The organism is Pseudomonas sivasensis, from assembly GCF_013778505.1.
Classification (GTDB): Bacteria; Pseudomonadota; Gammaproteobacteria; order Pseudomonadales; family Pseudomonadaceae; genus Aquipseudomonas; species Aquipseudomonas sivasensis.
Genome location: NZ_JAAOWU010000005.1, coordinates 156924 through 356634, shown reverse-complemented (window position 1 = coordinate 356634; position 199711 = coordinate 156924). Strand labels below are relative to the sequence as shown.

The 199711-nt window shown below is 59.3% G+C and carries 190 protein-coding genes, 1 tRNA gene and 6 pseudogenes; 117 read left to right on the top strand and 80 right to left on the bottom strand.

Annotation, left to right across the window (positions count from 1 at the left end):
* Window positions 1–1101 precede the first annotated feature (1101 nt).
* From G9Q84_RS12525 to G9Q84_RS12510, 4 genes are read right to left on the bottom strand one after another with little or no spacing between them, the layout of a single operon-like run.
* Window positions 1102–2346 carry an efflux RND transporter periplasmic adaptor subunit gene (locus G9Q84_RS12525; RefSeq protein WP_095184426.1) on the bottom strand — a complete coding sequence of 415 codons (1245 nt, stop codon included), beginning with the start codon at window positions 2344–2346 and terminating at the stop codon, window positions 1102–1104.
* Window positions 2336–3799, bottom strand: coding sequence for a TolC family protein (locus G9Q84_RS12520; RefSeq protein WP_032889747.1), 1464 nt, complete (start codon window positions 3797–3799; stop codon window positions 2336–2338). The genes G9Q84_RS12525 and G9Q84_RS12520 overlap by 11 nt, the downstream gene beginning before the upstream one ends.
* On the bottom strand, window positions 3792–4991 hold the full coding sequence (locus tag G9Q84_RS12515; protein ID WP_032889744.1) for an ABC transporter permease: 1200 nt from the start codon (window positions 4989–4991) through the stop codon (window positions 3792–3794). Before G9Q84_RS12515 ends, G9Q84_RS12520 begins: the two co-directional genes overlap by 8 nt.
* Window positions 4988–5695 carry an ABC transporter ATP-binding protein gene (locus tag G9Q84_RS12510; protein WP_032889741.1) on the bottom strand — a complete coding sequence of 236 codons (708 nt, stop codon included), beginning with the start codon at window positions 5693–5695 and terminating at the stop codon, window positions 4988–4990. The genes G9Q84_RS12515 and G9Q84_RS12510 overlap by 4 nt, the downstream gene beginning before the upstream one ends.
* A gap of 359 nt (window positions 5696–6054) precedes the next feature.
* On the opposite strand from G9Q84_RS12510, the gene G9Q84_RS12505 reads away from it, so the two are divergent.
* Window positions 6055–6813 carry a TetR/AcrR family transcriptional regulator gene (locus G9Q84_RS12505; protein ID WP_032889739.1) on the top strand — a complete coding sequence of 253 codons (759 nt, stop codon included), beginning with the start codon at window positions 6055–6057 and terminating at the stop codon, window positions 6811–6813.
* Between the two features lie 167 nt (window positions 6814–6980).
* On the opposite strand, the gene G9Q84_RS12500 is transcribed toward G9Q84_RS12505, so the two are convergent.
* Together G9Q84_RS12500 and G9Q84_RS12495 are read right to left on the bottom strand one after the other, a co-directional pair.
* On the bottom strand, window positions 6981–8042 hold the full coding sequence (locus G9Q84_RS12500) for an FUSC family protein (RefSeq protein ID WP_032890043.1): 1062 nt from the start codon (window positions 8040–8042) through the stop codon (window positions 6981–6983).
* Window positions 8043–8065: 23 nt separating this feature from the next.
* The gene (locus G9Q84_RS12495) at window positions 8066–9682 is read right to left on the bottom strand and encodes an NADP-dependent glyceraldehyde-3-phosphate dehydrogenase (RefSeq protein ID WP_032889737.1); all 1617 of its coding nucleotides are present in this window, start codon (window positions 9680–9682) and stop codon (window positions 8066–8068) included.
* A 138-nt stretch (window positions 9683–9820) separates the two neighbouring features.
* On the opposite strand from G9Q84_RS12495, the gene G9Q84_RS12490 reads away from it, so the two are divergent.
* The 3 genes from G9Q84_RS12490 to G9Q84_RS12480 all read left to right on the top strand — a co-directional run bounded on the left by G9Q84_RS12490 (window position 9821) and on the right by G9Q84_RS12480 (window position 13327).
* Entirely contained in the window at window positions 9821–10705 is an 885-nt protein-coding gene (locus G9Q84_RS12490) for a Dyp-type peroxidase (RefSeq protein WP_181643422.1), read from the top strand.
* Window positions 10706–10770: 65 nt separating this feature from the next.
* Entirely contained in the window at window positions 10771–12135 is a 1365-nt protein-coding gene (locus tag G9Q84_RS12485; protein WP_181643421.1) for an MFS transporter, read from the top strand.
* Between the two features lie 70 nt (window positions 12136–12205).
* Window positions 12206–13327 carry an MFS transporter gene (locus G9Q84_RS12480; RefSeq protein WP_032889729.1) on the top strand — a complete coding sequence of 374 codons (1122 nt, stop codon included), beginning with the start codon at window positions 12206–12208 and terminating at the stop codon, window positions 13325–13327.
* A gap of 1 nt (window position 13328) precedes the next feature.
* On the opposite strand, the gene G9Q84_RS12475 is transcribed toward G9Q84_RS12480, so the two are convergent.
* On the bottom strand, window positions 13329–13850 hold the full coding sequence (locus G9Q84_RS12475; protein ID WP_181643420.1) for a DUF3087 family protein: 522 nt from the start codon (window positions 13848–13850) through the stop codon (window positions 13329–13331).
* A gap of 133 nt (window positions 13851–13983) precedes the next feature.
* Between G9Q84_RS12475 and G9Q84_RS12470 the strand changes: the two genes are divergently transcribed.
* Both G9Q84_RS12470 and G9Q84_RS12465 read left to right on the top strand, forming a co-directional pair.
* On the top strand, window positions 13984–14163 hold the full coding sequence (locus G9Q84_RS12470) for a hypothetical protein (protein ID WP_032889724.1): 180 nt from the start codon (window positions 13984–13986) through the stop codon (window positions 14161–14163).
* A gap of 12 nt (window positions 14164–14175) precedes the next feature.
* A complete protein-coding gene (locus G9Q84_RS12465; protein WP_032889722.1) occupies window positions 14176–14376 on the top strand; it encodes a DUF6021 family protein in 201 nt (66 codons plus the stop codon).
* Between the two features lie 45 nt (window positions 14377–14421).
* Here the strand turns inward: G9Q84_RS12465 and G9Q84_RS12460 are convergent, their stop codons facing one another.
* Window positions 14422–14658 (bottom strand): DUF6555 family protein, encoded by a 237-nt coding sequence (locus tag G9Q84_RS12460; protein WP_032889720.1) that lies wholly within the window; start codon window positions 14656–14658, stop codon window positions 14422–14424.
* 120 nt (window positions 14659–14778) lie between these two features.
* On the opposite strand from G9Q84_RS12460, the gene G9Q84_RS12455 reads away from it, so the two are divergent.
* From G9Q84_RS12455 to tssK, 11 genes are all read left to right on the top strand, one after another.
* The gene (locus tag G9Q84_RS12455; RefSeq protein WP_181643419.1) at window positions 14779–15603 is read left to right on the top strand and encodes an arylamine N-acetyltransferase family protein; all 825 of its coding nucleotides are present in this window, start codon (window positions 14779–14781) and stop codon (window positions 15601–15603) included.
* A gap of 249 nt (window positions 15604–15852) precedes the next feature.
* Complete coding sequence (gene tssA / locus G9Q84_RS12450) at window positions 15853–16890, top strand: type VI secretion system protein TssA (RefSeq protein WP_242461430.1); 1038 nt, start codon at window positions 15853–15855, stop codon at window positions 16888–16890.
* A 38-nt stretch (window positions 16891–16928) separates the two neighbouring features.
* Entirely contained in the window at window positions 16929–17429 is a 501-nt protein-coding gene (gene tssB / locus G9Q84_RS12445) for a type VI secretion system contractile sheath small subunit (protein ID WP_032889715.1), read from the top strand.
* A gap of 79 nt (window positions 17430–17508) precedes the next feature.
* On the top strand, window positions 17509–19008 hold the full coding sequence (tssC, locus tag G9Q84_RS12440; protein WP_032889713.1) for a type VI secretion system contractile sheath large subunit: 1500 nt from the start codon (window positions 17509–17511) through the stop codon (window positions 19006–19008).
* Between the two features lie 30 nt (window positions 19009–19038).
* Window positions 19039–19521: an Hcp family type VI secretion system effector gene (locus G9Q84_RS12435; RefSeq protein WP_032889711.1), complete on the top strand. Its 483-nt coding sequence runs from the start codon at window positions 19039–19041 to the stop codon at window positions 19519–19521.
* A 63-nt stretch (window positions 19522–19584) separates the two neighbouring features.
* Window positions 19585–20103: a type VI secretion system baseplate subunit TssE gene (tssE, locus tag G9Q84_RS12430; RefSeq protein WP_095184434.1), complete on the top strand. Its 519-nt coding sequence runs from the start codon at window positions 19585–19587 to the stop codon at window positions 20101–20103.
* The gene (tssF, locus tag G9Q84_RS12425) at window positions 20100–21977 is read left to right on the top strand and encodes a type VI secretion system baseplate subunit TssF (RefSeq protein ID WP_181643418.1); all 1878 of its coding nucleotides are present in this window, start codon (window positions 20100–20102) and stop codon (window positions 21975–21977) included. Before tssE ends, tssF begins: the two co-directional genes overlap by 4 nt.
* A complete protein-coding gene (gene tssG, locus G9Q84_RS12420; RefSeq protein WP_032889704.1) occupies window positions 21962–22981 on the top strand; it encodes a type VI secretion system baseplate subunit TssG in 1020 nt (339 codons plus the stop codon). Before tssF ends, tssG begins: the two co-directional genes overlap by 16 nt.
* Entirely contained in the window at window positions 22974–25613 is a 2640-nt protein-coding gene (gene tssH, locus G9Q84_RS12415; RefSeq protein WP_181643417.1) for a type VI secretion system ATPase TssH, read from the top strand. The genes tssG and tssH overlap by 8 nt, the downstream gene beginning before the upstream one ends.
* A 5-nt stretch (window positions 25614–25618) precedes the next feature.
* Window positions 25619–27580 carry a type VI secretion system Vgr family protein gene (locus tag G9Q84_RS12410; protein ID WP_181643416.1) on the top strand — a complete coding sequence of 654 codons (1962 nt, stop codon included), beginning with the start codon at window positions 25619–25621 and terminating at the stop codon, window positions 27578–27580.
* Between the two features lie 51 nt (window positions 27581–27631).
* Window positions 27632–28978, top strand: coding sequence for a type VI secretion system baseplate subunit TssK (tssK, locus tag G9Q84_RS12405; RefSeq protein ID WP_181643415.1), 1347 nt, complete (start codon window positions 27632–27634; stop codon window positions 28976–28978).
* 83 nt (window positions 28979–29061) lie between these two features.
* Here the strand turns inward: tssK and nuoN are convergent, their stop codons facing one another.
* From nuoN to G9Q84_RS12290, 23 genes are all read right to left on the bottom strand, one after another.
* Complete coding sequence (gene nuoN / locus G9Q84_RS12400; RefSeq protein ID WP_003174731.1) at window positions 29062–30525, bottom strand: NADH-quinone oxidoreductase subunit NuoN; 1464 nt, start codon at window positions 30523–30525, stop codon at window positions 29062–29064.
* Between the two features lie 7 nt (window positions 30526–30532).
* A complete protein-coding gene (nuoM, locus tag G9Q84_RS12395) occupies window positions 30533–32065 on the bottom strand; it encodes an NADH-quinone oxidoreductase subunit M (protein ID WP_017527174.1) in 1533 nt (510 codons plus the stop codon).
* A 55-nt stretch (window positions 32066–32120) separates the two neighbouring features.
* Window positions 32121–33974, bottom strand: a complete 1854-nt coding sequence (nuoL, locus tag G9Q84_RS12390) for an NADH-quinone oxidoreductase subunit L (protein ID WP_099601015.1) — start codon at window positions 33972–33974, stop codon at window positions 32121–32123.
* On the bottom strand, window positions 33971–34279 hold the full coding sequence (nuoK, locus tag G9Q84_RS12385; protein WP_003174727.1) for an NADH-quinone oxidoreductase subunit NuoK: 309 nt from the start codon (window positions 34277–34279) through the stop codon (window positions 33971–33973). The genes nuoL and nuoK overlap by 4 nt, the downstream gene beginning before the upstream one ends.
* Before the next feature lie 2 nt (window positions 34280–34281).
* Complete coding sequence (gene nuoJ / locus G9Q84_RS12380) at window positions 34282–34785, bottom strand: NADH-quinone oxidoreductase subunit J (RefSeq protein WP_003174726.1); 504 nt, start codon at window positions 34783–34785, stop codon at window positions 34282–34284.
* A gap of 9 nt (window positions 34786–34794) precedes the next feature.
* Complete coding sequence (nuoI, locus tag G9Q84_RS12375; RefSeq protein ID WP_003174725.1) at window positions 34795–35343, bottom strand: NADH-quinone oxidoreductase subunit NuoI; 549 nt, start codon at window positions 35341–35343, stop codon at window positions 34795–34797.
* 11 nt (window positions 35344–35354) lie between these two features.
* The gene (gene nuoH, locus G9Q84_RS12370; RefSeq protein WP_003174724.1) at window positions 35355–36362 is read right to left on the bottom strand and encodes an NADH-quinone oxidoreductase subunit NuoH; all 1008 of its coding nucleotides are present in this window, start codon (window positions 36360–36362) and stop codon (window positions 35355–35357) included.
* Window positions 36359–39073: an NADH-quinone oxidoreductase subunit NuoG gene (nuoG, locus tag G9Q84_RS12365; protein ID WP_032889693.1), complete on the bottom strand. Its 2715-nt coding sequence runs from the start codon at window positions 39071–39073 to the stop codon at window positions 36359–36361. The genes nuoH and nuoG overlap by 4 nt, the downstream gene beginning before the upstream one ends.
* Before the next feature lie 135 nt (window positions 39074–39208).
* On the bottom strand, window positions 39209–40564 hold the full coding sequence (gene nuoF / locus G9Q84_RS12360) for an NADH-quinone oxidoreductase subunit NuoF (RefSeq protein WP_003174722.1): 1356 nt from the start codon (window positions 40562–40564) through the stop codon (window positions 39209–39211).
* Window positions 40561–41058 carry an NADH-quinone oxidoreductase subunit NuoE gene (gene nuoE / locus G9Q84_RS12355; RefSeq protein WP_181643414.1) on the bottom strand — a complete coding sequence of 166 codons (498 nt, stop codon included), beginning with the start codon at window positions 41056–41058 and terminating at the stop codon, window positions 40561–40563. The genes nuoF and nuoE overlap by 4 nt, the downstream gene beginning before the upstream one ends.
* Before the next feature lie 2 nt (window positions 41059–41060).
* A complete protein-coding gene (nuoC, locus tag G9Q84_RS12350) occupies window positions 41061–42845 on the bottom strand; it encodes an NADH-quinone oxidoreductase subunit C/D (RefSeq protein WP_095184439.1) in 1785 nt (594 codons plus the stop codon).
* Window positions 42846–42916: 71 nt separating this feature from the next.
* On the bottom strand, window positions 42917–43591 hold the full coding sequence (locus tag G9Q84_RS12345; protein ID WP_003174719.1) for a NuoB/complex I 20 kDa subunit family protein: 675 nt from the start codon (window positions 43589–43591) through the stop codon (window positions 42917–42919).
* 10 nt (window positions 43592–43601) lie between these two features.
* Entirely contained in the window at window positions 43602–44015 is a 414-nt protein-coding gene (locus G9Q84_RS12340) for an NADH-quinone oxidoreductase subunit A (protein WP_003219575.1), read from the bottom strand.
* Between the two features lie 656 nt (window positions 44016–44671).
* A complete protein-coding gene (gene aceA, locus G9Q84_RS12335; protein WP_010458877.1) occupies window positions 44672–45997 on the bottom strand; it encodes an isocitrate lyase in 1326 nt (441 codons plus the stop codon).
* A 483-nt stretch (window positions 45998–46480) separates the two neighbouring features.
* Entirely contained in the window at window positions 46481–47218 is a 738-nt protein-coding gene (locus G9Q84_RS12330; RefSeq protein ID WP_181643413.1) for a secretin N-terminal domain-containing protein, read from the bottom strand.
* 211 nt (window positions 47219–47429) lie between these two features.
* Window positions 47430–47852: a GNAT family N-acetyltransferase gene (locus G9Q84_RS12325; protein WP_032889687.1), complete on the bottom strand. Its 423-nt coding sequence runs from the start codon at window positions 47850–47852 to the stop codon at window positions 47430–47432.
* On the bottom strand, window positions 47845–49011 hold the full coding sequence (locus tag G9Q84_RS12320; RefSeq protein WP_032889686.1) for a ribosomal protein uL16 3-hydroxylase: 1167 nt from the start codon (window positions 49009–49011) through the stop codon (window positions 47845–47847). Before G9Q84_RS12320 ends, G9Q84_RS12325 begins: the two co-directional genes overlap by 8 nt.
* Window positions 49012–49094: 83 nt before the next feature.
* Entirely contained in the window at window positions 49095–50465 is a 1371-nt protein-coding gene (gene purB, locus G9Q84_RS12315; RefSeq protein ID WP_032889684.1) for an adenylosuccinate lyase, read from the bottom strand.
* Between the two features lie 125 nt (window positions 50466–50590).
* Entirely contained in the window at window positions 50591–51214 is a 624-nt protein-coding gene (hflD, locus tag G9Q84_RS12310; RefSeq protein WP_027606331.1) for a high frequency lysogenization protein HflD, read from the bottom strand.
* Window positions 51211–52335, bottom strand: coding sequence for a tRNA 2-thiouridine(34) synthase MnmA (mnmA, locus tag G9Q84_RS12305; RefSeq protein WP_032889682.1), 1125 nt, complete (start codon window positions 52333–52335; stop codon window positions 51211–51213). The genes hflD and mnmA overlap by 4 nt, the downstream gene beginning before the upstream one ends.
* Before the next feature lie 59 nt (window positions 52336–52394).
* Complete coding sequence (locus G9Q84_RS12300; RefSeq protein ID WP_181643412.1) at window positions 52395–52841, bottom strand: NUDIX hydrolase; 447 nt, start codon at window positions 52839–52841, stop codon at window positions 52395–52397.
* Between the two features lie 60 nt (window positions 52842–52901).
* Entirely contained in the window at window positions 52902–53303 is a 402-nt protein-coding gene (locus G9Q84_RS12295; protein ID WP_122756437.1) for a carbohydrate-binding module family 20 domain-containing protein, read from the bottom strand.
* A 178-nt stretch (window positions 53304–53481) separates the two neighbouring features.
* Window positions 53482–55707 (bottom strand): NADP-dependent isocitrate dehydrogenase, encoded by a 2226-nt coding sequence (locus G9Q84_RS12290; RefSeq protein WP_181643411.1) that lies wholly within the window; start codon window positions 55705–55707, stop codon window positions 53482–53484.
* A 494-nt stretch (window positions 55708–56201) separates the two neighbouring features.
* Between G9Q84_RS12290 and icd the strand changes: the two genes are divergently transcribed.
* A complete protein-coding gene (icd, locus tag G9Q84_RS12285) occupies window positions 56202–57458 on the top strand; it encodes an NADP-dependent isocitrate dehydrogenase (RefSeq protein WP_032890041.1) in 1257 nt (418 codons plus the stop codon).
* Between the two features lie 83 nt (window positions 57459–57541).
* Here icd and cspD read toward each other — a convergent pair whose 3' ends face one another.
* On the bottom strand, window positions 57542–57820 hold the full coding sequence (gene cspD, locus G9Q84_RS12280; RefSeq protein ID WP_181643410.1) for a cold shock domain-containing protein CspD: 279 nt from the start codon (window positions 57818–57820) through the stop codon (window positions 57542–57544).
* A 226-nt stretch (window positions 57821–58046) separates the two neighbouring features.
* On the opposite strand from cspD, the gene clpS reads away from it, so the two are divergent.
* A complete protein-coding gene (gene clpS, locus G9Q84_RS12275; protein WP_010567912.1) occupies window positions 58047–58415 on the top strand; it encodes an ATP-dependent Clp protease adapter ClpS in 369 nt (122 codons plus the stop codon).
* A 29-nt stretch (window positions 58416–58444) separates the two neighbouring features.
* Entirely contained in the window at window positions 58445–60715 is a 2271-nt protein-coding gene (gene clpA / locus G9Q84_RS12270; RefSeq protein ID WP_032889678.1) for an ATP-dependent Clp protease ATP-binding subunit ClpA, read from the top strand.
* Window positions 60716–60898: 183 nt separating this feature from the next.
* Here the strand turns inward: clpA and infA are convergent, their stop codons facing one another.
* The 3 genes from infA to aat form a co-directional block, all read right to left on the bottom strand.
* On the bottom strand, window positions 60899–61117 hold the full coding sequence (gene infA / locus G9Q84_RS12265) for a translation initiation factor IF-1 (RefSeq protein ID WP_002553999.1): 219 nt from the start codon (window positions 61115–61117) through the stop codon (window positions 60899–60901).
* Between the two features lie 100 nt (window positions 61118–61217).
* The gene (locus tag G9Q84_RS12260) at window positions 61218–61925 is read right to left on the bottom strand and encodes an arginyltransferase (RefSeq protein WP_032889677.1); all 708 of its coding nucleotides are present in this window, start codon (window positions 61923–61925) and stop codon (window positions 61218–61220) included.
* A 56-nt stretch (window positions 61926–61981) separates the two neighbouring features.
* Window positions 61982–62662 (bottom strand): leucyl/phenylalanyl-tRNA--protein transferase, encoded by a 681-nt coding sequence (aat, locus tag G9Q84_RS12255; protein ID WP_032889676.1) that lies wholly within the window; start codon window positions 62660–62662, stop codon window positions 61982–61984.
* A 476-nt stretch (window positions 62663–63138) separates the two neighbouring features.
* Between aat and G9Q84_RS12250 the strand changes: the two genes are divergently transcribed.
* From G9Q84_RS12250 to cysG, 6 genes are read left to right on the top strand one after another with little or no spacing between them, the layout of a single operon-like run.
* A complete protein-coding gene (locus G9Q84_RS12250) occupies window positions 63139–65568 on the top strand; it encodes a DNA translocase FtsK (protein WP_181643409.1) in 2430 nt (809 codons plus the stop codon).
* A gap of 54 nt (window positions 65569–65622) precedes the next feature.
* On the top strand, window positions 65623–66246 hold the full coding sequence (gene lolA, locus G9Q84_RS12245; protein WP_032889674.1) for an outer membrane lipoprotein periplasmic chaperone LolA: 624 nt from the start codon (window positions 65623–65625) through the stop codon (window positions 66244–66246).
* A 23-nt stretch (window positions 66247–66269) separates the two neighbouring features.
* On the top strand, window positions 66270–67592 hold the full coding sequence (locus G9Q84_RS12240; protein ID WP_032889673.1) for a replication-associated recombination protein A: 1323 nt from the start codon (window positions 66270–66272) through the stop codon (window positions 67590–67592).
* Window positions 67592–67966, top strand: a complete 375-nt coding sequence (gene crcB, locus G9Q84_RS12235) for a fluoride efflux transporter CrcB (RefSeq protein WP_032889672.1) — start codon at window positions 67592–67594, stop codon at window positions 67964–67966. Before G9Q84_RS12240 ends, crcB begins: the two co-directional genes overlap by 1 nt.
* Before the next feature lie 16 nt (window positions 67967–67982).
* Entirely contained in the window at window positions 67983–69263 is a 1281-nt protein-coding gene (serS, locus tag G9Q84_RS12230; RefSeq protein ID WP_032889671.1) for a serine--tRNA ligase, read from the top strand.
* Window positions 69264–70658 carry a siroheme synthase CysG gene (gene cysG / locus G9Q84_RS12225; RefSeq protein WP_181643408.1) on the top strand — a complete coding sequence of 465 codons (1395 nt, stop codon included), beginning with the start codon at window positions 69264–69266 and terminating at the stop codon, window positions 70656–70658.
* A 116-nt stretch (window positions 70659–70774) separates the two neighbouring features.
* Here the strand turns inward: cysG and G9Q84_RS12220 are convergent, their stop codons facing one another.
* The 6 genes from G9Q84_RS12220 to tusD all read right to left on the bottom strand — a co-directional run bounded on the left by G9Q84_RS12220 (window position 70775) and on the right by tusD (window position 74211).
* Window positions 70775–71770 (bottom strand): glutathione S-transferase family protein, encoded by a 996-nt coding sequence (locus G9Q84_RS12220; protein ID WP_181643407.1) that lies wholly within the window; start codon window positions 71768–71770, stop codon window positions 70775–70777.
* Window positions 71771–71858: 88 nt separating this feature from the next.
* Window positions 71859–72860 carry a glycosyl transferase family protein gene (locus G9Q84_RS12215; protein WP_181643406.1) on the bottom strand — a complete coding sequence of 334 codons (1002 nt, stop codon included), beginning with the start codon at window positions 72858–72860 and terminating at the stop codon, window positions 71859–71861.
* Entirely contained in the window at window positions 72857–73192 is a 336-nt protein-coding gene (locus G9Q84_RS12210; RefSeq protein WP_032889667.1) for a TusE/DsrC/DsvC family sulfur relay protein, read from the bottom strand. The genes G9Q84_RS12215 and G9Q84_RS12210 overlap by 4 nt, the downstream gene beginning before the upstream one ends.
* Entirely contained in the window at window positions 73189–73467 is a 279-nt protein-coding gene (gene tusB, locus G9Q84_RS12205; RefSeq protein WP_032889666.1) for a sulfurtransferase complex subunit TusB, read from the bottom strand. The genes G9Q84_RS12210 and tusB overlap by 4 nt, the downstream gene beginning before the upstream one ends.
* A complete protein-coding gene (gene tusC / locus G9Q84_RS12200; protein ID WP_181643405.1) occupies window positions 73467–73817 on the bottom strand; it encodes a sulfurtransferase complex subunit TusC in 351 nt (116 codons plus the stop codon). Before tusC ends, tusB begins: the two co-directional genes overlap by 1 nt.
* A gap of 1 nt (window position 73818) precedes the next feature.
* Complete coding sequence (tusD, locus tag G9Q84_RS12195; protein WP_032890039.1) at window positions 73819–74211, bottom strand: sulfurtransferase complex subunit TusD; 393 nt, start codon at window positions 74209–74211, stop codon at window positions 73819–73821.
* A gap of 157 nt (window positions 74212–74368) precedes the next feature.
* Here tusD and G9Q84_RS12190 point away from each other — a divergent pair, with 157 nt between their 5' ends.
* Window positions 74369–75544 carry a CaiB/BaiF CoA transferase family protein gene (locus G9Q84_RS12190; protein WP_181643404.1) on the top strand — a complete coding sequence of 392 codons (1176 nt, stop codon included), beginning with the start codon at window positions 74369–74371 and terminating at the stop codon, window positions 75542–75544.
* 96 nt (window positions 75545–75640) lie between these two features.
* On the opposite strand, the gene G9Q84_RS12185 is transcribed toward G9Q84_RS12190, so the two are convergent.
* Together G9Q84_RS12185 and G9Q84_RS12180 are read right to left on the bottom strand one after the other, a co-directional pair.
* A complete protein-coding gene (locus G9Q84_RS12185; RefSeq protein ID WP_032890037.1) occupies window positions 75641–76135 on the bottom strand; it encodes a SprT family zinc-dependent metalloprotease in 495 nt (164 codons plus the stop codon).
* A 128-nt stretch (window positions 76136–76263) separates the two neighbouring features.
* Entirely contained in the window at window positions 76264–76866 is a 603-nt protein-coding gene (locus G9Q84_RS12180; RefSeq protein WP_032889661.1) for a Yip1 family protein, read from the bottom strand.
* Window positions 76867–77132: 266 nt separating this feature from the next.
* Between G9Q84_RS12180 and ttcA the strand changes: the two genes are divergently transcribed.
* Window positions 77133–77957, top strand: a complete 825-nt coding sequence (gene ttcA, locus G9Q84_RS12175; protein WP_122753670.1) for a tRNA 2-thiocytidine(32) synthetase TtcA — start codon at window positions 77133–77135, stop codon at window positions 77955–77957.
* Window positions 77958–78024: 67 nt separating this feature from the next.
* Window positions 78025–78696, top strand: coding sequence for a DNA-3-methyladenine glycosylase I (locus tag G9Q84_RS12170; RefSeq protein WP_099601035.1), 672 nt, complete (start codon window positions 78025–78027; stop codon window positions 78694–78696).
* Between the two features lie 70 nt (window positions 78697–78766).
* On the opposite strand, the gene G9Q84_RS12165 is transcribed toward G9Q84_RS12170, so the two are convergent.
* The 3 genes from G9Q84_RS12165 to arsC are packed head-to-tail and all read right to left on the bottom strand — an operon-like array spanning window position 78767 to window position 80122.
* Window positions 78767–79174 carry a DUF2069 domain-containing protein gene (locus G9Q84_RS12165; protein WP_032890035.1) on the bottom strand — a complete coding sequence of 136 codons (408 nt, stop codon included), beginning with the start codon at window positions 79172–79174 and terminating at the stop codon, window positions 78767–78769.
* Window positions 79158–79772, bottom strand: a complete 615-nt coding sequence (wrbA, locus tag G9Q84_RS12160; protein ID WP_032889655.1) for an NAD(P)H:quinone oxidoreductase — start codon at window positions 79770–79772, stop codon at window positions 79158–79160. The genes G9Q84_RS12165 and wrbA overlap by 17 nt, the downstream gene beginning before the upstream one ends.
* Window positions 79769–80122, bottom strand: coding sequence for an arsenate reductase (glutaredoxin) (arsC, locus tag G9Q84_RS12155; protein ID WP_181643403.1), 354 nt, complete (start codon window positions 80120–80122; stop codon window positions 79769–79771). Before arsC ends, wrbA begins: the two co-directional genes overlap by 4 nt.
* A gap of 115 nt (window positions 80123–80237) precedes the next feature.
* Here arsC and G9Q84_RS12150 point away from each other — a divergent pair, with 115 nt between their 5' ends.
* Window positions 80238–80699 (top strand): TlpA disulfide reductase family protein, encoded by a 462-nt coding sequence (locus G9Q84_RS12150; RefSeq protein WP_181643402.1) that lies wholly within the window; start codon window positions 80238–80240, stop codon window positions 80697–80699.
* 130 nt (window positions 80700–80829) lie between these two features.
* On the opposite strand, the gene G9Q84_RS12145 is transcribed toward G9Q84_RS12150, so the two are convergent.
* The 4 genes from G9Q84_RS12145 to G9Q84_RS12130 form a co-directional block, all read right to left on the bottom strand.
* On the bottom strand, window positions 80830–81234 hold the full coding sequence (locus G9Q84_RS12145; protein ID WP_181643401.1) for an META domain-containing protein: 405 nt from the start codon (window positions 81232–81234) through the stop codon (window positions 80830–80832).
* Complete coding sequence (locus G9Q84_RS12140) at window positions 81231–81671, bottom strand: hypothetical protein (protein WP_032889650.1); 441 nt, start codon at window positions 81669–81671, stop codon at window positions 81231–81233. Before G9Q84_RS12140 ends, G9Q84_RS12145 begins: the two co-directional genes overlap by 4 nt.
* Window positions 81672–81742: 71 nt before the next feature.
* A complete protein-coding gene (locus tag G9Q84_RS12135) occupies window positions 81743–82732 on the bottom strand; it encodes a 2-hydroxyacid dehydrogenase (protein WP_181643400.1) in 990 nt (329 codons plus the stop codon).
* Between the two features lie 48 nt (window positions 82733–82780).
* Window positions 82781–85534 carry a response regulator gene (locus G9Q84_RS12130; protein ID WP_032889648.1) on the bottom strand — a complete coding sequence of 918 codons (2754 nt, stop codon included), beginning with the start codon at window positions 85532–85534 and terminating at the stop codon, window positions 82781–82783.
* Between the two features lie 203 nt (window positions 85535–85737).
* On the opposite strand from G9Q84_RS12130, the gene G9Q84_RS12125 reads away from it, so the two are divergent.
* Entirely contained in the window at window positions 85738–86466 is a 729-nt protein-coding gene (locus G9Q84_RS12125) for a response regulator transcription factor (RefSeq protein ID WP_032889647.1), read from the top strand.
* Complete coding sequence (locus G9Q84_RS12120; RefSeq protein WP_032889646.1) at window positions 86456–87823, top strand: sensor histidine kinase; 1368 nt, start codon at window positions 86456–86458, stop codon at window positions 87821–87823. Before G9Q84_RS12125 ends, G9Q84_RS12120 begins: the two co-directional genes overlap by 11 nt.
* A 3-nt stretch (window positions 87824–87826) precedes the next feature.
* On the opposite strand, the gene G9Q84_RS12115 is transcribed toward G9Q84_RS12120, so the two are convergent.
* Complete coding sequence (locus tag G9Q84_RS12115; protein WP_032889645.1) at window positions 87827–88342, bottom strand: DUF2062 domain-containing protein; 516 nt, start codon at window positions 88340–88342, stop codon at window positions 87827–87829.
* Window positions 88343–88477: 135 nt separating this feature from the next.
* On the opposite strand from G9Q84_RS12115, the gene G9Q84_RS12110 reads away from it, so the two are divergent.
* From G9Q84_RS12110 to murB, 8 genes are all read left to right on the top strand, one after another.
* Window positions 88478–90703, top strand: coding sequence for a DNA internalization-related competence protein ComEC/Rec2 (locus tag G9Q84_RS12110; RefSeq protein ID WP_242461429.1), 2226 nt, complete (start codon window positions 88478–88480; stop codon window positions 90701–90703).
* 110 nt (window positions 90704–90813) lie between these two features.
* On the top strand, window positions 90814–91449 hold the full coding sequence (locus G9Q84_RS12105; protein ID WP_032890033.1) for a MotA/TolQ/ExbB proton channel family protein: 636 nt from the start codon (window positions 90814–90816) through the stop codon (window positions 91447–91449).
* The gene (locus G9Q84_RS12100; RefSeq protein WP_181643399.1) at window positions 91446–91874 is read left to right on the top strand and encodes an ExbD/TolR family protein; all 429 of its coding nucleotides are present in this window, start codon (window positions 91446–91448) and stop codon (window positions 91872–91874) included. Before G9Q84_RS12105 ends, G9Q84_RS12100 begins: the two co-directional genes overlap by 4 nt.
* The gene (gene lpxK / locus G9Q84_RS12095) at window positions 91874–92884 is read left to right on the top strand and encodes a tetraacyldisaccharide 4'-kinase (RefSeq protein WP_181643398.1); all 1011 of its coding nucleotides are present in this window, start codon (window positions 91874–91876) and stop codon (window positions 92882–92884) included. The genes G9Q84_RS12100 and lpxK overlap by 1 nt, the downstream gene beginning before the upstream one ends.
* Before the next feature lie 24 nt (window positions 92885–92908).
* Window positions 92909–93094: a Trm112 family protein gene (locus tag G9Q84_RS12090; RefSeq protein WP_003174668.1), complete on the top strand. Its 186-nt coding sequence runs from the start codon at window positions 92909–92911 to the stop codon at window positions 93092–93094.
* Complete coding sequence (gene kdsB / locus G9Q84_RS12085; RefSeq protein WP_181643397.1) at window positions 93091–93855, top strand: 3-deoxy-manno-octulosonate cytidylyltransferase; 765 nt, start codon at window positions 93091–93093, stop codon at window positions 93853–93855. The genes G9Q84_RS12090 and kdsB overlap by 4 nt, the downstream gene beginning before the upstream one ends.
* Window positions 93855–94319 (top strand): low molecular weight protein-tyrosine-phosphatase, encoded by a 465-nt coding sequence (locus G9Q84_RS12080; protein ID WP_095184458.1) that lies wholly within the window; start codon window positions 93855–93857, stop codon window positions 94317–94319. The genes kdsB and G9Q84_RS12080 overlap by 1 nt, the downstream gene beginning before the upstream one ends.
* Window positions 94316–95335 (top strand): UDP-N-acetylmuramate dehydrogenase, encoded by a 1020-nt coding sequence (gene murB, locus G9Q84_RS12075; RefSeq protein WP_181643396.1) that lies wholly within the window; start codon window positions 94316–94318, stop codon window positions 95333–95335. Before G9Q84_RS12080 ends, murB begins: the two co-directional genes overlap by 4 nt.
* A gap of 76 nt (window positions 95336–95411) precedes the next feature.
* On the opposite strand, the gene G9Q84_RS12070 is transcribed toward murB, so the two are convergent.
* Window positions 95412–96083, bottom strand: coding sequence for a Bax inhibitor-1/YccA family protein (locus G9Q84_RS12070; protein WP_003174664.1), 672 nt, complete (start codon window positions 96081–96083; stop codon window positions 95412–95414).
* A 152-nt stretch (window positions 96084–96235) separates the two neighbouring features.
* Between G9Q84_RS12070 and G9Q84_RS12065 the strand changes: the two genes are divergently transcribed.
* A tRNA-Ser gene (locus G9Q84_RS12065) sits at window positions 96236–96326 on the top strand.
* 116 nt (window positions 96327–96442) lie between these two features.
* Here G9Q84_RS12065 and G9Q84_RS12060 read toward each other — a convergent pair.
* The 10 genes and pseudogenes from G9Q84_RS12060 to G9Q84_RS12010 form a co-directional block, all read right to left on the bottom strand.
* Window positions 96443–97492: a tyrosine-type recombinase/integrase gene (locus G9Q84_RS12060; protein ID WP_181643395.1), complete on the bottom strand. Its 1050-nt coding sequence runs from the start codon at window positions 97490–97492 to the stop codon at window positions 96443–96445.
* A gap of 1 nt (window position 97493) precedes the next feature.
* Window positions 97494–97736 (bottom strand): DUF4224 domain-containing protein, encoded by a 243-nt coding sequence (locus G9Q84_RS12055; protein WP_181643426.1) that lies wholly within the window; start codon window positions 97734–97736, stop codon window positions 97494–97496.
* 251 nt (window positions 97737–97987) lie between these two features.
* Window positions 97988–98530 (bottom strand): phosphohydrolase, encoded by a 543-nt coding sequence (locus G9Q84_RS12045; RefSeq protein ID WP_181643394.1) that lies wholly within the window; start codon window positions 98528–98530, stop codon window positions 97988–97990.
* Entirely contained in the window at window positions 98527–98748 is a 222-nt protein-coding gene (locus G9Q84_RS12040) for a hypothetical protein (RefSeq protein ID WP_181643393.1), read from the bottom strand. Before G9Q84_RS12040 ends, G9Q84_RS12045 begins: the two co-directional genes overlap by 4 nt.
* Window positions 98749–98933: 185 nt before the next feature.
* A pseudogene (locus G9Q84_RS12035) lies at window positions 98934–99326 on the bottom strand (hypothetical protein); the annotation flags it as partial.
* A 51-nt stretch (window positions 99327–99377) separates the two neighbouring features.
* Window positions 99378–99575, bottom strand: coding sequence for a hypothetical protein (locus G9Q84_RS12030; protein ID WP_181643392.1), 198 nt, complete (start codon window positions 99573–99575; stop codon window positions 99378–99380).
* A gap of 1 nt (window position 99576) precedes the next feature.
* Complete coding sequence (locus G9Q84_RS12025) at window positions 99577–99900, bottom strand: pyocin activator PrtN family protein (RefSeq protein ID WP_181643391.1); 324 nt, start codon at window positions 99898–99900, stop codon at window positions 99577–99579.
* A 140-nt stretch (window positions 99901–100040) separates the two neighbouring features.
* Window positions 100041–100325 (bottom strand): phage antirepressor KilAC domain-containing protein, encoded by a 285-nt coding sequence (locus G9Q84_RS12020; protein WP_181643390.1) that lies wholly within the window; start codon window positions 100323–100325, stop codon window positions 100041–100043.
* A 9-nt stretch (window positions 100326–100334) separates the two neighbouring features.
* A complete protein-coding gene (locus tag G9Q84_RS12015; protein WP_181643389.1) occupies window positions 100335–100925 on the bottom strand; it encodes a hypothetical protein in 591 nt (196 codons plus the stop codon).
* Window positions 100922–101098: a hypothetical protein gene (locus G9Q84_RS12010; protein WP_181643388.1), complete on the bottom strand. Its 177-nt coding sequence runs from the start codon at window positions 101096–101098 to the stop codon at window positions 100922–100924. Before G9Q84_RS12010 ends, G9Q84_RS12015 begins: the two co-directional genes overlap by 4 nt.
* A 200-nt stretch (window positions 101099–101298) precedes the next feature.
* On the opposite strand from G9Q84_RS12010, the gene G9Q84_RS12005 reads away from it, so the two are divergent.
* The gene (locus G9Q84_RS12005; protein WP_181643387.1) at window positions 101299–101748 is read left to right on the top strand and encodes a hypothetical protein; all 450 of its coding nucleotides are present in this window, start codon (window positions 101299–101301) and stop codon (window positions 101746–101748) included.
* On the top strand, window positions 101745–102113 hold the full coding sequence (locus G9Q84_RS12000) for a hypothetical protein (protein ID WP_181643386.1): 369 nt from the start codon (window positions 101745–101747) through the stop codon (window positions 102111–102113). Before G9Q84_RS12005 ends, G9Q84_RS12000 begins: the two co-directional genes overlap by 4 nt.
* 12 nt (window positions 102114–102125) lie before the next feature.
* Here the strand turns inward: G9Q84_RS12000 and G9Q84_RS11995 are convergent, their stop codons facing one another.
* Complete coding sequence (locus tag G9Q84_RS11995) at window positions 102126–102851, bottom strand: LexA family protein (RefSeq protein WP_181643385.1); 726 nt, start codon at window positions 102849–102851, stop codon at window positions 102126–102128.
* Between the two features lie 78 nt (window positions 102852–102929).
* On the opposite strand from G9Q84_RS11995, the gene G9Q84_RS11990 reads away from it, so the two are divergent.
* The 34 genes and pseudogenes from G9Q84_RS11990 (at window position 102930) to G9Q84_RS11825 (ending at window position 130751) form a co-directional block, all read left to right on the top strand.
* Window positions 102930–103190 carry a hypothetical protein gene (locus tag G9Q84_RS11990; protein ID WP_181643384.1) on the top strand — a complete coding sequence of 87 codons (261 nt, stop codon included), beginning with the start codon at window positions 102930–102932 and terminating at the stop codon, window positions 103188–103190.
* Window positions 103191–103519: 329 nt separating this feature from the next.
* Window positions 103520–104038 carry a phage regulatory CII family protein gene (locus tag G9Q84_RS11985; RefSeq protein WP_181643383.1) on the top strand — a complete coding sequence of 173 codons (519 nt, stop codon included), beginning with the start codon at window positions 103520–103522 and terminating at the stop codon, window positions 104036–104038.
* Window positions 104031–104258 (top strand): TraR/DksA C4-type zinc finger protein, encoded by a 228-nt coding sequence (locus G9Q84_RS11980; RefSeq protein WP_181643382.1) that lies wholly within the window; start codon window positions 104031–104033, stop codon window positions 104256–104258. The genes G9Q84_RS11985 and G9Q84_RS11980 overlap by 8 nt, the downstream gene beginning before the upstream one ends.
* Window positions 104248–106464 (top strand): VapE domain-containing protein, encoded by a 2217-nt coding sequence (locus tag G9Q84_RS11975; protein ID WP_181643381.1) that lies wholly within the window; start codon window positions 104248–104250, stop codon window positions 106462–106464. Before G9Q84_RS11980 ends, G9Q84_RS11975 begins: the two co-directional genes overlap by 11 nt.
* On the top strand, window positions 106457–106816 hold the full coding sequence (locus G9Q84_RS11970) for a PA0613 family protein (protein ID WP_090407652.1): 360 nt from the start codon (window positions 106457–106459) through the stop codon (window positions 106814–106816). Before G9Q84_RS11975 ends, G9Q84_RS11970 begins: the two co-directional genes overlap by 8 nt.
* 517 nt (window positions 106817–107333) lie before the next feature.
* Window positions 107334–107678 (top strand): phage holin family protein, encoded by a 345-nt coding sequence (locus G9Q84_RS11965; RefSeq protein ID WP_099489023.1) that lies wholly within the window; start codon window positions 107334–107336, stop codon window positions 107676–107678.
* Window positions 107679–107881: 203 nt separating this feature from the next.
* A complete protein-coding gene (locus G9Q84_RS11960) occupies window positions 107882–108439 on the top strand; it encodes a terminase small subunit (RefSeq protein ID WP_099602585.1) in 558 nt (185 codons plus the stop codon).
* A gap of 4 nt (window positions 108440–108443) precedes the next feature.
* Window positions 108444–110450: a phage terminase large subunit family protein gene (locus tag G9Q84_RS11955; protein ID WP_181643380.1), complete on the top strand. Its 2007-nt coding sequence runs from the start codon at window positions 108444–108446 to the stop codon at window positions 110448–110450.
* A gap of 1 nt (window position 110451) precedes the next feature.
* Window positions 110452–110658: a phage head-tail joining protein gene (locus G9Q84_RS11950; RefSeq protein WP_034106735.1), complete on the top strand. Its 207-nt coding sequence runs from the start codon at window positions 110452–110454 to the stop codon at window positions 110656–110658.
* Window positions 110658–112139 carry a phage portal protein gene (locus G9Q84_RS11945; protein ID WP_181643379.1) on the top strand — a complete coding sequence of 494 codons (1482 nt, stop codon included), beginning with the start codon at window positions 110658–110660 and terminating at the stop codon, window positions 112137–112139. The genes G9Q84_RS11950 and G9Q84_RS11945 overlap by 1 nt, the downstream gene beginning before the upstream one ends.
* Window positions 112136–113266 (top strand): head maturation protease, ClpP-related, encoded by a 1131-nt coding sequence (locus G9Q84_RS11940; RefSeq protein WP_181643378.1) that lies wholly within the window; start codon window positions 112136–112138, stop codon window positions 113264–113266. Before G9Q84_RS11945 ends, G9Q84_RS11940 begins: the two co-directional genes overlap by 4 nt.
* The gene (locus tag G9Q84_RS11935; protein WP_181643377.1) at window positions 113263–113601 is read left to right on the top strand and encodes a head decoration protein; all 339 of its coding nucleotides are present in this window, start codon (window positions 113263–113265) and stop codon (window positions 113599–113601) included. The genes G9Q84_RS11940 and G9Q84_RS11935 overlap by 4 nt, the downstream gene beginning before the upstream one ends.
* Before the next feature lie 64 nt (window positions 113602–113665).
* Window positions 113666–114661: a major capsid protein gene (locus G9Q84_RS11930; protein ID WP_099602579.1), complete on the top strand. Its 996-nt coding sequence runs from the start codon at window positions 113666–113668 to the stop codon at window positions 114659–114661.
* A 2-nt stretch (window positions 114662–114663) separates the two neighbouring features.
* The gene (locus G9Q84_RS11925; protein ID WP_181643376.1) at window positions 114664–114984 is read left to right on the top strand and encodes a head-tail joining protein; all 321 of its coding nucleotides are present in this window, start codon (window positions 114664–114666) and stop codon (window positions 114982–114984) included.
* Window positions 114981–115637, top strand: a complete 657-nt coding sequence (locus tag G9Q84_RS11920) for a hypothetical protein (protein WP_181643375.1) — start codon at window positions 114981–114983, stop codon at window positions 115635–115637. The genes G9Q84_RS11925 and G9Q84_RS11920 overlap by 4 nt, the downstream gene beginning before the upstream one ends.
* Window positions 115630–116148 carry a hypothetical protein gene (locus G9Q84_RS11915; RefSeq protein ID WP_181643374.1) on the top strand — a complete coding sequence of 173 codons (519 nt, stop codon included), beginning with the start codon at window positions 115630–115632 and terminating at the stop codon, window positions 116146–116148. Before G9Q84_RS11920 ends, G9Q84_RS11915 begins: the two co-directional genes overlap by 8 nt.
* Entirely contained in the window at window positions 116145–116720 is a 576-nt protein-coding gene (locus G9Q84_RS11910; RefSeq protein WP_181643373.1) for a phage baseplate assembly protein V, read from the top strand. The genes G9Q84_RS11915 and G9Q84_RS11910 overlap by 4 nt, the downstream gene beginning before the upstream one ends.
* Before the next feature lie 46 nt (window positions 116721–116766).
* Window positions 116767–116958, top strand: a complete 192-nt coding sequence (locus G9Q84_RS11905) for a hypothetical protein (RefSeq protein ID WP_181643372.1) — start codon at window positions 116767–116769, stop codon at window positions 116956–116958.
* Between the two features lie 5 nt (window positions 116959–116963).
* The gene (locus tag G9Q84_RS11900) at window positions 116964–117290 is read left to right on the top strand and encodes a GPW/gp25 family protein (RefSeq protein WP_177097292.1); all 327 of its coding nucleotides are present in this window, start codon (window positions 116964–116966) and stop codon (window positions 117288–117290) included.
* The gene (locus G9Q84_RS11895) at window positions 117287–118174 is read left to right on the top strand and encodes a baseplate assembly protein (RefSeq protein WP_181643371.1); all 888 of its coding nucleotides are present in this window, start codon (window positions 117287–117289) and stop codon (window positions 118172–118174) included. Before G9Q84_RS11900 ends, G9Q84_RS11895 begins: the two co-directional genes overlap by 4 nt.
* Complete coding sequence (locus G9Q84_RS11890) at window positions 118171–118776, top strand: phage tail protein I (RefSeq protein WP_090407607.1); 606 nt, start codon at window positions 118171–118173, stop codon at window positions 118774–118776. Before G9Q84_RS11895 ends, G9Q84_RS11890 begins: the two co-directional genes overlap by 4 nt.
* Window positions 118773–119594 (top strand): annotated as a pseudogene (locus tag G9Q84_RS29820) (phage tail protein); the annotation flags it as partial. The gene G9Q84_RS11890 and the pseudogene G9Q84_RS29820, both read left to right, overlap by 4 nt.
* 1260 nt (window positions 119595–120854) lie before the next feature.
* Window positions 120855–121553, top strand: coding sequence for a hypothetical protein (locus G9Q84_RS29300; protein WP_242461428.1), 699 nt, complete (start codon window positions 120855–120857; stop codon window positions 121551–121553).
* Window positions 121554–121651: 98 nt separating this feature from the next.
* Entirely contained in the window at window positions 121652–122827 is a 1176-nt protein-coding gene (locus G9Q84_RS11875; protein ID WP_181643369.1) for a phage tail sheath subtilisin-like domain-containing protein, read from the top strand.
* Window positions 122828–122839: 12 nt separating this feature from the next.
* Window positions 122840–123343 (top strand): phage major tail tube protein, encoded by a 504-nt coding sequence (locus G9Q84_RS11870; RefSeq protein ID WP_099602569.1) that lies wholly within the window; start codon window positions 122840–122842, stop codon window positions 123341–123343.
* A gap of 13 nt (window positions 123344–123356) precedes the next feature.
* Window positions 123357–123959, top strand: coding sequence for a phage tail assembly protein (locus G9Q84_RS29610; protein ID WP_181643368.1), 603 nt, complete (start codon window positions 123357–123359; stop codon window positions 123957–123959).
* A 140-nt stretch (window positions 123960–124099) separates the two neighbouring features.
* Window positions 124100–126625 (top strand): phage tail tape measure protein, encoded by a 2526-nt coding sequence (locus G9Q84_RS11860; protein WP_181643367.1) that lies wholly within the window; start codon window positions 124100–124102, stop codon window positions 126623–126625.
* A gap of 9 nt (window positions 126626–126634) precedes the next feature.
* On the top strand, window positions 126635–127480 hold the full coding sequence (locus G9Q84_RS11855; protein WP_181643366.1) for a phage tail protein: 846 nt from the start codon (window positions 126635–126637) through the stop codon (window positions 127478–127480).
* Window positions 127455–127661, top strand: a complete 207-nt coding sequence (locus tag G9Q84_RS11850) for a tail protein X (protein WP_081797803.1) — start codon at window positions 127455–127457, stop codon at window positions 127659–127661. Before G9Q84_RS11855 ends, G9Q84_RS11850 begins: the two co-directional genes overlap by 26 nt.
* Before the next feature lie 16 nt (window positions 127662–127677).
* The gene (locus tag G9Q84_RS11845; RefSeq protein ID WP_181643365.1) at window positions 127678–128721 is read left to right on the top strand and encodes a phage late control D family protein; all 1044 of its coding nucleotides are present in this window, start codon (window positions 127678–127680) and stop codon (window positions 128719–128721) included.
* A gap of 63 nt (window positions 128722–128784) precedes the next feature.
* Window positions 128785–129348 carry a glycoside hydrolase family 19 protein gene (locus G9Q84_RS11840; protein WP_181643364.1) on the top strand — a complete coding sequence of 188 codons (564 nt, stop codon included), beginning with the start codon at window positions 128785–128787 and terminating at the stop codon, window positions 129346–129348.
* Window positions 129330–129872, top strand: coding sequence for a lysis system spanin subunit (locus tag G9Q84_RS11835; protein WP_181643363.1), 543 nt, complete (start codon window positions 129330–129332; stop codon window positions 129870–129872). Before G9Q84_RS11840 ends, G9Q84_RS11835 begins: the two co-directional genes overlap by 19 nt.
* Window positions 129873–130021: 149 nt before the next feature.
* Window positions 130022–130231 (top strand): annotated as a pseudogene (locus G9Q84_RS11830) (DNA adenine methylase); the annotation flags it as partial.
* Between the two features lie 286 nt (window positions 130232–130517).
* The gene (locus tag G9Q84_RS11825) at window positions 130518–130751 is read left to right on the top strand and encodes a hypothetical protein (protein WP_181643362.1); all 234 of its coding nucleotides are present in this window, start codon (window positions 130518–130520) and stop codon (window positions 130749–130751) included.
* 140 nt (window positions 130752–130891) lie between these two features.
* Here G9Q84_RS11825 and G9Q84_RS11820 read toward each other — a convergent pair whose 3' ends face one another.
* Window positions 130892–131470 carry a DUF1349 domain-containing protein gene (locus G9Q84_RS11820; RefSeq protein ID WP_338104098.1) on the bottom strand — a complete coding sequence of 193 codons (579 nt, stop codon included), beginning with the start codon at window positions 131468–131470 and terminating at the stop codon, window positions 130892–130894.
* A gap of 640 nt (window positions 131471–132110) precedes the next feature.
* On the opposite strand from G9Q84_RS11820, the gene G9Q84_RS11815 reads away from it, so the two are divergent.
* Window positions 132111–132887: a hypothetical protein gene (locus G9Q84_RS11815; RefSeq protein WP_181643360.1), complete on the top strand. Its 777-nt coding sequence runs from the start codon at window positions 132111–132113 to the stop codon at window positions 132885–132887.
* A 343-nt stretch (window positions 132888–133230) separates the two neighbouring features.
* On the opposite strand, the gene G9Q84_RS11810 is transcribed toward G9Q84_RS11815, so the two are convergent.
* The gene (locus tag G9Q84_RS11810; protein ID WP_034115146.1) at window positions 133231–133872 is read right to left on the bottom strand and encodes a hypothetical protein; all 642 of its coding nucleotides are present in this window, start codon (window positions 133870–133872) and stop codon (window positions 133231–133233) included.
* Window positions 133869–134675: a DUF4276 family protein gene (locus G9Q84_RS11805; protein WP_181643359.1), complete on the bottom strand. Its 807-nt coding sequence runs from the start codon at window positions 134673–134675 to the stop codon at window positions 133869–133871. Before G9Q84_RS11805 ends, G9Q84_RS11810 begins: the two co-directional genes overlap by 4 nt.
* Before the next feature lie 679 nt (window positions 134676–135354).
* Here G9Q84_RS11805 and G9Q84_RS11800 point away from each other — a divergent pair.
* The 10 genes and pseudogenes from G9Q84_RS11800 to G9Q84_RS11760 all read left to right on the top strand — a co-directional run bounded on the left by G9Q84_RS11800 (window position 135355) and on the right by G9Q84_RS11760 (window position 146999).
* Window positions 135355–136863 carry an ABC transporter substrate-binding protein gene (locus G9Q84_RS11800; RefSeq protein ID WP_338104095.1) on the top strand — a complete coding sequence of 503 codons (1509 nt, stop codon included), beginning with the start codon at window positions 135355–135357 and terminating at the stop codon, window positions 136861–136863.
* Between the two features lie 571 nt (window positions 136864–137434).
* Entirely contained in the window at window positions 137435–138031 is a 597-nt protein-coding gene (locus tag G9Q84_RS11795) for a hypothetical protein (protein ID WP_181643357.1), read from the top strand.
* A 1325-nt stretch (window positions 138032–139356) separates the two neighbouring features.
* Window positions 139357–140127 (top strand): annotated as a pseudogene (locus G9Q84_RS30005) (MCP four helix bundle domain-containing protein); the annotation flags it as partial.
* Window positions 140104–140985: a methyl-accepting chemotaxis protein gene (locus tag G9Q84_RS30000; protein ID WP_455885242.1), complete on the top strand. Its 882-nt coding sequence runs from the start codon at window positions 140104–140106 to the stop codon at window positions 140983–140985. The pseudogene G9Q84_RS30005 and the gene G9Q84_RS30000, both read left to right, overlap by 24 nt.
* An 814-nt stretch (window positions 140986–141799) precedes the next feature.
* Window positions 141800–142366, top strand: coding sequence for a hypothetical protein (locus G9Q84_RS29285; RefSeq protein WP_233896834.1), 567 nt, complete (start codon window positions 141800–141802; stop codon window positions 142364–142366).
* A gap of 708 nt (window positions 142367–143074) precedes the next feature.
* Window positions 143075–143824 carry a hypothetical protein gene (locus G9Q84_RS11780; RefSeq protein WP_032889588.1) on the top strand — a complete coding sequence of 250 codons (750 nt, stop codon included), beginning with the start codon at window positions 143075–143077 and terminating at the stop codon, window positions 143822–143824.
* Window positions 143825–143996: 172 nt separating this feature from the next.
* On the top strand, window positions 143997–144266 hold the full coding sequence (locus G9Q84_RS11775; protein ID WP_095184460.1) for a hypothetical protein: 270 nt from the start codon (window positions 143997–143999) through the stop codon (window positions 144264–144266).
* A 110-nt stretch (window positions 144267–144376) separates the two neighbouring features.
* The gene (locus G9Q84_RS11770) at window positions 144377–145690 is read left to right on the top strand and encodes a methyl-accepting chemotaxis protein (RefSeq protein WP_032889586.1); all 1314 of its coding nucleotides are present in this window, start codon (window positions 144377–144379) and stop codon (window positions 145688–145690) included.
* 47 nt (window positions 145691–145737) lie between these two features.
* Window positions 145738–146213 (top strand): annotated as a pseudogene (locus G9Q84_RS11765) (GAF domain-containing protein).
* 282 nt (window positions 146214–146495) lie between these two features.
* Window positions 146496–146999, top strand: coding sequence for a hypothetical protein (locus G9Q84_RS11760; protein WP_164440486.1), 504 nt, complete (start codon window positions 146496–146498; stop codon window positions 146997–146999).
* A gap of 49 nt (window positions 147000–147048) precedes the next feature.
* Here the strand turns inward: G9Q84_RS11760 and G9Q84_RS11755 are convergent, their stop codons facing one another.
* Both G9Q84_RS11755 and G9Q84_RS11750 read right to left on the bottom strand, forming a co-directional pair.
* Window positions 147049–147675: a helix-turn-helix domain-containing protein gene (locus G9Q84_RS11755; RefSeq protein WP_099601318.1), complete on the bottom strand. Its 627-nt coding sequence runs from the start codon at window positions 147673–147675 to the stop codon at window positions 147049–147051.
* 4 nt (window positions 147676–147679) lie between these two features.
* Entirely contained in the window at window positions 147680–147838 is a 159-nt protein-coding gene (locus tag G9Q84_RS11750; RefSeq protein WP_163033225.1) for a hypothetical protein, read from the bottom strand.
* Window positions 147839–148075: 237 nt separating this feature from the next.
* On the opposite strand from G9Q84_RS11750, the gene G9Q84_RS11745 reads away from it, so the two are divergent.
* The 3 genes from G9Q84_RS11745 (at window position 148076) to G9Q84_RS11735 (ending at window position 151772) form a co-directional block, all read left to right on the top strand.
* Window positions 148076–150184, top strand: a complete 2109-nt coding sequence (locus tag G9Q84_RS11745; RefSeq protein ID WP_181643355.1) for a TonB-dependent receptor family protein — start codon at window positions 148076–148078, stop codon at window positions 150182–150184.
* A gap of 116 nt (window positions 150185–150300) precedes the next feature.
* Window positions 150301–150843, top strand: a complete 543-nt coding sequence (locus G9Q84_RS11740) for a sigma-70 family RNA polymerase sigma factor (RefSeq protein WP_032889583.1) — start codon at window positions 150301–150303, stop codon at window positions 150841–150843.
* Window positions 150840–151772 carry a FecR family protein gene (locus G9Q84_RS11735; protein ID WP_122756492.1) on the top strand — a complete coding sequence of 311 codons (933 nt, stop codon included), beginning with the start codon at window positions 150840–150842 and terminating at the stop codon, window positions 151770–151772. The genes G9Q84_RS11740 and G9Q84_RS11735 overlap by 4 nt, the downstream gene beginning before the upstream one ends.
* Here G9Q84_RS11735 and G9Q84_RS11730 read toward each other — a convergent pair.
* Window positions 151769–153580, bottom strand: coding sequence for a sigma-54-dependent Fis family transcriptional regulator (locus tag G9Q84_RS11730; RefSeq protein ID WP_122681263.1), 1812 nt, complete (start codon window positions 153578–153580; stop codon window positions 151769–151771). The genes G9Q84_RS11735 and G9Q84_RS11730 overlap by 4 nt on opposite strands.
* Before the next feature lie 236 nt (window positions 153581–153816).
* Between G9Q84_RS11730 and G9Q84_RS11725 the strand changes: the two genes are divergently transcribed.
* From G9Q84_RS11725 to G9Q84_RS11690, 8 genes are all read left to right on the top strand, one after another.
* Window positions 153817–154911 carry an ABC transporter ATP-binding protein gene (locus G9Q84_RS11725; RefSeq protein ID WP_032889580.1) on the top strand — a complete coding sequence of 365 codons (1095 nt, stop codon included), beginning with the start codon at window positions 153817–153819 and terminating at the stop codon, window positions 154909–154911.
* Window positions 154911–156008 (top strand): ABC transporter ATP-binding protein, encoded by a 1098-nt coding sequence (locus tag G9Q84_RS11720; protein ID WP_122822437.1) that lies wholly within the window; start codon window positions 154911–154913, stop codon window positions 156006–156008. The genes G9Q84_RS11725 and G9Q84_RS11720 overlap by 1 nt, the downstream gene beginning before the upstream one ends.
* Complete coding sequence (locus tag G9Q84_RS11715) at window positions 156005–156871, top strand: carbohydrate ABC transporter permease (protein ID WP_032889576.1); 867 nt, start codon at window positions 156005–156007, stop codon at window positions 156869–156871. Before G9Q84_RS11720 ends, G9Q84_RS11715 begins: the two co-directional genes overlap by 4 nt.
* Before the next feature lie 10 nt (window positions 156872–156881).
* Complete coding sequence (locus tag G9Q84_RS11710) at window positions 156882–157682, top strand: carbohydrate ABC transporter permease (RefSeq protein WP_003232361.1); 801 nt, start codon at window positions 156882–156884, stop codon at window positions 157680–157682.
* Window positions 157683–157692: 10 nt separating this feature from the next.
* Entirely contained in the window at window positions 157693–157965 is a 273-nt protein-coding gene (locus G9Q84_RS11705) for a DUF2160 domain-containing protein (protein WP_014718862.1), read from the top strand.
* 32 nt (window positions 157966–157997) lie between these two features.
* The gene (locus G9Q84_RS11700; protein ID WP_032889572.1) at window positions 157998–159740 is read left to right on the top strand and encodes an ABC transporter substrate-binding protein; all 1743 of its coding nucleotides are present in this window, start codon (window positions 157998–158000) and stop codon (window positions 159738–159740) included.
* Window positions 159741–160057: 317 nt separating this feature from the next.
* On the top strand, window positions 160058–161437 hold the full coding sequence (locus G9Q84_RS11695; RefSeq protein ID WP_032889570.1) for an iron-containing redox enzyme family protein: 1380 nt from the start codon (window positions 160058–160060) through the stop codon (window positions 161435–161437).
* Between the two features lie 11 nt (window positions 161438–161448).
* On the top strand, window positions 161449–162393 hold the full coding sequence (locus G9Q84_RS11690; protein ID WP_181643354.1) for a methyltransferase: 945 nt from the start codon (window positions 161449–161451) through the stop codon (window positions 162391–162393).
* A gap of 113 nt (window positions 162394–162506) precedes the next feature.
* Here G9Q84_RS11690 and G9Q84_RS11685 read toward each other — a convergent pair whose 3' ends face one another.
* Window positions 162507–162938 carry a hypothetical protein gene (locus G9Q84_RS11685; protein ID WP_032889566.1) on the bottom strand — a complete coding sequence of 144 codons (432 nt, stop codon included), beginning with the start codon at window positions 162936–162938 and terminating at the stop codon, window positions 162507–162509.
* A gap of 1334 nt (window positions 162939–164272) precedes the next feature.
* Between G9Q84_RS11685 and lexA the strand changes: the two genes are divergently transcribed.
* From lexA to uvrA, 6 genes are all read left to right on the top strand, one after another.
* Entirely contained in the window at window positions 164273–164890 is a 618-nt protein-coding gene (gene lexA / locus G9Q84_RS11680) for a transcriptional repressor LexA (protein ID WP_122756565.1), read from the top strand.
* On the top strand, window positions 164890–165504 hold the full coding sequence (gene imuA / locus G9Q84_RS11675) for a translesion DNA synthesis-associated protein ImuA (protein WP_095184532.1): 615 nt from the start codon (window positions 164890–164892) through the stop codon (window positions 165502–165504). The genes lexA and imuA overlap by 1 nt, the downstream gene beginning before the upstream one ends.
* A 7-nt stretch (window positions 165505–165511) precedes the next feature.
* Entirely contained in the window at window positions 165512–166924 is a 1413-nt protein-coding gene (locus G9Q84_RS11670; RefSeq protein WP_095184533.1) for a Y-family DNA polymerase, read from the top strand.
* Entirely contained in the window at window positions 166900–169992 is a 3093-nt protein-coding gene (locus tag G9Q84_RS11665; protein ID WP_206199178.1) for an error-prone DNA polymerase, read from the top strand. Before G9Q84_RS11670 ends, G9Q84_RS11665 begins: the two co-directional genes overlap by 25 nt.
* A 90-nt stretch (window positions 169993–170082) precedes the next feature.
* Window positions 170083–171783, top strand: a complete 1701-nt coding sequence (locus tag G9Q84_RS11660) for an ATP-binding protein (RefSeq protein ID WP_122756562.1) — start codon at window positions 170083–170085, stop codon at window positions 171781–171783.
* A gap of 8 nt (window positions 171784–171791) precedes the next feature.
* On the top strand, window positions 171792–174311 hold the full coding sequence (uvrA, locus tag G9Q84_RS11655) for an excinuclease ABC subunit UvrA (protein ID WP_181643353.1): 2520 nt from the start codon (window positions 171792–171794) through the stop codon (window positions 174309–174311).
* Between the two features lie 114 nt (window positions 174312–174425).
* Here uvrA and tkt read toward each other — a convergent pair whose 3' ends face one another.
* On the bottom strand, window positions 174426–176480 hold the full coding sequence (tkt, locus tag G9Q84_RS11650; RefSeq protein ID WP_181643352.1) for a transketolase: 2055 nt from the start codon (window positions 176478–176480) through the stop codon (window positions 174426–174428).
* Between the two features lie 175 nt (window positions 176481–176655).
* Here tkt and G9Q84_RS11645 point away from each other — a divergent pair, with 175 nt between their 5' ends.
* Window positions 176656–176883, top strand: coding sequence for an HP1242/YdcH family protein (locus tag G9Q84_RS11645; RefSeq protein WP_032886572.1), 228 nt, complete (start codon window positions 176656–176658; stop codon window positions 176881–176883).
* A gap of 46 nt (window positions 176884–176929) precedes the next feature.
* Here G9Q84_RS11645 and G9Q84_RS11640 read toward each other — a convergent pair whose 3' ends face one another.
* Window positions 176930–177898, bottom strand: a complete 969-nt coding sequence (locus tag G9Q84_RS11640; protein WP_181643351.1) for an EamA family transporter — start codon at window positions 177896–177898, stop codon at window positions 176930–176932.
* Between the two features lie 347 nt (window positions 177899–178245).
* Window positions 178246–179622 carry a 2-oxoadipate dioxygenase/decarboxylase HglS gene (gene hglS / locus G9Q84_RS11635; protein ID WP_181643350.1) on the bottom strand — a complete coding sequence of 459 codons (1377 nt, stop codon included), beginning with the start codon at window positions 179620–179622 and terminating at the stop codon, window positions 178246–178248.
* 199 nt (window positions 179623–179821) lie between these two features.
* On the opposite strand from hglS, the gene G9Q84_RS11630 reads away from it, so the two are divergent.
* Complete coding sequence (locus G9Q84_RS11630) at window positions 179822–182449, top strand: MGH1-like glycoside hydrolase domain-containing protein (RefSeq protein WP_181643349.1); 2628 nt, start codon at window positions 179822–179824, stop codon at window positions 182447–182449.
* Between the two features lie 92 nt (window positions 182450–182541).
* Here G9Q84_RS11630 and G9Q84_RS11625 read toward each other — a convergent pair whose 3' ends face one another.
* On the bottom strand, window positions 182542–182856 hold the full coding sequence (locus tag G9Q84_RS11625; protein WP_032886566.1) for an SCP2 sterol-binding domain-containing protein: 315 nt from the start codon (window positions 182854–182856) through the stop codon (window positions 182542–182544).
* 56 nt (window positions 182857–182912) lie between these two features.
* Window positions 182913–183623 (bottom strand): histidine phosphatase family protein, encoded by a 711-nt coding sequence (locus G9Q84_RS11620; protein WP_181643348.1) that lies wholly within the window; start codon window positions 183621–183623, stop codon window positions 182913–182915.
* A gap of 207 nt (window positions 183624–183830) precedes the next feature.
* Here G9Q84_RS11620 and sohB point away from each other — a divergent pair, with 207 nt between their 5' ends.
* Together sohB and G9Q84_RS11610 are read left to right on the top strand one after the other, a co-directional pair.
* Window positions 183831–184856, top strand: coding sequence for a protease SohB (gene sohB / locus G9Q84_RS11615; RefSeq protein ID WP_181643347.1), 1026 nt, complete (start codon window positions 183831–183833; stop codon window positions 184854–184856).
* A 318-nt stretch (window positions 184857–185174) separates the two neighbouring features.
* Window positions 185175–186743 carry a TerC family protein gene (locus tag G9Q84_RS11610; protein ID WP_032886560.1) on the top strand — a complete coding sequence of 523 codons (1569 nt, stop codon included), beginning with the start codon at window positions 185175–185177 and terminating at the stop codon, window positions 186741–186743.
* A 19-nt stretch (window positions 186744–186762) separates the two neighbouring features.
* On the opposite strand, the pseudogene G9Q84_RS11605 reads toward G9Q84_RS11610, so the two are convergent.
* Window positions 186763–187053: pseudogene (locus G9Q84_RS11605) on the bottom strand (thioredoxin family protein); the annotation flags it as partial.
* Window positions 187054–187127: 74 nt separating this feature from the next.
* A complete protein-coding gene (locus G9Q84_RS11600; protein WP_181643346.1) occupies window positions 187128–187376 on the bottom strand; it encodes a hypothetical protein in 249 nt (82 codons plus the stop codon).
* A gap of 332 nt (window positions 187377–187708) precedes the next feature.
* On the opposite strand from G9Q84_RS11600, the gene G9Q84_RS11595 reads away from it, so the two are divergent.
* The 8 genes from G9Q84_RS11595 to G9Q84_RS11560 all read left to right on the top strand — a co-directional run bounded on the left by G9Q84_RS11595 (window position 187709) and on the right by G9Q84_RS11560 (window position 194306).
* Window positions 187709–188557: a transporter substrate-binding domain-containing protein gene (locus G9Q84_RS11595; RefSeq protein ID WP_032886556.1), complete on the top strand. Its 849-nt coding sequence runs from the start codon at window positions 187709–187711 to the stop codon at window positions 188555–188557.
* 52 nt (window positions 188558–188609) lie between these two features.
* A complete protein-coding gene (locus tag G9Q84_RS11590) occupies window positions 188610–189272 on the top strand; it encodes an amino acid ABC transporter permease (protein ID WP_065878346.1) in 663 nt (220 codons plus the stop codon).
* An 11-nt stretch (window positions 189273–189283) separates the two neighbouring features.
* Window positions 189284–189946 carry an amino acid ABC transporter permease gene (locus G9Q84_RS11585; RefSeq protein ID WP_095184540.1) on the top strand — a complete coding sequence of 221 codons (663 nt, stop codon included), beginning with the start codon at window positions 189284–189286 and terminating at the stop codon, window positions 189944–189946.
* Window positions 189943–190725: an amino acid ABC transporter ATP-binding protein gene (locus G9Q84_RS11580; RefSeq protein ID WP_032886550.1), complete on the top strand. Its 783-nt coding sequence runs from the start codon at window positions 189943–189945 to the stop codon at window positions 190723–190725. The genes G9Q84_RS11585 and G9Q84_RS11580 overlap by 4 nt, the downstream gene beginning before the upstream one ends.
* A gap of 16 nt (window positions 190726–190741) precedes the next feature.
* Window positions 190742–191131 (top strand): RidA family protein, encoded by a 390-nt coding sequence (locus G9Q84_RS11575; RefSeq protein WP_010210958.1) that lies wholly within the window; start codon window positions 190742–190744, stop codon window positions 191129–191131.
* A 165-nt stretch (window positions 191132–191296) separates the two neighbouring features.
* Window positions 191297–192061 carry an IclR family transcriptional regulator gene (locus G9Q84_RS11570; protein WP_032886547.1) on the top strand — a complete coding sequence of 255 codons (765 nt, stop codon included), beginning with the start codon at window positions 191297–191299 and terminating at the stop codon, window positions 192059–192061.
* 9 nt (window positions 192062–192070) lie between these two features.
* Window positions 192071–193279: an amino acid deaminase gene (locus G9Q84_RS11565; RefSeq protein WP_122753073.1), complete on the top strand. Its 1209-nt coding sequence runs from the start codon at window positions 192071–192073 to the stop codon at window positions 193277–193279.
* A 118-nt stretch (window positions 193280–193397) separates the two neighbouring features.
* Window positions 193398–194306 carry a sugar kinase gene (locus G9Q84_RS11560; RefSeq protein WP_181643345.1) on the top strand — a complete coding sequence of 303 codons (909 nt, stop codon included), beginning with the start codon at window positions 193398–193400 and terminating at the stop codon, window positions 194304–194306.
* Between the two features lie 111 nt (window positions 194307–194417).
* Here the strand turns inward: G9Q84_RS11560 and G9Q84_RS11555 are convergent, their stop codons facing one another.
* The 3 genes from G9Q84_RS11555 to G9Q84_RS11545 all read right to left on the bottom strand — a co-directional run bounded on the left by G9Q84_RS11555 (window position 194418) and on the right by G9Q84_RS11545 (window position 199325).
* A complete protein-coding gene (locus G9Q84_RS11555; protein WP_003174397.1) occupies window positions 194418–194693 on the bottom strand; it encodes a peptidylprolyl isomerase in 276 nt (91 codons plus the stop codon).
* 43 nt (window positions 194694–194736) lie between these two features.
* A complete protein-coding gene (locus G9Q84_RS11550) occupies window positions 194737–197232 on the bottom strand; it encodes a PAS domain-containing protein (protein ID WP_032886541.1) in 2496 nt (831 codons plus the stop codon).
* Window positions 197233–197372: 140 nt separating this feature from the next.
* Complete coding sequence (locus G9Q84_RS11545; RefSeq protein ID WP_181643344.1) at window positions 197373–199325, bottom strand: acetoacetate--CoA ligase; 1953 nt, start codon at window positions 199323–199325, stop codon at window positions 197373–197375.
* Window positions 199326–199711: the final 386 nt, after the last annotated feature.

Sequence of the window (199711 nt, the reverse complement as noted above, 5' to 3'; positions counted from 1 at the left end):
CCCGATGGCGGTGTGTCAGTCACAGCTGCATAACTGACACACCGCCATCGGGAGCAAGCCCCCTCCCACAGTTTGATCTCCATAGATCAGATAGGCCTCACCTTGTCTTGGATCTGCTTTTGATTTGGCTCTTACATCCTTTGCGCAGACGAATTCAACGGTCTTTCGATCTGCGCTTTTGATTGTGATCTTAGGCGTCCCGTCAAACACGCTGGCCGAACGCAGGCTTTAATCCGTGGCTAACCCGGCAGGACGCCGGGTTAGCCGCGCTGGGCCATGGATGGCCCAGCGCGGTGGCCCACGGATTCAAGCCTGAGTGCGGGCACACCGAGCCTAGGCGGCTAGTGGTTCCGCTCTTACAGTGGGTCACTTTTGTAAAGGCCGGAATGCCGGGCATCGTGGTTGACGGGGCGATTTCAGATCAAAAGCAAAAGCGTGGCGGCCTGAGAGCCGACCGGTTCTTAAGTTGAACTCATTTCAAATGTGGGAGGGGGCTTGCTCCCGATGGCAGTGTGTCAGTTTATGCAGCTGTGACTGACCCACCGCCATCGGGAGCAAGCCCCCTCCCACAGTTTGATCTCCATAGATCAGATAGGCCTCACCTTGTCTTGGATCTGCTTTTGATTTGGCTCTTACATCCTTTGCGCAGACGAATTCAGCGGTCTTTTGATCTGCGCTTTTTGATTGTGATCTTAGGCGCCCCGTCAAACACGCTGGCCGAACGCAGGCTTTAATCCGTGGCTAACCCGGCAGGACGCCGGGTTAGACGCACTGGGCCATGGATGTCCCAGCGCGGTGGCCCACGGATTCAAGCCTGAGTGCGGGCACACCGAGCCTAGGCGGCTAGTGGTTCCGCTCTTACAACGGGTCACTTTTGTAAAGGCCGGAATGCCGGGCATCGTGGGTGACGGGGCGATTTCAGATCAAAAGCAAGAGCGTGGCGGCCTGAGAGCCGACCGGGTTCTCAGGCCCAACTCCGTCCAAATGTGGGAGGGGGCTTGCTCCCGATGGCGGTGTGTCAGTTTATGCAGCTTTGACTGACCCTCTGCCATCGGGAGCAAGTCGAACCGTCGTACCGCCCATCCCACAGGGGATCTCCATTTATCTTGAGGTCTTCACAAAGCCAGGCTTGAGGCCAAACACCTCAACCCCCTGCGCCGTCGATTGCCCGGTGGTCACTTTCACCCGCTCCACCGGCTTATCCATCGCTTCTCGATACTCCACCGTCATATCCGCCTGGATCGCCTCGCTCGGAATCACAATCGCCTGCGCATTGTTGTAGGTGATGATGGTCAACCGCGCACTCATCCCCAACCGCACCCGCTGCAACTGCTGGGGCGTCAGCTTGGGGATCGATAGCGTCACCGGAAACTGCGCACTGCCCTGGCTGTCACTGGCCATCGCCAACCCGCTGACCACACTGACTGAGCCAGTCAGCCGCTCGCCATCAAACCCATCGCCCATGACCTCCACCGCTTGGCCCTGATGCAATTGGTTGATGTCCAACTCCGAGACCTTGGCGACGATTTTCAGCCGTTCTATGTTCGCCAACCCGAACAACACCTGGCCTTGGCTGATCTTGCTCCCAACTTGGATGGGGGCGTTGGTAATGCCGCCGCCTTGAGGTGTGTTATTGCCAGGCGCGGGTACCACGATGCCGGAAAACGGCGCCTTGACCTCCTGGCCTTCGAGCAACGTGCGCAGGGCCTCGTATTTCACCGTAGCGTTGGTCAGTTCCATGTCGGCAATCTGGCGGTATTCGCCTTTGCCCTGATCGAGCGCCTGTTGCAGTTCGCTGCGGGCGGAGGCGAGGTCCAGCTGTTGCTGCTGGGCTTGCTGCTTTAGTTCGTCCAGTTCGTTGCGCGGGATGATGCCGCGCTTGAACAGGTTGTCGCTTTCGGTGAGTTTGCGCTGGGTGTTGCCGGCATTCATCTCGGTGGTGCGCAGACTGCGGCGGGCACGGCTGACTGCCGGGCTGCTCTCCCAGTCTTGCATCTCCTGCACGGTACGCCGGGCCTTGAGCTGGGCGGAAAGTGCGTCGCGCAGTTGCACTTGGAGGGTGGCCGGGTCCATGCGCAGCAGCACCTGACCGGCCTCGACCCGTTGGCCTTGTTCCACCAGGTTGGCCTGCACGTTGCCGTCGAACGGGGCGGTGAGGATGAGGGTGGTGTCGGGCTCGATCTTGCCCACCAGACCTATCTGGTGCACCAGCGGGTCGGGTTTTATGGCCAGCCATTGCTCGGCGGTACTGGCGGGACTGGAAGCAGGACTGCGCAACGCCAGCCCCGCTCCGACCAGCAGCAGGATCACTACAGCGCCCAGCAGGCGTTTTCGATTAGTAGTCATTGAGGGTGATTTCCCAACTTTCCAGCGTCATGCCCAGGGTCAAGTCGAGCTGGGTCTGGGCGTTCAAATAAGCGATCAGTGCATTGAGCTGCGCGTTTTCGGCGTTGCGCAGGTCGGTCTCGAAACTCAGCACCTGGAAGTTGGTGGAACGTCCGGCACTGAGCTTTTCCCGCTCGATCTCGATCTTGCGCCGTGACAGCTCCACCGCACGCTGGGAGATTTCATATTGGCGCCAACGGGTGCCGAGGTCGCGCACCACATCGTTGACGCTGCGCTCCAGTTCCTGACGGGCGTCGGTGATGCGGATTTCCTGATCCTCCACATTCACCCGCGCACGCACTTCGGCCTGGCGTGTGCTGATGTCGCCGATGGGGATCTGCACCTGCACCCCGGCGTAGCTGTCCCAGGTGCGGTTATTGCTGCTGCCGGCGTCGTTATTGTAGTTGTCGCGAATCTGGTTCGCGCCGGCCACCAAATCCACCTGCCAGCGCCCGGAGTCTTTGGCGATCACCAGGTCGAGGTCGGCCTGCTGGCTGCCGAGCAGGGCGGCGAGGTACTCCGGTTGCTGGGTTTGCGCCAGGGTGAAGGCCTGGCGCTTGTCGATCTGCATGGGCTTGGCCTCCAGGGCTTCGGTGGCGCGAATCGGCGTGGACAGGTCCAGGGCCAGCAGACGCAGGAGCGCCATGCGATTGGTATCGAGTTGGTTTTGCGCTTCTTCCACGCCCAACTGCTGGGTGGCGATATCGGCTTCGGTCTGCACGATTTCGAACTCGGCCATGCGCCCGGCGCTGATCAGCGCCTTGTTCACGTTCAGCAAGGTGTCGGAGCGTTTGAGGGCTTCCTGCACGATCAGCAGTTGTTCCTGGGCGCGCAGCAGTTCGCGGTAGGTGGCGATGATCTGGCTGATGGTCTGCGCCACGGTGGCCTTGAGGTTCAGGCGATTGGCCTGTTCCGACAGGCGTGACAGGCGCAGCGGCGCGGTGGTGGCGTCCCAGCCGGCACCGCGCAGCAGCGGTTGGATGATCGCCAGGTCCAGGCCGTCGCTGCGGTAACGGCCGGCGCGGTCGGCGTTGTTCAGTTGCTGGGTCCAGCCCATGCTCAGTCGGGTGCCGTACTCACTGAGCAAACTGGTGGCCGGCGCCACGTTGGTGTTGCGTGCGCTGTCCTGGGAACCGCGGGTGGCGCGGTAATAGCTGTTGAGGGTGAGCTTGGGGTTGAACACGTCTTCAGCGACCCGCAGGTCGAACTTCTGCGCCACCCGTTGCAGGTAGGCGCTGCGGATTGCCGGGTTGTTGCGCAGGCCCAGGTACACCGCGTCGCCAAGGGTCAGCGCGGTGACCTGGGCGTTCAACGACACGCTGCGGGGGCTGCTGGGGGCCGAGGGACGGATGACCACATCGGCCGCCACGCCGGGCAGGCTGATCAGCGCGAGCAACCAGAGCCATTTACTCATCACGCAGGGCCTCCACCGGTTGCAATCGCGAGGCCGAAACTGCCGGGTAGAGGCCGAAGAACAAACCCACCAGCAATGTACTGCCCACGCCGAGGGGCAGGGCGGCAGCCGCCAGCGCGAACTCCCAGCCCGACAGCCAGGCGTAGAGCCAGGCAGCGCTCATGCCCAGCACCGCGCCGCATAGCGCGCCGACGGCGGTGAGGGTCACGGCTTCGAGCAGGAACAGGTTGCGGATATCCCGCTGGCGAGCGCCCAAGGCCATGCGAATGCCGATCTCGCGGCGGCGCTCCGAGACGTTCATCAGCATCACGTTCATCACCCCCACGCCACCGCCCACCAGGGAAATCGCGCCGAGGGCCAGTAGCAGGTAGGCGAAGGTGCGGCTTTGCCGGGTCATGCCGTCGATCATTTGCTGGGGCACCTGAATGTCGACAGTGTGTTCGGTGAGCTGGGTCTGCAAGGCGTCGGCGGCTGCCCGGGCGATGTGCTCCATGTCCTGGCCGGGCGCGGCGCGGATGATCACATTGCTGATCTGCGGCGTGGCGTAGATACGGCGCATGCCTTCGGCGGGGATGAACAATGACTCGTTGGCCTGCACCGGCATCAGCATCGCCCGCGGTTGGTTGTGCAGAATGCCGACGATCAGGAACAGGTAGTCGTTGATGCGCACCCGGTCGCCCAGTTGCACGGGATCGCCCGGCGCCCCGAGTGCCTGGGCGACCTGGTCGCCAATCACGCCATAGGTTTCGTTGGCGTCGTAGCTCGACAGAAAACGCCCTTGTCGCAGTTCCAGGCGCATCGTTTGGGGAATCTCCGCTGTGCCGCCGACGAAGTTGGCGTTGGCTGTGCGGCCATGGAACACGATGGGACCGCTGAACAGGCTGAGTGCGCCGATATGCGCGATGCCTGGCACGGCCTCGCGCACCGCTTGCAGGTTGAGTGGGGTACGCATCGGCACATTGTTGTTGCCTTTGGGCGGGAACTGCACCACCAGGGTGTCGGTGCCCATGTCCTTGAAAATCATCGCGGCATCCACTGCCGCGTTATGGCCGATATTGATCAGTGCTACCACCGACGAACTGCCAATCACGATGCCCAGCAGGGCCAGAACCGAGCGCTTGCCAAGGGTGCGCAGGCTGATGAAGGCTTCATGCAGCAATTGGCTGAGGCTCTGTTCGACCCGCAGGCTCATAGGCGACCGACCTCGTGCACCACGCCGTTGCGCACCAGAATCTTGCGTTCCAGTCGCTCGGCGATAGTCGCGTCGTGGGTGACGATGATCAGCGTGACCTGTTGCTCGCGGTTCAGCGCCAGCAGCAGGTCCATGATGTCCTGAGCGGTGCTGCTGTCGAGGTTGCCGGTGGGTTCGTCGGCCAGGATCACCGAAGGTTTGCCCACCAGCGCGCGGGCGATAGCAACGCGTTGGCGCTGACCGCCGGAAAGGTCGGCGGGGCGATGGTGAGCGCGGTCGGCCAAACCCACTTGTTCGAGCATGCGCAGGGCCTGCTCCACCGATTCGTGGCGCGACACACCGCGATAGCTCAGCGGCAAGGCGACGTTGTCCAAGGCGCTGAGGCGCGGCAGCAGGTTGAAGCTCTGGAACACAAAACCGATCTGCTGGTTGCGGATCGCCGCCAGTTCATCCGGAGTGGCGCTGAAAATATCGTGGCCCGCAAAGTGGTACTGGCCGCAGTTGGGCAAGTCCAACAGGCCAAGAATATTGAGTAGGGTGCTTTTACCGGAGCCGGACGCGCCGAGAATGCCGCAGCTGTCACCGCGGGTGATGGACAGGCACACGTCATTGAGAATGGACAGCTCTTGCCCGGCCAACTGATAGCGTTTGCCGATGCCTTGCAGGGAGATCAAGCCTGGGTGCGCGGGGGTATCTGTCATCATGACTACGCCTGCAGTCTCGACGCTGCCGTCATGTCCCCCGGTAAATCCTTGTAACAAGTTCGGGAGTTGTCAGGTACGCGTCACGGACTGGTTTTATTTCTTGTTTTTAAAATATTGTTTGAATACTAACCGTGTTCCCAGCGCTTCGCCAGCCATGGATGTAGAGCGGTTTTACCCTTTGAAACGATTACATAAGACGGTGTGAGGGGCCGCCAAAATTGCCCGGATCACCCTCAAAATGCCCGCTGGCCAAGGCTTTGAATCGTATGGCGGTGTATCCCCACTTGCTTTCGACCGGCCGCCCCGGTATAAAAAATCAAATTATTTTTTAAAACAATATTTCCGCCGTGGAACCCTTTATGGTCGCGAAGAAACTCAGCGCTCCAAACATTACCAAGACTCGATTGCTGGATGCGACAGAGGCGCTCTTTATTAAGTACGGTTATGACGCAGTGTTGTTACGGCAGATTACCGAGCGAGCCCAAGTAAACCTGGCCGCTGTGAACTACCACTTCGGGGACAAGGATTCCCTGATGAAAACCCTGCTGATGCAGCGCCTGGAACCGCTCAACGAGCAGCGCCTGGAACTGCTGGCGCGCTGCGAAGCCGAGTCTGATGGCCCACTCGATTGCGATACCCTTCTAGGCGTGCTGTTCGCCCCGGCCATGGGCCTGGAGCGCAGCGATCCGGCCAGTGCGAGTGGGGAAGGGCGTTCGTTCATCCGTTTCCTGGGTCGTGTGTACAGCGACACCTCACCGTTCATCCAGGAATACCTCAAGGTGCATTACCAGCCGGTGTTCCAGCGCTTCTTCGAAGCGTTCGCCCTGGCCTTGCCAGATCTGCCGCGCAATGAGCTGGGCGTGCGCCTGCAATTTGCCCTCAAGGCGATTTCCGGGGTGATGGCCGGCACCGAACTGCGCCTGCTGATGAATTCCATGAGCCTGGGCCGCCCGGCGACGGATGCCGAAGTGATGGCCAAATTGATCACCTTGGTCTCGGCGGCGATTCGTGTGCCGCAGCAAAGCCCGGAAGCGGAAACCGCGTTGGCGAAGGTGCTGGATACCCAGCGTGCCATTCGTGAGCAAGCGGCCGCGCCCGCTGCCAAGGCCTCGCGTTAAGTCAAATCCCAGGCAAAAAAAAGCCCGCTGGGGCGGCGGGCTTGATGTACAACGTTTGTAACGGATGAGGCTTCACCCTACGTCCCGGGATGTGAATAAAACGTGAAAAATATGTAGGAGAAAGTGTGAAGGTGTAGATGCTGGGTACACGTCAACGGACCAGCTTTCTAGATCTTCCAGCGCCCGGCGCTCTTAGCCAGCCGCTGGCGCATCCCATCCACATTCGCCGCCAATTGCACCGTCAGCAACCGATAACCGTCCAACGCGCTGTAGACCGGCGTATCCAGCGCCGGCTCGCTCACGCCGGCATGGCTTGGCCGCTCCAACCGCTCTGTCACCCCCGACTTCAGCGCCCGCGCCATCCCCACCAACTGCACACGAATCTGCCGGTGCTCGGCCTTCAACATCATCTGCATGCGCGCAGTGGCCTGTTCATCTCGCGGGTCCGGCCGCGTGTTGCCGAGAATTTCCAGGGTGCTGATGCACATGCGCAGATGCCGCTGGATCGCGTCCAGTTCGGTCATGGAGATGCGCACTTCCTTGGACACCGACGGCATCAGCGAGCGCAGTTGCACCATCGCGGCATTCAAGCGGTTCAACAATTTGAGGTGTTCATCATCGGTGACCGATTGGCCGTTGATGATCCTGCTGTAAATCGCCGCACAGTCGCGCAAAGCACTGGCCAGGTTGTAGCGCCACGAGTACACGGCATACAGCGGTAGGGCGAAGGAAAACGCCAGGGCCAGCACGATGCCAATCAGGATATCGACCGTGCGCCACAAACCATCCGAGATCGGATTGTCGCCGTGGCCGGCGACGATAAACACCGTGATCGCCGACAGCAGGGCGATGTATCCGCCCTTGCCGATGGCGTGATAGGAAAAGAACCCGCACACCACCGACATCAGCAAATAGGTCAACAGCGGCAGACCGAAGTAGGCCTGTTGCACCACCAGCAACAAGCCGACGCTGGCGCCGATCAAAGTACCGTAGGCGCGCTCCACGGCTTTCTTGCCGATATTGCCGTGGTGCTGCAAACCGCCGATCACGATCAGCATGGTCACCGACGCCCACTCACCGTGGGGCAGGTTGATGCCGGTGGTCAGCAGGATCGTCGCCAGCAAGCCAATGGACACGCGCACGGCGTGGATCAGCTTGGCATGGCGATAGCGACGGTACGGGTCGAGCAACGGGCGCAGCAGGCGCCGGGCAAACATAGGCAAATGCAGGTTAATCAACTGCTCGCGTTCCTCTAGAAAATGTAATCGGTGGTCAGGAAGCTCGAATCGCGGTTGCGCAGGATGTCGCTGACCAGCGCCTTGTTGCTCTCCTGGAACTTGGTGGCCACCAGGGTGCGGATCGAGAACACCCGCAAGGCGTCATGTACCGACAACGTGCCTTCGGCCGAGTTCTTGCGCCCGTTGAATGGGAACGTGTCCGGCCCGCGTTGGCATTGGGCGTTGATATTGATCCGGCCAACCTGATTGGCAAAGGTGTCCACCAGACGCCCGACTGCCACGGCGTTGGTGCCGAAGATGCTCAATTGCTGCCCGAAGTCCGAGTCGAGTACGTACTCGATCACCGTCTCCAGATCGCGGTAAGGCACGATCGGCACCACCGGGCCGAACTGTTCTTCGTGGTACACGCGCATCTGCGGGTTCACCGGATACAGCACGGCCGGGTAGAAAAACGAACCACGGCTGGTGCCACCGTTGGCATTCACCACCTGGGCACCGTGTTGTTGAGCATCGGCCACCAGATCGTTGAGGTAATCCACCTTGCCCACTTCCGGCAGCGGCGTCAGCGACACGCCGTCTTCCCATGGCATGCCGGGCTTGAGTGTCGCCAGCTTGGCGTTGAATTTCTCGATAAAGCTGTCGACCACATCCTCATGCACAAACAGGATTTTCAACGCGGTGCAGCGCTGGCCGTTGAACGACAACGAACCGGTGACGGCCTCGCTGACGGCATTGTCCAGGTCCACCTCGGGCAACACGATGCCGGGGTTTTTCGCGTCCAGGCCCAGTGCAGCACGCAAACGGTGCGGCTTGGGGTGCAGTTTTTTAAGGTCGCTGGCGGCCTTGTTGGTGCCGATAAACGCAAAGATATCGATCTTGCCGCTGGCCATCAGCGCGCTGACGGTTTCACGGCCACTGCCGTAGATCACGTTGATCACTCCGGCCGGGAAGCTGTCGCGGAACGCCTCCAGCAGCGGGCGGATCAGCAGCACGCCGAGCTTGGCCGGTTTGAACACCACGGTGTTGCCCATGATCAACGCCGGGATCAGCGTGGTGAAGGTCTCATTGAGCGGGTAGTTGTAGGGGCCCATGCACAGCGCTACACCCAGCGGTACGCGGCGGATTTGCCCGAGGGTGTCCTGTTCCAGTTCGAAGCGGCTGCTGCGACGGTCCAGTTCCTTGAGGGCATTGATGGTGTCGGTGATGTAGTCGCAGGTGCGGTCGAACTCTTTTTGCGAGTCCTTGAGGTTCTTGCCGATTTCCCACATCAGCAGCGTCACCACGGCATCGCGCTGTTCGCGCATACGGCGCAAAAACGCTTCGACATGCTGGATACGGTCCGCCACACGCATGGTTGGCCATTCGCCCTGGCCCCGGTCGTAGGCGCGCACGGCGGCATCGAGGGCGGTGAGGGCGGTGTCGGCGTCCAGCAGCGGCGTGCTGCCGATCACCACACGGCTGTCGCCCAACTGCACCGGGCTCTGCACCTGGGCCAGCGGGCCGTTCCACACCTGCAACTGGCCATCGACCAGGTAATCACGCTGTTCAATGGGCGCTTCAAGCCGGAATTGCTCGGGAATATCGGCCACGGACGTTGGAAACAGCTGGGCGAGCAGGTTGCTGGTGGTCATGTCGCTACCCCTGGAATAGTTTCAAAACATGACTAGAGAGTCACCCAACAGAGGGCTCTATGGCAAGGCTTGCGCGCTTTCTCCTACGCACGATGACGTACCGCGGGTAAACTGCGCGCCTTTCTTGAAGGAGTTCACATGAGTCACTACCAGCCGGGCATTCTTGCCGCACCGGTGCCTTTGCAGGCACGCCATCTGTTTTTTGCCGTGCAAACCCTTGAAGCCGTACCGGCCGCGTTGGACGCGCTGGTGCAACTGGTGGATTCGGCGGCAGTGGTCGGTTTAGGTGAACCGCTGGTAAATGCACTGGGCACGCACATCGATGGTCTGCGCCCATTCCCGGCGGTCAGCGGCCCGGGTGCGAATAATCCGTCCACCCAGCAGGCACTGTGGGTGTGGCTGCACGGTGTGGATCGCGGTGAACTGCTGTTGCGCAGCCGTGCCTATGAAAAGGCCCTGGCCCCGGCGTTTGGCCTGGTGCAGTCAACCGAAGGCTTTCGCTACAAGACCGGTTTTGACCTCACCGACTATGAAGACGGCACCGAAAACCCCCACGACGACGCCGCCGTTGACGCCGCGCTGACCGACAGCGGCGCCAGCTTCGCTGCGATCCAGCAATGGCAGCACGATCTCGACGGCTTCGCCGCCTTGCCCGCCCAGGAGCGCGACCACATCATCGGCCGCCGCCATGGCGATAACGAAGAGCTGGACGACGCCCCCGAATCCGCCCACACCAAACGCACCGCCCAGGAAAGCTTTACCCCGGAAGCCTTCGTGGTACGCCGCTCGATGCCGTGGGCCGAGAACGGTCAGGCGGGGTTGATGTTCCTCGCGTTCGGCCACTCGTTCGATGCTTTCGAAGCACAACTGCGCCGGATGAGCGGGTTGGAAGACGGGATTGTCGACGGGCTGTACCGCATCAGCACGCCGTTGACCGGTGGTTACTACTGGTGCCCGCCGGTTATAGGCGGGCATTTGGACCTGAGCGCGCTGGCGAACATGAAATTGTCGACAGGCAACTGATCCGCGGCTGAAAAAAATCAGCGCTGCCCTTAATCTGGCAGCCTTATCACCCGCGTGGATCGTTCATGTCTTCTGCCGCCGATGGCCTGCCTCTCAACAAACGCCTGCCTGCCGTGATCGCGATCTCCCTGGGGATCGGCATGGCGACGTTGGACACGGCCATCGTCAACACCGCACTGCCGACACTGGCCGAAGGGATTGGCACCGATTCCGCCTCGGTGATCTGGGTGGTCAACGCCTACCAGTTGGCGATTATTGCCACGGTGCTGCCGTTTGCGTCGCTGAGTGACGTGCTGGGGCATCGCCGTGTGTACCTTGGCGGGTTGCTGCTGTTTATCGTCTCGTCGCTGTTTTGCGGGTTGGCAGGTTCGCTGGAGACCCTGACGGCTGCGCGGGTGGTGCAGGGGCTGGGGGCGGCGGCGATCATGAGTGTGAACACGGCGTTGCTGCGGCATATCTACCCGTCGAAAATGCTTGGGCGCGGCCTTGGTTATAACTCGTTGGTGGTGGGGTTGGCCTTTACCTTGGGGCCGACCGCCGCCTCGGCGATCCTGTCAGTGGCGACCTGGCACTGGCTGTACCTGATCAATGTGCCGCTGGGGCTGTTGGCCCTGGCACTCGGCGTGCGTTCACTGCCCGTTCTCCCCATCACCGGGCATGCGTTTGACCGGCTGGCGGCATTGTTATGTGCCGGTTTGTTCGCCTTGTTGGTCTTGGGCCTTGGCACAGCGGTGCACGGCGCTCAAGGCGCACTGACCCTGGGCTTGATTGCCGTGGCGCTGCTGTGCGGCACCTTGTTGCTGCGTCGCCAGGCCGGTCATCCGGCGCCGATGCTCGCCTTGGACCTGTTCAAGCGGCCGGTGTTTGCCTTGTCTTCTCTCACTGCGATCTGCGCCTTCAGTGCCCAGGGCCTGGCCTTCGTGTCGCTGCCATTTCTGCTGCAAGCAGTGCTCGGCCATAGCCAGGTGGAAACCGGCTTCCTGATGACGCCGTGGCCTGCCGTGGTGGCGGTGATGGCACTGGTCGCCGGGCGCCTGGCCGACCGTGTGTCCCTGGGCCTGCTGTGCGGCATCGGCCTGCTGATGTTGAGCCTGGGCATGGCCGCATTGGCGACCTTGGACACCGGCGCGTCGGCCTTCGATATCGGTTGGCGCATGGCCTTGTGCGGCGCCGGTTTTGGTTTTTTCCAGTCGCCCAATCTCAAGGCGTTGATGACCAGTGCACCGCTGGCGCGCAGCGGCGGGGCCAGTGGCATCGTGGCGATTTCGCGCTTGTTGGGGCAGACGCTGGGCGCCTCGCTGGTGGCGTTGTGTTTCCACCTGTTCATGGCCAGCGGCCCGCACTCTGCGTTGTGGCTGGGCTGCGCATTTGCGCTGGTGGGCAGCGTGGCCAGCGGTTTGCGTTTGCTGCCCTATGGGAAAAAGACGTGACGGGGCGTTGTAAAGCGCGGTTCGCTAAGGCTACCGTGGCGACCTGAATATTTCGGGATGTTTCAGATTTATGTCCAGTCAGGCCCAACGCACTGCCGACACCACCTCCCGCCGCGCCGCGCTGACCCTGGCGTTGTGCCTGCCCAGCGACGTGTTGCTCTACCTGCTGTTGCCCATGGAATCCCAGGCCTTTGGCATTACCCTGGCCCAGGCCGGGGTGTTGCTGGCGGCCAACCGCCTGGTGCGGATTTTCGGTTACCGGCATGTGTTGAATTTCTATGCGCGCAACGGCGATCGCCTGACCTGCATGATCGCCGCCGGTGCCGCTGCGCTGTGTGCCCTGGGCAATTCGGTGCTGTCCGGCTTCGCCGCGTTGCTCGGGTTGCGGCTGGTGTGGGGCCTGTGTTTTGCCGCGTTGAACCTGTCGACCCAGGTATTGGCCACCGCTGAGCCAGAGGGCGCCGCGCGCCGGGCCGGGCGTTCGCGGGCCTTGATCGCCTGGGGACCGATGCTGGCGTTGCCGTTCGGTGGTTGGCTGACGCTGTGGGCCGGGCCGCGTCCGATCTTTGTGATTCTCGCCGGTTGCTGCCTGATAGGCCTTTGGATGGCGCGCGGCTTGCCCAGCGCCGGACATGATTTGCACAGCACACCAGGGCGTCGCTTCAAGTGGCCGGACAGCGTGGCACTGTGGTCGTTTATCGAAGGCGTGGCGCTGGACGGGCTGTTTATCTTTGGGCTGTCGATCCAGGCCCAGAAAATTCTCGGCGGCGATGCGGTGCTGATTGCTGGTGGCTTAATGGCCCTGCGCTACGTCTCGGAAATGCTTCTGAGCCCCCTGGGCGGTCGCGCGGCGCAGCGATTTGGCGCCACCGCCATGTTGCTGCTGTTTTCGTTCTTGAGTGCCCTGGCCTTGAGCGCATTCGGCAGCTATTGGGTGATCGTCGGCGCGGCTGCGGTGCTGGTGCTGCGCGCATTGCAACTGCCGCTGGTGACTACCTTGGTCGCCGAGCGCAACCCCGGTTCGATGCGAGTGTCGGCGCTGGCGTCCAATGCGGTCTGGCGCGACATCGGCGCTGGCCTGGGGCCGCTGCTGGCGGGTCTGCTGCTGCCGGTGGCGTCGGCGCCGCTGGTGTTTGGCGTGGCGGGGGCGGCGATTGCGGTGAGTGCGTTGTTCTGCTGGCGAGGCAGATGATTTAAACGCTTTTCAAACCGTCCAGCCACGCGGGGTCGAAACGGGTCTGTTCGGTGTCGATTCCCAGCGTCTGCATCCTGGCTTTATGCGCGTCCATTTCGCCTACCAGTTGCGCCTGGGCGCTGGAGTTGGCGTCCAGTGCATGCATCTGCGTCAGCCCCAGGTGATAGAAACGCAGCACTTTCATGGCCGTCGGATCATTGGCCTGCGCACGTTCGGTGACGGTGTGCATCACATTGGTCACGCGCATCAGCGTGCGCTTGAGCTGCCAGCCGTACACCGCAGCGGCCAGCCACGACTTGGACCAGAACGGGCCGCGCACCAGGGCGACGGTAATCAGCACCCCCGCGAACACACCGCCGACATTGAAGCGAAAGTTATCACCGCCGGGTTCGCCGAACAGCATCACCGCCAGGGTCGACAGCAGCATGGCCAAGGCCATGAACAGCACGGCCACGATCAACGTGCTGCGGCGGGTCTGTTGGCGGTAGGTGACGGGGTCGCAGGGTTTGAGCTCGAACATCCGGTCCAGGTCTCCAGGGCGGGTAGGGGGTGGCATCTTCTCATGGTCAGCGGTCAGCGGTGGGGCAATCAAGTTGAACCATGATCTGTGGCAGTTTCTCTAAACGAATGTAGTCCCTTTGAGGTGAACCACCATGCCCGAATACAAGCAACCACCGCCCGGTACACCCGACCCTGATCGCACACCCGGTGAAGAAGAGCGCGACAACGATGCCTTGCGCCCCAATGACCCGAAAGAGCGTGACGACCATGATGATGTGGAGCGCGTCGAAGAAGACTTGGAAAACCTCCACGACAAAGCTCGCCCGCTCTAACAGGAGACCATGATGAACAAGCGCTCGGATGGGCCCCCCTCTAACGAACACGCCAGCGGCAAGGATGAGCTGGGATTTGACCCCGACTCGCCGGATGTGGCTGATCCGCAGGTTGATCCGGTAGGTCCGGCGATTGCCCCGCTGGATAAAAAGGACAAGGACGAGGCGAAAAAAAAGCCGCCCTACGATCCGTTGGGCGACTTAAAGAAATAACAGCGTAATAGGTAATCAGGCCCCGCCATTGAGCGGGGCCTTCGTTTATTTAGGTGGCGTCCAGGAAACGTCGGTAATCCCGAACTTCTCCGCCCAGGGCCGGGTGGTTTTTTTCACTTGCTCGTGGCCAACGCGGCCGATACGGCTGACATGAGCAATGTCGGCATCGACCGCTGCCCAGTGCCAGGCCTCGGCGTTATTCATCACTTCGGCACGCACCACAAAGGACTTCGGTTGACCGTGCAGTTGGTAGTGGATGGTGTAGATTTTTGCGGTACTCATGTTGCCTCCCTGTCTTGTTATAGATGGAGGCTGAAGCGTTCAAAAAGGTTCATTCAAAATGACAGTTTGCATGTGAACGCGGCATAGTGACGCACTCTTACTGCGCCCAAGGACCGTGCCATGACCCGCCTCAACCATAGCCATCTGTACCTGCAGCGCCTGGGATACGATTCGCCGCCACCGCCCACCCTGGCAACTCTGCGGGATCTGCAACTGCGCCATGTGTGCACCTTCGCCTTTGAAAGCCTGTCGACCCTGCTGCGCCTGCCGGTGCCGATCGACTTGCCCAGCGTCGAGCAAAAGGTGTTGTTCGATGGCCGCGGCGGCTATTGCTATGAGTTGAACCAGATGTTCCTCGCGCTGCTGCAGGAACTGGGTTTCGAGGCCCGTGGCATTACCGGTCGGGTGGTGATGGGCGGACCGCCGGACGCGCGCACGGCACGCACCCATCGTTTGAGCCTGGTGACCCTGGACGGGGTTCGTTACATCACCGATGTAGGCTTTGGCGGCATGGTGCCCAGCAGTCCGTTGCAGTTGGACACTGAGGCCGTGCAGGCCACCGCCCATGAGCCCTATCGCCTGACGTTCAATGCAGGGGAGAACAGTTACACCTTATGGGCCGAAGTGGCCGGGGAGTGGCGTGGTTTGTATGTGTTCGACTTGCAGGTGCAGGGAGCCATCGATTACGAAATCGGTAATTGGTATGTCTCGACCCACCCGAACTCGCCGTTCTTGGGCCAATTGAAAGTCGCACTGCTGGCGCCCGGCAAACGCCATACCTTGAACAACGCGCATTACGCGATCCATTTCCTGGATCAGCCCAGCGAAAAACGGCTGCTGAACAACGCGCAAGAGCTAACGGCCTTGCTGAGGGACACCTTCGGTATTCGCGTGCCGGTGCAGCCGTCACTGGCTCAAGCAATGGCCGGCGGGTGGCCGACCTAAAGCCAGGCGACGCCATTTATGAGTGCGCGTTCTCTGTTCACAAGCGCTGCATTCGCAGCTTAATCCTACGCCCCGCAATGACACTGCCTGCATTCTCGTGTGGTCCCATCGCTATATAAATCCGCCCACGCTGAATATTTTCGGCAGTAGGCGTAGCGCGGGGGCTCCAACAGGCTCAGTTTTCTGAACCGTTGGATTCGACGTCCCGACTCGCGGCTCTACTGCCAGAGCCATTTGCCCGAGGGACACATGATGGGGTCGCCCACCGAAGCTCAACCACTGGATTTCACCCTGTTGTGCTTGCCCCTGAGCGAGGCCGATGGCGGTGGCCAGAACTTTGAATATTCGGCGCAATTCTTAGAACTTGAAGAAGAGGCACTGGGTAAACCCGAGGTTCAGTACGGCGACACCGTTACCGACGCCATCGAGCCGAACTGGAAGCGCGTCATGGCCCTCGCACTGCCGATGTTGGAGCGTAGCCGCGATTTGCGCCTGGCCATCTGGGCCACCCGCGCCGAACTCAACGTGCACGGCATCGCCGGCCTGTCGGCTGGCCTGGGGCTGGTGCAGGGGTTGTTGGAAAATTGCTGGGACGGGCTGTACCCCAGGCTCGACCCGGAGGATGGCCATGACCCGCTGTTGCGCATCAATGTCCTGGCGTTCCTATGTGCCCCCAACGGCCTGGTACGCGACATGTTGGATGCGCCGTTGATCAACGCACGAGGCATCGGCGCGGTCAGCTTGAGAATGATCGATCTGGCGATTGTCGAGCACGGCGGCGAGGGCAATCACCCGAGCCTGGCGATGATCGAAGGGGCGCTTGTCGATGCCAATGCGCAACAGCTACAGGCCATTCACCTTGCGCTGACCCAGGCGTTGGCGCACAGCCTGCAGATTGAGCAGTGGCTGACGGAAAAAGTCGGCGTAGGTCGCGCCATCGACCTCAATGGACTGGTCGCTCCACTGCGTCGCGCCGCTGAAATAGTCCGCCGGTTCTTGCTTGAACCTGCGCCAGTCGAAGCGGCTGCCGCCACTGTTGCTACCTCAGAGGTGGCCGCACCGCAGGCACTGTTCGGCGAGATCCGCAGCCGCGAAGAGGCGCGCCAGGTCATCGATCGGCTGTGCAGCTATTTTCATACCCATGAGCCCGCGAGCCCGGTGCCGTTCCTGCTGCAACGGGCAAAAACACTGATCGACAAGAATTTCATGGAGTTGCTGCAAGACCTGGCGCCCGATGGACTTGCGCAACTGGCGCAGGTCAGCGGCATCCGCACCAACGACAACTGAACGTTCATCTATCCACTCCACTCACCGGAGCCAGTTCCGTGGCCAAAGAAAGTAGCCAGAAGTTTATCGCCCGCAATCGTGCGCCGCGCGTCCAGATCGAATACGACGTGGAGATCTACGGCGCGGAAAAAACCGTGCAGTTACCCTTCGTGATGGGCGTGTTTTCAGACCTTTCCGGCAAACCGGCCGAGCCTTTGCCGCCGGTAGCCGAGCGCAAGTTTCTGGAAGTCGATGTGGACAACTTTGACGAACGCCTCAAGTCCATGAAGCCCCGTGTGGCATTCCAGGTGCCCAATACCCTGACGGGCGAGGGCAACCTGCCGGTGGAGATCACCTTTGAGAGCATGGACGACTTCTCCCCAGGTGCAATCGCCAACAAGGTGCCCAGCCTTAATCAGTTGTTGGCCGCGCGCCGCCAGCTGTCGAATCTGCTGACCTATATGGACGGCAAGGTAGGGGCCGAAGAATTGCTGGCCAAAGTGCTCAGCGATCCGAGTGTGATGCAGGCCCTGTGCGCGGCCCCCCAACAACCCGACTAACTGAATGACCGTGGTCTCTGCCGGCGCCTCGTTTGCCCCGGTATGGGGACGCTGTTGCCCATAATTCAAGGATACCGTCATGTCCACTACGCAATCGGAACAACCCGAACAGGGAGCTCCGGCCACGGCATTCGACGCCGGTGACTTCGCCAGCCTGCTGCAAAAAGAATTCAAGCCCAAGACCGACAAAGCCAGGGACGCCGTGGAATCCGCCGTGCGCACCCTGGCGGAACAGGCGCTGCAAGGCACGCAGGTGATGTCCCATGACGTGCTCGGCACGATTGAAGGCCTGATCGCCAGCCTCGACCAAAAGCTCACCGAACAGGTCAACCATATCCTCCACCATGAGGAGTTCCAGGCCGTGGAAAGCGCCTGGCGCGGCTTGCATTACCTGGTCAGTAACACCGAGACCGACGAGTCCCTGAAGATTCGGGTGATGAACATTTCCAAGCACGAAGTGCATAAGACTCTGCGCAAGTTCAAAGGAGTGGCCTGGGACCAGAGCCCGATTTTCAAGAAACTGTATGAAGAGGAATACGGCCAGTTCGGTGGCGAGCCCTATGGCGCCTTTGTCGCTGACTACTACTTCAACAACAGTGCGCCGGACGTCGAGCTGTTGACCCAGATCGCCCGTGTCAGTGCCGCCGCGCACTGCCCGCTGATCACCGCCGCTGACCCCAGCGTGATGCTCATGGAGTCCTGGCAGGAACTGGCCAACCCACGTGACCTGACCAAAATCTTCCAGACCCCGGAGCACGCGGCGTGGCGCAGCTTGCGCGCCAGTGAAGACTCACGCTACGTGGGCCTGGCCATGCCGCGTTTCCTGGCTCGTGCCCCTTACGGTGCCAAGTCCAATCCGGTGGAAGACTTCGATTTTGAAGAAACCACCGACGCCGCCGACGCCAAGGATTTCACTTGGGCCAACGCGGCTTACGCCATGGCCGTGAATATCAACCGTTCGTTCAAACACTATGGCTGGTGTTCGCAAATTCGCGGCATCGAATCCGGCGGCGTCGTGGAGGGCTTGCCGGTGCATACCTTCCCAACTGACGACGGCGGTGTGGACATGACCTGCCCGACCGAGATCGCCATCAGCGACCGGCGCGAAGCCGAGCTGGCCAAGAACGGCTTCATGCCTCTGGTGCACAAAAAAAACAGCGATCTGGCGGCCTTCATCGGCGCCCAGTCCCTGCACAAACCGGCGGAGTACGACGACCCGGATGCCAGCGCCAACGCCAACTTGGCAGCGCGTCTGCCGTACCTGTTTGCCACGTGCCGTTTTGCTCACTACTTGAAGTGCATCGTGCGCGACAAGATCGGTTCATTCAAAGAGCGCGACGATATGCAGACCTGGCTCAACAACTGGGTTGGCCGCTACGTGGAGCACAACCCGGCGACCGCGACCGATGCCGATAAAGCGCGTAAGCCGCTGGCGGGGGCCGAGGTCGTGGTGGAAGAAATCGAAGGCAACCCCGGTTACTACAGCGCCAAGTTTTTCCTGCGTCCGCACTACCAGCTTGAAGGCTTGACCGTGTCCTTGCGGTTGGTCTCCAGGCTGCCTTCAACCCAAGCGTCATAACCCCGTTGTTCAACCTGAAAGGTACTCACCATGATCCTGCTGAACTTTAAAGGCACCCCAATCAAAGGCACTTCCACCGTCGACGGTCACAAAGACTGGATCACCCTCGATGCTATCCAAATGGGGGTTTTCCGAGCGATTTCCTCCAGTGGCGGCGGTGCTGACCGTGACACCAGCAACCCTTCGTTCTCGGAAATTTCCGTGACCAAACTGGCCGACGTGGCCTCGGCTGATCTGTTTATGCAGGCTGTGTGCGGCAAGAGCCTGGGCGATGCCGAGATCCACTTTGTCCATACGGGCGGCGCGGACAAAAAACAGCAAGTGTTTCTTAAGATCATCCTGGGCGGCGCGATTATCAGTGCTTACTCCGCCAGCAGCACTGGCGATCGGCCTGCCGAAACCCTTTCGATCAACTTCACCACCATCAGCTACGCCTATGACGCCTTCAACGGTGACACGGTAATCACCGGTACGCCGAAGAAGTGGGACTTGGAAAAGAATCAGAAGATCTGATTCGGATGCCCGACGGTGGGTGGGTTCGCCCGCCCGCCGTCCTGTCGATGGAGGCCTCAGCGCATGGCTGAACTAACCAGTCTCGAACGTTTGCAACCGTCCTTGCTCGATCGCTTGAGTGATGACGACACCGCGCAGGTTTTCGAGCCTCGCGACAAGCGCGTGTTGTCCATGCGCCGCTTGCGCAAGGCGGTATTACGCGATTTGGGGTGGCTGCTCAACAGCACCAGTCTGGGCAGCTTTCGCGACCTGAGGAAGTGCCCGTTGGCGGGACAATCAGTGCTCAATTTCGGGCTGCCCGATCTCGCGGGAAAGACGGCTGCCGGCCTGGACCGCGAAGCGTTGGGACGCCGCATTCGCCAGGCGATCTGGGATTTCGAACCGCGGATTTTGCGCGAAAGCCTGCGTGTCGTGCCGGTTGCCTCCTCGGGTGCAACCATCAGTCCCAACCAGATGACCTTTGAAATTCATGGCGAACTCTGGGGCCAACCGTTGCCCGAGCGCCTGTACCTGAAGACCGAACTCGACCTGGAAGCAGGCGAGGCGCGGATCTTCGATATTGAGACAAGGGACGTGCGTTGAACGCAAAACTGCTGCGCTATTACGAGCGTGAGCTGGCGCATCTGCGGGAAGTTGGCGGTGAATTTGCCCGCGACTACCCCAAGGTTGCCGGCCGCCTGGGGCTGGAAACCTACGCCTGTGCCGACCCCTATGTTGAACGGCTGTTGGAAGGTTTCAGCTTTCTCGCCGCACGGGTGCAACTGAAGATTGATGCCCAATTCCCACAATTTACCCATCACCTGCTGGAACTGATCTACCCACACTACTTGGCGCCAACGCCATCGATGGCGGTGGTGCAACTGCACCCGGACATGGGCGAGGGCAGCCTGGCCGCCGGCTTCAAGGTGCCACGCCACACGGCATTGCACAGCCAGTTGGGCAAGGGGGACCAGACCGCCTGCGAGTTTCGCACTGCCCATGAGGTAACCCTGTGGCCGGTGGAGTTGGTCGAGGCGCGCTATTTCGCCTGCAGCACGCAGGTGGCCGGGGTTGACCTGTCACGTCTCGGCGCAGTCAAGGCCGCGTTGCGCCTGCGCTTGAGTGTCGGGGCTGGCCTGGCTTTCAGCGACCTGGCCCTCGACACCCTGCGGCTGCACATCCGTGGCGGGGACGGCACGCCCGCGCGGGTTCTTGAACAGCTGTTGGCCCAAGTGGCGGGTGTTCTGGTCATGCCCATGCAAGCGTCTGGGGACTGGCATCAGCTGCTGCCCAACAGTGCGATTCGCAGCGTGGGCTATAGCGACAGCGAAGCCTTGCTGCCCATCGGGCCGCGTTCGTTCCAGGGTTATCGCTTGTTGCAGGAATACTTCGCCTTGCCGCAACGCTTCATGTTCGTCGACGTGGTGGGGTTGGCGAGCAGTGTCAGCCGCTGCACCGCCGAGCAACTGGAGCTGATCGTGTTGTTCAAGACGGCAGACCCGTTACTTGAGCAAAACCTCAGTGCCGCCAATTTCGCGCTGTATTGCACGCCGGCGATCAACCTGTTCCCGATGCGCACCGAGCGTGTGCACTTGGATGAACAGCGCTCTGAATACCATGTGAGCCCCGACCGCACACGGTCAATGGATTACGAGATCTACGAAATTGAAGGGGTGACCGGTTACGGCAGTGGCGCCGAGGCCAGTCAGACATTCGAACCCTTCTACCGCGCCAACGACCTGCAGGGACGCACGCCGCCGCGTGCGTACTACCAGGTACGGCGCGACACGCGGGTTTTGTCCGAACAGCAGCGCAGCCGAGGCCCGCGCTCCAGTTATGGGGGCAGCGAGGTATTCGTGTCGCTGGTGGACGGCGAGCAGGCTCCTCACCGCAGCGACCTGCGCCAATTGGGCATCGACGCCCTGTGCAGCAACCGCGACCTGGTGCTGAGCATGCCGGTGGGCAGTGGCAGCACCGACTTCAGCGTCCAATCCGCTGCGCCGGTGCAGTCGGTACGTTGCGTGGCAGGGCCCACGGTGCCCGCGCCGTCGTATGCCGAAGGCGATACCGCATGGCGTCTGGTCAGCCATTTGTCCCTTAACTACCTGTCACTGCTGGACCAGGACACGGAGCAGGGCGCTGTAGCCTTGCGTGACATGTTGCGCCTGTATTGCCGCGTCGACGATGCCGTTGCACATAAACAGATCGAAGGCGTGCGTTCGGTGACTGCGCAGAGCATCGTGCGGCGCCTGCCATTGTCTGGACCCGTCACCTATGGGCGAGGTTTGCAGATCAGTGTGAGCGTGGATGAGTCTGCGTTCGAGGGTGCAGGCGTCTGTGTATTGGGCTCGGTGCTGGAACAGTTTTTCGCCAAGTACGTGTCGCTCAACTCATTCACCGAGACGCGGATCGTGAGCGCGTCACGCGGCGTAATCATGCAGTGGCCTGCGCGGGTGGGCAGATGCGAGATCCTCTGAGCCTGCTCAGCGAGCTTGAAGCGCATCCGGGTCGGTTTGATTTCTACGCGGCATTGCGCCAGTTGGAGTGCGCCTTTGCGCACCTGCCGCGTATCGGCGAGGCCACGCGCCCGGCGGACGAGGCGGTGCGTTTCGGCCAGCATTCTTCGCTGGCGTTTGAGCCGGCAATGATTGCGGGCCTCATACCCGGCGACACGCCTAAACTGCTGCTCAATTTCTTCGGCCTGATGGGCGCCAATGGCCCGTTGCCGATTCACCTCACCGAATACATTCGCGACCGTCAACGCAACCTCAACGACCCTACGCTGGCGGCATTTTGCGACGTGTTTCATCACCGCATGATCAGCCTGTTCTATCGCGCCTGGGCCAGTGCCCAGCCAACGGTGAGTCTGGACCGTCCGGGGGCGGACCGGTTTGCCAACTACCTGGGATCGTTGCTCGGTATTGGCCTACCGTCGCTGCAGGCGCGCGACGGCGTGGTGGACCTCGCCAAGCTGCATTTCGCCGGTCGCCTGGGACCGCAAACACGCAATGCCGAAGGCCTGGCCGCCTTGCTTGGCGACTACCTTGGCGTTCCCGTAGAGGTCGAGCAATTTGTCGGCCACTGGATGACCCTGCCCCGTGACGGGCTGTGCACCTTGCGCAGCGGTCCGGATGCGGTGGTGCTCGGCCAGGCCACGGTCATGGGCCGGAAAGTCTGGAATGCCCAACACAAGTTTCGCCTGCTGATTGGCCCTCTGGACCTGACACAAACCCGCCGTTTGCTGCCCGGTGGCGACAGCCTGCAACGGGTGCAGGATTGGGTGCGTCAGTACGTCGGCATGGCGATGGACTGGGACGTCAACCTGATCGTCAAGAAAGAACACCGGCCTCGCTTGCGCCTGGGGTCCACGTCATTGGGCTGGACCAGTTGGCTGAGCAGCAGAGCGCCCCAGCGGGATGATCGGCAATTGCTGATCAAGCCTCGACCCTCATTTTCTTCTCAAGGAACTGCCCATGGCTGATATCAGTCGCGTCGCGCTTTTCGGCAAGCTCAACAGCCTGTGCTACCGGGCGATTGAAAGCAGCACTGTGTTCTGCAAACTGCGCGGCAATCCCTATGTCGAGCTGGTGCACTGGTTGCAGCAGTTGTTGCAATTGACCGATTCGGACCTGTTGCGCCTGGTCCGCCATTACGGCATTGATCCGGTGGTGTTGGACCGGGACCTCACTGCCGCCCTAGATCGTTTGCCTAGGGGCTCGACCTCGGTGACGGACCTGTCCTCGCAGGTCGAGGAAACCGTGGAGCGTGCTTGGGTCTACGCGACCCTGATGCTGGGTGAGTCCCAGGTGCGTTCTGGCCATTTGCTGCTGGCGATGCTGAAAACTCCGGCATTGCGTAATGGTTTGTATGGTGTGTCCCGGGAGTTCAACAACGTCAGGACCGACGATCTCAGCGAGCAGTTTGGCGCGTTGCTCAAGGATTCGCCCGAGGCCCGCATGACGGCCAGCGACGGGTACCAGGTGCCGGGTGAGGCTGTCGGTGCACTGGCGCCCGACCGTCAGGAAGGCCTGAAGCGCTTCACTGTCGACCTGACCGAGCAGGCGCGGCGAAACACGATGGACCCTATCGTCGGACGCGATGAAGAGATCCGGCAGGTCATCGATATCCTGATGCGCCGTCGCCAGAACAACCCGCTGCTGGTGGGCGAGGCGGGCGTGGGCAAAACTGCTGTGGCGGAAGGATTCGCCCAGCGCATCGCCCGTGGCGACGTGCCGCCTAGCCTGCGGGACGTACAATTGCTGGCCCTTGATGTCGGCCTGTTGCAGGCCGGTGCGAGCATGAAAGGTGAGTTTGAACAGCGCCTGCGCTCGGTCATCGATGAGGTTCAAGCCAGCGTCAAACCGGTGGTGCTGTTTATCGATGAAACCCACACCCTGGTAGGCGCAGGTGGCGCCGCGGGTACCGGCGATGCGGCTAATCTGCTCAAGCCGGCCCTGGCCCGTGGCACCTTGCGTACCTTGGGCGCAACCACGTTTGCCGAGTACAAAAAACACATCGAAAAAGATCCGGCCCTGAGCCGGCGCTTTCAGACGGTGCAGGTCGATGAGCCGGATGAAAGCCGCGCGCTGCTGATGCTGCGCGGTCTTGCCTTCAGCCTGCAGGAGCACCATCAGGTGCAGATCCTCGATTCGGCGCTGGAAGCGGCCGTGCGTTTGTCCAATCGCTATATCCCAGCGCGCCAGTTACCGGACAAAGCGGTGAGTCTGATCGACACCGCGTGCGCCCGCGTCGCCATCAGCCTGCACGCCACCCCGGCGGAAGTCGATGACAGCCGCCGGCGTATCGAATGCCTGGAAACCGAGCAGGCGATCATCCAGCGTGAACGCGCCATGGGGGCGCAAACCTCAAGTCGTTGTGCATCGGTCGATGCGTTGCTGGCGACCGAGCGCGAGCGCCTGAAGGTCCTTGGCAGCCGCTGGCACAGTGAGCTGGCGCTGGTCATGCAGATCTTGCGTCTGCGTAGCCGGTTGGTCGATGTGGATGCCGATGAACCTGAAGCGGGCCGGTTGGAACTGCGTCAATTGCAGGACCAACTGGCGTTGTTGCAAGGCGAGACTCCGTTGGTCCTGGTCAACGTCGACGAACAGGCCGTCGCGGCGGTAGTACAGGACTGGACCGGCATCCCCGTGGGTCGCATGGTCAAGAATGAAATCGAGAACGTGTTGCACCTGGCAGACCGTTTGGGCCAGCGCATTATCGGTCAGGATCATGGGCTGGAGATGATCTCGCGACGTATCCAGACCTCCCGCGCGGGCCTCGACAATCCAGGCAAACCGGTGGGGGTGTTCATGCTCGCCGGCACCTCCGGGGTGGGTAAGACCGAGACAGCCCTGGCCCTGGCCGAGGCGTTGTACGGCGGCGAGCAGAACGTCATTACCCTCAATATGAGCGAATACCAGGAAGCCCACAGCGTCTCTACCCTCAAGGGCGCGCCGCCTGGTTACGTGGGCTACGGCGAAGGCGGCGTGCTCACCGAAGCAGTACGGCGAAAGCCTTACAGCGTGGTGCTGCTGGACGAAGTGGAGAAGGCGCACTCGGATGTGCACGAACTGTTTTTCCAGGTGTTCGACAAGGGCTGGATGGAAGACGGTGAGGGGCGAGTCATCGACTTCAAGCACACCCTGATCCTGCTGACCACCAACGTCGGCACTGACCTGATCGCCCGCCAGTGCTGTGACCCGCTGGCAAAGCCAGAACCGCAAGCCCTCGCAAAAGCCTTGCGTGAGCCGTTGCTGGAGGTCTTCCCGCCGGCTTTGCTCGGACGCCTAGTGGTAATCCCGTATTACCCCCTCAGCGACGCCATGCTCGACCGCATCATCCGCCTGCAACTGGAGCGGATCAGGCAGCGCATCGCTGACAGCCACAAGATTCCCTTCACGTACAGCGATGACGTGGTGCAGTTGATTGCCAGCCGCTGCACCGAGCTGGAAAGTGGTGGGCGGATGATTGACTCAATCCTGACCAACTGCTTGCTGCCAGCAATCAGCCGCGAGTTCCTCGATCGTCTGTTACAGGGCATCCCGGCCAGCCAGGTTGGGGTCAGCGTGGAAAACGGCGAGTTTGCCTATGTCTTTTCCGAGTCCGCGAGGTAGTCCCTATGGCAACCAGTCAAATGCATCGTGACATTCAGGTCAGCAGTGTGCTCGGCGACGATGTGCTGCTGTTTCGCAGCATGCAGGCATTCGAGGGGCTGTCTCGTCTCAGTGAATACGAGGTGGAGCTGTACAGCGAACGCGCCGACCTGGACATCAACGACTTGCTCGCTACGCCGATGAGCATTGCGGTGGACTTGCCCAAGGGCGGTAGTCGTTACTTCAGCGGGCATGTGAGCCACTTCTCCATAACCGGTCGTCAAGGGCGCTATACCACGTGCAAAGCGGTGTTGAGGCCGTGGTTGTGGTTCCTGACACTGGCCAGCGACTGCCGTATTTTCCAGGGCCTGAGCGTGCCGCAGATCCTCAACCAGGTGTTCGCGCCTTACAGCATTGCCGATGTCGACACCTCGGGCTTGAGTGCGGACTACGCGGCACTTAACTATTGCGTGCAATACCGCGAGAGCGATTTCAACTTTGTCAGCCGGCTGATGGAGCAGGAAGGTATCTACTACTTCTTCAAAAGCGCTGCTGGCCGTCATACCTTGGTACTTGCCGATTCCTGCGGCGCGCATTCGCCGGCGCCGGGCTATGCCCAACTGCGCTACATGCCGTCCCAGGATCACGCCCTGCGCGAAAGCGAGGTGATCTACGCCTGGCACATGAGCGGCGAGGTGGCGCCGGGCGGCTATACCCTGAAGGACTTCGACTTCGAAAAGCCCAGCGTCAATCTGATGGTCAAGTCAGCCATGCCTGGTGACTACCCGCAGTCTCGTCACGAACGTTACGACTATCCGGGTCGATACACCGAGCGCAAACAGGGCGAAACCTATGCCCGCACCTTGATTGAATCGCTGCAGACCGGCGCCGGTCGGATCAGCGGTGCCACTCGTGCCCGGGGGCTGTTCCCGGGAGCGTTGATGACCTTGGCCGAGCACCCGCGCAGTGAACAGAACGCGCAGTGTTTGCTGCTGGAAGCGCGTTACACGTTGTCGTTAGACACCTATGAGCCGACGCCACCGACCGAGCCCGCGCCCGTGTTGACTTGCGAGTTCGTGGCCATGCCGCACCAGCAGCCATTTCGAGCACCTTGCGTATCGCCCAAGCCACGGATGCACGGTCCGCAGACCGCCAAGGTGGTGGGCAAACAGGGCGAAGACATCTGGACCGACAAATACGGACGGATCAAGGTGCAGTTCCACTGGGACCGCGAGGGCAAGGGCGACGAAAACAGCTCATGTTGGGTCCGAGTAGCCCAGGGCTGGGCCGGCAAGCGTTGGGGCAGCCTGCATATCCCGCGTATCGGCCAGGAAGTGGTGGTCAGCTTTCTCGACGGCGACCCCGACCAGCCGTTGGTCACCGGCAGCGTCTATAACGCGGAATCGCTGCCGCCCTATGCACTGCCAGAAAATGCCACCCGCTCGACCCTCAAGACCCATTCTTCAAAGGGCGGTGGTGGCTACAACGAACTGCGCTTCGAGGACAAGAAGGGTTCGGAGCAGGTGTTCCTGCACGCCCAGAAAAACTTCGACCAGCGAGTGCTCAAGGATGCCCTGGACTGGGTAGGCGGCGACCGTCACTCCAGAATCGACCAGGACCTGCGCGAGAAGGTCGGCGGTGATCGTCATTCCTCTGTGGACGGCAACCGCAATGAAAAAACCAGCGGTGCGGTGTCGATGAGCGCCGGCAGCGAGATGATTATCGAGGGCGCCATGAAGACGGGTATTACCGCCGGTACCGATGTGCATATCAAGGGCGGGGCGAACGTGGTGATCGAAGCCGGCGCGAGCATCACCTTGAAGGTCGGTGGGGCCTTTATGACCTTTTCTCCAGGTTCGATTCTCGCTTCGGCCATGCCTGTGCCCTTGCCTCAGGCCGCAACCGCTGCCACCGCCGCGGCATTGGCGGCGGCCACCGGGCCTGCGGGTGTGCCGCTGCCGCCCAAGGAGGCCGACGATGGCAAGTAAGCCGTTGTCGGCTCTGTCTGCTTCTACCGTTGCCAATATTGGAAGAACTTAATGTCCTGGAAACACAAAGTGGTTTGGTCCGAAGGCATGTTGTTGCAGCCTCAGCATCTGCAACAACATGACCGTTTCCTGCAAACCCAACTGGAGGCACGGGTCACGGCGTTGCGTGCGTATGGCTGGGGCTTTTCGGCGTTGGACATTGACCCGCAGCAACTGGCTCTGGGCAAGGTATCGTTGCTTTCATACAGCGGTATATTCCCGGATGGAACGCCTGTCGGCCTGCCATTCGATGATGAAATGCCGCCGCCCCTGACCATCCCCGATGATGCGCGCGACCTGACAGTGGTGTTGGCGTTACCAAGCTTACGTCCCGGGATCCCGGAGGTTGACGACAACCCCAGTATCGAAAATTTCGCCCGACTTCGCAGCGCTGAATACGAAGTCTGGGACAGTAATGGACTGGACAGCAGTGCGCTGATGAGTGTCGGCAAGTTGCGCGTGCGTCTGGCCTTTGAGGGCGACGTGGCCGATGCCTTCACCTCACTGGGTATCGCCCACGTGGTGGAAAAGCGCGCCGACAACTGTGTGGTGCTTGATCGCGGCTACTGCCCGCCCTGTCTGGATATCCGGGCGGCCGAATGCCTCAAGGCGATGGTCGATGAGGTCGCAGGGCTGGTGCAGCAGCGGGGCGAAGCCACGGCCTCGCGCGTGGCCCGGCTCGATGGCAGTGGTGCAGCGGACATTGCCGATGTCCTGCAACTGCAGGTGCTCAATCGTAGCCTGCCGCTGATGCGCCATTTATCGACCATGAGCGGCCTGCATCCCGAGCAACTGTATCGCGACCTCTCGGCCCTGGCCGGTGAGCTGGCAACGTTTAGCCGCGACGATAAGCGCACGCCTGCCTACCCGGTGTATCGCCATACGGCCCTGGCAGAAACGTTTGCTCCGGTGATGCTTGAACTGCGTCGGATGCTCTCGACCGTGATGGATACGCGGGCCATCGCTATTCCCTTGGAAGAGCGCCAATACGGCATCCGTGTGGCCGTGCTGCCGGACCGGGCGTTACTGGCCTCGGCCACCTTCATCCTGGTGGTTCAGGCTCAAATGGCGGCGGACAGCGTGCGCAGCAGTTTCCCCTCCCAGGTCAAGATCGGCTCGATGGAGAAAATCCGCGACCTGGTCAACCTGCAACTGCCGGGTGTTGGCCTGCGGCCTTTGCCGGCAGCCCCACGGCAATTGCCGTTCTATGCGGGCTGCACGTATTTCGAACTTGATCGCAGCAGCGAGTATTGGCAACTGTTGAGCCAGTCGAGCGGTTTTGCGATCCATGTACCCGCCGGGTTTCCTGGGTTGGATATGCAATTTTGGGCTATCCGCGATTTGGCCCAAAACGAGTGAGGTGAACGCCCTGTTGCAGGGCATCCAGAAACGCAAAACGGCGCCCGAAGGCGCCGTTTTGTTTACTGCATCCCGCTAAGCGATCAAACGCCCAGTACCGCGTGCTGCACCAGGGTGAGCAACGGTTGTGGGTACACGCCCAGGAAGAACGCGAGCAGGGCGATGGCCAGCAGCATCACGCCGCCTGCCTTCTGTTCCCAATGCAGCTCGGCATCCACACGGCGCAGGTTTGGCTCGATCAGGTACAGGGTGACCATCACGCGCAGGTAGTAGAACACGCCGATAGCGCTGCCCAGTACCAGGGACGCAACCAGCCACCACTCGTGGGCTTCGACACCGGTAGCGACGATGTAGAACTTGCCGATGAAACCCGCGGTCAGCGGGATACCGGCCAGGGACAGCATCATCACGGTCAGTACGGCGGTCAGGTACGGGCGGCGCCAGAACAGGCCGCGATACTCGTACAGGGCGTCAGCGTCACGGCCTTTGTACGGCGAGGACATCAGCGTAATTACACCGAAGGCGCCGAGGCTGGTGATCACGTAGGTGACCAGGTAAACGCCGATGGCTTCCACGGCCAGGCCTTTGCTCGCCACCAGGGCGATCAGCAGGTAGCCGAAGTGAGCGATGGACGAGTAACCCAGCAGACGCTTGAGGTTGTTCTGGGTCAGGGCCAGCAGGTTACCGAACAGGATCGACGCGATGGCGATCACGGTCAGCACGTTGCTCAGCACGCCGGTATTGGCAGCAGGCGAGATCTGGAACAGACGCACCATCACGGCAAACACAGCAACCTTGGACGCGGTAGCCAGGAACGCAGCCACCGGCGCCGGGGCGCCTTCGTACACGTCTGGGGTCCACAGGTGGAACGGCACCAGCGACAGCTTGAATGCCAGGCCGATCAGCATCATCGCCAGGCCCAGTTGGGCAATCGGCGCCGGGCTGTTGGTGGCAGCCAGTGCGTGGCCGATACCGGTGAAGCTCAGGCTGCCGGCTTCGGCGTAGAGCAGGGCCATACCGAACAACAGGAACGCGGAACCGGCCGCCGACAGCACCATGTACTTGATGCCGGCTTCCAGGGAGCGCTTGTTGAAGAAGGCGTATGCCACCAGGCCGTAGGTCGGGATCGACAGCAGTTCCAGGCCGATGAACAAGCCGGCCAGGTGCTGTGCGCTGACCAGCACGATACCGCCGGCCGCAGCCAGCAGGATCAGCAGGTACAGCTCTTCGCGGTTGCCTGGGTAGCCGGTGCCGCCTTCGCCGAGGTAGGCGTGGGCGAGGGTGACGCAGGCGAGGGTGGCGACAAGGATCAGCGCGATATACAGCAGCGCGAAGTCATCGACCATCATCAGCGGGGTCACCGCCAGTGGCGCGACCTTGAGTGCCGGGATAATCGACAGCAAAGCCAGGTTCAAACCGGCACAGGACAGCAGGAACGTTTGTGAGTGATTGCGGCGCCAGGCGATTGCCAGCATCACCACCACGATGGTGAGGCTGGTAATCAGCAGCGGCGCAAGCGCGATAAAGTGTTGGATCGTGAATTCCATAGCGCTCTTACCGGGCCGAAGCGAGTTGAGAGAAGGCGGTGCCGAACCACTGCTGCACGCCATGCATCGTTGCGGCAGAAGTGTCCAGGAACGGTTGCGGGTACACGCCGATGTAGATCAGCAGCACCGCAAGGCCGAGCACCATGATCAGTTCGCGAGCATCCATCCCTTTCAGGACGGTGTCGGACTTGGCCGGGCCGAAGTAGGCGCGGTGGATCATGATCAGCGAGTAGACCGAACCGAATACCAGGCCGGAAGTAGCAATGGCGCTGATCCAAGGCGTTTGCACGAAGGCACCCATCAGGATCAGGAACTCGCCGATGAAGTTGCCGGTACCCGGCAAGCCCAACGAGGCAGCGGCAAAGAACAGGCTGATCGCCGGCAGGTACGCGATGCGCGACCACACGCCGCCCATCTCACGCATGTCACGGGTGTGCAGGCGCTCGTACAACTGGCCACTCAGGATAAAGAGTGCAGCGGCGGAAACACCGTGCGCCAACATCTGGATCACTGCGCCTTGCAACGCCAGCTGGCTGCCGGAGTAGATGCCGATCAGTACGAAGCCCATGTGGGAAACGGACGAGAAGGCAATCAGACGCTTGATGTCGGTTTGCGCGAACGCCAGGAACGCACCGTAGAAGATCCCGATCAGACCCAGGGTCATGGCAATCGGCGCGAACTCCGCCGAGGCGTTCGGGAACAGCGGCAGCGCGAAACGCAGCAGGCCATAGGCAGCGGTTTTCAGCAGGATGCCGGCGAGGTCAACGGAACCGGCGGTCGGTGCCTGGGCGTGAGCGTCAGGCAGCCAGGAGTGGAACGGCACCACCGGCAGCTTCACCGCGAACGCGATGAAGAAGCCCAGCATCAGGATGTACTCGGTGGTCAGGGACATCTTGGTTTTCAACAGGTCGGCGTAGTTGAACGTAATCACGCCTGTGCTGTTGAAGTTGACCAGTACCAGACCCAGGATCGCCACCAACATGATCAGGCCGGAAGCCTGGGTGAAGATGAAGAACTTGGTCGCCGCGTAGATCCGGGTTTTCTTGCCGTCCGAAGAACTGTGACCCCAGAGCGCGATGAGGAAGTACATCGGCACCAGCATCATTTCCCAGAAGAAGAAGAACATGAACAGGTCGAGGGCGAGGAACACGCCGACAACGCCGCCCAGGATCCACATCAGGTTCAGGTGGAAGAAGCCCACGTGACGCTGGATCTCTTTCCAGGAGCAGAGTACCGAGAGGATACCCAGCAGGCCGGTCAGCAGGATCATCAACAGCGACAGGCCATCGAGGGCCAGGTGCACGTTGATGCCGAAGCGCTGGATCCACACGTGCTTGAATTCAAGCGCGAAAGTCGGATCGACACCCGGTGCCGGAGCGAATGAATAGTCACCGTGGGCCCACAGCCAGAGGCCGAGTGCGAGTTCCAGGGACATGGTCAGCAACGCAATCCAGCGGGGGAGGGTGGCGCCGAAGCGTTCACCCATCCAGCAGAGCAGGCCGCCGATGAAGGGGATCAGGATTAGCCAGGGCAGAATCATGACAGGCTCGTTTCCTTTCGCAAGTTTGCAAAGTTCGCAATGTACATAGACATGGTCAGACCGCCACGACAACGATGGCGCCGATCACCAGCACGGCACCGACCGCCATGGACGCTGCATACCAACGCAGTTGGCCGGTCTCGCTGCGGCTCAGGGCGGTGTGACCGGCCTTGGCGGCGCGCGGGATCAAACCGATGGTCTGGTCGAGCGGGTCTTTGCGCAGTACATGGCTGATAGCCAGGTAAGGCTTGACGAACAGTTTGTCGTAGATCCAGTCGAAGCCCCAGGCGGCGAACCACCAGGCCGACAGGAAGCGGCCAATGCCACTGTTGGCCACGGCCGTCACGAAGCGACGCTTGCCGAGGAACAACAGCGCGGCCAGCAGGATACCCGCGATGGCAATGGCGCCCGAGGCGATTTCCAGGCTGTGCTTGGCGGCGCCACCGGCATGGCCGGCGCTTTCCGGCAGTACACCGGCCAGGGGCGGGGTGATCAGGGCGCCGACGAAGGTCGACAGTACGATCAGCACCGACAGTGGCAACCAGTGGGAGATGCCGTGACCTGCGTGCGCTTCGGTCTTGGCTTCACCGTGGAACGTGATGAAGATCAGGCGGAAGGTGTACAGCGAGGTCATGAACGCACCCACCAGGCCTGCGTAGAGCAGGTTCTGGTTACCGCTGGCAAAGGCTTCCCAGAGGATTTCGTCTTTCGAGTAGAAACCTGCGGTCACCAGTGGCAGTGCGGCCAGGGCTGCACCACCGACGATGAAGCTGGCGTAGGCCAGCGGCAGTTTCTTCCACAGGCCGCCCATCTTGAAGATGTTCTGCTCGTGGTGGCAGGCAACGATCACCGCGCCAGAGGCAAGGAACAGCAGGGCCTTGAAGAAAGCGTGAGTCATCAGGTGGAAGATCGCCGCGTCCCAGGCGCCAACGCCCAGGGCCAGGAACATGTAGCCGATCTGGCTCATGGTCGAGTAGGCGAGGATACGCTTGATGTCGGTCTGCACCAGCGCGGCAAAGCCGGCCAGCACCAGGGTCACGCCGCCGACGATGCCCACCAGGTGCAGGATGTCCGGCGCCAGGGTGAACAGGCCGTGGGTACGGGCGATCAGGTAGACACCCGCAGTTACCATCGTAGCGGCGTGGATCAGTGCCGACACTGGGGTAGGACCGGCCATCGCATCCGCCAGCCAGGTTTGCAGCGGCAGTTGCGCGGATTTACCCACGGCGCCGCCCAGCAGCATCAGGGTCGCCAGGGTGATCCAGAAGTCGCCGACCTGGAATTTCTGTGGTGCCAGCACCAGCAGTTCCTGGATGTTCAGCGTGCCCACCTGTTGGAACAGGATGAACAGGCCGATGGCCATGAACACGTCGCCGATGCGGGTAACGATAAATGCCTTGAGTGCCGCGTTACCGTTGTTGCGGTTGCTGTAGTAGAAACCGATCAACAGATACGAGCACAGGCCCACGCCTTCCCAGCCGAAGTACAGGAACAACAGGTTATCGCCGAGCACCAGGAACAGCATGCTGGCGATAAACAGGTTGGTGTACGAGAAGAAGCGCGAGTAGCCCGCTTCACCGCGCATGTACCAGGACGCGAACAGGTGGATCAGGAAGCCCACGCCGACGACCACGCCGAGCATGGTGATCGACAGGCCGTCGACGTAGAGGGCGAAGTTAGGCTTGAAGCCTTCCACCGACATCCACTGCCACAGCACCAGGGTGTAGTGACCACCTTCCGGCGGCGCTACGTTGAATTGCCAGATGACGTAGGCGGCCACGATGGCCGACAGGCCAATGGAACCCACGCCGATCAGGGCCGAGAGGTTTTCCGACCAGCGTCCACGGGAGAACGACAGCAGTAGGAAACCAATCAGGGGAAATACGAAAGTCAGAAAGATCATGTTCATCCGCGCATCTCACTGGCAGCGTCGATATCAAGCGTGTGGAAGCGACGATACAGTTGCAGCAGGATCGCCAGGCCGATACTGGCCTCGGCGGCTGCCAGGCTGATCACCAGGATGAACATGACTTGTCCATCAGGCTGGCCCCAACGTGCACCTGCAACGATGAACGCCAGTGCCGCAGCGTTCATCATGATTTCCAGGCTCATCAACACGAACAGAATGTTACGGCGAACCATCAGGCCGACCAGGCCAAGGCAGAACAGGATGCCGGCAACCGCCAGACCATGCTCCAAAGGGATAGCAGGCATCGTCATTGCTCCTTGGCTTCGTTGCGGCCCAAGTGGAAGGCGGTGATGGCTGCCGCGAGCAGCAGCATCGAAGCCAGTTCGACCACCAGCAGGTACGGGCCGAACAGGCTGATGCCCACGGCTTTCGCGTCTACGGTGGTGTGGCCGATGGCCTGGCCGCTCTGGTGAGCGAACAGCACATACAGCAGTTCACCCAACAGCAGCGCTGCGAGGACAACCGGGCCGAGCCAGATGCCGGGCTTGAGCCAGACGCGTTCCTGGGCGACCGAAGCCGGCCCCAGGTTGAGCATCATCACCACAAACACGAACAGCACCATGATGGCGCCGGCGTAGGCGATCACTTCGAGCACACCGGCGAACGGTGCGCCAAGGCTGAAGAACGTCATGGCCACGGCGATCAGCGAAATGATCAGGTAGAGCAGGGCGTGCACGGGGTTAGTGTTGGTGATCACGCGAAGCGTGGACACCACTGCAATACCCGATGCGAAATAGAAAGCGAATTCCATCTTTCTTCCTTAAGGCAGCAAGCTCTTCACGTTGATCGGCTCGGCTTCGTTTTGTGCGGCGCCTTTCGGCTTACCGGCAACGGCCATACCTGCAACACGATAGAAGTTGTAATCAGGGTTTTTACCGGGACCAGAGATCAGCAGATCTTCTTTCTCGTACACCAGGTCCTGACGTTTGAACTCGGCCATCTCGAAATCCGGTGTCAGCTGGATTGCGGTGGTCGGGCAAGCTTCCTCGCAGAGGCCGCAGAAAATGCAGCGCGAGAAGTTGATGCGGAAGAAGTCCGGGTACCAGCGACCGTCTTCGGTTTCAGCTTTCTGCAGGGAGATGCAACCCACCGGGCACGCTACGGCGCACAGGTTGCAGGCTACGCAACGCTCTTCGCCATCGGGGTCGCGGGTCAGCACGATACGGCCGCGATAGCGCGGCGGCAGGTACACCGCTTCTTCCGGGTATTGCAGGGTGTCGCGTTTGCGGAAACCGTGACCGAATACCATCACCAGGCTTCGCAATTGGGTACCGGTACCCTTAACGATGTCGCCAATATATTTGAACATGGGTCAAATCCTCACTGAACCGCGGCCGCTGGCGTGTTCAACAACACAACGGCAGCAGTCACCAGCAAATTGATCAGGGTCAGTGGCAGGCAGAAGCGCCAGCTGAAATCCATCACCTGGTCGTATCGTGGACGCGGAATGGAAGCGCGCAGCAGGATAAACAACATGATGAAGAACGCGGTCTTCAGGAAGAACCAGAAGAACGCCAACTGCGGCAGGATACCGAACGGACCGTGCCAGCCGCCGAAGAACAGCGTCACCAGCAGGGCAGAGATCAAGATGATGCCGATGTACTCACCGACGAAGAACATGCCCCATTTCATGCCGGCATATTCAATGTGGTAACCGTCGGCCAGTTCCTGTTCTGCTTCAGGCTGGTCGAACGGGTGACGGTGAGTCACGGCGACGCCAGCGATGAAGAACGTACAGAAGCCGAAGAACTGCGGAATGATGAACCACAGGTTCTGCGCCTGGTACTCGACGATGTCGCGCATGTTGAACGAGCCGACCTGCACCACGATGCCCATCAGCGCCAGGCCCATGAACACTTCGTAGGACACGGTCTGCGCCGAGGCGCGCAAGCTGCCCAGCAGGGCGAACTTGTTGTTACTCGACCAACCGGCGAACAACACCGCGTATACCGACAGACCGGCCATGGCGAAGAAGAACAGCAAGCCGATGTTCAGGTCCGCCACGCCCCAGGTCGGGGTGATCGGGATGATCGCGAAGGCAATCAGCAAGGCGCTCATGGCCACGACCGGCGCGAGGGTGAAGATCACCTTGTCGGCAAACGGTGGGGTCCAGTCTTCCTTGAAGAACATTTTCAGCATGTCGGCAGCGATCTGGAACATGCCGAATGGGCCAACGCGGTTCGGACCGTAACGGTCCTGCCACCAGCCCAGCAGGCGACGTTCGACGAAGCTGAGCAGGGCGCCCGCAACGACCACGGCCAACAGGATCACGATGGCCTTGACGACCGAGATGATCACGTCGATCACTTCAGGGGTGAACCAGGTCATTGCGCTGCCTCCTGCAGACCGTCAACGGTTTTGCCAAAGATCGCAGGCGGAATGCCGGCGAGGCCTTTAGGCAGTGCAACCAGGCCAGCGCCCAACGCTTCGTTGATACGCAGCGGCAGACGCAGAGTCTGGCCGGCCACGTTCAGGCTGAGCACGGCACCGTCGTTGACGCCGAGACGGTCGGCTTCGGACTTGGCCACGGACACGTACGCTTCTGGGATGCGGCTTTGCACCGGCGCGGCCTTGGAAGAGTTCTCTTCGCTGCCGAACAGGTGGAAGAACGGCACAACCTGCCAAGTGCCCTGGGCCGGGTTGAACGGGCGCGGTACTGCTGCGAACCAGTTCAGCGAGTCACCGGTGCTTTCGATCAGGCGGGTGCCTGGGTCGCCAGCGCGGATGTGACCACCGACTTCGTCCTGGAACTTGTTCCAGGCTTGTGGCGAGTTCCAGCCCGGCGACCAGGCAAACGGCACCTGCTGACGCGGCTCGACTGACCCCGAGTAACCTTCCATGGAGAAGGCGAACGCGGTGTCGTTGTCTTGTGGGGTACGCGGTTCGTGCACGCTGATGTCGGCGCGCATGGCGGTACGACCGGAGTAACGCAGCGGTTCACGGGCCAGTTTCATGCCCTTGATGCGGAACGCGGCGGACGGTGCGGCATCGACGATACGCGCAAGCTGCGGTGTGCTGCCGGCGACGGCTGCGGTCACGTGGTCCAGTTGGGTCCAATCGATCGGTTGGTTCAACAGGGTCGCGCGCAGGGCATGCAGCCAGCGCCAGCCTTCGTGAACCAGGATGCTGGCGTCCATGTACTTCGGATCGAATACCTGGAAGAAGCGCTGGGCGCGGCCTTCCTGGCTGACCAGGGTGCCGTCGCCTTCGGCAAAGCTCGCCGCTGGCAATACCAACTGAGCGCGGTCGCTGGTGGCGGTCTTCTGGTGGTCGGCCACGATCAGAACTTTGGCGGCGTTCAGTGCAGCGTCAACCTTGGCGGCGTCGGTGCGTGTGTACAGGTCGTTTTCCAGCACCACCATGGCGTCGGCGTTGCCGTCGATCACGGCTTGCAGGCCAGCGTCCAGGGACTCACCACCCAGCATGGCCAAGCCTAGGCTGTTGGCTTCCGGCACGACCAGGCTGATGGAGCCGTTCTTGTCGCGCAGCTTCAAGGCCTTGGCGATGTTGGCGGCGGCTTCGATCAATGCTTTGGAACCCAGCGAGGTACCGGCAATGATCAATGGACGCTTGGCTGCCAGCAGGGCGTCGGCAATGCGTTGGGCCAGTTCGACGGCTTCAGTGTCCAGGCCTTCGACGGCAGGCGCGCTGGCGTCCAGGGCGTGGGCCACGGCGAAACCGATGCGGGCGAGGTCGTCCGGTGCAGCGTGGACGCATTCTTCGGCGATGTCGTCGAGCTTGGTTTCAGCGATGCTGGCGATAAACAGCGGGTTCAGCGCGTGCTGGCCAATGTTTTTCACCGCAGCGTCCAGCCACGGCTGTACGCGCATGGCGTCGGCCATCTCTTCAGCCTTGCCTTTGACCGACTGACGCAGGGACAGCGCGATACGCGCGGCGGTCTGGGTCAGGTCTTCACCGAGCACGAAGATGGCATCGTGGTCTTCGATGTCGCGCATGTTCGGCACTGGCAGCGGGCTGTCGTTCAGCACTTGCAGGACCAGACGGATGCGTTCCAGCTCACCAGCTTCGATGCCGGAGTAGAAGTGCTCGGCACCGACCAGTTCGCGCAACGCGTAGTTGCTTTCGAGGCTGGCGCGAGGCGAACCGATACCGACGATATTACGGCCGCGCAGCAGGTCGGCGGCTTTATCCAGCGCGTCGTCCAGGCTCAGCTTAGTGCCGTCGGCCAGCAGTGGTTGGCGCGGGCGATCCTTGCGGTTGACGTAGCCATAGCCGAAACGGCCACGGTCGCACAGGAAGTACTGGTTGACCGAACCGTTGAAGCGGTTTTCGATACGACGCAGTTCGCCGTAGCGTTCGCCCGGGGAAATGTTGCAACCGCTGGAGCAGCCGTGGCAGATGCTCGGGGCGAATTGCATGTCCCACTTACGGTTGTAGCGCTCGGAGTGGGTCTTGTCGGTGAACACACCGGTCGGGCAGACCTCAGTGAGGTTGCCGGAGAACTCGCTTTCGAGCACGCCGTCTTCAACGCGACCGAAGTACACGTTGTCGTGGGCGCCGAAGACACCAAGGTCGGTGCCGCCAGCGTAGTCTTTATAGAAACGTACGCACCGGTAGCAGGCGATGCAGCGGTTCATCTCGTGGGAAATGAACGGGCCGAGGTCCTGGTTCTGGTGGGTACGCTTGGTGAAGCGATAACGGCGCTCGTTGTGGCCGGTCATCACCGTCATGTCTTGCAAGTGGCAGTGACCGCCTTCCTCACAGACTGGGCAGTCGTGGGGGTGGTTGGTCATCAGCCATTCGACAACGCTGGCGCGGAACGCCTTGGATTCTTCATCTTCGATGGAGATCCAGGTGTTGTCGGTGGCTGGGGTCATGCAGGACATGACGATACGACCACGGGTGTCGTTCTCGTCGGTGTATTGCTTGACCGCACACTGGCGACAGGCACCGACGCTACCGAGTGCGGGGTGCCAGCAGAAATACGGGATGTCGAGGCCTAGTGACAGACATGCCTGTAACAGGTTGTCCGCCCCATCGACTTCGAGCGCTTTGCCGTCTACGTGGATAGTGGCCATGGTTCAAAGTTCTTCGTTGGCCCGTTGTCAGCGGGCGTGGCTAATGGAATCTTGTTATTCATGGGCATCAACACAGCCTTTACGGCGTCAGCCCATGAGAAGACGAAGGGCACGGACCCTTCGCCTTTTAAAGCGTTACGCGCCGACTACGATCGGCCTTGCCAGAGGCGGGACGGCGGCGCTGGTAGGCGCAATACCGGCTTCGAACTCCGAGCGGAAGTATTTGATTGCGCTGCCCAATGGCTCCACGGCGCCCGGTGCGTGAGCACAGAAGGTCTTGCCTGGGCCGAGGAAACCGACCAGACCCAACAGGGTCTCGATGTCACCCTCACGGCCTTCGCCATTTTCCAGGGCCATCAGCAGCTTGACGCTCCACGGCAGACCGTCGCGGCATGGGGTGCAGAAGCCACAGGATTCACGGGCAAAGAACTGCTCCATGTTGCGCAGCAGCGAGACCATGTTCACGGTGTTGTCCACCGCCATCGCCAGGCCAGTACCCATCCGGGTGCCCACCTTGCCGATGCCGCCGGCATACATTTGTGCGTCGAGGTGCTCGGGCAACAGGAAACCGGTACCAGCGCCGCCTGGCTGCCAGGCCTTCAAGGTGTAGCCGTCGCGCATGCCGCCGGCGTAGTCCTCGAAAAGCTCGCGTGCGGTAACGCCGAATGGCAGCTCCCACAAGCCAGGATTCTTGACCTTGCCGGAGAAGCCCATGAGCTTGGTGCCCATGTCTTCGCTGCCTTCACGGGCCAACGATTTGTACCAGTCCACGCCGTCGGCGATGATCGCCGGCACGTTGCACAGGGTCTCAACGTTGTTGACGCAGGTCGGCTTGCCCCATACGCCCACGGCGGCGGGGAAGGGGGGCTTGGAGCGCGGGTTGGCGCGGCGCCCTTCGAGGGAGTTGATCAGTGCGGTTTCTTCACCGCAGATGTAACGCCCGGCGCCGGTGTGCACGAACAGTTCGAAATCAAAGCCGGAACCCAGGATGTTCTTGCCCAACAGGCCAGCAGCCTTGGCTTCTTCCACGGCACGGTTGAGGTGCTTGGCGGCGGTGGTGTATTCGCCACGCAGGAAGATATAGCCGCGATAGGTTTTCAGCGCGCGGGCACTGATCAGCATGCCTTCGATCAGCAAATGGGGCAGTTGCTCCATCAGCATGCGGTCTTTCCAGGTGTTCGGCTCCATTTCATCCGCGTTGCACAGCAGGTAGCGGATGTTGATGGACTCGTCCTTGGGCATCAGGCCCCACTTCACGCCCGTGGGGAAGCCTGCACCGCCGCGGCCTTTGAGGCCGGCGTCTTTCACGGTCTGGACGATGTCGTCCTGGGCCATGTCGGCAAAGGCTTTGCGCGCAGCGGCGTAGCCGTTCTTGGCCTGGTACTCGTCGAGCCATACCGGCTCGGCATCGTCACGCAGGCGCCAGGTGAGAGGATGGGTCTCAGGCGAACGCTTGATCAGGTTGGCGGGGCCGAAAGATGTAAGGGTCATGGGTAGCCCTCAAGCAATTGGGTCACGCCAGCAGGCTGCACGTCACCGAATGTGTCGTCGTCGATCATCAACGCCGGCGCCTTGTCGCAGTTGCCCAGGCAGCACACCGGCAGCAGAGTGAAGCGGCCGTCCGGAGTGGTTTGGCCCAGGCCGATGCCCAGTTTGTTCTGGATCTCGCTGACCACGGATTCGTGACCACCGATGTAGCAGACCATGCTGTCGCACACGCGAATGATGTGACGGCCCACCGGTTGGCGGAAGATCTGGGTGTAGAACGTCGCCACGCCTTCAACGTCGCTGGCGGGGATGCCCAGAATCTCGCCGATGGCGTAGAGGGCGCCGTCCGGCACCCAGCCACGTTCCTTCTGAACGATCTTCAGGGCTTCGATCGACGCCGCGCGCGGGTCTTCATAGTGATGCAGCTCGTGCTCGATGGCCGAGCGCTCGGTTTCACTCAGGGTGAAACGGTCTGTCTGGATAAGCGTGCTGTTCATGCTTAGCGGTCCACGTCGGCCATAACGAAATCGATACTACCCAGGTACGCAATCAAGTCCGCGACCATCTCGCCTTTGATCACCGAAGGGATCTGCTGCAAGTGCGGGAAGCTTGGAGTACGAATCCGGGTGCGGTAGCTCATGGTGCCGCCATCGCTCGTCAGGTAATAACTGTTGATACCCTTGGTCGCTTCGATCATCTGGAAGGATTCGTTGGCCGGCATGACCGGGCCCCACGAAACCTGCAGGAAGTGCGTGATCAGGGTTTCGATGTGCTGCAGCGTGCGTTCTTTGGGCGGCGGCGTGGTCAGCGGGTGATCCGCCTTGTACGGGCCGGCCGGCATGTTGCGCATGCACTGTTCGATGATCTTCAGGCTCTGGCGCATTTCTTCGACGCGCACGATGCAACGGTCGTAGGCATCGCCATTGGCGGCCACCGGCACTTCGAACTCGAAGTTCTCGTAGCCGGAGTATGGGCGCGCTTTACGCAGGTCGAAGTCGCAGCCAGTCGAGCGCAGGCCTGCACCGGTGACGCCCCATTCCAGGGCCTCTTTGGTGTTGTAGGCGGCGACGCCGATGGTACGGCCCTTGAGGATGCTGTTATCGAGCGCGGCTTTTTGGTACTCGTCCAGACGCTTGGGCATCCAGTCGATGAACTCCTTGACCAGGCGCTCCCAACCATTCGGCAGGTCGTGGGCCACGCCGCCGATGCGGTACCAGGCCGGGTGCAGACGGAAACCGGTGATGGCTTCGATGACCTTGTAGGCGCGCTGACGGTCGGTGAATGTGAAGAACACCGGGGTCATGGCGCCGACGTCCTGGATATAGGTACCCAGGAACAGCAGGTGGCTGGTGATCCGGAAGAACTCGGCCATCATGATGCGGATGGTGTCGACGCGGTCCGGGACCTTGATGCCGGCCAGCTTCTCGACCGAGAGCACGTACGGCAAGTTGTTCATCACGCCGCCGAGGTAGTCGATACGGTCGGTGTACGGGATGAAGCTGTGCCACGACTGACGCTCGGCCATCTTCTCAGCGCCACGGTGGTGGTAGCCGATGTCCGGCACGCAGTCGACGATTTCTTCGCCATCCAGTTGCAGGATGATACGGAAGGCACCGTGAGCCGAAGGGTGGTTCGGGCCCAGGTTGAGGAACATGTAGTCCTCGTTGGTGCCGGAGCGTTTCATGCCCCAGTCTTCCGGACGGAAGCGCGCAGCCTCTTCTTCAAGCTGTTGCTTGGCGAGGTTGAGGCTGAACGGGTCGAATTCGGTGGCGCGGGCAGGGAAGTCCTTGCGCAGCGGGTGACCTTCCCACGTTGGCGGCATCATGATGCGCGTCAGGTGCGGGTGGCCGGGGAAATCGATGCCGAACATGTCCCACACTTCACGCTCGTACCAGCTGGCGTTCGGCCAGATACCGGTTACGGTCGGGACGCTCAGGTCGCTCTCGGAGAGGGCAACCTTGATCATTACGTCGCTGTTACGTTCCAGCGACATCAGATGGTAGAACACCGTGAAATCGGCACCGCTTGGCAGGCCCTGGCGCTTGGTGCGCAGACGCTCGTCCACGCCATGCAGGTCATAAAGCATGACGTACGGCTTGGGCAAGTTACGCAGGAAGGTCAGGACTTCGACGAGCTTGGCGCGCGCCACCCACAGCACCGGCATACCGGTACGTGTGGCCTGGGCGGTGAAGGCGTCAGGGCCAAAACGGTTATTGAGTTCGACGACCACATCCTGGTCGTCTGCCTTATAAGGCGGGATGTACAGAGCGCTGCCTGTAGTCATGGTTTTTTATCGCTTTCGGTCAACGTAAAGAATGAAGCCAGGTGTTCGTTCTATAAAAGAAGCGGGCTGGATCAGACTTCGTCAGGGCTGCGCAGGTTGGTGACTGCGATTCGCTGTTCGCGGCGCTGTTCCTTTTGCGAGGGCATCTCGGCGCGGTAAACGCCTTGATCGCCGACGACCCAGGAAAGCGGACGACGCTCCTTGCCAATCGATTCCTGCAACAGCATCAAGCCTTGCAGAAATGCTTCAGGGCGGGGCGGGCAGCCAGGCACGTAGACGTCCACGGGCAGGAACTTATCCACCCCTTGGACCACTGAGTAGATGTCGTACATGCCACCGGAGTTGGCGCACGAACCCATGGAGATAACCCACTTCGGTTCGAGCATTTGCTCGTAGAGACGCTGAATGATCGGCGCCATCTTGATGAAGCAGGTTCCGGCGATAACCATGAAATCCGCCTGGCGCGGTGATGCCCGGATAACTTCGGCGCCAAAGCGCGCGATGTCGTGGGGCGCCGTGAAGGCGGTGGTCATTTCCACGTAGCAGCACGAAAGGCCGAAATTGTACGGCCACAGGGAGTTTTTACGCCCCCAGTTGACCGCGCCACTCAGCACGTCTTCGAGTTTGCCCATGTAGATGTTTTTGTGGACTTGGTCTTCTAACGGATCGGAAACGGTTTCCCGTTCGCCGATGGGGTACTGCTCGTTAGGAGCATCCGGGTCGATCCTGGTGAGATTGTATTGCATCGCCAAAGCCTCATTGTTTCAGCTTCGCTTGCCGCTTACGACGAGCTTCCGGAGCCCAGTCAAGGGCGCCCACTCGAAATAGGTAGACAAGGCCTGCCAACAGAATTGCTATGAAAACGAGAGCTTCGACGAATCCGGTCCAGCCGCTTTCGCGGACGGACACAGACCAGGCAAAGAGAAAGAGGGCTTCGATATCGAAGATCACGAACAGCATCGCGACCAGATAGAATTTGGCTGAGAGCCGCAGGCGGGCGCCACCTGTAGGTAGCATGCCCGACTCGAACGGTTCGTTTTTGCTGCGGCCCCAGGCTTTTGACCCGAGGAGGCTGGAAACACCGAGCATGAAGGCGCAAAGGCCGACAACACCGAGGAGGAAAATGGCAAAGCCCCAGTTGTGGGCCATGAGTCCTGTCGCTTCGGTCATGCTGGAAATCCTTAACAGAGAGCAAAGGTCTCTGAGCTCGAAAAAGTAATGATGCAGTGACGATATGTCGCAGCGCAGTCAATCGCGGTGATTTTATGGCTAAACACCGGGCAAGTAAAATTCCTATAGCGAAATTATTCGATGGAATAAGGACATAGTGCACCTTCTTGGGGCTGTAGCCCTTGCGGGGCGGGGATTAGCGGGCATTTGATCAATTATGTTTTGTTTAACCAGTAACGAAGTTTTCATGGTCTAAATGATAATGAATATTGTTTGCGCGGGGTTTAAGCGATTGTTTCTCATGTGGCGGGGTAAGTTGCCGTTACTTGTTTGATTGGCGCAAGTTGCCGGAGCGGATCTTTTAACCGATTTATCCGCAGCGAATACCGCTCTGGATCAAGGTTTTGTACAAAATCTTCAGGTTGCGTGCGTTCCCTTGTGGGAGGGGGCTTGCCCTCGATGGCTGAGTGTCAGTCAATAACGCTGTTGCTGATCCACCGTTATCGGGGGCAAGCCCCCTCCCACATTTGGATTCTCATTGGCCCGGGGCAGATATCTCAGGCAAAAAAACGCCCCGAACCAGTCGGGGCGTGATTGTCGTGCAGCACTGCGGTTAGCTCTTTAACGGGTCCGCAGTGGCTGTGTACTCACATCGATCAGTGGAACTGCTCTTCTTCAGTCGACCCGGTCAGCGCGGTCACGGACGAGGTGCCGCCCTGGATCACGGTGGTCATGTCGTCGAAGTAGCCAGTACCCACTTCCTGCTGGTGCGCCACAAAGGTGTAGCCTTTGGAGGCGTCAGCGAATTCCTGCTCCTGCAGCTTCACGTAGGCGGTCATGTCGTTGCGGGCGTAGTCGTGCGCCAGGTTGAACATGCTGTGCCACATATTGTGAATGCCGGCCAGGGTGATGAACTGGTGCTTGTAGCCCATGGCGGACAGTTCGCGCTGGAACTTGGCGATGGTCGCGTCGTCCAGGTTCTTCTTCCAGTTGAAAGAAGGCGAGCAGTTGTAGGACAGCAGTTGGTCCGGGTATTCCTTCTTGATCGCTTCGGCGAAGCGACGCGCTTCGTCCAGATCCGGCTTGGCGGTTTCGCACCAGATCAGGTCGGCATACGGTGCGTAGGCCAGACCGCGGGCGATGGCCTGGTCGAGGCCGGCGCGTACCTTGTAGAAACCTTCCTGGGTGCGTTCGCCGGTAACGAATGGTTGGTCGTACGGGTCGCAGTCGGAGGTCAACAGGTCTGCTGCGTTGGCGTCGGTACGGGCCAGGATGATGGTCGGCGTGCCGGCAACGTCAGCCGCCAGACGGGCAGCGGTCAGCTTCTGTACAGCTTCCTGGGTTGGAACCAGTACCTTGCCGCCCATATGGCCGCATTTCTTCACGGAAGCCAGTTGGTCTTCGAAGTGAACGCCCGCGGCGCCTGCTTCGATCATGCTCTTCATCAGCTCATAGGCGTTCAGTACGCCGCCGAAGCCGGCTTCGGCGTCAGCTACGATTGGCGCGAAGTAGTCGATGTAGCCTTCATCGCCTGGGCCTTTGCCGGCTTTCCACTGGATCTGGTCAGCACGACGGAACGAGTTGTTGATGCGCTTGACTACGGTCGGCACGGAGTCAACCGGGTACAGCGATTGGTCGGGGTACATGGATTCAGCGGAGTTGTTGTCCGCTGCCACTTGCCAGCCGGACAGGTAGATCGCCTGGATGCCGGCTTTTACCTGTTGGACTGCTTGGCCGCCAGTGAGGGCGCCCATGCAGTTGACGAAATCTTTGTCGGGGCGGAAGGAAGGCTTGGCACCTTGGGTGACCAGGTTCCACAGCTTCTCGGCGCCGAGTTTTGCAAAGGTGTGCTCAGGTTGAACCGAGCCACGCAGGCGGACGACGTCAGCAGCGGAATAAGCGCGGGTTACGCCTTTCCAGCGTGGGTTTTCAGCCCAATCTTTTTCAAGGGCTGCAATTTGCTGTTCGCGTGTCAGTGCCATGGGGAAAAACCTCGTCGCATAGGTCTAGGTGGAAAGATCCATTTGCCAGCCGCGCAATCGTTGCGGGGTATGGCTGCTCGCTGACCAGAAGCATAGGTGGTCAAGTCAGGTTCGACGGGGAAGGCGACGGTGAACGATGATCGAGAGGGGGCAGGTAAAGGCTGGCCGAGAACGGTCTTCGGGCATCGTGGGCCCTTGGGTATTCTGCAGCATGTTGCCGGGTTACCTGGTTAGCTTCCGTCCCTCGGGACAACTTCGTTCCAGTCGCAACCTCGTCAAACACACCTTGTGGGCGGTACAGACACGAATCGGCTCAGGTGGGTAGCTTAGAGCGACGATCCGAAGGCCCTTGCCAGGGCCCCTGATTAGCGGGAGCGAGGCCATCATGCCCATGCTTTTTTGGATCGTCAAATGTTTTGTAGTGCTTTTTTTATGGCACTACATCTTTAGTCTAATACGACTCATCAGTCAGTTTTTGGTGCTTCAGTTCAGGGTGTCGACCTTGACCCGCAACGTCAGGTCATCACGGCCCTGGGTAGAGTAGCTGCGGGTTGTAGAGGATTTGTCGGCTTGGGTTTCACGGTTGATGCCGGCCAGGGGGATCCAGTCGCCAAGACGCCCGCTGACGGTTGTGTCGGTACTTTGTACATTCACTACATCGGGACGTTCCTGGCTCATGCGGTCACGGTTGGTACTGATCGCCAGATGCACGGTCTCGCCGGTGACGCTGGCAGTGACGTAGAAGCCCTGGGTGACGTTGCGGTATTGGGTCTGGTTCTGCGGGCGGCCGTAGGCGTCTGGTTGGGTGGTGGTCAGTGGCACGCTCTGGCCGACCTGGATTAGCGCAGGCACGCCTTCGCTGGCCTGGATCTGCTGGATGCCGCCGTCGCGACTGGCAGTACCGTAGTTGATGATGCGGGTTTGGCTATCGCCACTGTTCTGTTGGTTGTTTTCGTTGGTGTCTACAGTAATCAGCAGGCGCTTGGCCGGTGTGTCCAGTTGTGCAATAAATGCGCGCAGGTCCTGGAGCTTGCTGGGATCGGCGTTAACAATAAGTTGGTTGCCGTAGGCGCTGACGGTGCCGTCCTTGCCGATGAAATTCTGCGCCACCGGCAATAGATCGGCGCTGGTGCGGTTGTTCAGGTTGACGACTTCGGTGTCGGCCATTGTCGAGCAACTGACGGCCAGGAGGAGGGCGGTGAGCAGGGTGCGTAGGGACATGTCCGTTATCTCTGCGAGTCATTTAGGCTTGATAGTGCCAGTTTGTCGGCCTGGCGTGTAGTGAGCGGGCTTGCCCTGCGCTGGGCTGCGTAGCGGCCCCTATAAAAAACGCCGCGTTCTTTCAGAAAGAACGCGGCGTTTGGTTTTGTGGCTGCTAAGCAGCCCAGCGCGGGGCAAGCCCGCTCACCACAGACAAGCCCTTAAGCAGGGATCAGCCCCCACGCACCATATCAACATGGGGAATCCCGACTTCCAGGAACTCATCGCTGACGATCTTGAAGCCCAACCGCTCATAAAACGGCGCTGCGTAGACCTGCGCGCTGAGGAACTGTTTGGTCTGGCCGCGTTGCTCGGCCACGCCAATCACCGCTTCCATCAGCTTGTCGCCAACCTTCAGGCCGCGCCAGTCCTTGAGGACCGATACGCGGCCGATCTCGCCGCTGGGCAGCAGGCGAGCGGTGCCGATTGGAAAGTCGCCTTCGAACGCCAGGAAGTGCATCGCACCAGCGTCATCCGCGTCCCACTCCAACTCGGGTGGAACCGATTGTTCAGCGATAAATACCGCTTCACGAATGCGCCGAATCTCGGCGATATCCTTTTGCCAGTCCGCGACACTTACGTGAATTTTATTCATCGGCAAATCCCAGGCTGCCTTGCTTGACCAGCTCGCACAGCAGGTCGCGGCCGTCTTCGTCGGCGAGCCACTCACCCAGGTTTTCGCTGTGCAACGCATCTGCGGAGCACACCAGTTTCAACAGTTCACGCAGCTTGCCGGGCAGGTAGCGGCTCTGGCCGCTGGCAAACAGCAGCACGTCGTCGTCCACTTCCGACCACGCCATGCGCGCGCTTGGGTTGCGTACCAGAATCGCGCCGTCTTGCAGGGTGCTGATGAAGTCTTCTTCGCCCAGCTCTTCGCCGGCGACGAGTTCTGGGTAGCGCGGTTCGGTCATGAACTGGCCGAACCAGGTCAGTAGCATGCGTTCGTCGCTCATGTGCTCGGCCAGCAGGCTCTTGAGGCGGTCGAGGGCGTCGCGCTGGATCTGATGCGGGTCGCTGACCGGCTGCGCGTCGGCGTCGGTGTAGCGCTCTTCATCCGTCAGGTATTGGGCGAGGAAATCGGTGAAGTGCGTGAGCACTTCGGCGGCGCTCGGCGCACGGAAGCCGACCGAGTAGGTCATGCAGTCGTCTTCGGCGATGCCGAAGTGTGCCAGGCGTGGCGGCAGATAGAGCATGTCGCCCGGTTCGAGTACCCATTCGGCGGTTTCTTCGAATTCGGCGAGGATGCGCAGGTCTGCGTGTTGCAGCAGCGGGCTTTCGGAGTTGCACATCTGGCCGATCTTCCAGTTGCGCTTGCCTTGGGCTTGCAGCAGGAACACATCGTAGTTGTCGAAGTGCGGACCAACGCTGCCGCCAGGCGCGGCGAAGCTGATCATCACATCGTCGATGCGCCAGCTTGGTAGAAAGCGGAACTGCTCCAGCAGCTCGGCCACTTCCGGAACGAACTGGTCGACCGCCTGCACCAGCAGGGTCCACTCGCGCTCAGGCAGGCTGCCGAAGGCGTCTTCGGCGAACGGGCCGCGACGCAGTTCCCACGGGCGCTCGCCGTGTTCGATCACCAGGCGCGATTCGACTTCTTCTTCCAAGGCCAGGCCGGCCAGTTCGTCGGCGTCGATCGGGCTTTCGAAATCAGGGATGGCCTGACGGATCAGCAGTGGTTTTTTCTGCCAGTAGTCGCGCAGGAATTCCCGTGCCGTGATGCCGCCCAGAAGTTGAAGAGGGATGTCAGGATTCATGTGTAACCTATTGAAAGAAAGCACTTTTCAGACTGGAATAAAAACGCCCGGCGCGGCCGGGCGTCTCAAGGGTCTTGCGATGATCAGATGCGCTTGGCTTGCTCTACCGCGTTGCCGATGTAGTTGGCCGGGGTGAGCAGTTTCAGCTCGGCCTTGGCGGCGGCTGGCATGTCCAGGCCGTCGATGAAAGTTTGCAGCGCTTCAGGGCTGATGCCCTTGCCGCGCGTCAACTCTTTCAGCTTCTCGTACGGGTTTTCGATGTTGTAGCGACGCATCACGGTCTGGATCGGCTCGGCCAGCACTTCCCAGCATGCGTCCAGATCAGCGGCGATTTTCTGCGCGTTGAGCTCCAGCTTGCTGATGCCTTTGAGGCTGGCTTCGTACGCGATCACGCTGTGGGCAAAACCCACGCCGAGGTTGCGCAGTACGGTCGAGTCGGTCAGGTCGCGCTGCCAGCGGGAGATCGGCAGCTTGCTGGCCAGATGCTGGAACAGGGCGTTGGCGATGCCGAGGTTGCCTTCGGAGTTTTCGAAGTCGATCGGGTTGACCTTGTGCGGCATGGTCGACGAACCGATTTCACCGGCAATGGTGCGCTGCTTGAAGTAGCCCAGGGAGATGTAGCCCCAGATATCGCGATCGAAGTCGATCAGGATGGTGTTGAAGCGCGCAATGGCGTCGAACAGCTCCGCGATGTAGTCGTGGGGCTCGATCTGCGTGGTGTAAGGGTTGAAGCCCAGGCCCAGCTCGTCTTCGATGAAGGCGCGGGCGTTGGCTTCCCAGTCGATCTCAGGGTAGGCCGACAGGTGCGCGTTGTAATTGCCGACGGCGCCGTTGATCTTGCCCAGCAATGGTACGGCAGCGACTTGAGCAATCTGACGCTCCAGACGATACACCACGTTGGCGAGTTCTTTGCCCAGCGTGGTCGGCGAAGCCGGCTGGCCGTGGGTGCGCGACAGCATTGGCACGTCAGCGAAACGGATGGCCAGTTCGCGGATAGCTTCGGCGGTCTGGCGCATCAGTGGCAGCATCACGTCATCGCGGCCTTCGCGCAGCATCAGGGCGTGGGACAGGTTGTTGATGTCCTCGCTGGTGCAGGCAAAGTGGATGAACTCGCTGACCTGGGCCAGTTCCGGCAGCTTGGCCGCCTGCTCTTTGAGCAGGTATTCAATGGCTTTGACGTCGTGGTTGGTGGTGCGCTCGATCTCTTTCACACGCTCGGCGTGCTCCAGGGAGAAGTTTTCCGCCAGCGTGTTGAGCACAGCGTTGGCTTCGGCAGAGAACGCCGGCACTTCGCTGATGGCGGGATGAGCGGCCAGGCGCTGGAGCCAGCGCACTTCAACCAGAACACGAGCACGGATCAAGCCGTATTCGCTGAAAATAGGGCGCAGGGCCTGGGTTTTGCCGGCGTAGCGGCCGTCAACAGGGGAAACCGCAGTGAGCGAAGAGAGCTGCATGGGGTGTTCTCGGACAGTCGGGCAACGAAATGGGGCGCGTATCATACATGAAAAAATCCGCCGGTCCGTCGCCAACTGACCGGCGTATTACGCGTAACGGCTTGAAAAAAGCCCTTTGCTGCGACTTATTCGTTGCGCATCAACGGGTAAAGCTCTTTGAGCAATTTTCGACGGCTGATCACCAGCTGCCAGCGATGGCCGCCCAACTGGCGCCACAACCGCGCCGAGCGAATACCGGCCAGAAGCAGGGCGCGGATTTTCGAGGCGTTGTTCGGTTGCTGCAGGTTGCGCATGTCGCCGTGAACCTGGATCCGCTGGCGCAAAGTGCTCAAGGTGTCTTGATACAGCGCACCACAGGCGGCGATCACGTTTTCGTGGGCCGGGCCGAAGTGTTCTACCTGAGACTGGATCTGTGGCAGGCGTTTGCCGATGGTTTCCAGCATGTCTTCGCGCTTGGCCAGTTGGCGCTCGAGGCCGAGCATCGACAGGGCGTAGCGCAGCGGCTCGCGCTGCAGGGTGCTGGGGTCGCGCTCCAGGGCGCCGATCAGGGCGCGGTAACCTTCACGCAGTGCGAGGTCGTCGCCGCCGTAGACTTCCAGGGTGTCCTTGGGGTCGCGGATCAGCAGGCTGCCGAGCATGCAAGTCAGGCCGGCTTCGGTGACCTGGCCGGTCTTGGCGATCTTGTCCACGAGCACGGCGGAGAGAAATACCCCGCCGAGTGCCGTCAATTGCTCTTGGGTAGGGCTCATGCCGGGTTGCTCCAGGCTTGCGCGACTTCAATCACGCCGCCGCCCAGGCAAATTTCGCCGTCATAGAACACCACCGACTGGCCAGGAGTGACCGCACGTTGCGGGTCATCAAAGGTGGCGCGGTAGCCTGTCGCCGTTTTTTCCAGGGTGCAGGGCTGGTCGCTTTGGCGATAGCGCACTTTGGCAGTCAGGCGGCGCGGGGTGCTCAGGTCGATCGGGTTGACCCAATAGATCTCCGAGGCCAGCAGCGCGCCCGAGAACAGCAGCGGGTGTTCATTACCCTGGCCGACGATCAGCACGTTGTTTTCCAGGTCCTTGACCAGCACATACCACGGCTCTTCACCGGCGTCTTTCAAACCGCCGATGCCCAGGCCCTGGCGTTGGCCGATGGTGTGGTACATCAGGCCGTGGTGACGGCCGATCACTTCACCTTCGGTGGTCTTGATCTCACCCGGCTGCGCCGGAAGGTATTGCTTAAGGAAGTCGCTGAAGCGGCGCTCGCCGATAAAGCAAATCCCGGTGGAATCCTTTTTCTTCGCGGTAGCCAGGCCGTGTTTCTCGGCGATCCTGCGAACTTCGGGTTTTTCCAGCTCGCCCACCGGGAACAGGGTCTTGGCGATCTGTTCACCGCCAACAGCGTGTAGGAAGTAGCTCTGGTCCTTGTTCGGGTCCAGGCCCTTGAGCAGTTCAGTACGGCCATCGATGTCGCGACGGCGCACGTAGTGGCCAGTGGCAATCAGGTCGGCGCCAAGGATCATGGCGTAGTCGAGGAACGCCTTGAACTTGATTTCGCGGTTGCACAGGATGTCCGGGTTCGGCGTGCGACCGGCCTTGTATTCAGCCAGGAAGTGCTCGAACACATTGTCCCAGTACTCGGCGGCGAAGTTGGCGGTGTGCAGCTTGATACCGATCTTGTCACACACGGCCTGGGCATCTGCCAGGTCGTCCATGGCGGTGCAATATTCCGTTCCATCGTCTTCTTCCCAGTTCTTCATGAACAGGCCTTCCACCTCATAACCCTGCTCCATGAGCAGAACGGCGGAAACGGAAGAATCCACGCCGCCGGACATGCCGACGATGACGCGCTTCTTTTGTGTGTCAGAAGGGGCTGGATCACGCATAGGGTTTCAACGGGTGTCTTGAAAAAGGACGCGATTCTAGCAGGCCTGGGCCCGCAAGGCTAAAGAGAAGGGCGGATCAATTCCAGACTGTGACGCTGGCCGGCCAGATAATCATCGATGCAGTGGATGATCAGCTCGCTGCGCCAGTCCTCGCGCACGGCCATCAGCTCGTCACGGCTCAGCCAGCGGGCGCGCAGGATGCCTTCGTCGAGTTGGTAGTTCGGGTGGTGTTTCAGGGCTTTGGCAATGAAACAGACCCGTTGGTAGGTCACGCCATTGCTGGGTGCGGTGTACAGATAGATGCCTACGATACCGGTAGCTTCCACGTCCCAGCCGGTTTCTTCGAGGGTTTCACGCACGGCTGCTTCGGTGAGGGTTTCATGCGGGTCGAGGTGGCCGGCGGGCTGGTTGAGCACAGCGCGGCCGCCCTTGAGTTCTTCGACCATCAGGAAGCGTCCGTTGTCTTCGACGATGGTGGCGACGGTAATGTGGGGTTGCCAGGTCATAAGCGGGTCTCGAATTCAGGCGGGGCAGCTCCCATGATACGCCTGGCATCAGCAAGCTGCTCAGAACGTGCCGGTGGTCTGAGCCGAGGGAGAGAAAATCAATGTCGTCTCATTGTCCGGGTCGGGTTGCCACTTCTGAACATCCAGAGGGTTATTTTCGTTGCGAATAATACACTTCCACTTCACCTCCTGATTGAGCTCAACATTTGCAAAACTCACCTCGCCTGTCCACGTCGGGTAGTTTGCAGGGCTTAGCAAAAAAGCTTTCGCTGGAACCCATTCCCCGATCTCCGGTCGCGAGCCAACCACGTAAACGCTATATCCGGGTGTCGTGATGCCGTTTTTACAGGTGAAGTTTGCCTGGAGGAAATACTTTATTTTGATGTCTTGACCTGCATCTGACAATGGCGCTAAAGCGAGCAGGAACAGGTATAGCGGCAGTAGTTTGTGGGTGCGAAACATTTGATGGACTCCTGTTCTCGGGTCATTAATCACAAGAGCAGAATGTTCTTTTGGGGGCAGGGCGTAACCTGTCAACATTTACAGTTCGCTAGCATTTTTCGATATAGCTTCAGCTCTGTCAGGGCCTTAAAACAAAAACCCCGGCACATGGCCGGGGCTTCTTTGCATCCTTACAACCTTACTTCAACTTGGCAATCGCCGCATTGAGGGTGTTGCTTGGGCGCATGGCCTTGCTGGTCAGCTCTGGGTTCGGCGCGTAGTAGCCGCCGATGTCCACTGGCTTGCCCTGTACGGCGTTGAGTTCGGCAACAATGGTTGCTTCGTTCTCGGCCAGAGTTTTTGCCAGTTCGCCGAACTGCGCTTGCAGTGCAGTGTCCTTGGTCTGGGCGGCCAGGGCTTGAGCCCAGTACAGCGCCAGGTAGAAGTGGCTGCCGCGGTTGTCGATGTTGCCGACTTTGCGCGATGGCGACTTGTTGTTGTCGAGGAATTGGCCAGTGGCCTGGTCCAGGGTCTTGGACAGTACCAGGGCTTTCGGGTTGTTGTACGTCACACCCAAATGCTCAAGGGAGGCGGCCAGGGCCAGGAATTCGCCCAGGGAGTCCCAGCGCAGGAAGTTTTCTTCCAGCAACTGTTGCACGTGCTTCGGTGCCGAACCGCCGGCGCCGGTTTCGAACAGGCCACCGCCGTTCATCAGCGGCACGATCGACAGCATCTTGGCGCTGGTGCCCAGTTCCATGATCGGGAACAGGTCGGTCAGGTAGTCGCGCAGTACGTTGCCGGTCACCGAGATGGTGTCCAGGCCCTTGCGGGTGCGCTCCAGGGTGAACTTCATCGCGTCGACTGGCGACATGATGCGGATGTCCAGACCTTCGGTGTTGTGGTCTTTCAGATAGGCCTGAACTTTCTCGACCACGACGCCGTCGTGAGCGCGCTTAGGGTCCAGCCAGAAGATGGCAGGGGTGTTGCTGGCGCGCGCGCGGTTGACGGCAAGCTTGACCCAATCCTGGATCGGCGCGTCTTTGGTCTGGCACATGCGGAAGATGTCGCCGGCTTCGACGTTCTGTTCCATCAGCAGGTTGCCCTTGCTGTCGGTGATACGGACTACGCCGTCAGCCTTGATCTGGAAAGTCTTGTCGTGGGAGCCGTACTCTTCGGCTTTCTTCGCCATCAGGCCAACGTTTGGCACGCTGCCCATGGTGGTTGGATCGAACGCGCCATTGGCCTTGCAGTCTTCGATGACGGCTTGGTAGATGGTGGCGTAGCAGCGATCCGGGATCACGGCCTTGGTGTCGTGCAATTGGCCGTCGGTGCCCCACATCTTGCCGGAGTCACGGATCATGGCTGGCATCGAGGCGTCGACGATGACGTCGCTCGGCACGTGCAGGTTGGTGATGCCTTTGTCGGAGTTGACCATCGCCAGGGAAGGGCGAGCGGCGTAGACCGCCTGGATGTCAGCTTCGATCTGCGCTTGCTGCTCGGCCGGAAGAGCCTTGATGCGAGCGTACAGGTCACCGATGCCGTTGTTCAGGTTGAAGCCGATCTGCTCCAGTACCGTGGCGTGCTTGGCCAGGGCATCTTTATAGAACTCGGCAACGATCTGGCCGAACATGATTGGGTCGGAGACCTTCATCATGGTGGCTTTGAGGTGGACCGACAGCAGTACGCCTTGTTTCTTGGCGTCTTCGATTTCAGCGGCGATGAACGAGCGCAGTGCGTTTTTGCTCAGCACGGCGCTGTCGAGGATCTCGCCAGCTTGAGCGGTAGTCTTTTCTTTCAGGACGGTGGTGGTGCCGTCCTTGCCGACCAGCTCAATTTTGACAGCATCAGCGGCTTCGATCTGTACGGCTTTTTCGCTGCCGTAGAAGTCGCCATTGCTCATGTGGGCGATGTGGGACTTGGAGTCCGCAGCCCATGCGCCCATTTTGTGCGGGTGCTTGCGGGCGTAGTTCTTGACCGACAGCGGCGCACGGCGGTCGGAGTTGCCTTCGCGCAGTACCGGGTTCACGGCGCTGCCCTTGACCTTGTCGTAACGTGCGCGGGTTTCTTTTTCCGCGTCGGTGGTTACGGTTTCCGGGTAGTCCGGCAGGGCGTAGCCCTGGGCCTGCAGTTCCTTGATCGCCGCTTGCAGCTGCGGGGTCGAGGCGCTGATGTTAGGCAGCTTGATGATGTTGGCTTCAGGGGTAACGGCCAGGTCGCCCAGTTCGGCGAGGTGGTCCGGTATGGCCTTGTTGCCCAGTTGCTCGGGGAAGCTTGCGAGGATGCGCCCGGCGAGAGAAATATCGCGGGTTTCCACGGCAATATCAGCGGAAGCGGTGAAGGCCTCTACGATAGGCAGCAGTGAATAGGTGGCGAGGGCAGGGGCTTCGTCGGTGAAGGTGTAGATGATCTTCGAGCGGGTGGGCATATTCGGATTAACTCTCTTCTTTGCTGAAAGCGTGCGCAGAAACTCGAGATGCGCCGGGTGGAGCGCGTTCGTTCAAAGTCATCCATGAGCGAAATGTCGAGGTTTCTTCGCGGTGATGTTGGGTTGCATCAGTCGAGCGTCAAGCGGGTGGACTATTGTAATAGTCCGGCTTTGTAGCTGAAGGCACCTATTCTAGAGCGGTCAGCCGTCGTGACTCTTGGGTCAGCGGCGGCATTATACATAGGTCGCTATGCTTACGCCGAGCCTTCATACAAAAGGTGTGTCGTCCATTGGTCTAAAGGTCGCAGGTGCCGGGGTACGCCTAAAGTCGCATGATGTGCTCAAGATTGGCGCTTTTCCCTTTGCTTTCAGGCTTGTAGGCGACAAATTATGCTGTTTTCGATGCAAATGAACATGGCGTGAGGTTTCGGTCGTCATTTATCTGGAGTAGGCTCGAACGCAGCCAGATGTTTAATCCATAGATGGAGTTCAGCATGGGATACAAGAAGATTCAGGTTCCGGCAGTCGGCGACAAAATCACCGTCAATGCAGACCATTCTCTCAATGTTCCTGACCAACCGATCATCCCTTATATCGAAGGTGACGGTATTGGCGTCGACATCAGCCCGGTGATGATCAAAGTGGTCGACGCAGCTGTTGAAAAGGCATACGGCGGCAAGCGCAAGATCTCGTGGATGGAGGTGTACGCCGGCGAAAAGGCGACTCAGGTCTACGATCAGGATACCTGGCTGCCCCAGGAAACCCTGGATGCCGTCAAGGATTACGTGGTGTCCATCAAGGGTCCGCTGACCACGCCGGTCGGTGGTGGTATTCGATCGCTGAACGTGGCTCTGCGTCAGCAGCTCGACCTTTATGTGTGCCTGCGCCCAGTGCGTTGGTTCGAAGGTGTGCCGAGTCCGGTCAAGAAGCCCGGCGACGTGGACATGACCATCTTTCGCGAAAACTCCGAAGACATTTACGCCGGGATCGAGTGGAAGGCTGGCTCGCCGGAAGCTATTAAAGTGATCAAGTTCCTCAAGGAGGAAATGGGCGTTACCAAGATCCGCTTCGACCAGGATTGCGGGATTGGCATCAAGCCGGTGTCCAAAGAGGGCACTAAGCGCTTGGCGCGCAAGGCCTTGCAATATGTGGTGGATAACGACCGCGAATCGCTGACCATCGTGCACAAAGGCAACATCATGAAGTTCACCGAAGGGGCCTTCAAGGAATGGGCCTATGAAGTGGCGGCCGAAGAGTTCGGCGCGACCCTGCTCGATGGTGGGCCGTGGATGCAGTTCAAGAACCCGCGCACCGGCAGGAATGTGGTGGTCAAGGATGCAATCGCCGACGCCATGCTCCAGCAGATCCTGCTGCGTCCGGCTGAATATGACGTGATTGCAACCCTTAACCTCAATGGTGACTACCTGTCCGACGCGTTGGCGGCGGAAGTGGGTGGTATCGGCATTGCGCCGGGTGCCAACCTGTCTGACACCGTGGCAATGTTCGAGGCGACTCACGGGACGGCGCCCAAGTATGCGGGCAAGGATCAGGTCAATCCGGGGTCTTTGATCCTTTCAGCGGAAATGATGCTGCGTCATATGGGTTGGATTGAAGCTGCCGATCTGATCATCAAGGGCACCAATGGCGCCATTTCGGCCAAGACCGTGACCTATGATTTCGAGCGCCTGATGGAGGGCGCCACGCTGGTGTCGTCGTCGGGCTTCGGTGATGCGCTGATCTCGCATATGTAACGTCTCACGCGACAAAAAACGGCCATCCCAACTTGAGTGGGATGGCCGTTTTTCTTGCCGCAGACTGCATGCTCGGCGGCGGTTCAGGCCGGTTGCTTCTTCTCTTTATGAGCGTGTTTCTCCGTGGTCTTTTCCGATGCTTGCGCGCTCACTGCGCCGATGTTCACGGCATGCAGTCCCTTGGGGCCTTGAATGATTTCAAAACTCACGGGCTGGCCCGCTTTCAGCGTTCTATAACCATCCATTTGGATTGCTGAATAGTGCGCAAAAAGGTCCTCGTTTTTCCCTTCCTCATTAACAAAGCCATATCCTTTGGCGTTGTTGAACCACTTGACCTTGCCATTGATCTTGACGCCGGACATACCCATTTCCCTCTGCACCAGACTCCATCACTGGAGTATCATCCAGTTTATCCGTCCTAACCCGAATAAATTAAGGTTGACTGCGCGGACCTTTTTTACCCACTGTGGGTTCTATTGGTTGTAACACCGATTCGCCGATAGTCAAGGCGACCGGCCAGTTGAGAGTTGAAATTCTGACAGGTCGCCCCCACCACTGTATTTGAACCACTGACGAACCTTTCTTTCCATGCATGCAATCAGCCAGATTCGACTAACATTCAATCAGGATCGACCGGATCACGAACACGATGACGACGGTTCTGCAGGCATTGCTGTTCAGGAGGCCAAGCCTGCTCTACAGGCGCCGCCGATGTACAAGGTGGTTTTGTTCAATGATGACTACACACCGATGGATTTCGTGGTCGAAGTGCTCGAGGTGTTTTTTAACCTGAACCGAGAGTTGGCGACCAAGGTAATGCTGGCCGTTCACACAGAAGGACGGGCAGTATGTGGAGTGTTTACCCGTGACATCGCCGAGACAAAGGCCATGCAGGTCAACCAGTACGCCAGGGAAAGCCAGCATCCGCTACTCTGTGAAATCGAGAAGGACGGTTAACGCCGACCACTTGGGTATGAGGTGAAGCTATGTTAAACCGCGAGCTCGAAGTCACCCTCAATCTTGCCTTCAAGGAGGCTCGTTCGAAGCGTCATGAATTCATGACAGTCGAACACCTTTTGCTGGCACTTTTGGATAACGAAGCTGCTGCCACCGTTCTGCGTGCGTGCGGCGCCAACCTCGACAAACTCAAGCATGACCTGCAGGAGTTTATCGACTCCACCACGCCACTGATCCCCGTGCATGACGAGGACCGCGAGACCCAGCCAACCCTGGGCTTCCAGCGGGTATTGCAGCGTGCTGTTTTCCACGTACAGAGCTCCGGTAAGCGTGAAGTCACAGGCGCCAACGTGCTTGTGGCGATCTTCAGCGAACAGGAAAGCCAGGCAGTGTTCCTGCTCAAGCAGCAGAGCGTTGCCCGTATTGATGTCGTCAACTATATCGCCCACGGTATCTCCAAGGTGCCTGGGCACGGCGATCATTCCGAGGGTGAGCAGGATATGCAGGACGACGAGGGCGGTGAGTCTTCTTCTTCAAGCAACCCGCTGGATGCCTATGCCAGCAATCTCAACGAACTGGCGCGCCAGGGTCGGATCGATCCGCTGGTGGGGCGTGAGCTTGAGGTTGAGCGTGTAGCGCAAATCCTCGCGCGTCGCCGCAAGAACAATCCGTTGCTGGTGGGTGAGGCGGGCGTGGGTAAAACCGCAATCGCCGAAGGCTTGGCCAAGCGTATCGTGGATAACCAGGTGCCTGACCTGCTGGCCAACAGCGTCGTCTACTCCCTTGATCTGGGCGCGTTGCTCGCCGGGACCAAGTACCGGGGCGATTTCGAGAAGCGCTTCAAGGCGTTGCTCGGCGAGTTGAAAAAACGCCCGCAGGCGATCCTGTTCATCGACGAAATCCACACCATCATTGGTGCTGGCGCGGCGTCTGGCGGGGTGATGGATGCGTCCAATCTGCTCAAGCCGTTGCTGTCGTCGGGTGATATCCGCTGCATTGGTTCGACCACCTTCCAGGAATTCCGTGGCATCTTCGAGAAAGACCGTGCGCTGGCGCGTCGCTTCCAGAAGGTCGACGTGTCCGAGCCTTCGGTTGAAGACACCATCAGCATCCTGCGCGGGCTCAAGGGGCGTTTTGAAGCGCACCATGGCATCGAGTACACCGATGAGGCGCTGCGTGCAGCTGCAGAGCTGGCGTCGCGTTACATCAATGATCGGCATATGCCGGATAAAGCCATCGACGTGATCGACGAGGCGGGGGCTTATCAGCGCCTGCAACCGATCGAGAAACGTGTGAAACGCATCGACGTGCCTCAGGTCGAGGACATCGTGGCGAAGATTGCGCGAATTCCACCAAAGCACGTCAACAGCTCCGACAAAGAGCTGCTGCGTAACTTGGAGCGCGATCTCAAGCTCACTGTGTTCGGCCAGGATGCAGCCATCGACGCGCTGTCCACTGCGATCAAATTGTCGCGTGCGGGCCTCAAGTCGCCGGACAAACCGGTCGGCTCGTTCCTGTTTGCTGGCCCGACCGGTGTCGGCAAAACCGAAGCGGCGCGGCAGTTGGCCAAGGCCATGGGGATCGAGCTTGTGCGGTTCGACATGTCTGAGTACATGGAGCGTCATACCGTGTCGCGCTTGATCGGTGCGCCTCCTGGGTATGTAGGCTTTGATCAGGGCGGTTTGTTGACCGAAGCGATCACTAAGCAGCCCCATTGCGTATTGCTGCTCGATGAAATCGAGAAGGCTCACCCGGAAGTCTTCAACCTGCTGCTGCAGGTCATGGATCACGGGACCCTGACCGACAACAACGGACGCAAGGCGGACTTCCGCAACGTGATCGTAATCATGACCACCAACGCCGGTGCCGAAACAGCCGCGCGGGCTTCGATCGGCTTTACCCATCAGGACCACTCCTCTGATGCGATGGAAGTGATCAAAAAGAGCTTCACGCCGGAGTTCCGCAACCGTCTGGACACCATTATCCAGTTTGGTCGCCTCAGCCACGAGGTTATCAAGAGTGTGGTGGACAAGTTCCTCACCGAGCTTCAAGCGCAGTTGGAAGACAAGCGCGTGCAGCTGGATGTCACGGAGGCGGCGCGCAGTTGGATCGCCGAGGGTGGCTACGATGCCGCAATGGGCGCCCGCCCAATGGCGCGTCTGATCCAGGACAAGATCAAGCGGCCATTGGCCGAAGAGATCCTGTTCGGCGAACTCTCCGACCATGGTGGCGTGGTGCATATCGACCTGAAGGATGGCGAGCTGACCTTCGAGTTCGAAACCACGGCTGAAATGGCCTGATCGTTCTGCAGTAACGCAAAAGGCGCCGAAAGGCGCCTTTTTGCTGTCTTGAAATGCAGTTCTCAGAACAATGAAGATCCGGTGTGGGAGGGGGCAAGTCGCCTCCCACAGGAATCATCGGTGTTTGAGAATCCCATGCACACAAAAACGCCCGGCATAACCGGGCGTTTTGTATTGACTTGCTTAGCGAGCGCGGTAAGTGATGCGCCCTTTGCTCAAGTCATAGGGCGTCAGCTCGACGCGCACTTTGTCACCGGTAAGAATACGAATGTAGTTCTTGCGCATCTTGCCGGAGATATGCGCGGTTACGACGTGCCCATTTTCCAACTCCACACGAAACATGGTGTTGGGCAGGGTGTCGACGACAGTGCCTTCCATTTCGAAGCTGTCTTCTTTCGACATGCAGTAAAGCCCTCGGTATCCAGTGAATGGCCCGGTGCAACTGCGCCAGGCAAAAGCGGCGTGCATTGTGCCCGAAAAAGGGTGTTTAAGCCAAGGGGTTCTAGTTAAGCGTGACCCATCTTTGATTAATTAGCAGTTCTATGGGGCGATATTGGGTCTTGTAGCTCATCTTTTTGCAGTTCTTGATCCAGTATCCGAGGTAGACGGCCTCCAGCTCCAGGCGCAGTGCTTCGCCGATTTGCCAGAGGATTGCAAAGCGCCCGAGGCTGCGGCGCTCTTCGGCAGGTTCATAGAACGTGTATACCGCCGACAGGCCATTAGGCAGCAAGTCGGTCACGGCGACGGCCAGCAGGCGACCGTCCGCTCGAAACTCATAGAAGCGTGAAAAGGGTAGGTCACGCACTAGAAACGTGGAGAACTGGTCGCGGCTCGGGGGGAACATATCGCCGTCGGCGTGGCGTTGCTCAATATAGCGCTGGTAAAGGTCGAAATATTCTTCGGTAAATCGAGGCTTGCACGATGTCACCGTCAGGTCGGCGTTGCGCTTGAGGATGCGCTTCTGGTTACGATCCGGCAGAAATTGCGCCACGGGCAGGCGTGCCGGTACGCAGGCATTGCAGTTCTGACAATGGGGTCGGTAAAGGTGGTCGCCACTGCGTCGAAAGCCCATTTCCGAAAGATCGGCATACACGTGCACGTCCATCGGTTGGCTGGGGTCGAGGAACAACGTGGTGGCCTGCTCGTCTGGCAGATAGCTGCAAGAGTGGGCTTGAGTGGCATAAAACTTCAAACGCGCCAACTCGGTCATGATCAACCCTCGGGATAAGCTTTGAAATAAGTGTAAGCCAGGTGCGCGGATGTCGCCTAAGAAACCCATGGTCCGGTGTTGGGCTGGTCCAAGTGGTCGCGTAGAAAACCGGCGAACTCAGTGCGAGGAATGGCGCGGGCACCCAAGCTGTGCAAGTGATCGTTGGGCATCTGGCAGTCGATCAGCACAAAGCCCCAGGCCTGTAATTGTCGTGTCAGTGTGGCGAAGCCGAATTTTGAGGCATTGTCGGCGCGGCTGAACATGGATTCGCCAAAAAACAGTTGGCCCATCGCTAGGCCATACAGGCCTCCCACCAGCACCCCTTCGTCCCATACTTCTACCGAGTGTGCATGGCCGCGTTTGTGCAACTCCAGGTAGGCGCTCTGAATGCCTTCGGTGATCCAGGTGCCATCGGCATAGGCGCGCGGTGCGGCGCAGGCTTGGATGACTGCTGCGAAGTCCTGGTCGAATGTCACGCTGTAGCGCTGCTGGCGTAACAGCTTGCTCAGGCTGCGGGATACGTGCAGCTCGTCAGGGAAGATCACCGTGCGCGGGTCCGGAGACCACCAGAGGATCGGTTGACCCTCCGAGAACCATGGGAAGCAGCCATGGCGGTAGGCTTGGACCAGTCGCTCGGCCGACAGGTCGCCGCCGGCGGCGAGCAGGCCATTGGGTTCGCGCATAGCTTTGGCCAGCGGTGGGAAGGTCAGGGTATTGCGTTGTAACCAGGTCAGCATGGCATCCAGGCTTATGGAAGGGGAGGGGAGTGGCAGGTATGACACCCGCCTCGGCAGTGCTGATTATTGTCGACGCAGCGCCATCGGGCCAGCTTGAATCAGCCATTGATGCGTATTAGCGTGAGCGGGTGTTTCTGCAACTCTATGCCGGGGGTGTGGTCGTATTCGGGGCCGGCCCATGCAGGCCATTTGCCAAGCTTGTCTGGATTAGTAAAAACAGTTCATAAGCCTTTGTCAGCAAAGACAATGCATGCTCAAATTGAACATGTCGTGACACACAATTGGCTATGCTGCCTGAAGAAAGCCAAGTGGCGTGGCATCGGGGGTACAAACCCGTACAATGCGGCCATTGTGGCGTTATCGTCCTTTCATTCAGCAATTGCCCAGTGTTAAACGTACATTCAACGACGATCGTTTATTTTTCAACTGCTCGGATTGGGCAGTATTTGCAGTCATTCAACAGATGGACGCGCTAAATGCGCAGGAAAAGACCCGTTTTGAAGAAATCCGCCGCAACACCTAAAGCAGCAGTCGTGCCGGCTTGGCGCCAGCACCTGCATTATCGACTCAAGGAAGGCGCGCTGATCGCTATCGGCGCGCTGTGCTTGTTCCTGATGATGGCCTTGCTCACCTACGGCAAGGACGATCCGGGCTGGAGCCACAACAGCAAGATAGACGATGTGCAAAACTTCGGCGGTCCGGTGGGTTCCTACAGCGCCGACATCCTCTTCATGGTGCTGGGTTACTTTGCTTACATCTTCCCGCTGCTGCTGGCGATCAAGACCTGGCAGATCTTCCGTCAGCGTCACGAGCCGTGGCAGTGGAGCGGCTGGCTGTTCTCCTGGCGCCTGATCGGTCTGGTGTTCCTGGTGCTCTCCGGCGCGGCGCTGGCCCATATTCATTTCCATGCGCCCACCGGTTTGCCGGCGGGCGCGGGCGGGGCCTTGGGCGAAAGCCTCGGCGACCTGGCGCGCAAGACCCTGAATATCCAGGGCAGCACTCTGATGTTTATTGCGCTTTTCCTGTTCGGCCTCACGGTGTTCACCGACCTCTCGTGGTTCAAGGTGATGGACGTGACAGGCAAGATCACCCTCGACCTGCTCGAATTATTCCAGGGCGCAGCCAACCGTTGGTGGTCCGCTCGTGTTGACCGCAAACGCATGGTGGCTCAGTTGCGTGAGGTGGATACCCGCGTCAACGAAGTCGTAGCCCCAAGCACACCGGATCGCCGCGAACAGGCCAAGGTCAAGGAGCGCCTGATCGAGCGCGAACAGGCCCTGAGCAAGCACATGTCCGACCGCGAGAAGCAGGTGCCGCCTGTGATTGCACCTGCGCCGCCCAAGGCCCCCGAGCCAAGCCATCGCGTGCAGAAAGAGAAACAGGCGCCGTTGTTTGTCGATAGCGCTGTCGAAGGCACCTTGCCGCCGATCTCGATTCTCGACCCGGCTGAAAAGAAACAGCTCAACTATTCCCCCGAATCACTGGCGGCTGTCGGCCACTTGCTGGAAATCAAGCTCAAGGAATTCGGCGTCGAAGTGTCGGTGGACTCGATCCACCCTGGCCCGGTGATTACCCGTTACGAAATTCAGCCGGCCGCTGGTGTGAAAGTCAGCCGCATCTCCAACTTGGCCAAAGACTTGGCCCGCTCCCTGGCCGTGACCAGCGTGCGTGTGGTGGAAGTGATCCCCGGCAAAACCACCGTGGGTATCGAGATTCCCAACGAAGACCGCCAGATCGTGCGCTTCTCCGAAGTACTGTCGACGCCGGAATACGACAACTTCAAATCGCCGGTCACCCTGGCGCTGGGCCATGACATCGGCGGTAAGCCGGTTATCACTGACCTGGCGAAAATGCCTCACCTGCTGGTCGCCGGTACCACCGGTTCCGGTAAGTCGGTGGGCGTGAACGCGATGATCCTATCGATCCTGTTCAAGTCCGGCCCGGAAGACGCCAAGCTGATCATGATCGACCCGAAGATGCTTGAACTGTCGATCTACGAAGGCATTCCACATCTGCTGTGCCCAGTGGTAACCGACATGAAGGACGCCGCCAACGCCCTGCGCTGGAGCGTTGCCGAGATGGAGCGCCGCTACAAGCTGATGGCGAAGATGGGTGTACGTAACCTGTCGGGCTTCAACGCCAAGGTCAAGGAAGCCCAGGACGCCGGCACACCGCTGACCGACCCGCTGTACAAACGCGAAAGTATTCACGACGAAGCGCCACTGTTGAGCAAGCTGCCGACCATCGTGGTGGTGGTCGACGAGTTCGCCGACATGATGATGATCGTCGGCAAGAAGGTTGAAGAGCTGATCGCGCGTATCGCCCAGAAAGCGCGGGCAGCAGGTATTCACTTGATCCTCGCCACCCAGCGTCCGTCGGTGGACGTGATCACCGGTCTGATCAAGGCCAACATCCCGACGCGCATGGCGTTCCAGGTATCGAGCAAGATCGACTCGCGGACCATCATCGACCAGGGTGGCGCCGAGCAACTGTTGGGTCACGGCGACATGCTCTACATGCCACCGGGCACCAGCCTGCCGATTCGCGTACACGGCGCCTTTGTTTCCGATGATGAAGTGCACCGCGTGGTGGAAGCCTGGAAGCTGCGCGGCGCACCCGAATACAACGACGACATCCTCGCCGGCGTCGAAGAAGCTGGCAGCGGTTTCGACGGTGGCAGCAGCGGTGGCGACGACGATGCCGAGACCGACGCCCTTTACGACGAAGCCGTGGCGTTTGTGCTGGAAAGCCGTCGCGCGTCGATTTCTGCAGTTCAGCGCAAGCTGAAAATCGGCTACAACCGCGCCGCCCGCATGATCGAAGCGATGGAAAACGCCGGTGTCGTCACCGCAATGAACACCAACGGCTCGCGTGAAGTCATTGCCCCTGGGCAGATGCGCGACTGATCCCGCGCCGCGTGGCAGCACGCGGCGCGCCCTTACGACTCAATGAGGACTCCCATGCGCTTTATCCGCATGCTGTTGTTGCCGGCACTGGCCCTGACCGCTGTTTCGGCTCACGCTGACCCGGCCTCTGTCGCCAGCCTGACCAACCTGCTGGACAAATCCAAGACCCTGACGGCGCGCTTCTCCCAACTGACCCTGGATGCCGGCGGTACCCGTTTGCAGGAAACGGCAGGCGAAATGGCTGTGCAGCGTCCGGGGCTGTTCTACTGGCACACCGAAGGGAAGGCTGAGCAGACCATCGTTTCCGACGGCCAGAAGGTCACGTTGTGGGACCCGGATCTGGAACAGGCGACTATCAAGAAGCTCGACCCGCGCCTGAATCAGACGCCTGCGCTGTTGCTGTCGGGTGATGTGTCGAAGATTAACGACAGCTTCGACATCACCTCCAAGCAAACCAGCAACGTGATCGAATTCACCCTCAAGCCGAAGTCCAAGGACACGCTGTTTGACAGCCTGCACCTGTCTTTCGGTAACGGCGTGATCAATAACATGCGCCTGATCGACAGCGTCGGCCAACGCACCGATATCCTGTTCTCCGGGGTCAAGGCCAACGAGCCGGTGCCTGCTTCCAAGTTCAAGTTCGACATCCCTAAGGGTGCCGACGTGATCCAGGAATAAACCAGAGGTTTCAAACGCTGCCCATGGATCTGTTTCGAAGTGACCCGATTGCCCAACCCCTGGCCGCGCGTTTGCGTTCGACCAACCTGGATGAGTACGTCGGTCAGGAACACCTGCTCGCTCGCGGCAAGCCTTTGCGCGAAGCCCTGGAGCAGGGCGCGCTGCATTCGATGATTTTCTGGGGCCCGCCGGGGGTGGGTAAAACCACTCTGGCGCGGCTGCTGGCGAAAGTCTCGGATGCGCACTTCGAAACGGTTTCCGCGGTGCTGGCTGGGGTCAAGGAAATCCGCCAGGCGGTGGAAGTGGCCAAGCAGCAGGCTGGGCAATACGGTAAGCGCACCATCCTGTTTGTCGACGAAGTGCATCGCTTCAACAAGTCGCAGCAGGATGCGTTCCTGCCTTATGTCGAAGATGGCACGCTGATCTTTATCGGCGCCACTACCGAAAACCCGTCCTTCGAATTGAATAACGCCTTGCTGTCGCGGGCGCGAGTGTATGTGCTCAAGAGCCTCGATGAAGCGGCGATGCAAAAGCTGCTGCACCGCGCGTTGAGTGAAGACAAGGGCCTGGGCAAGCGCCAACTGAGTGTCAGCGAAGAAGGCTTCAAGATCCTGCTCACCGCTGCCGATGGCGACGGTCGCCGTTTTCTCAACCTGCTGGAGAATGCGTCGGACCTGGCCGAGGATGGCAGCGAGATTGGCGTCGATCTGTTGCAAAGCCTGCTCGGCGACACTCGTCGTCGGTTCGACAAGGGCGGCGAAGCGTTCTACGACCAGATTTCGGCGCTGCACAAATCTGTGCGTGGCTCCAACCCTGACGGCGCGCTGTATTGGTTCGCGCGGATGATCGACGGCGGCTGCGACCCCTTGTACCTGGCGCGCCGCGTGGTACGCATGGCCAGCGAAGACATCGGCAACGCTGACCCGCGCGCCTTGAGCCTGTGCCTGGCGGCGTGGGACGTGCAGGAGCGGCTCGGCAGCCCGGAAGGTGAGTTGGCGGTGGCCCAGGCCATCACTTACTTGGCCTGCGCGCCGAAAAGCAACGCGGTGTACATGGGCTTCAAGGCGGCGCTACGTGCTGCCGCCGAGCACGGCTCCCTTGAAGTGCCGCTGCACCTGCGCAATGCGCCGACCAAGTTGATGAAACAATTGGGCTACGGCGATGAATACCGCTATGCCCACGATGAGCCGGACGCCTATGCCGCCGGCGAAGACTACTTCCCAGATGAGCTTGAGCCATTGCCGCTCTACCAGCCGGTGCCCCGTGGCCTGGAGCTGAAAATCGGTGAAAAACTCAATCACCTGGCCCAACTCGATCGCCTCAGCCCCAAACAGCGGAGAAAGTAGTGCTCAAGACGATTCTTGCCGTGTCCGCAGCCGGCATCGCTGGTACATTATTGCGTTTCGCCACCGGTACTTGGGTGAGCGCCAACTGGCCTAAGCATTTTTATGCCGCAACCCTTGCGGTCAACCTTGTTGGCTGCTTGATCATTGGGTTGCTGTACGGCTGGTTCCTGTTGCGCCCGGAAATACCGATTGAAATTCGTGCCGGCTTGATTGTCGGCTTTGTAGGCGGTCTGACGACCTTTTCATCCTTTTCACTGGATACGCTGCGCTTGCTGGAAAGCGGGCAGGCCCTGGTCGCCTTTGGGTACCTGGGCATCAGCGTGTTCGGCGGGCTGCTCGCCACCTGGGCTGGCCTGTCCTTGACCAAACTTTGATAAACGAGAGACCGACATGCTCGATTCCAAACTGTTACGTAGCAACCTTCAGGACGTAGCGGACCGCCTGGCATCCCGTGGCTTTGCCTTGGATGTTGCGCGCATCGAAGCGCTGGAAGAACAGCGCAAGACCGTCCAGACCCGCACCGAAGCACTGCAGGCTGAGCGTAATGCGCGTTCCAAATCCATCGGTCAGGCCAAGCAGCGCGGCGAAGACATCGCGCCGCTGATGGCGGACGTCGAGCGTATGGGCACCGAGCTGTCCGACGGCAAGGTCGAGCTGGACAAGATCCAATCCGAGCTGGATTCGATCCTGCTGGGCATCCCCAACATTCCGCACGAGTCTGTGCCCGTTGGCGAAGACGAAGACGGCAACGTCGAAGTGCGCCGCTGGGGCACGCCAAAAGCCTTTGATTTCGAGATCAAGGACCACGTCGCCCTGGGCGAATTGACCGGTGGCCTGGATTTCGAAACCGCCGCCAAGATGTCCGGCGCGCGCTTTGCGTTGCTGCGCGGTCCGATTGCGCGCATGCACCGTGCCTTGGCGCAATTCATGATCAACCTGCACACCGGCGAGCACGGCTACGAAGAGGCCTACACCCCGTACCTGGTTCAAGGTCCGGCGCTGATGGGTACCAGCCAGTTGCCGAAGTTCGAAGAAGACCTGTTCAAGATCAGCCGCGATGGTGAAGCCGATCTGTACCTGATCCCGACTGCTGAAGTGTCGCTGACCAACATCGTCGCTGGCGAGATCCTCGATGCCAAGCAACTTCCACTCAAGTTCGTGGCCCACAGCCCGTGCTTCCGCAGTGAAGCCGGTGCATCGGGTCGTGACACCCGCGGCATGATCCGCCAGCACCAGTTCGACAAGGTGGAGATGGTGCAAGTAGTTGAGCCGTCGACCTCCATGGAAGCCCTGGAAGGCCTGACCGCCAACGCCGAACGCGTGCTGCAACTGCTGGAGCTGCCGTACCGAGTGCTGGCTCTGTGCACCGGCGACATGGGTTTCAGTGCCGTGAAGACCTACGATCTGGAAGTTTGGGTGCCGAGCCAGGATAAGTACCGCGAGATCTCGTCGTGCTCCAACTGCGGTGATTTCCAGGCCCGTCGTATGCAGGCGCGTTTCCGTAACCCGGAAACCGGCAAGCCGGAACTGGTGCACACCCTCAACGGTTCGGGCCTGGCTGTAGGTCGTACCCTGGTTGCCGTGCTGGAAAACTACCAGCAGGCTGACGGTTCTATCCGCGTACCTGAAGTGCTCAAGCCTTACATGGCGGGCGTTGAGGTCATCGGCTAAATGGAATTTCTGCCGCTGTTTCATAACCTGCGCGGCAGCCGTGTGTTGGTCGTTGGTGGCGGGGAAATTGCTTTGCGCAAATCCCGGCTGCTGGCCGACGCCGGTGCGGTGTTGCGGGTGGTTGCTCCTCAGATCGAAGACCAGTTGCGTGAATTGGTACTGGGCAGTGGCGGGGAACTGATTGTGCGCGGTTATCAGGAGGCCGACCTTGACGGTTGCACCCTGATCATCGCCGCCACCGACGACGAGCCACTGAATGCGCAAGTGTCCAGTGATGCCAAGCGTCGCTGTGTACCGGTCAATGTGGTGGACGCGCCGGCCTTGTGCAGTGTGATCTTCCCGGCAATTGTCGACCGCTCTCCCTTGGTGATTGCGGTGTCCAGCGGCGGCGATGCGCCGGTGCTGGCACGCTTGATCCGCGCCAAGCTGGAAACCTGGATTCCGTCCACCTATGGCCAGTTGGCGGGGTTAGCGGCGCGTTTTCGTGCCCAGGTCAAAGGCTTGTATCCGGATGTGCAGCAACGTCGTGCGTTCTGGGAAGAAGTGTTCCAGGGCCCGATTGCCGACCGCCAGTTGGCCGGGCAGGGTGATGAGGCTGAGCGTCTACTGATTGAAAAGGTCAACGGCGCACCGCCGTATGCGCCGGGTGAGGTCTACCTGGTGGGCGCAGGCCCGGGCGATCCCGACCTGTTGACCTTCCGCGCGCTGCGTTTGATGCAGCAAGCGGACGTGGTGCTCTATGACCGCTTGGTCGCCCCGGCGATTCTTGACCTGTGCCGCCGCGATGCCGAACGTGTGTATGTCGGCAAGCGTCGCGCAGACCATGCCGTGCCGCAGGACCAGATCAACCAGCAACTGGTGGACCTGGCCAAGCAAGGCAAGCGCGTGCTGCGCCTCAAGGGTGGCGATCCGTTCATCTTCGGGCGTGGTGGTGAAGAGATCGAAGAGCTGGCGGCCCATGGCATCCCGTTCCAGGTGGTACCAGGAATCACGGCGGCCAGCGGCTGCGCGGCCTATGCGGGTATTCCGCTGACTCACCGTGACTATGCGCAGTCAGTACGCTTTATCACCGGGCATTTGAAGAACGGGACGTCGGACCTGCCTTGGAGTGATCTCGTGGGGCCGTCGCAAACCCTAGTGTTCTACATGGGCTTGATTGGCTTGCCGATTATCTGCGAGCAACTGATCAAGCATGGCCGTGCTTCTGATACCCCGGCGGCGTTAATCCAGCAGGGCACCACCTCCAACCAGCGCGTGTTCACCGGCACGCTGGCGGACTTGCCGCGCATGGTGGCGGAGCATGAAGTGCATGCGCCGACGCTGGTGATCGTGGGTGAGGTGGTGATGTTGCGTGAGAAGCTGAAGTGGTTTGAAGGCGCCCAGTCTCAGGTCTGAGCCTTTTAAAAACATCGGGAGCAAGCCCCCTTCCATATTTTTACTGTATTCACAGTTCCAAATGTGGAAGGGGGCTTGCTCTCGATGAGGCCATCACACACAGCGCATTTCCTGAATCAGCGCCAGACGCCTTCGCCACTCAACCGCTGGCGATCATGCCCAGCATCAAACCTTTGCAACGGCCCCTTTGGCACAACCCCCGTCGGGTTGATCGTGCGGTGACTGGCATAGTAATGCCCCTTGATGTGCTCAAAATCCACCGTCTCGGCCACCCCCGGCCACTGAAACATTTCCCTCAGCCAATTCGACAGATTCGGATAATCCGCAATCCGCCGCAGATTGCATTTGAAGTGGCTGTAATACACCGCATCAAAACGAATCAACGTGGTGAACAACCGCACATCCGCTTCGGTCAGGTACTCGCCGGCCAGGTAGCGATGGTCGCCCAAGTGCTGTTCCAGATGGTCCAGTTCAGCAAACACATCATCAAACGCGCTTTCATACGCTTTTTGTGAGGTGGCAAAACCTGCGCGGTACACGCCATTGTTCACGGCCGGATAGATCCGCTCGTTCAGCTCATCGATGGTTGTACGTAGGGACTCGGGATAGAAATCCAGGGTATTGCCAGTCAGTCCGTTGAAGGCGCTGTTGAACATGCGGATGATCTCCGCCGATTCATTGCTGACGATGCGCTTGAGCTTCTTGTCCCACAAGACCGGCACGGTCACGCGGCCGGTGTAGTCGGCTGTGTCGGCGGTGTAGCGTTGGTGCATAAATTCGAAATTATCCAGCTTATCGCCGGTCGAGCCGTGGGCCTTGTCGAAGGTCCAGCCGTTTTCCAGCATCAGCCAGCTGACTACGGACACATCGATCAGGCTTTCGAGGCCCTTGAGCTTGCGCAGGATCAGCGTGCGGTGCGCCCATGGGCAGGCCAGGGACACATAGAGGTGATAACGACCGGCCTCGGCCTTAAAGCCGCCTTCGCCGCTCGGGCCAGGTTGGCCGTCGGCGGTCACCCAGTGGCGCCGCTGTGCCTGTTCCCGTTGGAAAGCGCCGTCTGCGCTACTTTCGTACCACTGGTCTTTCCAGCGTCCTTCGATCAGCAAACCCATGACTGGCTCCTTGGCTAATAAGCGTTGGAGCCCAGTCTAAAGGGATGAGTTCGAACTAAAAGCGCAAAGACTGCGGATGAATGATCGATTAAATCGATTTATCCCGTGCTTCCCAATATTGCTGCGCCAGTTCGAACGCCTGCTCCCGCGGGTGGTCAAGGCCGCGCAAGGCCAGGGCCATGGTGGCGATCAGCGCCAGCTGCGGGTAGCTGTCCTCTGCATCGCCGCGCCATACGGCCTTCAAGTGCTCAGGCTCCAGCGTTGCCGGCTTGACGTGGCGCTGGGCGGAGAGGGCGGGCCATTCTTCATCCCAGCTCTCGCCGCCGGTGGTGCCGTACAGGTGGCTGATAGTGTCGGGGTTGATCTCTATCTCGCCACCGTCGCCTTTCACCACAATCACGTTATCCCCGAGCAGCCCGCTGGCATCGCGGTGCACGCCCTGGTAGCCCGGATGAAAGATGCTTTGCAAGCCGCAACGGGCATTCAACGGGTTGAGCAGCCGCGCCAGCGAGTGGATCGGCGAGCGAAGACCCAAGGTGTTGCGCAAATCGATCATGCGTTGCAGTTGTGGTGCCCAGTCGCCCAGCGGGATAAATGCGAGGTTTGCGTGCTCAAACGCCGTACCGACCTGTTGCCAGTTTCGGCACAGGGGAATGTGCAGGGTATCCAGCAGCTGCTCGGTGTATAGCCGGCCCGCCGTATGGGCGCCGCCGCCGTGTATCAGGATGCGCACACCGTTCTGCGCCAGGCATTTGGCTGCCAGCAGGAACCACGGCAGGTGGCGTTTCTTGCCGGCATAGGTGGGCCAGTCGACGTCGACATTCAGTGCGGGGGCATCCAGGCGCTCGCGCACGGCTTCGGTGAAGCCGGCGAGTTCTTCCGGGCTTTCTTCCTTGTGCCGAAGCAGCATCAGGAAGGCGCCCAGTTGGGTGTCTTCGACTTTTTCGTCGAGCAACATGCCCATGGCTTCGCGGGCTTCTTCGCGGGTGAGGTTACGCGCGCCGCGCTTGCCTTTGCCCAGGATGCGTACGAATTGCGCAAATGGGTGCTCGGCAGGAGTTTGCAGGGTCAGTGGGGAGAAGTCGGTCATAAGCAATTCGTCGGCCGGGGCAGGCCCGCCAGCTTGGCGGCGAGTTTGGCGGGAGTGCCGTTGAACAATTGGTTGAGGTGCAGGCTGTTGCCTTTGTCCGGGCCTAGCTTCAAGGCGGTGTACTTGATCAGCGGGCGCGTGGCTGGGGACAGCTGGAATTCGGCGTAAAAGCCGCGCAATAGTTCGAGGATTTCCCAGTGCGCCGCAGTCAATACCAGGTTTTCGGCGGTGGCCAGGGCGTTGGCCACCTCGGTGGACCAGTCGTTCAGGTCGACGAGGTAGCCGTCTTTGTCCAGTTCGAGGCGGCGCTCGCCCACGGTCAGGGTGTTCATAGCCAGGTGTTGACCTTGTCGTAGTCGATCGACAGTTGCACGAAACCGGGATAGTCCACGCTGTCGGCCCAGTCCGGTAATGGCAGGTTGCGCGCCTGCATGTCTTCGGCCAGCACAAAGACCTTCACGCCCTTGGTTTGCAGGGCTGGGGCGTGCAGGCCGTAGGCGCCGTCGCCGCACAGCAGGATCGCGTCCTCGGCGCCGCAGATACGCAGGCAGCTGTCGAGGCGGCTATCGGTAAACGGGGAGTGAGACACCACGTGTAAAGTCGACATCAGAGGGTAATTACCTGGTCGTAACGGTCAATCAATTGGGAAATAGCGTCGTTGCTCAACGGTTTCGCTTCGGTTGGCGGCGTCAAGCCACGCACGGCCATGCTGTGGCGGCAGACAAACACATCGTCGATGCCGAACAGCTCCAATGCCTGCAGGTTGGCACTGAGGTCCTTTTGTTGCACGGCCTTGGCGTTCTGGTGCGGCGCGAGCTGGAACACGCCGTCATCCATGAACAGCAAGCCGATGGGCAGATCAAAGGCGCCACCCGCCAGCACGATATCCAGCGCTTCCCGTGCGCTCGGCCCGGACCACGGCGCCTGACGGCTGATCAGCAATAAGGATTTGGACATTTCACGGCCCTCCAAAACAGATCAGGCGGTCGGCATCCTGGATTGCATCATGCAATTGCCCCAGGCCTGACAGCGTCCACGGTGCATCCAGGTTCACTGCGCTGCGTTGATAGCGCGTGGCCTCTTCGCTGTTGAGCACGCCACGACGCAGGGCGGCGGCGATGCATACCACGCCGTCGAGCTGATGAGTGCTGACAAACTCACGCCATTGGCGGGCAATGTCCTGCTCATCTTGGGGCGCTACGAGGTTGTTGGACGCGCTGTAAACGCCATCCTGATAAAAAAACAACCGCACAATCTCATGCCCACCGGCCAACGCCGCCTGGGCGAAGAGCAAGGCGCGGCGCGAAGAGGGCGCGTGGGCGGCGGAATACAGGGCAATCGCGAACTTCATGGAACACTCGGCAAGCAAACGTAGGCCAATGATAAAGCCGCCGTCGCGAAAAAGCCCGCCGTGATCAAAACGGTCACTGTCGGTGATCGTTCTGACGATTGCCGGTAGGCGCAAGGCTGCCTAGTCTGTGGGCATTCGAACCGAAAGTGGAGTCCCCATGTCAGGTCCCTTGGCGTCCCTCAAAGTGCTGGATTTTTCCACCTTGCTGCCCGGCCCGTTTGCTTCGTTGATGCTGGCGGACATGGGCGCCGAGGTGCTGCGTATCGAATCGCCCACGCGCCTGGACATGCTGCGGGTCTTGCCGCCCCATGATCAGGGCACCTCGGCAAGCCATGCCTACCTCAATCGCAATAAACGCAGCCTGGCGCTGGACCTCAAGCAGGTCGAGGCCTTGGAGATTGTGCGGGCGCTGGTCAAAGACTACGACATCGTGCTCGAACAGTTTCGCCCCGGCGTGATGGAACGCCTGGGCCTGGGGTATGAGGCCTTGAAGGCGATTAATCCCCGGCTGATTTATGTGTCGATCACCGGTTATGGCCAGACCGGCCCGTATAAGGATCGCGCCGGCCACGATATCAACTACCTGGCACTGGCAGGCGTGGCCAGCTATACCGGGCGCCAGGACAGCGGGCCGCTGCCGTTGGGTGTGCAGTTGGCGGACGTGGGCGGGGGTTCGCTGCATGCGGTGGTGGGGTTGCTGGCGGCCGTTATCGCCCGCCAGCAAAGTGGCGTCGGGCAATACCTGGATGTAAGCATGACCGATTGCTCGTTCAGCTTGAATGCCATGGCTGGGGCGGGTTATCTCGCCTGTGGTGCGGAGCCGGAATGGGAAGGCCATGTGCTCAATGGCGGGAGTTTCTACGATTACTACCGCTCGCGCGATGGGCGCTGGATGTCGGTGGGCAGCCTGGAGCCGGCGTTTATGCAGCAATTGTGTGAAGCGTTGGGGCGCCCGGAGCTGGCCGCGCAGGGCTTGAAGCCAGAGCGGCAGGCGGCGCTTAAGCAGGCCTTGCAAGTGGAGTTCGAGAAGCGCAGTTTCGCGGAATTATGCGAGCTGTTTGCCGGGGTTGATGCCTGCGTTGAACCTGTGCTGACGCTCAGCGAAGCCGTTGCCCATCCGCAGTTAAAGGCGCGGGCACTGGTCAGCCAGGTGCCCAGGGGCGATGGCTCGAGCCAGGCGCAGATTGCCTGCCCGTTGAAATTTTCGGAAGGGTTGCCAGCGCCCCGGCACATTGGCGTCGCCGTGGGCGCGCACAGTGATGAAGTGTTGGCGGAGCTGGGCTTGAGCCCGCCGCGCATCAGCGAGCTGCGCAGCTCCAAGGTGATTATGTAGTGGCTGGGCGGACGATATCGGGAGCAAGCCTCCTCCCACATTCAGGCCTGTGAATACGATCAAAATGTGGGAGGGGGGTTGCTCCCGATGAGGCCTTTATTCCACCCGGGTTTCGCCGGTAAACACCAATGTCTGCCGACAGCGCCGACACAGATACCGCCGCCCCTGAGCCACCATGCCATGGCGCTGCGACGAAAACGGAAAGTCGCTGTCGGCACATGGGCAGCGGTAGATATAGCGGGTCACCTGGCGCCGCTGCACGGCATAGGTATGGCAACGGTCCGGCGGCAGTTCGTAGACCCCGCGCATGATCAACTGCCATTCCTCGCCATGGGGCTGGATGCGTTCACCAAACAATTGGTGGGCGATCAGGTGCGCCACCTCATGGGCCACGGTCTGCTTGAGGAAGTGCTGGCTGTTTTCTCGGTACAACTGTGGGTTAAAGCGCAGCAGGTTCTCGTGCAAATGCGCGACACCGGCTTTCTGGCCCCGCAGCTTGAGGCTGACCTGGGGGCGTTTGAAGCTTCGTTTGAAAAAGGATTCGGCTTGCAGGAAACAATCTTCGACGCGGGTATTGAGTTGCTCGGGCATGCTGTACATATCTCCAGAGATGCCCAGTATGCCGCAAAGCTGAGTGTTTCCGAATCTGTCAGGCGCCGAATGGTCATGCATAACGCACAAAGCCACCTTGCGGTGGCCTTGCCTACGGTTTCAGCGGTTCAGTTGGTATAGATCGGCCCTACGCCCAGGCCCCAGACGATCACCGTAAACGCCATGATCGCCACCAGCACCACCAGGCCTACGGCCAGTACCGAGCTGGAAAACAGGAAGCCCTCGTCCGGATCGATGTTCATGAACGTCGGCAGCCCCACATACAACAGGTACACCGTGTAGCAGATCGCCGCTGTGCCCACGACCATACCCAGCCACATGTGCGGGTAGAGCGCCGCCAGCCCGCCGATAAACAGCGGCGTCGCGGTGTAGGTCGCAAAGGCCACGCAGCGGGCCATGCTGGGGTTGGCGTCGTAGGTACGGGCCATCCAATGAATGAACGCGCCCATCACCGCCACGCCGCCAAGCATGGCTGCGTACGACATGATGGTCATCCACAACGCACTTTCCTGGGTCAGCATCACCGGCGCGCGATTGCCGATGACCCAGCCCACCTGGGTGGTGCCGATAAACGCTGATATTGCGGGAATTGCCGCGAGAATCAGGGTGTGAGTGAGGTACATGTGGCCGATGCTTTCTTCTTTATCGCCACGGATTTCCCGCCATTCCTGGTCGGGATGGGTAAACAGCCCCACGACGTGATGGATCATGCCAGTCACTCCTGTCGTTGTTACCATCGCCCCCCATCGGAGCGCCCACGGGCCAATTGGCCTGAAAGGTCTGGATATAGATGTGCGACCTCACGTCGCAGTATAGGAAGGGATGACCGGAATAACTGTAGGGCCTTTAGAGCAAATCGCACTGTAAACAGTGGGCCTAATCGCAGATTGGAATGCGGGGCCACGTTGAATGTGTGGACTCGACATCGGTAAGATACCCGGCTTTTCGTCACACACCTCCAGCGGATCCAATCGCCATGGGCACTCTTACGGTCAACCAGAACAAACTGCAAAAACGCCTGCGTCGCCTGGCGGGTGAAGCAGTCGCCGATTTCAACATGATCGAGGATGGCGACAAGGTCATGGTCTGCCTCTCCGGCGGCAAAGACAGTTACACCCTGCTCGATGTGCTGCTGCACCTGCAAAAGGTCGCGCCGATCAAGTTCGACATCGTTGCCGTCAACATGGACCAGAAACAACCGGGGTTTCCCGAGCACGTGCTGCCGGCTTACCTGAAAGCGCTGGGCGTCGAGTACCACATCGTCGAGAAAGACACCTATTCGGTGGTCAAGGAGTTGATCCCGGAAGGCAAGACCACCTGCTCGCTGTGCTCGCGCCTGCGCCGTGGCACGCTCTACACCTTTGCCGATGAAATCGGTGCGACCAAGATGGCATTGGGTCACCATCGCGACGACATCGTCGAAACCTTCTTCCTCAACATGTTCTTCAACGGCTCCCTCAAGGCCATGCCGCCCAAGCTGCGCTCCGATGACGGACGCAACGTAGTAATCCGTCCGCTGGCGTATTGCAACGAAAAAGACATCCAGGCCTACTCCGACTTCAAGCAATTCCCGATCATCCCGTGCAACCTGTGCGGCTCCCAGGAAAACCTGCAGCGCCAGGTGGTCAAGGAGATGCTGGTGGACTGGGAGCGCAAGACGCCGGGGCGCACCGAAAGCATCTTCCGCAGCTTGCAGAACGTGCAGCCGTCGCAGTTGGCCGACCGCAACCTGTTTGACTTCACCAGCCTGAAAATCGACGAGACGGCCGCTTCGCGCTTCGTCAACGTAGTGAACCTCTGAAGCAGTTCAACGCTCTGAAAGACGGCGCTCAAGGGCGCCGTTTTCATTTCAATCCCCAGGAGAGGGCATGCGCGATTACAAGTGGCTGCACGAATATTGTCTGAACCGCTTTGGTTCAGCGGCTCAACTGGAAGCCCACCTGCCGGCACCCAAGACCCCGGCCCAATTGCGCAAGATCAGCGATGATCGCTACCTGTCGACCTTGGCGCTCCGGGTGTTTCGCGCCGGGTTGAAGCACAGTGTAGTGGACGCCAAGTGGCCGGCGTTTGAGCAGGTGTTCTTCGGCTTCGATCCGGAAAAAGTCGTGCTGATGGGCGCCGAGCACTTGGAACGCCTGATGCAGGACACGCGTATCATCCGTCACCTGGGCAAGCTCAAGAGCGTGCCGCGCAATGCGCAGATGATTCTGGATATTGAGCAAGAGAAGGGCAGCTTCGGCGCGTTTATCGCCGACTGGCCGGTGACGGATATCGTCGGGCTCTGGAAGTACCTGAGCAAGCACGGCCATCAGTTGGGCGGCCTGTCGGCGCCGCGATTCTTGCGGATGGTGGGCAAGGATACGTTTGTGCCGAGTGATGACGTAGTGGCTGCATTGAATGCGCAGAAGATCGTCGACAAGGCGCCGACCAGCCTGCGGGATCTGGCAACGGTTCAGGGCGCGTTCAACCAGTGGCATGCCGAGAGTGGGCGGCCGATGTGTCAGTTGTCGATGATGTTGGCTTACACCGTCAACCACTGACCCAGTCGGCGCAAGTTCTTGTGTGGTGAGCTCGCTCGCCACACAAGCCGGATGCACTGCAAATCGTTGATCAGGCCTCAGCCAGCCGCCGATTCAACTGATGCCGCCACCGCACATAGAGCAGTGCGGTACAAAACACCGCCAGACTTGCCAGCATCTCAAGCACCCCGAACCACTGGCGGTTCGGATCATACGCCGCCAGCGCGCCCTTGATGAAATACAGGTTCACCGCAAAGCACATCCATGAATGCCCCCGCGCACTGCCGCTGATCATGCCCGGCGCCAGCAACAACAGCGGCACCAGTTCGATCAGCAGGATCACCCACGGGCGTGCGCCATGCAGGTCGGCGACGAACAGGTAATACACGCAGAGCAAACCCACCAGGCTAAAAAACGCCAGCAGGCTCAGCGCGCGTGCCACCTTGACCCGCGGCTCCAGCCACGCTTGGGGCGGCAGAACTTTAGGCTTTTTGGCCACGACCATTCTCCAGCAGCGTGGCGGTGGTGGCGAGGCGCAACCCCAGTGCCCGGCACAGGGTGATTTCATGTTGATCGAGCATGCGCTTGCCGTCCGGCCCGGAATGGTGGCTGGCGCCATATGGCGTACCGCCGCCCTGGGTGTCGAGCAATGCCTGTTCGCTGTAGGGCAGGCCGGTGATCAGCATGCCGTGGTGCAGCAGCGGTAGCAGCATCGACATCAGCGTGGTCTCCTGGCCGCCGTGCAGGCTGGCGGTGGAGGTGAACACGCCAGCCGGCTTGCCGACTAGCGCGCCGGTGAGCCACAGGTTGCTGGTGCCATCGAGGAAGTACTTGAGCGGCGCAGCCATGTTGCCGAAGCGCGTCGGGCTCCCCAGGGCCAGGCCTGAGCAGTTCTTCAGATCATCTAGATTGGCATACAGCGCGCCTTCGTCCGGAATGCTCGGCGCCACGGCTTCGCATTCGGTGGAGATCGCCGGCACTGTGCGCAAGCGCGCCTCCATGCCGCCTTGCTCAATGCCCCGGGCAATCTGCCGGGCCATTTCGCTGACCGAGCCGTTGCGGCTGTAATACAGCACCAACACGTACGGTGTGGTCACGGCAGAATCTCCAGCACGTTTTCTGGTGGGCGGCCGATGATGGCTTTGTCGGCGGTTTCCAGGATCGGACGCTCCATTAGCTTGGGGTGTTCGGCGATGGCGGCGATCAGATGGGCTTCGCTGAGGCTGGCGTCGGCCAGGTTGAGAGTTTTGTACTCGTCTTCGCCGGTACGCAGCAATTGACGGGCACTGAGGCCCAGTTTGGCCAGCAAGGCCTTGATTTGCGACGCACCCAGCGGGGTTTCCAGGTAGCGCACCACGGTTGGGGTGAGACCGCGGGCTTCAAGCAATTCGAGCGCACCGCGGGATTTCGAGCAGCGCGGGTTGTGATAAAGCGTCAGATCGGTCATGTGCGGGTCGCATCTTGCGTAAGGTGGCGGGTATTCTACCCGCGCTGCACCCCGTCCTTAAACCGTAAGAGGCGATAGGTCGCAGCCAACGTTCATTTTTGCGAAGGATTACCCCATGACACGTCGACTGATCGGTGCATTGGCGATCATTACAATCCTGCTGCTCAGCGGCTGCGGGAATGACTATGGCGTTGACCAGTACGGCCAGAAAGTCGCGGCCGAGCGCTTGGACAAGCAATGGCTGGTGGTCAACTACTGGGCAGAATGGTGTGGCCCGTGCCGCACGGAAATCCCTGAGCTCAATGCCTTGGCGGAACAGCTGAAGGGGCAGGGCGTGGGGGTGTTCGGGGTTAACTTCGACAATGTGCAGGGTGCAGAGCTGAAAGAGGCCAGCGACAAGCTGGGCATTAAATTCACCGTGCTGGCGCAAAACCCCGACGGGATCTTTGAAATTCCGCGCAGCGAGGCATTGCCGGTGACTTACATCATTGATGACAAGGGCAAGGTGCGTGAGCAGTTGATGGGCGAACAGACGGCGGAAGGGGTACTGGCCAAACTCAAGGCCTTGCGCGGTTAAAGCAACCACTCAAATCAAATGTGGGAGGGGGCTTGCCCCCGATTGCAGTGTTTCAGTCAATACATCCGTTGACTGTTACACCGCCATCGGGGCCAAGCCCTCTCCCACATTTGGACCGCAAGCAGCGTGATCAGCCTTCTTCCAGCCACAGGCGAATCGGCTTGCCTTCGGCCGGCCAGAAGCGGGTCTGCTCGATCGGCGAGATGTCCCAGCGTTGTACGCTTTGCAGGGCCTGGAAGAAGCGATGCTCCTGCTCCATCAAGGCCTCGGCGCAGAGCTTGCGGGTGCTGCCGATTTTGCCGAAGCTGAGTTTGTCGCCATCGACCGTGTACGGCGCAAACCAGTGGTTGCAGCCGCCATTACCGTAGGCGCGGCCATCGGCGCCGAGGGTGACAGTCAGGTGTGCGTAGTCCATCAATGGCCGCTCACCAATCCACTCCACCACGTAACTGTGATCCTGCTTGAGCTTGACCGCATCACCGGCACAGCCGCTCAAGGCCACGCCGACGGCGGCGAGCAGAAGCAGGCCTTTCATTGCGCAGCCTTCTGGCATTTCGGGCAGCGGTGCTTGTCGCCTTCACTGGCCCAGCCCAACTCTTTGATGCGCGCGTTGGCGGCAGGCTGCAGCGGTTCTTTGGTCAGCTTGGTTTCTACCGCGAATTCAAACTCCAGCACGGTGTCGCAGCTGTCGCAGTTGACCTTCCAAGTGTGAATCTCCAACTCGCCGAATTTCGGCCCTTGAGCCATGGCGACCCATTGGCCCGCCGGGCGGATGGAGTAGCGCGCGTCACCTTCAACGGTCAGGCGCATCGACAGGGTTTTACTGCCGCGCAGGGTGACGATCAGGACATCGCCATGCTTGATCGAACCACCGTTGCCGGTGACTTGGTAACGGCCCGGCACTAGGGCTCGGCATTCGATTAGGGTGTGTTGCGGGCTCAGCAAGCTGAAGCGGAAATCGTGTTCGGCCATGGATCCTCCAAATAGGCGCGGCATCCTATCACGGGTGCCTGCTCATCATGAGCTTGCTATGTGACCGCTGATCATCCTTCGACGAGGTTCTGCGCCCGACCATCGGCCCATGCAGCAATGTTGGCAAGGGTAGTGCCGGCAATGGCCGCCAGGGCCTCGCGGGTAAGGAACGCCTGGTGTGCGGTGATGATCACGTTGGGGAAGGTCAGCAGGCGTGCGAGCACGTCGTCTTGCAGGGGCAAGTCCGAGCGGTCCTCAAAAAACAGCTGGGCTTCTTCTTCATAGACATCCAGCCCCAAGTAGCCGAGTTGGCCGTCCTTGAGGGCTTCGATCAATGCCGGGGTATCCACCAGGCCGCCACGGCCAGTATTGATCAGCATCGCGCCGGGCTGCATGTGCGACAGGGAACGGGTGTTGATCAGGTGCTTGCTGTCGGCGGTCAGCGGGCAGTGCAGGCTGATGATCTGCGCCTGGGCCAGTAACTCGGGCAGGCTCACGTACTTCGCGCCCATTGCCTGCACCTGTTGATTGGGGAAGGGGTCGTAGGCGAGCAACTCACAGCCGAACCCGGCCATGATCCTGGCGAATGTCGCGCCGATCTGCCCTGTGCCGACAACACCGACAGTCTTGCCCACCAGGTCGAAACCGGTAAGACCGTGCAAGCTGAAGTCACCCTCGCGGGTGCGGTTGTAGGCACGGTGCAGGCGGCGGTTGAGTGCGAGGATCAGCGCTACGGCTTGTTCGGCGACCGCATGGGGCGAGTAAGCGGGTACCCGTACGATCGTCAGGCCCAGGCGCTTGGCGACGGCGAGGTCGACATGGTTGTAACCCGCCGAGCGCAGTGCAATCAGTCGGGTGCCGCCCTTTGCCAGGTGTTCCAGCACCGGGGCGCTGAGGTCGTCGTTGATAAAGGCGCAGACCACCTCGTGGTGTTCGGCCAGGGCCACGGTGTCGAGATTGAGTCGGGCCGGCTGGAATTGCAGTTCCAGCCCAGGTGGCAGTGGCTCGCCGAGGAAACTATCGCGGTCGTAGGTCTGGCTGCTGAAAAGAATCACGCGCATTGAAAAGCTCCCTGCAATTTGTCAGTGGGTCAGCGCCATGAAATAGGGTCAGACACTGACCCGTGCTTCACTGGCCAATCGCGCGATGGCCATGTCCAGTTCGTCCAGCGCGGTCATCGCCTTGGCATCGTCCTGCTTGAGCAGGGTTTCGGCGCGCTGGCAGGCGGCGCGCAGTTGCGGTACGCCACAGTAGCGGGTGGCGCCGTGCAAGCGGTGGACGCGTTCGATCAGCGCCAGGTTGTCCTTGGCGTCGCGGGCGATGTGAATGGCTTGGCGGTCGGCTTCCAGGGAGGCCAGCAGCATGGCAAGCATGTCAGCCGCCAGATCGGTTTTACCCGCGGCCAGGCGTAGGCCTTCCTCATGGTCCAGAACCGGCAACTGCACCCCTGGGCCCAGACCTTCAGTGACACGCTCAGGCACTTGGTTGCGCAAGGCCAGGCCGGTCCACTTCAACACCACTTGGGCCAGTTGTCTTTCGCTGATGGGTTTGGTCAGGTAATCGTCCATGCCGCTTTGCAGCAAGGCGCGTTTTTCGTTAGCCATGGCGTGGGCGGTAAGGGCGACCACTGGCAAGGGTGTGCCATGGCGCTCACTTTCCCACTGGCGGATCGCCTCGGTGCTCTGGCGCCCATCCATGCCAGGCATTTGTACGTCCATCAGCACCAGGTCGAAGGTGTCCTGTTTTACCGCGTCGACTGCGGCATAACCGCTTTCTACCGCACGTACCTGGGCGCCCATGTCCTCCAGCAACGTTTGCACTAAGAGCAGGTTTGCCGGGTTGTCGTCGACACACAGCACACGCGGCGCACGGCTGGACAGCGGCTCGCCCGGTTCGCTGCGCGACGGGCGCGGGCTGATCAGGTCGGAGAGGGCGCGGCGAAGCTTGCGGGTGCATGCCGGCTTGGCCTGCAACTGGCTGTTGGGGTTGGGCACCGACTGGTTGAACAGCATCTGTTCCGTGGTTGGGCACAGCACCAGCACTTTGCAACCCAGGCGTTCCAGGTCCCAAAGATGCTGGTTGAGGCGTTCGGGCGGGATGTCGTTGGCGGTGACGCCGAGCACCGCCAAGTCGATGGCTTGCTCGGTCTGATGGGCACTGGTGATGCCGTTGGTCAGGTTTTCCAGGCTATTGAACGGCGTGACTTCCAGGCCGCAGTCTTCCAGTTGATGTTGTAAGGCCTGGCGCGCCAGTTCGTGGTTTTCCAGTACTGCCACGCGATGGCCCAGCAGCGGCGCGCAGGGCAGGTCTTCGATATCGTCGCGGGTTTTGGGCAGGTTCAGGCTGATCCAGAATTCCGACCCTTCGCCCGGCGTACTGTCGACGCCGATTTCACCGCCCATTTGCTCGATCAGGCGCTTGGAAATCACCAGGCCAAGCCCGGTGCCGCCCGGCTGGCGCGACAGAGAGTTATCGGCTTGGCTGAACGCCTGGAATAAAGCCCGCACATCCTGGCTGGACAGGCCGATGCCGGTGTCCTGCACGCTGATGCGCAGTTGCACGCTGTCTTCCTGTTCTTCCTCGATCATCGCCCGGGCCACGATAGTGCCCTCGCGGGTGAACTTGATGGCGTTGCTGATCAGGTTGGTCAGGATCTGCTTGAGCCGCAGAGGGTCGCCCACCAGTGCTAGCGGCGTGTCGCGGTACACCAGGCTGACGAGCTCCAACTGCTTGGCATGGGCAGCGGGGGCGAGGATGGTGAGGGTGTCTTGCAGCAAATCCCGCAGGTTGAACGGGATGCTGTCGAGCACCAGCTTGCCGGCCTCAATCTTCGAAAAGTCGAGGATCTCGTTGATGATGCCCAACAGGTTGTCGGCGGATTTTTCGATAGTGCCCAGGTAATCCAACTGGCGCGGTGTGAGCTCGCTTTTTTGCAGCAGGTGGGTAAAGCCGAGGATACCGTTGAGCGGTGTGCGGATTTCATGGCTCATATTGGCCAGGAACTCGGACTTGATACGGCTGGCCTCCAGCGCTTCTTTGCGAGCCAGGTCCAGCTCGATGTTCTGGATTTCGATGGTTTCCAGATTCTGGCGCACGTCTTCGGTGGCCTGGTCGATGCTGTGCTGCAACTCTTCCTGAGCGTTTTGCAGGGTTTCGGCCATGCGGTTGACGCCTGAGGCGAGTTGGTCCAGTTCCTGACTGCCCAAAGGAGGCAAGCGGGTTTCCAGGTTGCCGTCCTTGAGCTGGGCCACTGCTTGCTTGATCAGGCCAATCGGCTCGTTGATCGTGCGGCTGATGCGCAGCGCCAGGGCTGCTGTGCAGATCAGGCCAATGGCGATCAACAGCAGGCTGGCGAACAGACTGCGATAGCCGCGCAGCAACATACCGTTGTGGGACAGTTCTACTTCGACCCAGCCCAAGAGGCGGTCGGCTTCATCGGGGATCAAGTCGCCGGCAAGGTTGCGATGGCGGCCAAACACCGGCAGCAGATAGCGCGTGGCGTCATTGTCGGTGCGTTGCAGCAGGTGAGAGCTGTTGCCGGCCGGCGGCTGGTTGAGCATGGTCGGGCCAGCGTGGGCGAGGGGCGTACGGTCCGGCGCAAGGAACGACACGGTGCGCACGTCCAGTTGTTCCAGGGATTGAGTGGCGATGCGCTCCAGCAGGTCAGTGTTCTTGCTGCTTAAAGCAGGAGCCACCAGAGGCGCCAATTGCTCGGTGATCATTTCGCCGCGCTGCAGCAATTGGGTCTGCAACTCCGAGAGTTGCATCCAGGTGAAGTAGCCCCCCAACAGTAAGGCCATCAGGCTGGTCGGTAATAAGCTCAGCAACAGTACGCGGCCTTTTATCCCCATTCTTCTAAGCACGCCACTCTCCTGCTACCACACTGAAATCAATCTTCCGCGCCGGCATCCGGCCCGCGCCACCTGCGCAGTGTAGCCATTTGCACGGCCTGGAATCTCGCAAATTGTTGAGAGAGGGCAATCTTCGGCTCGTTTGGCCCCGTAGCGATTGCCTGCGCCAGGGTAATCTTGAATAATCAGCGATTGAGAATGACTTGCAGACGCTAATGAATCCCGCAGCAGTTGGCCTACCCAATATCCTGACCATCGAAGATGATCCCGTGCTGGGCGCCTATGTCCACGAGCATCTGGGGCGCTGTGGCTTCCAGGTCACCTGGTGCCAGAACGGCCAGCAAGGGCTGGCGATGGCGCGCGAACAGGCGTTCGACCTGGTGTTGATGGATATCCTGCTGCCGGGGCTGGATGGTTTGTCGATCTTGACTCATCTACGCCAGAGTCATTCGATCCCGGTAATCCTGATGTCGGCATTGGGTGCCGAGGCCGATCGCGTCAGCGGTTTTCGCCTGGGCGCCGATGACTACTTGCCTAAGCCGTTCAGCATGGTCGAGTTGCGCGTGCGCATCGAAGCCATCCTGCGCAGGGTGGCCCTGGATCGACGCCCGCTGCCGACGCTTGCGCCGGTGCGTGGGGATGCTCGCACACTGCGTTTCGACGATGAGCTGTGCGATGTGTTTCATCAGGAACACTGGGCAGGCCTGACCCGCAGCGAATACCGCCTGTTGGAAACCCTACACCGCAACACTGAAGAAGTCCTCAGCAAAGCATTCCTTTACCAACATGTGTTGCAGCGCGGCTATGCGCCCCATGACCGCAGCCTCGACATGCACATCAGCCAGATCCGTCGCAAGCTCAAGGCGATCGGCTACAGCGAGCGCGAAGTGCGCACGGTGTGGGGCAAGGGCTATGTGCTCAGTGGTCACGACGATGGGCTTTGAAAGGGCGCTGAAACGGCTGCCGGGCAAACATTCATTATTTTGGAAGCTCGCCTGCCTGTTGATTGCCTTCTGTTTGCTGATGATCTGGCTTAGTTGGTCCTGGGGCCGGTACATGGAGCAAAAGAACGCGTATTTGTCCGACGAGGCGAGGGTCACGCTGAGTGGTTATGCGGTGAGCGCCGAGCAGGCCTGGAACCGTGGCGGCCATGCCGGTGTTGATGCGTGGCTGCAGGCGATGGGCAAACAGGAAAGCACGTGGATCGGCGTAATAGGCAACGACTTGCAGTCGTTGAGCAGCTATCCACTGACCGCTACGGAAAGCCAGCGCCTGACGTTCTTGCGGGGCCTGGATTGGCCGGTCAGCCGCCACGTCAAGGGCTTGCCGTGGCTCAAGATCCCGTTTGCGGTAGATCCGGGTGCCGGTTCGCTGGTCATTGAATTGCCACAGCGTTTTATGCCGGGGCGTTATCAAGTTGTCTGGCGCGTGGTGACCAATGGTGTGATTCCAGGCCTCTTTACCTTGTTGCTGTGCGTCGGCCTGTACCGGCTGCTGATCATGCCTCTCAATCAACTGCGCGAGCAGGCCAATGCCTGGCGTGCCGATCAATTGAACACGCGGATGCCCCTTGACGCCACCAGTCGACAGGACGAATTGGGCGAGTTGGGCCGTGCGTTTGACCACATGTCTGAGCGTTTGCAGGGCACTGTTGTATTGCAACAACAACTGCTGCGGGACATGTCCCATGAACTACGCACTCCGTTGAGCCGCTTGCGCGTGGCCTGCGACAGCGAGCAGGATCTTGCTCAGTTGCGTGAGCGTTTGGGCCGAGAGATTGACGCTATGCAGCGCCTGGTGGAAGACAGCTTGCAGCTGGCCTGGCTGGACACCGAGCGGGCGCCACTGCCCAAGGAGGATCTTCAGGTACAGGCGTTGTGGGACATGTTGCGGGAGAATGCCTGCTTTGAAAGCGATTGGTCCGCATCGCGACTGCCGTGCCTGCTGGGCGCTGACTGTTGGGTGCGCGGTAATCTAAACGCCCTGGCCCAGGCCTTGGAAAATATCCTGCGCAACGCCATACGCCACTCTCCGGAGAACGGGGTTGTGTGTCTGGATGGGCGACGCGATGGGGAGTACTGGCACCTGTGGTTGGAGGATCAGGGCGGGGGGATTGATGAGCGTGATCTGGAGCGGATTTTTGCGCCGTTCACGCGCTTGGACGGCTCGCGGCCCGGTGATGGTGGTTTCGGCCTGGGCCTGAGCATCGCGCGCAATGCCGTTCAGCGTCAGGACGGCAGCCTGTGGGCGCAAAACACCGGTCAGGGCCTGCGTGTACACCTGCGGTTACCGGCGCGCTAGGGCTCAGCCCCGGCGCAGCTTGCGCTTCTTCCATTGGCGCGCGACCCACCAGCGCCAATAGCCCATCGTCAGGCAATAGGCCAATGCGCCCAGCACCAGCCCCAACACCACTGAGCCGAGCAAGAAGGGTTGCCACAGCGTACTCAACTGGCCGCTGATCCATTCCCAGGTCAAGTCATCGGGCAGGCTGCGCGGGGGCACGTTCATCAACCAGGCGCCGGTCATGTAAGTACAAACAAATACCACTGGCATCGTGATCGGGTTTGTCAGCCAAACCAGGCTGACGGCGATGGGCATATTGCCGCGCACGGTAATTGCCAGCACCGCAGCCAATAGCATCTGCAACGGAATGGGGATAAATGCTGCGAACAGACCCACCGCCATGGCGCGCGCCACTGAGTGCCGATTCAGATGCCAGAGGTTCGGGTCATGCAGCAGCGTGCCAAGAAACTGTAATGACTTGTGTTCCCTGATACTGGTGGGGTCGGGCATGTACCGTTTGAATAAGCGCCGTGGCATAAGGGGTCCAGGTCAGTTCGAGGGGCAAGTATGCCCGCATTCTATAAACAGAAAATTCAGACTTTGTGACAAAACATCATAGGACGTACCGAGCACCCAGCTAAGACTGAGTGGATCACTTGAAAAGGATGATTCATGAAGACAGGGATGTTCGCGCTGGCGCTGGGCTTGCTTGCCCTGCGTTTCCTACCTGAGTTACCGACCACTGGATGGCTGATAGCCATGCTGGTGCTGGTTTTGATGCTGCTGCCATTTCGTACGTCTCCCTTGGCGTTTTTCCTGCTGGGCTTGAGCTGGGCGTGCATCAGTGCGCAATGGGCGCTGGATGATCGCCTGCCACCGGCGCTCGATGGCCAGACGCGATGGTTGGAGGGGCGCGTCATTGGGTTGCCACAACAGACCGGCACCGGGGTGCGTTTCGATCTGGCCGACAGCCGGTCGCGTAACGCCCGGTTGCCCAAGCGCATCCGTGTGTCCTGGCACGGTGGGCCCGAGGTACGCAGCGGGGAGCGCTGGCGCCTGGCAGTCACGCTTAAGCGGCCGTCCGGGCTGCTAAATTTTCACGGTTTTGATCAAGAGGCATGGTTGCTGGCCCAACGCATTGGCGCCACTGGCTCGGTAAAAGACGGTGAGCGCCTGTCGCCGGCCCGCCATGCCTGGCGCGACACGGTCCGCCAACGGTTGATTGCCGTCGACGCTCAAGGTCGCGAGGCGGGCCTGGCAGCTTTGGTGCTGGGGGACGGTTCCGGGCTGGCAGCCGAGGATTGGCAGGTGTTGCAGGACACCGGCACGGTGCACCTGCTGGTGATTTCCGGCCAGCATATCGGCCTGCTGGCGGGGCTGATCTACGGGTTGGTCGCGTTACTGGCACGCTACGGTTTCTGGCCTCGAATGTGGCCATGGCTGCCGTGGGCGTGTGGCTTGGCGTTTGCGTCCGCGCTGGGTTATGGCCTGTTGGCGGGGTTCGGTGTGCCGGTCCAGCGGGCCTGCGTCATGGTGGGCCTGATGCTGCTGTGGCGTTTGCGCTTCCGTCATTTGGGGTTCTGGTGGCCGTTGTTGCTGGCGCTCAATGGTGTACTGATCCTTGAACCATTGGCCAGCCTGCAACCGGGGTTTTGGCTTTCTTTTACGGCTGTTGCCGTATTGATCCTGGCTTTCGGCGGGCGCCTGGGGCCGTGGGGTGTCTGGCAGGCCTGGACGCGTCCTCAATGGTTTATTGCCATTGGCCTGCTTCCTGTGTTGTTGGTGCTCGGGTTGCCCATCAGCGTCAGTGCGCCGCTGGCCAATCTGGTGGCCGTGCCTTGGATCAGTCTTGTGGTGTTGCCGCTGGCGTTGCTGGGGACCGCCATGCTGCCGCTGCCATATTTGGGGGAGGGCTTGCTGTGGCTGGCGGGTGGGGCGTTGGATGCGTTGTTCCTGGGTCTGGCATGGCTCGCAGGGCAAGTGCCCGCGTGGATACCTGCCGATGTGCCCTTGGGTTACTGGCTGATCAGTCTGATGGGTGCGGTGCTGTTGTTGCTGCCCAAAGGCGTGCCGTTTCGGCTGTTGGGCTGGCCTATGTTGCTGTTGGCAGTCTTTCCACCGCGTGAGCCGGTGCCCCATGGGCGTGTGGAGGTGGTGCAGTTGGATGTGGGGCAGGGGCAGTCCTTGATTCTGCGTACCCGGCATCACACGTTGCTTTACGACGCCGGCCTGCGGTCTGGCACAGTTGATCTTGGGGCTCGTGTGGTATTGCCGTCGCTGAAAAAACTCGGCGTCGAGTCACTGGACATGATGTTGCTTAGTCACGCTGATGCCGATCATGCCGGTGGGGCAGCGGCTGTTGCCCGAGGGGTGCCGATCAAGCGGGTCGTGGGCGGCGAAACCGAAGGGTTGCCAGCGTTTCTCGGAGCCCAGCCATGTATCAGTGGCGAACAGTGGGAGTGGGACGGTGTGTCATTCGAGTTGTGGCAGTGGTCTGAGGCTATTAATGGCAATCCAAAGTCTTGCGTTCTGCAGGTCCAAGCCAATGGTGAACGGCTATTGCTCACCGGGGATATTGATCGCGCCGCCGAACGGGCATTTCTCGACTCACCACTGGCCGTGCGGACCGATTGGCTGCAAGCCCCTCACCATGGCAGCCGGAGTTCGTCATCCTGGCCTTTTCTACGGCGGCTGGCACCCACGTCAGTGCTGATCTCCCGTGGGCGTGGCAATGCGTTCGGCCATCCTCATCCACAGGTGGTTGAGCGCTACCAGGCGCTGGGCAGCCAGTTATATGACAGTGCTGAGCATGGAGCGGTGCGCTTGCAATTGGGGGCTTTCCTGCCACCCATTGTTGCGCGTAGTCAACGCCGTTTTTGGCGCGAAGCGTTACCGTAATTCGACGTTACTATAAGGCTGGAGCCTACGACAGGCGAAGCCATGGCTGACGAACCCCGTTGCCGAACCTGTATGGTAAAGTGGCGCACTTTTTCGAGGGGACATTCACTGTGTGGGAATTGGTCAAATCCGGCGGCTGGATGATGTTGCCGATTATCTTGAGCTCCATCGCCGCACTCGGCATCGTTGCCGAACGCTTGTGGACCCTGCGCGCCAGTCGAGTCACGCCCGAGCATCTATTGGGGCAGGTCTGGGGCTGGATCAAGAACAAGCAACTGGACAAGGAAAAACTCAAGGCATTGCGCGCTGATTCGCCTTTGGGCGAAATCCTCGCCGCGGGCTTGGCTAACTCCAAGCATGGCCGCGAGATCATGAAAGAGTGCATTGAAGAGGCCGCCGCCCGGGTTATTCATGAACTGGAGCGCTACATTAATGCTCTCGGCACCATCGCTGCCATGGCACCGTTGCTCGGTCTGCTGGGAACGGTATTGGGCATGATCGATATTTTCAGCTCATTCATGGGGTCGGGCATGACCACCAACGCGGCGGTGCTCGCCGGGGGGATTTCCAAGGCCCTGATTACCACGGCAGCAGGCTTGATGGTCGGTATTCCTGCGGTGTTCTTCCATCGTTTCCTGCAGCGGCGCATTGATGAGCTGGTGGTCGGCATGGAGCAGGAGGCCATCAAGTTGGTGGAAGTGGTGCAAGGCGACCGTGATGTGGACCTGGTTGGGGGCAAAGCGTGAAATTTCGCCGCAAGCAACGGGAAAATGTCGATATCAACCTCGCGTCGCTGATCGACGTGGTATTTATCCTGCTGCTGTTTTTTGTCGTCACCACCACCTTCACCCGGCAGACCGAACTGCGTGTCGACTTGCCGGAAGCGGTGAGTGGTTCGCCGGCGGAAGACCAGGAAATCAAGCAACTGGACATCGCCATCAGCGCCGACGGCGCGTTCTCGGTGAATAACCAGTTACTGGAGAAAAACGATCTCGACAGCCTGATGGTCGCCCTGGAGAAAGAATCCGGAGGAGACACCAAGATGCCGTTGTCCATCAGTGCCGATGGCAAGACCCAGCACCAGGCCGTTATCACCGCGATGGACGCCGCCGGCAAGCTCGGTTTCAGCCATCTGCGCATGAGCACTGTCGAGGCGGCGAGCCAACCTTGATGTCCATGTCCGATCGTTTGCTCAAGGCCTGGTACGAGGGGCATCCGGCGCTCGCGTTATTGCGGCCGCTGGAGTCTTTGTATCGCCGCGTAGTGCAGCGCAAACGCGCGCGGTTCGTGGCGGGCGAGGGCGACATTTATCAATCGCCCGTGCCAGTGGTGGTGGTCGGTAACATCACCGTAGGCGGCACCGGCAAGACGCCGTTGATCCTGTGGTTGATCGAACACTGTCGGCGCAATGGCTTGCGTGTAGGTGTGGTCAGTCGAGGGTACGGCGCCAAGCCTGCGCAACTGCCATGGCGCGTCGAGGCCAGCCAAAGCGCCGAAGTGGCGGGTGACGAACCTTTGTTGATCGTGCAGCGTTGCGGCGTGCCCATGATGATCGATCCCGATCGCAGCCGTGCGGTCAAGGCACTGTTGGCCAGCGAGCCGCTGGACCTGATTCTTTCCGATGATGGTCTGCAACACTATCGCCTGGCCCGTGACCTGGAACTGGTGTTGATCGACGCCGCCCGTGGCCTTGGTAATCGTCGTTGCCTCCCGGCCGGGCCGTTGCGCGAGCCGGTCGAGCGCCTGCAGAGTGTAGATGCGCTGCTCTATAACGGCGCAGTATCAGATCGCGACGATGGCTTTGCCTTCCGCCTGCAGCCTACGGCACTCGTCAATCTGTATACCGGCGAACGCCAGTCGGTGGAGTACTTTCAAGCAGGTCAACGGGTGCACGCGGTCGCCGGTATCGGCAACCCGCAACGTTTCTTCAACACCCTTGAAACGCTACACTGGCAACCGATACCCCATGCGTTTGCCGACCATGCGCCCTACAGCGCCGAAGTCTTGAATTTTACTCCGTCATTGCCGCTGGTAATGACCGAGAAGGACGCGGTGAAGTGCCGCGCCTTTGCCCAGCCCGACTGGTGGTACCTTGCGGTGGATGCGGTGCCGTCACCGGCGTTCGTCGCGTGGTTCGACACGCAGCTGACGCGCTTGTTGCCCGCCCGTCTCTTGCCTTAAAACACTTCTTTCCAGGAAATATTCATGGACACCAAACTGCTCGATATCCTTGCTTGCCCGATCTGCAAAGGCCCGCTCAAGCTAAGCGCCGACAAAACCGAGCTGATCAGTAAAGGCGCGGGCCTGGCATATCCGATCCGTGATGGCATCCCGGTGATGCTGGAAAGCGAAGCCCGCACCCTGACCACCGATGAGCGCCTGGATAAATGACCACCGCCTTTACCGTTGTCATTCCCTCGCGTTACGCATCGACCCGCCTGCCAGGCAAGCCGCTGCAATTGATCGGCAGCAAGCCGATGATCCAGCTGGTGTGGGAACAGGCCTGTAAAAGCAGCGCTGATCGGGTGGTTGTAGCGACCGACGATCCACGCATTATTGACGCGTGCAAACGCTTCGGCGCCGAAGCGGTATTAACCCGCGAAGACCATAACTCCGGCACCGACCGCCTGGCCGAAGTGGCCACGCAGCTTGGTCTGGCGCCTGACGCCATCGTGGTCAATGTACAAGGCGACGAACCGTTGATTCCGCCGAGCGTGATCGACCAGGTGGCCGCCAACCTGGCTGCCCATGGTGAAGCGCGCATGGCCACCCTTGCCGAGCCGATTCACGACATTGAAACCCTGTTCAACCCGAACGTGGTGAAGGTGGTCAGTGATGTGAATGGCCTGGCGTTGACCTTCAGCCGTTCCACCTTGCCCTGGGCACGTGACGCCTTTGCCAAGAACCGAGACGTGTTGCCGGAGGGCGTACCGTACCGCCGGCATATCGGCATCTATGCCTACCGCGCCGGTTTCCTGCATGACTTCGTCAGTTGGGGACCGTGCTGGTTGGAAAATACCGAATCCCTGGAACAACTGCGGGCCCTGTGGCACGGCGTGCGTATTCACGTAGGCGATGCGTTGGAAGCGCCGCCTGCCGGTGTCGATACCCCGGAAGACCTTGAGCGCGTCCGTCGCCTGCTGGGGGCCTGATGGAGGTTCTGTTTGTCTGCCTGGGCAATATCTGTCGCTCGCCCACCGCTGAAGGCGTCCTGCGCCATAAATTGCGCGAAGCCGGGCTGGCCGGACAGGTCGAGGTAGCTTCTGCTGGCACCGGCGACTGGCATGTCGGTAACCCGCCGGACCAGCGCAGCCAGCGTGCAGCGTTGGTCCGCGGTTACGATTTGTCGGCCCAGCGTGCCCAGCAGGTCTCCCGTGCTGACTTTGCGCGTTACGACCTGATCCTGGCGATGGATAGCAGCAACCTGCGTAACCTCAAGGCGCTACAGTCAGGGCAGGGTAAGGCCGAACTGGATTTGTTTCTGCGCCGCTACCATTCGGAAGTGGACGACGTGCCAGACCCGTATTACGAGGGCGAGCAAGGCTTCGAGCGGGTGCTGGACCTGATCGAGCGGGCCTGTGATTTATTGGTGATCGAATTGAAGGGGCGGTTATGACCTTGCAAGTGCATGCGCAGGTTTCGCTCAAGCCATTCAACAGTTTTGGCATCGACGTGCGCGCCTGGCTTTATGCCGAGGCCAGCAGCGACGCCGATGTGCGAGAGGCATTGGCTTACGCTTCGGCACAAGCGTTGCCCTTATTGGTGATTGGCGGTGGCAGCAATCTGCTGCTGACCCAGGACATACCTGCGTTGGTGCTACGTATGGCCACCCAGGGCATTCGCGTGCTGCACGATGACGGCGTGCATGTGGTGGTTGAAGCCGAAGCGGGCGAGGCGTGGCACCCATTTGTACTTTGGACATTGGCGGAGGGCTTTTGCGGTCTGGAGAATCTCAGTCTTATCCCTGGGACCGTTGGGGCTGCCCCCATGCAGAACATTGGCGCCTACGGTGTGGAGATCAAGGATGTATTTGCCGGCCTGACCGCACTGGATCGTTACACCGGTGAGCTACGGGACTTCAGCCTGCAAGAATGCAACTTTGCCTACCGTGACAGCCTGTTCAAGCACGAAACCGGACGCTGGTTGATCCTGCGGGTACGCTTTGCCCTGAGCCGCGTCAGCCACCTCAAACTCGACTATGGTCCGGTACAACAGCGCCTGGCAGGGCAGGGCATCACTGACGCGACGCCAAGCGATGTCAGTCGCGCGATTTGCAGCATTCGCAGCGAAAAATTGCCAGATCCGGCAGTACTGGGCAATGCCGGCAGCTTCTTCAAGAATCCGCTGGTGACCAGGGCATTGGCTGAAGAACTTCGAGCGCAGTATCCGGACCTGGTGGCCTACCCCCAGGGGGATAGGCACATGAAGCTTGCCGCCGGTTGGCTGATCGACAAGGCCGGCTGGAAGGGCTTTCGTGAGGGTGACGCGGGCGTGCACAAGCTGCAGGCGCTAGTGCTTGTCAACTATGGCAACGCCACAGGGCATGATATTGCGCACCTGGCCCAGCGTATCCAAAAGGATATCGTTGAGCGTTTCAAGGTCGAACTGGAAATGGAACCCAACCAGTACTGATGCCTTGCTCCTAGTAAGTAAAAAATAAAAATGCCCCGTATCTTTCGATGCGGGGCATTTTTTATTCGGCTAACAATCAGTCATCGCGGCTCATGATGCCGAAGATCTGCAACAGGCTGATAAACAGGTTGTAGATCGACACATACAGGCTAACAGTGGCCATGATGTAGTTGCGCTCACCGCCGTGGATAATGGCGCTGGTCTGGAACAGGATGCACACCGAGGAGAACAGCACAAACCCCGCGCTGATCGCCAGTTGCAGGCCACTGATCTGGAAGAACATGCCTGCAACCACCGCCGCCAGCAATACGAAGAAGCCTGCGGTGATAAAGCCGCCCAGGAAGCTCATGTCCTTGCGGGTGATCAGCACGTAGGCCGACAGACCGCCAAATACCAGGGCCGTCATAGCAAACGCCGAGCTGACCACTTCCGCTCCGCCAGCCATGCCGAGGTAACGGTTGAGGATCGGGCCGAGGATGAAGCCCATGAAACCGGTCAAGGCAAACGCCGACACCAAGCCCCAGGCCGAGTCACGCAGCTTGTTGGTCAGGAAAAACAGACCATAGAAGCCAATCAGCACGACAAAGATATTCGGATAGCCGACGCGCATCTGCTGCGCTACGAACGCCATCACGCCGCTGAATGCGAGGGTAAGGGCGAGCAGGCCATAGGTGTTGCGCAACACGCGGCTGACTTCAAGCTGCTCAGCCTGCGCGTTACCATTCACTGCGTAATTCTGTTCGCGCATGGCGACACTCCTTCGGTTTTGAAACGTTCAGTCGCAAAGATCATAACAGACGCTCTGTAACAAGCGATGGCGAGAGTTTGACAGTGTGTTTCATTCGGGTATTATGGCGCCCGCTGAGACAGGATGACCTACTATAATCCTGTGACGCAAAAGGGAAATTGGCAGAGTGGTTGAATGCACCGGTCTTGAAAACCGGCGAACGTTAATAGCGTTCCCAGGGTTCGAATCCCTGGTTTCCCGCCAAGATTCATACGAAAGCCCCTCGATTGCGGGGCTTTTGTGTTTCTGGGGTTTGGGCAAGGTGTGACGGTTTTTGACAGGCGTTCCGAAACTTTCGGGTAGGCGTTCCGAAACTTTGCTTATTTGGAGGGCTTGGCGGTGGCTCCAATCCTCCTGTACACCCGTTTGGTGATCTCCTGCTTACTGTGCCCCAGCAGCAGACTCGCGTCGCCAATGTCGATGATTTCTGATGCTGCCTTGGGCCGAATGTCTCGAAACTGAAACCCGCCAATCTTCGCGGCGAGCATAGGGTCGCCCTGTTCCAACGCATTCTGCTGCGCTTTCTCTCGCGCCTTGTCCCAGCGCAAGCGCAACATGCCTTTCGTCATCCTTTTTCCATATTTATTGATCAGTAGGTACTTGGAAGAGTGGTGTGCATTTCTTTCGGTTATCTCTCTAACCAATTTCCCGAGGCTGTTTTCTCCCGTTTCTGCCCGCATCAGAATCCTAAGTTTTTGCCCGGTCTTACCCTGGGTAACCAGGAAGTAGTCTCCCTCAGTGTCGTCGCTACGCATGATGATCACATCGGCGGGCCTCTGGCCGGTCAGGTAGGCCAAATCCATGGCCTCCTTGAGTTCCGGCCCTGCCATTCCATAAACCGCATCCCAAACCACTGCATTGGCGTAGTAGTCGCGTGGCACTTCTTTGTTTTTTCTGATGCCTTGGCACGGGTTCTCTCGCTCCGTAAGGCCCCACTCGCGTGCCATGTTGAACACGTGAGAGAGAAGGGCAATTTCCCGGTTGGCCCTAACCCTGGCAGTGCGTGCGTCTCGATACCCCGCGATGTTTGCTGGGGTGATCGAGTCGATGGGAGCGCCATCGAAGGTGGGGCGAAGCTGTTTCAGTTCGGCCAGGTTATCTTTCTGGGTACGCTCTCCTTTTTTCGGGATGACGTCGCGGACGTAACGATCAAAGATCCCCTTCATCATCGTCAGATCAGCTGGCTTTTCCTTGGCCTCAAGCTCTGCCCACTTCAATCTGGCTTTACTCAAGTCTCCGCCAAGCGAGATTTCTTTTCCTATCGAGTCTCTGTAGTAGTACCCGACCCACACTTTGCCGTTCTTACGAGGGCGCTTGCGTCGCACCATTCCGGGTGGCAAGTCCCTGTTTTCTGTATTTCGAGGGCGCATCTCAGTTCACCCTGGAGAAGTCAGGTGTCCAAGCTGGCCGCGTCGGCGGTGGCAGCTGTTCAGTAAATGCTGGATTGGTCATGCCAAGCTTCATGCGAGCGCACATGCGCCCAACTAACGGACGGCCCCCACGGCTCTCGATGAAGACCCAGTTGCGGTCGCGAAGCCATTTCCGTTGATGGGCTCGCTGTTTATAGCCTGTAAGGTCGGCCAGCTCTTCGTCTGAGAAGATTTCAGGCTCTATGGCTTTGGGCAGTGAAAGGGTCGTATACCCCACGACAGGCTGCGCGAGCGGGCGTTTCTGAGTGTTTAGCGTTGCATCAGCGAGCGCTGCCCCGCGCAGCTTTTCGTGGGGTACAAGTGCCTCGGCGGTGGCGCTGAGAGGAGCAGTAATGCCTGCTGCAGCGCAGCAGAGACTGTTTGTTTCTAGTGTGTCGCCACCATTGGCTGTGCGGAGCAAAGCGGGTAGGGCGCTGGTGTTATCCTGGTTGTTCTTCATGCCGCTTTTCTCCGATGTTCGATGGCGAGTTGGTTCATTAGGCGCTGGTGGTAGGTGAGTCGGGCTTCTGCGGCAGGCCATCGGCGGATGGTTTCAACCATGGGTTTGATGCCGACCAAGCAATCCCAGATGGCCGCTTCGGGTGGCATGAGGTCGCGGCGTTCGGTAGCCAGTGCAATCAGGTCGGCCTTGTAGATGCATGCGGGGAGTTCTGGAGCGATGTCGAACCGCTCGCAAATACGCCACCAGATACAGTCCTCGAAATGCTGGAAGGAGCTAATCCATTGCTTGAGTGGTCGCGTCATGTCGCCCACGTACGCCTCAGCGGCATCGTGAAATAAGGCCGCGAGCTTATGTTCTTCCGGCACCAACTCGGCGACGATGCAGCTCTGTTGGGCCACGCTGTAGTATTCGCGGGTGTGACCGTTGAAGCGGCAAAGGTGAGCCAGCGAGTGTGCAATGTCCCGTGGGTCGATCATGTCGGCGTCAGGTTCGAACAGGTCGAAGCGCTTGCCGGTAGAGGTGAGGATCCAGTTCATGCGGCCTCCCTCACCAGGTGGGCCAGCAGCAAGGTATTGTCCGTTGCCTTGTGCAATTGGCGCAGAGCTTCATAGCCAATCAGGGCTTTCAACTGGCGGTCGAACTCTTTGGTGTAGCGGGTGAGCGCGCGTAGTTCCTTGGTGGCCTTGGCGTGTTGCTGCTGCAGTGTGCCAGCGGCCTGGGGCGTCAGGCGCAGCATCGGAATGGCGCGGCTCATACGTCACCGCCGACTGCTCTTTGGTTTCGGGTTTCAAGTTCCGCTTCGGTTCTAAAAAAACGCACTGCTCTGCGGGCTTCTTCAGGGCACATTGCTTCGGTTGGCCCGCGCTCTATCACCCATCGGCCTTTTGGCTTAGTGGTTGAGCTGTTCGCTGGGGCCGGTTCCAGCTTTGGTGATACTTGATCGAGTAACGCCGCCATGGCGAGCGCTTGGTCGCGCAGAGCTAGCGAGTCACGTTCGAGTTTCTTGCCGGTACGGAACGCGCTGAAGGTTTCCGCAGCAATTCGTAATTTGTCGGCAATGTCCAGCAGTGTCTGGCGGGCCGGCTCTCCCAGTTTTGATGCATCCAATGCCCGGTTGTAGTGGGCAAACAGTTGCTTGTGGTGAGTCTGGGCTTGCTCAAGCGAAAGCTCCAGGTCCCGGATGGCGCCCGAGCTATCTGATTGCTGAATAGCCTTGCCTTCGTTGATGCCTTCGATGCGTCCATCAATCAGGCCCCCTCGATAGCCGACCCAATAGAGGATCGCGGCTGCGAAAATGATGCTGATCAATGCGCAGATTTGAATTGCGGTCATGTGGTGTGCTCCTGGTGGTTTGTTGGCTGGTGGTGGCAGCCAATTGGTGTGTTATTCGTCGTCTGGATCTGGTGGATCTGTCAGGCCACACATCAGCTTTGCCTGATAGGGCATGTAACCTTCGTCTCGAAGGACGTCATAGCGCTGATAGTCGGCGGCAAAGTAACTGCATTCATCACACAGTCGGCTGGTCTTTTCTTCGGCAGACAACGCTGTATTGCAGTGTCGGCACTGATCGAGCAGTGACATGTCACACCTCGTCGCCTGCGGCTTCTATGCGCGGCATTTCTTCATCCGCCCTGTAGGCGCGAATGTCGATTAGTGAGGCCACATGCTTGATGTGGGCGTACTTCGGTGCCTTGCGGCTGTTGACCAGCGTTGTCACGGGCAGTTGAATTCGGCCTGTGGTAATTGCGTCGGCAAAAGATCCCTCGTTGAGGTTTCGGAAGTATCGCTCCCGCAACTTTTCCACCGGGATCAAAACGTCACCAAAGGTCCGGTACAGCAGTTCGACTGTCGCCGGATCGGGTGCGGGCAGCAGTCTTAGTGGCTGTTGGTCAGCGTGTGCAGTCATTGTGTTTCTTCCGTTGAGGATGATTCCAGGCATTCAGACAATGGCGTTTGGTCAGCTCCCGCAGATGCTCTGGCACTTCGAGGAGCGCGGAGTTGCGCTCCTCTCTTGTGCGCATGGCGACGATCTGGCGGGCGTACTCCCTAGGCCACGTCACGGTTGTCTGCCGGGATGGCTGGCAGTTCTAGCCCCAGTTGCTCGGCCAGCCAGAGCATCCCGGCTTGCCGGACCTTGGTCGACTGGCTGTACTGCATGCCAGCGGTCTCGTGGTACCAGTTGCCGTTCTTGATCCGCAGATACTCACGGTCACGGACGGGGAGCACCGGCAGGTTGCGGTCATTGAGCAAGCTCTTTTCACGCATGAGCGCAATCAGCTTGGGGCGGGAGATGCCGAAGTACTTAGCGGCTTTTTCCAGGCTACGTTCCATCTCGGCCTCCTACGCTGCATGTGCGGCAGGTGTAGCTGCTGCGGCCAAGTGGTTAATGGATTCGATGACCATTCCGTAAAGCTCAACGTCTGTCCCGTACACCGTGAAGCACTTGGTGCGCGGCGACTTCACGCCTATGCCCATGATGGTGGTGATGCCGGAGCGGGTTTTGTTACGGTGAACCGCCAGGTAAATGGGCTGCTCGAAGCCCAGGTCGAGACTGATCGTGCCGCCGGTGCGAACCAGCTCGAACACTTGTTGCTTGTGTACAACATCAAACGCGCCATAGCAGCGGTTTGCGTGGAGAGTCGGCGGTGATTCAGGCAGTGCGCTGGGATCGGCCGGGCCGTTGGCAATTTCTTCGATGAAGTCGGCCAGTTTGAGGTGCATTTTTTTATTGTTGGTTAGAGTCAGCGTGTGGCGATTGCTCCCTATTTCAACAGTAAAGTGCGTGTCGGCCTTACTGCGTTCGACTTTCAGGCGGAAACCCAGCACATCGCGACGTGGTGTGGTACGCAGCGTGTGGTTGAAAGTCTCGCTGAGATTGACCTGGGCATGCAGCAGGGCAAGGGTACGGTTGTCGAGTTTAAACTTGTTCACGCCGCTTGCCCTCCGTCGTTCGAATCGAACGGCGCGGGCGCGGTGTACTGTTTTAGCTTGGGTTTGGATGCGATGAAGGTGCACCCGCAATCTTGCGCCAAGCGGCGAATTTCGAAGATGCGGAAGGGATTAGCAGCGGCCGGGTGGGCGTGCAGGGTGGCTGTGGTGCGCATGGTGTTGCCTCGCTCTGTGGTGGAAGAGTGAGGCAAATATCAACTGATGGTTGCGATATGTCAACAACCATTGGTTGATATTCTGTTTCGTGTGTGTAATTCGCTCTGTCTTCGTAGGCTAAGGTTGAAATTAAGTGTACGATTCCGTTAGATTCACGCGACGAGATTTATTAGTGCAGACATGGAATTAGGTGCCACGCATGACATTGGATGGATTCATTTCTGCAGTAAGCTTTCTATCTGATATGGCATCTTGGTTAGCATCTTCGATAGCGATCTATTTATTTGTCACGAAGAGAAAAGCAATTGCTTCTGTTTTTTCGGTTTTAATTAATTACTCTCACCAGCTCACGCTGTCAGAAATTAAAGAAAAGCTTGAGCTTTTGAATAATTTCAATGCGAATGAGCCAGGGCATACGGAGACTATCTCTAACATATTTCACGATTTGCTTGGCCAAATGCGTGGGAATGATAAATTAATTGTCTTGATGTCAGTTCAGATCGAAAAATTAGAAGTGCTTTTTGATCGTGATGTCAAAGTCAAACCTATCACGGAGGCGAAGAAGCGCGCTTTGATAAGCGAAATTCGTGAAAAGGTTAGGCATCTTAATGTTCAGAATATAGATGAGCTTGCTGGGAGTAAGTCATGAGCAAAATAGTAATAGCCGCAAATGCAATGATCGAAAATAAAGATAAAATTTCATTGGTTATTCCCGGCAAACATCAGACTGAAGTATTTTTTGTCTTCGACGGCAGATATAAGTGGTCAGTGCTCAAAAGAAATGACGGTCATTTTAATCTGACCTATTACCCGGGGCGCCAGACCATTGACGAATTGGCGTCCTTCGATGAGCATGACTGGATAGACTTCACCCAACAGGTCGTTTATACAACTAAGGATCTAGCTACTAGAGAAAGTATGGAAACTTTTCAAGAGCTTTATAGTTTGCTGAACGATCTTAAGTACGGGATGGATGGCGTGCTTGACGATATTATAAATTCTTTAGATTTTTAAATTTGTCTGGGGCTACTCTGGAAGGAACGCCCCAACTACCTTTCCGCATATGTGAGTCTCTTCAGTTATCTCTATTATTGGGTACTGAGGGTTAATAGGCCGTAAAAATTGACGCCCTGCATCAGCTACCAGTATTTTGAAAGTGGCTTCATTAGTGCGCGGTACCCTTGCAATCACTCTGTCACCTGTTTTGCTTTCAGCTTCAGGATCTACGAAAATTATACAACCTGCTGGATAGCTTCGCCCAGGGCCTGGGTTAGTCATCGAGTCTCCAAGTACCTTTAGTGCATATCCACTTTGACTAATAGCTACCGGGCAAGAAAGCCAAGTTTCGCCGTCATGTAACTCAAAATTAGCTTCGCACCATGCACCCGCTTGTACCCAAGAAATTAATGGCACCTTTCCAAAGTTTCGGGTTACTTCTCCGATATTACTTTCGTGCCCAGAGTGCATTTGGTGAAGGTTGTTCTCCTTATGCGACTTTTTCGGTAACACGCCATATTCCAACCACTCTCGTCGTACCTTCAACCAAGCACAGAGAGCGGCCATGCTATCCGCCTCAGCAATTGCTTCGCCATTCAGCCATTTACTTACTGCTTGAGTGCTTTTTTTCACTCCAGCGGTCTTAAGCTGTTTGTGGATATCCACACCACGTCCCCGGGTGCGTACACCGGCGTCGTCGAGTGCTTCGTGAAGGCGCGCCGTGAAAGCTGCCCGTAGCTCGTTCTTATCAACCATGAGTTGATACTCTCACAGGGGTTGCGCAATAGTCAGTTGATGTTAATATCAACCTAGAGTTGATAATTGGAGGTTGCCATGTTGGACCCCGCAGATTTTCCGAACGCCATCGCGTTCGCATTTGAAGCAGTAGGCGGCATTGGTGCCGCCTCCAAGGTGTGTGAAAGGAGCTATCAAGCGCTCAATAAATGGCGCTTAGCTGCCAGTCTTCCCCGCACCGATTACACCGGTGAAACCCACTACGCAAAACTTTTAGCGACCGCTGCGGAGCAGAAGGGCAACGCATTTGACGCTGCCTGGTTGCTCAACGCATCGGCCCCGCAGAAAGCTGCAGCGTAGGCAGAAAAAAGGCGACCCAAGGGCCGCCCAGTTTCTCCCGGCACACACCACCACAGTGCTGTCGGGTCGCGATAAGGAGTTGAGGGCACACCACATGCTAACCACCTCTCTTTACCGCGCTTCCAAGGCACGGAGGCCTTGGGTTGCTGCCTTTTCCACCACAGATTAGGCAGCTGTTGCGCCAGAGGTGAGAGACGGATCACTCACCTCTGCGCGGTGCCGGTTTCGATCTTGAGGATCTTGCCGGCGTTTGGGCCCTTTCAAGCCACGCGGCAAATGTAACACCACTGCAAGCCGCGCGGCACTGGCAACTTATAAGGATTAATGCCATGAGCCGAATTGCTCTGAGTTGCGTTGATCGAGCACAACGGGAAGTCCTGACGCTCGAATTAGCGCTTTACCATGCCGCACGCGATTATCCGGGTGGCGCCGCTGCAATCGCCGCCACCACAGGCCGCAATGCCACAACGCTGCAACACAAGTTGTCCCCTACCCACCCCTCGCACACGGTCAATGTTCAAGAGTTTGGCGAGATCCTCGAACTGACCAAGGACCGCCGGATTCTCGATGCGGTGCATGGTCTTGTCGGCGATACGATGTGGCAGGAATTGGCCGAGGCGTATACCAACGACATGCCGGAGACATTGACCACCGGCATTGCGGTCTACTTCCGCCAGGTGGCTGATCTGGCTGACACCTGGGCCAAGAGCATTGGCGACGGTGTTGTGAGTGATCACGAGCTGGCCGAGATTCGCCTGCAGGTGTTTCGCGGAATCCAGGGGCTGTTGGGCATGCTCAACCGTGCTCAATACGTCAACCAGACAACGCGGGGGGCGGACCGTGGCTGATATCGCTGACTTTGCAAATGACCTGGTGCAAGAGCGCCTGGATCAGGCTCTTGCTGCACGCCGAGCCAACAAGCCTGTCGCTGCTGCACATTCATTCATGTTGTGCGAGGTCTGTGATACGCCAATCCCAGAAGGGCGCCGCCTTGCTCTCCCTGGCTGTACTCACTGTGTGACGTGCCAAGAAATCGACGAAATCATGGTGGCTCGCCATGCTCGATGAGGTACTGAATCAGTTCGCGGATTATGGCCTCGAACCTGCCCAGCCCTTGGTGTTCGGCAAGCTCACCCGCTGCAAAACCACCCAGGACAAGGGCAAGGAAAAAAACGGCTGGTACGTCGTTCACGAACACCGCACCGAGAAGAACGAGACGCTGATCTTCGGCAGCTTCGGTGACTGGCGCTCGGGCGAATCGGCGAAAATCAAGGTCAAGGCCGTGCGTATGAGTCCCGAAGAGCGCGATGTCATGCGTGCTCGGCAGGAAGATGCCAAGCGGAAGGCTGCCGAGATTGCGGCCAACGCGTCACGCCGAGCGGCCAACCGTGCTGCCGGCTTGTTCAAGCGCATGCCCGAAAAGGGCAAGAGCGCTTATCTGGATCGAAAGCAGATCGTAGGTTTCAAGGTTCGCTATGCGCCACGTACAGGCGCATTTTTAGTGCCCATGTGCAACGTGCGCGACCAGATCGTCGGCCTGCAGGTGATCTTCCCCGAGAAGCAAGAGGACACCGGTCGCGACAAAGCGTATTGGCCCTACGGCATGTCGAAGGAAGGCGCCTTCCACCTGATCGGTCCGCACCCTGAACCCGGCGAGCCGGTGCTGGTATGTGAGGGCTACGCCACGGGCGCAAGCCTGCACATGGCGACTTCGCTTCCTGTCGCTATCGCTTTCGATGCGGGCAACCTGCTGCCGGTTTCCAAGGCCATGCGCGAGCGCTTCCCCGGTTGCCCGTTGATCATTTGTCGCGACGATGACTGGAAGACTAAGCGTCCGAACGGTGACTCCTGGAACCCTGGCGAAGAGAAGGCCAATAACGCCGCGCTCGTCGTCGGCGGTCAAGTGGTCGCCCCGGTGTTCTCTGGCTTGCGCGAGATCAAGTGGACCGACTTCAATGACCTGCACGTCGCCGAAGGATTGGAGTCCGTCCGCCGCCAGGTGCTGGCGGTGGTCAAGCCTCCTGCAGCGGGTGGCTGGAAAGACCAACTAGCGCGGACTGAAAACGGCTCGCTGATCGCGCACATGCAAAACGTTGAGTTGATCCTGGGCAACGACGAACGCTGGGCCGGTGTCATCGGTTATAGCGTGTTCAGCTCCAAGATTGTCAAACTGCGGTCCGCGCCCTTTGGCGGCGGTGCCGGTGATTGGGCCGACATCGACGATATGCGCGTGATGAAGTGGCTCGCACAGCAGTACAACCTGCGCGTGAAGGCCTCTCAAGTGATCGAAGCGGTCAGCGTGGTTGCCCACGACCATGCCTTCCATCCGGTGCGCGAGTACCTGGAGAAACTGAAGTGGGACCGCGTGCCACGCATTGAAACCTGGCTGACCGACGTGCTGGGCGTCCAAGCCAGCGAGTACTCGGCCAAGGTCGGCAAGCGTTGGCTGATCTCGGCAGTTGCTCGGGTGATGCGCCCAGGCTGCAAGGCCGACTCGGTGATGATCCTCGAAGGCGGGCAGGGTGCCGGTAAGTCCACTGCCATGGGCGTCCTCGGTGGCGAGTGGTTCATGGACACTCCCTTTGCTCTTGGCGATAAGGACAGCTTCCAGGCCATTCGCGGCAAGTGGATTGTCGAGCTGGGGGAGCTGGACAGCTTCAACAAGGCGGAAAGCACCAAGGCCAAGCAGTTCTTCTCCGCGTCCACCGACACCTACCGCGAGAGCTATGGCCGCAGAACGAATGACGTGCCACGCCAGTGTGTTTTCGTGGGTACCACCAACCAAGAGGAATACCTCAAGGATGCCACGGGCAACCGTCGCTATTGGCCGGTGTTCTGCAACAAGGTCGATCTGGAGCAACTGCGCGAGATCCGCGATCAGTTATGGGCTGAGGCGCTTTTCTGCTTCGAGGCTGGCGATATTTGGTGGGTGAACAAGGACGAGTCCTGGATGTTCGCCGAGGCGCAGGACGAGCGTTTCGTGGTTGACGAATGGGAGGGGCCAATCCTCGCCTGGATGGAAGAGTCGCAGATCGGCGAAACCGCCACCGGCAACGAGATCCTGACCCAGGCGCTGAAGCTGGACTTCGGCCATTGGGGTAAGCCTGAGCAGATGCGGGTCGGGGCGATTATGCACCGGCTGGGCTGGCGGAAGCGTCGCATGCCGGCATTGGCAAAAAGTGGCGTGCGGCCATGGGCCTACGAAAAGCCCAAGGCTTGGGGTCGAGCGTCTGCCTTGCAGCAGTCGGTGATCGAGGAACCATGCTTTGATTAAAGAGATCGATACACGACTAAGGACGTGGGCAGAAGAGCTGCACAGCGACTTCACCAAGGGTGGGCTTGCAGGCGGCAACATGGTCGCCATGATGATGGAGAGTAACGGTCAGTTGATCCGAGGTCGGCGGGCGTTTCGTGCTCCGCTGGAGGGCTCTCTTGATATCGAGTTGATCGTGAATAAGCATCTGGACCAAGAGCTTGCGACTGTCGTTCGTGAGCACTACTGCAACCACGACACCGACATGCGCTTGAAGTATGCCCATTGCGAATGTGGGCGCGACACCTACTATCTGCGCCTGCACGCAGCCCACCTGCATATCGCATTCATGCTGATGGAGGCGGCTGCATGATCGTCGGCGTCACTTCGCGTGCCCCTGTCCAACTGTCCTGCCTTGTCCGACTAGCATTTAGCGCGGTCGGACTGGCGCAGCCCGCGCCGTTGTTGGCCTGTCCTACCGTCCAACCTTTACCCGCCCATCGCACACATGAGCATAGCGGGCACGTATTCGCGCCAATGGCGCGCACGCGTGCTTTTAGCTTTCTCTCTATACACAAGAGAAAAGTAAAAAAGGTAGGACAGTAGGTCAGAGCCACGAATTCAGGCGCCTTTAGCTGTCCTACTTCGATTCAATATAGTGGGACAGTAGGACAGCGCCGAAGGCGCTTATAGCCGAACTATAGATATTCACCGACATTCCCTAGACGTACCCAGGATATTGGCCGGGTGGCATTAAAACAGGCTTGCTGCCACCGGAATCAACCTGTAAAAAGTACCCATCTTCGATAGGTGCGACCGCAAGCAGCGGGACACACCACCACACTAAACCCGGCCATTGCGCCGGGTTTTTGCGTTTATGGGGTAGGGCGATGACAAACGAGCAGCAAGCGCTTATTGAGATGCCGATCTGGATGGTGATCGTACTGTCCCTGGTCGGCGGGATTTCCGGCGAGGCATGGCGGGCCGACAAGGCGGGGGTGAGCGGTTGGTCCTTGGTCCGCCGCTTGCTCCTTCGGTCCGGGGCCTGTGTGGTTTGCGGACTGTCCACCATGATGTTGTTGCACGCATCGGGCATGTCGGTCCTAGCGGCGGGGAGCATTGGCTGCCTCACCGCGATGGCCGGCGCCGATGTCGCCATCGGCCTGTACGAACGCTGGGCCGCCAAGCGGTTGGGCGTGTGCGATGTGCCGCCCTCGGGCAGTGGACAGGTTTGATTTGCTAGAGGCCACGGAATACGTGGCCTCTAGCGGTTTGCTTCAAAATGGTGCGCCGAAAAGTCGCCGGGGACCCTGGCGGCATTCGAGGGACACGGGGCATGAAACCCGCGGGAAAGTGTTAGCGGACAGTTCACCAGCTTAGTGAACCGAGGTGAACAGGTGAACAACACCGGATTCATTGGTGAACAGGAGATTCCATCATGACCGTAATTAGCAAAACGGAGTTTGCGGCACGACGTGGCTGGGCCAAATCTTATGTTTCCAAGCTGGCTAATCAGGATCGCCTGGTGCTGACCGATGACGGCAAAGTAGAGCTGGAAGCTACCGAGGCATTGCTGGCGGAGTCGGCGGATCCCAGCAAAGCCGCTGTTGCCGACCGTCATAACCGGCTTCGTCTTGAGCGAGAGGCGAAAACAGCCGCCGAAGAACCTGCGGTGCCGCAAGTTGGGCAAGCGGTAGACTTTCAGAAGTCTCGCGCTCTGCGAGAGCACTACCTTGCTCTTCAGGAGCAAGACAACTATCGCAAACAACAAGGCACCCTGGTGGATCGCGAAGCAGTGGAAACAGGTGCCTACAATGCGGGCCGTCTGTTGCGTGATCAACTGCTTGGAATGCCCCCACAGCTTGCCCCAGAGCTGGCTGCAATGACCGACCCTTGGATAATCGAAAGGCATTTGACAGCTGCCATCCGGCGTTCGCTGGAGGACGCTGAACGTATGTCTACCTCTGACCTTGAACATGCACTAACCATGAGTTAACCCCATGCACACGGAAATTCCTGATGGTGCAGAGGTGTACCGTGAGGCGTATTTCCGTGGGCTCCAGCCCGATCCGGACGTTTGGATTGACCAGTGGGCTGACGAATACATGCGGATCCCGCGTGACTCGGGTGCCGCTGAGCCAGGCCAATACCGAACCTCGCGTACACCTTATGCTCGCGAGCCCATGCGCTGCCTTTCGCCGGCTCACCCATGCAAGCGCGTGATAACGATGGTCGCCTCCCAGTTAATGAAAACGCAGATCGGATTGAACTGGATGGGCGGCTTAATCCATATGGCGCCGTCCAACATTCTTGCGCTGCTTCCCAGCCTAGGCCTGGCGAAACGGGTGTCGTCTCGTATCAGCAAAACTATCAAGGCCACTCCCGTGCTACGCGAGCGTGTTGCCTCCAGCCGGTCGCGAGATTCACGCAACACCATGGACACCAAGGAGTTCGAGGGCGGCTCGCTGTATGTCACCACTGCGGGCTCTGCGGCCAACTTGGCCGAGTTGTCGGCGCGCTACATCTACGGCGATGAAGTTGATCGCTGGGAGGTCGATGTGGGCGATGAGGGTGACCCTATCGAACTAGCGGAAACGCGGGGTAGTACTTTTGGCCGCAACGCAAAGTTCTATTTTTCGAGCTCGCCGACGATCAAGGGCGCGTCACGCATTGCCGATCTGTTTGAATCCAGCGACCAGCGTTATTACTACGTGCCATGCCCCCACTGTGGCCACATGCAGGTGCTTGAATGGGAAAACCTTCTCTACTCAGCCGACTTTAGCGTGGTGCATTACAAATGCGCTGCGTCCGGTTTGGACTGCGATGTGTTGATCGAAGAGCACTTCAAGGGACAGATGTTAGCCAAGGGTGAATGGCGCTCCCACACCCAAGGCGATGGTGAGACCGTGGGGTTCCACCTCAATGCGCTGTATTCACCGCCGGGGTGGATGGATTGGCGGTCGCTGGCTAAGCAGTTCGAAAAGGCCAAAAAGGCTCAGGCTAAGGGTGACCTTGAACCCATGCAGGTGTTCTACAACACTCGTCTGGCAAAGGTCTGGGACAGTGCACAAGAGCAGACGAAGGCATCGGTCCTGATCGAGCGGGCTCGTAGGGAGGGTTTCTCCCTCGGTGCGGTACCTGCTGCTGTGATGATGATCACTGGCTCTGTCGACGTGCAGGCCGATCGCCTGGAGTTCATGGCAATGGGCTGGGGTGTCGGCATGGAGCGCTGGGTCATCGATCACCGAGTAATCGCCGGTGACCCATCAGATGAGCGTACCTGGGCTGTCCTCGACGAGCTGCTCAAGGAGCGCTATCGACACCCTTGCGGCGTTGGCCTGGGCATTCTTGCGGTTGCTGTCGACTCCGGTGGCCATCACACGGATGAGGTGTATCAGTTCTGCCGCGTACGGCGCTGGCGCAACATCTTCGCCATTAAGGGCGCGAGCAAGCCCGGCAAGCCGGTGATCGCTCAGCGGCCTTCGATGGTTGATGTGACCTGGAAGGGGCAGACCGAACGCGGTGGCGCAGAGCTTTGGTTTGTCGGTACAGACACTGCAAAGGACTGGATCTACAACCGCTACCCGTTTGAGTCTGGCCCAGGTGCGGTGCACTTTGCCAACGACCTGCCGGATGAGTTCTTCGTCCAGTGCGTGGCCGAGCGAAAGGTCGCTAAGTACGTGCGTGGTCACAAGCGTATCGAGTGGATCAAAGGCAAGGCCGAGCGCAACGAAGCGCTCGATCTGATGGTGTATTGCCTGGCAATGGCACATTACCTCGGCATCAACCGCTATCAGGAGCACGACTGGGAGCGGGTGCGGAACTCTCTGGCCCAGGCGGGATTGTTCGATGAAAAGGTGGTCACCGCCGAGCGTGTCACGGTCGCCGAGCCGGCTCACGTGACACCACAACCAGCGCCGCAACCCGATGCCCTGGTCGCCCAACCGCGACCGGCTTCACCCCCACGACGCCGCAGCTCCACCAGCGGTTACCTGAAGAGACGCTGATATGTCGTTTACCCCGAAGCACCTCGAAGTCATCGAGCGCGCCATTGCACGCGGTGAAAAGACCGTGCGATACAGCGACCGCACGGTGGAGTACCGCTCTATCGACGAACTGCTTAAGGCCCGCGACGAGATCCGCACGTCGCTGAGCCAAGCCGCCGGGCCGCGCTCTCGCGTGATCCGGCTTACCCACGGAGGCAAGGGAATCTAATGGCTCGAAACTATCCGACGCTCACCCGTAATGGATTCTTGCTGCCGTCGAACATCAAGGCCAGTTACGAAGGCGCCGGTGAGGGCCGACGTTCGGCCAGTTGGGAAGCGTCTGACAACGGCATTAACAGCATCAACACCCCGGCCCTGCGCAACCTGCGTGCGCGTTCGCGGGCGGCGGTGCGCAATGACCCGTACGCGTTCAACGTCATCGACAAACGCGTCAGCAACCTGATCGGCACCGGGATCACGCCCAGGCCGACCACGGACGACGCCGAGCTGCGCAAGCTCAAGCAGCAGCTGTGGGATGACTGGGCGTCCGAGGCGGATGCCGATGAGCTGACCGACTTCTACGGCATGCAGGCTCTGGTGGCGCGCACCGTTGAAACGGCCGGTGAATGCTTTGTGCGATTGCGACCCCGCAGCCCGAGCGAAGGTTTGGCAGTGCCGCTGCAGTTGCAGGCGCTGGCCCCTGAATTTGTCCCTCACGATAAATTCGAGATGGCCAAAAACGGCAACGTGATCCGGGCGGGGATCGAGTTCAACCCGGCGGGCAAGCGTGTGGCGTATTACATGTACCTGTCGCATCCCCGCGACTCGTCGTCATTGAACGCTGGCTATAACCAGTTGGTGCGCGTACCGGCAACACAGGTGCTGCACATCTTCGAACCGATGGAGCCTGGTCAACTACGTGGCGTGCCGCGTTTGGCGCCGGTATTGAAGCGCTTGCGCAGCCTGGACAACTACGATGACGCGGTGCTGTTCAGGCAGGAAGTGGCGAACCTGTTTGCCGGTTTCATCAAACGGCCATCACCGGAGATGGGGCAACAACCGCGTGACCCTGTCACTGGGCAACTCCTGACCACCGACCGCGATGGCTTCACGCCGATGGTCGCCCTGGAGCCCGGCACCATGCAGGAGCTGGGACCAGGTGAAGAGGTGGAGTTCTCCAAGCCACCGGACGCCGGCAACAACTACCCGGACTTTATGCGGCAGCAGCTGATGGCTGCTGCTGCGGGCTCGGGCACGCCATACGAGATCCTCACGGGCGACATGCGCGAGGTCAACGACCGGGCGCTGCGGGTGGTGCTCAACGAGTTCCGGCGGCGCCTGGAGCAGCTGCAATTCGGCGTGTATGTGCATCAGCTATGTCGCCCGGTGCGGGCTGCCTGGATGGACATGGCGGTGTTGTCCGGCGCCCTGGTGCTGGAGGATTACGCGCAACGTCGACGCGAATACCTGCGCACACGTTGGGTGCCGCAAGGATGGGCCTACATCCAGCCAGTGCAGGACGTACAGGCACGGCGGATGGAGGTACAAGCGGGCTTTGCCTCTCGCAGCGAGATGGTGCTGCGTACCGGTTACGACGCGGAAACGGTCGACACGGAAAATGCGGCCGATCTCGTACGAGCCACGAACCTCGGCCTCAACTACACGACTCTTGAAGCCATCGAGCTGAACGATGACAAGGAACAACAATGAGCAAAAAAGCCAAGCCCCGCGTTTATGACAAGGCGGGCAAGCAGGTCAAGGTCGCCGACAAAAGCTGGTACACCCTCCAGGCCAGTGGCGAGGCTGAGCAACGCAGTATCGAGATCTTCGTGTACGGCGAGATCGGCGCCTGGGGCGTCACCGCCAACCAGTTCGTGCAGGATCTGCGCGCCATGGATGACGGCGCGTCCCCGGTGATCGTCGCTTTCAACAGCATCGGCGGTGATCTGTTCGACGGTCTGGCGATCCACAACGCTTTGTCCCGGCTGGGCGAGCGCTGTACGGGGCGCATTGATGCACTGGCGGCGAGCGCGGCCAGTGTCGCGGTGTGCGGCGCTCACCGGGTAGTGATCGCGGCCAACGCCATGTTGATGATTCACAACCCCTACACCTTTACCGGTGGTGATGCCGAAGACTTCCGTCGCGTCGCTGACGTGCTGGACCAGACCCTGGAAGCGATTATCGCGGCCTACAAAGCCAAGGCGCCCAACATCGACGAAGCCGAGCTGCGGCGCATGGTCAATGCGGAAACCTGGCTCACGGCCAATGAAGCGGTGGCGCTGGGCCTGGCCGATGAAGTCGGCGACGGTCTCAAGGTCAGCGCCTGTCTCGGACAGGGCAGCGTGTTGCAGCGCTTCCAGAATGCCCCGCCCGAGCTGCTCGCCCAACTGGATGACGGGCCTGAAGTAGAACCGCCTGAGCCAGATCCTGCCCCTGTGCTGGATGCTGCCAAGCTGGCTCTGATGGTCACCCAGGGATGTGCAGCGGCCGGCATCAGCAACCTGGTGGACCCTATACTCGCTGCGACGAAGCTGGAAAGCGAAGCGGTGATCCAGGCAGCACTGAGCAATGCAAAAGCCTTGCACGGCCTCTGTGTCGCGGCACGACTGCCAGAGCTGACCGGCGAATTCATCACGGCGGGCCTGGATGAAGCTGCAGTTCGTGCGCGGCTCTTCGACAAGCTGGTCGGCAGTGGCGGCGGCTTTGAAATCAATAACAGCCTGCCGCTGGACGATGATCCAGCCCCAACGATCAAGGCCAAGCAGGTCGACACCCATTCAATCTGGTCCAGCCGTCAGGCGGCACAAAACGGTAACTCGAAAGGAGCAAGAGCATGAAAACTGAATCGATGCACGCAGGCGAGTTCCTGCTGTCCGAAGGTAACGGCACCATTTCCCGCGAAGCGATCAACGTCGCTGCAGGCCCTGCGTTAGAACCTGGACAGATTCTCGGTTTGGTCACCGCTACTGGTGAATTCGCGCCATACAACCCCACAGCTGAAGACGGGAGCGAGAACGCCCAGGCGATCCTCTTCGGCCCATTGAGCATGTCGGACGTGGTGCGCCGAGGACGTGCGGTGGTGCGTCTGGCGGAGGTCAGCGAAGCACACTTGACCGGCCTGGACCCCGCCGCTGAGAAAGCGCTGAACGCTCGAGACGTGATCGTCCGCTAAGGCGACTCGTTTAACCCCTTCAACCCGCATTGTGCGGGTTTTTTGTTTTCTGGAGACATGTTTCATGGCTGACATTCAAATCTTCAATGACGATGCGTTCTCGGTATCTTCGCTGACCGCCGCAATCAACGAACAGGAGTACGTGCCTGGACGTATCGGCAGCCTGGGTTTGTTCCAGGAGGAGGGTATTACCACCCTTACGGTACAGATCGAAAAGGACGGTGACACCTTGGCATTGGTGCCGGCGGGTGAACGGGGTACGTCCGGTCTGGTGGTCGGTGGTACCAAGCGCACGCTGATTCCTTTCAATACCGTACACCTGCCACAACGCTTCACTATCAAGGCTGATGAGATCCAGGGCATTCGTGCCTTCGGCACGCGTTCCGAGCTTCAGTCGGTGCAGGATGTGGTCAACAAGCGCCTGGCCAAGGCTCGCCGACAGTTGGATGTTACTCACGAGTTTCAGCGCCTCGGTGCGCTCAACGGCAAAATCTACGATGCCGACGGCAAGACGGTGCTGCTCGATTTGTATGACCGTTTTGGCGTTAAGCGAAAGTCGTTGTCGATGGGCTTGGTCGGTGAGACGAAGTCGTTTCGCGTGCAGTGTGGTGAGGCGTTGGATATGCAAGAAGACGCATTGGGCAGCGTGACCCGCAGCGGCTCTCGTGCTTTCTGCGGTAAGAATTTTTGGAATGCGCTTTTGGAAATTGAGGAGGTGAAAAAAACTTACCTCAACACCCAACAAGCAGCTGCTTTACGAGGTGATGCTCGTGAAAGTTTCGACTACGGTGGCATCACCTGGGAGCGTTATCGCGGCAAAATCGCCGGGATGACGTTTGTGCACGACGACAAGGCGCTGCTGATCCCTGAAGGCGTACCGGACTTGTATATTTCGGTATTCGCACCGGCCGACTACATGGAAACGGTCAACACCGAAGGTGTTCCGTATTACAGCAAGATCGAGCCACTGCCTTTCAACAAAGGCATGGCCGGTGAAGCTCAGTCCAACCCGCTGCACATGTGCACGCGGCCCTTGGCGCAGATCCTGCTGGAAATGTGACCGTGGCCTTCCGCGATCTGATCGACGACATCGACGACGTGGTATTCGAGACCCTGGGCGACAGCGCCCAGATCGAAGGCCGCGCCGAACCGGTACTGGGTATGTTCGCGGCACCATGGAAAGCACCGCAGTTCGGCAAGGTCCACACCGGATTGCGCGAGCCTCGATTTGAGATCCGCGTGAAAGATTCGGACGGTCTGAGCAAGGGCCTGCGGGTCACCATCGACTTGCCGACTCTGGATGGCGGCGGCGACTACGACCTGCTGCAACTAGAGCCCGGCGGCGATGGCCTGGTGGCCCTGATCTTGAGGAAGCGACCATGAGCGTCGGCAGCCATGTGCAGCAAAACCGCGATAGCGGGATGATCAATATCCTGCCGTCGGCGGTGCATTCCCAGGCCCTGCGCGAGTTCGGGCAGTTGGTGCCCAAGGCCGCTGCAGCGGCTCAGCGTCGTGCGATCAACAAGACGTTGGGTTGGCTGCGCACCTACATTGCGCGAGCCGTGGGCAAGCAGGAGCGAATCGCCATCGGCGCTGTCCGGCAGCGCCTTCGGGCTTATCCGGTCAGCGGCGGCGCGATGCGTGGCAAGTTGTGGTTTGGGGTCAACGCCATCGAGGCCAGCCGCATCGGTCGATCTCGGCAATCCCGCGCCGGTGTGTCGGTGGCGGGGCGGCGTTACCAGGGCGCGTTCTTCAAGCAGGTGTATGGCAATAGCCCCGACATCTGGATCCGCACGTCGAGCAAGCACTTCAATGCCACGGACTACCCCGGCAGCACGCAGGGGCGGCGCAGTTCGGGTTTCATCGCAGAGAGCGACAACCGCTTCCCGCTGGCGAAAGCCAAGGTCTCGCTGGACCAGGTGCGACCGCACTTCGACAACTGGGTAAAACGCGCTGACGAACGCTTGCTGGAGATCCTCAAGCAAGAACTCAACTTTGAACTGCAGAAGTACCTCAAGGAGACCGCCCGTGTCTGATCAGCCATTCAGCCTCGACCGTCTTTATGACGCCATCGAGCAGCACCTGAAGGAACAGTTGCCAGGGATTCAGGGCGCGTCGTTCTGGCCGGATCTGTCGGCAGACACCAGCATTCCCACGCCGGTAGTGCTGCTGGAAATGGCCGAGATGGAGCCCGCGCCGGATATCGGTACCGGTGAAACCTCGCTGACCTGCAAGTTCGAGGCGCGGATCATCGTCGACTCGATCAGCGCGGATCCGCAACGCCAGGCGGTGCAGTTGGCCTCCCAGCTCGCGGTGCTTCTACGGGGGCAGAGCTGGGGATTGGAGGTCGACTGCGCGCAGTTCGTGCGCTCTACGCAAGACTGGACCAAGCCCGAACTGGACGGCTATTTCGTCTGGCTGGTGGAGTGGGACCAGACGGTTTACTTGGGCGCCGAGGAATGGCCGTGGCCGGATGAGCCGCCGGGGTCTTTGGTCATTGACCTGGGGCCGGGCGTAGGGCCGGTCAACCCGGAGGATCTGCAATGAGCTACGCCAGTGCCCAGCATGACCGGATGATCGCCTCGACGGTGATGCCCTGCGTCGTGGTGGGGGTGGATCTGTCCACCGCTATGGTGCGTGTGAAGTCGGGCGACTGGATCAGCGCCTGGGTGCGTTGGCACAGCCAGGCGGCTGGCAAGGCTCGTCACTGGCGGGTGCCGAGCGTGGGAGAGCAGGGCGCGTTGATCAGTCCCAGCGGCGAGCCGGCGATGGGTACGTTTATCCCTGGCTTGTACGGCAATGCCGGCGCCCAGCCGGACAACCGCGATCATGTCGAGGTGTGGCGGTTCGACGATGGCGGCTCCCTGGTCTACGACTGGGAAGCCAACAGCTACACCATCGATCTCCCGGCGGGCACCGTCATGGTCAAGGTCGGAGGGTCTGTGCTGGAGATGACGCCGGATAGCACACGATTGGTGTCGGGCAAGATCAACCTGGTGGGCTTAGTCACCATCGACGGCGCTACCCAGATCAACAGCACACTCAATACGACCGGCGACATCAACAGTGCCGGCAAGGTCATCGATGTCGGCGGCAACACGCCGAACCACAAACACTGATCACTACCCGCCTTGAGCGGGTTTTTCGTTTTAGGAGCATCCGTTGATGAGCAAGAACAAACTCGACAGCCAGGACGAAGTTGGGCCTGGGCGCGTTTTCCGCGACACGCTCTTCACCTCGCGCACCCTGGTCCTTCCTGATGGCAGCACCTTGGCGGTGAGCAAGGCGCGCGTGACGGCCAGCACTGATGAACAGTTCGCCTTCCTCCAGGCCCACCCGGAACTTCTGCAGGAGTAATCCCGATGATCGGAATGGATCGCCACACCGGCAAACCGCTGTCCGGTCTCGACCATCTCCGACAGTCCATTGGGGACATTCTCGGCACGCCCGTGGGCAGTCGGCGGATGCGGCCTGAGTACGGCAGCCTGATCCGACGCTTTGTCGACCTACCGGTCAACGCGGGCTGGAAGAGCGCGGTGCAGGCCGAGGTGGCTCGCTCGCTGGGTCGCTGGGAACCGCGGCTAAAGCTGGAGCAGGTGCAAGTCGTTGCCATCGTCGGCGGTCGCATCGACTTCAAGTTAACAGGTGACTATCAGGGCGAACGCCTGCTGCTGGAGGTGTCGGCATGAGTACAGTGGATTTATCGGCGTTGCCGGCGCCGCAGGTGCTGGAGGATCTGGACTATGAGGAGCTGTACCAGGAGGGGATGTCATCTTTTCGCGAGTACATGGGCGATAACTGGTCGGCGGCGCTGGAGAGCGACCCGGTGGTCAAACTGGTGGAACTGGGGGCCTACGGCAAGATGCAGAATCGGGCACGGGTCAATGATGCGGCCAGGGCGCTGATGCTGGCGTATGCCGAAAAGGAGGATCTTGATCAGCTTGCGGCCAACGTGAAGCTTCAACGACTGGTTATTCAGCCGGCTAATCTGCTGGCGGTGCCGCCGGTCGAAGAGGTTAAAGAGTCCGACGATGCCCTGCGTGAGCGTATCCAGTTGGTCTACGAAGGGCTGACCACCGCCGGCCCTCGCAACAGCTACATTTTCCACTCGCGCAACGCCTCGGGGCTGGTGGCCGATGCCACGGCTGAAAGCCCATCACCGGCCGTCGTAGTGGTGACCGTGCTGAGCCTGACCGGCAGCGGCCAGGCCGATCAGGCGCTGCTAGACGCGGTGTACAGCAAACTCAGCGACGATGACATCCGCCCGGTTGGCGACCGCCTCATCGTGCAGAGCGCCGAGATCCTGAATTACCGGATTGATGCCGTGTTGCACATGCAAGGCGCCGGCCCGGAAAACGACGCCATCTTGGCCGAGGCGATCAAGCGCCTCGCGGCCTGGATCAACCCGCGTAAGCGCTTGGCGCTTGAGGTTGCTCAATCTGGCGTCGACGCCCAGTTGCACATCAGCGGCGTCGGCCGGGTCGAGCTGAAAAACTGGAAAGACCTAAAGCCGAGCAAGTACCAAGCGGCCTATTGCACCGGTTTCAGTGTTGTTCTTGGGGGCACGACATGACCAGTCTGCTCCCCCTGAATAGCACTCAGTTGGAGCGCGCCATCGAGGCCGCGCTGGCTGAGAAAACCGTTATCCCACTGCGCACCCTGTACAACCCGGACACCTGCCCGGCGCATCTGCTGCCGTGGCTGGCTTGGACCTGGTCGGTCGACCGTTGGGACAACAAATGGTCCGAAGCCGTCAAGCGTTCCGCCATTCGCTCCGCGTTCTACGTGCATGCCCACAAGGGAACCATCGGCGCCCTGCGGCGGGTGGTCGAGCCGTTGGGTTACCTGATCGAGGTGCTGGAGTGGTGGCAGACGACGCCTATGGGCATCCCCGGTACGTTCGCGCTGAAGGTCGGTGTACTGGATACCGGCATCACCGAAGAAATGTACCTGGAGCTGGAGCGCCTTATCGATGACGCCAAGCCCGTCAGCAGGCCTTTGACCGGCCTCGCGATCAGCTTGGAAACCCAAGGCGCCATACACATCGGTGTCGCCCTCTACGAAGGCGACGTAATCGACGTCTACCCACCCGTGCAGCGTGACATCGAAGTCACTGGCTACATCGGCATGGTCGGGCGCGAACACAGCATAGACACTCTGGATGTTTACCCATGATTGATCGCAACTCGCAATTTATGGCGATCCTCACCAATGTGGGGGCCGCCAAGCTGGCAAACGCCAACGCTTTGGGGATTCCCTGGAACCTCACCGAACTTGGAGTAGGAGACGCCAACGACACCGACCCGATGCCCAACGCAGCACAGACCAAGTTGATCAACGAGCGCCGACGTGCGCCGCTGAATCAACTGCGCGTCGACCCGGCGAATGCTGCGGTGATCATTGCTGAGCAGGTAATTCCGGCGGACGTGGGTGGTTGGTGGATCCGCGAGATCGGCTTGTACGACTCGGACGGTGACCTGGTTGCAGTTTCCAACTGTGCACCGAGCTTTAAGCCAGCGCTGGATCAGGGTTCAGGTCGTACGCAGATCGTGCGGATGAACTTTATTGTTTCCAGCATCAGCAACATTGTGCTGAAGATCGATCCTGCGATTGTGCTGGCGACTCGTGAATATGTTGACCTGGCGATTACGGAGGCCATCAACAAGCAGGACTTTAAACACTCGGTACTGGTCGCCACCACGGCGAATATCGCCCTGAACGGTATTCAAACCATCGACGGTGTGTTGCTTGCTGCAGATGCCCGTGTACTGGTGAAAGACCAGGCCCAGGCGAAAGACAACGGTATCTATGTCGTACCGGCTAGCGGTCCCTGGAAACGCGCCCAAGATGCAGATGCCGGCGTGGAAGTAACACCGGGTCTATTTGTCAGTGTCGAGAAGGGCACGGCCAACGGCGACAGCGTTTGGCAGCTGGTGACCGATGCGCCGATTGTGTTGGGTACCACTGCGCTGACCTTTGAGGTCGTAGCAGGGCGCACGGGTGTTGTCGCGGGCACCTATCGAAGCTTGACCGTGGATAAGCTCGGCCGCGTTATTGCGGGCACGAACCCGAATACCCTGGGCGGCTATGGCATTACCAATGCATACACCATGGAGCAGGTGGACACCGCGCTTTTGGGGAAGGCTGCGAAGGCAACAACTTTGGGAGGTTATGGCATTACTGACGCTATCCTTTCCACGCCTCAAACTGGTGTTGTTGGGAAAATCGGTGACATTAACAAGCATCATATTGGCGTATATGCGAGCGGTACTACCGATGGCATGACTAACTCTAGCGGCGGCTTGTTTTTGCGCATGAAGTACCCCGGCGACACTGCAGCCGCGTTTGACATTTTTGGCCATGTGGGGAACGGGTACGACATACTCGGTTTTCGTCGTGTGCTTGCTGATGGTTCTTTCGTATATCGAACCGTGTATCACGACGGAAACTTTGACCCCGCAACTAAAATGCCTGTTAGTGGTGGGGCTTACTCGCCTAGTTTTTTCAGTCTGCGCATTACTACCAACTCCTTGCCTATTAACAATCCAGGTGCATTCGTTTCATACGGAACTGATGGGCAGTTCACTAACGCTTTCAACTCTGTGTGCAACCGAAGCTCAGGAACTGGCGGTTTTACTTGGAGAACTGTTAACGCCGATAACAGCGTAACCGGTCCTACCATGTCGTACTCGTACGAGGGGCGCCTTAACGTTCCGGGAAGTATCTGCACGCCCGCTATTACTGGCAATACTACTGTTTGGGACCAGCCCGAAGGATACGCGGGTGCAAACATAGCTAACTGCGCCTTTGTGGCGGCAGCAGTAGGTCGGAAGGTTTCCGGCGACCGGTCAGACGCCGCTGGATTTTATAATGGTGTTAAGACCGCGCCTTATATTCGTCACATGGATGGTACAGTTGTTTATTTGCAGGTTGATCGGCCAAAAGATACAGCGCTTCTCGCTGCTAATGGCTGGAGTAAGAACGCAGACACCGGCGAGATTAATCAATGGATTGATGTCGTTGTTGGTGACTTTGCTACAGTTGGCACTATAAACGTTACTTGGCCTTTTAAATTTCCAAACCAAATTTTAAACGTCAAAATCGGCTTTAAACTCCCGGCAGGCACACAGTTTGGCGGTCAGGCACATTTCAATGCAATCACCTTGAGCGGCGCTACCATCCGGCTGGAAGAGTGGGCCGCTGTAGTCCAAACGGGACTTGTTTTAATGGTAGAGGCTCGAGGAAATTAATTGATGAAAATTTTCTATAGCGCACACGACAACACATTTTTTAATGAACAACTCTACGGTGCCCGGACTATTCAGGTAGCCGATCCCGATTGGACTCGGCCAACCGTGAATGTTCCCGACCCGGAATGGAGTCGGCCATGGATTTCGGTGCCTAATCCGGCTTGGGTGGAAGTGGTTGAAGTCGAGGGTGAGGAATCAGAAGCTCAAACTGAGTCTAAAAACATTTTGGTTCCTGATCCTGATGCAGTGCATCCAATGATTGAGGTGCCGGATGAGCAGGCCTCACCCCCGCTCATTACCGTACCCAATCCCGCGTGCTTGCTTCCGCCTGAATCCGAGCTTGTCGAGGTGCAGCAGGGCGAGCATGACGAGATATTCCGCTTGCTGTCACTCGGCGGCTCTGTGCTTGCGCCTGGCGAGAACGGTCAGCCAAGTATTGCCCCGGCGCCTGGTCCCACGCTGGAAGAACTGAAAGCTCGCGAGCGTTCAATACGCGACCGAGCATTGCTGCTCACTGATCCGTTGATCTCGCGTCACCGAGATGAGGTAGAGGCCTCACGGCCAACAACTCTCACCGCTGAGAAGTACACGCAGTTGCAGGGCTACCGACACGATCTGCGAGGCTGGCCTGAATCGGAGCACTTCCCGGCAATTGAGTACAGGCCTGAACAGCCGGTATGGCTGGCTGAGTTGATCCAATAACGCCCCGTACTCACGGGGCGTTTTCTTTTCCGTTACGCGCAACACGACCAACCTATGGCCTCGCTTATGCGGGGCTTTCTCGTTTCTGGAGTTCAACCATGAGTAATGCAGGTGGTTTTTTTCACGGCGTCACCGTGACCAACGTCGATACCGGCACGCGACCTATCGCTGTGCCGTCGTCGTCGATCATTGGTCTCTGCGACACCTTCACCCCATGCCCTGCTGCCAGTGCCTTGCCCAATCAACTGGTGCTGATTACCCGCGAAAGCGAAGCCATCGCTGCCTGGGGCGCAGAAGCGGCAATCACCAAGGCGGTGCAGGCCATTTACGTTCGCTCCAAAGCGGTGATCGTTGCCTGTGGCGTGGCGAAGGTGGCAGACGCCGCCGCGCAGACCTCGGCCATCATTGGCGGCGTCCTGGCGAACGGCACACGTACCGGCATGCAGGCGCTGCTCGACGGCAAGAGCCGATTCAACGCGCAACCCCGCTTGCTGGTCGCTCCTAAGCACACGGCGACCTTGCCCGTTGCCACGGCGCTGGTGGCGCTGAGCGACAAGCTGCGCGCGCTGGCAATCATCGACGGTCCTAACACCACCGACGAAGCCGTCATGGAGTACCGCGAAAACTTCGGCAGCAAGCGCGTGTTCCTGGTCGACCCCGGCGTGCAGTACTGGGACACCGCACTCAGTGCCACCGTCGATGCACCAAGTTCTGCCTGGGTGGCCGGGCTCTTCGCCTGGACCGATTCGGAGTACGGCTTCTGGGCCTCGCCTTCGAACAAAGAGTTTGTCGGCCTCACCGGTACCGGCCGGCCTATCGAATTCCTCGACGGCGACGAAACCTGCCGGGCCAACCTGCTCAACAACGCGCAGATCTCCACGATCATCCGGGATGACGGGTATCGCCTGTGGGGCAACCGCACCTGTTCCAGCGATCCGAAGTGGGCGTTCGTTACCCGCGTGCGGACCATGGACATCGTCATGGACGCGATTCTTTACGGCCATAAATGGGCGGTTGACCGCTCGATCACCAAGACCTACGTCAGCGATGTCACGAACGGCCTGCAGGCCTTTATGCGCGACCTGAAAAACCAGGGCGCGGTGATCAACTTCGAGGTGTTCGCGGACCCTGGGTTGAATACGGCCAGCCAGCTGGAGCAGGGCAAGGTGTACTGGAACATTCGTTTCACCGACGTGCCGCCGGCAGAAAACCCCAACTTCCGGGTCGAGGTCACCAACCAGTGGTTGACCGAAGTCCTCGACACCAACGCATAAGGAGAACCGCAGATGGTTCCGCAAACGCTCTACAACATGAACGCCCATATCGATGGTCTCAGCTTCAACGGGGAGATCACCAGCCTGACGCTCCCCAAGCTCACCTTGAAAACCGAGGAGCATCGAGCTGGTGGCATGGATGCCCCGGTCGAGATGGATCAGGGTATGGAAAAGCTGGAGTCCAGTTTCGCTGGCAAAGGTGCGCGCCCCGAGATCATGAAGTTTTACGGCCTGGCCGATCAGACTGCGTTCAACGCGGTTTTCCGGGGTTCCTTCAAAGGCCAGAAAGGCGCGACCACAGCAGTGGTCGCCACCCTGCGCGGCATGCTTAAAGAGATTGATCCAGGCGACTGGAAAGCTGGTGAGGCCGGTGAGTTCAAGTACGCCGTGGCGGTCAGCTACTACAAGCTCGAAGTCGGCGGCCGGCTGATGTACGAGATCGATCCAATTAACTGCGTCCGGGTTATCAACGGTGTCGATCAACTTGCCAGCGTCCGTCGCGACCTGGGCTTGTAAAGGAATTGCTCTTATGAAAAAACTGAAACCACTGCCTTCCTGGCTCAACATTGAGGCGGATAGCGCGACCATCACTTTGACCCGGCCCAGCGATGTTAACGGCGTGAAGATCGACCAGTTGACCCTGCGCGCTCCGACGTTGCGCGAGGTGCGCGCCTCTGACGGAATCGGTGGCGATGACGATGTGTTGTGCGAAGTGACCTTGTTCGCCTCGCTGTCTGATGCCGGCACCAAGGACATCGATGGGCTCAAACTGACGGACTATGCACGGGTACAAACCGCGTATTCGCGGTTGATCTTGGACGCGGGTATCCCCGAGAAAAAAGACGAGACTCCGACTTGGTTGGTCGTTGGCACCGACGGCGCCATCGTCACGCTGTCCAAAGCGTATGACTTCAAAGACATGAAGCTCGACCGCGTGCCGTTGCGCGCCCCCACTGTGCGCGACGTGCGGGCCGCGACCTCGGCGTCCAATGGTAACGACGAGCAGCGCGAGACCATCCTCCTGGCCAACCTGTCTGAATCCGACACCAAGGATCTGGAGGGGCTCAAGCTGACGGACTACCAGCGGCTGCAAGCCGCCTACTTTCGCCTGGTGCAGGACGACGGGGTTTAACGCCGAACTGCAGAAGCAGGTCGCGAAGCGCTTGGCGACGCAGTATTCATTTGCCGCCAATGAAATCGAGACCATGCCCTTTTCCACGATGATCTGGTGGCTCATGGACTGAGCCCCGCATCTCTGCCTGGAGTGTTCTCATGGCAAATAACCTGGCGCTCGGCCTGGTCATCGGCGGCGTCGTCAGCTCCACGGTCGGCGGCGCCTTCAAGGACGTTGAAGGCCGTATCAAGAAACTCGGCGAAACCGGCACCAAGGCTCGCGTGCTGCAGAGCACTATCGGCGACACCATCCGCCTGCGGGATGAGTGGAAAAAAGCCCACGACACCGGTGCGGCGTCGGCTGATGGTCTGCTGCGAAAGCTGGAAGGCAACCTCAAAACCCTGAAAGAGCAGGGCATTGAGGTCAGTAAGTTGCGCAAGGAATACCAGGTTCTCGGGCAGGTAGCGCGGGGTGCTGAACTCAAGGCGCTGGGCCATACGCAGATCCAGCAAGGCAAAGAGAGGATGAAAAATTCCCTCGGCCAAGCGGCGGTGCTCACGGGCGCGTTGGCGATCCCGACGAAGATCTCCGGCGATTACCAGGCGCAGGTCCGCCAAATGTCGTTGTGGGCTCACACGGCCGGCACCGGCGATGAAGCGGAGCTGGCAGCCAGCATCAGTAAGGTCGCGGCTGAGAAGGGTATGAGCCAGCAACTGTTGGCGCAGTCGGTGGGTGCCTTGATTGAAAAAGGCGTCGAGTGGGACGTTGCCACTAGTTACGCCGGTCAGATCGCTGACCTGATCGACGGCCAGGGCATGGAGCCCGATACGATTGCAACGCTGATCAACTCCTTTAAGGAAGCCGGCGTAAAGCAGGGTGACATGGCGGCCATGCTTGGTCAGGTGGCTGCGGCGGGTGACATCGGCGCGTTTGGTCCAAAGGAGATGGCGAAGTATTTGCCGGCGATGCTTGGCAATATCAAGCGTCTGGGCATGGAAGGCCCCGAGGCCGTGCGTTTCCTCGGTGCAAGCCTGCAGTCGCAATACTCGCAAACTCAGGATTCGGCGGCTGCAGCCACCAACATGAACAACCTGCTCAACGCTGTGATCAGCAGCACCAGCCAGGAACGGTTCGCCAAGGAAGGCTACGACCTAACGGGCTCGATCCTCGCTGCGACTAAAAGCGGTAAGGCTGCCAACCCAGTCGATGCGTTCATCATGCTCAGTGAGCAGTTGATCAAAAAGCAGGATCCGGCAAAGGCCAAGAAAATCGAAGCGCTCAAGGCCAAGATCAAGTCGTCGGTGGATGGTAGTGCCGAGGAAGAGCAGGCCATGATCGCCCTGACTGAAGCTGCCGGGCTGGCGACCATCGTCAGCGATCAGAGCGCCAGTGCTGGCCTGCTTGCGCAGATCAAGTACGGCGACAAAATCAAGGCTGATATGTCGACCATTGAAGCCACGGACGGCAAGGCTAAGATTGAGGCGGATGCAGCGAGGGCGAGGGAAACGTCCAACCGGAAGTGGGCAACGGCAACTGCCGGAATTGAATCCTCGATGACTCGCATCGGTGATGCGTTGCGGCCGCTGACGGATATGGCGGCAGACGGGCTGGCGAAAGTTGCCTATGGGCTTGGCGAGTTGGCGGGTCGGTTTCCGACAGTGGTCAGCGGGGCGGCTGTGCTGGCTGCTGGTGTTGTCAGCCTGGGCGCCGCGATCAATGCGATCAAGATCGGCAAGGGCCTGCTGAACGTTGCTCGTGGGTCGCTGATGGGCAATCCAAACGTCATCCAGCGGGTCTTTGTCACCAACCCCTCTGGCGGCGCTGGCGGGGTCGACGTAGGTGATGGAAAGCGGCGACGTGGAAAGGGCAAGCGTGGTCGTGGTGGTCGAGGCGCGCCCGTCAGTACCCCTGCACCTTCAGCGCCGATTGGCCCAACGGCCAGCCGGTTCGCGCCCAAGACCATGATGGGTAAGGGCCTCGGGTTCGCTAAGGTCGGCGCGCCTATGGCGCTGATCGAGGCGGGTTTGATCGCTGCTGATACGTATCAAAATGCGGAGACCCGCGATGAAAAAGCCGAGGGCTACGGCAATGCCGCTGGCACCTTGGCCGGAACGTTGGCGGGTGCTGCAGCGGGTGCCGCGATTGGTTCGGTGGTGCCGGTGATCGGGACTGTCGTTGGCGGATTGATCGGCGGATTCCTGGGCAGTTGGGGCGGCGGCGAGTTGGGCGGCGCTGTGGGCAAGGCTGCATTCGGTGGCCCGGACGCGCCGGCCGAGCGATTGGTGCTGCCGGATCAGCCGTCGCCGTTAAGGTTGCCGCCACCAGGTGCGGCGGCTATGCCGCTTCTGTCCCAAATGGCGCCGGCGTTATCGTCCGGCCCGTTGATACTCAAAGCTCCGGCAGCTCCGGGGCCAGCCTTGGGGGATGTCTCGCGTTCGTTGGCGGCGGCTCCCACAGCAACTACGGCTCCGGCCGTGCTTGCTGCTGGATTCGCCGCGAAACCGGAGCCGCCTCGGATTGATCAGCAGTGGCAGTTCTCTCCGACCGTCGACGTGACCGTGCAGGGTGACGTCAAGGATCCACGGCAACTGGCGCAAGAAATGATGCCGCACTTGCGTCAGCTGTTTGAGGAGTTCAGCCGAGAGCAGGCCCGGCGCAACCTATTCGATGCCCCTCACGTTTAAGGAGTTGTCATGGCTTACATGGAGCAACTGCAATCGGGTTTCAAATCCCTGGTCCAGGCCGGCGAGGCGGGGCGCCATAGCATCGACGACATGGTCGGCCCGGTGAACGGCGCCATTGGCGAAATCACCGGAGCGGCGGATGAGCTGTCCAGCATTCCCGGCGTGCCACCTGGTGTCGGCGAAAAACTGCAACGGGTGATGCGGGGGATTAACGCTGCGCAGGCCAAGGTCGGCACGGTACTGGCGACCTACAGCAAAGCGACGCGCGCGTTGTCGGCAATTGACGAGCGCCTGGGCACGTTGAAGGAACAAGCCGCCCGTGCCAGCACCGCAATCAATCAGATCGCCGGCAAAGTCAGTCCGCGCCTGGCGAACATTTTGCCCACCAGCGCATTGGCGCCGAATGCCACGCCCCTGGCGGAAGCGGTCAAACCGTTTCCGCACCTGCTGATCCTTCAGCCGCTGCAAACGAATGCGCAGCCTTTCTACTTCAACCTGGACACAGCAGCGTTTAACGAACTAAGACGGCAGACGGAATTCCGCTGGGCCTCGCAGGAGCGGCTCAGTCGTCGGCCAGCGCAGCAAGCCGTGGGCGTGGGAGAAGATAAGCTCAGTCTCAAGGGCGTAATTTTTCCCACGTTCAAGGGTGGGCTGAAGCAGCTCGACACCCTACGTTCAATCGGTGGGCAGTTGCTGCCTTTGAACCTGACCACCGGCTACGGCGTTGTACTCGGCACCTGGTGCCTGCGCAGCATGGATGAGGAGCAAGGCGCGCTGCTGGCCGGCGGGATCCCACGCAAGCAAACCTTTAGTTTGGAGTTCTCGCGCTATGGCGATGATATGCAGAACGTCTGACGGCGACCTGCTGGATACCCTGTGTTATCAGCATTACGGTCACCTAAATGGCACGGTCGAGGCGGTGCTTGCCGCGAATCGGCTGCTGGCAGATGAGCCGCAACCGTTGCGTACTGGGCTGCTGATCACCTTCCCGGATATTGAGCGGCCAACAGTCGAGCAGGTGCAGTTGTGGGATTGAATATTGAGGACTACCCATGAAGCCAGTCTTTCGAATCGTCGCTGATGGCGCCGATATAACAGCCTTGATCAACGACCGTTTGCTGTTGCTGCGCACGTTGGACAAGCCCGGCATGGAGTCGGACGAGTTCGAGCTGCGAATCGATGACCGTGATGGCGCCGTAGCGCTCCCCAAGAAAGGCGCTGGGATTGAGGTTTACCTCGGCTACGACACCAAAGCCATGGCACGAGTGGGTCGGTACACAGTAGATGACATTGAGGTATCTGGTCCGCCGGACACCTTGGTCATTCGCGGCAAAGCCAGCGACATGCGTGGTAGCGGCAAGACCACCCGTAGCGGCAGTTGGGAAAATGTGACGCTGTCCAAGATCGTCAGCGACATCGCTGCGCGGAATGGCTGGAAGCCTGAATGCCCAGTAGGCTCGGTTGTGCCAAGGGCTGACCAGATGAATGAGTCGGACTACAACTTCATCACCCGGCTAGCTAAGAATCACGACTGCACGGCCAAGGTCGCTGACGGCAAGTTGTTGGTGTTGCCGCGTCAAAGCGGGCAGACCGCCAGTGGAAAGAATTTGCCCGCGATCACCATCCGGCGCAGTGACGTCAGTCGCTGGCAATTCCGCTTTGCCGACCGCACCACCCAGAAGGCCGTCAAGGCCAGCTACCAGGACAAGAAAACCGGCGAGTTGGTCAACCTGACCTTGGATAACGACGATGCGCCTGAAGGTTTGCCGCCGGTTCATACCGACCGGCACATCCACCCGAACAAGTCTGCAGCTGAGCAAGCAGCCAAGGCTAGGTTGGCAGCGTTCAACCGCTCGACTGCTGAAGTTCGGCTGGAGATGGTTGGGCGTACTGACCTGTTTGCTGAGCGACAGATTAACGCGCAGGGGTTTAAGGAAGGGTTGGACGGGGAATTTCTGGTCGACTCCGTGGAGCAGGTGTACACCCAGTCTGGTTGGAGTACCACGGTTGAGTGCAACGCAGGGAAGAAGGGTAAGGCCAAGGCGGCCGGCAAGAAAAAGAAGAAATCCAAGGAGGTCAAAGTCCTGGAGCTGTAACTGGCAGTACCTGCTTCACCACACGCCGCCATCGAGCGGTATTTTTTTGTCTGGGAAAAAGCCATGTCCATTACCGAGCAACAACTCCAACGCATCATGCCCAACGCCCGCCGCCAAGCGGGCGTTTTTGTATCCGCGCTCAACGCGGCCATGACCAACCGCAAGATCGATACGCCGAAGCGCCAGGCAGCGTTCCTCGCCCAGATCGGCCATGAGTCGGGCCAACTGCAATACGTGCGCGAGCTGGGGGGCGATCAGTACCTCAGCAAGTACGACACCGGCCCGTTGGCCGCCAAGTTGGGGAACACGCCGGCAGCCGATGGTGACGGTCAACGCTATCGCGGCCGTGGACTGATCCAGATCACCGGCCACGACAACTACCTGCGCTGCAGCCTGGCACTGTTCGGCGATGAGCGATTGCTGCGCACGCCTGAATTGCTCGAACTGCCCCAGTGGGCATCAGAGTCTGCCGCGTGGTTCTGGTCGATAAACGGATTGAACGCGCTCGCGGACAAGGGGGAGTTCAGCACGATCACCCGCCGGATCAATGGTGGGCTCAATGGGCTGGAAGATCGCCTGCAGCTTTGGGCCAAGGCGAGGGCAGTATTATGCGTCTCTTCGACCTGATCCCCGCGCAGTTCCGGATTGCGGTCGTTTCCCTAATGCTGGTGTTGCTGGCCTCTGGCTCTGCCGCATTAGCCTGGACCGTTCAGGGCTGGCGTTGCGGCCAGCAATTGGAACGCCAGGCCAGGCTGCAGGCTGACACCCTCAACGAGTTATCCCAAGCCGCTGCTGCCCTGCAGCGCACTGAGCAGGAAAAGCGCTTCGCCCTGGAGCAGCGCCTGCAGAACAAAGATGAAACCCATTACAAGGAATTGACCGATGAGCAAATCAAGCAGTCTCGTCTGCGTGATCGTCTGGCTACTGCTGATCTGCGGCTGTCAGTCGTACTCGCCGCCACCGATGCCACCAGCCACTGTTCAGTGCCAACCACCACCGCCACCGGCAGCGTGGTTCATGGCCCCGCAAGAGCCGAACTTGACCCAGCGCATGCTCAACGAATTCTCGACATCACCGATGCCGGCGACCAAGGACTGATCGCGCTGCGAGCCTGCCAGGCCTACGCAAAAGAAGTTTCTACGCCGAAGTAAAAGGAGCGGCCGGGCAGGATGCGTCAACATCCAATCCGGCCACCTTCCCCGCAGAACGTCCCTGCAAGTCCAGCCAAGGCTCCTGCTTCGTGCACAAAGCGGAGCGAGCCTGGCACTGTTTATCCATACGGAAAAGGTCTTGCTTTTGTATGTCCACACCCATCATCCCTTGGATGGGCGGCAAACGCCGCCTGGCCGACCGCCTTATCCCGCTCTTCCCACCCCAAGAATGCTACGTCGAGGTCTTTGCCGGCGGCGCCGCGCTCTACTTCATGCGTCCCCAGGCCGCGCCGGTTGAAGTCCTCAACGACATCAACGGCGACTTGGTGACGCTCTACCGCGTAGTGAAGAACCACCTGTAGGAGTTCGGCGCTTTGATCTCTAAGAAACACATATTCCTCATCTTTGTATGCTGCATTTCGTAGTTGCATCTCCCGCCATGCAAGGCACCGGCGAAGATAATCTTTTCCATCAATGAAAACTGGGTGGCTGGTTTCATTAGTTTTAGCAAATAAAAAAGGTTTTTTAAGAATTGTCCTAAAGGATTTCGTAACTGGTCTTGATAAGCTGAAACGATTAAGCCGTTTAGGAAACGCAGCTGTTCGTAGACTTTTATCACTCGTGAAAGGAACCACGACCTTGCCTATGATCGATAGTAAACTCCTCAAGCCTGGCAGCGATGCCTATCAGGCGACACGCCGCGCCTGGGATTCTGCGGTGTCGGTGCTATCCAAGGCTGATGCCGTCAAGACGCCGCCTCTGGAGATGCAACGGTTGCACGTAGAAGCGCAGCAAACGTTTGAGGCGTTATTTGCCGCAGGTGCCCAACTCGCTGAGGAAGTGGCAGACGCCATTGTCCAAGCCGAGCGCCACGATTGAGTGAACTGCATCATTACTACTAACACCGCTTATCTTCAAAAGGCCCTACACTTTAGCCCGATGTGAGGGCCTTTATGAATCGCTACTTCTGTGAGCGTCCGGCCAAGTCATCTGCATGACTGGCCTGCTCGGCGTCTTATCTAGCTCAAATCATGCAAGTCTCGCCCTAGAGGCTGACTCAACGACCATTCAGAAAACTTTACCCTCAACCCTTGCCGTTCTGGTGTGCAGCACATAGGGCCAACCGAATAGCTTTCCGCATCTGGAAATGGAGCAAGCCTGAGCAACGGCCAAGTCATGCCGTCTGTGGAGTATTGCAAGCGCAGCACTCCATCTGAAACGGTTACACGAAGCCAAAAATCGGCTGGGTCGCCAGGAAAGCAGCTGGGCGCCCAATCCGATGAGCCTTGTGTCAGAACGCTACTGATCATCGGCATTCCATCGTTATATTCTATTCCCGCCTTGAGCCAGGTCTCCTCATTGAGCCTGACCATAATTCCCGCTTGGTCATAGAGTTCACGAAAGTCGGCGTTAACCCTGACTTGAGCGGTAAAGTCTCCAGTGGTCTCAAACCCAAGGAAATGTCCGCTGTCTCGAATGAAACCATAATGAGTTTCACGCCAAAAATCGGTTTGGAAGTCAGTAAAAATCTCTAAAGAGTGGTCAGCAAAGCTTTGGCAAAAGCACGGTTTATTCAGCCATTTGGCAGTTTGCCAAATTGACGCTTCCGCGTTCTGACTGACCAATTCAATTTGTTTTTTTTCCACAACGCTACCCCCCCTCCATTGATTCGTTGAATCCTGCGCTGAAAACCAGTTTTCTCTTATGACTATCTAGCCGTTCAGACCGTATCAAACTCATAATCGCCGCCGCTCGTTTGTCGGCGCAAGCGAATCCATTTGTGTACGAGGTTTGCGTTGACGCTACGGCTAAATTCGACACTGGCAATCAAAGCATCGGGCCGGGCACACTACCGAATTACCTAGCCTTTGAAGGATTTGTAGTAGGAACGGCGTATTGGCAGCATGAGGTAGCCACTTGAAACGCTAGGACTGCCCCGACAGTGAGGTAGTGATTGGGTAAGTCAGCCAAGGGCAGCTTTCGGTCGTTTTCTGCTCGTCGTGAAAGTCAGAAAACGGCCAAAAACAGTCATTCAAGCCGCGCCTGGACCAGAATGACGCGCCCCCCAAACGGTCGCAATGGACGGTAAGCGCATCCATTGACTACCATGGTTTGAAGTTTACAATCACTAAAAATGTTTGCTGCGCTCACTGGACTCGCAAACGCTGCACTTCTGCACTTCTGCACTTCTGCTCGCTTGGCCGCTAGCAGCCACAAGATCGTATTGGGGATTAACCGTTGATAAAAGAGTATGCAGAGCAAAGCTTAAAAGAGGCTAAGGCTGCAAGATCAAAAATAACAAAAAAGCCAACAACCTTTATCGGCATAGAAAGCACCGGTGACTATGGCTTGTATCTTAAAAACTATGCAAACTGTCTTCTGAACAGGCAGATAGACATCTTTGACGATAGTGTTTTTTTATTGAGTCACAATAAAGTTCCATCAGCCTGCACTGTAAGTCGAGGCATGATAGAAACATACGCGTTCTCAAAGCTTCTCTCCCAAAAAATAGCAAAAACACTAGTCAATAAAAAAGGCAAAGAAAGCACAGAATTATGTATTGAGTTGATACTTGCATTTACAAACAGTTCAAGAGTCAAGCAGAACGAACAGGAAAAATTGAAAAATGGAGCATTTAAGCTAGAAGATTACCACTTTACTGAACAAGCGAAAAGCCGCATGGGAAATATGCTGGGCAGCAGCGAACATGTGATGAGTGCGCTTCGAGCTCTTTATAAAGATGAACTCGACCACACTAAAGCCACTGAAAGCGGTTTCGAACAAGCATACGAAGTATTAAGTGAGTGGGTGCACCCTTCTCAGACAAGCATCTTTCACAATTACGCAAAAGAAACCCATGTCATCCCTACGTCATTTGGCAATATTCACTTTTTAGATTCCGCCATGGCATCTTGCATTCGAGCATTGCACTTTATAACTGACAGTATGAATATTTACGACTGGACTAATGAATTAGCTGATGAGCTATCAGCTCGGTGCAATAAAATCTGCTAACAGATCAATAAACTAAGTTTTTTAGTCGCCGGACGCAGCAGAGCTGCGCCGGTTATACGTGAAGTCTCAGCTCGAAAACCTCTGCGAAGATTCAGAATTTCAATCTCCGACGCGTACTTTACTGTCATGGAAATCAAGGCGGAATTTTTCAACAGAGCTCGCCATCTGTGACCAGTGAATATTATCCATCCACGCATTACAAGTCACGAGCATCATGAGGTTCTCTCAACGGTGTAGTGCGAGTCATATCATTAGCAAACTCAACAATGAACAGCAAAGTGCTGAGACACCTCGAATGTACCTGAGCCTATCCATTAAACTTCAGGGGTTTTGTATGCATGGCCTACATATCAATGTACGCAGGAGGAGCATCTCGATGCTTGATAGGTTGTTGTGCCCCAGGCAACCATATGCACAGGCGAGACCATATTTGATAGCAGCAGCAATATAGCGCCATTGGGTCTTCATCTTCAGCTACGCAAAGACTGTCCAACTTTTTTTCCGCTGCGTGGCATGCGTCCTTTATCAAGTCTAGAACTATTTGCACGCTAGAATGATCAACACCATGCTCGAAGTTGTTCTTCGCAATTGACATCACCTCAGCAAAAATATCGAGATATTCCTGTCGATCATCGGGAGCTGTTATGGTGGCATCATAACCCCACCAGTGAATATCTTTCTGCGCCATTACACCGCCTAATAATCTAGCGGTCGAACACGCCCAGGCATAGACTTTGAAACCGGTCAACGCGCGCCAGTCATTTTCCACAACTGCCTCAACGCCATCGCTATCAATAATTGCCAAACGCGAGCCATGACTCATCGAAAAAATAGCGCGCTTTTCTCCCAGTAACTGATCATGAAGCCTATCCCGCAACGCATCGCAACCAAACAATTTTATATCAGTGTGTGCAGCTATCTTCTTTGCAACTGCAAGATTGGCTTCGGTTTGTCTGTCGCTATGAGTGACGAAAAAAATAGTCATTTTTTTGCCTTTCGCAGCGTAAAATCCCGAGCAACTCTAAGTAATTCAGTCACATACTGCTTTCCGATCTCTGTCCCCTCACCAATATTCCTGGCCAGTTCAGCTGCACTATAAATCTCGCCAGCAAGCGTTCGCCACGCTACAGCGTCCCCAGGGAGTTCACGTAGCAACGTAGAAAAAATGTCACGACTCACTGTGGATGACATGGCGTGATCGGGTAAGTCCGATGCCAGCTCCAAAACGTCACATATACCAGCAAGGAAATTCCTTAGAGAGGGAGATCTAGCCGCCGCCCTATGAATATCTAAATTCCGCAATACGTTATATCTATGAGGCGACTTCGTGATGCGTAACACTTGGCTTGCTAAATATTTCGGGTAAGGGATCGACTCTGGCAACGGCATGCGCTCGATGGTTCGTATTGCCGATTCATTCTTTGCGAGTGAACTAGCGATTTTATCATCCGCGAATAGCCAAGCTTCGATAGTAGGTACTGCACAAAAAACAGGTATCGAGGGATTGCCAAGTTGATGCTTCGCCTCTTCCCTAGAATCAAATACACTTGGTTCATCAGCATCTATTAATGCTATGTATTTAGTACTTCCATCATTAGTCAAGTTCTTGATGGTTTTTGCTATGCGGTGTTTGCCATTGCAAACCACTATGGTTGGAGTAAGGTGAGGGTTCATGGCGTACAAGATATTTTCAACAATGGCTGCATCCGTAGCACCCTCTACAAATATTACCAGTTGTGAAAATTCCAGCGGTATCTCGTTGTTTCGAAGCATTAATGACTTTCGCATAATTCATCCTTAATTCTGTGCTGAACTATTTCGATTGTTGATGAGCTCATCTGAAATCTGGCGAACTAATGCCTTTTTTGCCAGCCCAAATCGCACTTCGATTGCTGTTTTCCTGGCCGGAGATTAAAAAACAACAAAAAACCGAACCCTGGATTTCGATGTGCCCAAGCCATGGTTTTGAGACTCGTCAACGAAAGAGAGCTTTCTTTCCACTTTAATGCTCCCCACCCCAAATGGGGCGGGCCCTACCGGTAGCACATCTTAGCTCATGCCATAAAAAATCAGGACCTGAATGGGTGATATGCCACGATAAAAAGGCAGCACGAGGGTTAGATCAATCTACTCCCCTTAGTGACTGCTTTTGGCCGTTAGCTGTCTGTTGTAGGGAAGCAAGCGCCAACCACGCCGCAAGCGAGGATAACGGCCGCTTTGGTTATCGTGGCGCGCGATTGCTGGCCCCGCATGAGTGATGTCACAATGATGTGCCACGCCTTGCACGCTCAACGATAAGCGCGATTCACGGACTATCACCATGCCTAGCCTCTGTTACTGTTCTAACACGCCAGGCCCGCCGAAGAGACTTCTCCTGGTTCGGCTGCGTCGACTGCTGTGTTTTGTGCTCGTCTGGGGTCAGGCTGCGTGGGCGGGTCCTGGCCCTCAACAGAATGGCGCCGAACAGGTGATTGATGTCCAGCTACGTTGGAAACATCAGTTCCAGTTCGCGGGCTACTATGCCGCCATCGCAAAGGGCTATTACCGCGAAGAAGGACTGGACGTGCGCTTGCACGAAGGTGGCCCCCATGTCACACCGGTCGAAGAAGTGCTCTCTGGGCGTGCCCAATACGGCGAAGCCAATAGTGAATTGCTCTACGCACGTCTGCATGGAAAGCCCTTGGTAGCGCTGGCGGTGATTTTTCAGCATTCACCTTCCGTGCTCGTGGCTCGTACAGACCAAGGTGTTCGAACTCTGCACGACCTGATCGGCAAGCCGTTGATGCTGATGGATGCACAGACCGATGCCGATTTTCTGGCGATGTTCCGTAGCGAGGGTATACCCTTCGAAAAACTACAACTGCTACCCAGCAGTTATCAAATTGGGGATCTAGCCAGCGGTAAAGTGACGGCGTTCAACTCGTACCTGACCAACGAGCCCTTCTACCTGCAAGAGCGGGGCGTGGAATACAACATCATCTCGCCCGTCACCTACGGGATCGACTTCTACAGCGACATCCTGTTTACCAGCCAGGCCGAGATTGACGAACATCCACAGCGGGTGGAGGCCTTCCGCCGCGCTACCCTGCGCGGCTGGCGCTACGCGATGGATAACCCCGAGCAAATCATAGACCTGCTGCTCAATCAGTACTCGGTGGAGAAAACTCGCGCGCACTTGCAATTCGAAGCTCAGGCCATGCGTCCGCTGGTGATATCTGACCTGATCGAGATCGGTCATATGAACCCAGGGCGCTGGCAACGTATGGCTGAAACCTTCCTCGAACTGGGTATGGTCGACAATATCGCCGGTCTGGAAAACTTCATTTACGATCCCAACCCGCCACAGCTCATCGAGCGGCTGCGCAAGACCATTGTGCTGATCAGTATCGGCTGTGTGCTTGTCCTGATGTTCGCTCTGGTTCTGTTGAATGCCCAGCGCCATCTGCGCAACGAGATCAAGTTGCGCAAACTCGCCGAAGAGGAAGTACATAAGCTGGCCTTCTATGACAGCCTGACTGGCTTACCCAATCGCAATAGTTTTATTCCCTTTGCTAGTCAGAAGCTGCTGGCCGCAAAGAGCCGTGGAGAACATCTGGCCCTGTGCTATATCGACTTGAATCACTTCAAGCAGATCAATGATCGTTTTGGCCACCAGGCAGGCGATGCCATCCTGATCCACGTAGGCACGGCCATCAAATCCAATATTCGCGATTTCGAAATAGCCGCGCGCATGGGCGGTGACGAATTCGTAGTGCTGCTCGACGGCGCGCATCACAGAGGCGAAATCCAGCGCATCACCCATGAAATTTGCAAGGCCGTCGACCTGCCCATTCCATGGAAAAACAGCCAGATCAAGGTAAGCGCCAGCCTAGGGGTGGCGTGGTATCCGGAAGATGGCGAAGGTCTGGACGATCTGATTTTCAAGGCCGACACCGCCATGTTCCAAAGCAAAGCCAGTATCGCTGCGCAGGCTTGAAGCTGCTTGTGTGGTGCCCCTGCGAAAAGACTTGGTAGTTAGAAACCAGTGCGCCACTGCGGTTTGCGTGTGCGTCGTCCTTCGCATGACGTCTCTAGTCAGCGCCGTGACTGACCCGGATTGTAGAAGCTGAATGATCTAGAGCCGCCTACGGTAATCCTCCGTCCGCTTCTGGCCGTTTTATGCCTCTCTCCAGGGGCAGCAATCGGCCGAGGCTGTGTAAAAACGTTTTTGAGCACGTCAGGTGCTCAAAACTGGACTGGAAATCGCGTTTCTACGCGAAATCCACATCTGCAGACGTGCCGATAAATTTCAGATTTAACGTAGACGCGGACACTTCAATTTTGGCGAAGCGTTTTTACACACTCTGGGCCAATAGCTGCCTGTCGCGACCAAGGGATTACGACCAAAAGCGCGCATTTGCTGAAGCTCGGTTTGGATGTTTGGAGGAGTCTACGGAACTAGGGATGATTCAACTTGGTTGTGTTTTCAACCTTACTACGGTATCACATAGACTCCTGTAATCTTGGGCTGTCTTTAGGGAAGCCGTTAGAAAGTCTTAAGGATTTTTATGACCTCTGCATACCTTGCACCAACTGAGTACGATCAACCTAAGCCCATTGACGGCGAGTATCTCGCAACAGTGTTTGAAACGTATGCTGAGTTTCAATACCTGGGGCGCAAGGTCCTAGCCAAAATTTCCGCCCAAGGCTCCATGAACGCGGATGGAAACCCTGGAAGAGTCGTTGTGAAAGGGGATGATGTGGAGATCACATGGAGTGGAAGTGCCCCGTATAAACCCTTCGAGTACGCTCGCAGTGATGAAAGAGAAGTTCGGTACGAGCTCTCTTTGATCGCCTCTTTAGTGCCCGAAGAATTTGATCAACCTCATCCACTTGCTGATAACCCATATGGCTTCAAATGTCGAACTAGAAGTATAGACGTAGAGTTTGGGGTGCTTGAGAAATATCGCGCCAGATTGGACGGCTACATACAGTTTCCTATTATAGATGCCCCCTGTGTAGTCAAACCTCTAGAAGGCGAGCCTCTGAAATGCTTGGTGGTTTTTGATGAAGAGACCATTTTCCTAGCCAAGAGGTATGGCCGGGAGGTACATGATCGGTTAGTGGCGAAGGCAGTTAACGAATTGCGAACTCTCCTTCCCTAGATACGTTATTACGGGGCCGTTGTGGCCGTATGGGCCGATCCTAGTTTCGTAGATAGCCCAGGAAACTCGTGATTGTCCACTCGTGGGCCAATAGCGGCCTGCCGTGACCGGCAGCTATCGGCCAATAGCGGTAAGTCAGAAGTCGTAAGAATGCAGTTCAGAATCTGAACATTCAGCTCGATAATCACTGTGCGTCAGTGCCACTTCCTAAAACAGTGCATGCATTGACGCGCACGCCAAGTCCTCAACTGCCCTCTGCAGAATGAGCAGCGGGCAATTTTTTGCTCGCACAGAGGCCTCATCCGATGGCGGAAATATTCCCAGACAACATCCGGATCAATATTTTCTCGGCGGACTATCTCATCTACTACTGCCTGATCACCCTTCTCGTGGAAAACCCCGATGATCGCTAGCGTCTCAATTGATGGACAGTAAGCAGTAATTGATTCGCCGCATCGATTACAAACACGTTGACCATAGTCAGTAGTCATAAATTCGTTTCAGTGCCTGGAACTGGAGATGACCTTTTTACTAGACGCGGGGTGCAGTGACAACGTCCGCTTTGGGTCGATAGCTGCCTGTCGCTGGCACGCGACTGCCGCTAACGAGCCGTTGCGTTCAACCGTCAGCGAATTTTAGGGCAAAAATAGGGCATTATCGGGGCCGGTTCTGGCCGCTTGGCGCAGGATGCAAGCGGGGAGAGCGCAGTATTTTCTGGCCTTGTGCGGCCTAAAGGCCCTGGGGAAGGGGTTCGAATCCCTATCTTTGAGTTGGTTTCTCTACGACCACATTCGAACCTAAGCTGCCCGTTGCGAAGGGCAGCAGTCGGCCAAAAGCGGACGTCGAGTATCTACAAAAGCGGGTGCTATTCAGCTCTCCGTTACCTGAGCACCTACGTATTTTTGAGGATGACGGGAAAGTCGTAATGATGAAAAGCCGAAGTGTTCCTCACTTGATCTTTGAACGGTCCGCTATGACGATTGTGCGGAGCTTACCTCGACTAAATTAATCGAATCACACGCACCGCTCTGAACGTAGTCAACTAAGTGTAAAGCCATTTCGCGGGCTGATTGTTAAGTGCCTATGCGTTGTAGGGGATTTGTCGCTTTAAAGCTTGGTCGGCGCTCACCCCAGTAACAACAAACGCATCTGGAACGCTGTTTCATTCGGTGTCTAAGGTTAAATCTGTGATAGAGACGTTTAGAAACATAATGTTTCAAATAAAAAGCCAGACTTTCCTCGTTGCGCCGCATTACTCGACGAATGGTACTTAAGCGCTCACGACAACTGACGACATAGCTTACAATTCAGACGAGGCTTTTATTATGATATTGCGCAAACTCAACCTTGCTCCACGCTCAGCTCTATGCTTCGGTTTCTTTTGCCTGATGATAATTTCGCTGGGGCTCATCGCTCTCAAACAGGCGTCGAGTTTGAAGGATTCTGAAAGTTTCGTTGAGACGAATGTCGTACCCAGCATATCCATGCTTGGGGTCATTGACAGGGAGTTCGTAAGCATCAGAGGGAGCAACGCACGGTTGCGAAACCCTGTAGAGCCAGAAAGCCGAAAAGCGCAGGCTTTAGAGGAGTTGAAAAAGGCAAGAATTAATATCCAGAATTTGATTTCGAATTTGCAGCCGCTGATCGTAACCCCGATGGGCAGGCAGAAAATTGATACGCTTTCAACAAGCCTTACCAGCTATCAGGTCTTACAAGATCAATATCTTTCTTTCATTTCTTCAGGGAATTTAGATGAGGCAGTCAAGCTTTCCAGCGAGTCGATGAAGCAATCTGCTGACGCCGTTGAGAGCGATATCAAAGCAATGATAGAAGTTAATAATAATAAAGCGAAACGGGCTGGCGAAGAGGCGAGCCGAACCTATGAGCAAGCTAAATTGATCGTTGGTGGTTTTATATTAATCAGCACCTTGGCTGCTATTGTACTTGCCCTGATGTATACCCGAAGTATTACGAACCCTATTAGTCAAACACTAGCTATTGCTGAGCGCATTGCTAAAAACGATCTCACCGGAGTCATTGAAGCAAAAGGGCACGATGAGGTGGCCAGGCTCATGCAAGCTTTAGGCGCAATGCAACATAGTCTACGAAATACCCTTTCTTTGATATCTGATTCTTCCAACCAGTTGGCATCAACTTCTGAAGAAATGCATGCTGTCACCGAAGATGCCAATAAAGGTATGTTGCGTCAAAATAATGAAGTCGAAATGGCGGCAACTGCAGTCACTGAGATGAGTGCAGCTGTTGAGGAGGTGGCTAGAAATGCGTCTTCAGCCTCCGAGGCCGCTAATCGATCCAACTCTGCCGCTTTGGCTGGCCGCGCACGCGTTGACGAAACTGTGCAGGCCATCAGCCTGATGGTCGCAAATGTCGAAGATGCATCCCAAGAGGTTCAAGGGCTCGCCGTAATGGCCACTGACATTAGCAAGGTTTTGGATGTTATTCGTGCTATCGCCGAACAGACCAATCTTCTTGCGTTAAACGCTGCTATCGAAGCTGCTCGTGCTGGTGAGGCTGGTCGAGGCTTCGCAGTAGTCGCAGATGAGGTCAGGGCTTTGGCTCATCGTACTCAGCAATCAACCAGTGAAATTGAGCAGATGATCAGCTCAATTCAGAAAGGTACTGGATCTGCCGTATCCGCAATGACCCAGACGAACACCCAAGCCCAGAAAACATTAGACACTGCTCAAGGTGCCGGTTCGGCTTTGGTGGAGATTACTGAATCTATCGACAATATAACGGAGCGCAACGTCCTGATTGCAACCGCATCGGAAGAGCAGGCTCAGGTTGCAAGGGAGGTAGATCGCAGTCTAGTGAGCATCCGTGACCTTTCAAGTCAAGCGGCAGAGGGCTCCAGTCAGACAGCTATCGCAACGTCCGAGCTCACAAAGTTAGCGGTCGAATTGAACAAGTTGGTCAGGCAATTTCAAATGTAGAGATACAGTCACTATGAATAGCAACCGCTTTTATAGATATTCGACGTCCGCTTTTGGCCGAAAGCAGTCATGGTGTATCTCATAGGTCTTTGGCTTTTTTGGTATTTTTTCATTCGGCAGAACGCCGGGGGAGGGGCAAAAACAGTTCCCAAACCAAAACCGCACCCCTTGCAGAATGTGGCCTGTAGCTTGGTTGGTTGCTGTGAGTAAAGGAACGCCGAAGGCCTTCAAGGTACCAGCCCGCTTGAGTTTGCATTGCGGTCTTGAAAACCGGCGGACGTTAATAGCGTCTCCAGGGTTCGAATCCCTGGTTTCCCGCCAAGATTCAAACGAAAGCCCCGCAAATGCGGGGCTTTCGTGTTTCTGGAGTTCTGGTTGCGGAAGACGGTTCGTCATAGGCATGCCTAAATTTGCCTATTCGAAGGATTTGACGGTTGTATATCTCCTTCTGTAACCCGTTTGGTAACCGCCTGCTCACCGTGCACCAGTGGCTGACTCGGGCCGCGAATGTCGATAACTTTCGGTGCTGTCTTGGGCCTTCTATCACGAAGTTGAAACCACCACAGTGGCTTAGTAGCCGCGTTGTACCTCCTTTGCCTTCCTGATGCGTCGGTCCGGATTCTCCCGCTCAGCATCCCCAATCAGGGGGCATGCTTAGTTTGGTCCCATAAATTGTCCCAATAATTTTGTGGCTTTTCTGAAGAGCTTTTACTCGTCATCTTTTTGTTTTTTTACTATTATCGCTCATCTGTGCACTCAAGGAAGAGAGGCTGAGCGCCTTGAGTCTGGTAGAAAATTTACACTCGATCACTGAATGAGTTATGACTTTTACCCAGAACCTAACGACTCAGCCAACCGTAATTACTTCTTGGTGAAACCGATGGATAAAATGTGTGGCATCGTTGTAGTGGTAGGACTTGCCCTCTCGGGATGCGCTACGAAAACTCCAGAAAAACCTAACGTGACTCCACCCCCTGCCGTGGTCCATGAAGCACCACCTGAAGTCGCCCATTCGACACCAGAAAATTGGACTGTGCGTTATGAAGCTGCACCTGCTGCGAACGCCAGTGCTGAATCCCCAGTCCATGCCTCTGCTGAAGCCGCTCAGTCAGAATCAGAAACAGACCTAAATCAAAATCGCGCTGAGCAATGCCGTAAAGAGCTGGATGTTTTAAAGGTTTATAACAAAGCGTCTTACGCCAAATATGAAGCGGAATACCAAGCCATTGCTGCCAAAACTGCTAAATACATGGAAATTAAAGACTCGTTAGGCCCCGATTTAAACTACATGGTTATGCCCGCTTATCAATTTCAAATTCGCGAGTTCTGCTTCCGAGTTAAAACCCGTCTGTCGGAGCTTGTGCTTCGCCAAGCCAAATAATGACTCCACGTTAGGGGGCGGTCTTTTGCCAGTAGAGGAAGCGCTGAAAAAGACTTCCGTCTCTGTTGAAGTACGTGCCTCACGGGACTCGAATGGTTGAGCGCCGATGAAGTATATTTTCTTCGCGGTTGCCGAATGCGCTGGCAAGCACAAGTAGATCCAGCATGGGCACTTCTTGGCCTAGAGATGCTATGTGGTGTCCAAGAAGCGCTCGAATCCCTGGTTTCCCACCAAGATTCATACGAAAGCCCCGCAATGCGGGGCTTTTTTGGTTTTGGGATTTTGGAGTCAGATGGGCAATACCTCTCACTGCCACACCCGCAGCCACTGTTAAAGGCAGTTTCTCATCTCAATCAGCAGAAAAGCTGAGCCACCGAAAGCAGGCAAATCATCTGGGCAAACATCTGTGCTCGAATTGGATGCTTCATCGCCGTCACCTCGTAGGCAGTTGCTGGTGGTAGTGCCGTAGGCAATGTACATATATGCGCCAGAACGCTCGAAAATGGAAATGCAACCCTGGCTCGCCAACAACACATTCAACTGCTTCCAGAAGTATAGACCCTGTGACGAATTCGTCACGAAGCGCTCTGGCACACACTTCGAACACAATCTGCCGATATCGGTCGCACTTTTTTTGATTTCTCGGCTCTATCCTTGTCCCAGCCCCGCCGATTCCCCGCGAGGGCAGTAGAACAAGATCGGGTTTCGATGGATCGTACGTTTCCTCTTTCAATCATTCGTCGCCTACGCCGGCCACTGCTGTTGGTTGCGATGTTTGTACTCGGCGCCACCGGTTGCACCCAGCAACAGGGGCAGGACATTGCCAAGCAGTTCAGCAATGGAAAGCCCGATGAGTTCTTTCAAACCAGTGTCGATCGTATGGCGACCCTGGGCATGCGTGACAACCTGCAAAGTTTGTATTTACTGATGAGCAAGCTCTATCTGCGCAATCCCAGCCAGTGGCGACAGTCGGGTTACCCGGATGCGGTGAGTGCCGAGCGAGAGATTCGCCAGGCGATTGAGCAGCGACGACCGCTGCCCGCCCTGGGCGAGCGTCGCGATCTGGTCGCCTTGAGCTACTCCTTGAGCCCAGAGTTTCAGGGCGATCGAGTCGGTGCGTTTATCTATGCGATCGGCAGCATGCTGGTGACAGCCCATGGTGGGCGCACCGAGTTCTACATAACCGACTCGATCAATCCACAGTTTGTCAGCAATGCCGCGCGCAATATCGAGAAGGCCACATGGCTGCTCAGCAAGCGCCAGGATGCGAATGGCGTGTTGCTGTTGTTTTCCAATGAGATATCGGAGGAGGGCAGCAACCTTAGTTTTGCGGTGGAATTTGGCAAGATCGTGGCGCGCCTCGATCTGCTGACACAGATGCTTGATGAACGATACCGGCGTATAGGTCTCAACTATGCGCAAAGCTTATTGCTGATGAATTTCCTGCCAGTACAGTGAGCTGCCGGCAGGCAACGCGGTAGCGTCAGCCCGATATGCACTACCCTAATCCTCGTGCAGGTAAGGTCTTTCTCTTTTGGTTGTAGGAAACAGCCTATCTTGCACCCCCGTGCTTGAAACACCCCGACGTCGGCAATAGCCTCGGACTTTTCCGAAAAAGTGAGGCCCTACCTTGGGGAAGCGAAAAACGGTGTGGCCGACGGACCGCGAGATACGCCTGCGCTTTATCCTCTTTGCGGTGATCAACGCCGCGAGTATCGAGGGAGTTCCCGCCGAGTTGTTATTGCCTGCGCACAAACTGCTGCGTGACTCACCCACCGAAGCGCAGTTGATCGAGGCCCTTCGGGAAATACTGGCGGCTGATGAGATGTACGGGTTCAGGTTTGCGGTGGGATCCGAGGCAGACGATCTGATGCAGGCACTGGATAAGCCCGGCGATTAATCCATCTTCGTTGAGCGGTACAACTGAGGGGCAAGTGACTATTCGTCGGCCTATGCTTAAGCCGTAGGCCGCATGGCCGATGCAGTGATGACTACCCCAGGGACGCCGCCATGTTTAATCGCCGTTTGAAGAAGGATCTGCAGGACCGGGACGACGAGCTTTTCCAGTTACGACAGCTTGTTGCGCAGTATGACCGTGGCATGCTCTCCATATGCCTGGATGCTGACTTGCGGCTTACGGCCGTCAACGAGGATTTTGCCCGGGCTTTGGGCTACTCCCGCGAACAGTTGCAGGGTCGACTCCTGAGTGAAATTGTTCCGCCTTACGTCATGGATTTACCCTGTTTTCGTGACTTCAACGCAGCAATCGCCCGTTCAGAGCCGGTGAGTGACGATTACCGCTTCCTGCGCAGTGATGCCAGCCTGGCGTGGATCAACCTGACATGGTGCCCGATCAGAGGGCGTGACGGCCGGCTGTCGCAGATCCAGGGCTACGGCACCGAAGTCAGTCGCGCCATTGAGCAAGCCAAAGAAAACGAAGCGTTTATCAACGCGTTGATACGTTCGACGGCCGTCATCCAGTTCCGACTGGACGGAACGGTGGTCACCGCCAATACCCAGTTCCTCGACGCCATGGGCTACACGCTCGATCAGATCGTCGGCAAAAAACACAGTATGTTCTGCACCACGCAGGAGGCCGCTTCGAGCGGTTACGCCGCGTTCTGGCAAACCCTCAATCGCGGCGAATTTGTCGCCAGCCGCTTCAAACGCGTGGACAGCCGTGGCAACGAGGTGTGGCTCGAAGCTACCTACAACCCGGTGCACGATGCGGAAGGCAAGCTGTGCAAAGTGGTCAAGTTTGCCAGCGTGGTCACCGACCAGGTCCTGCGCGAGTCCGAGGTCAAGGCCGCCGCCGGCGTGGCCTACGAGGTGTCGCTGCAAACCGATGTCACGGCCGAACGTGGCGCCGCGGTTGTGCAGAACACTGTACAGACTATGCAAAACATTGCTCTGCAAATGCAATCCGCCACCGGGAGCATTGAGGCGTTGGGCAAACAATCGTTGCTGATCAGCGCGATTGTGCAGACCATCGGGGGCATCGCCGCGCAAACCAATCTGCTCGCGCTCAATGCCGCAATTGAGGCCGCCCGGGCGGGTGAACAGGGCCGTGGATTTGCGGTCGTAGCTGATGAGGTAAGGCAATTGGCCAGCCGTACCAGCACAGCGACCGAAGAGATCGTCAGCGTGGTCCAGCAGAACCAGCGCCTCGCCGACGAAGCCATCACAGAAATGTTCAGCAGTCGCGAGCAGGCTGAGCAAGGCCTGACACTGGCCAACCAGGCTGGCGCCGTCATCACCGAGATCCAGGGTGGCGCCAAGCAGGTGGTGAACGCGGTGGGGCGTTTCGCGAATGAGCTGCAATAGCCCAGGTATAGGGCTGCTTGGTTTTATTTGAGAATCAGGAGAGCGCTATCAAACCTTTAACCTCTGAAGAACTGGCGGTCATCGCCGAGATAGAAACGGCGTCCAATATTCTGCGGCTGGCTACACGCCTGACGGATATGCGCTTCTCGGCGATCTCGAAAATGACCGATACCCATTGGGTGGCATGTGCGGTGTACGACGAGCTGCATTCGGCGTGGAGGTCGGCTATGAATTGCAGCTTGAAGCCACGCTGTGCAACGGTCTGCGTGCTAATCCCACCCCCATCATCATCGAACACGCCAGCAAGGATCCGGTTTTCTGGCAAAACCCATTGCCCAGGGAGCATGGCTTCGAAAGCTATATCTCACTGCCGATTGTCTTCTCCGATGGCAGCGTCTTCGGCACCCTATGCGCTTTGGACGTACTCCCCAAAAAACTGGAAAACCCGCAAATGGTCGAGATACTCACCATCTTCACTCGCCTGATCAGCACCACGCTGGAATTGCAGTACAGCCGGACCTGAGGCTGGTGTTTCTGAGCCAGCGTTAGATCGTTTATTTCCTTAAGGTTGGTGGGTATTCCTGGTTCGAATATCCATCACATCGATTACGCTGTTTTGATTTACCAAACCGTTGTCATCACAGCGCAATCCCGGTCATCACATTACGTTTCGCTGTTGCGGTTGACTAAACGGGCTGCGCAACACCCATTCCCGCTGCTCTGCCGTCGTCTTGTGCAGCGCTCCGGCATCACTAGAATCGGCGCCAGAACTTAGCCATTTCCTGTCGATTACGGAGTTTCGAACATGATGAACGCAATGCAGATGCCGATGAACACCGCCATGCCAATGATGCCGATGATGGGCATGCCGATGATGATGGCGACCATGAAGTGCGAAATGGCCGGTGACGCGATGATGTGCACCATGAAGCCTGCCGCCGGCATGGACATGGCTCAGTTCAAGACCAACGCCGAGATGATGGCGATGATGATGAACTGCGGCATGCCGATGATGATGCAGTGCGCCAATATGTCGATGATGTGCCTGTCGGCCGACGCCATGGCCATGATGGCGAGCATGAATATGCCGATGATGATGCCGATGGGCATGTCGATGCCGATGATGAAGTGCGTGATGGAATGCACGATGCAGGCCGATGGCATGCTGTGCAAAATGATGCCGATGCCGGGCATGAGCATGGCCATGATGGACAACTGCTGCATGCTCATGAACAAGTTGATGAGCGATTGCGCCATGCCGATGATGATGAGCTGCAACGGCATGCCAATGATGTGCTGCACCTGCTGACAGGTCCCGCGCAACCAAAAACGCCCCGAATAGTCGGGGCGTTTTGCATTCAGTCCAACCGTTCTGGGTAGGTGATCACCAGGAACGCCACCGCCTCGCTGTCCGCCGGGTTGCGGTAGCGGTGGGGCTGGTCGGCGTAGAACAGGATCGAATCGCCGGTAGACAGCAAGTAGCGCTCTTCATTGACGCTGACTTCCAATACGCCCTGGGCGACCACCAGGTTTTCCTGGATGCCTGGGCCATGGCCTGCGGACACTTCCTCACCCAGAGCGCGCAGGCGGATCTCGTAGAACTCCGACTGGCGCGCCGTATCGTAGGGAAACAACGCTCGACTGATAAACGCCCCATCGGCACTCACCAGGCGTTTGCTCTGTTGCGCCGGCAACACCTCGACCCCTTCGAATGCGCGGTCTTCCAGGAACGCCGCCACCGACACTTTCAATCCTTTGGCAATCTTGCACAGCACCTTGATCGACGGCACGCTGCGCCCGGATTCGATCTGCGCCAGCATCGCCCGGCTCACGCCACAGGCACGGGCCAGTCCGTCCAGTGACAAATGGCGCTTGCTGCGCAGGCGTTGCAGGTTATGTGCGACGCACAGGCTGATTACATCGTCGTCCGTAGTAGGTTTGGGTAGGGGGGCGGGAGGTTCGGGAAGCACATGCAGGAAATTCATCGGCCTACGCCCGGCGGGTATCGCTGGGCGTCGCAGCGTGGTTGGTAAACACCGCCAACCCTGCGCGTGCCGCGTACATCGTCCACATCAACTCAGCCGCTGCGCGGGCCTGGCGGCGTTTGCGGTGAAGGGTAAAGTCAATGACGTTCGCGGATGTTGGCATCAGGGTTATCTCGTAGGTGACTCAGTGGCTCCACAATAATGGTTAGTGGTTATTTCTTTAAATACTGAGTTTGCATGTGTTAATTCGTTTTTGGACTTAAAAAGAAAGCGGGTCCGAAGGTGTTGTGGGAAGGGTCTGGTCCATTAAAAAGGCGTGACTTGGTGATCATCGCTGGCTTCCCATCACTGTTCGCGTGACGGCCCAGCCGTCACGCCCCCGCATTTCAAGGACTCACCCATGCTGCTGCGCCAACCTCCATTCCTGTTTGCCGCCCTGACCTTAAGCTCGCTGGTGCATGCCGAAGACTTGCAGCTGGCACCGGTCGAAGTCACCACCGCTGAAGCCACGGCTGGAGAAGTCGCCCAGGCGCAGCTCAAGAGCGTGCCCGGCGCCATCAATTACATCGACATGAGCAGCGTGCAGCAGGGGCGGGTGAGCACCAACGAAGATGTGTTCAAGTATCAGCCGGGGGTGTACGCCAAGGCGGCGAATAACGAAGGGGTGAAACTGTCCATTCGCGGTTCGGGCCTCAACCGCAGCCCTGGCTCCCATGCGTCGGGGCTCTACGAGATGTTCGATGGTCTGCCGCTGACCGGTCCCGGTGGCACACCGTACGAGCTCAAGGATCCGTTATGGCAAAGCCGGGTCGAGGTGTTACGCGGCGCCAACGGTTTTGATCAGGGCGCCCTGGCGCTCGGTGGCGCGGTCAACTACGTGACCCGAACCGGCTACGACGCACCCAAGCTGCAGGTGCGCTATGAGGCGGGCAGTCGTGGCTACGCCCAGCGCGAGATCAGTTCGGGGCAGGTGCTGGGGGATGCGGACTACTACATCAGCCTGACTGACTCGGAATCCGACGGCTACCAGCGCCAAAGCGCGGCCACGGGCAAGGGCGTGGCCGCCAACTTCGGCTATCGCTTTAACCCGAATCTGGAAACCCGCTTTTATTTCCGTTACCGCGAAACCACCAACGACACCCCCGGCAAACTCACCCGCGACCAGATCAGTCACGACCCGCGCGCCGCCAACAGCCTCAACGCCGCTCGCGACTCCAAGCGCCTGCAACCCGGCTCAACCTGGATCGCCAACAAAACCACCCTGCAACTGGACGACAACTCCCGCCTTGAAGTTGGCCTGGCGTATCACGATTACCCGATGGACCTGCGCGAGGGCACTATCCGTCTGAAAGTCGCCTACACCGACGTCAGCAGCACCCTCAATTACATCCGCCAGGACACGGTGTTCGGTCACGACAGCAAAACCACCCTAGGCCTGCGCACCACCCAGGCGATGCCCAATAACGGCGGTGCCGAGTATGTGCGCATTCCCGCTGGCAACACGGCCAGCTACGCCCCCGGCACCAAGACCCGCGACTACAGCTACCTCGGTTCCGACACCGTGTTGCATATCGGCAACGACCTGGAACTGATACCAGACCTGTGGCTGACCACCGGCCTGGCCGCCATCTACACCCGCCGCGAAACCCAGGTCAGCTATCCCGAAGGCCAGGCGCCGCTCAGCCAGCACGATTGGGACTACGCGCCTCGCATCGGGCTGCGTTACGACTTCAACCCGCAATTGCAGGTGTACGGCAACCTCAGCCGCTCGGTCGAGCCGCCGCACGCGTGGTCGATGATCTGGGGTTCCAACAAGTACTTCCCGGAGAAGAGCGGACCGGCCACTGGCCTGGCGCGCGAAGGCGTCAGCCTGAAAAACCAGACCGCTACCACCCTGGAAGTCGGCGGTCGCGGTGAAGCGTGGCTCGGCCAGTGGGACCTGGCGCTTTACCGCTCCGAAGTGCGGCACGAACTGCTCGCTGTGGAAACCCAGACTGAAGCATTAACAGTCGTCGTTGAATCCAACGCCAGCCCCACCGTGCATCAAGGTGTGGAACTGGGCCTGCTCAGCCCGGTGTGGGATGGCGGCCGCAGCGGCAAGCTTGACCTGCGCCAGGCCTACACCTTCAGCGACTTCCATTACCGTGACGACGACCGCTTCGGTGGCAACACCTTGCCGGGCATCCCCAAGCACTACTATCAGGCGCAACTGCGCTACAGCCACCCGACCGGTTTCTACACCAGCCTCAACACCGAGCATTCATCAAAGGTGGCGGTGGACTACGCCAACTCCTACTACGCCGCGGCCTATACGATCGTCGGCGCAACGTTCGGCTACGACGCGCCAAAGCAGGATTGGCAAGCTTGGGTTGACCTGCGCAACCTCACTAACCGCCGTTACGCCAACACGGTCACGCCGGGCTATGACGACAAAGGCCTGGATGTTGCTCGGTCTACACCCGCGGATGGTCGTGGCATCTACACCGGCGTGTCGTGGAGCTGGCGCTAAGCGGACACACTTGTGGGAATGGGCTTTCAGAGAATGTGAGCCCGCTTGCTCCAACGCTGTTTTACTGGCATTGTTTGCGCAATTGGTAACACTTCCCATTTGAGAATTTTTTGCGCATGCATGACATTCCGGCCGCGCTGGGCGACTCAGCGCGTCAGCAGGCCCTTACGGCGATGTACCGCGAGCACCATGGTTGGTTGCATGGCTGGCTGCGCAGGAAACTCGGTTGCTCCCAGCACGCCGCCGACTTGGCACATGACGCATTCATCCGTGTCCTGATGCTGGCCGAGCCGCAAGCTATCAAGGAACCCCGGGCCTTCCTGGCCACCACGGCAGGGCGCCTGCTGATCGACGGCGCCCGTCGTCGGCGTATCGAAAAAGCCTATATGGAAGCGCTGGTCATCCAGTGCGAAGACGCCGGCATGCCCGACCCGGCGGCGATCCATGTTGCGCTACAAGCCTTGGAACGCATCGCCGAAATGCTCGCCGGTTTACCGACCAAGGCCCGCGAGGCGTTCCTGTTGAGTCGCCTCGATGGGTTGACCTACAGCGAAATCGCCGCACGCCTGGCGGTGTCCCCCAGCACCGTCAAAAACTACATTTCCAGCGCCCTGGTGCACTGCTATCACAGCCTGCACGCGGCGGATCCACTGACATGAACTCCGAACAGATCATCCAGCAAGCAGCGAATTGGCTGACGCGCCTGCACGATGAGGATGTCACCGACGCTGACCGTCAGGCCTTCACTACCTGGTGCGAGGCCGACCCGCGCCACGCCGTGGCCATCGACCGCATGCGCGCCTTATGGGGCAGCCTCGACAGCGTGCCGGCGCAACCGGCTCGCCTCGCCCTGAACCGCGCATTTGCCCCGCAACGGGCGCGCAGCGCACAGGTGCTGGGGGTGCTCGGCGTCGTGTTCTGCGGTTGGCTGAGCCTGGAGCACCTGCCGGTGTGGATGGCCGACCAGCGCACCGGCGTCGGCGAGCGCCGTCAGATCGCGCTCGAAGACGGCAGCCAGTTGCAGCTCAACAGCAACTCGGCGGTGGACGTGAAGTTCGACGGCCACCAGCGGGTGATCGAGCTGCTGCAAGGCGAACTCTGGGTAGACGTGGCCAAAGATGCGCAACGGCCGTTCGTGGTACGAACCGACCAAGGCACGGCGACCGCACTGGGTACGCGTTACCTGGTCAAGCGTGCGCCGGACGGCACAACAGTGGTCACTGTGATCGAGTCCACCGTGGCGGTTAAAGGTGAGGTCGAGGAAGGCGTCAAGGTCACCGCCGGCCAGCGTTCCGTCCTCGACCATGGCCGCGCCATGCCTGCGCAGGCGATCGGCAATGCCGACCCGGACGCCTGGACTCGCGGCCTGCTCAAAGTCAACGACCAGCCGCTGAGCGAAGTACTGCAAACCCTGGCCAGCTACCGTCCTGGCATGGTGCGTTTCGACCCACAAGCGCTGCGCGACCTGCGCGTGTCTGGCGTGTTCAAGCTGGACGATACGGCGGCGGCCCTGTCGACCTTGGCGGATAACCTGCCGATCCAGGTGGAGTACTTCACCGACTTGCTGGTGGTGATCAAGCCCCGCTAGTGCTGGCGCAGGCGTTTGTACAAGGTATTGCGGCTCACCCCCAGTTCCCGCGCCAAGTGGGAAATATTCCCGCCGGCCGCCTTCAAACGTTGGGTCAGATCAATGCTGTCGTCCAGGTACTCACTGGTCGGCAGCGGCGGCGCCACGTTCAAATCCACAAAAAAATCATCCGGCAGATGCTCCGCCCGTATCGGTTGCTCCTCGGCCATGGCCAGCGCCACCTGCAAAACGCTGCTGACCTGGCGCAGATTCCCCGGCCATGGGTGCTGCTCGAATAACGCCAACACCTCAGCGCTCAAACCGGCCCATTGAGTGGGCTCGCGGTGTTGTTGCCACAGTTGCTGGAACAGCGCCTGCTTGTCGGTACGCTCGCGCAAGGGTGGCAACTCCAGGGTCAGGCCGCCGATGCGGTAGTACAAATCCTCGCGAAAGCGCCCGGCTTGCACCAGCTCGCGCAGTGCGCGGTTGGTCGCCGATATGATGCGCAAATCCACCGGGAACAACTCGCTGCTGCCCACCGGTTGCACGCAACGCTCCTGCAACACGCGCAGCAGGCGCGCCTGGGTCGGCAGTGGCATATCACCGATCTCATCGAGAAACAGCGTGCCCTTGTCGGCCTTGCGGATCAGGCCAATGCTGCCTTTTTGATTGGCGCCGGTGAACGCGCCTTTTTCGTAGCCGAACAGTTCCGATTCCACCAGCTCAGCGGGAATCGCCGCACAGTTCACCGCGATAAACGCCTTCTGGCTGCGGGAGCTGGCCTGGTGCAGGGCTTTGACGAACACTTCTTTGCCCACGCCAGTCTCGCCGTGGATCAGCAGCGGGATATCTTTTTCCAGCAAACGCTCGGCCTGGCGCACGGCTTTTTCTACGCGAGCATCACCAAAATGCAGGGTGTTGAGACCAATCGTCGCCTGTTTCGAAACCACAGGCTCACTGAAGACGCGCGCCTGCACTGGCATCTGCTTGGGGCGTTTCAATAAGCACTGAAACCGATTGCGTCCCGCCGCTTGCAACGAAAACGGCAAGCCCTCCGGTTGGTTGAGCAACTCCAGCAGCGACACTTTGAACAAGCTGTCGATCATCACCCGCGACAGGCTGATGCCCAGCAGGTTATCGGCGCGGCGGTTGGCCGACAGCACCTGGCCACTTTCATCAAAGATCAGCAGGCCCGCCCATTGGCTGTCCAGGTTGCTCAGGCCGGTGTTGAAGGTCAGTTGGAAATGCTCACCACGAAATAGATTGAGGATCAGCCGGTTCTCAACGGTCTGGCTCATCATCTTGACCATGCCCAGAGTGTGGGAGGGCGGCAGATAACTGTCGCTGGACACATCCAACACCGCGATGATCTCGCGCTGAGCATCGAAGATTGGCGCCGCCGAACCGGTCATGAAACGGTTGGCCTTGAGGAAATGTTCGTCGTGTTCGATATGCACCGCCTGGGCACAGGCCAGCGCGGTGCCGATGGCATTCGTACCGCTGGAGCGCTCCTGCCAACTGGCACCGGCGCTGAATCCACGGGCCAGCTTGGGCTCGATAAAGCGTTGGGTGCCCCACGAGGTCAACACCTGGCCCTGGTTGTCCGCCAGCATGATCAGGCAGTTGGAATTGCTCAGGATGTTTTCGTAATAGGGCAGGACTTCCTGGTGCGTGGTCTGCACCAGGGAATGCTGGCTTTCCAGCAGTTGGCTGATGCCCTCGGCCGGCAATTGATCGAAGCTGGGCGTGCTTTGGTGGTCCAGGCCGAAGGCGCGGCAACGGCGCCAGGAGTCTTGGATGATGGTGTCGTGCGCCAAGGGTTCGGCCATCGGGCGACCTTCTGTTTTTATTGTTTTTATGGGGCCCCGCAGGCGCGGGGGCCCCATTAGTGTTGTTCAGAACTGTTCATTGTCAACCCCCTGAGTGTTCAGTTGTTCAGCCCGATTGTTCACTCCCGAACATCCCATTCACTCCATTTCCTTGTGGATCAAGCACCTGCCGTTTTTGGCACGAAACTCGCTCTGACGACTGGCCAGATTCATTCCAATAATAAAAAGGTCGTGTCATGTCATTGACCCTGGAACATGTCTCCCGCGTCGTCGAAGGCCAAACCTGGATCGACGATGCCACCCTGCGTTTCGAACCCGGTTCCTTTAACGTGCTGCTCGGTCGCACCCTGTCCGGCAAGACCAGCCTGATGCGCTTGATGGCCGGCCTGGACAAACCCGACAGCGGTCGCATCCTGATGAACGGCGTCGACGTCACCCACAAGCCGGTGCGCCTGCGCAACGTGTCGATGGTGTACCAGCAGTTCATCAACTACCCGACCATGACCGTGTTCGAAAATATCGCCTCGCCGTTGCGGCAGGCCGGTGTGTCCAACGAGGTGATCCAGAGCAAGGTGCTGGAAACCGCCAGGATGCTGCGCATCGAGAAGTTCCTCCAGCGCCACCCGCTGGAGCTGTCCGGTGGCCAGCAGCAACGCACGGCCATGGCCCGCGCGTTGGTCAAGGATGCCGAACTGATCCTGTTCGACGAGCCGCTGGTGAACTTGGACTACAAACTACGCGAAGAGCTGCGCCAGGAAATGCGCGAGCTGTTCCAGGCCCGCCACACCATAGCGATTTACGCCACCACCGAACCCAACGAAGCCCTGGCCCTGGGTGGCACCACCACCATCCTGCACGAAGGCCGGGTGATCCAGAGCGGCAAGGCCGCGGAGGTCTACCACCAGCCACAGACGGTGCTCGCCGCCGAGCTGTTTTCCGAGCCACCGATCAACCTGATGCCTGGGCGTATTGCTGGCAACGAGGTGAGTTTCGCCAATTTTGTGCACTTCCCGCTGAACGTCGACCTGCGCCCCATCGGCGAGGGCGAATTCCGCTTTGGCGTGCGCCCCAGCCATATCAGCCTGGTGCCGAGCAACGACGACGATCTGGAGCTGGCGGTAACCGTAGAAGTCGCCGAGATCAGCGGCTCGGAAACCTTCCTGCATGTGCGCAGCGAACACTTCCTGTTGGTGCTGCACCTGCCGGGGGTACATGAGTACGACGTCGACGCGCCGATCCGCGTGTATATCCCCACCCATAAACTGTTTGTGTTCGATGGCCAGGGCCGTTTGGTCCAGGCCCCCGGGCGCCGTGTCGCGAGGGTTGCCTGATGGCCGAGATCCATTTGCAGAACCTGGCGCACAGCTATAACCCCGCGCCGACCGGGCCCGAAGACTACGCGATTCGGGAAATGAACCACGTCTGGGAACAGGGCGGCGCCTACGCTTTGCTCGGCCCGTCGGGCTGCGGCAAGTCGACCCTGCTCAATATTATTTCCGGCCTGCTCAGCCCGTCCGAAGGCCAAGTGTTGTTTGACACGAAAGTCGTCAACGACCTCACGCCCGAGAAGCGCAACATCGCCCAGGTGTTCCAGTTCCCCGTGGTGTACGACACCATGACCGTGTTCGACAACCTGGCGTTCCCGCTGCGAAACCAGGGCATGGCCGAAGCGAAAATTCACAGCAAGGTGCAGGAAATCGCTGAAGTCCTCGACCTGCAAAACCTGCTGAGCAAGAAAGCGCGCAACCTCACCGCTGACGAAAAACAGAAAGTCTCCATGGGCCGTGGCCTGGTGCGTGACGACGTGTCGGCCATCCTGTTCGATGAGCCGCTGACAGTGATCGACCCGCACCTCAAATGGAAACTGCGGCGCAAGCTCAAGCAGATCCATGAGCAGTTCAACATCACCATGGTCTATGTCACCCATGACCAGTTGGAGGCTTCCACCTTTGCCGACAAGATCGCGGTGATGTATGGCGGGCAGATCGTGCAATTCGGCACGCCACGGCAATTGTTCGAGCGGCCTAGCCACACGTTTGTCGGCTATTTCATCGGCAGCCCTGGGATGAATCTGATCGAAGTGCAGGCCGAGGCGGGCGGGGTGCGGTTTGCCGGCACCCACTTGCCATTGCCCGAGGCGTTGCAACAACGCATCGCCAGCACGGACTACAAGAAATTGCAGGTGGGTATCCGCCCGGAATTTATCCACGTGTGGGACGAGTACAACCCCGACGCCATGCAGGCCGATGTCACACATTTGGAAGACCTCGGCACCTACAAGATCATGACGCTCAAGCTTGATGGCGCCACCTTGAAAGTGCGTTTGGCCGAAGACAAACCGGTGCCCGAAGGCACGGCCTCCATCAGCTTTCCCGCGCAATGGCTGATGCTCTACGCCGATGATTACCTGCTGGAGGTGCTGCCATGAACAAGGTGCAGAACAACAAGGCTTGGTGGTTGGTGCTGCCGGTTTTCCTGCTGGTGGCGTTCAGCGCGGTGATCCCGATGATGACCGTGGTCAACTATTCGGTGCAGGACATTTTCGACCAATCCAGCCGCTATTTCGTCGGTGCCGATTGGTACAAGCAGGTATTGCTCGACCCGCGTCTGCACGACTCCCTGCTGCGCCAGTTCATCTATTCGGCCTGCGTGCTGTTGATCGAAATCCCCCTGGGCATCGCCATCGCCCTGACCATGCCGACCAAGGGCCGCTGGTCGTCCCTAGTACTGATCGTGCTGGCGATTCCACTGCTGATCCCGTGGAACGTGGTGGGCACCATCTGGCAGATCTTTGGCCGTGCTGACATTGGCCTGCTGGGTTACAGCCTCAACGCCATGGGCATCAGCTACAACTACGCGGCCAATACGGCGGATGCCTGGGTGACCGTGCTGGTGATGGACGTATGGCACTGGACCTCATTGGTGGCGCTGCTGTGCTATTCGGGGTTGCGGGCGATTCCGGACGTGTACTACCAGGCCGCGCGGATTGATCGTGCATCGGCCTGGGCAGTCTTCCGACATATCCAACTGCCCAAGATGAAAAGCGTGCTGCTGATCGCGGTAATGCTGCGGTTTATGGACAGCTTCATGATCTACACCGAGCCCTTCGTCCTGACCGGCGGTGGACCGGGTAACGCCACCACTTTCCTGAGTCAGACGTTGACCCAGATGGCCGTAGGTCAATTCGACCTTGGCCCGGCGGCGGCGTTTTCCCTGGTGTATTTCCTGATCATCTTGTTGGTGTCCTGGCTGTTCTACACCGCCATGACCCACTCTGACGCCAACCGCTGAGGCCGCTGACATGAGCAAACGCAAGCTTATTCCGCTGCTGATCTACATCCTGTTCCTGCTGGTGCCGATCTACTGGCTGTTGAACATGTCCTTCAAGAGCAACACCGAAATCCTCGGCGGGCTCACGTTGTTTCCCCAGGATTTCACCCTGGCGAACTACAAGGTGATCTTCACCGACCCCAGTTGGTACACCGGCTACCTCAACTCGCTGTACTACGTAAGCCTGAACACGGTGATTTCCCTGAGTGTGGCGCTGCCGGCGGCGTATGCGTTCTCGCGCTATCGTTTCCTGGGGGATAAGCACCTGTTCTTCTGGCTGCTGACCAACCGCATGGCGCCGCCGGCGGTGTTCTTGCTGCCGTTCTTCCAGCTGTATTCGTCCATCGGTTTGTTCGACACGCACATCGCTGTAGCCCTGGCTCACTGCCTGTTTAACGTGCCGTTGGCGGTGTGGATCCTCGAAGGCTTCATGTCCGGCGTGCCCAAGGAAATCGACGAAACCGCCTACATCGACGGCTACTCGTTTCCGAAGTTCTTCGTGAAGATTTTTATCCCGTTGATCGGCTCCGGCATCGGTGTGACTGCGTTTTTCTGCTTTATGTTTTCCTGGGTCGAGCTGCTCCTGGCGCGCACCCTGACGTCGGTCAACGCCAAGCCCATCGCAGCGGTGATGACGCGCACGGTGTCGGCCTCGGGTATCGATTGGGGCGTGCTGGCAGCGGCGGGGGTGTTGACCATCCTGCCGGGCATGCTGGTGATCTGGTTTGTTCGCAACCACGTGGCCAAGGGCTTTGCCCTGGGCCGGGTCTGAGGAGTCGATGATGGAATGGATGGCCTGGACCACCCCCACTGCACTGTTCTTTGGCGGCATCGCCCTGATTCTGGCGGGCATGACCACTTGGGAACTGCGTTCGCCGAGCATCCCCCGGCGCGGTTTGTTACCGATCAGCACCACCCGTGGTGATCGCTTGTTTATCGGTCTTCTCGGCAGCGCCTACCTGCATTTGCTGGTTATCGGCGTTACCGACTGGAGCATCTGGGTGGCGTCCGCGCTCTCCCTGGTATGGCTGTTGAGTGTGATGCGTTGGGGTTGATGCCCTTATAAATAAACAACCTGGAGGTCTCTATGTTGAATAAGAACAATAAGCTGCGACATAGCATTTCATTGGCTGCCGTACTGGCCCTCAGCGGTTTGAGCGCCACGGCTTGGGCCGATGCGTACGAAGATGCCGCGAAAAAATGGATCGGCAGCGAGTTCAAACCGTCCACGCTCACGGCTGAGCAGCAGCTTGAGGAGCTCAAGTGGTTTATCAAGGCCTCGGAACCGTTCCGTGGGATGAAGATCAACGTGGTGTCGGAAACCCTCACCACCCACGAGTATGAATCCAAGGTGCTGGCCAAGGCCTTCAGTGAAATCACCGGGATCAAGCTGACCCACGACCTGCTTCAGGAAGGCGACGTGGTCGAGAAGCTGCAAACCCAGATGCAGTCGGACAAGAACATCTATGACGGCTGGGTCAACGATTCCGACTTGATCGGTACGCACTTTCGCTATGGCAAGACCGAATCCATCACCGACCTGATGGCCAACGAAGGCAAGGACTTCACCTCGCCGACCCTCGACCTCAAAGACTTTATCGGCCTGTCCTTCACCACCGCGCCGGACGGCAAGATCTACCAGCTGCCCGACCAGCAATTCGCCAACCTTTATTGGTTCCGCGCCGACTGGTTCGAGCGCCCGGAGCTCAAAGCCAAGTTCAAGGAGAAATACGGCTACGACCTCGGCGTGCCGGTGAACTGGTCGGCCTATGAAGACATCGCCAAATTCTTCAGCGAAGACGTCAAGGAAATCGACGGCAAGCGCATCTACGGGCACATGGACTACGGCAAGAAAGACCCGTCCCTGGGCTGGCGCTTCACCGATGCCTGGTTCTCCATGGCCGGCGGCGGCGACAAAGGCCTGCCCAACGGCTTGCCGGTGGACGAGTGGGGCATTCGCGTGGAGGACTGCCATCCGGTGGGCTCCAGCGTGACCCGCGGCGGCGACACCAACGGCCCGGCCGCGGTGTTTGCCACGCAGAAATATGTGGACTGGATGAAAGCCTATGCGCCACCGGAAGCGGCGGGCATGACCTTCTCCGAGTCGGGGCCGGTGCCGTCCCAAGGCAACATCGCCCAGCAGATCTTCTGGTACACCGCGTTCACCGCCGACATGGTCAAACCGGGCTTGCCGGTGGTGAATGCCGACGGCACGCCGAAATGGCGCATGGCGCCGTCGCCTGTGGGACCTTACTGGGAAAAGGGCATGAAGAAGGGCTATCAGGACGTAGGCTCCTGGACCTTCCTCAAATCCACGCCTGAGAAGCAAAAACTCGCGGCCTGGCTCTACGCGCAGTTCGTGACCTCGAAAACCGTCTCGCTGAAAAAAACCATCGTGGGTTTGACGCCGATTCGTGAGTCCGACATCAACTCCCAGGCCATGACCGACATGGCCCCCAAACTCGGCGGTCTGGTGGAGTTCTACCGCAGCCCGGCGCGCACCGAGTGGTCACCGACCGGCACCAACGTGCCGGACTACCCACGTCTGGCGCAACTGTGGTGGAGCAACATCGCCTCGGCCGCCAGCGGCGAGAAAACCCCGCAACAGGCGCTGGACAACCTGGCCAAGGAGCAGGACGCGATCATGACGCGCCTGGAACGCTCCAAAGTGCAACCGGTGTGCGGCCCGAAAATGAACCCCGAGCGTGACGCGCAATACTGGTTCGACCAACCGGGCGCACCGAAACCGAAACTGGCGAACGAGAAGCCAAAAGGCGAGACCGTGAGCTACGGCGACCTGCTCAAGTCGTGGGAGGCGGCGCGTAAATAACAGGTCTGCTGGATTTCTGTGACGAGGGAGCTTGCTCCCGTTGGACTGCGCAGCCGCCTCATTTTTGGGGGCGCTTCGCGGCCCAACGGGGGCGGCTCCCTCGCCACATCTATCAGTGCCTCTCGGCGCCATTCGAACCGAACTCCATGGCGGTCAGAACAACTGACCATCGCCGCTGATCCGTACCTTGCCAACCCTGATTGAATTTTCCGCATACCCGCAGGTTCTGCATTTTAGAAGCGTGTGGTTTTCAGCGCTCTTGCGGGGCCTCCTTGTCGGGAGGCCTGGTTGTATCGGACTTTGCGGAAACTGCCATCATGACGCTACTTACAGCGCTGTCGGGCCAACCGGCCTCTATCACCCACCCGGTTCACGGCCAGTATCGCGGGGTTTACCAGCAGCTCTATCGCGAAGCTCCGGGCGCTGAAGAGGCTGCGCGGGCGTTTCTGCAAGGGCAATTGAGCCAGGTGCGCGAGGCGTCGTCCGAGCTGCCGCCATTGCCTGAAGAATTGTCGGCCTGGATCGAGCAGCGGTGTGCCGATGTCGCCCAGGCCTACGCCGGGTACTTGGAACAACGCCAGCAAGGCCATCCAAGGCGCTACTTCCAGAACAAAGCTCAGGCGTTGTATTTCCTGCAACGCGTGGCGCCGACCAAACAGGTCGACGGCGCCTGGCTCAACGGTTTGCTGCGCTATTGGCAGGATCCGCGGTTCGACGGCCTGCTCACCACTTACCTGGAAGAATTGGGCGACGGCGAAGCGGCGCAGAACCATGTGCTGATCTACCGCAAATTGCTCAGCGACCACGACGCCGACAGCGACGCCGGCCTCGACGACGCCCACTACCAGCAGGGTGCTCTGCAGCTGGCGCTGGGACTGTGTGCCGAAGCGTTTTTGCCGGAAATCATCGGCTACAACCTCGGCTATGAGCAGCTACCGCTGCACCTGCTGATCACCGCCTACGAATTGAGCGAGCTGGGGATTGACCCGTATTACTTCACTCTCCACGTCACCATCGACAACGCCAGCAGTGGCCATGCGTGCAAGGCGGCGCAGTCGGTGCTCAGCCTGCTGCCGCTGGGGGAGGGCCGTGCGGAGTTCTACCGGCGCGTTGCCGAGGGTTATCGCCTTAACGATCTTGGCCCTGGCACGCTGGCGGTGATCGACGCGTTTGATCTGCACGACGAGGTGGTCGCCATGCTCGAACGCAAGCGCACCTTCGGCCAGCACATGCATTCGGACTACTGCCGCTTCGAGGGCAAGACTGTCAACCAGTGGCTGGCCCAGCCGGGCCAGGCCGGCGCGTTTCTCAAGGCGATGGAAGACAAGGGCTGGATCAAGCGCCACCAGGACCCGGCCGACAGCCGCTTCTGGCAATTGATCGAGGGGGCTGGCGCTGCGATGTTCGGTGTGTTCAGCGGCTATGAGAAACAGGTGCTGCATGACTGGATCGCCGGCGACTGGATCAGCGGCGAGCGCATCGCGCCCGTACGGCCGGGGCGCGGCAGCCGGACTTCCCGCGAGCACCATCGCCCGGCCGACCCGGATATTCAGGCGCTGGTGGATTCGTTGTGGAATTTGCCCGATGAGCAGCAGCTCACCGCACTGTTGCCCTGGCTCTCGGCACGCCGCCACTGCACGCCTGCCGGGTTGTATGCGACTCGCCGATTTATCCAACTGCGCGCACGTCTGCGCTAAGGAATTCACCCATGTCTGCGCAACAACTCGCTGATCGCGCCCTGCTGAACCTGGGCCGGGGCTTGAAGGAAAACGGCTACCGTTTCATCACGCCGACGCCGTTGACCCATGAACGGTTTTACCAGCGTCTGGGGACGCCGCTGGCGGTGGACCTGCGTGACGTGTTCGGCTGGTCCATGCCGTTTGATCACGGGCTGTTACCTGATGCCTTTCGCGAAGAATTGCAGCAAGCCGATGTAGTCGAGCAGCACGATTCGCTGTGGCGCAGCACGGTGCGGTGGTCGAGCCTGAGTGATCTGTTGTTCGCCCATTCGGCGTATCCCACCACACAGGCGGATGCGGTGTTTTTCGGGCCGGACAGTTACCGTTTCGCGCAACTGATCGAGGCTCATCTGCAGCAGCGTTTCGAGCCGATTAAGCGCGCGGTGGATATCGGCTGCGGCGCAGGTGTGGGCGCGCTGATGATCGCCCGTGCGCGGCCCGACGCCGAAGTGTTGGCGGTGGATATCAATCCGCGCGCCTTGCGCCTCACGGCGGTGAATGCCGAGTTGGCGGGGCTGGTCAACGTCAGCGCGTACCACAGTGATGTGCTGGGCAGCGTCCAAAGCGAGTTCGATTTGATCGTCGCCAACCCACCCTATATGAACGACGACCGCGAACGCGCCTATCGGCATGGCGGCGGGGCGCTGGGTGAGGAACTGTCGGTGCGTATTGTCGGCGAGTCCCTCCCACGCCTGGCCTTGGGCGGCAGTCTGGTGCTGTACACCGGGGTGGCGATCGTCGCCGGGGAAGACCCTTTCCTGAAGGCGGTCATGCCTTTATTGGGCAGCGATGCAGTGGGCTGGACCTATCGCGAACTTGACCCGGATGTGTTCGGCGAAGAACTCGACAAACCGGGGTATGAGCGCGTGGAGCGTATCGCCGTGGTCGCGCTCACCGTTACGCGCTTGTTCTGACGCCGCCCAAGCCAGTGTCGCCGACACGCACGCCTGTCTGCGGTAGGTGGTGGACCGCCTTCTGGCCCAGCGTCGGGGTGACTGCTGATCAGCTGCCGCCCCGAGCTGAAAGGTCAGGCGGCCGCTTGCGGTTGCAGATGGAGCTCGCCGTCGACTTCCTTGACCAAGCCGCTGGCGAGGAACAATGGGGCCAAGCGCTTGTGCAGCTGTGGCTCGACAAATTCCTTGACCGTATCCAGTGCCAACACGCCACTGAGCGGCAACTCGGCCTTGGAGTACGACAACCATGCCTTCTTCAGCGCCATCAGTACATCACTGCCCGCTGTGGAGGCAAAGCGGCGTTGGGTCGGTTTACTGTCGAAGTTGAAAGTGTGCTGGAACTCATAGCCGCTTTCATCGCCACCGCTGGCACTGCAGCGGATGCAGGTGCACGGGCCGTCACCGAAGGCGCTGCGCAGGTAGGCGTTGAAGTCCACCACGGGCTTGAGTGACAGACGCTTATCCACTTCGAACAGGTCCCCAGTCATTTTTTCGTCAGTGTTCAACGTGCATTTCCTCGCGGGTCGGTGGCCGTTTTTCAAAGCGCGGCACAATAGCAGCCGGGCGAAGTGTGGAACAGCATTTCCACGCAGAGCGGGCTGGTGCCAGGCATGTTGCGTGGGTTGATCACCGAAACTTGCTGGGAGGGGGGCGATGAGTATGGGTCTCTACACAACTCCCAGAAGCTGAAACAACTCCCAGAGCCTTACATAAATCCCAGAGGCTGACACAACTCCCTGAGCCTCACATAATTCCTAGAGGCTGACACATGACCCTGTGGTGAGCGGGCTTGCCCCGCGTTGGGCTGCGCAGCAGCCCCAAAACCAGACGCTGGGTTCTAACAGAAAAATCCCAACTTTTGCTGGCTGAGTACATATCCGTTGCTGCGGTAACGGCCGCCTAGGGTTCTGCTCTTACAGCAGGTCTTTTTTGTAAAGGCCGGCATGCCAGCCCAGCCAAAAGTAACCAAAAGGCCTTCGCCCCACCACTCGGCACCTCGCCTAGGCTCGGTGTGCCCGTAATCCGACATTGATTTGGGGGGCCGCCGCCACGCGCCGTCCATGGCGCAGGGCCGCTAAACCGGCATCCCTGCCGGTTTACCCCCCAAATCAATGTCGAATTCCGGCCATCGTGGTTGACGGGGCGATTTCAGATCAAAAGCAAGGCCGCGGCGGCCTTAGAGCCGACCGGGTTCTCAGCTCCAACTCCGTCCAAATGTGGGAGGGGGCTTGCTCCCGATGAGGGTGTTTCAGTTGATGCGGCTGTGACTGACCCACTGCTATCGGGAGCAAGCCCCCTCCCACAGTTTGATCTCCATAGATCAGATAGATAGGTCCTAGCCTGCTGTCCTGCTGTCCTGCTGTCCTGCTGTCCTGCTGTCCTGCTTTTGCTCTGCTTTTGCTCTGCTTTAGCTCTGCTTTAGCTCTGCTTTAGATTTGGCTCTTACATCCTTTTCGCTGACGAAGTCAGCGGTCTTTTGATCTGCGCTTTTGATCTTGATCTCAGGCGCCCCGTCAAACACGCTGGCCGAACGCAGGCTTGAATCCGTGGGTAACCCGGCAGGACGCCGGGTTAGCCGCGCTGGGCCATGGATGGCCCATCGCGGCGGCCCACGGATTCAAGTCGGAGTGCGGGCACACCGAGCCTAGGCGAGGTGCCGAGTGTTGGGGCGAAGGCCTTTTGCTTACTTTTGGCTGGGCCGGCATTCCGGCCTTTCCAAAAGTGAGCCGCTGTAAGAGCGGAACCATAAGTAGCCGTTACCTAACCAACGGATATGTACTCAACTCAACCCCCCCCCCCGACTACCGGCTCTTGTAAGAAATTTCCCATAAGAGTACAAATGTACTCCATGACGACCCTGACTCCCCGCCGCACCGCCATCCTGACCTTCATCCGCGACCGTATCGCGCAACAAGGCCAGCCCCCCAGCCTCGCCGAGATTGCCGAGGCGTTCGGCTTTGCCTCCCGCAGCGTCGCGCGCAAACACGTGGTGGCCCTGACCGAAGCCGGCTTCATTGAGGTCAATCCCAACCAGGCTCGCGGCATTCGCGTGCTCAACCAACCCATGCGTCCGGAGTGGCTGGACGTGCCCGTGCTCGGCCGAGTCGCCGCCGGCCTGCCCATCGGTGCTGACGCCGAAGTGCACAGTCGCCTGCAACTCGACCCAAGCACCTTCGCGAAAACCCCCGACTACCTGCTGCGGGTGCAGGGCGATTCGATGATCGAAGACGGCATCCTTGACGGCGATCTGGTAGGCGTACGCCGCAGTGCCGAGGCCTTGAACGGGCAGATCGTGGTGGCGCGCCTGGATGGCGAAGTCACCATCAAGCGTTTCGAACGCAGTGGCGACCGCGTGCGCCTGCTGCCGCGCAACCCCGCGTATCAACCTATTGTGGTGGGCCCTGATCAGGACCTGGCCATCGAAGGGGTGTTCTGCGGCCTGGTGAGGCAAGGCTGATGGGCGCCGTCGTTGCCCTGGACGCGCTATTCAATGGCGGCCGCGTCTGGAAAGGCCGGCCGGCCGCGCCTCCCGCCAGTGTGCACCCCACCGGGCTGGCCGCGCTGGATGCGGTGCTGCCCAGCGGCGGCTGGCCTGAATCGGCTTTGAGTGAAATCCTCATGGCCAAGGAGGGCATCGGCGAACTGCAACTGGTGCTGCCCACCCTGGCGCGCCTGTCAAAGGCGGGGGAGCGCATTGTGTTGGTGGCGCCGCCGTATACGCCGTATCCCCATGCCTGGCAGAACGCCGGGGTGGATGTACGCCAGCTTTCAGTGATCCAGGCCGAGGAACGTGATGCGCTGTGGGCCGTGGAGCAGTGCCTGCGCTCCGGCAGTTGCGGCGCGGTGCTGTGCTGGCCGCGCAAGGCCGATGACCGGGCGCTGCGGCGCTTGCAGGTGGCAGCAGAAACCGGCCAGACCCTGGCGTTTGCCTGGCGCGCCTTGAGTGAGGGGGTCAATTCATCGCCTGCTGCCCTGCGTTTGGCGGTCGATGCGAAACCCGCCCAAGTACGGGTGATCAAGTGCCGTGGCGGTTTGGCCCATCCGGCGCCGATTGCGTTGGCGGGGCACTGAGGTTGCCATGCGCTGGGTGTGTATTGTCTTCCCGCAATTGGCGCTGGACGGGGTGCAGCGTGTGCACCCCGAGCCCGACCAACCCCTCGCGCTGCTGGCCGGTACGCCACAGCGGCGCGTACTGCAAACCGTCAACGACGCCGCCCGCGCCTTGGGCCTGCGTCCAGGCCTTTCACTGACGGCGGCCCATGCCCTGGCCAAGACTTTTGCCAGCGCCGAATACGACCCCGTGGAAATCGAACGCTGGCAGCAGTTCCTGGCGGCCTGGGCCTATCGCTTCAGTTCCCAGGTCAGTGTGCATTACCCGCGTGCGTTGCTGTTTGAGATCGAATCGAGCCTGGGCCTGTTCGGTCCCTGGCCGCAGTTCGAAGCGCGCTTGCGCAAAGAATTGACCGAGCTGGGCTTTCGTCACCGCATCGTCGCCGCGCCCAACCCGGCGGCGGCGCGGGTGCTGGCCAATATTTACGACGGTCTGGCCATCGACGATGAGGCATTGATGCAGGCCCTCGCACCACTGCCCATCGACCGCGCCGGCCTTGAGCCTCAGGCCGCTACCGCCTTGTCGCGCATGGGCCTGCGCACCCTGTCCCAGGTGCAGGCCTTGCCCCGGCACACCCTGGCACGGCGCTTTGATGCCGGCCTGCTCAAGCACCTGGATGCCTTGACCGGGCAACGCCCGCTGGCCCTTGGGTTTTACCAGCCGCCGGACCAGTTCGATGTGCGCATCGAATTGAATTTCGACGTGCAGTCCCACCAGGCGCTGCTGTTTCCATTGCGGCGCTTGACCGCTGATTTATCCGCCTTTCTCTGCGGACGCGACAGTGGCGTGCAGCGTTTTGACCTGCACCTGGAGCACGCCCAGTTACCCGACAGTGTGATCAAGGTTGGCCTGCTCAGCGCCGAGCGCGAGCCGGCGATGCTGTTCGAACTGGCCCGTGGGCGCCTGGAGCAAGTGCAAGTCACCGCGCCGGTGCGCGGTTTTCGCCTGGTGGCCCAGGACTTGCCGGTGTTTGTGCCGCAGCGCCAGGACCTGTTCGACGACCGCCCGCAACAGACCCTGCCCTGGGAGCAATTGCGCGAACGCCTGCGCGCGCGCCTTGGGGATGAGGCGGTACAAGGCTTGCGTTTTCATGCCGACCATCGCCCCGAGTGCGCTTGGCAAGCAACGGCCGACAGTCGCACATGCCCGACCTTGAACAAGGTGCAACGCCCCGGTTGGCTGCTCAGGGAACCCACCTTGCTGACCGAGCAAGGTGTGCAGATTCTGATGGGCCCGGAACGTATCGAATCCGGCTGGTGGGACGGCGCCGATATCCGCCGTGACTATTACCTGATCCAGACCCGCGCCGGTCAGCAAGGCTGGGCCTACCGCAGCGTGGGGCAGGGCGATGGTTTGTGGCTGCAAGGCTGGTTTGCATGAACTACGCCGAGCTGCATTGCCTGTCCAATTTCAGTTTTCAGCGCGGCGCGTCCACCGCGCTGGAGTTGTTCGAGCGCGCCAAGCGTCAGGGCTACAGCGCCTTGGCGATCACTGATGAATGCACGTTGTCAGGCATCGTGCGTGCGTGGCAAGCGGCGAAGGCGGTGGAGTTACCGCTGATTATCGGCAGCGAAGTGCGCATCGAAAACGGCCCGAAACTGGTGCTGCTGGTAGAAAACCTCAGCGGTTACCAGCACCTGTGCCGCCTGATCACCCTGGCCAGGCGGCGTGCGGAAAAAGGCAGTTATCGCCTGCTGCACGAAGACTTCGACGCACCGCTCAACGGCCTGTTGGCGCTATGGGTCGCCGACGACAGCGACACCCAGGCCTCGATCCAATGGCTGCGCCGCACGTTTGCCGAGCGCCTGTGGCTGGCGGTGCACCTGCATTGCGGCCAAGACGATGCGCGGCATCTGGAGCAGCGCCTGCACCTGGCCGCCAACCTGAATATCCCGGCGGTGGCCTGTGGTGATGTGCACATGCACGCACGCGGTCGACGCGCCCTGCAAGACACCATGACCGCCATCCGCCATCACGTCCCGGTGGCCGAAGCCGGCACGCGCCTGCACCCCAATGGCGAGCGGCATCTGCGCGGCCTTGATGCCCTGGGCACGCTGTACCCCCAAGCCTTGCTCGATGAAACCCTGGTCATCGCCCGCCGTTGCACCTTCGACCTCGGCCAGTTGCGTTATCACTACCCGCGCGAATTGGTGCCCGAGGGGCATGACGCCGAATCCTGGCTGCGCGCCGTCACCGAAGAAGGCATCGCCCTGCGTTGGCCTCACGGAATCGACGCCAAGACCATGCAGCAGATCAATCACGAACTGACATTGATCAGCAAACTGGGTTACGAAAGTTATTTCCTCACCGTGCACGATATTGTGCGCTTCGCCCGCAGCCGTTCGATCCTGTGCCAGGGCCGCGGGTCGGCGGCCAACTCGGCGGTGTGTTTTGCCTTGGGCATTACCGAGATCAACCCGAGCCTTACGAATATGCTGTTTGAGCGCTTCCTGTCAGAGGAGCGCAACGAGCCACCGGATATCGACGTGGACTTCGAGCACGAACGCCGCGAAGAAGTGCTGCAGTACGTTTTCCAGCGCTACGGCCGCACCCGCGCGGCGCTGACGGCGGTGGTCAGCAGCTACCACGCCGCCGGTGCGGTGCGCGATGTGGCCAAGGCCCTTGGGTTGCCGCCGGACCAGATCAACGCCCTGGCCGACTGCTGCGGGCGCTGGAGTGATGATGCGCCTCCGCTGGAACGCCTGCGTGAAGGCGGCTTCGACCCGGACAGCCCGATCCTGCGCCGTGTGCTCACGCTCACCCAGCAACTGATCGGTTTTCCCCGGCACCTGTCCCAACATCCCGGCGGTTTCGTGATTTCCGAATACCCGCTGGACACTCTGGTGCCGGTGGAAAACGCGGCCATGGCCGAGCGCACCATTATCCAATGGGACAAGGACGATCTGGATGCCGTGGGCCTGCTCAAGGTGGATATCCTCGCCTTGGGCATGCTCAGTGCGATTCGCCGCTGTTTCGATTTGCTGCGCCGCCACCGCAACCTCGACCTGGCCCTGGCGACGATCCCCAAGGAAGACCCGGCCACCTACGCGATGATCAGCAAGGCCGACACCATTGGCGTATTCCAGATCGAGTCGCGGGCGCAGATGTCGATGCTGCCCCGGCTCAAGCCGCAGACGTTTTATGACCTTGTGATCGAGGTCGCTATTGTGCGACCCGGTCCGATCCAGGGAGGGATGGTGCATCCGTATTTGCGACGACGTAACAAGGAAGAAAAAACCACCTACCCGTCACCGGAACTTGAAAGCGTATTGAAGCGCACCCTGGGCATTCCGCTGTTCCAGGAGCAAGTGATGCAGATCGCCATGGTCGCCGCCGACTACAGCCCTGGCGAGGCCGACCAGTTGCGCCGTTCCATGGCCGCGTGGAAACGTCACGGCGGCCTGGAACCCCATCAGGACCGCTTGCGCACCGGCATGCTGAAAAACGGCTACACCGAGGAATTTGCCGCGCAGATTTTCGAGCAGATCAAGGGCTTTGGCAGCTATGGCTTTCCTGAGTCCCATGCGGCCAGTTTCGCCTTGCTGACTTACGCCAGTTGCTGGCTCAAATGCCACGAGCCGGCGGCCTTCGCCTGCGCGTTGATCAACAGCTGGCCTATGGGTTTCTACAGCCCGGACCAGATACTGCAGGACGCACGGCGCCATCGCTTGCAGATTCGCCCGGTGGATGTGCAGGCCAGCGACTGGGATTGCAGCCTGGAACCCATTGACGGTCAGCAACCGGCGATCCGTATGGGCTTGCGCATGATCGCGGGGTTTCGTGAAGAGGATGGTCGGCGCATCGAGGCCGCCCGCCCTGGCACAGGTTTCAGCGACATTGCTGATCTGGACCAGCGCGCCGGTCTGGACGCCCGTGCCCAGGCGTTGCTGGCCGACGCCGGCGCCCTGCGTGCCCTGGCTGGAAACCGGCACCAAGCCCGCTGGGACGTGGCGGGGGTGCACAAACAATTGGGGCTGTTCGCCGGGCTGCCCAGCCCCGACGAAGCCGTGGTCGCTTTACCCGCACCGACGGTCGGCGAGGACTTGCAGGCTGATTACGCCACCGTCGGCACCACTCTCGGCCCGCACCCGCTGGCGTTGTTGCGCGATGAGCTGCGCAAGCGGCGTTGTCGCAGCTCCCGCGAGCTGATGGCGGTGGAGCATGGGCGTAATGTGAGTGTCGCGGGGTTGGTCACGGGGCGGCAACGTCCGGGCACGGCCAGCGGTGTGACCTTTGTCACCTTGGAAGATGAGTTCGGCAATCTCAATGTGGTGGTTTGGCGCGACCTGGCCGAACGTCAGCGCCAGGCGCTGGTGGGGTCGCGCTTGCTCAAGGTAGACGGGCGCTGGGAGGCGGTCGGCGAGGTGCGCCATCTGATCGCCGGGCGGCTCACCGACCTCACGCCGTTGCTGGAAGGCATGTCTGTGCGCAGCCGGGATTTCCACTGAGGTGACCCCAAATTAATACCAGATGAAACCATCTGCTCCGTGTAAGCTCCAAAAATGGCGACTGTCTTCTCTTTTGCACTGAGCCGAACGATGCAATTTTTATCTAACCCCCACGGCTGTGAAGGTTGGGCCGGTGAAATGGCCCAGCGCATTCGCGCTTTCGATTGGTCGACCACGGACCTCGGTCCCATTAACCAGTGGTCCACCAGCCTGGCCTGTAACGTGCAGATGATGCTCGCATCGCCGATGCCGATGGTGATGTTGTGGGGGCGGGCCGGGTACATGATTTACAACGACAGTTACTCGGTCTTTGCCGGCGGCCGCCACCCGTCTTTGCTGGGGGCTCCGGTGGAGTTGGGTTGGCCGGAGGTGGCGGATTTCAATCGCCATGTGGTGGACACCTGTCTGGCCGGCGGCACTCTGTCCTTCAACAACAAAGACCTGGTGCTGCTGCGCAATGGCCAGCCGGAAACCGTGTGGCTGGATTTGTATTACAGCCCCGTCGCCGGCGACAACCAGCAACCGGCCGGCGTGTTGGCGATTGTGGTCGATACCACCGAACTGGTGAAGTCCGAACAGGTGCGCCAGGAACTCACCCATAACCTCGAACAACGGGTGGCCGCTGAAGTGCAGGCGCGCTCCAGTGCCGAGGACCAATTGCGCCAATCGCAAAAACTCGAAGCCATCGGCGGCCTCACCGGCGGCGTGGCCCACGACTTCAATAACCTGTTGCAAGTGATCGCCGGCAATCTGCACTTGCTGGCCCGCCATGAGCCAGACAATGCCCAGGTGCAGCGCCGCGTCAACGCGGCCATCGCGGCAGTGGAGCGCGGGGCCAAGCTGTCGGCGCAACTGCTGGCCTTTGCCCGCCGCCAGCCGTTGTCGCCGGCGGTGTACAACCCGCAACGCATCTATGCCGGCCTTGGCGAACTGTTGCAGCGCGCACTGGGAGAAACCATTCATATCGATGTGCAGTTGCCCCAGGATTCCTGGAGCATCAACGTCGACCGTAACCAGTTGGAAAATGCGTTGCTCAACCTGGCGATCAATGCCCGCGACGCCATGAAAGGTGAGGGGGTGATCCGCATCAGCGGCGAAAACATCATCCTTAACCCCGGCGATTGCATCGGCAAAAGCGTCAGTCCCGGAGAATATGTGCGCCTGGCGGTCACCGACACCGGGGTGGGCATGCCACCTGGGATCCAGGCCAGGGTGTTCGAACCGTTCTTCACCACCAAGCGCGACGGTCACGGTACCGGCCTGGGCTTGAGCATGGTGTTCGGCTTTGTGCGTCAAAGTGGCGGGCATGTCGAGGTCAGCAGCGAAGAAGGCCAGGGCACCGTGGTGCAGTTGTACTTCCCGCGCAGCCTGGGCGAGGAGTGCCTTGAAGCGTCAGACGAGCCCGTTGCGTCCGTAGGCGGCCAGGAAACGATCCTGGTGGTCGAAGACAATGAAGGCGTGCGCCTGACGGTGGTGGACGTGCTCGAACAGTCGGGCTACACCGTGATCACCGCCGAGGACGGCGACCAGGCCATGTCGAAGCTTAAAGCTGGCCTGCAACCCGAGTTGATTTTTACCGACGTGGTCATGCCCGGCCGCCTTAAAAGCACCGACCTGGCCGCCTGGGCCCGTGCACAAACCCCGCCCGTGCCGGTGCTGTTCACTTCCGGTCACACCCGCGACATCCTCTCCAGCAACCACCTGCTGAGCCCCGACATTCATCTGCTGAGCAAGCCCTACAGCCCCGAAGCCCTGACGCTACGGGTGCGCAGCGTGCTCACCGCACGATAAGGTTGACCATGACTTCACAGCGCAACATCCCTGCGATCACTGCCCAACGCCCAGGCTTTGTCAGGGTGCGCGGCGCCCGCGAGCACAACCTGCAAAACGTCGACGTGGATATTCCCCGGGATGCCCTGGTGGTGTTTACCGGCGTGTCGGGTTCGGGCAAGTCGTCCCTGGCGTTTTCCACGGTGTATGCCGAGGCCCAGCGGCGCTACTTCGAATCGGTGGCGCCTTACGCGCGGCGCCTGATCGACCAGGTTGGCGTGCCCGACGTGGACAGCATCGAAGGCCTGCCGCCCGCCGTGGCCCTGCAACAGCAGCGTGGCACGCCCAGCGCGCGATCTTCGGTGGGCAGCGTCACCACGTTATCGAGCCTGATCCGCATGCTCTATTCCCGCGCCGGCAGCTACCCTGCGGGGCAAGCGATGCTGTATGCCGAGGACTTTTCGCCGAACCTGCCCCAGGGTGCGTGCCCGCAATGTCATGGCCTGGGCCGCGTGTATGAAGTGACCGAGGCGCTGATGGTGCCCGACCCTTCGCTGAGCATTCGCCAGCGCGCGGTGGCCTCCTGGCCGTTGGCGTGGCAGGGCCAGAACCTGCGCGACATTCTGGTGACCTTGGGCTATGACGTGGATATCCCATGGCGCGACCTGCCGAAAAAGCAGCGCGACTGGATCCTGTTCACCGAAGAAACCCCCACTGTGCCGGTGTATGCCGGTTTCACCCCGGAGCAAACCCGCGAGGCGTTGAAGCGCAAGCTGGAGCCTAGTTACCAGGGCACGTTCAGCGGCGCGCGGCGCTACATCCTGCACACCTTCAGCCACACCCAAAGCGCGCTGATGAAAAAGCGCGTGTCGCAGTTCATGCAGGGCAGCGCCTGCCCGCTGTGTGAAGGCAAGCGGCTGACCAAGGCGGCGCTCTCGGTGAAGTTTGCCGGTGTGGATATTGGCGAGTTGTCGCAGCTGTCGTTGTCGCAGCTGGCCGAACTGCTGCGGCCGGTGGCGGCGGGGCAGGACACGATGAAGCTCTCGGTGGAGAAGCGCCTGGCTGCGCAGCGTATCGCCCAGGACTTGCTGGAGCGGGTCAGCACCTTGATCGAATTGGGCCTGGGTTATCTGTCCCTGGAGCGCAGCACACCGACCTTGTCGTCCGGGGAGTTGCAACGTTTACGCTTGGCCACGCAATTGGGCTCGCAATTGTTTGGAGTGATCTATGTGCTGGATGAGCCTTCGGCGGGCTTGCATCCGGCGGATGGCGAGGCGTTGTTCACCGCGCTTGAGCGCTTGAAGGCCGCCGGTAATTCGTTGTTTGTGGTGGAGCACGATTTGGAAACCATGCGCCGCGCCGACTGGTTGATCGACGTCGGCCCGGCAGCTGGCGAGCATGGCGGGCAAGTGCTGTACAGCGGGCCACCTGCTGGGTTGGCTGACGTAGAGGCGTCGCAGACCCGTGAGTATTTGTTCGCCGAGCGGCGTACATCAAATCCCTCTCGCCGCGAACCCAGTGGTTGGTTGAAGTTGGAGGGCGTGACGCGCAATAACCTCAATGGTCTGAACGTGGATTTTCCCTTGGGCTGCTTCACCTCGGTGACCGGCATTTCCGGCTCGGGCAAGTCCAGCCTGGTCAGCCAGGCGCTGCTGGAATTGGTGGGCAGTGGCCTTGGGCGTGTGGTGGAGAACGACGAAGAGCCGAGCCTGGAAGATGACACGCCGCAAACCAGTGGCGGGCGCATCAGCGCCGGGCTGGAACAGATCCGACGCCTGGTGCAGGTGGATCAGAAACCCATCGGCCGTACGCCACGTTCCAACCTGGCGACCTACACCGGACTGTTCGACAACGTGCGCAAACTGTTCGCCGCCACGCCCGCGGCAAAGAAGCGCCATTACGATGCGGGCCAGTTCTCCTTCAACGTCGCCAAAGGCCGTTGCCCGAACTGCGAGGGCGAAGGCTTTGTCAGCGTCGAGTTGTTGTTTATGCCGAGTGTGTACGCACCCTGTCCGACCTGCCACGGCGCGCGCTACAACCCCGAGACCTTGGCGATCAAATGGCAAGGCTTGAGCATCGCTCAGGTGCTCGGGATGACCGTCGAGCAGGCAGTCGAGGTCTTTGCCGAGCAGCCAGGGGTACTGCGCTCGTTGCAGGTGCTGCGGGATATCGGCCTGGGTTATCTGCGACTGGGTCAACCGGCTACCGAACTGTCCGGGGGTGAAGCGCAGCGGATCAAATTGGCCACCGAGCTGCAACGCAATGCCCGTGGGTCGACCTTGTATGTGTTGGATGAGCCAACGACCGGGCTGCATCCACGGGATGTGGATCGCCTGCTCAGCCAGCTCAATCACTTGGTGGATGCAGGGCACACGGTGGTGGTGGTCGAGCATGAAATGCGTGTGGTGGCCCAGAGTGACTGGGTGATCGATATCGGTCCGGGGGCAGGGGATTTGGGCGGGCAAGTGGTGGCCAGCGGTACGCCGCAAAAAGTTGCCAAGAGCAAGAAAAGCCGGACTGCGCCATTCCTGGCCCGAGCGTTGATCTAACAGTTAAACAGGTCCACATGTGGGAGGGGGCTTGCCCCCGATAGCGGTGGGTCAGTCACCCCATCAAGTGCCTGACAGATAGCTATCGGGGGCAAGCCCCCTCCCACAGAGTGATCAGTGTCTGGTCAGTTGGATTTGTGCCTTGGCCTGTTTCACCACATGCTCCACCGTAAACCCAAACTTCTCCTGCAACTTCGCCAACGGCGCCGAAGCCCCGAAGCTGCTCATCACCACCTTGGCGCCGGTTTGCCCGACATAGCGGTCCCACCCCAAAGGCCCGGCCTGTTCCACCACCACACGTGCCGTCACCGCTGGCGGCAACACACTGTCGCGATAGGCCTGGTCCTGTTCTTCAAACAACTCCCAGCTCGGCATCGAGACGACTTGTGCGGCAATCCCTTCGCCCTTGAGCTGTTCATAGGCCGCCACCGCCAGGCTGACTTCGCTGCCGGTACCGATCAAAATTACCTGGGGTTTATCCGCCCCCGCCAACACATAAGCGCCTTTGGCTGCACCGGTCGCCGCTGCGTATTGCGTGCGATCCAGAGTCGGCAGCGACTGGCGTGACAGCACCACACAGCTCGGCCGATGGGTTTGCGCCAGCGCAACTTTCCACAGCTCCAGGGTTTCGTTGGCGTCGCCAGGGCGAAGGGTCAGTAACCCTGGGGTGGCGCGCAACTGCGTCAGGTGCTCAATGGGCTGGTGCGTCGGCCCATCTTCACCCACGCCGATGGAGTCGTGGGTAAACACGAACACCACCGGCAACTCCATGATCGCCGCCAGGCGGATCGGCGGTTTCATGTAGTCGCTGAATACCAGGAAGGTCGAGGTGTACGGCCGCAAATACGACAGCGCCATCCCATTGGCGATGGCGCCCATGGCGTGTTCGCGAATACCGAAATGCAGGTTGCGCCCGCTGTAGTCATCGGCGCTGAAGCGCCCGGCACCGTCGAAGGTGAGGTTGGTTTTGGTCGAGGGCGACAAGTCCGCCGAGCCGCCGAGCAGCCAGGGGATTTGCTGGGCGAAGGCATTCAGCACCTCGCCACCCGCCGCGCGGCTGGCGACGCCCTTGGCATCGGCGGCAAAGTCGGGCAGGTCAGCCTGCCAGTGCTCGGGCATCTCCCCGGCGCGCATCCGCCGTAGTTCATCGGCCAATTGAGGGTCGAGACGGGCCAGGGTCTGGTTCCATTGCTGGTAGAGCGGTTCGGCGCGGGCGTGCAGGGCGTCGCGCAAGAGCGTGCGCGCCTCATCGGGCACCAGGAAGCTGGAATCCTGCGGCCAACCATACGCAGCTTTGGTCAGGCGGATTTCGTCATCACCCAACGGCTCGCCATGGGCGGCGGCGGTGTTGTGCTTGTGGGGCGAACCGTAGCCGATCACGCTGTCGACCACGATCAGCGTCGGCGCGCCGGTATTCGCCTGGAAGGTCTCCAGGGCTGCGCTCAGTGCCTGCAAGTCGTTGGCATCGGTGACGTGCAAGGTGTGCCAGCCATAGGCCTGGAAACGCTTGATCACGTCTTCGCTGAAGGCAAGCTCAGTGTGGCCTTCGATACTGATGGTGTTGTTGTCGTAGATCCAGCACAGGTTATCCAGCTTCAAATGGCCGGCCATCGACGCCGCTTCGCTGCTGATGCCCTCCATCATGTCGCCGTCGCCACACAGGGTGTAGACGTTGTAATCGAACAGCACCTGGCCGTCATGGTTAAAGCGCTCGGCCAGCCAACGCTCGGCCATCGCCATGCCCACGCTGTTGGCACAGCCCTGGCCAAGGGGGCCTGTGGTGGTTTCCACGCCTGTGGTCATGCGGTATTCCGGATGCCCCGGCGTCTTGGAGTCGGCCTGACGGAATTGCTTGATATCGTCCAGGCTGATCGCCGGGTGCCCGGTGCGCTTGCCATGGGCATCAATTTCTTTCACACCGGCCAAGTGCAGCAGCGAATACAACAGCATGGATGCATGCCCCACTGACAACACAAATCGGTCACGGTTGGGCCAGTCGGGATGCTCGGGGTGATAGCGCAGAAACCGGCTCCACAGCGTGTATCCCACCGGCGCCAGGCCCATGGGCGTGCCCGGATGGCCGGAGTTGGCCTTCTGCACGGCGTCCATCGCCAGGGTGCGCAGGGTGTTGATGCATAGGGTGTCGACAGTGGTTGCGGCGTTAGTCATGAAACCGGTCTCCCTCAAGTGACGATCTACTGTGGAGGGCCGGGCGCCGCGAAGGTTTGATCCCATTGCCGTTGCCGCGACGAACGGGGACGTATTGACTTCAAACATGACAAGACCCTTTGCAATGGTCTAGCTTCAAGGGCGTAGGCCATTGATCAACTTGCGGAGGTACGTCATGCCAGTGAAACACGACCTGTATCAGGATTTGGGTTTGAGCAAGGAAGTCGTTCACGAACGCAGGGCGAGCGATAAACGGCTGGACTCGCTGCTCACCCAATACGACGCTGCCGACGGCGAGGTGCTCCGGGCGGAATCAGAAAAGGCCGACGACACGGTGGTGGAGGTGTTGAAGAAGAAACGCCTGCTGATCAAGGACGAAATCGCAGGGCGCCTCGACGCCTGAAACGCGGCAAGGTTTGTTCAGATTTGACTGAGGGACATCGTGGGAATCACTCCTTATGATGCGCCCCGTCCGCCCGGCTCTGGGGACGTTTTGCGGCGCACGGATTGTGCTGTTGAGCTGGGTGGACTCCTTCAGAATCGATTGAGAATTGTGCCAAATTTGAAGTGGCGGCGATTTTCATGTCGTAAGCAAGGACGGCGATTAACATACCCGCCGTCATGAAAATAAGTGTTAACGATAGAGTCGATATTTTTTGTTCGTTGAAAAGCACGCCAATAGTTAGTAGGGCGATAGGTAGGGTGAACTGTATAAGTCCGGTAAGGGCCAAGGGCATTTTTCCTGTGGCGAAAGAAAACATTAGCAAAGGTATGATAGAGATTAATCCTGCGAGCCAGATTAGCCCGCTTGATCGGTCGGAAAGTTCGCCAGGTAAAATGATGGGTAAGTCGAATAGCCAGATGACGAGCGCTAAACCGGCGGTCAGGAAAGTAGTTTCTAGGAATAAGCCATTCACAGCGTCTACTGGGGTTGCTTTTTTTAGGTATGTGTACGAGCCCCAAGTGGTAGCGATTAATAAATAAATCCAGTGATTTAAGGTATTGCTAAAGGCGATGAGCAATACAATTGCGATGAATGAAATTGAGATTGCCAGAATTTTCGTGTGCGTGATTCGCTCTCTGTAAATTGAAATGCCTAATACAATGGCGATAAACGGGGCTAGCAGATATCCCAAGCCGCTTTCCAAGACATTGCCGTTAATTGAGGCGCTTATAAAAGTCAGCCAGTTGACGGCGACAAGCAAAGATGCAGCGCAGTGAATGAGGATTGATCGCGGTGTCAGGTTTTTTATTTGATTGACTTTTCGGGGTGTGAATATAAAAAATGAAAGCGCGGCTGTAGATAATATGATCCTGTAGGTGAGTACTGTTAATGGCGGAATCTCTTCAAGTGCTTTCCAATAAAGGGACGATGCCGCCAAGATTAAGTTTGCGGAACCAGAAATAAGTATTGCCATGCAGAGCGCTGCTCGAGAGGGTTGTAGTGGTCGCATGACTTTTATTCTGGTCGATGAGGGAAATCAATGTTTCCCGCCTGGGATGAATGAAGAAAGCTATTCCATTGTCAATAATCTTTGTAGGTAAAACACAGCGCTAGTTGACGTTGTCTTGACCTTCTCTGTTCGACACGATTGCTGTTGTTAGTCAGCGTCGTACCGAATTGAATTTATTGCAAACTGCGAACTTCCTAAAATAATGTAGGGGGTTTCCGCTACCGGTAGTTTGTAAGGGCGTGAAAGACCCCTCTGCGCCCGTGACTATCGCGGCGCAAGGATGTGCTATTGGGCCGGGTGGACGCTGTCTTTCAAGCCAGCAGCGCTTCAGTGCACGCATCGATCGAACGCTGTTGGGTCTCGCTGTACAGCTGCAATTCATCGATGGTCTTGCGCCCCAAAGCCTTTTCGAATTCCGCCTGGTTTGAATTGGCGGCGTAATGACTCTGTGCCGCATCCCCCAAATTCGACTGGAAAATCCCCGCCGCACTCACCGGCAGAAAATCCTCATACACCAACGGCTCTACATCCACATGACCGGCGGCGATCAGTGCTTGCAATGTGCGTGGTTGATCGGCTTGGCCGCGTGCCGCCAGGCCTTGTTCCGTGGCGAAGTAGCGGAAGTACGCCAGGCCTTGTTCGCGCATCTGCCCGTGGTTGTCGGGGAAGGCCTGGAAGTGTTGTTCCATCAAGTGCATGTAGCGCGCGGCGTTGGATTCGTTGGGGAACGCGCCCAGTTCGTCGCGGGCGGCGTTCAGCAGTTGGTCGTAGAGGGCGCGGCCTTTGGGCGTGAGGGCGACGCCACGCTGTTCGATTTCACCGAAGCGGGCGCTGTGGCTGCCTTGGGCGTCGGTGAAGGCGATGGCTTCGTCGAGGGCCTTGAAGCTGGTCTGGCGCAGCAGGATCGGGCACTGGCGGCGCGGTGGGCCTTCGATCACGGCCTTGGGGGTTATGCCCTTGGCGGGCATGGCGGTCTGTACCTGATCAATGTCCAGGGTGCGCGGGGTGAGGTGGTTGATGTGCGGCCCCTTGAAGGCCACCACATCGGCGATCAGGCGGTGCTGGTCACTGAGTTGCTGGTACTGCGCGGCGGTAACGGTGGCGGTGTGGTGCCAGCGGAAGGTTTCCAGGGCCTGGCGGATGAATTCGGCGGCCTCGTCGGCGTTGAGGCCGCCGTTTGTTTCCGCTTTTGCGATAAGCGCCAGGGCGCCGGGGGTGAAGATCGAGCGCTTTGCCAATGCAGTTTCGGCGAAGGCGCGAAGTTCGGCATTCTCGATCAATTCCAGGCGCAGCAGGGAGGTGAACACCCGAAACGGGCTGGCTTGCAGCGCGTGTTCATGCACCGCGCGAAATGCTGTGGAATGCACCGGCACGCCGGCTGGCGTGAGGTCGTAGTAGCCCACGGGCTGCATGCCCATCACCGCAAACAGGCGGCTGATTGTGGCCAATTCCGCTGCTGTGCCCAAGCGAATGGCGCCGTGGCGTTCCATGTCCAGACGCTGGATTTCGCCGGTGCGTTGCAGCTGTTGCGCCAGGCTCGGTTCGCTGTCGAGCACGCGGCTATTGGTCTCGGCCACCAACTCCATCAGCGCGCCATACAGGGGAACTTCATCTCGGTACATATCGGACATGGCCTTGGAAAACCCCTTGCGGATCTCGTCTGGGCTGACATGTGCGGTACTGGGCATAGAAAAATTCCTGATGACGGTGGAGAGGGTGATGGTCTTTTACTGGATTTTGTTGGGCCCCAGGTGCGCTTGCAAACGAAGATTCCTCTGGACTTCATTCTGCAAATGAATGAACGGCATTCTCTGCCAAGTCTTCATGTGCACGCGGGTGTGGATGGGTTCTACACTGCTCCTCACCTTGTCGGCGATGGAGGACCCAATGACGGCCACGCCCGTAACGCAAACGATTGAAGGCCAACGCCTGGCCACTGAAGACGCCGAGCGCTGGCGCGAATGGGGCCCGTACCTGAGTGAACGCCAATGGGGCACCGTGCGTGAAGACTACAGCGCCGATGGCGATGCCTGGCGCTACTTTCCCCATGAACACGCGCGCAGCCGCGCCTACCGTTGGGGTGAGGACGGCCTGGCCGGTTTCAGCGACAAGGCGCAACGCTGGTGCCTCGGGCTGGCGCTGTGGAACGAGCGCGATGCGATCCTCAAGGAGCGGTTGTTCGGTCTCAACAACGCCGAGGGCAACCATGGCGAGGACGTCAAGGAACTGTACTTTTTCGTCGATGGCGTACCGAGTCATGCCTACATGCGCATGCTCTACAAATACCCCCATGCCGCCTTTCCCTATGTTGACCTGATCACCGAGAACGCCCGTCGCGGGCTGGGTGATGCCGAGTATGAAATCCTCGATACCGGCGTGTTTGAGGACAACCGCTATTGCGATGTCAGCGTCGAGTACGCCAAGCAGCAGCCTGACGATATTTTCATGCGAGTCACGGTGCATAACCGCTCGGAGCAGCCGACGCGTTTGCAGGTAATGCCTCAACTGTGGGCGCGTAACGACTGGAGCTGGACCTTTGATGCGCCCAAGCCGCAGTTGCGGCTGGACGGCGAGCAGGTGTTGGCCCGTCATCATGAATTGCCGGATCGTTATCTGAGTGCCTGGGGCCAGGATGGCTTGGAATGGTTGTTCTGCGAAAACGAAAGCAATGTCGTCAAGCTGGACGGGCAGCTGGCACCGGGCCCGTTCAAGGATGGCATCAACGATTACGTGGTTAGTGGCGCTCAATCGGCGATTCGCCGGGACACCGGTACCAAGGTTGCAGCGCGGTTCATCCTTGAACTGGCAGGGCAGGAAAGCAAAACTTTGTACCTGCGCTTTGCCCCCGTGGATGCGCCCGCGGCCAACGCCCGTAAGTTGTTCGAGCAACGTCGTCAGGAAGCCGATGACTTCTATGCGGCCCTGCAACAGGGCATTGGCGATGCGGACGCTCGCAATGTGCAGCGCCAAGCCCTGGCTGGCTTGTTGTGGTCCAAGCAGCTCTACTATTTCGACGTGAACCAATGGCTCGATGGTGACCCAGCCCAGCCCGCGCCGCCGACTGAGCGCCTGCATATCCGCAATACCCATTGGCGGCACTTGTCCAACTTCGACATCCTTTCCATGCCCGACACCTGGGAATACCCGTGGTATGCCTCGTGGGACCAGGGCTTTCAGGCAGTGGCGATGGCGCTGATCGATCCGGGTTACGCCAAGCAACAGTTGCTGCTGCTGGTGAAGGATCGCTTCATGCATCCCAACGGCCAACTGCCGGCTTATGAATGGCGCTTCGATGATGCGAACCCGCCGGTGCATGCCTGGGCCAGTTGGCGGGTGTACCAGCAGGACAAGGCGTTGACCGGTGTAGGCGACATGGATTTTCTAGAGCGGATTTTCCATAAGCTGCTGCTGAATTTTTCCTGGTGGGTCAACCGCAAGGACGCCGAGGGCCGCAACCTGTTCCAGGGCGGTTTTCTCGGGCTGGATAACATTGCGTTGTTTGACCGTTCGGCGGCATTGCCGCCGGGGTATCAGTTGGACCAGGCCGACGGCACCGCTTGGGTTGCCGCGTATGCCCTGGACCTGATGCGCATCGCCCTGGAACTGGCCAGGCGCAATGCCGTGTACGTGGATATTGCGGTGAAGTTTTTCGAACATTTCCTGTATATCGCCGGTGCCATTAACCGGGTCGATGACAGTGCCGAAGGTTTGTGGGATGAGCAGGACCTGTTCTTCTACGACGTGCTGCACAGCCCCGATGGGCAGAACGAGCCGGTACGTTTGCGCTCCATCGTCGGCCTGATGCCGTTGTTCGCCGTGCTGGTGCTGGAGCAGCGCGAGCATGAAGGCCTGGAGGGTTTGCGCGAACGGTTGCTGGGCTTTATGAAACACCGGCCGGACTTGGCTAAATTGGTCTCACGCTGGAACGAGCCGGGGCAGGGCAATCGCTTGTTGCTGGCGTTGTTGCGGGGCGAACGCACAAAGGACCTGCTTCGGCGCATGTTGGAGGACAGTGAGTTCCTCTCTGCGTTTGGCGTGCGCTCGCTGTCCAAAGCCTTCGCCGAGCAGCCCCTGGCGCTGAAGATGAACGGCGACACCCTCAGCGCGCGTTACCAGCCTGGCGAGTCCGACTCACGATTGTATGGCGGCAACTCGAATTGGCGGGGGCCCGTGTGGATGCCTGTCAATTACATGCTGATTGAATCGCTGCGTGAATTTCATCGGTACTACGCGGATAACTTCTCGGTGGAGTACCCAACGGGCAGCGGGTATCTGTCATCCCTGGAGGAAGTGGCTGAAGGCCTCAGTCAGCGGCTGACCGGGCTGTTTCTAAGGGATGACAATGGATGTAGGCCATCGATGGCGGGGTATTCGCAGTTGGAAGCGGACCCGCTCAGCCGTGATCTGGTGTTGTTCCATGAGTATTTTCACGGGGAAACCGGGCGCGGGTTGGGGGCGTCCCATCAGACGGGGTGGAGTGCGTTGGTGGCGTTGCTGCTGCAACCGAAGGTGTGAGCTGCGGCCTCGGACCTTGATTGATCCCAGGTTAGTTGGCAAAAAAAATCCCGCCTGGAGAGGCGGGATCGAGATGCAAGCTTGCCTGTGAATCAGGAAGGGAACAGCTCACTCAGTTTCATCGCCAGCATCATGTCGCCTTCAGTGCGCAGTTTGCCGCCCATGAAGGCCTGCATGCCGTCAGTCGAACCGTCGACGATGCCTTCCAGGGTCGCGCTGTCCATGACCAGGGTCACTTGTGCGTCCGGGTTTTCACCTTCATGCAGTTCGCAGGTTTTGTCTTTGACGACCAGGGAAAAGTTCTTGGTGTCATCGATACGGAAACCGAATACCAGGTCCAAGCCGTCGGCAGCGCTTGGGTTGAATTTGGCTTTCATTGCTTCTACAGCTTTGGCTACGTCAGTCATGGTTTCGATCCTTTTGGGTGGAGTCCAGTGACCTTGGGGTCACGGTTGGCCGCACTTCATCGGAAGGTGATGAGTTGCGGCGCCTTCAACAGTTGCAAGTGGCTATGACTGTTGAAGGAAGCCAGTGCCACCTCGCGACCGCGGAATTTCAGCTGGTTGAGCGAGGTGTTAACAATTTGCCAGTTCAGTTCGAAAGCCTGTGTAGCAGGCATTCGGGTAATCAGGTGGAGCAGGGCAGTGATGGTGCCGCCGGAGGTGAACACGGCGATTTTCTGTGTGTTGTCTGCGGCATCGAGAATGCGTTGCAAGCCACCCTGAACGCGCTCGACAAACCCCAGCCAGCTTTCCAGTCCCGCTGTGTCATAAGTGCCGGCCAGCCAGCGTTCAATGATCAGGGCGAAGATGCGTTGGAATTCGCTGCGGTTCTGCGCGGCATTGCGCAGGATGTCCAGGGCGTCTGGTTCGGTGGTGAGGAGGTCGGGGAGCAGGGCGCGGATGATAGCTTCAGCATCGAATTCGTTGAAGGCGCTGTCGGTTTCCAAGACCGGAACCGGCAGGCCAAGGGCGCGGTATTGATCGAAGGCAGCCGTGGCGGTGTGCTGCTGGCGGCGCAGGTCGCCGGCCACGCAGCGGTCGAACACGATGCCCATGTCCGCCAGGTGGCGACCGAGCACTTGTGCCTGCTCCACACCAACGGGCGACAGGACGTCATAGTCGTCTGCACCGAAGGAGGCCTGGCCATGTCGAATCAGATAGATGCTGCCCACGTCCGTTTTCCCGGTACGTTGAAAGTCTGGCGAGGTTATGGGGATGCCAGGGAGCTGTCAATGAAAAAACATACGCTTGTTTTAAAAGCTCCTTAGAGGCCTTGGCTGCCGACGGTTTGATCACTGGCCCGAATGCGGTGCCATCGGTATGCTTGGGCAATCCGCGCCTGGCGCACTGCTCTTGTAAATGCACTTGTAAGGAGTCACATGGATTTTTTGGCCGAATATGCCAGCTTCCTGGCGAAGACTGTCACCCTGGTGGTCGCTATTCTGGTGGTACTGATCAGCTTCGCCGCACTGCGCAGTAAAGGTCGTCGCAAATCCGCCGGCCAACTGCAGGTCAGCAAGCTCAATGATTTCTACAAGGGCCTGCGCGAGCGCCTGGAGTCGAGCCTGCTCGACAAGGACCAGCTCAAAGCCCTACGCAAGTCCGAAAGCAAAACTGAAAAGAAGAACAGTAAGAAAAAACCCGAGGCCAAGCCACGGGTGTTCGTGCTGGATTTCGACGGTGACATCAAGGCCTCGGCGACCGAGAGCCTGCGCCATGAAATCACCGCACTGCTGAGCTTGGCCACGCCCAAGGACGAAGTGGTGCTGCGTCTGGAAAGTGGTGGCGGCATGGTGCACAGCTACGGCTTGGCCTCGTCACAATTGGCGCGTATCCGCCAGGCGGGCGTGCCATTGACCGTGTGCATCGACAAGGTCGCGGCCAGCGGCGGTTACATGATGGCGTGCATCGGCGAGAAGATCATCAGCGCGCCGTTTGCCATCCTGGGCTCCATCGGCGTAGTGGCGCAGTTGCCCAACGTCAATCGCCTGCTCAAAAAACACGATATCGACTTTGAAGTGCTGACCGCGGGCGAATACAAACACACCCTCACCGTGTTTGGCGAAAACACCGAAAAGGGCCGCGAGAAGTTTCAGGAAGACCTGGATATCACTCATCAACTGTTCAAGAACTTCGTGTCGCGGTATCGCCCGCAGTTGGCGATTGATGACGTGGCCACGGGTGAAGTGTGGCTCGGCGTTGCAGCCCTCGACAAACAATTGGTCGACGAGCTGCAAACCAGCGACGAATACCTGGCCATCAAGGCCAAGACCGCCGAGGTGTTCCACCTGCACTATGCCGAGCGCAAAAGCCTGCAAGAGCGCGTGGGCCTGGCGGCCAGCGGTTCGGTGGACCGGGTGCTGCTGACCTGGTGGAGCCGGTTGACCCAGCAGCGGTTTTGGTAACCCCACCTTCAGAATGCATGGGGTCCCCTGTGGGAGGGAGCAAGCCACCTCCCACAGGGGTATGGGTTTCAAAGACAGGTTTTGTAATAGTTTTGCGTTGTGGGAAACTTGCTTTTCGCCTGTAAGATTCAAGTCCTTTTGTTATTTCAGGATTTGCATGAACACCCTCTCGGAGCCCCCCAGTCGTCTTTCCCCAAGACATCCGCTGCTGCCGTTCCCGCTGAAACATCCCGTATTCCGACTGCTAACCTTGTTCCGGTCCACTGACCGCGCTTTGCCGTGTCCGGCATTCTGAAACCTAGATAGAGATTTATATAAATGGAATGGTTAGCGGATCCAACGGCCTGGCTCGGCCTGTTGACCTTGATTGTGCTGGAACTGGTGCTGGGTATCGACAACCTGGTGTTTATCGCGATCCTGGCGGACAAGTTGCCACCGGAGCAGCGTGACCGTGCGCGGTTGATCGGTTTGTCCCTGGCATTGCTGATGCGCCTTGGCCTGCTGGCGAGTATTTCGTGGTTGGTGACCCTTACCCAGCCGCTGTTCGAGGTGTTCGACAAGAGTTTCTCCGGCCGTGACCTGATCATGCTGTTCGGTGGTGTATTCCTGCTGTTCAAGGCCACCATGGAATTGCACGAGCGCCTTGAAGGGCATGTGGCTCAGCGCACTGGCAACGTGGCGTATGCGATGTTCTGGCCGATCGTGGCGCAGATCGTGGTGCTTGATGCGGTGTTCTCCCTGGATGCGGTGATTACCGCCGTGGGCATGGTGGATGAGCTGGCGGTGATGATGATCGCGGTGATCATTTCCATCGGCCTGATGATCGTGGCGAGCAAGCCGCTGACGCGCTTCGTGAACGCCCACCCCACAGTGATCATGCTGTGCCTGGGCTTCCTGATGATGATCGGTTTTGCGCTGACCGCCGAAGGCCTGGGTTTCCATATTCCGAAGGGTTACCTGTACGCAGCCATTGGCTTCTCCATCCTGATCGAAGTGTTCAACCAGATTGCCCGCGCCCGTCGCAAGAAATCGGCGCAGGGTGTGTTGCCGGTGCGCGAGCGTACTGCCCATGCGGTGATGCGCTTGCTCGGCGGTCGCAGCCTGGCGGTAGAAGAGGTGGGCGAAGACGTGGCCGACTTGCTGGGCGAGACAGATGCCAATCAGGGCCCGCTGTTTGATCGACGTGAACGCGTGATGATCAGTGGCGTGCTGCAACTGGCCGAGCGGCCGATTCGTACCTTGATGACGCCGCGGGCCAAGGTCGACTTTATCGACCTGGCGGACGATGCCGACACGATTCGCCTGAAATTGATGCATTCGTCCTACTCTCGCCTGCCGTTGATCCGCAACGGCGTGGTGGATGAGCCGTTGGGCTTCGTGCATAAAAAGGAACTGCTCAAGGAATACCTTGCCGGCAACGAGCCGAACCTGGAGCACCTGGCGCGTCGAGCGATCAACCTGCTGGAGAGTTTTTCGATCCTCAACGCCCTGGAACAGATGCGTCAGGAATCGACCCACATCGCCTTCGTGATCAACGAATTCGGCGACTTCATGGGCGTGTTGAGCATGACCGACATTCTCGAGTCCATCGCCGGTGAATTGCCGGATGCCAGTGAGATCGAAGGGCCGGATATTGTCGAAGAGGGCGATGGCTTCCGTGCCAATGGCGCCTTGAACCTGACCCAGATTCGTCAGCGTACCGGCTTCAAGGTTGTCGCGACGGAGGATTACCAGACTCTGGCCGGGTTGGTGATGAGCCTGCTCGACCGCCTGCCCGTGGTGGGCGATAGCCTGGAGCATGAGGGCTGGCGCCTGACGGTGGCTGCGGTCGAGGAGCGGCGGGTGACGCAGGTGGTTTTGCGCGCTTGTGGGGGGCATAGAGCATGAATGCGTTTTCGATCGTCTGCACTTGTTCGTCCTCGGGGCCGAACCCTCTGAACGTCTGCATCAGTGTGCCGTTGAGATAAATCAGCAGCGTTGGGGTACCCGTAACCTTCGGGTGCCTCGGGGTTTTCGCGCAATCAAGTACCAGGCTCACCACTGAGCGGTACTTTCGGGCAATCCTCTGGAACAGCGGCCCGGAGATCGCGCAGCCCGGGCAGTGATCTGAGACAAACAGCAGGAATACCGGCCGCGACGTGCTCAGTACGCGCTGGTAATCCTCGGCATTGGCAATGGTCGCGGTGGCAATCCCCATGATGATCTCCTTACGAGCGGCGCGGGTTTCTGCCAACGCTAAGCTCGAGGGGCATCGTCGTCTACTGTCAACCTTCACAGGTCCGCGTCACGCTCCAGGCGTTCGCGGGCCTTGCGTGCCTGACTCGCGCACTTGCGGTATTCCTCATTGTCACTGGACGCTTTGGCGCGGCGATAGCCGTGGTGGTTTTGGCTGCTGTAATTGATGTCGAAGGCTTCTTTGAGCTTGCGCAATTCTTCTTTGCATTCGCGGCGGTCGTTGTTGGCCGACGCGCTGCCGGCGGCCAGAAACGAAAGCAGTACCAGGGTGAGACTGAGCTTCATCGCAATGCAGTCCTTGTCGTTGGGTGTGTGCCAAAGGCTAGCCCAGCACAGGGATTTTTCCATGGGGCGGGCGCACCGTCGGGGTGCGCGGTAACGGGGCGGTGACGCACGCCAATGGCGCTGTGATCCCCTGTGAGGCCTTGGGTAGCAATCTGAATCCGGATGCTGGCGCAACGCCGCACCTTACGCCTCGCGTTATCTATCTGATTACCAAGGACTTTACCGAGGCCGTAGTTTTCACTAAGTGCGTATGGCACACTTTCTGCTGTCTATTCCGTTGTTACATACTAGGTTCCGGTATAGCGGAATACACAACTTCTGGAGTGCTTGTCATGCATCACCGACCTTCCGTGTTCAAAGCGTGTGTTTTTCTCTTCGCCGCATCGGCTTCCCTCGCAGGCGTTGTGCAGGCGGCGGACAGCAAGCTCGATAACGTGCTCAAACGTGGGCATTTGATCGTGGGTACAGGCAGTACCAATGCGCCGTGGCACTTCCAGGGAGCGGATGGCAAGTTGCAGGGGTTTGATATCGACATCGGCCGCATCGTGGCCAAAGGTTTGTTCAACGATCCGAGCAAAGTCGAGTTTGTGGTGCAGTCGTCTGACGCGCGCATTCCCAACCTGCTGACGGACAAAGTCGACATGAGCTGCCAGTTCATCACCGTCACCGCCAGCCGTGCACAGCAGGTGGCGTTCACCCTGCCGTACTACCGCGAAGGCGTGGGCCTGCTGCTGCCGAACAACAGCAAGTACAAAGAGATTGAAGACCTGCAGGCGGCTGGCGATGGCGTCACCGTGGCCGTGCTGCAAAACGTGTACGCCGAAGAACTGGTGCACCAGGCGCTGCCCAAGGCCAAGGTCGACCAATACGACAGCGTCGACCTGATGTACCAGGCCGTGAATTCCGGTCGCGCCGATGCCGCCGCCACCGACCAATCCTCGGTCAAATACCTGATGGTGCAGAACCCCGGCCGCTACCGCAGCCCGGCTTACGCCTGGAGCCCGCAAACCTACGCGTGCGCGGTCAAGCGTGGTGATCAGGACTGGCTGAACTTCGTCAACACTGCCCTGCATGAAGCCATGACCGGTGTGGAATTCCCAACCTACAAAGCCTCGTTCAAGCAGTGGTTCGGTGTCGACCTGCCAGAACCGGCGATTGGTTTCCCTGTTGAATTCAAGTGATCCGGAACAACCGGGGTGCCTGCCAAGGCGCCCCAACTAGGTACTGTCGACCATGAACTATCAGTTGAACTTTGCCGCCGTGTGGCGCGATTTCGACACCTTGCTGGCGGGGCTCGGTCTTGGCCTGCAACTGGCATTGCTGTCGATCGCCATCGGCTGCGTGATCGGCCTGTTGATGGCGTTTGCCATGCTGTCCAAACATCGTGCGCTGCGCATCTTCGCCTCGGTGTATGTGACAGTGATTCGCAACACGCCGATCCTGGTGCTGATCCTGTTGATCTACTTCGCCTTGCCCAGCCTGGGTATCCGGCTGGACAAGATCCCCTCGTTCATCATCACGCTGTCGTTGTACGCCGGTGCCTACCTGACCGAAGTGTTCCGCGCCGGTCTGTTGAATATTCCCAAGGGGCTGCGTGAAGCCGGATTGGCGATTGGCCTCGGCGAGTGGCGTATCCGTGCGTATATCACCGTGCCGGTGATGTTGCGCAATGTGCTGCCGGCGCTCTCGAACAACTTTATCTCGCTGTTCAAGGACACCTCGCTCGCCGCTGCGATTGCGGTGCCCGAGCTGACCTATTACGCCCGCAAGATCAACGTCGAAAGCTACCGGGTGATTGAAACCTGGCTGGTCACGACCGCGCTCTACGTGGCTGCCTGTTACCTCATTGCCATGTTGCTCCGCTACCTGGAACAGCGTCTGGCGATCCGTCGTTAAGGAGGGTTTTTATGTACGAATCCCCCAGTTGGCTACACGAGTTGTGGGTCGCCCGAGAGACCCTCTGGGCCGGCTTTCAGACCAGCATCTACTGCTCGGCGCTGGCGATTATCTTTGGCACCCTGATCGGCATCTTCGCCGGGTTGGTGCTGACCTACGGCAAATTCTGGATGCGTGCGCCGTTTCGCCTGTACGTGGATTTGATCCGCGGCACACCGGTGTTCGTGTTGGTATTGGCGTGTTTCTACATGCTGCCGGCGCTCGGCTGGCAGATCAGCGCGTTCCAGGCCGGTGCCGTCGGGCTCACGCTGTTCTGCGGCTCCCATGTGTCGGAAATCGTGCGCGGCGCACTGCAAGCCATTCCCCGTGGGCAACTGGAAGCGGGTAAGGCGATTGGCCTTACGTTCTACCAGTCCCTGGCCTACGTGCTGTTGCCCCAGGCATTGCGGCAGATCCTGCCGACCTGGGTCAATTCCTCCACGGAGATCGTCAAGGCCTCGACCTTGCTCTCGGTGATCGGCGTGGCCGAGTTGCTGCTCAGTACCCAGCAAGTCATCGCACGTACCTTCATGACCCTGGAGTTCTACCTGTTCGCCGGGTTTATGTTCTTTGTCATCAACTACGCCATCGAGTTATTCGGGCGCTACATTGAAAAGCGGGTGGCCTTGCCATGAACCAACCTCAAACAACCGAGCCGCTGCTGAACATTCGCGGCCTGCGCAAACAATACGGCGATGTGGAAGTGCTCAAAGGCGTCGACCTGTCTATGCAGCGCGGCAACGTAGTGACCTTGATCGGTTCCAGCGGCTCGGGCAAGACCACGCTGCTGCGTTGCGTCAACCTGCTGGAAGAGTTCCAGGGCGGCCAGATCACCCTGGACGGCGAATCCATCGGCTACAGCGACATTGGCGGCAAGCGCGTGCGCCACCCCGAACGCGTCATCGCCCAGCACCGGGCGATGACCGGCATGGCGTTCCAGCAGTTCAACCTGTTTCCGCACCTGACCGCCTTGCAGAACGTCACCCTGGGCCTGCTCAAGGTCAAGAAGATGGGCAAGGATGAAGCCGTGGCTTTGGCGGAAAAATGGCTGGACCGCGTAGGACTTTTAGAGCGCCGCAATCATTTCCCCGGCCAGTTGTCCGGCGGCCAGCAACAGCGTGTCGCGATTGCCCGTGCGATTGCGATGAACCCCAGCTTGATGCTGTTCGACGAAGTCACCTCAGCCCTCGATCCGGAGTTGGTAGGTGAAGTGCTCAGTGTGATCAAAGGCCTGGCGGAAGAGGGCATGACCATGTTGCTGGTCACCCACGAAATGCGCTTTGCCTATGAAGTCTCGGACAAGATCGTATTCATGAACCAGGGGCGGATTGAAGAGCAGGGCTCGTCGAAGGATATCTTCGAGCGGCCTCAATCGCCGCGCCTGGCGGAATTTCTCAAGAACATTCGTTTTTAATCAGGAGCATCGTTTTATGAGCATCACTCGTTACGGAGCCGGCAGTACTGCCGGCGGTGGCCAGCCTCGTCCCTTCGCCCGCGCGGTGGAAGCGGACGGTTGGCTGTACGTCTCGGGCCAAGTGCCTGCGGTGGACGGCGAAATCATCACCGGCGGGATCATCGAACAAACCCGCCAGACCATGCGCAACGTGGTGGCGATCCTCGAAGAAGCCGGCTACGAGCTCAAAGACGTAGTGCGCGTCGGCGTATGGCTGGAAGACCCTCGGGACTTCTGGAGTTTCAACAAGGTCTTCGGCGAATACTTCACACCCGAACATGCCCCGGCGCGGGCCTGTGTACAGGCCAATATGATGGTGGATTGCAAGGTGGAGATTGATTGTGTGGCTTACAAGAAAAAGGGCTAAATTGCCCCACTCTTAAGCACCAGAGATCAAATGTGGGAGGGGGCTTGCCCCCGATAGCGGTGTATCAGTAACAGAGGTGTTGATTGACACGCCGCCATCGGGGGCAATCCCCCTCCCACAGTGGACCTGCGCCAGCCCTACCATTTCGACCGGACCGAAATTGCCATGACCGAAGACACCATCAAACGCCGCGCCAAAGGCCTGGACCGTGCATTCGACATCCTTGATTTCCTCAAGGAAGTCGGCCAGCCCCTGCGGCCGAATGATATCGCCAGCGGCATTGGCAGCCCCAAGTCCACCGTCTATGAATTGGTCGCATCCTTGCTGGAGCGCCGCATTCTGGAAACCGTGGGCAAGGACGGTCACGTCTACCTCGGTCGCCAGTTGTACTTCCTCGGCCAGGCGCACCTGCGACACTTCGACCTGACTCGCGAGGCCGATCACGCCTTGCAGGAGATCGTCAGCCAGACCCATGAAACCGCGCAGATGTGCCTGCTCAACGGGCGCAAATACACCGTGGCGCTGATGCGCGAAGGCGAGCGGCATTTCCGGATTTCTTCGGACATCGGCGAAAACGCCCCGATCCCCTGGACCGCCTCCGGGCGCCTGCTGCTGGGGCACCTGAGTGACCAGCAAATTGTCGACCTGATCGACCACGATGACTTCATCCTGCCGGACGGCCAGCGTCTGCCGCTGGAAACGTTCCTCGCGCAAATCCGTCAGGCTACCCTCGATGGGTTCTTTTCCTTCGACAGTGTGGCCGACACCTTTACCCACTGCTTTGCCGCCCCGGTGCGGGACGCGCAAGGCATCAGCATTGCGACCCTGTGCATCGTCGCCCCTCGGGCCGATGCGCAAAAAAACTACAACGACTATCGCCGGGTGTTGATCGACAGCGCCAATCACCTGGCGCGTCGCATCAACGAATAGGAGCTTTACATGTCTGCCATCAACGCCGTTGAAAAAGGCGCCGCCGCCGTCGGCGCCCACCTGGTCCGAGACGTCAGCCTGCCGGCCCTGGTGCTGCACCGCGACGCCCTGGAACACAACATCCGTTGGATGCAGGAGTTTGTCAGCAACAGCGGCGCCGAACTCGCGCCCCATGGCAAGACCAGCATGATGCCGGCACTGTTCCAGCGTCAGATCGCCCAGGGCGCCTGGGGTATTACCCTGGCCAACGCCGTGCAGACCCGCGCCGCCTATGCCGGGGGTGTGCGCCGTGTGTTGATGGCCAACCAACTGGTGGGCGCGCCGAACATGGCGTTGATCGCTGACCTGCTGGCGGACAAGGATTTTGACTTCCACTGCATGGTCGACCACCCGGACAACGTCGCCGACCTGGGTCTGTTCTTCGCCGCCCGTGGCCTGCGCCTGAACGTGATGATCGAGTACGGCGTGGTTGGCGGCCGTTGCGGTTGCCGCAGCGAGCAGGAAGTGCGCGACCTGGCCAAGGCGATCAAGGCCCAGCCGGCCCTGGCCCTCACCGGTATTGAAGGCTACGAAGGCGTGATCCATGGCGAGCACGCCGTCAGCGGCATCCGCGACTTCGCCGCCAGCCTGGTGCGCCTAGCAGTGGACTTGCAGAACAACGGTTCTTTCGACTTGGCCAAGCCGATCGTCACAGCGTCGGGTTCGGCGTGGTACGACCTGATCGCCGAATCCTTTGAAGCGCAGAACGCCGCCGGCCGCTTCCTCAGCGTATTGCGCCCCGGCAGTTATGTGGCCCACGACCATGGCATCTACAAAGAAGCTCAATGCTGCGTGCTCGACCGCCGCAGCGACCTCAGTGAAGGCCTGCGCCCGGCCCTGGAAGTCTGGGCTCATGTGCAGTCGTTGCCTGAGCCCGGTTTTGCGGTGATCGCCCTCGGTAAGCGCGACGTGGCCTACGACGCCGGGTTGCCGGTGCCACTCAAGCGCTACAAGGCCGGTATTGTGCCGGCGCAAGGCGATGATGTGAGCGCGTGCAAGGTCACGGCCGTGATGGACCAGCATGCGTTCATGGTTGTGGCGCCTGGGGTTGAACTGCGCATTGGCGACATCATTTCCTTTGGCACTTCCCATCCTTGCCTGACGTTTGACAAGTGGCAGGTGGGTTGCCTGGTGGATGAACAGTTGCAGGTGATCGAGTCCCTGCATACCTGCTTCTAGATCGCGTCGCTCCTATCGGAGGCAAGCCCCCTCCCATACTTTGATGTGTGAACACATTTCAAATGTGGGAGGGGGCTTGCCCCCGATGAGGCCATCAGCCCCCCCCGAGACAGCAGCCATGACCACCCATCCACGCATCGCCCTCATCGGTGAATGCATGATCGAACTGCAACACCGCGCCGACGGTAGCCTGCAACAAAGCTTCGGCGGCGACACCCTGAACACGGCGGTGTACCTGCGCCGTGAGTTGGGCCCGATCGGCAGCGTCGATTACGTCACCGCCTTGGGCGATGACAGCTTCAGCGACGCCATGTGCCAGCAATGGACCGACGAAGGCCTGGGGCTGGGCTTGGTCCAGCGCCTGCCGGGGCGGTTGCCGGGCTTGTACTGCATTCAGACCGACGCCAACGGCGAGCGTAAATTCCTCTACTGGCGCAACGAAGCCGCGGTGCGCGACTGTTTCACCACGCCGGCCGCCGAGCCCATCCTGGCCGCGTTGCCGGCCTATGACGTGGTCTATTTCAGCGGCATTACCCTGGCGGTACTGGGGGAGGTTGGGCGCGAGCGTTTGCTGCAAGCGCTGGTTGACGCGCGCCGACGCGGCGCTACGGTGGTGTTCGACAACAACTACCGGCCGCGTCTGTGGGGCAGTGTCGAGGCGGCGCGTGCGGCTTATCGCACGGTTTTGGCCGAGGTAGATATCGCCTTGCTCACCGAGGATGACGAGCGCGCTCTGTTTGGCTATGCCGACAGCGAGCAGGTGTTTGCGGCCTATCCGGCGATTGAGGAAGTGGTGCTAAAACGTGGGGCGGATGCGTGTTTGATCCGCTGTGCGCGGGAGCGTTTTGCCGTGCCGGCGTTGAAGGTCGAGAAGGTGGTGGACACCACGGCGGCGGGGGATTCGTTCAGTGCGGCGTATCTGGCCGGGCGGCTCAACGGTGATTCGCCAGAGGAGGCTGCGTTGGCGGGGCATCGGTTGGCGAGCCGGGTCATCCAGGTACCGGGTGCGCTGATTCCCAGAGACTAAGTGAGTGACCGCCCGCGGCGGATCGGGCCCACACGTGACCGCATTTCATCGGGAGGAATGCGATCCCTGTGGGAGGGGGCTTGCCCCCGATAGCGGTCTTAAGTCAAAGCCTCAGTCGCGGTAAAACACCTGCACCAAGTGATACCCAAACTTGCTCTTGATCGGACCGTGAACCACCTTCACCGGCTTCTTGAAAATCACCGCATCAATCGCCCCGACCATCTGCCCCGGCCGCACTTCACCCAAATCGCCGCCACGTTTACCCGACGGGCAGGTGGAGTACTTCTTGGCCAACACATCAAAGGCTTCGCCCTTGGCAATGCGCTGCTTGAGTTGTTCGGCTTCTTCACTGGTTTTCACCAGGATATGACGGGCTTGGGCTTTCATTGGTCTCTACCAGGTGTGCGACGGCGCGCGATTATGCCTGAACTCATTCGGCTACGTTGATCATGCTGCGGATTTTAGTCGCCAGCAGGTCGATGGAAAACGGCTTGGCTACCATGTCCATCCCATCTTCCAGGAAGCCCTGGCGCTCGGCGGCTTTTTCGGCGTAGCCGGTCATGAACAGCACCTTCAAGCCCGGGCGATGCTGGCGGGCAATCTCCGCCAGTTGCCGGCCGTTCATGCCCGGCAGGCCGACGTCGGTCACCAGCAGGTCCACGCGCAGATCCGACTCCAGCAGTGGCAACGCGGTGCGTGAATCCGCTGCCTGATGCGCGGTGTAGCCCAATTCATCCAGCACATTCACCACCAGCATGCGCACCGCCGCGTCGTCCTCAACCACCACGACTGCTTCACCGGCCAGTGCCACCGGCACTTCGCCGAGGCTGGCGGGCAGGTTGCTTTCCAGTGCGGTGCCATGCAGGCGTGGCAGGTACAGGCGCACGCAGGTGCCCTGGCCAGGTTCGCTCTGGATCGTGACGTGGCCGCCGGACTGCTGGGCAAACCCGTAAATCATCGACAGGCCCAGGCCGGTGCCCTGGCCGATGGGTTTGGTGGTGAAGAAAGGATCGAATGCTTTGGCGAGGATTTTTGGTGCCATGCCGGTGCCGTTGTCGCACACACCGAGCATCACGTAGTCGCCGGCCTTGACCGGTTCGAGGGTGGTTATGTCGGTGCCGTCCAGGTAGCTGTTGGCGGTTTCAATCAACAATTCGCCGCCGTCGGGCATGGCGTCGCGGGCGTTGATCACCAGGTTGAGCAGGGCGTTTTCCAGCTGGCTGGCGTCGGTGTTGACTGGCCAGATGTCTTGACCCAGTTGCACCTTGAGCGTGATATGCGCGCCTTTGGTGCGCTGGAACAGGTCCTCCAGGGACGCTACTAGCTGATTGGGGTCGGTGGGGCGACGGTCCAGTGACTGGCGCCGCGAAAACGCTAACAGACGGTGAGTGAGGGCGGCAGCGCGGTGAGCCGACGACACGGCGGCATCGGTAAAGCGCCCGATTTCCTCGCTGCGCCCAGCGACGATATAGCGCTGCATCAGGTCCAGGCTGCCGATAATGCCGGTGAGCATGTTGTTGAAATCATGGGCGATGCCGCCGGTGAGCTGGCCCAACGCTTCCATTTTCTGCGCATGGCGCAATGCATCTTCGGCGCGCTCGCGCTCGAACATCTCGTTTTGCAGGCGTTGGTTGGCCTCGGCCAGGGCCTGGGTGCGCTCGGCCACGCGTTCTTCGAGGTTATCGTTGAGGTGGCGCAGGGCTTCTTCGGTGAGTTTGCGTTCGGTCTCGTCAATCACAAAGATGTAGAAACCATTGACCGAGCCGTCATTGCTGAAACGCGGCAGGTATTTCATCAGCGCATGGCGGGGACGCCCGTCGCGGTGGGGCGTGATGGTCATGAAGCTGCACGCCTTGCCCTTGAGTGCGGCAGCGATCTGGTGTTCGCGCCCGGCATACACTTCGTCGCCCAATACTTCGCGGATGCTCTTGCCGTACAGCTCCTGGGGCGTCATGCCGTACCAATCAAGGTAGGCGCTGTTGTTCAGGCGAAAGCGCTGCTCGTGGTCGACGTAGCCGATCAGCACCGGCATGGCGTTGATGATCAGCTGCAATTCGGTCTGGCTTTGGCGCAGGGCCTGCTCGGTGTGCTTGCGCTCGGTCAGGTCCAGGGCGGCACCGAGGAAACGTGCGGGGCGGCCGTGGTGATCCTTGTAGCAACGGCCTCGGGCAAACACCCAGCGGACTTGGCCATCGGCTTGTTGCAGGCGGTATTCCTCGGCGTATTCGGTGCCGTGGGTGATGCAGTGCTTGATACTGCGCGCCACCGTGGCCCGGTCTTCGGGATGCACACCTTGGAGGTAATCGCTGATGGGCAGCCGGTTCGCGTCGTCGGGGTCGACACCGTGCAGGTAGGCGAAGTGGGCGTCGGCAATAAAGTGATCCTCGCCGATGTCCCAATCCCAGGTGCCCACGGCGTCGGTCGCCGCCAGTGCAAGCTGCAAGCGTTGCTCGGTGTTGTGCTGGGCCTTGCGGCGCTCGTTGGTTTCGATGGCAGTGACGAGGATGCCGGCCACGTTGGCGCTTTCATCGCGGATCGGGCTGTAGGTCAGGTCGAGCCAGATTTCCGTGTCGCGATTATTGCGTTGCAGGACAAAGCGCTGCTCGCTGAAGGTGCGCACCTGGCCGCTGAGCACGGCGTCGTAGACCGGGCCGGTAAAGCTTTCCAGCTCTGGCCACGTCTGGTGCGCCGGTTGGCCCATGGCTTCGGGGTGTTTGTTTCCGGCCAGCAGGGCGAACCCGTCGTTGTAGAGTTGGGTGAGTTGGCTGCCCCACAGCAGGAGCATGGGCATCGGCGAATGGACGACAATATCGACCGCTGTGCGCAGGCTTTGCGGCCAATCATTGGCCTCACCGAGTGGACTTCGTGCCCAGTCCAGCCGCGCAATTAATGCAGCGGCGTCGCTACCGGTGGATGTTCCTTTCATAAAAAGCCCTGAGCGTAACGCTTTGAAAAATGACAACACCCATTATCCCGTGAGTCGAGAATGGGTGACTACCCCCGAAAAATAGCATGCATTCGGCGTTTGTCTTCAAATGAGTGCGTCAGCGCTGAATCCTTTCATCTTTATGCCAGTTCCGGGCGGTCGCGGAACTGTTCCAATGCCTGCGGGTTGGCCAGGGCGTCGGTGTTCTTGACCGGCTCGCCATGCACCACATTGCGCACCGCCAATTCGACAATCTTGCCGCTGATGGTACGAGGGATATCGCTGACAGCCAGGATTTTGGCCGGCACATGGCGCGGTGTGGTGTTGGCGCGGATCACTTGGCGGATCTGCTGTTGCAACGCCTCATCCAACTCGATGCCCTCATCGAGGCGCACAAACAGCACCACGCGCACGTCGTCTTGCCAGCGTTGGCCGATGGCCAGGCTTTCCAGTACCTGTGGGACTTTCTCCACTTGGCGATAGATCTCCGCCGTGCCGATGCGCACGCCGCCGGGGTTGAGCACCGCGTCGGAGCGTCCGTGAATCAGCAGGCTGCCATTAGGGCGTTGCTCAGCGTAGTCGCCCTGGGCCCACACGCCGGGGAACTGACTGAAATACGAGGCGCGCAGCTTCTTCTGGTCGGGGTCATTCCACAAGCCGATGGGCATGGCCGGGAAGTGCCGGGTACACACCAGCTCGCCTTTTTCACCGACCAACGGCTGGCCGTGGTCGTCCCACACTTCAATGGCCATCGCCAGGCTCTTGCACTGCATTTCGCCTCGGCGCACCGGCAACACCGGGTTGCCGATAACAAAGCAGGACACGATATCGGTGCCGCCGGACATGGAGGATAAACACAGCTCGCCCTTGATCTCGCGGTACACATAGTCGTAGCTCTGGGGTGACAGCGGCGACCCGGTCGAGATCAGCCCCTTGAGGCTGCCCAGGTCGTGGCTCAGGCGCGGTTGCAGCCCGGCCTTTTCCAGGGTGGCGAGGAATTTTGGGCTGGTGCCGAACACGCTGATCTTTTCGGCATCAATCAAGTCGATCAGGCGCTCAGGTCCAGGATGAAAGGGCGAGCCGTCATACAGTACAGCCGTGGCGCCGATGGCCAGTACCGAGACCAGCCAGTTCCACATCATCCAGCCGCAGGTGGTGTAGTAGAACAGGCAGTCCTCGCGGGACAGATCGGCATGCAGGCCGTGTTCCTTGAGGTGTGTAAGCAATACGCCGCCGGTGCTGTGGATGATGCACTTGGGCACGCCGGTGGTGCCGCTGGAATAGAGGATGTACAGCGGATGATCGAAGGGCACCGCGACAAACTCAGGCTCGCCGCCGGGTTGGTAAAAGTCCTGCCACAGCACAACCTTCGCCTGGGTGCGGTAGTCCTCGACCTGCGCCTCGGGCCGCGCGTACGGCACCACAATCAACTGCTCCAGGGACGGCAGCCGTTCGAGGATTTCATTGAGTTTGGCGCTCTGGTCGATGGGTTTTCCGGCGTACCGATAACCGGCGCAGGTAATAAGCACCTTGGGCTCGATCTGGCCGAACCGGTCGATCACGCCTTGGGTGCCGAAGTCCGGCGAGGAGCACGACCAGATTGCGCCCAGGCTGGTGGTGGCGAGCATGCCCACCAGGGTTTGCCAGGTGTTGGGCATGCACGCCGCCACCCGGTCACCGATGCCGACGCCAGCCGACCGCAGACTGTTTTGCAGGCCGGCGACGTGAGCGGCCAGTTCGGCGTAGGTGAGTTGTTCGCGCTGGCCGTCTTCGCTGATCGCGACCACGGCCGGATGGTGGTCACGCCGACGCAGCAGGTGTTCGGCGAAATTCAGGGTCGCGCCGGGAAACCACTGGGCGCTGGGCATCTCGGCGCCTTCGATTAGTACCGCGCCGGGCGGGCTGCGAAACTGCACGTCGAAGTAGGCGACGATCGCCTGCCAGAAGTCCGGCCGCTGGTCGATGCTCCATTGATGCAGGGCGGGGTAGTCGCCCAGTTGCAAGGCGTGGCGGTCGTTGATGAAGCGGCGGAACTGGTCCATCCGCGTGTGGCGGATGCGTTCCGGTGAGGGTTGCCAGAGGATCTCGGACATCAGCAAGGTCTCTTGTTTTTATGCAAGTCTTCAAAACAATAGAATTCTACTGTGGGAGGGGACTTGCTCCCGATAGCGGAGTATCAGCTAGCCCGTGTGGTACTGACCCGCCGCCATCGGGAGCAAGCCCCCTCCCACAATTTAGAACGCCAGTGTCTGTTTTTATTGGGCCAGCCAGCCGCCATCATTGTTTTTATGCAAGTCTTCAAAACAATAGAATTCTACTGTGGGAGGGGGCTTGCTCCCGGTAGCGGAGTACCAGCTAGCCCGTGTGGTACTGACCCGCCGCCATCGGGAGCAAGCCCCCTCCCACAATTTAGAACGCCAGTGTCTGTTTTTATTGGGCCAGCCAGCCGCCATCATTGTTTTTATGCAAGTCTTCAAAA

Coding starts and splice junctions, on each gene's coding strand:
- G9Q84_RS12525 (WP_095184426.1), bottom strand. CDS start 2,346: ATGACTACTAATCGAAAACGCCTGCTGGGCGCTGTAGTGATCCTGCTG.
- G9Q84_RS12520 (WP_032889747.1), bottom strand. CDS start 3,799: ATGAGTAAATGGCTCTGGTTGCTCGCGCTGATCAGCCTGCCCGGCGTG.
- G9Q84_RS12515 (WP_032889744.1), bottom strand. CDS start 4,991: ATGAGCCTGCGGGTCGAACAGAGCCTCAGCCAATTGCTGCATGAAGCC.
- G9Q84_RS12510 (WP_032889741.1), bottom strand. CDS start 5,695: ATGATGACAGATACCCCCGCGCACCCAGGCTTGATCTCCCTGCAAGGC.
- G9Q84_RS12505 (WP_032889739.1), top strand. CDS start 6,055: ATGGTCGCGAAGAAACTCAGCGCTCCAAACATTACCAAGACTCGATTG.
- G9Q84_RS12495 (WP_032889737.1), bottom strand. CDS start 9,682: ATGACCACCAGCAACCTGCTCGCCCAGCTGTTTCCAACGTCCGTGGCC.
- G9Q84_RS12490 (WP_181643422.1), top strand. CDS start 9,821: ATGAGTCACTACCAGCCGGGCATTCTTGCCGCACCGGTGCCTTTGCAG.
- G9Q84_RS12485 (WP_181643421.1), top strand. CDS start 10,771: ATGTCTTCTGCCGCCGATGGCCTGCCTCTCAACAAACGCCTGCCTGCC.
- G9Q84_RS12480 (WP_032889729.1), top strand. CDS start 12,206: ATGTCCAGTCAGGCCCAACGCACTGCCGACACCACCTCCCGCCGCGCC.
- G9Q84_RS12475 (WP_181643420.1), bottom strand. CDS start 13,850: ATGTTCGAGCTCAAACCCTGCGACCCCGTCACCTACCGCCAACAGACC.
- G9Q84_RS12470 (WP_032889724.1), top strand. CDS start 13,984: ATGCCCGAATACAAGCAACCACCGCCCGGTACACCCGACCCTGATCGC.
- G9Q84_RS12465 (WP_032889722.1), top strand. CDS start 14,176: ATGAACAAGCGCTCGGATGGGCCCCCCTCTAACGAACACGCCAGCGGC.
- G9Q84_RS12460 (WP_032889720.1), bottom strand. CDS start 14,658: ATGAGTACCGCAAAAATCTACACCATCCACTACCAACTGCACGGTCAA.
- G9Q84_RS12455 (WP_181643419.1), top strand. CDS start 14,779: ATGACCCGCCTCAACCATAGCCATCTGTACCTGCAGCGCCTGGGATAC.
- tssA (WP_242461430.1), top strand. CDS start 15,853: ATGATGGGGTCGCCCACCGAAGCTCAACCACTGGATTTCACCCTGTTG.
- tssC (WP_032889713.1), top strand. CDS start 17,509: ATGTCCACTACGCAATCGGAACAACCCGAACAGGGAGCTCCGGCCACG.
- G9Q84_RS12435 (WP_032889711.1), top strand. CDS start 19,039: ATGATCCTGCTGAACTTTAAAGGCACCCCAATCAAAGGCACTTCCACC.
- tssE (WP_095184434.1), top strand. CDS start 19,585: ATGGCTGAACTAACCAGTCTCGAACGTTTGCAACCGTCCTTGCTCGAT.
- tssG (WP_032889704.1), top strand. CDS start 21,962: ATGCGAGATCCTCTGAGCCTGCTCAGCGAGCTTGAAGCGCATCCGGGT.
- tssH (WP_181643417.1), top strand. CDS start 22,974: ATGGCTGATATCAGTCGCGTCGCGCTTTTCGGCAAGCTCAACAGCCTG.
- G9Q84_RS12410 (WP_181643416.1), top strand. CDS start 25,619: ATGGCAACCAGTCAAATGCATCGTGACATTCAGGTCAGCAGTGTGCTC.
- tssK (WP_181643415.1), top strand. CDS start 27,632: ATGTCCTGGAAACACAAAGTGGTTTGGTCCGAAGGCATGTTGTTGCAG.
- nuoN (WP_003174731.1), bottom strand. CDS start 30,525: ATGGAATTCACGATCCAACACTTTATCGCGCTTGCGCCGCTGCTGATT.
- nuoM (WP_017527174.1), bottom strand. CDS start 32,065: ATGATTCTGCCCTGGCTAATCCTGATCCCCTTCATCGGCGGCCTGCTC.
- nuoL (WP_099601015.1), bottom strand. CDS start 33,974: ATGAACATGATCTTTCTGACTTTCGTATTTCCCCTGATTGGTTTCCTA.
- nuoK (WP_003174727.1), bottom strand. CDS start 34,279: ATGCCTGCTATCCCTTTGGAGCATGGTCTGGCGGTTGCCGGCATCCTG.
- nuoJ (WP_003174726.1), bottom strand. CDS start 34,785: ATGGAATTCGCTTTCTATTTCGCATCGGGTATTGCAGTGGTGTCCACG.
- nuoI (WP_003174725.1), bottom strand. CDS start 35,343: ATGTTCAAATATATTGGCGACATCGTTAAGGGTACCGGTACCCAATTG.
- nuoH (WP_003174724.1), bottom strand. CDS start 36,362: ATGACCTGGTTCACCCCTGAAGTGATCGACGTGATCATCTCGGTCGTC.
- nuoG (WP_032889693.1), bottom strand. CDS start 39,073: ATGGCCACTATCCACGTAGACGGCAAAGCGCTCGAAGTCGATGGGGCG.
- nuoF (WP_003174722.1), bottom strand. CDS start 40,564: ATGACCCTTACATCTTTCGGCCCCGCCAACCTGATCAAGCGTTCGCCT.
- nuoE (WP_181643414.1), bottom strand. CDS start 41,058: ATGAACAGCACGCTTATCCAGACAGACCGTTTCACCCTGAGTGAAACC.
- nuoC (WP_095184439.1), bottom strand. CDS start 42,845: ATGACTACAGGCAGCGCTCTGTACATCCCGCCTTATAAGGCAGACGAC.
- G9Q84_RS12345 (WP_003174719.1), bottom strand. CDS start 43,591: ATGCAATACAATCTCACCAGGATCGACCCGGATGCTCCTAACGAGCAG.
- G9Q84_RS12340 (WP_003219575.1), bottom strand. CDS start 44,015: ATGACCGAAGCGACAGGACTCATGGCCCACAACTGGGGCTTTGCCATT.
- aceA (WP_010458877.1), bottom strand. CDS start 45,997: ATGGCACTGACACGCGAACAGCAAATTGCAGCCCTTGAAAAAGATTGG.
- G9Q84_RS12330 (WP_181643413.1), bottom strand. CDS start 47,218: ATGTCCCTACGCACCCTGCTCACCGCCCTCCTCCTGGCCGTCAGTTGC.
- G9Q84_RS12325 (WP_032889687.1), bottom strand. CDS start 47,852: ATGAATAAAATTCACGTAAGTGTCGCGGACTGGCAAAAGGATATCGCC.
- G9Q84_RS12320 (WP_032889686.1), bottom strand. CDS start 49,011: ATGAATCCTGACATCCCTCTTCAACTTCTGGGCGGCATCACGGCACGG.
- purB (WP_032889684.1), bottom strand. CDS start 50,465: ATGCAGCTCTCTTCGCTCACTGCGGTTTCCCCTGTTGACGGCCGCTAC.
- hflD (WP_027606331.1), bottom strand. CDS start 51,214: ATGAGCCCTACCCAAGAGCAATTGACGGCACTCGGCGGGGTATTTCTC.
- mnmA (WP_032889682.1), bottom strand. CDS start 52,335: ATGCGTGATCCAGCCCCTTCTGACACACAAAAGAAGCGCGTCATCGTC.
- G9Q84_RS12300 (WP_181643412.1), bottom strand. CDS start 52,841: ATGACCTGGCAACCCCACATTACCGTCGCCACCATCGTCGAAGACAAC.
- G9Q84_RS12295 (WP_122756437.1), bottom strand. CDS start 53,303: ATGTTTCGCACCCACAAACTACTGCCGCTATACCTGTTCCTGCTCGCT.
- G9Q84_RS12290 (WP_181643411.1), bottom strand. CDS start 55,707: ATGCCCACCCGCTCGAAGATCATCTACACCTTCACCGACGAAGCCCCT.
- icd (WP_032890041.1), top strand. CDS start 56,202: ATGGGATACAAGAAGATTCAGGTTCCGGCAGTCGGCGACAAAATCACC.
- cspD (WP_181643410.1), bottom strand. CDS start 57,820: ATGTCCGGCGTCAAGATCAATGGCAAGGTCAAGTGGTTCAACAACGCC.
- clpS (WP_010567912.1), top strand. CDS start 58,047: ATGCATGCAATCAGCCAGATTCGACTAACATTCAATCAGGATCGACCG.
- clpA (WP_032889678.1), top strand. CDS start 58,445: ATGTTAAACCGCGAGCTCGAAGTCACCCTCAATCTTGCCTTCAAGGAG.
- infA (WP_002553999.1), bottom strand. CDS start 61,117: ATGTCGAAAGAAGACAGCTTCGAAATGGAAGGCACTGTCGTCGACACC.
- G9Q84_RS12260 (WP_032889677.1), bottom strand. CDS start 61,925: ATGACCGAGTTGGCGCGTTTGAAGTTTTATGCCACTCAAGCCCACTCT.
- aat (WP_032889676.1), bottom strand. CDS start 62,662: ATGCTGACCTGGTTACAACGCAATACCCTGACCTTCCCACCGCTGGCC.
- G9Q84_RS12250 (WP_181643409.1), top strand. CDS start 63,139: ATGCGCAGGAAAAGACCCGTTTTGAAGAAATCCGCCGCAACACCTAAA.
- lolA (WP_032889674.1), top strand. CDS start 65,623: ATGCGCTTTATCCGCATGCTGTTGTTGCCGGCACTGGCCCTGACCGCT.
- G9Q84_RS12240 (WP_032889673.1), top strand. CDS start 66,270: ATGGATCTGTTTCGAAGTGACCCGATTGCCCAACCCCTGGCCGCGCGT.
- serS (WP_032889671.1), top strand. CDS start 67,983: ATGCTCGATTCCAAACTGTTACGTAGCAACCTTCAGGACGTAGCGGAC.
- cysG (WP_181643408.1), top strand. CDS start 69,264: ATGGAATTTCTGCCGCTGTTTCATAACCTGCGCGGCAGCCGTGTGTTG.
- G9Q84_RS12220 (WP_181643407.1), bottom strand. CDS start 71,770: ATGGGTTTGCTGATCGAAGGACGCTGGAAAGACCAGTGGTACGAAAGT.
- G9Q84_RS12215 (WP_181643406.1), bottom strand. CDS start 72,860: ATGACCGACTTCTCCCCACTGACCCTGCAAACTCCTGCCGAGCACCCA.
- G9Q84_RS12210 (WP_032889667.1), bottom strand. CDS start 73,192: ATGAACACCCTGACCGTGGGCGAGCGCCGCCTCGAACTGGACAAAGAC.
- tusB (WP_032889666.1), bottom strand. CDS start 73,467: ATGTCGACTTTACACGTGGTGTCTCACTCCCCGTTTACCGATAGCCGC.
- tusC (WP_181643405.1), bottom strand. CDS start 73,817: ATGTCCAAATCCTTATTGCTGATCAGCCGTCAGGCGCCGTGGTCCGGG.
- tusD (WP_032890039.1), bottom strand. CDS start 74,211: ATGAAGTTCGCGATTGCCCTGTATTCCGCCGCCCACGCGCCCTCTTCG.
- G9Q84_RS12190 (WP_181643404.1), top strand. CDS start 74,369: ATGTCAGGTCCCTTGGCGTCCCTCAAAGTGCTGGATTTTTCCACCTTG.
- G9Q84_RS12185 (WP_032890037.1), bottom strand. CDS start 76,135: ATGCCCGAGCAACTCAATACCCGCGTCGAAGATTGTTTCCTGCAAGCC.
- G9Q84_RS12180 (WP_032889661.1), bottom strand. CDS start 76,866: ATGATCCATCACGTCGTGGGGCTGTTTACCCATCCCGACCAGGAATGG.
- ttcA (WP_122753670.1), top strand. CDS start 77,133: ATGGGCACTCTTACGGTCAACCAGAACAAACTGCAAAAACGCCTGCGT.
- G9Q84_RS12170 (WP_099601035.1), top strand. CDS start 78,025: ATGCGCGATTACAAGTGGCTGCACGAATATTGTCTGAACCGCTTTGGT.
- arsC (WP_181643403.1), bottom strand. CDS start 80,122: ATGACCGATCTGACGCTTTATCACAACCCGCGCTGCTCGAAATCCCGC.
- G9Q84_RS12150 (WP_181643402.1), top strand. CDS start 80,238: ATGACACGTCGACTGATCGGTGCATTGGCGATCATTACAATCCTGCTG.
- G9Q84_RS12145 (WP_181643401.1), bottom strand. CDS start 81,234: ATGAAAGGCCTGCTTCTGCTCGCCGCCGTCGGCGTGGCCTTGAGCGGC.
- G9Q84_RS12140 (WP_032889650.1), bottom strand. CDS start 81,671: ATGGCCGAACACGATTTCCGCTTCAGCTTGCTGAGCCCGCAACACACC.
- G9Q84_RS12135 (WP_181643400.1), bottom strand. CDS start 82,732: ATGCGCGTGATTCTTTTCAGCAGCCAGACCTACGACCGCGATAGTTTC.
- G9Q84_RS12125 (WP_032889647.1), top strand. CDS start 85,738: ATGAATCCCGCAGCAGTTGGCCTACCCAATATCCTGACCATCGAAGAT.
- G9Q84_RS12120 (WP_032889646.1), top strand. CDS start 86,456: ATGGGCTTTGAAAGGGCGCTGAAACGGCTGCCGGGCAAACATTCATTA.
- G9Q84_RS12115 (WP_032889645.1), bottom strand. CDS start 88,342: ATGCCACGGCGCTTATTCAAACGGTACATGCCCGACCCCACCAGTATC.
- G9Q84_RS12110 (WP_242461429.1), top strand. CDS start 88,478: ATGAAGACAGGGATGTTCGCGCTGGCGCTGGGCTTGCTTGCCCTGCGT.
- lpxK (WP_181643398.1), top strand. CDS start 91,874: ATGTCCATGTCCGATCGTTTGCTCAAGGCCTGGTACGAGGGGCATCCG.
- G9Q84_RS12090 (WP_003174668.1), top strand. CDS start 92,909: ATGGACACCAAACTGCTCGATATCCTTGCTTGCCCGATCTGCAAAGGC.
- kdsB (WP_181643397.1), top strand. CDS start 93,091: ATGACCACCGCCTTTACCGTTGTCATTCCCTCGCGTTACGCATCGACC.
- G9Q84_RS12080 (WP_095184458.1), top strand. CDS start 93,855: ATGGAGGTTCTGTTTGTCTGCCTGGGCAATATCTGTCGCTCGCCCACC.
- murB (WP_181643396.1), top strand. CDS start 94,316: ATGACCTTGCAAGTGCATGCGCAGGTTTCGCTCAAGCCATTCAACAGT.
- G9Q84_RS12070 (WP_003174664.1), bottom strand. CDS start 96,083: ATGCGCGAACAGAATTACGCAGTGAATGGTAACGCGCAGGCTGAGCAG.
- G9Q84_RS12060 (WP_181643395.1), bottom strand. CDS start 97,492: ATGCGCCCTCGAAATACAGAAAACAGGGACTTGCCACCCGGAATGGTG.
- G9Q84_RS12045 (WP_181643394.1), bottom strand. CDS start 98,530: ATGAACTGGATCCTCACCTCTACCGGCAAGCGCTTCGACCTGTTCGAA.
- G9Q84_RS12040 (WP_181643393.1), bottom strand. CDS start 98,748: ATGAGCCGCGCCATTCCGATGCTGCGCCTGACGCCCCAGGCCGCTGGC.
- G9Q84_RS12030 (WP_181643392.1), bottom strand. CDS start 99,575: ATGTCACTGCTCGATCAGTGCCGACACTGCAATACAGCGTTGTCTGCC.
- G9Q84_RS12025 (WP_181643391.1), bottom strand. CDS start 99,900: ATGACTGCACACGCTGACCAACAGCCACTAAGACTGCTGCCCGCACCC.
- G9Q84_RS12020 (WP_181643390.1), bottom strand. CDS start 100,325: ATGGAACGTAGCCTGGAAAAAGCCGCTAAGTACTTCGGCATCTCCCGC.
- G9Q84_RS12010 (WP_181643388.1), bottom strand. CDS start 101,098: ATGCGCACCACAGCCACCCTGCACGCCCACCCGGCCGCTGCTAATCCC.
- G9Q84_RS12005 (WP_181643387.1), top strand. CDS start 101,299: ATGACATTGGATGGATTCATTTCTGCAGTAAGCTTTCTATCTGATATG.
- G9Q84_RS12000 (WP_181643386.1), top strand. CDS start 101,745: ATGAGCAAAATAGTAATAGCCGCAAATGCAATGATCGAAAATAAAGAT.
- G9Q84_RS11995 (WP_181643385.1), bottom strand. CDS start 102,851: ATGGTTGATAAGAACGAGCTACGGGCAGCTTTCACGGCGCGCCTTCAC.
- G9Q84_RS11990 (WP_181643384.1), top strand. CDS start 102,930: ATGTTGGACCCCGCAGATTTTCCGAACGCCATCGCGTTCGCATTTGAA.
- G9Q84_RS11985 (WP_181643383.1), top strand. CDS start 103,520: ATGAGCCGAATTGCTCTGAGTTGCGTTGATCGAGCACAACGGGAAGTC.
- G9Q84_RS11975 (WP_181643381.1), top strand. CDS start 104,248: ATGCTCGATGAGGTACTGAATCAGTTCGCGGATTATGGCCTCGAACCT.
- G9Q84_RS11965 (WP_099489023.1), top strand. CDS start 107,334: ATGACAAACGAGCAGCAAGCGCTTATTGAGATGCCGATCTGGATGGTG.
- G9Q84_RS11960 (WP_099602585.1), top strand. CDS start 107,882: ATGACCGTAATTAGCAAAACGGAGTTTGCGGCACGACGTGGCTGGGCC.
- G9Q84_RS11955 (WP_181643380.1), top strand. CDS start 108,444: ATGCACACGGAAATTCCTGATGGTGCAGAGGTGTACCGTGAGGCGTAT.
- G9Q84_RS11950 (WP_034106735.1), top strand. CDS start 110,452: ATGTCGTTTACCCCGAAGCACCTCGAAGTCATCGAGCGCGCCATTGCA.
- G9Q84_RS11945 (WP_181643379.1), top strand. CDS start 110,658: ATGGCTCGAAACTATCCGACGCTCACCCGTAATGGATTCTTGCTGCCG.
- G9Q84_RS11940 (WP_181643378.1), top strand. CDS start 112,136: ATGAGCAAAAAAGCCAAGCCCCGCGTTTATGACAAGGCGGGCAAGCAG.
- G9Q84_RS11935 (WP_181643377.1), top strand. CDS start 113,263: ATGAAAACTGAATCGATGCACGCAGGCGAGTTCCTGCTGTCCGAAGGT.
- G9Q84_RS11930 (WP_099602579.1), top strand. CDS start 113,666: ATGGCTGACATTCAAATCTTCAATGACGATGCGTTCTCGGTATCTTCG.
- G9Q84_RS11920 (WP_181643375.1), top strand. CDS start 114,981: ATGAGCGTCGGCAGCCATGTGCAGCAAAACCGCGATAGCGGGATGATC.
- G9Q84_RS11910 (WP_181643373.1), top strand. CDS start 116,145: ATGAGCTACGCCAGTGCCCAGCATGACCGGATGATCGCCTCGACGGTG.
- G9Q84_RS11905 (WP_181643372.1), top strand. CDS start 116,767: ATGAGCAAGAACAAACTCGACAGCCAGGACGAAGTTGGGCCTGGGCGC.
- G9Q84_RS11900 (WP_177097292.1), top strand. CDS start 116,964: ATGATCGGAATGGATCGCCACACCGGCAAACCGCTGTCCGGTCTCGAC.
- G9Q84_RS11895 (WP_181643371.1), top strand. CDS start 117,287: ATGAGTACAGTGGATTTATCGGCGTTGCCGGCGCCGCAGGTGCTGGAG.
- G9Q84_RS11890 (WP_090407607.1), top strand. CDS start 118,171: ATGACCAGTCTGCTCCCCCTGAATAGCACTCAGTTGGAGCGCGCCATC.
- G9Q84_RS29300 (WP_242461428.1), top strand. CDS start 120,855: ATGAAAATTTTCTATAGCGCACACGACAACACATTTTTTAATGAACAA.
- G9Q84_RS11875 (WP_181643369.1), top strand. CDS start 121,652: ATGAGTAATGCAGGTGGTTTTTTTCACGGCGTCACCGTGACCAACGTC.
- G9Q84_RS11870 (WP_099602569.1), top strand. CDS start 122,840: ATGGTTCCGCAAACGCTCTACAACATGAACGCCCATATCGATGGTCTC.
- G9Q84_RS29610 (WP_181643368.1), top strand. CDS start 123,357: ATGAAAAAACTGAAACCACTGCCTTCCTGGCTCAACATTGAGGCGGAT.
- G9Q84_RS11860 (WP_181643367.1), top strand. CDS start 124,100: ATGGCAAATAACCTGGCGCTCGGCCTGGTCATCGGCGGCGTCGTCAGC.
- G9Q84_RS11855 (WP_181643366.1), top strand. CDS start 126,635: ATGGCTTACATGGAGCAACTGCAATCGGGTTTCAAATCCCTGGTCCAG.
- G9Q84_RS11850 (WP_081797803.1), top strand. CDS start 127,455: ATGGCGATGATATGCAGAACGTCTGACGGCGACCTGCTGGATACCCTG.
- G9Q84_RS11845 (WP_181643365.1), top strand. CDS start 127,678: ATGAAGCCAGTCTTTCGAATCGTCGCTGATGGCGCCGATATAACAGCC.
- G9Q84_RS11840 (WP_181643364.1), top strand. CDS start 128,785: ATGTCCATTACCGAGCAACAACTCCAACGCATCATGCCCAACGCCCGC.
- G9Q84_RS11835 (WP_181643363.1), top strand. CDS start 129,330: ATGCGTCTCTTCGACCTGATCCCCGCGCAGTTCCGGATTGCGGTCGTT.
- G9Q84_RS11825 (WP_181643362.1), top strand. CDS start 130,518: ATGATCGATAGTAAACTCCTCAAGCCTGGCAGCGATGCCTATCAGGCG.
- G9Q84_RS11810 (WP_034115146.1), bottom strand. CDS start 133,872: ATGACTATTTTTTTCGTCACTCATAGCGACAGACAAACCGAAGCCAAT.
- G9Q84_RS11805 (WP_181643359.1), bottom strand. CDS start 134,675: ATGCGAAAGTCATTAATGCTTCGAAACAACGAGATACCGCTGGAATTT.
- G9Q84_RS11795 (WP_181643357.1), top strand. CDS start 137,435: ATGACCTCTGCATACCTTGCACCAACTGAGTACGATCAACCTAAGCCC.
- G9Q84_RS30000 (WP_455885242.1), top strand. CDS start 140,104: ATGCAAGCTTTAGGCGCAATGCAACATAGTCTACGAAATACCCTTTCT.
- G9Q84_RS29285 (WP_233896834.1), top strand. CDS start 141,800: ATGAGTTATGACTTTTACCCAGAACCTAACGACTCAGCCAACCGTAAT.
- G9Q84_RS11780 (WP_032889588.1), top strand. CDS start 143,075: ATGGATCGTACGTTTCCTCTTTCAATCATTCGTCGCCTACGCCGGCCA.
- G9Q84_RS11770 (WP_032889586.1), top strand. CDS start 144,377: ATGTTTAATCGCCGTTTGAAGAAGGATCTGCAGGACCGGGACGACGAG.
- G9Q84_RS11760 (WP_164440486.1), top strand. CDS start 146,496: ATGATGAACGCAATGCAGATGCCGATGAACACCGCCATGCCAATGATG.
- G9Q84_RS11755 (WP_099601318.1), bottom strand. CDS start 147,675: ATGAATTTCCTGCATGTGCTTCCCGAACCTCCCGCCCCCCTACCCAAA.
- G9Q84_RS11750 (WP_163033225.1), bottom strand. CDS start 147,838: ATGCCAACATCCGCGAACGTCATTGACTTTACCCTTCACCGCAAACGC.
- G9Q84_RS11745 (WP_181643355.1), top strand. CDS start 148,076: ATGCTGCTGCGCCAACCTCCATTCCTGTTTGCCGCCCTGACCTTAAGC.
- G9Q84_RS11740 (WP_032889583.1), top strand. CDS start 150,301: ATGCATGACATTCCGGCCGCGCTGGGCGACTCAGCGCGTCAGCAGGCC.
- G9Q84_RS11735 (WP_122756492.1), top strand. CDS start 150,840: ATGAACTCCGAACAGATCATCCAGCAAGCAGCGAATTGGCTGACGCGC.
- G9Q84_RS11730 (WP_122681263.1), bottom strand. CDS start 153,580: ATGGCCGAACCCTTGGCGCACGACACCATCATCCAAGACTCCTGGCGC.
- G9Q84_RS11725 (WP_032889580.1), top strand. CDS start 153,817: ATGTCATTGACCCTGGAACATGTCTCCCGCGTCGTCGAAGGCCAAACC.
- G9Q84_RS11720 (WP_122822437.1), top strand. CDS start 154,911: ATGGCCGAGATCCATTTGCAGAACCTGGCGCACAGCTATAACCCCGCG.
- G9Q84_RS11715 (WP_032889576.1), top strand. CDS start 156,005: ATGAACAAGGTGCAGAACAACAAGGCTTGGTGGTTGGTGCTGCCGGTT.
- G9Q84_RS11710 (WP_003232361.1), top strand. CDS start 156,882: ATGAGCAAACGCAAGCTTATTCCGCTGCTGATCTACATCCTGTTCCTG.
- G9Q84_RS11705 (WP_014718862.1), top strand. CDS start 157,693: ATGGAATGGATGGCCTGGACCACCCCCACTGCACTGTTCTTTGGCGGC.
- G9Q84_RS11700 (WP_032889572.1), top strand. CDS start 157,998: ATGTTGAATAAGAACAATAAGCTGCGACATAGCATTTCATTGGCTGCC.
- G9Q84_RS11695 (WP_032889570.1), top strand. CDS start 160,058: ATGACGCTACTTACAGCGCTGTCGGGCCAACCGGCCTCTATCACCCAC.
- G9Q84_RS11690 (WP_181643354.1), top strand. CDS start 161,449: ATGTCTGCGCAACAACTCGCTGATCGCGCCCTGCTGAACCTGGGCCGG.
- lexA (WP_122756565.1), top strand. CDS start 164,273: ATGTACTCCATGACGACCCTGACTCCCCGCCGCACCGCCATCCTGACC.
- imuA (WP_095184532.1), top strand. CDS start 164,890: ATGGGCGCCGTCGTTGCCCTGGACGCGCTATTCAATGGCGGCCGCGTC.
- G9Q84_RS11670 (WP_095184533.1), top strand. CDS start 165,512: ATGCGCTGGGTGTGTATTGTCTTCCCGCAATTGGCGCTGGACGGGGTG.
- G9Q84_RS11660 (WP_122756562.1), top strand. CDS start 170,083: ATGCAATTTTTATCTAACCCCCACGGCTGTGAAGGTTGGGCCGGTGAA.
- uvrA (WP_181643353.1), top strand. CDS start 171,792: ATGACTTCACAGCGCAACATCCCTGCGATCACTGCCCAACGCCCAGGC.
- tkt (WP_181643352.1), bottom strand. CDS start 176,480: ATGACTAACGCCGCAACCACTGTCGACACCCTATGCATCAACACCCTG.
- G9Q84_RS11645 (WP_032886572.1), top strand. CDS start 176,656: ATGCCAGTGAAACACGACCTGTATCAGGATTTGGGTTTGAGCAAGGAA.
- G9Q84_RS11640 (WP_181643351.1), bottom strand. CDS start 177,898: ATGGCAATACTTATTTCTGGTTCCGCAAACTTAATCTTGGCGGCATCG.
- hglS (WP_181643350.1), bottom strand. CDS start 179,622: ATGCCCAGTACCGCACATGTCAGCCCAGACGAGATCCGCAAGGGGTTT.
- G9Q84_RS11630 (WP_181643349.1), top strand. CDS start 179,822: ATGACGGCCACGCCCGTAACGCAAACGATTGAAGGCCAACGCCTGGCC.
- G9Q84_RS11625 (WP_032886566.1), bottom strand. CDS start 182,856: ATGACTGACGTAGCCAAAGCTGTAGAAGCAATGAAAGCCAAATTCAAC.
- sohB (WP_181643347.1), top strand. CDS start 183,831: ATGGATTTTTTGGCCGAATATGCCAGCTTCCTGGCGAAGACTGTCACC.
- G9Q84_RS11610 (WP_032886560.1), top strand. CDS start 185,175: ATGGAATGGTTAGCGGATCCAACGGCCTGGCTCGGCCTGTTGACCTTG.
- G9Q84_RS11600 (WP_181643346.1), bottom strand. CDS start 187,376: ATGAAGCTCAGTCTCACCCTGGTACTGCTTTCGTTTCTGGCCGCCGGC.
- G9Q84_RS11595 (WP_032886556.1), top strand. CDS start 187,709: ATGCATCACCGACCTTCCGTGTTCAAAGCGTGTGTTTTTCTCTTCGCC.
- G9Q84_RS11590 (WP_065878346.1), top strand. CDS start 188,610: ATGAACTATCAGTTGAACTTTGCCGCCGTGTGGCGCGATTTCGACACC.
- G9Q84_RS11585 (WP_095184540.1), top strand. CDS start 189,284: ATGTACGAATCCCCCAGTTGGCTACACGAGTTGTGGGTCGCCCGAGAG.
- G9Q84_RS11580 (WP_032886550.1), top strand. CDS start 189,943: ATGAACCAACCTCAAACAACCGAGCCGCTGCTGAACATTCGCGGCCTG.
- G9Q84_RS11575 (WP_010210958.1), top strand. CDS start 190,742: ATGAGCATCACTCGTTACGGAGCCGGCAGTACTGCCGGCGGTGGCCAG.
- G9Q84_RS11570 (WP_032886547.1), top strand. CDS start 191,297: ATGACCGAAGACACCATCAAACGCCGCGCCAAAGGCCTGGACCGTGCA.
- G9Q84_RS11565 (WP_122753073.1), top strand. CDS start 192,071: ATGTCTGCCATCAACGCCGTTGAAAAAGGCGCCGCCGCCGTCGGCGCC.
- G9Q84_RS11560 (WP_181643345.1), top strand. CDS start 193,398: ATGACCACCCATCCACGCATCGCCCTCATCGGTGAATGCATGATCGAA.
- G9Q84_RS11555 (WP_003174397.1), bottom strand. CDS start 194,693: ATGAAAGCCCAAGCCCGTCATATCCTGGTGAAAACCAGTGAAGAAGCC.
- G9Q84_RS11550 (WP_032886541.1), bottom strand. CDS start 197,232: ATGAAAGGAACATCCACCGGTAGCGACGCCGCTGCATTAATTGCGCGG.
- G9Q84_RS11545 (WP_181643344.1), bottom strand. CDS start 199,325: ATGTCCGAGATCCTCTGGCAACCCTCACCGGAACGCATCCGCCACACG.